This is a genomic window from Pseudomonas sp. EU05-FHT14B02 (assembly GCF_058791055.1).
The window spans coordinates 228,688-430,854 of the sequence record NZ_JBYTDD010000001.1 but is presented as its reverse complement, the minus strand read 5'-3'; the positions used below and the strand labels follow the sequence as shown (position 1 = coordinate 430,854).

173 protein-coding genes, 3 tRNA genes, 1 other RNA gene and 4 pseudogenes (1 of these 181 only partly in view) are annotated in these 202,167 nt (G+C 59.7%); 108 read left to right on the top strand and 73 right to left on the bottom strand.

Annotated features, from left to right (window positions below; translation table 11 throughout):
- The first annotated feature begins 190 nt into the window (after nt 1-190).
- Nucleotides 191-955 (top strand): sulfite exporter TauE/SafE family protein, encoded by a 765-nt coding sequence (locus AC3WTM_RS01920; RefSeq protein WP_102669004.1) that lies wholly within the window; start codon nt 191-193, stop codon nt 953-955.
- Here the strand turns inward: AC3WTM_RS01920 and AC3WTM_RS01915 are convergent.
- Entirely contained in the window at nt 945-1,259 is a 315-nt protein-coding gene (locus AC3WTM_RS01915) for a putative quinol monooxygenase (RefSeq protein WP_057716513.1), read from the bottom strand. The two genes, AC3WTM_RS01920 and AC3WTM_RS01915, sit on opposite strands and share 11 nt — an antisense overlap.
- 162 nt (nt 1,260-1,421) lie before the next feature.
- Between AC3WTM_RS01915 and mdaB the strand changes: the two genes are divergently transcribed.
- From mdaB to AC3WTM_RS01880, 7 genes are all read left to right on the top strand, one after another.
- Complete coding sequence (gene mdaB / locus AC3WTM_RS01910; RefSeq protein ID WP_102669005.1) at nt 1,422-2,012, top strand: NADPH:quinone oxidoreductase MdaB; 591 nt, start codon at nt 1,422-1,424, stop codon at nt 2,010-2,012.
- A gap of 66 nt (nt 2,013-2,078) precedes the next feature.
- Complete coding sequence (locus AC3WTM_RS01905; RefSeq protein WP_102669006.1) at nt 2,079-2,990, top strand: LysR family transcriptional regulator; 912 nt, start codon at nt 2,079-2,081, stop codon at nt 2,988-2,990.
- Between the two features lie 242 nt (nt 2,991-3,232).
- A complete protein-coding gene (locus tag AC3WTM_RS01900) occupies nt 3,233-4,678 on the top strand; it encodes a SulP family inorganic anion transporter (RefSeq protein WP_102669007.1) in 1,446 nt (481 codons plus the stop codon).
- A gap of 185 nt (nt 4,679-4,863) precedes the next feature.
- A complete protein-coding gene (locus tag AC3WTM_RS01895; RefSeq protein WP_102669008.1) occupies nt 4,864-6,213 on the top strand; it encodes a GntT/GntP/DsdX family permease in 1,350 nt (449 codons plus the stop codon).
- A 14-nt stretch (nt 6,214-6,227) separates the two neighbouring features.
- Nucleotides 6,228-7,088, top strand: a complete 861-nt coding sequence (locus AC3WTM_RS01890; RefSeq protein ID WP_102669009.1) for a MurR/RpiR family transcriptional regulator — start codon at nt 6,228-6,230, stop codon at nt 7,086-7,088.
- 1 nt (nt 7,089) lies between these two features.
- The gene (locus tag AC3WTM_RS01885; protein WP_102669010.1) at nt 7,090-8,547 is read left to right on the top strand and encodes a D-aminoacylase; all 1,458 of its coding nucleotides are present in this window, start codon (nt 7,090-7,092) and stop codon (nt 8,545-8,547) included.
- A gap of 215 nt (nt 8,548-8,762) precedes the next feature.
- Entirely contained in the window at nt 8,763-9,131 is a 369-nt protein-coding gene (locus AC3WTM_RS01880; protein WP_057716507.1) for a glyoxalase superfamily protein, read from the top strand.
- A 26-nt stretch (nt 9,132-9,157) separates the two neighbouring features.
- Here the strand turns inward: AC3WTM_RS01880 and gliR are convergent, their stop codons facing one another.
- Complete coding sequence (gliR, locus tag AC3WTM_RS01875) at nt 9,158-10,186, bottom strand: AraC family transcriptional regulator GliR (protein ID WP_090452994.1); 1,029 nt, start codon at nt 10,184-10,186, stop codon at nt 9,158-9,160.
- Nucleotides 10,187-10,396: 210 nt separating this feature from the next.
- Here gliR and AC3WTM_RS01870 point away from each other — a divergent pair, with 210 nt between their 5' ends.
- The 6 genes from AC3WTM_RS01870 to AC3WTM_RS01845 all read left to right on the top strand — a co-directional run bounded on the left by AC3WTM_RS01870 (nt 10,397) and on the right by AC3WTM_RS01845 (nt 20,136).
- Nucleotides 10,397-11,992 (top strand): FAD-binding oxidoreductase, encoded by a 1,596-nt coding sequence (locus AC3WTM_RS01870; protein ID WP_102669011.1) that lies wholly within the window; start codon nt 10,397-10,399, stop codon nt 11,990-11,992.
- A 5-nt stretch (nt 11,993-11,997) separates the two neighbouring features.
- Nucleotides 11,998-13,593, top strand: coding sequence for a glycerol-3-phosphate dehydrogenase/oxidase (locus AC3WTM_RS01865; RefSeq protein ID WP_102669012.1), 1,596 nt, complete (start codon nt 11,998-12,000; stop codon nt 13,591-13,593).
- A 20-nt stretch (nt 13,594-13,613) separates the two neighbouring features.
- On the top strand, nt 13,614-15,182 hold the full coding sequence (locus tag AC3WTM_RS01860; protein ID WP_102669177.1) for an FGGY-family carbohydrate kinase: 1,569 nt from the start codon (nt 13,614-13,616) through the stop codon (nt 15,180-15,182).
- Between the two features lie 140 nt (nt 15,183-15,322).
- Nucleotides 15,323-16,612: a phospholipase C/P1 nuclease family protein gene (locus AC3WTM_RS01855; protein ID WP_102669013.1), complete on the top strand. Its 1,290-nt coding sequence runs from the start codon at nt 15,323-15,325 to the stop codon at nt 16,610-16,612.
- Between the two features lie 60 nt (nt 16,613-16,672).
- Nucleotides 16,673-18,628 (top strand): DUF1302 domain-containing protein, encoded by a 1,956-nt coding sequence (locus tag AC3WTM_RS01850; RefSeq protein WP_173677883.1) that lies wholly within the window; start codon nt 16,673-16,675, stop codon nt 18,626-18,628.
- Between the two features lie 134 nt (nt 18,629-18,762).
- Nucleotides 18,763-20,136, top strand: coding sequence for a DUF1329 domain-containing protein (locus AC3WTM_RS01845; protein WP_102669015.1), 1,374 nt, complete (start codon nt 18,763-18,765; stop codon nt 20,134-20,136).
- A 161-nt stretch (nt 20,137-20,297) separates the two neighbouring features.
- On the opposite strand, the gene AC3WTM_RS01840 is transcribed toward AC3WTM_RS01845, so the two are convergent.
- Nucleotides 20,298-21,011 carry a methyl-accepting chemotaxis protein gene (locus AC3WTM_RS01840; protein ID WP_404940404.1) on the bottom strand — a complete coding sequence of 238 codons (714 nt, stop codon included), beginning with the start codon at nt 21,009-21,011 and terminating at the stop codon, nt 20,298-20,300.
- A 144-nt stretch (nt 21,012-21,155) separates the two neighbouring features.
- Nucleotides 21,156-22,082 (bottom strand): annotated as a pseudogene (locus tag AC3WTM_RS01835) (methyl-accepting chemotaxis protein); the annotation flags it as partial.
- Between the two features lie 394 nt (nt 22,083-22,476).
- On the opposite strand from AC3WTM_RS01835, the gene pmrG reads away from it, so the two are divergent.
- The 9 genes and pseudogenes from pmrG to AC3WTM_RS01790 all read left to right on the top strand — a co-directional run bounded on the left by pmrG (nt 22,477) and on the right by AC3WTM_RS01790 (nt 34,686).
- Nucleotides 22,477-23,148, top strand: coding sequence for a lipopolysaccharide core heptose(II)-phosphate phosphatase PmrG (gene pmrG, locus AC3WTM_RS01830; RefSeq protein WP_102669017.1), 672 nt, complete (start codon nt 22,477-22,479; stop codon nt 23,146-23,148).
- Between the two features lie 31 nt (nt 23,149-23,179).
- Complete coding sequence (locus AC3WTM_RS01825; protein ID WP_102669018.1) at nt 23,180-24,007, top strand: phosphatase PAP2 family protein; 828 nt, start codon at nt 23,180-23,182, stop codon at nt 24,005-24,007.
- A gap of 512 nt (nt 24,008-24,519) precedes the next feature.
- Nucleotides 24,520-24,783 (top strand): hypothetical protein, encoded by a 264-nt coding sequence (locus tag AC3WTM_RS01820; RefSeq protein ID WP_102669019.1) that lies wholly within the window; start codon nt 24,520-24,522, stop codon nt 24,781-24,783.
- Nucleotides 24,784-25,053: 270 nt separating this feature from the next.
- Nucleotides 25,054-25,188: pseudogene (locus AC3WTM_RS01815) on the top strand (IS5/IS1182 family transposase); the annotation flags it as partial.
- Between the two features lie 82 nt (nt 25,189-25,270).
- Entirely contained in the window at nt 25,271-27,190 is a 1,920-nt protein-coding gene (locus AC3WTM_RS01810; protein WP_102669020.1) for a type I restriction-modification system subunit M, read from the top strand.
- Nucleotides 27,187-28,461 (top strand): restriction endonuclease subunit S, encoded by a 1,275-nt coding sequence (locus tag AC3WTM_RS01805; protein WP_102669021.1) that lies wholly within the window; start codon nt 27,187-27,189, stop codon nt 28,459-28,461. The genes AC3WTM_RS01810 and AC3WTM_RS01805 overlap by 4 nt, the downstream gene beginning before the upstream one ends.
- A complete protein-coding gene (locus AC3WTM_RS01800; protein ID WP_102669022.1) occupies nt 28,458-29,405 on the top strand; it encodes a GIY-YIG nuclease family protein in 948 nt (315 codons plus the stop codon). Before AC3WTM_RS01805 ends, AC3WTM_RS01800 begins: the two co-directional genes overlap by 4 nt.
- 176 nt (nt 29,406-29,581) lie before the next feature.
- The gene (locus AC3WTM_RS01795; protein ID WP_102669023.1) at nt 29,582-32,764 is read left to right on the top strand and encodes a type I restriction endonuclease subunit R; all 3,183 of its coding nucleotides are present in this window, start codon (nt 29,582-29,584) and stop codon (nt 32,762-32,764) included.
- Nucleotides 32,765-32,850: 86 nt separating this feature from the next.
- A complete protein-coding gene (locus tag AC3WTM_RS01790; protein WP_102669024.1) occupies nt 32,851-34,686 on the top strand; it encodes a DUF262 domain-containing protein in 1,836 nt (611 codons plus the stop codon).
- A gap of 189 nt (nt 34,687-34,875) precedes the next feature.
- Here AC3WTM_RS01790 and AC3WTM_RS01785 read toward each other — a convergent pair whose 3' ends face one another.
- The 13 genes and pseudogenes from AC3WTM_RS01785 to AC3WTM_RS01725 all read right to left on the bottom strand — a co-directional run bounded on the left by AC3WTM_RS01785 (nt 34,876) and on the right by AC3WTM_RS01725 (nt 49,460).
- Nucleotides 34,876-36,060 carry a hypothetical protein gene (locus AC3WTM_RS01785; protein WP_102669025.1) on the bottom strand — a complete coding sequence of 395 codons (1,185 nt, stop codon included), beginning with the start codon at nt 36,058-36,060 and terminating at the stop codon, nt 34,876-34,878.
- Entirely contained in the window at nt 36,048-36,434 is a 387-nt protein-coding gene (locus tag AC3WTM_RS01780; protein ID WP_146023682.1) for a hypothetical protein, read from the bottom strand. Before AC3WTM_RS01780 ends, AC3WTM_RS01785 begins: the two co-directional genes overlap by 13 nt.
- Nucleotides 36,435-36,648: 214 nt before the next feature.
- Nucleotides 36,649-36,924, bottom strand: a complete 276-nt coding sequence (locus AC3WTM_RS01775; protein WP_102669027.1) for a hypothetical protein — start codon at nt 36,922-36,924, stop codon at nt 36,649-36,651.
- On the bottom strand, nt 36,921-37,901 hold the full coding sequence (locus tag AC3WTM_RS01770) for an integrase domain-containing protein (protein WP_102669178.1): 981 nt from the start codon (nt 37,899-37,901) through the stop codon (nt 36,921-36,923). Before AC3WTM_RS01770 ends, AC3WTM_RS01775 begins: the two co-directional genes overlap by 4 nt.
- A 944-nt stretch (nt 37,902-38,845) precedes the next feature.
- Nucleotides 38,846-40,101 (bottom strand): annotated as a pseudogene (locus tag AC3WTM_RS01765) (integrase domain-containing protein).
- 187 nt (nt 40,102-40,288) lie between these two features.
- Nucleotides 40,289-40,685: a transfer-messenger RNA gene (gene ssrA / locus AC3WTM_RS01760) on the bottom strand.
- Between the two features lie 94 nt (nt 40,686-40,779).
- On the bottom strand, nt 40,780-41,058 hold the full coding sequence (locus AC3WTM_RS01755) for a PA2433 domain-containing protein (protein ID WP_102669028.1): 279 nt from the start codon (nt 41,056-41,058) through the stop codon (nt 40,780-40,782).
- A 338-nt stretch (nt 41,059-41,396) separates the two neighbouring features.
- Nucleotides 41,397-41,669, bottom strand: coding sequence for a PA2433 domain-containing protein (locus tag AC3WTM_RS01750; protein WP_102669029.1), 273 nt, complete (start codon nt 41,667-41,669; stop codon nt 41,397-41,399).
- 192 nt (nt 41,670-41,861) lie between these two features.
- The gene (locus AC3WTM_RS01745) at nt 41,862-44,672 is read right to left on the bottom strand and encodes an FAD-binding and (Fe-S)-binding domain-containing protein (protein ID WP_102669030.1); all 2,811 of its coding nucleotides are present in this window, start codon (nt 44,670-44,672) and stop codon (nt 41,862-41,864) included.
- Entirely contained in the window at nt 44,669-45,340 is a 672-nt protein-coding gene (locus AC3WTM_RS01740) for a LutC/YkgG family protein (RefSeq protein WP_102669031.1), read from the bottom strand. The genes AC3WTM_RS01745 and AC3WTM_RS01740 overlap by 4 nt, the downstream gene beginning before the upstream one ends.
- The gene (locus tag AC3WTM_RS01735; protein ID WP_102669032.1) at nt 45,337-46,794 is read right to left on the bottom strand and encodes a LutB/LldF family L-lactate oxidation iron-sulfur protein; all 1,458 of its coding nucleotides are present in this window, start codon (nt 46,792-46,794) and stop codon (nt 45,337-45,339) included. The genes AC3WTM_RS01740 and AC3WTM_RS01735 overlap by 4 nt, the downstream gene beginning before the upstream one ends.
- Nucleotides 46,791-47,615, bottom strand: coding sequence for a (Fe-S)-binding protein (locus AC3WTM_RS01730; RefSeq protein ID WP_057716491.1), 825 nt, complete (start codon nt 47,613-47,615; stop codon nt 46,791-46,793). Before AC3WTM_RS01730 ends, AC3WTM_RS01735 begins: the two co-directional genes overlap by 4 nt.
- A gap of 150 nt (nt 47,616-47,765) precedes the next feature.
- A complete protein-coding gene (locus tag AC3WTM_RS01725) occupies nt 47,766-49,460 on the bottom strand; it encodes a lactate permease LctP family transporter (protein ID WP_102669033.1) in 1,695 nt (564 codons plus the stop codon).
- A gap of 261 nt (nt 49,461-49,721) precedes the next feature.
- Between AC3WTM_RS01725 and AC3WTM_RS01720 the strand changes: the two genes are divergently transcribed.
- Entirely contained in the window at nt 49,722-50,489 is a 768-nt protein-coding gene (locus AC3WTM_RS01720) for a GntR family transcriptional regulator (protein WP_102669034.1), read from the top strand.
- A 115-nt stretch (nt 50,490-50,604) separates the two neighbouring features.
- Here AC3WTM_RS01720 and smpB read toward each other — a convergent pair whose 3' ends face one another.
- Entirely contained in the window at nt 50,605-51,087 is a 483-nt protein-coding gene (gene smpB / locus AC3WTM_RS01715; RefSeq protein WP_008057382.1) for an SsrA-binding protein SmpB, read from the bottom strand.
- A gap of 118 nt (nt 51,088-51,205) precedes the next feature.
- Here smpB and AC3WTM_RS01710 point away from each other — a divergent pair, with 118 nt between their 5' ends.
- From AC3WTM_RS01710 to AC3WTM_RS01700, 3 genes are read left to right on the top strand one after another with little or no spacing between them, the layout of a single operon-like run.
- Nucleotides 51,206-52,609 (top strand): sodium-dependent transporter, encoded by a 1,404-nt coding sequence (locus AC3WTM_RS01710; protein WP_102669035.1) that lies wholly within the window; start codon nt 51,206-51,208, stop codon nt 52,607-52,609.
- A 7-nt stretch (nt 52,610-52,616) separates the two neighbouring features.
- The gene (locus AC3WTM_RS01705) at nt 52,617-53,051 is read left to right on the top strand and encodes a type II toxin-antitoxin system RatA family toxin (protein WP_057716487.1); all 435 of its coding nucleotides are present in this window, start codon (nt 52,617-52,619) and stop codon (nt 53,049-53,051) included.
- The gene (locus AC3WTM_RS01700) at nt 53,044-53,358 is read left to right on the top strand and encodes an RnfH family protein (protein WP_102669036.1); all 315 of its coding nucleotides are present in this window, start codon (nt 53,044-53,046) and stop codon (nt 53,356-53,358) included. Before AC3WTM_RS01705 ends, AC3WTM_RS01700 begins: the two co-directional genes overlap by 8 nt.
- Before the next feature lie 61 nt (nt 53,359-53,419).
- On the opposite strand, the gene AC3WTM_RS01695 is transcribed toward AC3WTM_RS01700, so the two are convergent.
- Nucleotides 53,420-53,947 (bottom strand): outer membrane protein assembly factor BamE, encoded by a 528-nt coding sequence (locus tag AC3WTM_RS01695; protein ID WP_102669037.1) that lies wholly within the window; start codon nt 53,945-53,947, stop codon nt 53,420-53,422.
- Between the two features lie 97 nt (nt 53,948-54,044).
- On the opposite strand from AC3WTM_RS01695, the gene fur reads away from it, so the two are divergent.
- Complete coding sequence (gene fur / locus AC3WTM_RS01690) at nt 54,045-54,449, top strand: ferric iron uptake transcriptional regulator (protein WP_003197684.1); 405 nt, start codon at nt 54,045-54,047, stop codon at nt 54,447-54,449.
- A gap of 76 nt (nt 54,450-54,525) precedes the next feature.
- Here the strand turns inward: fur and recN are convergent, their stop codons facing one another.
- Nucleotides 54,526-56,199 carry a DNA repair protein RecN gene (gene recN, locus AC3WTM_RS01685; RefSeq protein WP_102669038.1) on the bottom strand — a complete coding sequence of 558 codons (1,674 nt, stop codon included), beginning with the start codon at nt 56,197-56,199 and terminating at the stop codon, nt 54,526-54,528.
- A gap of 240 nt (nt 56,200-56,439) precedes the next feature.
- Between recN and grpE the strand changes: the two genes are divergently transcribed.
- The 8 genes from grpE to AC3WTM_RS01645 all read left to right on the top strand — a co-directional run bounded on the left by grpE (nt 56,440) and on the right by AC3WTM_RS01645 (nt 67,065).
- Nucleotides 56,440-57,006 (top strand): nucleotide exchange factor GrpE, encoded by a 567-nt coding sequence (grpE, locus tag AC3WTM_RS01680; RefSeq protein ID WP_015093431.1) that lies wholly within the window; start codon nt 56,440-56,442, stop codon nt 57,004-57,006.
- Between the two features lie 102 nt (nt 57,007-57,108).
- Complete coding sequence (gene dnaK, locus AC3WTM_RS01675; RefSeq protein ID WP_102669039.1) at nt 57,109-59,025, top strand: molecular chaperone DnaK; 1,917 nt, start codon at nt 57,109-57,111, stop codon at nt 59,023-59,025.
- 453 nt (nt 59,026-59,478) lie between these two features.
- Nucleotides 59,479-60,603 (top strand): molecular chaperone DnaJ, encoded by a 1,125-nt coding sequence (gene dnaJ / locus AC3WTM_RS01670; protein WP_102669040.1) that lies wholly within the window; start codon nt 59,479-59,481, stop codon nt 60,601-60,603.
- A 10-nt stretch (nt 60,604-60,613) separates the two neighbouring features.
- Complete coding sequence (dapB, locus tag AC3WTM_RS01665) at nt 60,614-61,417, top strand: 4-hydroxy-tetrahydrodipicolinate reductase (RefSeq protein WP_057716481.1); 804 nt, start codon at nt 60,614-60,616, stop codon at nt 61,415-61,417.
- A 259-nt stretch (nt 61,418-61,676) separates the two neighbouring features.
- Nucleotides 61,677-62,813 (top strand): glutamine-hydrolyzing carbamoyl-phosphate synthase small subunit, encoded by a 1,137-nt coding sequence (gene carA, locus AC3WTM_RS01660; protein WP_046038697.1) that lies wholly within the window; start codon nt 61,677-61,679, stop codon nt 62,811-62,813.
- 118 nt (nt 62,814-62,931) lie between these two features.
- On the top strand, nt 62,932-66,153 hold the full coding sequence (gene carB / locus AC3WTM_RS01655) for a carbamoyl-phosphate synthase large subunit (RefSeq protein ID WP_007988688.1): 3,222 nt from the start codon (nt 62,932-62,934) through the stop codon (nt 66,151-66,153).
- 2 nt (nt 66,154-66,155) lie between these two features.
- On the top strand, nt 66,156-66,632 hold the full coding sequence (gene greA / locus AC3WTM_RS01650) for a transcription elongation factor GreA (RefSeq protein ID WP_102669179.1): 477 nt from the start codon (nt 66,156-66,158) through the stop codon (nt 66,630-66,632).
- 28 nt (nt 66,633-66,660) lie between these two features.
- Entirely contained in the window at nt 66,661-67,065 is a 405-nt protein-coding gene (locus AC3WTM_RS01645) for an MFS transporter (protein WP_102669180.1), read from the top strand.
- A 9-nt stretch (nt 67,066-67,074) separates the two neighbouring features.
- On the opposite strand, the gene AC3WTM_RS01640 is transcribed toward AC3WTM_RS01645, so the two are convergent.
- Nucleotides 67,075-67,383: a YhbY family RNA-binding protein gene (locus AC3WTM_RS01640; protein WP_007942889.1), complete on the bottom strand. Its 309-nt coding sequence runs from the start codon at nt 67,381-67,383 to the stop codon at nt 67,075-67,077.
- A gap of 105 nt (nt 67,384-67,488) precedes the next feature.
- On the opposite strand from AC3WTM_RS01640, the gene rlmE reads away from it, so the two are divergent.
- The 17 genes from rlmE to AC3WTM_RS01555 all read left to right on the top strand — a co-directional run bounded on the left by rlmE (nt 67,489) and on the right by AC3WTM_RS01555 (nt 83,669).
- Nucleotides 67,489-68,121: a 23S rRNA (uridine(2552)-2'-O)-methyltransferase RlmE gene (gene rlmE / locus AC3WTM_RS01635; RefSeq protein ID WP_057716479.1), complete on the top strand. Its 633-nt coding sequence runs from the start codon at nt 67,489-67,491 to the stop codon at nt 68,119-68,121.
- Between the two features lie 199 nt (nt 68,122-68,320).
- Nucleotides 68,321-70,231 carry an ATP-dependent zinc metalloprotease FtsH gene (gene ftsH, locus AC3WTM_RS01630; protein ID WP_102669041.1) on the top strand — a complete coding sequence of 637 codons (1,911 nt, stop codon included), beginning with the start codon at nt 68,321-68,323 and terminating at the stop codon, nt 70,229-70,231.
- Between the two features lie 8 nt (nt 70,232-70,239).
- Complete coding sequence (gene folP / locus AC3WTM_RS01625) at nt 70,240-71,091, top strand: dihydropteroate synthase (protein ID WP_102669042.1); 852 nt, start codon at nt 70,240-70,242, stop codon at nt 71,089-71,091.
- Nucleotides 71,092-71,107: 16 nt separating this feature from the next.
- Nucleotides 71,108-72,445, top strand: coding sequence for a phosphoglucosamine mutase (gene glmM / locus AC3WTM_RS01620; RefSeq protein WP_102669043.1), 1,338 nt, complete (start codon nt 71,108-71,110; stop codon nt 72,443-72,445).
- Between the two features lie 66 nt (nt 72,446-72,511).
- Nucleotides 72,512-73,267: a triose-phosphate isomerase gene (tpiA, locus tag AC3WTM_RS01615; protein ID WP_102669044.1), complete on the top strand. Its 756-nt coding sequence runs from the start codon at nt 72,512-72,514 to the stop codon at nt 73,265-73,267.
- A gap of 4 nt (nt 73,268-73,271) precedes the next feature.
- Nucleotides 73,272-73,655: a preprotein translocase subunit SecG gene (secG, locus tag AC3WTM_RS01610; RefSeq protein ID WP_017336473.1), complete on the top strand. Its 384-nt coding sequence runs from the start codon at nt 73,272-73,274 to the stop codon at nt 73,653-73,655.
- Between the two features lie 22 nt (nt 73,656-73,677).
- A tRNA-Leu gene (locus tag AC3WTM_RS01605) sits at nt 73,678-73,763 on the top strand.
- 97 nt (nt 73,764-73,860) lie between these two features.
- Nucleotides 73,861-73,937: transfer RNA gene (locus AC3WTM_RS01600), tRNA-Met, on the top strand.
- A 138-nt stretch (nt 73,938-74,075) separates the two neighbouring features.
- Nucleotides 74,076-74,534 carry a ribosome maturation factor RimP gene (rimP, locus tag AC3WTM_RS01595; protein ID WP_007973115.1) on the top strand — a complete coding sequence of 153 codons (459 nt, stop codon included), beginning with the start codon at nt 74,076-74,078 and terminating at the stop codon, nt 74,532-74,534.
- A gap of 59 nt (nt 74,535-74,593) precedes the next feature.
- The gene (gene nusA / locus AC3WTM_RS01590; RefSeq protein ID WP_007988680.1) at nt 74,594-76,075 is read left to right on the top strand and encodes a transcription termination factor NusA; all 1,482 of its coding nucleotides are present in this window, start codon (nt 74,594-74,596) and stop codon (nt 76,073-76,075) included.
- 27 nt (nt 76,076-76,102) lie between these two features.
- The gene (gene infB / locus AC3WTM_RS01585; RefSeq protein ID WP_057716474.1) at nt 76,103-78,628 is read left to right on the top strand and encodes a translation initiation factor IF-2; all 2,526 of its coding nucleotides are present in this window, start codon (nt 76,103-76,105) and stop codon (nt 78,626-78,628) included.
- A 159-nt stretch (nt 78,629-78,787) separates the two neighbouring features.
- Nucleotides 78,788-79,189 (top strand): 30S ribosome-binding factor RbfA, encoded by a 402-nt coding sequence (rbfA, locus tag AC3WTM_RS01580; RefSeq protein WP_007973108.1) that lies wholly within the window; start codon nt 78,788-78,790, stop codon nt 79,187-79,189.
- A gap of 3 nt (nt 79,190-79,192) precedes the next feature.
- Entirely contained in the window at nt 79,193-80,110 is a 918-nt protein-coding gene (gene truB / locus AC3WTM_RS01575) for a tRNA pseudouridine(55) synthase TruB (RefSeq protein WP_102669045.1), read from the top strand.
- A 117-nt stretch (nt 80,111-80,227) separates the two neighbouring features.
- Nucleotides 80,228-80,497, top strand: coding sequence for a 30S ribosomal protein S15 (rpsO, locus tag AC3WTM_RS01570; RefSeq protein ID WP_015093441.1), 270 nt, complete (start codon nt 80,228-80,230; stop codon nt 80,495-80,497).
- A 206-nt stretch (nt 80,498-80,703) separates the two neighbouring features.
- On the top strand, nt 80,704-82,809 hold the full coding sequence (pnp, locus tag AC3WTM_RS01565) for a polyribonucleotide nucleotidyltransferase (RefSeq protein WP_007915263.1): 2,106 nt from the start codon (nt 80,704-80,706) through the stop codon (nt 82,807-82,809).
- A gap of 147 nt (nt 82,810-82,956) precedes the next feature.
- A tRNA-Thr gene (locus AC3WTM_RS01560) sits at nt 82,957-83,032 on the top strand.
- Nucleotides 83,033-83,363: 331 nt separating this feature from the next.
- Nucleotides 83,364-83,669, top strand: a complete 306-nt coding sequence (locus AC3WTM_RS01555) for a DUF6388 family protein (protein WP_102669046.1) — start codon at nt 83,364-83,366, stop codon at nt 83,667-83,669.
- A 131-nt stretch (nt 83,670-83,800) separates the two neighbouring features.
- Here AC3WTM_RS01555 and nadC read toward each other — a convergent pair whose 3' ends face one another.
- Entirely contained in the window at nt 83,801-84,649 is an 849-nt protein-coding gene (gene nadC, locus AC3WTM_RS01550) for a carboxylating nicotinate-nucleotide diphosphorylase (RefSeq protein ID WP_057716471.1), read from the bottom strand.
- A 243-nt stretch (nt 84,650-84,892) separates the two neighbouring features.
- Between nadC and ampD the strand changes: the two genes are divergently transcribed.
- The 4 genes and pseudogenes from ampD to AC3WTM_RS01530 all read left to right on the top strand — a co-directional run bounded on the left by ampD (nt 84,893) and on the right by AC3WTM_RS01530 (nt 88,525).
- On the top strand, nt 84,893-85,453 hold the full coding sequence (gene ampD, locus AC3WTM_RS01545) for a 1,6-anhydro-N-acetylmuramyl-L-alanine amidase AmpD (protein WP_102669047.1): 561 nt from the start codon (nt 84,893-84,895) through the stop codon (nt 85,451-85,453).
- Nucleotides 85,450-86,286: a regulatory signaling modulator protein AmpE gene (ampE, locus tag AC3WTM_RS01540; RefSeq protein WP_102669048.1), complete on the top strand. Its 837-nt coding sequence runs from the start codon at nt 85,450-85,452 to the stop codon at nt 86,284-86,286. Before ampD ends, ampE begins: the two co-directional genes overlap by 4 nt.
- Before the next feature lie 241 nt (nt 86,287-86,527).
- A pseudogene (locus tag AC3WTM_RS01535) lies at nt 86,528-87,619 on the top strand (methyl-accepting chemotaxis protein); the annotation flags it as partial.
- On the top strand, nt 87,596-88,525 hold the full coding sequence (locus AC3WTM_RS01530) for a methyl-accepting chemotaxis protein (RefSeq protein WP_404940403.1): 930 nt from the start codon (nt 87,596-87,598) through the stop codon (nt 88,523-88,525). The pseudogene AC3WTM_RS01535 and the gene AC3WTM_RS01530, both read left to right, overlap by 24 nt.
- A gap of 27 nt (nt 88,526-88,552) precedes the next feature.
- Here AC3WTM_RS01530 and AC3WTM_RS01525 read toward each other — a convergent pair whose 3' ends face one another.
- Complete coding sequence (locus tag AC3WTM_RS01525; RefSeq protein ID WP_102669050.1) at nt 88,553-89,329, bottom strand: TatD family hydrolase; 777 nt, start codon at nt 89,327-89,329, stop codon at nt 88,553-88,555.
- A 3-nt stretch (nt 89,330-89,332) separates the two neighbouring features.
- Nucleotides 89,333-90,328 (bottom strand): catabolite repressor/activator, encoded by a 996-nt coding sequence (gene cra / locus AC3WTM_RS01520; protein WP_102669051.1) that lies wholly within the window; start codon nt 90,326-90,328, stop codon nt 89,333-89,335.
- A 290-nt stretch (nt 90,329-90,618) separates the two neighbouring features.
- On the opposite strand from cra, the gene ptsP reads away from it, so the two are divergent.
- The 4 genes from ptsP (at nt 90,619) to AC3WTM_RS01500 (ending at nt 97,800) form a co-directional block, all read left to right on the top strand.
- Entirely contained in the window at nt 90,619-93,480 is a 2,862-nt protein-coding gene (gene ptsP, locus AC3WTM_RS01515) for a phosphoenolpyruvate--protein phosphotransferase (protein ID WP_102669052.1), read from the top strand.
- A complete protein-coding gene (gene pfkB / locus AC3WTM_RS01510) occupies nt 93,480-94,421 on the top strand; it encodes a 1-phosphofructokinase (protein WP_102669053.1) in 942 nt (313 codons plus the stop codon). Before ptsP ends, pfkB begins: the two co-directional genes overlap by 1 nt.
- An 11-nt stretch (nt 94,422-94,432) precedes the next feature.
- Nucleotides 94,433-96,172: a PTS fructose-like transporter subunit IIB gene (locus tag AC3WTM_RS01505; RefSeq protein WP_102669054.1), complete on the top strand. Its 1,740-nt coding sequence runs from the start codon at nt 94,433-94,435 to the stop codon at nt 96,170-96,172.
- Nucleotides 96,173-96,258: 86 nt separating this feature from the next.
- Nucleotides 96,259-97,800: an alkaline phosphatase D family protein gene (locus tag AC3WTM_RS01500; protein WP_102669055.1), complete on the top strand. Its 1,542-nt coding sequence runs from the start codon at nt 96,259-96,261 to the stop codon at nt 97,798-97,800.
- Nucleotides 97,801-97,866: 66 nt separating this feature from the next.
- Here AC3WTM_RS01500 and AC3WTM_RS01495 read toward each other — a convergent pair whose 3' ends face one another.
- Together AC3WTM_RS01495 and AC3WTM_RS01490 are read right to left on the bottom strand one after the other, a co-directional pair.
- Entirely contained in the window at nt 97,867-100,395 is a 2,529-nt protein-coding gene (locus AC3WTM_RS01495) for a PepSY domain-containing protein (protein ID WP_102669056.1), read from the bottom strand.
- Nucleotides 100,396-100,649: 254 nt separating this feature from the next.
- Nucleotides 100,650-102,974 carry a TonB-dependent receptor gene (locus AC3WTM_RS01490; RefSeq protein ID WP_102669057.1) on the bottom strand — a complete coding sequence of 775 codons (2,325 nt, stop codon included), beginning with the start codon at nt 102,972-102,974 and terminating at the stop codon, nt 100,650-100,652.
- A 207-nt stretch (nt 102,975-103,181) separates the two neighbouring features.
- On the opposite strand from AC3WTM_RS01490, the gene AC3WTM_RS01485 reads away from it, so the two are divergent.
- Both AC3WTM_RS01485 and AC3WTM_RS01480 read left to right on the top strand, forming a co-directional pair.
- Complete coding sequence (locus tag AC3WTM_RS01485; RefSeq protein WP_090453057.1) at nt 103,182-103,862, top strand: Fe2+-dependent dioxygenase; 681 nt, start codon at nt 103,182-103,184, stop codon at nt 103,860-103,862.
- Nucleotides 103,863-103,892: 30 nt separating this feature from the next.
- Nucleotides 103,893-104,621, top strand: a complete 729-nt coding sequence (locus tag AC3WTM_RS01480) for a tetratricopeptide repeat protein (protein ID WP_102669181.1) — start codon at nt 103,893-103,895, stop codon at nt 104,619-104,621.
- A 170-nt stretch (nt 104,622-104,791) separates the two neighbouring features.
- Here AC3WTM_RS01480 and AC3WTM_RS01475 read toward each other — a convergent pair whose 3' ends face one another.
- The 5 genes from AC3WTM_RS01475 to AC3WTM_RS01455 all read right to left on the bottom strand — a co-directional run bounded on the left by AC3WTM_RS01475 (nt 104,792) and on the right by AC3WTM_RS01455 (nt 110,066).
- Nucleotides 104,792-105,955, bottom strand: coding sequence for a type III PLP-dependent enzyme (locus AC3WTM_RS01475; RefSeq protein ID WP_056728269.1), 1,164 nt, complete (start codon nt 105,953-105,955; stop codon nt 104,792-104,794).
- 660 nt (nt 105,956-106,615) lie between these two features.
- Nucleotides 106,616-107,773 carry an osmoprotectant ABC transporter ATP-binding protein OsmV gene (locus AC3WTM_RS01470; protein ID WP_102669058.1) on the bottom strand — a complete coding sequence of 386 codons (1,158 nt, stop codon included), beginning with the start codon at nt 107,771-107,773 and terminating at the stop codon, nt 106,616-106,618.
- Entirely contained in the window at nt 107,770-108,423 is a 654-nt protein-coding gene (locus AC3WTM_RS01465) for an ABC transporter permease (RefSeq protein WP_057716456.1), read from the bottom strand. The genes AC3WTM_RS01470 and AC3WTM_RS01465 overlap by 4 nt, the downstream gene beginning before the upstream one ends.
- A gap of 12 nt (nt 108,424-108,435) precedes the next feature.
- Nucleotides 108,436-109,329, bottom strand: coding sequence for a glycine betaine ABC transporter substrate-binding protein (locus AC3WTM_RS01460; RefSeq protein WP_102669059.1), 894 nt, complete (start codon nt 109,327-109,329; stop codon nt 108,436-108,438).
- 20 nt (nt 109,330-109,349) lie between these two features.
- Complete coding sequence (locus AC3WTM_RS01455) at nt 109,350-110,066, bottom strand: ABC transporter permease (RefSeq protein WP_057716454.1); 717 nt, start codon at nt 110,064-110,066, stop codon at nt 109,350-109,352.
- A gap of 438 nt (nt 110,067-110,504) precedes the next feature.
- Here AC3WTM_RS01455 and AC3WTM_RS01450 point away from each other — a divergent pair, with 438 nt between their 5' ends.
- Together AC3WTM_RS01450 and AC3WTM_RS01445 are read left to right on the top strand one after the other, a co-directional pair.
- A complete protein-coding gene (locus AC3WTM_RS01450) occupies nt 110,505-112,088 on the top strand; it encodes a peptide chain release factor 3 (RefSeq protein WP_057716453.1) in 1,584 nt (527 codons plus the stop codon).
- Nucleotides 112,089-112,426: 338 nt separating this feature from the next.
- Nucleotides 112,427-112,681, top strand: coding sequence for a hypothetical protein (locus tag AC3WTM_RS01445; RefSeq protein ID WP_057716452.1), 255 nt, complete (start codon nt 112,427-112,429; stop codon nt 112,679-112,681).
- A 195-nt stretch (nt 112,682-112,876) separates the two neighbouring features.
- Here the strand turns inward: AC3WTM_RS01445 and AC3WTM_RS01440 are convergent, their stop codons facing one another.
- The 8 genes from AC3WTM_RS01440 to AC3WTM_RS01405 all read right to left on the bottom strand — a co-directional run bounded on the left by AC3WTM_RS01440 (nt 112,877) and on the right by AC3WTM_RS01405 (nt 122,911).
- The gene (locus AC3WTM_RS01440; RefSeq protein WP_057716451.1) at nt 112,877-113,857 is read right to left on the bottom strand and encodes a peptide ABC transporter ATP-binding protein; all 981 of its coding nucleotides are present in this window, start codon (nt 113,855-113,857) and stop codon (nt 112,877-112,879) included.
- A complete protein-coding gene (locus tag AC3WTM_RS01435) occupies nt 113,857-114,825 on the bottom strand; it encodes an ABC transporter ATP-binding protein (protein WP_102669062.1) in 969 nt (322 codons plus the stop codon). Before AC3WTM_RS01435 ends, AC3WTM_RS01440 begins: the two co-directional genes overlap by 1 nt.
- Before the next feature lie 10 nt (nt 114,826-114,835).
- Nucleotides 114,836-115,747, bottom strand: a complete 912-nt coding sequence (locus AC3WTM_RS01430) for an ABC transporter permease subunit (RefSeq protein WP_057716449.1) — start codon at nt 115,745-115,747, stop codon at nt 114,836-114,838.
- Between the two features lie 10 nt (nt 115,748-115,757).
- Complete coding sequence (locus AC3WTM_RS01425; RefSeq protein ID WP_095942372.1) at nt 115,758-116,768, bottom strand: ABC transporter permease subunit; 1,011 nt, start codon at nt 116,766-116,768, stop codon at nt 115,758-115,760.
- A gap of 72 nt (nt 116,769-116,840) precedes the next feature.
- Nucleotides 116,841-118,436, bottom strand: a complete 1,596-nt coding sequence (locus AC3WTM_RS01420; RefSeq protein WP_102669063.1) for an ABC transporter substrate-binding protein — start codon at nt 118,434-118,436, stop codon at nt 116,841-116,843.
- Between the two features lie 78 nt (nt 118,437-118,514).
- Entirely contained in the window at nt 118,515-119,948 is a 1,434-nt protein-coding gene (locus AC3WTM_RS01415) for an OprD family porin (protein ID WP_057716447.1), read from the bottom strand.
- Between the two features lie 174 nt (nt 119,949-120,122).
- The gene (locus tag AC3WTM_RS01410) at nt 120,123-121,748 is read right to left on the bottom strand and encodes an ABC transporter substrate-binding protein (RefSeq protein WP_492587586.1); all 1,626 of its coding nucleotides are present in this window, start codon (nt 121,746-121,748) and stop codon (nt 120,123-120,125) included.
- 446 nt (nt 121,749-122,194) lie between these two features.
- Nucleotides 122,195-122,911 (bottom strand): SIMPL domain-containing protein, encoded by a 717-nt coding sequence (locus tag AC3WTM_RS01405; protein ID WP_090453064.1) that lies wholly within the window; start codon nt 122,909-122,911, stop codon nt 122,195-122,197.
- Nucleotides 122,912-123,120: 209 nt separating this feature from the next.
- Here AC3WTM_RS01405 and AC3WTM_RS01400 point away from each other — a divergent pair, with 209 nt between their 5' ends.
- The 9 genes from AC3WTM_RS01400 to AC3WTM_RS01360 all read left to right on the top strand — a co-directional run bounded on the left by AC3WTM_RS01400 (nt 123,121) and on the right by AC3WTM_RS01360 (nt 134,726).
- A complete protein-coding gene (locus AC3WTM_RS01400; protein ID WP_057716443.1) occupies nt 123,121-124,383 on the top strand; it encodes an ATP-binding protein in 1,263 nt (420 codons plus the stop codon).
- A complete protein-coding gene (locus AC3WTM_RS01395; protein ID WP_007973041.1) occupies nt 124,376-124,936 on the top strand; it encodes a response regulator transcription factor in 561 nt (186 codons plus the stop codon). Before AC3WTM_RS01400 ends, AC3WTM_RS01395 begins: the two co-directional genes overlap by 8 nt.
- 97 nt (nt 124,937-125,033) lie before the next feature.
- A complete protein-coding gene (locus tag AC3WTM_RS01390) occupies nt 125,034-126,761 on the top strand; it encodes an ABC transporter ATP-binding protein/permease (protein ID WP_102669066.1) in 1,728 nt (575 codons plus the stop codon).
- 177 nt (nt 126,762-126,938) lie between these two features.
- A complete protein-coding gene (locus AC3WTM_RS01385) occupies nt 126,939-127,688 on the top strand; it encodes a FadR/GntR family transcriptional regulator (protein ID WP_178081865.1) in 750 nt (249 codons plus the stop codon).
- Nucleotides 127,689-128,093: 405 nt separating this feature from the next.
- A complete protein-coding gene (gene kdgD / locus AC3WTM_RS01380; RefSeq protein ID WP_007976489.1) occupies nt 128,094-129,005 on the top strand; it encodes a 5-dehydro-4-deoxyglucarate dehydratase in 912 nt (303 codons plus the stop codon).
- A gap of 61 nt (nt 129,006-129,066) precedes the next feature.
- A complete protein-coding gene (locus tag AC3WTM_RS01375) occupies nt 129,067-130,512 on the top strand; it encodes an aldehyde dehydrogenase family protein (protein ID WP_102669067.1) in 1,446 nt (481 codons plus the stop codon).
- 160 nt (nt 130,513-130,672) lie between these two features.
- Entirely contained in the window at nt 130,673-132,034 is a 1,362-nt protein-coding gene (locus tag AC3WTM_RS01370) for an MFS transporter (RefSeq protein ID WP_102669068.1), read from the top strand.
- 11 nt (nt 132,035-132,045) lie between these two features.
- Entirely contained in the window at nt 132,046-133,599 is a 1,554-nt protein-coding gene (gene garD, locus AC3WTM_RS01365; protein ID WP_102669069.1) for a galactarate dehydratase, read from the top strand.
- A gap of 185 nt (nt 133,600-133,784) precedes the next feature.
- The gene (locus tag AC3WTM_RS01360) at nt 133,785-134,726 is read left to right on the top strand and encodes an AEC family transporter (protein ID WP_102669070.1); all 942 of its coding nucleotides are present in this window, start codon (nt 133,785-133,787) and stop codon (nt 134,724-134,726) included.
- 84 nt (nt 134,727-134,810) lie between these two features.
- On the opposite strand, the gene AC3WTM_RS01355 is transcribed toward AC3WTM_RS01360, so the two are convergent.
- The 6 genes from AC3WTM_RS01355 to gatC form a co-directional block, all read right to left on the bottom strand.
- Entirely contained in the window at nt 134,811-135,191 is a 381-nt protein-coding gene (locus AC3WTM_RS01355; RefSeq protein WP_102669071.1) for a carboxymuconolactone decarboxylase family protein, read from the bottom strand.
- Complete coding sequence (locus AC3WTM_RS01350; RefSeq protein ID WP_102669072.1) at nt 135,188-136,249, bottom strand: calcium/sodium antiporter; 1,062 nt, start codon at nt 136,247-136,249, stop codon at nt 135,188-135,190. The genes AC3WTM_RS01355 and AC3WTM_RS01350 overlap by 4 nt, the downstream gene beginning before the upstream one ends.
- Nucleotides 136,250-136,299: 50 nt before the next feature.
- Nucleotides 136,300-136,674, bottom strand: coding sequence for a septal ring lytic transglycosylase RlpA family protein (locus AC3WTM_RS01345; RefSeq protein ID WP_102669073.1), 375 nt, complete (start codon nt 136,672-136,674; stop codon nt 136,300-136,302).
- Nucleotides 136,675-136,853: 179 nt separating this feature from the next.
- Nucleotides 136,854-138,299 carry an Asp-tRNA(Asn)/Glu-tRNA(Gln) amidotransferase subunit GatB gene (gene gatB, locus AC3WTM_RS01340; protein WP_102669074.1) on the bottom strand — a complete coding sequence of 482 codons (1,446 nt, stop codon included), beginning with the start codon at nt 138,297-138,299 and terminating at the stop codon, nt 136,854-136,856.
- Between the two features lie 10 nt (nt 138,300-138,309).
- Nucleotides 138,310-139,761, bottom strand: coding sequence for an Asp-tRNA(Asn)/Glu-tRNA(Gln) amidotransferase subunit GatA (gene gatA, locus AC3WTM_RS01335; protein WP_057398872.1), 1,452 nt, complete (start codon nt 139,759-139,761; stop codon nt 138,310-138,312).
- Between the two features lie 17 nt (nt 139,762-139,778).
- Nucleotides 139,779-140,066 carry an Asp-tRNA(Asn)/Glu-tRNA(Gln) amidotransferase subunit GatC gene (gene gatC / locus AC3WTM_RS01330; RefSeq protein WP_007976465.1) on the bottom strand — a complete coding sequence of 96 codons (288 nt, stop codon included), beginning with the start codon at nt 140,064-140,066 and terminating at the stop codon, nt 139,779-139,781.
- Nucleotides 140,067-140,277: 211 nt separating this feature from the next.
- On the opposite strand from gatC, the gene mreB reads away from it, so the two are divergent.
- From mreB to tldD, 8 genes are all read left to right on the top strand, one after another.
- Entirely contained in the window at nt 140,278-141,315 is a 1,038-nt protein-coding gene (mreB, locus tag AC3WTM_RS01325; RefSeq protein WP_002555108.1) for a rod shape-determining protein MreB, read from the top strand.
- A 191-nt stretch (nt 141,316-141,506) separates the two neighbouring features.
- Nucleotides 141,507-142,574 (top strand): rod shape-determining protein MreC, encoded by a 1,068-nt coding sequence (mreC, locus tag AC3WTM_RS01320; protein ID WP_371918573.1) that lies wholly within the window; start codon nt 141,507-141,509, stop codon nt 142,572-142,574.
- Nucleotides 142,574-143,065, top strand: coding sequence for a rod shape-determining protein MreD (gene mreD, locus AC3WTM_RS01315; protein WP_007970244.1), 492 nt, complete (start codon nt 142,574-142,576; stop codon nt 143,063-143,065). Before mreC ends, mreD begins: the two co-directional genes overlap by 1 nt.
- Before the next feature lie 32 nt (nt 143,066-143,097).
- The gene (locus tag AC3WTM_RS01310) at nt 143,098-143,706 is read left to right on the top strand and encodes a Maf family protein (RefSeq protein ID WP_102669076.1); all 609 of its coding nucleotides are present in this window, start codon (nt 143,098-143,100) and stop codon (nt 143,704-143,706) included.
- Nucleotides 143,707-143,751: 45 nt separating this feature from the next.
- Nucleotides 143,752-145,209: a ribonuclease G gene (gene rng, locus AC3WTM_RS01305; protein WP_102669077.1), complete on the top strand. Its 1,458-nt coding sequence runs from the start codon at nt 143,752-143,754 to the stop codon at nt 145,207-145,209.
- Between the two features lie 75 nt (nt 145,210-145,284).
- Nucleotides 145,285-149,088, top strand: a complete 3,804-nt coding sequence (locus tag AC3WTM_RS01300; RefSeq protein WP_102669078.1) for a YhdP family protein — start codon at nt 145,285-145,287, stop codon at nt 149,086-149,088.
- Nucleotides 149,089-149,157: 69 nt separating this feature from the next.
- The gene (locus AC3WTM_RS01295) at nt 149,158-150,012 is read left to right on the top strand and encodes a carbon-nitrogen hydrolase family protein (protein WP_102669079.1); all 855 of its coding nucleotides are present in this window, start codon (nt 149,158-149,160) and stop codon (nt 150,010-150,012) included.
- A gap of 12 nt (nt 150,013-150,024) precedes the next feature.
- A complete protein-coding gene (gene tldD, locus AC3WTM_RS01290; RefSeq protein WP_102669080.1) occupies nt 150,025-151,467 on the top strand; it encodes a metalloprotease TldD in 1,443 nt (480 codons plus the stop codon).
- A 48-nt stretch (nt 151,468-151,515) separates the two neighbouring features.
- On the opposite strand, the gene yjgA is transcribed toward tldD, so the two are convergent.
- Nucleotides 151,516-152,040 carry a ribosome biogenesis factor YjgA gene (yjgA, locus tag AC3WTM_RS01285; protein WP_056728351.1) on the bottom strand — a complete coding sequence of 175 codons (525 nt, stop codon included), beginning with the start codon at nt 152,038-152,040 and terminating at the stop codon, nt 151,516-151,518.
- Between the two features lie 108 nt (nt 152,041-152,148).
- On the opposite strand from yjgA, the gene pmbA reads away from it, so the two are divergent.
- Entirely contained in the window at nt 152,149-153,495 is a 1,347-nt protein-coding gene (pmbA, locus tag AC3WTM_RS01280) for a metalloprotease PmbA (protein WP_102669081.1), read from the top strand.
- 150 nt (nt 153,496-153,645) lie between these two features.
- Here pmbA and AC3WTM_RS01275 read toward each other — a convergent pair whose 3' ends face one another.
- The 10 genes from AC3WTM_RS01275 to AC3WTM_RS01230 all read right to left on the bottom strand — a co-directional run bounded on the left by AC3WTM_RS01275 (nt 153,646) and on the right by AC3WTM_RS01230 (nt 160,735).
- Entirely contained in the window at nt 153,646-153,921 is a 276-nt protein-coding gene (locus tag AC3WTM_RS01275; protein ID WP_008018720.1) for an HPr family phosphocarrier protein, read from the bottom strand.
- A 15-nt stretch (nt 153,922-153,936) separates the two neighbouring features.
- The gene (gene rapZ / locus AC3WTM_RS01270; protein WP_102669082.1) at nt 153,937-154,794 is read right to left on the bottom strand and encodes an RNase adapter RapZ; all 858 of its coding nucleotides are present in this window, start codon (nt 154,792-154,794) and stop codon (nt 153,937-153,939) included.
- 2 nt (nt 154,795-154,796) lie between these two features.
- On the bottom strand, nt 154,797-155,261 hold the full coding sequence (gene ptsN / locus AC3WTM_RS01265; RefSeq protein WP_102669083.1) for a PTS IIA-like nitrogen regulatory protein PtsN: 465 nt from the start codon (nt 155,259-155,261) through the stop codon (nt 154,797-154,799).
- A 12-nt stretch (nt 155,262-155,273) separates the two neighbouring features.
- A complete protein-coding gene (hpf, locus tag AC3WTM_RS01260) occupies nt 155,274-155,582 on the bottom strand; it encodes a ribosome hibernation-promoting factor, HPF/YfiA family (protein ID WP_007941242.1) in 309 nt (102 codons plus the stop codon).
- Nucleotides 155,583-155,656: 74 nt separating this feature from the next.
- On the bottom strand, nt 155,657-157,150 hold the full coding sequence (locus AC3WTM_RS01255; RefSeq protein ID WP_102669084.1) for an RNA polymerase factor sigma-54: 1,494 nt from the start codon (nt 157,148-157,150) through the stop codon (nt 155,657-155,659).
- Between the two features lie 246 nt (nt 157,151-157,396).
- Nucleotides 157,397-158,122, bottom strand: coding sequence for an LPS export ABC transporter ATP-binding protein (gene lptB / locus AC3WTM_RS01250; protein WP_008054366.1), 726 nt, complete (start codon nt 158,120-158,122; stop codon nt 157,397-157,399).
- Entirely contained in the window at nt 158,122-158,670 is a 549-nt protein-coding gene (gene lptA, locus AC3WTM_RS01245) for a lipopolysaccharide transport periplasmic protein LptA (protein ID WP_102669085.1), read from the bottom strand. The genes lptB and lptA overlap by 1 nt, the downstream gene beginning before the upstream one ends.
- Nucleotides 158,657-159,229 carry an LPS export ABC transporter periplasmic protein LptC gene (lptC, locus tag AC3WTM_RS01240; RefSeq protein WP_102669086.1) on the bottom strand — a complete coding sequence of 191 codons (573 nt, stop codon included), beginning with the start codon at nt 159,227-159,229 and terminating at the stop codon, nt 158,657-158,659. Before lptC ends, lptA begins: the two co-directional genes overlap by 14 nt.
- Nucleotides 159,230-159,236: 7 nt before the next feature.
- The gene (locus AC3WTM_RS01235; RefSeq protein WP_008018712.1) at nt 159,237-159,761 is read right to left on the bottom strand and encodes a KdsC family phosphatase; all 525 of its coding nucleotides are present in this window, start codon (nt 159,759-159,761) and stop codon (nt 159,237-159,239) included.
- Nucleotides 159,761-160,735 (bottom strand): KpsF/GutQ family sugar-phosphate isomerase, encoded by a 975-nt coding sequence (locus AC3WTM_RS01230; RefSeq protein ID WP_057716416.1) that lies wholly within the window; start codon nt 160,733-160,735, stop codon nt 159,761-159,763. The genes AC3WTM_RS01235 and AC3WTM_RS01230 overlap by 1 nt, the downstream gene beginning before the upstream one ends.
- A gap of 275 nt (nt 160,736-161,010) precedes the next feature.
- On the opposite strand from AC3WTM_RS01230, the gene AC3WTM_RS01225 reads away from it, so the two are divergent.
- From AC3WTM_RS01225 to hisC, 10 genes are all read left to right on the top strand, one after another.
- Entirely contained in the window at nt 161,011-161,820 is an 810-nt protein-coding gene (locus tag AC3WTM_RS01225) for an ATP-binding cassette domain-containing protein (protein WP_008018709.1), read from the top strand.
- Entirely contained in the window at nt 161,820-162,617 is a 798-nt protein-coding gene (gene mlaE, locus AC3WTM_RS01220) for a lipid asymmetry maintenance ABC transporter permease subunit MlaE (protein ID WP_102669087.1), read from the top strand. Before AC3WTM_RS01225 ends, mlaE begins: the two co-directional genes overlap by 1 nt.
- Nucleotides 162,617-163,084: an outer membrane lipid asymmetry maintenance protein MlaD gene (mlaD, locus tag AC3WTM_RS01215; protein WP_007970271.1), complete on the top strand. Its 468-nt coding sequence runs from the start codon at nt 162,617-162,619 to the stop codon at nt 163,082-163,084. The genes mlaE and mlaD overlap by 1 nt, the downstream gene beginning before the upstream one ends.
- Nucleotides 163,085-163,095: 11 nt before the next feature.
- The gene (locus AC3WTM_RS01210; RefSeq protein WP_102669088.1) at nt 163,096-163,749 is read left to right on the top strand and encodes an MlaC/ttg2D family ABC transporter substrate-binding protein; all 654 of its coding nucleotides are present in this window, start codon (nt 163,096-163,098) and stop codon (nt 163,747-163,749) included.
- Complete coding sequence (locus AC3WTM_RS01205; protein WP_102669089.1) at nt 163,746-164,051, top strand: STAS domain-containing protein; 306 nt, start codon at nt 163,746-163,748, stop codon at nt 164,049-164,051. Before AC3WTM_RS01210 ends, AC3WTM_RS01205 begins: the two co-directional genes overlap by 4 nt.
- Nucleotides 164,052-164,165: 114 nt before the next feature.
- Nucleotides 164,166-164,405 carry a BolA family protein gene (locus AC3WTM_RS01200; RefSeq protein ID WP_020796650.1) on the top strand — a complete coding sequence of 80 codons (240 nt, stop codon included), beginning with the start codon at nt 164,166-164,168 and terminating at the stop codon, nt 164,403-164,405.
- Between the two features lie 22 nt (nt 164,406-164,427).
- A complete protein-coding gene (gene murA, locus AC3WTM_RS01195; protein ID WP_056728381.1) occupies nt 164,428-165,693 on the top strand; it encodes a UDP-N-acetylglucosamine 1-carboxyvinyltransferase in 1,266 nt (421 codons plus the stop codon).
- Nucleotides 165,694-165,818: 125 nt separating this feature from the next.
- Nucleotides 165,819-166,454, top strand: a complete 636-nt coding sequence (hisG, locus tag AC3WTM_RS01190) for an ATP phosphoribosyltransferase (RefSeq protein ID WP_008018703.1) — start codon at nt 165,819-165,821, stop codon at nt 166,452-166,454.
- 126 nt (nt 166,455-166,580) lie between these two features.
- The gene (gene hisD / locus AC3WTM_RS01185) at nt 166,581-167,918 is read left to right on the top strand and encodes a histidinol dehydrogenase (RefSeq protein WP_102669090.1); all 1,338 of its coding nucleotides are present in this window, start codon (nt 166,581-166,583) and stop codon (nt 167,916-167,918) included.
- A gap of 2 nt (nt 167,919-167,920) precedes the next feature.
- Nucleotides 167,921-168,973: a histidinol-phosphate transaminase gene (gene hisC / locus AC3WTM_RS01180; protein ID WP_102669091.1), complete on the top strand. Its 1,053-nt coding sequence runs from the start codon at nt 167,921-167,923 to the stop codon at nt 168,971-168,973.
- A 116-nt stretch (nt 168,974-169,089) separates the two neighbouring features.
- On the opposite strand, the gene algW is transcribed toward hisC, so the two are convergent.
- Nucleotides 169,090-170,250 (bottom strand): Do family serine endopeptidase AlgW, encoded by a 1,161-nt coding sequence (algW, locus tag AC3WTM_RS01175; RefSeq protein WP_102669092.1) that lies wholly within the window; start codon nt 170,248-170,250, stop codon nt 169,090-169,092.
- Between the two features lie 103 nt (nt 170,251-170,353).
- Here algW and AC3WTM_RS01170 point away from each other — a divergent pair, with 103 nt between their 5' ends.
- From AC3WTM_RS01170 to cysN, 3 genes are all read left to right on the top strand, one after another.
- Nucleotides 170,354-171,112, top strand: a complete 759-nt coding sequence (locus tag AC3WTM_RS01170; RefSeq protein ID WP_102669093.1) for a Nif3-like dinuclear metal center hexameric protein — start codon at nt 170,354-170,356, stop codon at nt 171,110-171,112.
- A gap of 255 nt (nt 171,113-171,367) precedes the next feature.
- Nucleotides 171,368-172,285 carry a sulfate adenylyltransferase subunit CysD gene (cysD, locus tag AC3WTM_RS01165; RefSeq protein ID WP_008046199.1) on the top strand — a complete coding sequence of 306 codons (918 nt, stop codon included), beginning with the start codon at nt 171,368-171,370 and terminating at the stop codon, nt 172,283-172,285.
- 9 nt (nt 172,286-172,294) lie between these two features.
- The gene (gene cysN / locus AC3WTM_RS01160; protein WP_102669094.1) at nt 172,295-174,193 is read left to right on the top strand and encodes a sulfate adenylyltransferase subunit CysN; all 1,899 of its coding nucleotides are present in this window, start codon (nt 172,295-172,297) and stop codon (nt 174,191-174,193) included.
- A 183-nt stretch (nt 174,194-174,376) separates the two neighbouring features.
- Here the strand turns inward: cysN and yihG are convergent, their stop codons facing one another.
- Genes yihG through AC3WTM_RS01145 form a run of 3 tightly spaced genes read right to left on the bottom strand, consistent with a single transcriptional unit; the run spans nt 174,377 to nt 177,769 of the window.
- Nucleotides 174,377-175,282: a 1-acylglycerol-3-phosphate O-acyltransferase, YihG family gene (gene yihG / locus AC3WTM_RS01155; protein WP_102669095.1), complete on the bottom strand. Its 906-nt coding sequence runs from the start codon at nt 175,280-175,282 to the stop codon at nt 174,377-174,379.
- Nucleotides 175,283-177,382, bottom strand: a complete 2,100-nt coding sequence (gene pta / locus AC3WTM_RS01150; protein ID WP_102669096.1) for a phosphate acetyltransferase — start codon at nt 177,380-177,382, stop codon at nt 175,283-175,285.
- 60 nt (nt 177,383-177,442) lie between these two features.
- Nucleotides 177,443-177,769, bottom strand: coding sequence for a DUF3565 domain-containing protein (locus AC3WTM_RS01145; RefSeq protein WP_057716672.1), 327 nt, complete (start codon nt 177,767-177,769; stop codon nt 177,443-177,445).
- Here AC3WTM_RS01145 and AC3WTM_RS01140 point away from each other — a divergent pair.
- The 3 genes from AC3WTM_RS01140 (at nt 177,738) to AC3WTM_RS01130 (ending at nt 180,131) form a co-directional block, all read left to right on the top strand.
- Nucleotides 177,738-178,223, top strand: coding sequence for an FKBP-type peptidyl-prolyl cis-trans isomerase (locus AC3WTM_RS01140; protein WP_007942189.1), 486 nt, complete (start codon nt 177,738-177,740; stop codon nt 178,221-178,223). The genes AC3WTM_RS01145 and AC3WTM_RS01140 overlap by 32 nt on opposite strands.
- A 122-nt stretch (nt 178,224-178,345) precedes the next feature.
- Nucleotides 178,346-178,828: a glutathione peroxidase gene (locus AC3WTM_RS01135; protein WP_056728393.1), complete on the top strand. Its 483-nt coding sequence runs from the start codon at nt 178,346-178,348 to the stop codon at nt 178,826-178,828.
- Between the two features lie 199 nt (nt 178,829-179,027).
- A complete protein-coding gene (locus AC3WTM_RS01130) occupies nt 179,028-180,131 on the top strand; it encodes an NADH:flavin oxidoreductase (RefSeq protein ID WP_102669097.1) in 1,104 nt (367 codons plus the stop codon).
- A gap of 119 nt (nt 180,132-180,250) precedes the next feature.
- Here the strand turns inward: AC3WTM_RS01130 and AC3WTM_RS01125 are convergent, their stop codons facing one another.
- Both AC3WTM_RS01125 and cysZ read right to left on the bottom strand, forming a co-directional pair.
- Nucleotides 180,251-181,450, bottom strand: coding sequence for a glycosyltransferase family 4 protein (locus tag AC3WTM_RS01125; protein WP_102669098.1), 1,200 nt, complete (start codon nt 181,448-181,450; stop codon nt 180,251-180,253).
- 36 nt (nt 181,451-181,486) lie between these two features.
- Nucleotides 181,487-182,239, bottom strand: a complete 753-nt coding sequence (cysZ, locus tag AC3WTM_RS01120; RefSeq protein ID WP_102669099.1) for a sulfate transporter CysZ — start codon at nt 182,237-182,239, stop codon at nt 181,487-181,489.
- A gap of 314 nt (nt 182,240-182,553) precedes the next feature.
- Here cysZ and trxB point away from each other — a divergent pair, with 314 nt between their 5' ends.
- Nucleotides 182,554-183,510: a thioredoxin-disulfide reductase gene (gene trxB, locus AC3WTM_RS01115; protein WP_057716403.1), complete on the top strand. Its 957-nt coding sequence runs from the start codon at nt 182,554-182,556 to the stop codon at nt 183,508-183,510.
- A gap of 179 nt (nt 183,511-183,689) precedes the next feature.
- On the opposite strand, the gene AC3WTM_RS01110 is transcribed toward trxB, so the two are convergent.
- From AC3WTM_RS01110 to AC3WTM_RS01080, 7 genes are all read right to left on the bottom strand, one after another.
- On the bottom strand, nt 183,690-184,940 hold the full coding sequence (locus AC3WTM_RS01110) for a 2-aminoadipate transaminase (RefSeq protein ID WP_102669100.1): 1,251 nt from the start codon (nt 184,938-184,940) through the stop codon (nt 183,690-183,692).
- A gap of 248 nt (nt 184,941-185,188) precedes the next feature.
- Complete coding sequence (locus AC3WTM_RS01105) at nt 185,189-185,527, bottom strand: HopJ type III effector protein (protein ID WP_102669101.1); 339 nt, start codon at nt 185,525-185,527, stop codon at nt 185,189-185,191.
- Complete coding sequence (locus tag AC3WTM_RS01100; RefSeq protein WP_046040093.1) at nt 185,520-185,816, bottom strand: DUF1244 domain-containing protein; 297 nt, start codon at nt 185,814-185,816, stop codon at nt 185,520-185,522. Before AC3WTM_RS01100 ends, AC3WTM_RS01105 begins: the two co-directional genes overlap by 8 nt.
- A 97-nt stretch (nt 185,817-185,913) precedes the next feature.
- Entirely contained in the window at nt 185,914-186,285 is a 372-nt protein-coding gene (gene folX, locus AC3WTM_RS01095; protein WP_007970304.1) for a dihydroneopterin triphosphate 2'-epimerase, read from the bottom strand.
- Between the two features lie 2 nt (nt 186,286-186,287).
- Nucleotides 186,288-186,848: a GTP cyclohydrolase I FolE gene (gene folE / locus AC3WTM_RS01090; protein ID WP_102669102.1), complete on the bottom strand. Its 561-nt coding sequence runs from the start codon at nt 186,846-186,848 to the stop codon at nt 186,288-186,290.
- A gap of 19 nt (nt 186,849-186,867) precedes the next feature.
- Nucleotides 186,868-187,578 (bottom strand): dihydromonapterin reductase, encoded by a 711-nt coding sequence (gene folM / locus AC3WTM_RS01085; protein ID WP_102669103.1) that lies wholly within the window; start codon nt 187,576-187,578, stop codon nt 186,868-186,870.
- Between the two features lie 171 nt (nt 187,579-187,749).
- Entirely contained in the window at nt 187,750-188,319 is a 570-nt protein-coding gene (locus AC3WTM_RS01080) for a putative antibiotic biosynthesis monooxygenase (protein ID WP_102669104.1), read from the bottom strand.
- Between the two features lie 223 nt (nt 188,320-188,542).
- Here AC3WTM_RS01080 and AC3WTM_RS01075 point away from each other — a divergent pair, with 223 nt between their 5' ends.
- Nucleotides 188,543-189,499 carry a MerR family transcriptional regulator gene (locus AC3WTM_RS01075; protein ID WP_102669105.1) on the top strand — a complete coding sequence of 319 codons (957 nt, stop codon included), beginning with the start codon at nt 188,543-188,545 and terminating at the stop codon, nt 189,497-189,499.
- A 3-nt stretch (nt 189,500-189,502) separates the two neighbouring features.
- Here the strand turns inward: AC3WTM_RS01075 and AC3WTM_RS01070 are convergent, their stop codons facing one another.
- Nucleotides 189,503-190,108, bottom strand: coding sequence for a hypothetical protein (locus AC3WTM_RS01070; RefSeq protein WP_102669106.1), 606 nt, complete (start codon nt 190,106-190,108; stop codon nt 189,503-189,505).
- 54 nt (nt 190,109-190,162) lie between these two features.
- Nucleotides 190,163-190,639, bottom strand: coding sequence for a PAS domain-containing protein (locus AC3WTM_RS01065; protein WP_102669107.1), 477 nt, complete (start codon nt 190,637-190,639; stop codon nt 190,163-190,165).
- A 102-nt stretch (nt 190,640-190,741) separates the two neighbouring features.
- On the opposite strand from AC3WTM_RS01065, the gene AC3WTM_RS01060 reads away from it, so the two are divergent.
- The 4 genes from AC3WTM_RS01060 to AC3WTM_RS01045 all read left to right on the top strand — a co-directional run bounded on the left by AC3WTM_RS01060 (nt 190,742) and on the right by AC3WTM_RS01045 (nt 194,286).
- Entirely contained in the window at nt 190,742-191,197 is a 456-nt protein-coding gene (locus AC3WTM_RS01060; protein ID WP_102669108.1) for a flavodoxin, read from the top strand.
- Between the two features lie 191 nt (nt 191,198-191,388).
- Nucleotides 191,389-192,171, top strand: a complete 783-nt coding sequence (locus AC3WTM_RS01055) for a class II aldolase/adducin family protein (RefSeq protein ID WP_102669109.1) — start codon at nt 191,389-191,391, stop codon at nt 192,169-192,171.
- Complete coding sequence (locus AC3WTM_RS01050) at nt 192,171-193,073, top strand: alpha/beta fold hydrolase (RefSeq protein WP_057716393.1); 903 nt, start codon at nt 192,171-192,173, stop codon at nt 193,071-193,073. Before AC3WTM_RS01055 ends, AC3WTM_RS01050 begins: the two co-directional genes overlap by 1 nt.
- Before the next feature lie 301 nt (nt 193,074-193,374).
- Nucleotides 193,375-194,286, top strand: a complete 912-nt coding sequence (locus tag AC3WTM_RS01045) for an SDR family oxidoreductase (RefSeq protein WP_102669110.1) — start codon at nt 193,375-193,377, stop codon at nt 194,284-194,286.
- 74 nt (nt 194,287-194,360) lie between these two features.
- Here the strand turns inward: AC3WTM_RS01045 and AC3WTM_RS01040 are convergent, their stop codons facing one another.
- Complete coding sequence (locus AC3WTM_RS01040; RefSeq protein WP_102669111.1) at nt 194,361-195,131, bottom strand: N-acetylmuramoyl-L-alanine amidase; 771 nt, start codon at nt 195,129-195,131, stop codon at nt 194,361-194,363.
- 581 nt (nt 195,132-195,712) lie between these two features.
- Between AC3WTM_RS01040 and AC3WTM_RS01035 the strand changes: the two genes are divergently transcribed.
- From AC3WTM_RS01035 to AC3WTM_RS01025, 3 genes are all read left to right on the top strand, one after another.
- Complete coding sequence (locus AC3WTM_RS01035) at nt 195,713-197,506, top strand: DUF1302 domain-containing protein (RefSeq protein WP_102669112.1); 1,794 nt, start codon at nt 195,713-195,715, stop codon at nt 197,504-197,506.
- Between the two features lie 23 nt (nt 197,507-197,529).
- On the top strand, nt 197,530-198,900 hold the full coding sequence (locus AC3WTM_RS01030) for a DUF1329 domain-containing protein (RefSeq protein ID WP_102669113.1): 1,371 nt from the start codon (nt 197,530-197,532) through the stop codon (nt 198,898-198,900).
- 141 nt (nt 198,901-199,041) lie between these two features.
- A complete protein-coding gene (locus AC3WTM_RS01025) occupies nt 199,042-201,585 on the top strand; it encodes a LuxR C-terminal-related transcriptional regulator (RefSeq protein ID WP_102669114.1) in 2,544 nt (847 codons plus the stop codon).
- A 15-nt stretch (nt 201,586-201,600) separates the two neighbouring features.
- On the opposite strand, the gene AC3WTM_RS01020 is transcribed toward AC3WTM_RS01025, so the two are convergent.
- On the bottom strand, nt 201,601-202,167 hold the 3' portion of the coding sequence (locus tag AC3WTM_RS01020; protein WP_102669115.1) for an IclR family transcriptional regulator. The gene runs 231 nt beyond the window's last position; the window shows 567 of its 798 coding nt (coding positions 232-798); its start codon lies off the right edge, out of view; its stop codon occupies nt 201,601-201,603.

The following is a 202,167-nucleotide window of genomic DNA, read 5'->3' as shown; positions in this document are numbered from 1 at the left end:
CGGTCTGTACTGCGTCAACAGTCAGAATCGAGCCTTGTCCCTCCTCCTCCCTTCAAGTCCTACCATACAAGCGAGCTTGCTCGCGATGGCGTCAGATACCGCACCCGATTATTCAGCCTCTTGTCTGAAGAGAGGCAGCCTCAGTATATGGCAGATTTTCAATCAACCCCCGCGGGCTCACCATGGCCCCATGAATACACTCTCGGCGTTCTATCAGCATCTCGGCTTGGCCCTTTCGCTGCTGGTCATCGGCACCTTTGTACTGGCCGGCATGATCAAGGGGGTGATCGGCCTCGGCCTGCCGACCGTCGCCATGGGCCTGCTCGGTCTGGCTATGGCGCCGACGCAGGCTGCGGCGCTGCTGATCATTCCGGCGACCCTGACCAACATTTGGCAACTGGCATTCGGCGGGCATCTGTCGGGGCTGGCCAAGCGGTTGTGGCCGATGTTGCTGGCGATTTTCATCGGCACCGGGGCAGGCACGCTGTGGGTCGGCCTGAGCGGTGGCCATTGGGTGGTGCGGGGGTTGGGCGCGGCATTGTTGCTGTATGCGCTCAGCGGTTTGTTCCTGCCGACTGTGCGCGTGGGGCGGCGCAGCGAACGCTGGCTCGGTCCTCTGTGCGGCGTGCTGACCGGCATCATCACGTCGGCCACCGGCGTGTTCGTGATTCCGGCGGTGCCCTATCTGCAAGCGCTAGGCTTGAGCAAGGACCAGCTGGTGCAGGCGCTGGGCCTGTCGTTCACCGTCTCGACCCTGGCCCTGGCCGGTGGTTTGCTATGGCGCGGCGCGCTCGGCGGGGGCGAATTGAGCGCATCGCTGTTGGCGCTGATCCCGGCCATGCTCGGCATGTGGCTGGGGCAATCGCTGCGCCAGCGGATCAGCGCCCTGTGGTTCAAGCGCGTGTTCTTCGTTGGCCTGGGATTGCTCGGCGGCCATTTGCTGATCAGCGGCTAGCGGACGACGGACTGATCATGTCGATGGCGCGGATCTCGAAATCCCGTTCCAGGTATTCATCGCGCTGCTCGAGGAACTGCTTCATGTGCGGCAGGTTCGAGTGCACATCGAGGTGGGCCTGGGATTGCCAGATCTCGTAGAAGATGAACAGGGTCGGGTCCTGTTTGTCGCGCAGCATGTGGTATTCGATGCAACCGGGTTCGGCTCGACTCGCTTGCACGTAGCCGCTAAAAAACGCTTCAAAGGCGTCGGATTTTTCCGGACGGGTCTTGGCGTGCAGGATGAATCCCTGGATTTCACTCATCTACATCTCTCCTCAAGTCAGAACTGGCGCCAGTCTAAGGCAACAATCGCCTGTTGATTCGTGCTTGTAGGTCAAATGAATTTTGCCAAATCGACGCTTACTCCGCGTGAGGTCGATCGGTACTCTGCCGCCATCCGATTCCCGACCTTCCCGAGACCTCCCATGAAAAAAGTCCTGTTACTCAATGGCGGCAAAAAATTTGCACACTCCGACGGCCGCTACAACGCCACCCTGCATGAAGCCGCGTTGAGCGTGCTGGATCGCGGCGGTATGGATGTCAAAACCACTTTCATCGACGAGGGCTACGACGTCGCCGAAGAAGTGGCCAAGTTCCTCTGGGCCGACGTGATCATTTACCAGATGCCCGGCTGGTGGATGGGCGCGCCGTGGACAGTGAAAAAGTACATTGATGAAGTCTTCACCGAAGGCCATGGCAGCCTCTATGCCAGCGACGGTCGCACCCGTTCGGACGCGTCGCAGAAGTACGGCAGCGGCGGCCTGATTCACGGCAAGCAGTACATGTTGTCGCTGACCTGGAACGCCCCGCAGCAGGCCTTCGACGACCCGACCGATTTCTTCGAAGCCAAAGGCGTGGACGCGGTGTACTTCCCGTTCCACAAGGCCAACGAGTTCCTGGGCATGACCGGTTTGCCGACGTTCCTGTGTGTGGACGTGATGAAGCGCCCGAACATCGAAGGCGACGTGGCGCGCTATGAGCAGCATTTGGCAGAGGTGTTTGGCCTCAAGGCGTAGTGCTCGGCTACTATCCGATGCAACGGCCAGGAAGATCGCCGCGCCGACTCGCAAAAGAGGACACACGTGAAAGCCAGATCCGATGAGTTGCAGGTTTTCGTCTGCGTGATTGAATGCGGGTCGATTTCTGCGGCGGCCGAGCAAGTCGGGCAAACGCCTTCGGCGGTCAGTCGTACGCTGTCGCGGCTGGAGGCCAAGCTCGACACCACGTTGATCAACCGCACCACGCGGCGCATGGACCTGACCGAAGAGGGCAAGTACTTCTTCGAACACGCCAAGCGGATTCTCGATCAGATGGATGAGCTCGAAGAGCGCCTGTCCTCACGCCAGCAAACACCGTCCGGGCGGCTGCGGATCAACGCGGCATCACCGTTCATGCTGCACGCCATCGTGCCCTACATCGATGAATTCCGCAGGCTTTACCCCGACATCCAGCTCGAACTCAACAGCAACGATTTGATCATCGATCTGCTGGAGCAGAGTACCGACATCGCCATTCGCATTGGCACCCTGACCGACTCGACGCTGCATGCCCGCTCCCTGGGTTGCAGCCCGCTGCACATCGTCGCCAGCCCGGCTTACCTGGAAAAATACGGCACACCGCAAGCCGTGGCTGACCTGGCCCACCATACGCTGCTGGGGTTCACCCAGAACGAAGGCCTCAACCAATGGCCTCTGCGTTATGTGCATGGTGACCGCTGGCCGATCCAGGCGTCGATCAGTGCTTCCAGCGGCGAAACCATCCGCCATCTCGCACTGGACGGCCAGGGCATCGCCAGCCTGTCGCATTACATGACCATCGAAGACATTCGTGCCGGACGCTTGAAGGTGTTGCTGGCCGAGTTCAACAGCGGTTATCGCCAGCCGATCAACGCGGTGTACTACCGCAACTCGCAACTGGCCCTGCGCATTCAGTGCTTCCTGGACTTTATCCAGGGCAAGTTGGCCGATTATGCGAGCGCTGACTTCAAGGGTTGATTCGTGATTGCTGCGCAATGACGAGAGGGTGTGAGCTCGCTTTAGACCGCGTTATCGTTCTTCGCGGGCAAGCCACGCTCCCACAGGTACTGTGTTGTTCGCCCTTTTCGTGAATGACGCAAAACCTGTGGGAGCGAGCGTGCTCGCGATGGCGTTTGCGCAGGCACAACAACTGGTCGGTCTGACTGCATTTCCGTAACATCCGCACACTCTTTTTCGTCTCTCCCTGTGTGCGGTTCCCAATGAAAGCAAAACGTCTACGCGCCGATGTCCTGGCGGGGCTTACCACTTCCTTCGCCCTGTTGCCCGAGTGCATCGCTTTCGCGCTGGTGGCCCACCTCAATCCGTTGATGGGGCTCTATGGCGCGTTCATCATCTGCACCCTGACCGCGCTGTTCGGTGGGCGGCCGGGCATGGTGTCTGGCGCGGCCGGCTCGATGGCCGTGGTGATCGTCGCGCTGGTGGTGCAACACGGTGTGCAGTATCTGCTGGCCACGGTGTTGCTGGGCGGGTTGATCATGATCGCGTTCGGGCTGCTCAAGCTCGGCAAGCTGGTGCGTATGGTGCCGTACCCGGTGATGCTCGGTTTCGTCAACGGCCTGGCGATTGTCATTGCCCTGGCGCAACTGGAGCACTTCAAGAACGGTGAGGCCTGGTTGAGCGGTACGCCGCTGTACATGATGCTCGGGCTGGTCGCGGTGACCATGGCCGTTGTCTATATGATGCCGCGCCTGACCCGTACGGTGCCACCGGCGCTGGTGGCGATTCTCGGTGTGGGCCTGGCGGTGTATCTGCTTGGCCTGCCGACTCGCACCCTGGGCGACATGGCGCACATTGCCGGTGGCTTGCCGACGCTGGCGCTGCCGGACATTGCGTGGAACCTGGACACCCTGCGCATCATCGCGCCCTACGCGATCGTGATGGCGCTGGTCGGGTTGCTGGAAACCCTGTTGACCCTGAACCTCACCGACGAATTCACCGAAAGCCGTGGTTACCCGGATCGCGAGTGCGTGGCGCTGGGGGCGGCGAATCTGGTGTCCGGTGCGTTCGGCGGCATGGGCGGGTGCGCCATGATCGGCCAGACCGTGATCAACCTCAGCTCCGGCGGTCGCGGGCGTTTGTCCGGGGTGGTGGCGGGGGTGTCGATCCTGTTGTTCATCCTGTTTCTGTCGCCGCTGATCGAGCGCATTCCGTTGGCCGCGCTGGTGGGGGTGATGTTCGTGGTGTCGCAACAGACCTTCGCCTGGGCTTCGTTGCGGGTGCTGAACAAGGTGCCGTTGAACGACGTGCTGGTGATCATCGCGGTGACGGTGATTACCGTTTTCACCGATCTGGCAATGGCGGTGCTCTGCGGGATCATCATCGCGGCGCTCAATTTCGCCTGGCAGCAGGCCCGGCAGCTGTACGCCGACAGTCATCTGGAAACCGACGGCAGCAAGCTGTACCGGGTGCATGGCACGCTGTTCTTCGCCTCGACCACACCCTTCCTCAATCAGTTCGATCCGGCCAATGACCCGGCGCAAGTGACCCTGGATTGCCAGCACCTGAGCTTTGTCGATTACTCGGCCATCGCTGCACTGGGCACCTTGCGCGAGCGCTATGCCAAGGCCGGCAAGCATCTGCGGGTGCTGCATTTGTCCGAGCGTTGCAAGAAATTGCTCAAGCGTGCCCGGATGCAGCACGACTGAAATCAAACAGGCAGGCGCGATGAAAATCCGCCTGCCTGATTTTCATTATTTGCGACAACTCATACCTCTGCGCGACACGCCTTACCTCTGCACGAAAATTACTTTCACCTCGTTTGAAAATCACCTTCCGAAATGTTTTAAGAGTTTCACAAATATTTCGACGTGACCCTCTCGAGGAGTACCGCATGACCCTGTCCTTCGGCTATTGGCTGCTGGTGTATGCCGCCATCGCCATCATTGCACTGATCGTTCTGATCGCCCGTTACCGGCTCAACCCGTTCATTGTCATCACTCTGATTTCCATTGGCCTGGCGCTGGTGGCGGGCATGCCGCCGTCAGGTGTGGTGGGGGCGTATGAGGCCGGGGTCGGCAAGACCCTGGGCCACATCGCGCTGGTAGTGGCGCTGGGCACCATGCTCGGCAAGATGATGGCCGAGTCCGGTGGCGCCGAGCAGGTGGCGCGAACCTTGATCGACCGCTTTGGCGAGAGGAATGCGCATTGGGCGATGGTGACCATCGCGTTTCTGGTGGGGTTGCCGCTGTTCTTCGAAGTCGGTTTCGTCTTGCTGGTGCCGATTGCCTTTACCGTGGCGCGGCGCGTGGGTGTCTCGATCCTGATGGTCGGCTTGCCGATGGTCGCCGGGCTTTCGGTGGTGCATGCGCTGGTGCCGCCGCACCCGGCGGCGATGCTGGCGGTACAGGTGTATCAGGCATCGGTGGGGCAGACCTTGATGTACGCGATTCTGATCGGCATTCCGACGGCGATCATCGCAGGTCCCCTGTACGCCAAATTCATCGTGCCGCGCATTCAGTTGCCGGCGGAAAACCCGCTGGAACGCCAGTTCCTGGAGCGTGAACCGCGCGACAGCCTGCCGGGTTTCGGCATCACCATGGCGACCATCCTGTTGCCGGTGGTGCTGATGCTGATCGGTGGCTGGGCCAATCTGATTTCTACGCCGGGCAGTGGTTTCAATCAGTTCCTGCTGTTCATCGGCAACTCGGTGATCGCGCTGTTGCTGGCCACATTGCTGAGTTTCTGGACCCTCGGCCTGGCCCAGGGCTTCAACCGTGAGTCGATCCTCAAGTTCACCAACGAATGCCTGGCACCGACTGCGAGCATCACCTTGCTGGTAGGCGCCGGCGGTGGTTTGAACCGGATTCTGGTGGACGCCGGCGTCACCGACCAGATCGTCGGCCTGGCCCACGAATTTCATTTGTCGCCGCTGTTGATGGGCTGGCTGTTTGCCGCGCTGATGCGTATCGCCACCGGTTCTGCCACTGTGGCCATGACCACCGCTTCAGGCGTGGTCGCGCCAGTGGCCATTGGTCTGGGTTATCCCCATCCGGAGTTGCTGGTGCTGGCGACCGGCGCCGGGTCGGTTATCTTTTCCCACGTCAACGACGGTGGTTTCTGGTTGATCAAGGAATACTTCAACATGACCGTTACCCAGACCTTCAAGACCTGGACCGTGCTCGAGACGTTGATCTCGGTCGTCGCCTTCGGCCTGACCGTTGGCCTTTCTTACCTGATTTAGCCGGAGCCGCTTGCATGGACATCCTCTACCAGATCCGCGCCCGTCAGGACTCCTTTAGCGCCGGTGAAGGGCGTATTGCTCGCCTGATGCTCGACGACGTAGGATTTGCCGCCTCCGCCAGCCTCGATGAACTGGCGCTGCGGGCAGAGGTCAGCAGCGCCACGCTGTCGCGGTTCGCCCGTACGGTCGGCTGCAAGGACCTGCGTGACTTGCGCTTGCAACTGGCCCAGGCCAGCGGCGTCGGCAGCCGGTTTCTCGACCCGGCGGGCACGCCCGAGCAGTCGGCGTTCTACGGGCAGATCGTGGGCGACATCGAGTCGACCTTGCGCCAGCACCTGGCCGCGTTCGATGAGTCGCGTTTCGCCGATGCGGTGAAACTGCTGGGCAAGGCGCGCATGATCCACGCTTTCGGCATGGGTGGCTGCTCGACCCTGTGCAGCGATGAACTGCAAGTGCGCCTGGTGCGCCTCGGCTATCCGATTGCGGTGTGCCACGATGCGGTGATGATGCGCGTCACCGCCGCCAGCCTCAGCGCTGAACACGTGGTGATTGTCTGCTCGCTGACCGGGATCACCCCAGAGCTGATTGAAACGCTGGAGCTGGCGCGCAGCTATGGCGCAGGCATTCTGGCCATCACCCGGGCAGATTCGCCCCTGGCGCAACTGGCCGATATCGTCCTGCCCCTGCAAAGCGCCGAAACCTCGTTCATCTACAAACCCACGGCAGCGCGCTACGGCATGCTGCTGGCCATCGACGTGCTCGCCACCGAGCTGGCCCTGGCCAATCCTGAAGACAATCAAGAACGTCTGCGGCGGATCAAACTCGCCCTCGACGAATACCGCGGTGGCGACGATCACTTGCCGCTGGGAGACTGACATGCAGTACGACACGCTGATTCGCAACGCCCTGATCATCGACGGCAGCAACAGCCCTGGATACCCCGCCGACGTGGCCATTCTCAACGGGCGCATCGAGCGTATCGGCGACTTGCGCGATGCCCGTGCCAGCGAGGAAATCGACGCACAGGGCCATGTACTGGCGCCGGGTTTCATCGACGTGCACACCCATGACGACACCGTGGTGATTCGTCAGCCGCAGATGCTGCCCAAGCTCAGCCAGGGCGTGACCACGGTGATCGTCGGCAACTGCGGGATCAGTGCCTCGCCAGTGAGCTTGCGCGGTGATCCGCCGGATCCGATGAACCTGCTGGGCACGGCCGCTGCGTTCGTTTATCCGACCTTCCGCGACTACCGCGTGGCCATCGAAGCGGCGAACACCACGCTGAACGTTGCCGCGCTGGTCGGTCATACGGCGTTGCGCAGTAATCATCTGGACGACCTGTTTCGCACCGCCACTGCCGATGAAATCAGCGCCATGCGCGAGCAACTGCGCGAAAGCCTTGAGGCCGGCGCCCTGGGCCTGTCCACCGGCCTTGCCTATGCCAGCGCCTTCTCGGCATCGACCGATGAGGTGATGCAACTGACCGAAGAATTGACCGCGTTCGGGGCGGTCTATACCACCCATTTGCGCAGCGAATTCGAACCGGTGCTGGAGGCCATGGACGAGGCGTACCGGATCGGTCGCCATGCGCAAAGCCCAGTGATCATCTCTCACCTCAAATGTGCCGGCGCCGGTAACTGGGGGCGCAGTCCACAGCTGCTGGCGTCCCTCGAAGAGGCAGCGAAGACCCACCCGGTGGGGTGCGACTGTTATCCCTACGCCGCGAGCTCTTCGACCCTGGACCTCAAGCAGGTGACCGATGCCCACCGCATCACCATCACCTGGTCGACCCCGCATCCGCAGATGGGCGGTCGCGACCTGATGGACATCGCCGCCGAATGGAATCTGCCGTTGCTGGAGGCCGCTCGCCAGCTGCAACCGGCCGGTGCGGTGTACTACGGAATGGATGAGGCGGATGTCCGTCGGATCCTCGCGCATCCGCTGTCGATGGTCGGCTCCGACGGCTTGCCGGAAGATCCGTTTCCGCACCCACGCTTGTGGGGCGCATTCCCTCGGGTGCTCGGACATTTCAGCCGCGACGTGGGACTGTTCCCGCTGCACACCGCCGTGCACAAAATGACCGGGCTGTCGGCGGCGCGCTTCGGCTTGAAGGCGCGCGGTGAAATACGCGAAGGCCATTGGGCGGACCTGGTGTTGTTCGACCCGGCGACCATTCGTGATGTCGCCGACTTCAACGACCCACAGCGGGCGGCAGAGGGCATTGAAGGGGTATGGATCAACGGTGTGTTGAGTTACCGTGATGGCCAGGCCAACGGGCGCAGGGAAGGACGGTTTCTGGCCCGGGAAGGGGATTTGCGCACGGGTTTTCAGTGAGTTTCGAGGACTGCGTCACGGTGATGGCACTTTGAAACTAAAGAATGGCATTTCCGCGCCGAAGGACTGTTATCAAACCCGACAACCTAACGCTGTTCAATCATGTAGGAGCGAGCCTGCTCGCGATGGAGTCAAAGGCGCCGCGTTTAGCCAGTCAAAACGCGTTATCGTTAACGACCATCGCGAGCAGGCTCGCTCCTACAGGGAGCAACCCGATGAGCTTCGGCAAAACAACTCCGATCCTGCGTATTTTCGACGAAGCCAAGGCAGTGGAGTTCTACGTCGATTTCCTGGGGTTCAAGATCGACTGGCAACATCGATTCGAAGCGAATTACCCGCTGTACCTGCAAATCTCCCGTGGCGAATGTGTGCTGCACTTGTCCGAACACCATGGCGACAGCACACCGGGGTCTGCGCTGCGGATCGAGACGGATGAGCTGGAGAAGTTTCAGCAGCAACTGTTGGCCAGGCAATACAGGTTTTCCCATCCGCAGATTCAGGCCATGCCCTGGGGCAGCCAGGACATGACCATCGCCGACCCGTTCGGCAATCGGTTGGTGTTCACCAACGCGATCAGTCTCTGAGCCTTCAGCCCCTCAGGTTTAAGCCTTCAGCCTTCGTTCGGCACCCGGTGGGTTTGGCGAAACTCGCCGGGCGGCATCCCGCGCCGGCTTTTGAACGTGCGGTGAAACGAGCGGGGTTCAGTGAAACCCAGGTACTGGGCGATGTCCTGGATCGGCAGGGTGCTGTTGAGCAGGTAATGCTCGGCCAGCTCCTGGCGCAGGTCATCGAGGATCTGCTGGTACGACGTACCGGCCTGATGCAACTGGCGTTGCAGCGTGCGCACTGACACCGCGAGATGCTCGGCCACCTGCTCCTTGCGTGGCAGACCTTCCTTGAGCAATTTTCGCAGGATGCTTTTGACCCGCTGTTCCAGCGAAGCGTCCTCCAGTGTGGCCATCAACCCCTGGGCATGTTCTTCCAGGGTGCGCAGCAATTGCGCATCGGCCTGGCGCAATGGCAACTGCAAATACGGCAATGGGACAATCAGCGCCGAATAAGGCTGGTCGAACAGTACCGGACAGTCGAAGAACTGCTCGTACTGTGCCAGCGTCGTGTCGGCCGGACAGGCATGTTCCAGCCAGACGGCAGCCGGTGACATTTGCGTGTCGGCGATCCAGCGCGCGTATTGCAGCCAGGAACCGAGCACGTTTTCCACCAGGTGTCGGCGAATTCGCGGGCGTTGATGGCGGCATGTCCAGATCAGGTGCACCTCGCTGCCCTGCACCTCGGCGCGGCTGACGCCCATGTCTCCCACCAGCTTCTCGAACGGCATGATGCGGCTCATGGCGTCGCCCAGTGTCGCGCAGTTCATTGTGATGTAACCCAGCACGCTCCAGGAGTTGGGCAACACAAAACGCGCGGCGTTGAGACCGAACAATGCATCGCCCGAGTGTTCGCAGAAATAATCGAGCAGCCGTTCATGGGCTTCACCTGGCAACCGCAGGCTGTTGTCACTCAACTGCTGTGCCTGCAACCCGGCAGCCGCCAACGCAGGCTCGATGGCCATGCCCAGTTGTTCGGCATGACGCAGGTATTTGAGCAGCGGCGGAACTGAAGTGAAGCCCAGGGATTGCATGATCGTATTCCTTTGATCAAGGCCCGCGTGCGCGGATGAATGCCCTGAAAGGTAATTTGAAACCACGGCTAAAGTAAATGGCTGACGCCTGCGCGACGTTTGACTCAATTGGCTACTCGAACTGGCCGGATGCGACCGTGACACTTTTCGGCGGCTGACTAGTATGGGGGCCTGAAATATCACTGATCAGAACCGCAAAAGGACACACGCATGCGACGCTGGAACGGCTGGGGAGATGCAACCACGGTGGTCGAACTGCCGGCCCAGGGCGCGAGTTTTCTCGCCCAGCGGGTGGGAGACGGTCGAGCGCTGCCCGATGCGACGCTTGAGACAGCATTGGCCCGCGTGCCCCCGTCGCGGTTGCAGCAACACTTCTTGTACAGCGTGGATGCCCATGATCGTTTGCTGCATGCGCGAGGGCAGAGCCTGCCGGACTGGCTGGCGTTGCGTGAAGGCGCGTTGGGGAATTATCCCGACGCTGTGGCCTATCCCGTGAGCGCTGAACAGATTCGCCGGTTACTGTTGCTCGCCCATGAACAGGACCTGTGCCTGATTCCTTATGGCGGCGGCACCTCGGTGGCCGGTCACATCAACCCGCCGAGTTCCGCGCGGCCGGTGGTGACGGTTTCCCTTGCCCGCATGAATCGCATGCTGGACCTCGACGAACAGAGCCTGCTGGCCACCTTCGGCCCTGGCACCAGCGGACCGCAGGTGGAAAGTCAGTTGCGCGCCCGTGGTTACACCCTGGGGCATTTCCCGCAATCATGGGAGCTGTCGACCCTGGGTGGTTGGGTCGCCAGCCGCTCCAGTGGCCAGCAGTCGCTGCGCTATGGGCGGATCGAGCAACTGTTCGCCGGCGGAACCCTGGAAACCTTTGCCGGCCCATTGGAAATTCCCTCCTTTCCGGCCTCGGCGGCCGGGCCCGATCTGCGCGAGGTGGTGTTGGGCTGTGAGGGCCGCTTCGGGATCATTTCCGAGGTGAAGGTACGGGTCAGCGCTCTGCCCGCCGATGAGCGTTTCTATGGTGTGTTTCTGCCCGATTGGCCCAAGGCGCTGCAAGCCATCCGCCAGTTGGCTCAGGCGCGGGTGCCGCTGTCGATGCTGCGCTTGTCCAACGCGGTGGAAACCGAAACCCAGCTGGCGCTGGCCGGTCACCCGCAGCAGATCGCCTGGCTGGAAAAGTACCTGGCCCTACGCGGCGCCGGTGCGGGCAAATGCCTGCTGACGTTCGGTGTGACCGGCAATCGTCGACAAAATGCGCTGTCCCTGCGCCAGGCCCGGCAGCACCTCAAGGCGTTCGGCGGGGTGTTTACCGGCACTTTGCTCGGCAAGAAGTGGGCGCAGAACCGTTTTCGTTTTCCCTACCTGCGGGAAAACCTGTGGAACGCCGGTTACGTGGTGGACACCCTGGAAACCGCCACTGACTGGAGCAACGTCGATAACCTGCTCACGCTGATCGAAAACAGCCTGCGCGACGCCTTGGCTGCCGAAGGCGAGCGGGTGCATGTCTTCACCCACCTTTCCCATGTCTATGGCGAAGGATCGAGCATCTACACCACCTATGTGTTTCGCCCGGCGGCCGACTACCCCGCCACCCTGGCGCGCTGGCAGGCGCTCAAGCAGGCGGCCAGCCAGACCATCGTCGACAACCACGGCACCATCAGTCACCAGCATGGTGTGGGCAAGGATCACGCGCCGTACCTGCCGCGGGAGAAGGGCGCGTTGGCGATGGATACCCTGCAGGCACTGAGTCGGCACTTTGATCCGGCCGGGCGACTGAACCCTGGCACGCTGTTGCAGGAGTGACGGCCATGAGCCTGGACTGGAACGCGGCGTGGCGACAGCGGGTGCTGCCGACGCTGGCGGATGAAACCTGGGACCTGATCGTCATCGGTGGCGGCATCAGCGGCGCCGGTATCCTGCGCGAAGCCGCGCGCCGAGGGTGGCGGTGCCTGCTGTTGGAGCAGCGCGATTTCGCCTGGGGCACCTCCAGCCGCTCCTCGAAAATGGTCCATGGCGGCTTGCGCTACATCGCCAAAGGCCAGTGGCGCCTGACCCGCGACTCAGTTCGCGAACGCCAGCGCCTGCTCGACGAGGCGCCGGGGCTGGTGGAGCCGATGAGTTTCATGATGCCGCATTACCGAGGCGGTTTTCCCGGACCGCGGGTGCTGGGTGGTTTGCTGTCCATCTATGACGCATTGGCCGGGCGGCGCAGCCATCACTTCCATGACGCGCAACAACTTCGTTATCTGGCGCCCGGGGTGAAGGAAGATGACCTGCTGGGCGGCACCTGTTTTGTCGATGCGTTGACCGATGATGCCCGTCTGGTGATGCGCGTATTGGGCGAGGCCCGGGCCGACGGCGCTGTGGTACTCAACGGCGTGCGCGTACAGCAATTGCTGCGTGAAGAGGGGCGCGTTTGCGGGGTTCAGGTCGAAGACTGCGAAGGAGGCGGGTTACTGACATTGCGTTGTGGTGTGCTGGCCGTGGCCACTGGCGCGTGGGCCGAGCGCTTGCGCCTGCCCGATGCCCCTCACCAGTTGCGCCCGTTGCGTGGCAGTCATTTGCTGTTGCCGGGCTGGCGTCTGCCAGTGGCGCAAGCCTTCACCTTTCTGCACGAGCGCGACCGTCGACCGGTGTTCGTTTTCCCTTGGGAGGGTGCCACGGTGGTCGGCACCACGGACCTCGATCATCACGGCGATCTGGATCAGAGCGCGAGCATCAGCTTTGATGAGCTCGACTATCTGCTGGCGGCCTGCAGCCAACAGTTCCCCCAGGCCGAGGTGGTCGCCGCCGATGTGCTGTCGACCTGGTCGGGCGTGCGCCCGGTGGTGGGCAATGCGGCGGGTGAGCATCAAGACAAGCCCTCGAATGAAACCCGTGAGCATGTGTTGTGGCAGGAACCGGGTTGCGTGACCCTGGCCGGCGGCAAGCTGACCACCTTTCGCCCGCAGGCGATCGAAGTGCTCAAGGCCTGCGCGAGCATGCTCGACCGGCCCTTCAATGACGACGCCGCGCCGGTGTTCGCCGCCGTGCCGCCGCTGGCGATACCGGGGCTCAGCGCCAATCGGTGGCGGCGCTTGGCCGGGCGGCATGGCCGTGACCTGCCGAGGCTGGCGAAACTGATCGCGGAACTCGGCCATGACACCGTCGGCGGCACTGACACCTTGTGGGCGGAGCTGGCCGTTGCCTGCGATGGGGAAATGGTCCTGCACCTGGATGACCTGCTGCTGCGCCGAACCCGCCTGGGCCTGTTGCTGCCGCGCGGTGGCGAGGATTATTTCGCTGCCATTCGCCAACTCTGCCAACCGCGACTGGGTTGGGGTGATGAGCATTGGCAGCAGGAATTACAGCGTTATCGGGCGTTGTGGCAACGCCATCATGGTTTGCCGGATGCCGCGCATTGATGCCCATTGAAGAGAGCTCCATGGATAACCACCCGAACAAGCGTTACCTGTTGGCCATCGACAATGGCACCCAGAGCGTGCGCGCGCTGCTCTTCGACCTGCAGGGCAATCTGCTGGGCAAAGGCAAGGTCGAGTTGCAGGCCTATTATTCGACTCAACCCGGCTGGGCCGAACAGGACCCGGAGTATTACTGGGCAAAACTGGGTGAGGCCTGCCAGCAGTTGTGGCAGCAAACCGGCATCGATCGTTCACAGATCGCAGGTGTATCCCTGACCACCCAGCGCGGCACAGTGATCAATGTCGATGCCCAGGGCAAGGCACTGCGCCCGGCGATCCTGTGGCTCGATCAACGCCAGACCGAAGTCAAGGGTGGCATCAAGGGGCCGTGGGGCTGGCTGTTCAAACTGGTCGGCGCGCAAGCCACAGTGGACTACTTTCGCGCCCAGGCCGAGGCCAACTGGATCGCCCGCCACCAGCCTGAGGTCTGGGCGGCGACCGACAAGTTTTTGCTGCTCTCGGGGTTTCTCACCCATCGCCTGTGTGGGCGCTTTGTCGATTCGGTGGGCTGTTGCGTCGGTTACCTGCCGTTCGACTTCAAGCGCTTGCGCTGGGCCGCGCCCTCCGACTGGAAATGGCAGGCGTTGGCGGTGCGTCCCGAACAACTTCCGAGCCTGCGCAAGCCCGGTGAAACCCTCGGCTACATCAGCGCCGAGGCCAGCCGGCACACCGGCATTCCCGAGGGGCTGCCGCTGATCGCCGCGGGTGCCGACAAGGCTTGCGAAGTCGTGGGTTCCGGCGTCGTCGACCCAGGCACCGTGTGCCTTTCCTACGGCACCACGGCGACGATCACCAGCACCCGGTCGCGCTACCTGGAAATCGTTCCGTTGATTCCGCCTTACCCGTCCGCGGTGCCGGATCAATACAACTGCGAGGTGATGATTTATCGCGGCTACTGGATGGTCAGCTGGTTCAAGAACGAGTTCGGTCTGCGGGAAATGCAGCAGGCCAAAGCTCAGGGTGTGGAGCCCGAGCAACTCTTCGATGCGCTGGTCGACGCCGTGCCGCCGGGCTCCATGGGGTTGATGCTGCAACCCTACTGGTCGCCCGGTATCCGCGAGCCGGGTGTCGAAGCCAAGGGCGCGATGATCGGCTTCGGCGACGTGCATACACGCGCGCACATTTACCGGGCGATCCTCGAAGGTCTGGCGTATGCCTTGCGTCAGGGCATGGAGAAAATCGAGAAGCGTTCGAGGGTCTCCATCACGCGCTTGCGCGTCGCCGGAGGTGGCTCCCAGAGTGATGCCGCGATGCAACTCACGGCGAACATTTTCGGCCTGCCGGCCGAGCGTCCGCATGTCTACGAAGCGTCCGGCCTGGGCGCGGCCATTTGCTGCGCGGTGGGGCTGGGGCTGTACGCGGATTTCCCCACGGCGATGGCCGCCATGACCCGGGTCGGTGCGGTATTCATGCCGCAACCCGAGGCGCAGCAGATCTATGAGCGACTGTACAAGGAGGTCTATCTGCGCATGTATCGACAGCTCAAGCCGTTGTACCAGAGCATCCGCAAAATCACTGGTTACCCCGCCTGAAGGAACACCAAAGATCCCCCTGTGGGAGCGGGCTTGCATGTGGCGCTATCGGAGACCTTTTCTGGTGAGATTGGACAGTGTCAGGGGCAGGGTCGGTTGTTAGGCTCAACCCCCACAGCACATCCAATAAGAACCAAGCAATGAAGCTGACATTCCTCCTGTTGCTGCTTTGTGCAATGGCCCCCACAGCTTGGGGCTGGTCGAACCATACGGTGGGCAGCTACCTGGCGTTGCAGGATTTGCCGGCCTTGCGTGATGCACCGCAGGTTGAAGTCGAGCCGTTGGAACAGTTTCTTTCGCAGCAATACCAGGCCGTGAGTGCGCTGCTCGATGAGCAGGAGCGCTTCGCCCGCGAGCACTTCGCCCAATACCCGCCGCGCCCCGACAACCTGCGATTGCCAGTCGTGCCTGGGGGCAATCTGCGCCATGACTTCCTCACCGCACTGCGCATCAACCCCGGGATTCATCTGGCGATGGTCATCCAGCCGATGCCGGGCAAGGATCTGCCCGAGCGTGAACACCTCAAGGCCGAACAAGTCATGGTGCAACAGACGCTTTCACCGTGGAATCGCCAGCGCTTCATCGTTGTCGCTGATCACGAACAAGTCGCGCCCCTGGCCGTGTTGGCTAGCGCTGCCGATGAGCCGGATTACGGCCACGACATCAACCTGTTCAGTGACAACCCCGGTGAAGTCGGCGCGTTGTACGGCTTCGGCCCGCAGCCTTTCGGCGACGCCCGGTTTCAGTACAGCTCCCAGGCGCCGTTTCATATGGGCTTCTTCCATGAAAACCCGGTGGTGTACGCCGCTGCCGGGTTTCTTCAGCGCAGCTGGCCGGACTGGCGTGCCTACCAGTACATGGGCTTGGCGCGACTGGCGTTTGCCACTGGCCATCCTTATTGGGGTTACCGATTTCTCGGTTGGGGCCTGCATCACATTCAGGACCTGACCCAGCCTTATCACGCCAAGCCGCTACCGGGTGTCGAACTGGCGAGCCTGCTGGTGCTGGAAGGCAAGGCCCTGGCCGGCTTCGATGCGGACAAACATGCCGCCATCGAACGGGTCGCCACCCGACACATGGAAGTGGAGAAGTATCAGTCGACCTGGCTTCGTCGCTTGCAGCGCGCCGGCCAGGCACACCCGATGCTCGACGCTTATACCGACTCTGCACAGGACGCCCGTTATCCGCCGTACTCGATGGACTACCTGCGCGAAGTGGTGAGTGCCGAGTCCGTCGACGAATCCGCGGCGTTTGATGAAGCCATCGGCCAGTGGTTGGACACGGCACCGATCACCAGCCATTTCAGCAGCGGTAATCAACTGCAGCGCGAAGATTTCGACCATCCGGCACTTAACCGGCAGCTGTTCAAACTGCTGGGAAATTTCGGCGCCCACAGCCGGATTTACGCCCGTGCGGGACTGACGCCATAGCCATCGCAGCCACGTTTTCAGAACACAAAAACAATAAAACCAGGGAAAGAGGAAAGGATCATGAGCACTCGATTTCGCCTGTCTGGCGCGGCGCTTCCCGGCGTGGGCCTGGCAGGGCTGCTGCAACTGTGCGCGGTCGACGGCGTGCAGGCCAAGGAGTTCAGCGTGCTGGATAACCAGGTCACCGGTTCATTCGACAGTACCTTGTCTTATGGCCGATTGTGGCGGGTCCAGGGCCGGGACAAAAACAACGACGACGTCAACACCAACGACGGCAATCGCAACTTCGACACGGGGCTGGTTTCCGAGGTGTACAAGATCACCTCGGAGCTCGAGGCCAACTATCAGAACTACGGGATGTTCGTGCGCGGCACCGCGTTCTATGACACCCAACTGATGGACAAGCGCAACGATTACTACCGTAACAACAACCCGTCGCAACCCAGTCAGAGTTTCCCGCAGGACGACCACTTTACTGACCAGACCCGCGATATCGCCGGCAGCCGGGTAGAGATGCTCGATGCCTACCTCTATGGCAACTGGGATGTTGCGCAGATGCCAGTCACGGCCCGCGTCGGGCGCCAGGTGTTCAACTGGGGTGAGGGGATTTTCTACCGTGGCGGGGTCAACACCACCAACCCGGTGGACGCGGCCAAATACCGTTTGCCCGGGGCCGAAGTCAAGGAAGTGCTGGTGCCGGTGGAAGCGCTGAGCTTCAACATTGGCCTGACCGACAGCCTGACCATGGAAAGCTTTTACCAGACGAACTGGAAGGAAACCCGCATCGACCCGGTCGGCACGTTCTACTCGCAGACGGACCTGTTCGCCGACGGTGGCAACACCGCCTACAACAACTTTACCGGTACTGCCCTGGATACCCCGGTGCCTGGCTTCGGCAACGTAATCGATCTGTACAGCGCGCTGGGCAACAACCCGCTGCTCAGCCAGGCCCTGAGCACCACCGGCCTGTACGCCAACGGGGTCACCCCGGCCTTTGGCAACACCGTCAAAGTGGCCTCGGTCGGCAAGGATTACAACGCGCGCAACGACGGCCAGTTCGGTTTCGCTTTTCGCTACATCGTAGAAGAGCTCAACAGCACCGAGTTCGGGTTGTACATGGTCAACTACCACGCCAAGGAACCGACGATTTCCGCCGATCTGGGTGGGTACAAGGGCATCGACATGAACGCCCTGACCAACCTGTTGGCCGGTGTTGCCGGCAGCCAGGCGGGGCAACTGGCCAACGGCCTGGCGACCATGGATGTACTGGGCAATATTCAGGCGCATCGGCGCTACGCCGAAGACATCCGCATGTACGGTTTCAGTTTCAACACCACCCTGGGCCAGGCGTCGGTTTTCGGCGAAGTGGCCTATCGGCCGAACCTGCCCATCGGGGTCGCCGCCACCAACGACCTGATCGGCGACCTGGCCAACGGCGCCGCCGCAGCGGCAGGTGGCCAGACCATCAACATCGGCGGGCAGCAGGTCACGCTCGACAGCCAGATCAATAACGCCGAGCGGGTGGAAGCGTTCAACACATCCATGGGCACCATTTACAACTTTGGCCCGAGCCTGTCATTCGACTCGATGTTCGGCGTATTTGAACTGGCGTCCGAGCACCTGCGCGGCAGCAACCTGCAATACACCGCGTATGACGGTAGTACCCGTTACTACGCTGGCACCGGTAACTTTTCCTATGTGTCTGGCGGCGAACGCAGCGATCAGGTCAACCGCAACTCCTACAGCTACACCGCGATGCTCAACGGCACCTGGAACGACGTGTATGCCGGGGTCAACGTCTCGCCTTATGTCGTCTACAAGGATGACTTCAAGGGCAACAGCTACCAGGCGGGCAACATCATCGAGGGCCGCAAGGCCTACACCCTGGGGATCAAGGCCAACTACCAGAACAAGCTGGAGGCCGAGCTGCAATACACCGAGTTCTACGGCGGTGGGCAGGACAACGGCCTGCGTGACCGCGACAACGTCGGCTTCAACCTCAAGTACTTCCTTTGATTGCTACACGCAGACCCATTGTGGGAGCGGGCTTGCTCGCGAAAGCGGTGAATCAGGCGACATCTGTGCTGGATGTGCCGCCCTCTTCGCGAGCAAGCCTGCTCCCACAGGTTTTTGTACTTCGGAGAACGATCATGTTTCACACTTCACGACTGACCAAGACCACGCTGGCGCTGCTCCTGAGCCTGGCCGCCGGCAGCGCGCTGGCCGCGATCTCGCCCCAGCAGGCCGAGCAATTGAAGACCACGCTGACACCGCTGGGGGCCGAGCGTGCCGGCAATGCGGCCGGGACCATTCCGGCCTGGAACGGCGGCATCACCCAGGCACCGGCGGGCTACAAGCCGGGCCAGCATCACCTGGACCCGTATGCGGCGGACAAGCCCCTGTTCACCATCACCAAGGCCAACCTTGAACAGTACAAGGCCCACCTCAGCCCGGGTCAGATCGCACTGTTCAACAGCTACCCCGACACCTTCCAGATGCCGGTCTATCCCTCTCGCCGCTCGGGCGCGGCACCGCAGTGGCTGTATGACAACACCTTGAAAAACGCGACCTCGGCCAAGCTGCTCGATGGCGGCACCGGTTTTGCCGATGCCTATGGCGGTGTGCCGTTTCCGGTGCCCAAGGATGGCATCGAGGTGCTGTGGAACCACATCACCCGTTATCGCGGTATCTATGTGGTCCGTCGTGCCTCCGAAGCGCCGGTACAACGCAACGGCAGCTTCGCGCTTGTGACCTCGCAGCAGGAGGGGCTCTTCAACTATTACCGCTCGGGCGGGCAGTTTGCCGACCTGAAAAACATGCTGTTTTACTACCTGGCGTTCGTGAAGAGCCCGGCCCGTCTGGCGGGCGGTGCGGCATTGGTTCACGAGACCCTGGACCAGCTCAAGGACCCGCGTCAGGCCTGGGTCTACGACGCGGGCCAGCGTCGTGTGCGCCGGGCGCCGAACCTCGCGTATGACACCCCGATCGCCTCATCCGACGGCCTGCGCACAGCGGACGATACGGACCTGTTCAACGGCTCGCCAGACCGCTACGACTGGAAGCTCAAGGGCAAGCAAGAGGTCTACATCCCCTATAACAATTACAAAGTCGGCAGCCCTGAGGTGAAGTACGAGCAGTTGCTCACACCGGGCCACCTCAACCCGCAATTCACCCGTTATGAGCTGCATCGGGTCTGGGTGGTCGAAGGCACGCTCAAGCCCGGCGCGCGGCATATCTATTCCAAGCGCGTGCTGTTTCTGGACGAGGACAGTTGGGGCGCCGCATTGGTGGATCAATATGACGGGCGTGGGGAGTTGTGGCGGGTGTCGATGGCCTACCTGAAAAACTTCTACGACCTGCCCACCACCTGGAGTGCGCTGGACGTATTCCATGACTTGCAGGCGCGTCGTTACTACGTGCAGAACCTGGATAACGAAGAGCCGGGCACAGTGGACTTTGCCCAGCCGGTACCCGAAGACGCGTACTTCATGCCGTCGGCATTGCGCCAGCGCGGTACGCGGTAAGCCGCGCAGCACACCCTTTCAGATGCGGTCTGTGAGAACGCAATCGCGAGCAAGCTCGCTCCCACAGGGTGTTGGGTCGTTCACAGAGTCTGTGTTCGACTCTCTACCTGTGGGAGCGGGCTTGCCCGCGAATGGGCCTTTCAATCACCGACGGTGTACGGTCAGACGCGGAAGTGGCTCACCATCTGTTGCAATTGACCACCCAGCCGCGCCAGCTCAACGCTGGACTTGGCGGTCTCATCGCTGGCGGTGGCGGTCTGTTCAGACACATCGCGCACGTTGATGATGCTGCGGCTGATCTCTTCGGCCACGGCACTTTGCTGTTCGGCAGCGGCGGCGATCTGCTGGTTCATCGACTGGATGTTGGACACCGTGCGGGTGATGTTCTCCAGTGACTCGCCGGCCTTGCGGGTCAGGGCCACGCTGCTGTCGGTGAGGACACGGCTGTTGTTCATCACGGCGGACACTTGTTGCGTGCCGTTCTGCAGGCCGGCCACCAAGCCTTCGATTTCCTCGGTGGATTTCTGCGTGCGCTGGGCCAGGCCGCGGACCTCGTCGGCCACCACCGCAAAACCACGACCGGCTTCACCGGCACGGGCCGCTTCGATGGCGGCATTGAGTGCCAGCAGGTTGGTCTGTTCGGCGACGGCCTTGATCACGTCCATGACGCTGCCGATCTTGTCGCTTTCCTGTTGCAGCACGCTCATGGCTTCGGTGGAACGCGCCACTTCGCTGGCCAGGCGCTCGATCTGGGCGATGGCTTCGTTGACCACTTTGTCGCCTTCACGGGCTTCGCCGTCCGCCGCCGCAGCGGCTTGCGAGGCTTCTTCGGCGTTGCGCGCGACTTCCTGCACGGTGGCGGTCATCTCGTGCATGGCGGTAGCGACCTGATCGGTCTCGACTTTCTGGCTGTTGACCCCGGCACTGGTCTGCTCGGTCACGGCCGACAGCTCTTCGGCGGCGCTGGCGATCTGGGTCACGCCGTCGCGGATGCCGCTGATCAAGTCGCGCAGGGTTACGCCCATACGAGCGATGCCTTGTTGCAACACGCCGAGTTCGTCGCGACGGGTGACCAGCACATTGTGGGACAGGTCTCCGCTGGCGATGCGATCGACCACCGCCAGGGTGTCGCGCAATGGGCGAGTGATCTGGCGAGTGATGATCACGGCGGCAATGACGCCCACCAGCAGTGCCAGCAACGTGCTGACCAGTTGCAGGGTACGGGCCTGGGCACTTTCGGCATCACGGCGGTCGAGCTGGATCTGGTACAGCTGATCGCTCTGGGACACGATGGCGGCGCCCTGTTCGGTCATTTCCTTGCGCGCCTGCACCGCGTCATTGCTGGCGGCCTTGTAGGTCTGCAAGGCGCTGCGGTAGTTGCCCAGCGCGGTTTCCAGCTGACGCAAGGCGTCTTGTTGGGAATCGGCGAAATGCACGTTCAGCGGTTTCAGGCTGGCGATGGCGGCGTCCAGTTGACCGACAGCTTTTTGCTCGGTCTCGGCATTGGTACTGGCGGTGTAGCCGCGCACTTCGTAGCGGGCCAGCAGGAACGATTCCTTGGCCGCGGTGATGGCCTGGAACTGTTCGAAGCGCTGGTCGCTCAACGGCATTTGCTGCACGCGGGTATTGATGTCATTGATCAGCGTGTTGGCGGTTTCGGCGTTGGCACTCATGGCGTCGCGGGCGCTGTTGCCGGCGCGATAGGCGCTGCGCATCTTGCCCAGGGACGTTCTGTAGGCGTCGATGACGGCGCCTTGCTCGCGCAGCAGCTTGAGGTTTTCCGGGCTCTTGAACTTCGCCAGCAGGGCTTGCTGCTGGGCCGAGAAGGCGTCGAGGGTGGTCTGCACATTCTGCGCGGCGGTTTCGTCGCCGTTGGTCAGCATGTATTGCAGGCGAACCACGCGCAGCTTGGTCAGGCCGGCATTGAGCTGGGTGATGTCGCTCATCCAGTTGCTGCGGTCGATCAACCCGCCCAGGCTGGTCCAGCCGGTCAGGGCCAGGACGCAGGTCAGTGCCAGGACCAGGCCAAACCCCAGGCCCAGTTTCAGGTTCACGCTGATGTTGCCGAACCAGCTATTCATCTCATTCCTCCAGGAACTTGGTACTTCTTTATCGTCGGTTGGCTGGAAGATTGTTTTTTTTGGAAGCCGCCAAGCGGTGTAAGCAGGATGTATCGGCAGCAATCCCGGGAGCTGAAAGGTTTTTTCCGCACGGTTCTGTAACAAGACTTTTACAGCGCCTTTAAGCTTTTTTTCACATGGGTTTCACCAGTCACCGACGCGCGTTTCCTTAACCTGCCCGTATCTGATGAGGTAGTGCGTGCCGGCGAGGCGGCTTGATGTGGAATTAAGACTGAGTCTTTTCGGGATAAAACGCTCGATCGATCTGAACCGCTTCGCCCGTTATCGCAACGCTGCGGTGGTGTTGGTTTCGGCGTTGCTGGTGATCCCGTTGGTGCTGTTCTTGCTGCGACCTGCCGCCGTTGCGGACCTGGCTCACGGCAATGTGACCGGTGCACAGGCGTTGATGACCGGGTGGGGCAAAGGCGACCTGATCGTCCTGGTGCGCCACGTCGAGCGCTGCGATCACTCCACGGCGCCTTGCCTGGTTGGCAACGATGGCATTACCGAGCGCTCGCGCAGTGTCGCCGTGGGTGTCGGTACGCATTTCCAGAACCTGGGCCTGGACAAGGCCGATATCTACAACAGCCCGATCCTGCGTACGGCGCAGACCGCCGGTTTCATGTTCAACAAGGTCGGCACGGGCGAAGACTGGCTGATCGGTTGCAGGGGCACCATGCTGCGCGACGCATTGGCGCACAAGGTGGCCGGACGTAACCTGATTCTGGTGACCCACAGCGAATGCATGGACCAACTGGAAAAAGACCTCCATGTGCCGACCTCGACCCTGGGTTACGGGGCTTCTTTGTTTATCTCCGCCGAAACGCCGCAGACTCCGCGCATGCTTGGCTTTATCGAAGCATCGGATTGGCCGACGGTGACAACCCATTGAATTTCACTATCCCTTCGAATCAGGACTGAGCATGCTGACCGCTTCCCGCTTTTACTGGGTGAATTTTGGTATTCCGCTGGCCTGCGCGGTCGCGGTGTTCCTGATGTTCGACATGACCAGTATCGACATTGCCTTCAACAATTACTTTTTTGATCCGGTGACGCAGACGTACCCGTTGGACCAGGTCCATCTGTTCGAAAAAATCACCCACAAATGGGCGCGGATCATTCCGAACTGGACCGGAGAATTGGCGATTATCGGTGCCTTGCTGTCGTTTCTCTGGCCGCGTCTGAAGGCTGAAAAGCACTCGAAAATCATCGCCTTCCTGGAAAAAATCAAAGTCGCACCGGTGCTGCGCTTTGCCAATCGCCATCGACGCGACTTTCTCTACGTGGTGTTCGCGTTCTCCATCAGCACCGGGGTGATTCACTACCTCAAGGGCCACACCAGCGTGTATTGCCCGATCGAGACGACCCTGTACGGCGGCAAAATGGAGCACATCGAGTGGTATGAGAATTTCGACCTGTTGAACGTCGCTGGTGAGGGGCGTTGCTGGCCGGGCGGACATGCGTCGGGCGGTTTCACCATGCTGGCGTTGTACTTCGTGGCTCGCCGTTATCGCTGGCGCTATTCGAAAGCGATCATGTACGGCTCGCTGACCCTCGGTTTCATCTATGGCACCACACGGGTATTGCAAGGGTGGCACTACATGTCCCACACCTTCTGGGCCGGGATCTTCGTATGGCTGGCGTGTTTGCTGACGGCGCTGGCGTTCTACGGGCGAGCGAGGCTGGAACAGCCCGTGCTCTCCAAAGCGCAACTACCGGTGGCGGCGACTCAGATCCAGGCAGCGAATTGAATTGGTGTTGAACCGCAAAACCCGCATCTCGAAAGGGGGGCGGGTTTTGTTGCTAGAGGAAACCTTCAGTGAGTCTCGAATTGCGAATTCGCAGACAAAAAAAAAGCCCGCGGGAGGGCGGGCAAACCGTAGTTTCTTGAATGAGCGAGTGCAATGTACAGGCAGTAACGCAACCGTGGGGTGAAGAAAAATTCATCTGTATCAAAGCCTCGTACCAGAGCTTGCGGCATAGCTACGGCAAATGATCCGCGGCAAAGTCTGCTTCCGACCGGTTTGTCTGTCAGGCATCGACTCGACGCCACTACCTGGAAACAAGGAGGTTCGGGCCGGTGCCCATATTGCAACCATGCACATAGCGGCATTGCGCGACTGTCCATGTGACCCTATCGTCAGATTTTACCTGCCACAAAGTGCTTTTGTGAGTTGTGGGCGTACGATGTAACTCACGTTTTCGCTGAATGCCTGGGGGGAGCGAACGAAGCGACCGAGCGATGTTTAATTGGAGAAAAATCATGATTCGCAAGCACTATTTGAAAACCCTGGCGACGCTGCTCATCGCCGCTGGCGTGCAGTGGGTGACGCTACCCGTCTACGCGACCGAGCAGGGTGAGCAGCGGCGTGAAGCTCGCGATACCAGGCAGGAAGGGCGATCCACTGCCCGGCAAACCAAGGATGAATGCAGAAAGGGCAATGACAAGAGCAACGTGGAATGTCGCCAGGACAAGCGCAGCACCAAGCAGGATACCCGTCGCACAGCTCGGGATATCAAGTACTGATCGTTGGTGTGGGGCCTGTTTCAGCCTGTTGCAGGGCTTGTGATGCGCCCAGAAACAACAAAGCCCGCACGGGGCGGGCTTCGATGGTGTCTCAATTGGTGGGCCGGGGTGAGCTGAATTGATTACCCAGTAAATTGATTTAAAAGGGTATTTTCTGTTTGAAGATGTACTTGGAATACCGTTTGGAATAACGCAAGGATTGCGTTGATGACGCGGAGAGGACGGTAGGTGCCGAGTTGCCCTCCGTTAACTCTCAATAGTAGCCACCCGGTGAGTCGGGTGAGCTTTTCAGATTTGGAGTACGTCTGTAAGCGTAAGCAAACGTGCCGTGAGCGTTTCCTGGCCGAGATGAATGAAATCAGCACCTTAGCCGTATGTCGATACTGGCTCGAAGCTATCCAACCGGTTAAGGTGTGGCATTGATCACATATACCTCACAGGGATGCGGCGAGCACGCCCTCCCTGCTTCTGTGTAAGGAACGTGCGCGTGAACCAGCAGACCCTGGCCCCCTTCATCTGGAATATCGCAGATCTGCTTCTGGGAGCCTTCAAGCCCTCCGAGTACGGCCGCATCATCCTTCCGTTCACCGTGCTGCGTCGTCTGGAATGTGTATTGGAACCCACCCGCGGCAAGGTACGCAGCCAGTATGAGGCGATGAAGGCCAGTGGCGTGGACATGGACCTGATCTTGCCGACGACGGCCGGCGCAACCTTCTACAACGTCTCGCAGTTTTCCCTGGACAGCGTGGGCTCCACCAGTACCCGCGCCAACCTGGAAGACTACATCGCCAAGTTCTCCGCCAACGCCCGCCAGGTGTTCGAGCATTTCGCCTTTGACCGGTGGTTGGAGAAGCTGGAGAAAGCCAACCTGCTCTACCTGGTTACGCAGAAGTTTGCAGCAGTCGATTTGCACCCGGACAAGATCAGCAACCACGAAATGGGGCTTATCTTCGAGCACCTGATCCGCAAGTTTGCCGAGTCATCCAACGATGATGCCGGGCAGTACTTTACCCCGCGCGATGTGGTGCGCCTGGCCACCACCCTGGTATTTGCGCCGGATCATCAGGCACTCAACGGCGATGGTGTGGTGCGCACCGTGTACGACTGCGCCGCCGGTACGGGCGGCTTTCTGTCTTCGGCCATCGAGCAGGTTTACGAGTGGAACCCCAATGCCCGGCTGGTGCCTTACGCTCAGGAGCTGAACCCGGAAACCTACGCCATCTCCGTGGCGGACAAGCTGATCCAGGGCTATGACACCCGTAACATCAAACTCGGCAACACCCTGTCCGACGATCACCTGCCACATGAGCAGTTCGACTACTGCCTGGCCAACCCGCCGTTCGGCGTGAAGTGGGAGAACGTCCAGAAGCAGGTGCAGGCCGAGCACAGCCAGCAAGGCTTCGCCGGCCGCTTCGGCGCCGGCCTGCCGCGCGTGGGCGATGGTTCGCTGCTGTTCCTCATGCACCTGCTGTCCAAGCGCAAACCGCTTGAGCTGGGCGGCAGCCGTATCGGCATCGTGCTGTCTGGCTCGCCACTGTTCAACGGCGGCGCCGGCTCCGGAGAGTCGGAGATCCGCCGCTGGATTCTGGAGAACGACTGGCTGGAGGCGATCATCGCCCTGCCCACCGACCTGTTCTACAACACCGGCATTGGCACCTATATCTGGGTGCTGTCCAACCACAAGGACGCGCTACGCAAGGGCAAGGTGCAGCTGGTCGACGCCAGTGCCATGCACGCGCCGATGCGCAAGAGCCTGGGCAGCAAGCGCAAGTACCTGTCTGACGAGCAGATCGCCGAGATCGCCAAGCTGCACGAGGCCTTCGAGGAAGGCCCGAGCTCGAAGATTTTCGCCACCACCGACTTCGGCTACCGCCGCATCACCGTCGAGCTCCCTTTGCGCCTGCGCTTCTCGGTCACCCCGGACAAGCTCGCTGCTTATCGCGACACCAAGGGCGCCGATCATATGGAGGCCTTTGCCTGCGTGCAGGGCGAGTTCGACAACCTGCCGGCCTTCCTCAAGGCTGCCGGCATCAGGAAAATCGGCAAGGGCGCGCTAAAAGCCGCGCTGGCCTGCTTTGGCGAGCGCGACGCCAATGCCCAGCAGGTAGTGGACGACAAGGGCAATGTGCAGGCCGACAGCGACCTGCGCGAGTTCGAGAACGTGCCGCTGAGCCAGGGCATCGACGACTACTTCGCCCGCGAAGTGATGCCCCATGTGCCGGATGCTTGGATCGACACCGGCAAGACGGATGCTAAGGACGGCCAGGTCGGCATCGTCGGCTACGAGATCAACTTCAACCGTTACTTCTACGTCTACCAGCCACCGCGCCCGCTGGCCGAGATCGATGCCGACCTCAAGGCCGTGGAGGCCGAGATCGCCGCGTTGTTGGGCGAGGTGACGGCATGAGCCATTACAAGCCTTATCCGGCCTACAAGGACTCCGGGGTGGAGTGGTTGGGGATGGTGCCGGAGCATTGGGATGTCAGAAAGCTCAAATGGCTGGCATCGTTACAGAGCGGCGACTTCATTACGAGCGAGACAATCGAAGAAGAGGGTGAATACCCTGTTTATGGTGGGAACGGCCTTCGCGGATACTGCGCTGCTTTTACTCATGAAGGAGCCTACGCCCTCGTGGGACGACAGGGCGCGTTATGCGGGAACATCAACTATGCCGACGGCAAGTTCTGGGCTTCGGAGCATGCGGTAGTCGTTTCACCTTATGTACCCACTGCCGTTCGCTGGCTAGGCGAACTGTTGCGAGCAATGAATCTAGGTCAGTACTCAGTATCGTCTGCTCAGCCTGGGTTGGCAGTAGAGCGTATTATCGATTTGTTTCTGCCTGTGCCGCCGGAAAGCGAGCGCCAGATCATCGCAGTGTATATGGGGCGCGAAACTGCTCGCATCGACGCGCTGATTGAAAAGAAAACCCGCTTTATCGAACTGCTGCGCGAAAAGCGCCAAGCGCTGATTACACATGCCGTCACCAAGGGCCTCGACCCCAACGTTAGGATGAAAGACTCCGGTGTTGAGTGGCTGGGAGAGGTGCCTGAGCATTGGAAAATGCTCCCCCTCAAACGGCTGATAAGCAGTATTGGCCAAGGGTGGAGTCCCGAGTGCGAAGCTCGTATTCCAGAAGAGGGTGAATGGGGGGTTGTGAAGGTCGGTTGTGTGAATGGCGGCGTATTCCGCCCCGAAGAAAGCAAAGCGCTACCTACCCAGATGGAGTCACGGCCAGAGCTCAGCCTGAGGGCAGGCGATGTTTTGATCTCACGCGCTAACACTCGGGAGCTAGTCGGCAGTTGTGCTGTCGTTCCTCATGACTACCCGTACCTTATGCTGTGCGACAAGCTCTACCGGGTTGGATGCGGTGAACGTGTAACGCCGGACTTTCTTGCCGCGTTAGTCACTGTGTATGGGCGCAGAGCTGTGGAGATTGAGGCAACTGGAGCTAGCTCATCCATGGTCAATATTGCCCAGTCTGTCATTCTGGACTTGCTTGTCGCAGTTCCCGACGCGGATGAACAGGTTGAAATCATCAGCCGGGTCTCGGCAGCTACGACGCGGATAGAACATCTGCGTGAAAAAACCGAGCGTAGCATCAAACTGCTGAAAGAGCGCCGCTCTGCCCTAATCACCGCGGCTGTCACAGGCCAGATCGACCTGAGGGAGGCCGTATGAGCCAGGGCCGCAGCCTGCGTCTATTTCTGGTGGATGGCACGCCCAATGGCCTGCTCACCGCCGAGATCATGAACTGGACCGGCCATGTGTTGACAGGCCCACGCTCCAAATTGGCCGAGCTGGTGCAGCGTCCCGAATGCGCACGCACCGGCGTGTACTTTCTTGTCGGCCCCGACCCGGACGACAGCCTGCGTACCCGGGTGTATATCGGCGAGTCTGATGATGTGGCCCAGCGTCTGAAGCAACATAACCGTCCGCAAGAGCAGGGTGGCAAGGATTTCTGGGAGCGTGTGTACCTTATTACCAGCAAGGACCAGAACCTGACCAAGGCTCATGCCAAGTATCTGGAGAGCCAGCTTATCCAGATCGCCAGTCAAGCCGGTCGCTGTGTAGTAGGCAATGTCACAGCGCATAGCTACACCAACCTGCCTGAGTCAGACCGCGCTGACATGGCATTTTTCCTCGAGCAGATTCGCATCGTGCTACCTGTGCTGGGCTTCGACTTCCTGCGCGAGCTGATCAAACCCTCCAAGCTCGTTATGGCACCAGTCGAGCAACCGGTTAGCCAGTCGCCGTGTTTTATATTACAGCTTCCAAAGAGCAAGGAGCGCGCGCTGGCGCAAGAGGTCGATGGTGAGTTCTTCGTCCTGAAGGGGGCACGGGCTCGCGCTCAGTGGGTAGGAACTGCGGATCACAACTACCGGAATCTGTACCAGCAGTTGGTGAGTGATGGTGTGATTGTCAGTGACGGAAGTGAGTACCTGGTGTTCAAGGACGAGTATGCCTTCAGTAGCCCGAGTGCCGCAGCAGCGGTTGTGTGTGGGCGTGCAGCCAGTGGTCGAACCGCTTGGCTGGTCGAGGGTAGCGGCGAAACTTATGCCGCCTGGCAGGACAGCCAACTGAACGGTATTGGTGTGAAGCCAGAAACCGAGTCGCTCGATTAATAAGATCAAGCAGCCGCAGCGGTTGATCTTGGTGGTGCCACCAACTTACGTACTTGACTGGCGGCATCTACAACGACGGTGAGTGGATGTGCCCTAGCTGTATCAGTAAATACGCCCGATAGACATTATTTGATGGGCCGTTCCCAAGGATGGCCGCGACGTTGAAGGACGAAACGATGAGTCATATCCACCACGAGTGTGAATTGGAACGCCATATCGTCGAGCAGCTTGAAACTGCCGGCTGGCTGGTGGGTAGGTCTGCAGACTATGACCAAGGGCGGGCGCTAGTCCCTGACGATGTGCTGGGTTGGCTGGAGGACAGTCATCCGCAGGCTATGGCTAAGATCCTAGCAATGAATGGTGTAGGCACGCGCGATTTGGTGCTGGACCGACTGGTCAGGCAACTGGAGAACAAGGTCGAAGGCGGCACCGTAAATGTGCTGCGTTACGGCTTTGCCGTGGCCGGCGGCGGAACCTTAGCCATGAGCCAGGCGCTGCCCGAAGATGAGCGCAACGACACGGTGACTGCCCGCTATGCGGCGAACCGTCTGCGTGTAGTGCCGCAGCTGCGTTACTCGTTGGACAAAGCCGACGAGATCGATCTGGCCTTCTTTATCAACGGCATTCCGGTTGCCACGGTGGAGTTGAAGACCGACTTCACCCAGTCAGTCCAGGCCGCCATGCAGCAGTACTCCATAGACCGTCGCCCTGAGCGCAAGAGCGGTGGCCTGGAGCCGCTGCTCACCTTCAAGCGTGGCGCGGTGGTGCATTTCGCCATGAGCGATAGCGACATACGCATGACCACCAAGCTGGCCGGCGAATCGACCTTCTTCCTGCCATTCAACCGGGGCAACGATGGCGCCGCCGGCAACCCACCGGGTGACAACGGTAGCTACCCCGTGAGCTACTTTTGGGAGCGGGTGCTGCAAAAGGACAACTGGCTGCACATCTTCCACCGCTTCGTGCTGCAGGAGCGTAAGGAAGCCCAGGACGTCAACGGCAAAACCTACTTCAAAGAGGGCCTGATCTTCCCGCGCTTCCATCAGTGGGAAGGGGTGACCAGGATGATCGACGCGGTGCGGGTAGAAGGGGCAGGGCAACCGTATCTGATCCAGCACAGCGCCGGCTCGGGCAAGACCAATACCATCGCCTGGACCGCGCATTCGCTGATTCGTGTGCGCCGTCCGGACGGTGAGCCGTACTTCCACAGTGTGATCGTGGTGACGGACCGCCAGGTGCTTGACCAGCAGTTGCAGGATGCCATCCAGCAGATCGAGCACCAGGCCGGCGTGGTGTGCGCTATCGATCGCCAGCAGTCGAATCTGCCCAAGAGCCAGCAGTTGGCCAAGGCTATGCTTGATGGTGTGCCGATAATCGTCTGTACCCTACAGACGTTTCCCTATGCGCAGAAGGCCATCCTCGGCGAGCAGAGTCTGCGCGATCGCCGTTTCGCCATCATTATCGACGAGGCGCACAGCTCCACCGGGGGCAGCACGGCGGATGATCTGCGTTATGTACTGACAGGGCAGAGCGAGGTGGAGTGGGAAAAACTCTCCAAAGCGGAGCGGTTGTCCGTGTGGCAGAGCTCGCGCTCGCGCCCAGGTAATGCTAGCTACTTCGCCTTCACCGCCACGCCTAAACATTCGACGCTGAGCCTGTTCGGCCGTCCGCGTAATCCGGCGCAGCCGGTTAGCACCGATAACCCGCCCGCACCGTTCCATCCCTACACCATGCAGCAGGCCATCGACGAAGGCTTCATCCTTGATGTGCTGAAGAACTACACCAGCTACGAGGTGGCGTTCAAAATCGGCAGCGAGATGGTCGATGACAAGCGGGTGGACGAGAAGAGCGCCGGGCGCAAACTGGCCAAGTGGCTGTCGCTCAACCCGGTGAACGTGGGACAGAAGGTCGAGCTGATCGTCGAGCACTTCCGCAAGAACGTCGCGCACCTGCTCGGTGGCCAGGCCAAGGCCATGGTGGTGACCAGCTCGCGTGCTGCAGCTGTGAAGTACCACCTGGCACTGGAGGACTACTGCAAGCGCAAGGGCTACGACAACGTGCTGGCGATGGTGGCCTTCTCAGGTGAGGTGCCTAATACGGATGTGGAAGAGCCCAGCTTACCCAAGGATCACCAGTTCAGTGAAACCAACCTGAACCCCGGCCTGCATGGCCGCGATATGCGCAAGGTGTTCGACACTCGGGACTACCGGGTGATGATCGTCGCCAACAAGTACCAGACCGGCTTCGACCAGCCCAAGCTGGTGGCCATGTACCTGGACAAAAAAATATCCGGTGTGGAAGCAGTGCAGACCCTCTCACGCCTGAACCGTACCTTCCCCGGGAAGGACAAGACGTTCGTCATCGACTTCGCTAACAAGGCCGACGAGATACTGGCGTCGTTCAAGACCTTCTATCGTGATGCCCAGGTAGCGGACATCCAGGATCCGAACATCGTCTACGATATCAAGCAGCGCTTGGATGGCATGTTCATCTATGAGCAGGCTGAGGTGGAGGCTTTTGGTGATGCGATCGTCGATCCAAAGGTAACGCACCAGAAGCTGTTCTCGCTTACACAGTCAGCCACCGACCGCTTCAACGGAAAGTTGAAGACGCTCAACGATGCTATCGACCAGTGGGAAAAAGCCTGGGAGAAGGCCCATGACGAGGGCAGCGACAAGGACATGGAGTACGCCGATGTACAGCGTTCGGAGTATTGCAAGGCACGCGACGAGCTGATGATCTTCAGCGAGAGCCTGACCAAGTTCGTGCGCAGCTACGAGTATATCGCCCAGTTGATCGACTTCGGCGACCCGAGCCTGGAGGCCTTCGCCAGCTATGCGCGCCTGCTGCGTAAGCGGCTTAAGGGCATCACCGCCGAGCAGGTGGACCTGGGTGACCTCAAACTCAGCCACTACAAGATCAAGAAGGGCAGCAACCTCAGTGGCGTCGCCGTGCTGGGTGAAACACCTGGCCTTTATGGTATGACCGATAACGGCCTGCGCGACGCCCGAGACCGCGAGAAAAAATACCTCGCCGAGCTGATTGAGAAGCTCAACAACTCCTTCGGCAAGGACATTACCGACACTGACCAGGTGGCCTTCGCGGTGCACGTTTCCGAGAAGCTGCGCGCTGACAGCGTGGTGATGGCCCAAGTGCAGAACAACACGATGGAACAGACCATGAAGGCGGACCTGCCTTCAAAAGCCATCTCTGCCATCGCTGCCGCCATGAGCAGCCACACTAGTATGGCGACCAAGCTACTCAGCGACGAGTCAACGCGTGAGGTGTTCCTGACGGTGGTGTACGAGCTGCTGAAGAAAGATTCGGGAGCAGATTTGCTTGGGGCTACACGGGAATGAGCGATGCTGATTTTTCCAATTGCCAAGTGTTGAATCGCCACCTCGGCTGAAGCCCTATCACGACAAAGAACGAGACAGGAACAAACATGGCTCGCATCGAAAACCACAAATACAGCATCGAAGAGGCCTTTAGAGAGTGCTTCTACATCGTTCCGGACTATCAGCGCGAGTACGTCTGGACGGACAAGGAAGTGCATCAACTGCTAGAGGACATCGGTGAGCAGATCGATGCAGGGACCACTCGGGAATACTTCATCGGTACCGTTCTGGTGTCACCGACTGATCAGAAGAACCATTATGAGGTCATCGACGGCCAGCAGCGGCTGACGACGTTCTTCTTGCTGCTGTGTGCGCTCAAGCATCTGTTCCAGGGGGAGCCGCACCGGCAAATGATCTCTGGGTTGATCTCGACCAGTTATGTGGACAGCGATGGCGAGGTTCGCACCAACCTGAAATTGGAGCCGCGTTATGAGAACGCAGGCGAAGTCATGGCCACGCTGGTGGAGTTGGATGCCGACCCACAGGCTGTGCGCGCGGGCATCCAGGCTGCGGGTATTGCAAGCTTCGGCTCGCTTGAGAATCTGATCAATGCCTATAGCACGCTGTACCGCTATCTGAAGGATAACTACGACGATGCCGCCAAGCTGAAGAAATATTGGGGCTATCTGGCCAACAATGTGGTGTTTATTCAGATCTCCACGGACGTCAGCAGCGCCCTAAAGATTTTCGAGACCATCAACGAGCGAGGCGTGGGGCTGAACCCGATGGACTTGCTCAAGAACCTGTTGTTCACACAGGTCAAGCAAGCACAGTTCACCCAGCTCAAGGACGAGTGGAAAAAGATCACCAAACCGTTGGAGAAGGGCAAGGAGAAGCCGCTGCGTTTCCTGCGCTATTTCCTGATGGCTAACTACGTCATCAAGAACGAGCGCGGCGACGCGGTGGTGCGGGAAGATGAGATCTACGACTGGTTTGTGGCTAAGGACAACGCAGCCTTGTGTGATTACGCGAATAAGCCCTTCGAGTTTGTCCGTAAGGTTATCCGCAATGTCGAGCACTACCTAGCCTTTGCCAACGGGCAGGGAAATGACAGCAAGCCCAGCCTGGCCATGGACAGTCTCAAGCGGCTAACCGGCGGTGCGTTCAGCTTGCATTACGTTTTGCTGCTGGCGGCGGCAAGCTTTCCCAAGTCGTTGTTTGACCATTTTGTTGCGCAACTGGAGAGCTTCCTTTTTTACTACATCTTCACTAAGACTCCTACCAAGGATCTGGAGCGCAGCTTCTCTCATTGGGCCGACGAACTGCGCGCGATTGCGGGTACAGCTGATGCGGCAAAGCAGAAGGCTCAGCTCAATGTCTTCATCGCCGAGCGTTTCGAGACCAATATGGTAGGTAAATCCCAGGAATTGGCGGATGCTCTCAAACGCTTCAACTTTTACTCGATGCAGCAGTACCGGACTCGTTACTTGCTGGCGCGGCTGACGCAGCACGTCGAGATGGCCTTCAGTGGACTGAAGGTGCCGGGCAGCCTAGCGCCCTTCACTAATTTGGAAATCGAGCACATCCTGCCCAGCAGGCCAAAGGATGATCTGCGCGCTAAGTGGGCCACCGAGAGTCCGGGGATGGCCTACGACGACTACAAGAACCGGTTGGGCAACCTGACCCTGCTTGAGAAGCCGATCAATATCGTCGCGGGCAATGATTTCTACACGGACAAGCAGGTCGAATACAGCAAGAGCGGCAATTACCTAACCCGTAGCCTGGTTACGTTGACCGACGTCGGGCATAACACCTCCATCTCGCGTATCAATGCCAAGTTGGAGGCTTTCTCCGAGTGGAATTCTGCGGCCATCGAAAAACGGCATGCAATGCTGATCTCTCTGGCGCAGGACGTTTGGAAGACGACGCCGATTGACTTTTAGATCTTTCGGCCCCTTACGAGAGCAACCGGCGACAGAGTTGCCTGCTTTCGTACCGTTAAGAGCGACCGCCGAGCACCCAGCTGACGATGCCGTAACCATCGAGCTGCCTCTTGGTGAGCACGTCATGACCTTGAAATGGCCAGTCTCTGATCCTGAAGGCTGCGCCCGTTGCCCGCGGCTTAAAGGGGATTACTCAGTGGCTTTGGCGAAGCCGAACATTTTCTTGCCCTGATCTACAAAGTAGTCATGGGTAAACGAGATGATTTCGAGGGCGTCTTCGTAGACGATGTGCAGTTGATTGCTGTAATGCTCGGATCGAGGAAACACTCGCCAATGAATGGGTGTGCCATTGAAGACTTCCGAAAACCCATCGCTACGAAGCACCATGATCCTGTCTTCCATTTCAAGTACGGTGCCGAATGGCGCTGTGCCTGTGGCAATGATCTCGGATTCAGGATTGAAGCCGACGTGGCCGACCTGCTCGAATTTTTCGACCGGATCCTCAGCCTTGCCTACAGATTCATAATTGGCCACAGTAATACGGCCAGCGGAGAAACGGTACATTTTCTCGCGGCTGCCCCACACGATGTCGTTCGCACTTCCAGGGTTGCTACCGAAAATCTCTGACGGGTCGATGATCTTGTTGAAAACCCGCTTTTTCTTTTTCGATTCCGAATCCTTGTATTCTCGAAAGCTGGCGAGGAACGCGAGTTGCGAACTCCAACCCATGATGCTCTGGAACGCCCAGTCACAGGCATTGCAAGGGCGGGTTGCGACCTGGCGCGGAGAGCCTATCCGCTTACGCTCATCAGGATTGCGTGCGAGTAAAAAGTCAAATAAACCGTCCTTGCCTGTTGCCGTGGCGATGGCGCTGAATCGATCAGAGGCTTTTACCTGAAACACTGAGGCATCATGATGCTTGTCCAGTCGGCTTTTGACCTTGCTCAGACTCGCGCTTCGAGGAAATGAGAACAGCCCATCTTCACCGCCAGCGTAAATTTCGTTGTGGTAGATCTCGGTGTCGGTAGGCAAAAAGTCGAACGGGCTGTCGTGGTGTTGCCAATGCCCCGATAGGTCACTCGTTTCAGTTTCCAATTGAAGGTCGGCAAGCTGGTTCAATTGCCCCTTGATGGGCGACTCGATCTGAGGGTCCCGCAGGATCTTCCTGACCTTTGGGTTGTAAAACAGATCGCTGTCAGAAAATGCAACGCGCAGAGCAGTCTGTACATGCGGATGTTTGGTCGCGACTCGGTCAACGAATCCCGACCAGTCGACGCGCTGAATAGACCCGTCGTCGCCAAAAATAATCAGCTCACCCGAATAGATTTGCGAATCCCAGTAGCTACCAGGAATCCGAAGCTTCACAGAGCGCATTTTTTGCCTCGCAGGATCCTGGCGAACTGGGGTTTGGAAATGATGCCGTTGGTTTGCCAACCTTTGAGTACCACTTCAGGCGGCTTGTCATACGGAGCGACCCAATGAGCTATAGGGTAGCCATGCCAGTTTTGCAGGGTATCGCCAACGAACTTGGCAAAGTGCACCGGACAGCTGTGCGGAGGAGGGGCCATACCGACCGGTCGAAGGTTAGATTGCCCCGGATAGAATCCCCAATAGCAATCCTTGCCAAACCAGGCAGCGCCGGTTGCCATCGTAAAACACTCGATCTCTTCAGGAATTGTGATCGTCCATTGCGACTTCTGGGCAGAGAACGAGCTGTTACGATGCTGAGGATTTGGGGTGTAGTTCACTCTTTCTCCTGAAAAATGGCGCTCCGGGAAATGGCAAAATGCCTTCGTGGCAGTGAGACGTCAAGGACTATCTGCAGGCTGGCAGATCGCTGAAAATGCTGTTGTTCGGGCTGGCAGATTGTGCTTTGAAACGACTTGCCATGCGGTGTGGCTAGGCGGGATGACCGAGGCGTCCGATTTTTCAACAGAATCGGTCGATAGCAGCCGGTCTCACTCAGAGATTGAAAACCCATTTTTTTTGTAAACGACGAGCGAGCAGCCGCACGGTCAGTAAATAGTAATACCGCGTCGCCTCACTACTCCGCCCTAGACGATGTTCGAGAAACCAAGCCACATGCTTTCTCTGCCATGCCCAAGGCGTCTCTCGCTGCCAGCGTTCAGTGATTTCGGCTTGGATAATCTTCGCCTGACGCAAATGGCGCTGCCGTGTCGCGCGCGACCCAGTAAGCACACCAGCCAAGAACAGGTCCATATCGAACGGCTTGCTCATGCACGCCCCCCAATGTAGGCAGCGACCACGTCGATCCGACCGTGCCCCAATTCATAGCTGATTTGCCTCCGGGCCTCACGGTCAAGGCTCCTATTTAACTGGCAACAGTGGCCGCCGTTGATAGGCGCTCGGTGTTGGGTGATTTGCTCATAACGCTCACATGCATACGCCGCTCGTAGCTCATGGAAGCCCTTGAGGTAGTGTGTATGCAGGATGTCCCGCGCAGGGCGGACGATTTTCTGCAAAACATTCAGGTAGCTTTCGTGTGGCGCAATCAGGTTGCGGCTACCTGCAGGTGACGCCTGCCATGCGAATCCAAGTGCGCTACGAATATGGTCGTCCACTGCTATCCAACGTGGCGCCGAGGCGCCGGCGCGGCCGCCCTTGGTGCCATCCTGAATGTTAATCCTGCCTAGGTCGTTAGCCTCACGGCATAGCCGTGGTAGGTCAGCCAAGATGGCCTCACGCAAGCGCATGCCGGTGGCTCGCGCCAACAGAACAATCGCGGCGGCCCGTAGCTTATGTTGGCTGCAAAGCGCATTGACGATCTGCTTAACCTGTTCGCGGTCTTGGCCCTGCGGCACCGAAGGACGAACCCCGCTGCGCTGCATACCCAATGCCTTGCTCGGGCTTGGCAGTTTCACATGCTGATCACCGCGAAGCGCCGCCATGGTCCGGTTAACGCTGGATAGCCGGTTTTGTGCGGTACTGACGGCGAGGTCACCGCGCCCAACCATATCGCGCATATACGCCGCATAGTCGGCCAACACCTTCCGATCAATCTGCCGCGCATCATTGATACCGGGACCCTGTTCGGAGCGGCACCACTTCACGAATGCCTGCCACCGATCACTGTGCGCCTTGACCGTGCCGTAGTGACCGCCGCCGAACATGTCTTTCAGTGCCTGCGGCCCTGCGTAACTCAATTGTCTTCCGTAACCGAAGTTACGACCATCGCGCCTACCCACTAATGCCATGTCGGTCACCTCACTTTTCGTTCTCCCGTCCTCCCCCCACGTCATCCCGCCAAGAATGCTGAGTGTTATCAGGGATCAAGGCCCCTGCGACCTGTGGGATGTCCTCTAACGCGGGACTGGCGGCTCCTTACGACCAAGAGCAAGGGCATCTCATGATCTGGCCTCCTGAACACCGTTACCGGTGGGCGGGTGGAGGCAGCATTGGCTGACGAGACCAGTGCCTGAAGATCCTGAGCCAGGTGCAAGCAGCAGTGCGATGACCGGGGCATGCCTGACTGTCAGTCAGGTGCAGTCCATTCCTTGGTCTGCGGCACCATCATCTACATGGCTGTTGCTGGTGACATCAGCGTTTGTCACGCCGATTGTCACGAGGGGGATTGCCGCAAAGCCATATGCGATCAGGGCTGCAGCAGTGTTTGAAGTGCCCGTCTCTTTCCAGAGAAAGAGACGGGCACAGGTTGGCGCAAGATTCGGCCAAGCGGATAGGTTGCTGCAGGGCAGCGAGGTACGGTGTGTCTGGCGCACGAGGGCCGTATGTGTAAGAGCATCCATCACCGGGGAGGTGACCGGGCGAGCTGCCGGATGCGAATCGCCCTTGGGGAGAACCACCGCGGGAGCGGCGTGACCTTTAAGGTTCGGGTCACCTGGGGTGCTGTCATCGACAGCGCTTGCACGGCCAGTTCTACGCCTGTGGATAAACCCGGTCAAGGGCCGAAATTCAGCGCTCTTGGGGGCGTGAAAAGCGGTTATCCATCGGTGGAATTCCGTGGTAAATCCCGGACAACGTCGTGGCTTTTAGCTCTTCAAAGTGAGGTCCATCCAAACAGGGCGGCTTTGCAGCCCTGTTTGGATGGACCCGCGCTGACAAGCGGATAAACGAGGCTGCTTGCCTTGAATCTTAAGCGATCAGTTGCTGTCGCCGCCGTTATTGCGCCTGTACAGCGCTAGCGGATCGGCACCACGTTCTTGTCTTTGACTTGGCCGTATGCAGAGGCGAGCAGGCTGCCGGTGGCGGCTTTCTGGATGTAGTCACTCCACCAGGCCATCATCGGGCGCCGTCGCTCAATGTAGTCGGCTCGGTTGTAGGCGCTGCGCACCTCATCCTTGTCGACGTGCGCCAGTGCGACCTCAATGAGTTCCGGGTCCCACCCATGTTCATTCAAGATGGTGCTGGCCATTGAACGCATGCCGTGGCTGACCAACCGATCTTGGAAGCCCATACGTTTCAACGCCATGTTGGCGGTCTGGCTATTGGCGTGGGTGCGTGGATTTCTATCGGCCGGGAAGACGTACTCGCGATGACCGCTGTGAGTCTTCAGTGACTCCAGCAGGGCGACGGCGTGATCACTCAACGGGATGCTGTGTGGGCGGCGCTTCTCATTCGTTCCGGAGGGATGGTCCAGACACGCCTTTCAAAGTCGATGTCTGCCCAGCGAGTAGTTGCCGCCTCGGCGGGGCGAGTCATCGTGTGCAGCTGCCATTCGATCAGGCAACGGGTCGTGCGTTTGATGCTGGCATTGGCGATTTCCAGCATGAGCTCGGGGAGTTCTTCGGGCGGAAGCGCAGCCATGTTCTCTTTCTTGGGCTTCTTGAATACCGCCCTGATGCCGCTGAGTGGGTTGGCGAAGATCAGGCCTGAGTTGACGCCGTAGGTCATGATCTCGTTTAGCCGCTGGCTAAGACGCTTGACCGTCTCCAGGCTGCCTTTCGCTTCGATAGGACGAAGTAATCCAATCACCATCGGCGCGGTGATTTTCGCGAGTGGTGTCGTTCTCAAGTCGGGGAACACATGCAGTGTGAGCGACCGCCAAATGTCCTCGGCGTAGGCTGGGGTGACCGAGTCTTTCTTGAGCTCGAACCAGGCGGTGGCCACGTTCTCGAAGGTATGTTCCGTTTCTGCCCGTTTAGCTTCATTCAACGTATTGCGCTGCACCTTCGGATCAATGCCCTGCGCGAGTAGCTCACGTGCATCGACTGCCATCTTTCGTGCATTCGCCAATGACAGTTCGGGGTAGGTCCCGAATCCGATGTTGATGCGCTTCTTGGTCACCGGTTCGCGGTAGTTGAAATTCCATAGCAACGAGCCGTTGCTGCGTACGCGGAGCTGCAAACCGTCACCGTCCGTGAGGACGTAATCCTTGGACGCGGGTTTGACTCCCTTGAGCTGTCGATCGGAGAGGCGGAGGTTTTGAGCAGGCATGAGATTGTCCTCAGGCACTGATTCGGTATTCCAAAGATTAGCATCGGGTGAGCTGGAATACCGTCTGGAATACCCGAACGGCTGGAACTCAAAAACTCTCAAAAGACCGCAAAATCGCTGGAGGCCGCGTATTTACTGGATCGCAGGCACAAAAAAAGACGTCCGTGGACGTCTTTGATTGATCATTTGGTGGAGCCGGGGGGATTTGAACCCCCGTCCGCCAGTACTCCGCTGTCGGTACTACATGCGTAGCCGTGTCTATTAAGTTAACCCTCAGCGACCCGACGGGCAGGGTGCTTTGGGCGAGTTGTGTAAGTTTTAGCCGCTTCGTCCACAACGTACTGCACGGCGATTCTGTTCTATATGACAATCACTTTGGGTTTACAGACATCCCCTGGTGATTGCTGGACCCGAAGGTACCAGAAGCTCAGGGCTAAGGCTGCTTACGCAGCGAGAGCGAATTCCTGGCCGTAGTTATCGTCATTGGCAACTATAAGTAGTTGCAACAGTGGATTTACGAGTTCTGTTACCAACTCGGCATGCACCTAAAGTTTCGCAACCGGCGTCGAATCCTAAACGGCCCCGAGCCTGATGCTCTGTGAATCAAGTGAGCAGCAGGCATATACAGTGTACGTCATCACGCCCCGGAAGGCCAACCCGAAGGTTGGCCACTACAGATCATGGGGTTGGCTGGGTGCTCTGTCTGTCAGCGAGCGCCATTGCCTGGGTGGCCTCGGTGACGCATTTTTTGTCGTCTCCGGAGGCTTGTGAGGCTTCGGCGCTGGACATCAGTCTTTTGATCTCCATCGTGGTGTTTGCGGAGTTCGCCGGCAGCGCATTCACTTTGCCTTTGAGCTCTTGCAGCTTGCTCGTACAGAGGTTGTTGTCCGCAGCAAATACAGGAGAGGCCAGCAAGGCAGCAGCAATGAACAGGCCGGCGAGTGTGGTGCGTTTCATGGGTATCTCCTTGAGCTGATGGTCTCGGTGCTGTCGTATGAGCGGACGGTCGAGCCCAGCCTGAAAAATCAGCCACGATCTGATATGGCCTACCTCAAAGACTACGATTCAACGCAAGAATTCGGTTTTCTCAGAAAATGTGTCGAGCTTTTGCAGCGATGTGGGCGGTTACACGTATCCGCACCCCAGATGCAACAAAACCCGCAACTGGCGGGTTTTGGTTTGCTTCGTATCGGGCGTGACCGGGCTTTGAGCTCCCTGCTGCCAGTACTCCGTTGTTGATGTACGCGAACGCGGCCCGGAAGGCCAACCAGAGGGTTGGCCGTGAACGAACCGAGTTACTTCCCGCCTTTTTTCGAGTCTGTGACGGCCTTGATAATGTCGTTGGTCTCGGCAATGCAATCATCAATGCCTTCCTTGGTGCCTTTTGCCTGGTTCGCTTTGGCTTGCTCGACGGAAGCCTTTACCTGGTCAGTCATTTCCGGAGGAATCTGTGCCTTGCCGTTTTCGATGGTTTTCAGGTTGACCGCGCAAAGGTCTTCAGCGGCAAATGAAGTGGAAGCCAGCATGGAAGCAGTAATGAACAGACCTAACAGCACAGAACGTTTCATGTGTTTCTCCTTGAACTGATGGCCAGGCATTGCTGGCCATCAGGACGGGCTGCCGAGTATTGGGAAAGTCCCGCATTGGCGGGACTTGATCAGTGGACTGCGGCGATATGTCAGGGTTCTGTTTTTCTGTGTTGATGCCCACAAGAAACGACTAGACAGGCGCCTGAATGCGCCTTTCTTGAGGCTTCGTCATCAGGTCACCCTGGCCTGGGTAACGCGGTCCACCAGATAGACTAGTCCGTGATAGTCGATTCCGCCGTGTTGTGTCAGGCCAATCTCGCAGGTACGACTGGTGGAAATCCCCTCGCTGCACTGCTGCACCGCATCCTTGAGCGTGCGCAGCGAATGGGCGTTCAGCTCCGGCGTGGTGAAGCCCTTGTCGCCGGCGAAGCCGCAGCAGTGAATACCTTCGGGAATGACCACGTTTTTGCTGCACTTGCGCGCAAGGTCGATCAACGCCTGGCTTTCCCCGAGGTGTTGGGTGCTGCAGGTTACGTGCACGGCGATCGGCGCCTCCTGAGGCGTGAAGTCCAGGCGATCCATCAGGTGTGTGCGGATGAAGCGCACCGGGTCGTACAGGTCCAGGCGGACTTCCCCGAGGTCTTGAACCAGGCGCAAGGTGCAGGGGCTGGTGTCGCAGTAGATCGGGTCGAGTCCGCCACGGCTGGCGTGGAGCAGGGCGCCGATCAGTTCCTGTCGTTTGTGCTCGGCTTGCTCGGCGTAGCCTTTGGAGGCGAATGGCTGACCACAGCACAGGTTGTCGAGGTTGTCCGGGAACACCACCTGGTAGCCGGCCTTTTCCAGCAGGCCTCGGGTCTTGTCGTGCAGCGACATTTGCTCCGTATCGCCCGCTGCCGGGCCCATGGCGCGGGATACGCAGGCCGCCAGATAGACCACGCGCGGGCGCGCGTCCGTCACCGTCGGGCTGAAGCGAATCGGCCGTTCAGGCTGAGGCATGGCGTTGGTCCATTGCGGGACCTGACCCTTGGATAGGCGCGTCAACGTCGCCGACAACTTCGCCAATCTCGGTGCCCCCAGGAACATCCGCGCACCATTGGCCACGTGCAGGGTGAAGCGTGCACCTTGCAGTGCCGTGGCGAAATGTCCTTCAAGCCAGTTAGCGGTTTTCGTATGCGTCGCCTTCCGGCTGCGCAGCTTTTTCACCAGCTCGCCGGTATTGATGCCTACAGGGCAACGTTGTGCGCACAGGCCGGTGGCGGCGCAGGTATCGATGCCTTGATAGTCGAAGGCGGCTTCGAGTTCAGACGTATCGATGCCCGCGCGTTTCTTCGCCTGAATGTCGCGCCAGATCACGATGCGCTGACGCGGGCTCAGGGTCAGGCCTTTTGACGGGCAGACCGGTTCGCAGAAGCCGCACTCGATGCACTTGTCCACAATCTCGTCAGCGGCGGGCAAGGGCTTGAGGTGCTTGAGGTGGATCTGTGGATCTTCGCTGAGCACCACGTCCGGGTTGAGAATGCCATTGGGGTCGAGCAGTCGTTTGAGCTGCCACATCAACTGGTAGGCATCGCTGCCCCATTCCAGTTCAACGAATGGCGCCATGTTGCGTCCGGTGCCGTGTTCAGCCTTCAGCGAACCGCCGAACTCCACCGCCACCAGTTGCGCCACGTCGTCCATGAACGCCTGATAGCGTGCGATTTCTTCCGGGCTGTTGAAGCCTTGGGTGAAGACGAAGTGCAGATTGCCTTCCAGGGCGTGTCCGAAAAGGATCGCTTCGTCGTAGTGATGTTTGTCGAACAGCTCGATCAGGCGGTTGACGCCAATGGCCAGTTGTTCGACCGGGAAGGTGACGTCTTCGATGATCACCGTGGTGCCGGTCTTGCGCACGGCGCCAACGGCGGGGAAGGTGTCCTTGCGGATGGCCCAGAGACGGGCGTTTTCCTGTGGGTCTTCTGTGAAGTCGACCTGCTTTTCCACCGGGAACGCCTTCAGCGACGCCATGATCTGCGCCAGTTGCTCGTGCAGCAAAGTGGACGACGCGGCGCGGGATTCGATCAATAGTGCACAGGCATTGTTCGACAGGTGCTGTACGAAAGCGGGCATGCCGGGTTTGTTCTGTACCGAGCGCAGGCTGCGCCGGTCCAGCAGTTCCACGGCCGACACCGGTTGGATTTTCAACACGGTGACCGCATTGCAGCAGGTCTCGACATCCGGGAACACAATCAGGGCCGAGGCTTTATTCGGATGGTCGATCACCGTGTCGTAGGTCACGGCACTGATGAACCCGAGCGTGCCCTCGGAGCCCACCAGCAAGTGGCTCAAGATATCCACAGGCTCGTCGAAATCCACCAGGGCATTGAGCGACAGGCCGGTGGTATTTTTCAGGCGGTATTTGTGGCGAATTTTCGCAGCCAGCTCGGCGTTTGCCCGGGTCTCGCGGCCCAGGATCGCCAAACGCTCCAGCAGCTCGGCGTGGCTTTGGCGAAACGCCGTGATACTGGCGGCATCCTCGGTGTCGAGACGACTGCCATCGGCCAGCACCAGACGAATCCCGGCCAGGGTGTGATAGGTGTTTTGCGCGGTGCCGCAGCACATGCCGCTGGCATTGTTGGCGACGATCCCGCCGATCTTACAGGCATTGATCGAGGCCGGGTCCGGACCGATCTTGCGTCCGAACGGTGCCAGCCAGGCGTTGGCCTGGGCGCCGATCACCCCCGGCTGCAGGCGGATTTGCGTGCCTTGGCCGCGGATCTCGCGACCGTTCCAGTTATCCCCCAGCACGATCAGCACCGAGTCGCTGATGGCTTGTCCGGACAGACTGGTACCAGCGGCGCGGAAAGTCACCGGCACCTGATCCCGTTGCGCCAGTTTCAGCAGTGCCACCACTTCGTCTTCGGACTCGACGCGGATCACCAGTTGCGGAATCAAACGATAGAAGCTGGCGTCGGTGCCGAAGGCCAGGGTCGACAGCGGGTCGTCGAAACGTCGCTCCTGGGGAATCAGTTGCTGTGCATCACGCAGGAAAGCGGCCGGTAGACTCATTGGTCCTCCAGGATCAGTACCACCAGGTCTTTCGGACCGTGTGCGCCGTACGCCAGCACTTGCTCGATGTCGGCGGTCTTCGACGGGCCGGACACCAGCAACGCGTTGGTCGGCATGCCCTGGGCCCATTCGAATTCCTGTTGCACCTGATAGAAGTTGTCGCGGATTTCACTGGCCTTGAGTAGGGCGAAATGCACCGGTGGCGCCAGGCTCATCAGGCGCGGTTCTTCCCGGGTCGGCCAGAGAATAAGGCTGCCCGTGGCAGCGATGGCGCCGAGGGTTCCAGTGATGCTCGCCGGGGTGTCGTTGAACAGCTCGGCTTTCCATTCTTCAACCGGGCGGTCGTAGGCTTTCAGCATTGGCAGGCCGGGATTATTCGCCCAGTGCTGCGTGATCCGTTGACCGTGGGGCGTTGTCGGTGCGATCAGCAGGCTTGGCAACTGGCGGTCCTGCAGCAACTGCGCGAGTAGCGTCGGCCACTCTTGGCCGGACGTCAGATGAATTTCCGTGTGCACCGCTTCCATCAATTTGCGCAGTTGCGCAATGCGTTGCTCAGGTGCGTAGGTGTAAGGCTGGGTCACCAGGTCGACATCGAAGTTGTCGGCCACTGGCGTGGTGCCTGTCAGGCTTTTACGCAGTTTGGCGAGAATATTTTGCTTGGCGCTCATCGGCGGTCTCCCTGTTTGGCCAAATGTTCGCGGGCCATGTCATGCAGCGAGCGGGCAGCGGGTTTCGGTGCGCTGTGGTTTTGCGTCCACGGGCCGACATTGTTAGGCGTGAGGGCGCGCAAGCGGGTAGCGAAGAAACCGAACAGGCGATACAGCGTCGGCGAGCTGTTGAGCTTCGCCCAGGCGTTCCAGATGAATCGCTCCTTGCGCGAATATTTGCTGCCCTGGCCACGCATCACTTGATGGGGGCTGTCCGGGGCCTTGACGTTTTCTTCCCGCAGGCGCCGCAGCAAAGCAGGGATCGGGATTTTCACCGGGCAGACTTCACCGCAGGCGCCGCACAGCGACGAGGCGCTCGGGTGATCCGGGACTTTCGCCAGGCCGACCATGTGCGGGGTGATGATTTTTCCGATAGGCCCGGGGTAAACCTCCCCATAGGCATGACCGCCGATTCGGGTGTACACCGGGCAATGATTCATACAGGCGCCGCAGCGAATGCAGTTCAGGGTCTGGCGCAATTCGCTGTCGGCAAAGGCCTGGCTGCGGCCGTTATCGAGCAGTACGAGGTGCACTTCCTGTGGGCCGTCGAGTTCATGTTCCTTGCGTGGACCGGAGATCATGTTGACGTAGGTGGTGATCGGAATGCCCAAGGCTGAACGGGTCAGCAGCGACAGCAACGGCACCACATCACGCAGGTTTTCCACGACTTTTTCGATGCCGGTGACGGCGATGTGCACGGGTGGCACCGTGGTGGTCATGCGACCGTTGCCTTCGTTTTCCACCAGCAGCAGGGTGCCGGTTTCGGCCACGGCGAAGTTGACACCGGAGACGCCGATGTCCGCTTCGAAGAATTTCTGCCGCAGGACTCTGCGACCGATCTGAATGAGTTGGTCTACGTCCTTGGTGTATTCCACGCCAAGTTTGTCGTGGAACAAGGACGCGACCTGACCGGCGTTCTTGTGGATTGCCGGCATGATTATGTGTGAAGGCTTCTCGTGGTCGAGCTGGACGATGTACTCGCCCATGTCCGATTCCAGGCATTCAATGCCCTGTTCAGCGAGGACATGGTTCATCTCCATCTCTTCGCTGACCATCGATTTGCCCTTGATCACTTGCCGCCCCTCGTGAGCGCGGATGATCGAGAGGACGATGCCATTGGCCTCGTCCACCGTTTCCGCCCAGTGCACTGTCACACCGTTGCGGGTCAGGTTCTGTTCCAGTTGCTCGAGCAGGTCGGGCAACTTGGAGAGCGCGCGGGCACGGATTGCATTGCCCAGCGCGCGCAAGTGTTCTCTTTCATGGGCATCGCTGAAAGCGGTTGCCCGTTTGGTCATCAGTGAATCCATCGCCTTGCGAAAGTTGCTTCGCAATTGCGGGTCACCCAGTGCGTTGTGGGCGCGGGTGCGGAAATCTTCTTCTACGGCAACCGTAGGAATAATCGTCGAGGTGCTCATTTCACACCTCCGGTTCGCTGCCAGAGGAAGCTGGCCAGATGCTGACCGCGCAACGCTTCCTGCTGTTTTTCCAGCGAGCCGTTGATGTTCATCAAACAGCCGCAGTCGGCACTCAACACCTTATGCGCGCCGGATTCTTTCAGCGCCCGGGTCTTGTCAGCCACCATCGCGCCGGAAATGTCTGGCATTCGGACGCTGAATGTCCCACCAAAGCCACAGCACTCACTTTCGTGATCGTGATTGACCCGCTCCACATTGCTCAGTTGCGCCAACAACTCGCGGCCGTGCAGGTGGGTGTTCATTTCGCGGCGTGCCGAGCACGAGGTGTGCAGCGCCACTTTTACCGGCTCGCCGCCATCCTTGAGCTGCACCTTGCAGACAAACAACAGGAACTCGGCCAGCTCGTAGGTTCTGGCCGCCAGGGCCTGGACCTGTTTCAATGTGTCCGGCTCGTCCTTGAACAAGTCGGCGTAATGTTCGCGCAGCATGCCCGCGCAAGAGCCTGACGGCACCACCACCGGATAGTCGCCGGCAAACAGCGCCAGTTGCGAGCGCGCCACGGTCCGAGCCTGTTCGGTGTAACCCGAGGTGTACGCCGGTTGGCCGCAGCAGCTTTGCCCTTGCGGGTATTCGACACGAATGCCTTCGCGCTCCAGCAGGTGAATCGCATCCATCCCGGCTTCCGGGTAGAACAAATCGACCACGCAGGTCCCGAACAGGTAGACCCGTGACGGTTTCTCGCTGGGGTACTGCCGAGGCTCGGGCAGTGGCGGGGCGACACGGGTCGCATTCGGCACGGCGTTGTAAAAAAGCTCGCTCATCAGGCGGTCTCCGGGTGGTCCCGGTTATTCGTCTGTTGAGGCTGCTGAATATAGAACGGGTAGCTTTCAGCAGCCTTACAGACCGGGGTGTGAATAGCGGACGCCGGGGGCGTGGCCCGGCGTCGGTTTTTATCGTGTTGCTTGTAGCCCTTAGTGCACCAGCATGCCGGTAAACCAGTAGGCCTGGGCCAACGTGATCAAGCCGACAATCGTTGCAAAGAATAGGCTGTGCTTGAGGGTGAAGCGGAACAGATCCGATTCTTTGCCCACCAGGCCGGTCGCGGCACAAGCCACGGCGATCGATTGTGGCGAGATCATCTTGCCGGTCACACCGCCGCTAGTGTTCGCCGCCACCAGCAAGGTGTCGTTGACGCCGATCTGGTGCGCAGTGGTCGCTTGCAGCGAACTGAACAGGGCGTTGGACGAGGTATCGGAGCCGGTGAGGAACACGCCCAGCCAGCCGAGGAACGGCGAGAAGAACGGGAACGCTGCACCGGTGCCTGCCAACACCAGGGCCATGGTCGAAGACATGCCCGAGTAGTTGGTGACGAAGGCAAACGCCAGCACCATGCCGATGGACAGGATCGGCCAGCGCAGTTCGTACAAGGTCTCTTTAAAAGTGGTCAGACCAGTTTTGATATTGATCTTTAGCACCAGCATCGAGATCAGCGCCGAGAAGAAAATCGCCGTGCCGGTGGCGGAAATCGGGTCCAGTTTGAACACTGCCGGAAGGGCGGTTGGCGAGACTACGATCGGTGCGACCTTGATCACCATCTGGTCCAGGTGCGGGATGGCGAAGTTGAATACGAAGCTGTACATCGAACCGCCGGCGGCGAACATCGCCTTGAACGGCTTCAGGGTCCAGATGGTGACCAGTACGGTCAGGATCAGGAACGGCGACCATGCCTTGAAGATTTCCCCAAGGCTGTAGGGCGAAGCCACGGTGGTGCGCTTCTGGCCGAAACCACCGACGCTGGCGCCCACCACTGAGGCAGAAACAGCGCCGACGATGTGTTGGCCGGCGGCGCGTTTTGGTTGCCAGACTTTCAGGAACAGGGTCAGGGAAATCAGGCTGGCCAGAGCCGAGGTGATGTCCGGCAGTTCCGGGCCGATGAAGTTCGAGGTGAAGTACTGGGTGACGGCAAAGCTCAAGCCGGCCACCAGCGCTGCCGGCCACGTTTCCCGCACGCCGCGCAGGCCGTCCATCATGAATACCAGCCAGAACGGCACGAACAGCGACAGCAGTGGCAGTTGGCGGCCGGTCATGGCGCCGATCTTGAACGCGTCGATACCGGTCACTTGCCCGGCAACGATGATCGGAATGCCCAGGGCGCCGAAGGCCACCGGCGCGGTGTTGGCGATCAGGCACAGGCCGGCCGCGTACAGCGGGTTGAAGCCAAGTCCTACCAGCAGCGCAGCGGTAATCGCCACGGGTGCGCCAAAACCGGCTGCACCTTCGAGGAAGGCGCCGAAGCAGAAACCGATCAGCAGAACCTGCAGGCGCTGGTCATCGGTGATCGATAGAACCGAACTGCGGATGACTTCAAACTGCCCGCTCTTGACCGTCAGTTTGTAGAGGAACACCGCTGCCACGATGATCCAGGCGATCGGCCACAGGCCATAGGCGAAGCCATACCCGGCGGCAGCGAACGCCATATCGACCGGCATCTGGAAGGCGAAGATCGCCACCAGGATCGACAAGGCCAGGGTGATGCTGCCGGCCACATGTCCTTTGAGGCGGAACACGGCCAAAGCCAGGAAGAAAAATACGATGGGGATGACGGCGGCGAGTGCGGACAAGCCGAGGCTGCCAAGCGGGGTATAGAGCTGTTGCCAGGTTTGCATATGGGGTGGCCCCTAATTGTTGTTGGTCAGGCACTGATCAGCGTTCTTGGATAATTGGTAAGACCAATTTACAATCGCTGTTGGCTAGGGTAAAAGCCTTGTAGGCGGTGTGTCAATTTGCCGCCCTAAAACTTTTGTCGAATGCAAAGCCCGCAGGTTGTCTGCCTGGTAAGACCAAATGCGTTGTGGCAGGTGCTGACGCGGCGCTGATAGGCCAGAATAGAGCCCCGGCGAGCCGTCGGATCGTGGAGTAATCGAGTTATGGGGTTTGATCAGATTCGTCAGCGCCGTTTGTCTGACGATATTGTCGAGCAGCTTGAGGGCATGATCCTCGAGGGCACGCTGAAAGCGGGTGAGCGCTTGCCGGCCGAACGTGCGTTGGCCGAACAATTTGGCGTATCACGCCCATCGTTGCGCGAAGCCATTCAGAAGCTGACCGCCAAGGGGCTGCTGGTCAGTCGCCAGGGCGGCGGCAACTATGTGGTGGAGTCGCTGGGTAGCACCTTCAGTGATCCCTTGTTGCAGCTGCTGGAAAGCAACCCCGAGGCACAGCGCGATCTGCTGGAGTTTCGGCATACACTGGAAGCGTCTTGTGCCTACTACGCGGCGTTGCGTGCCACTGATGTGGATCGCGAGCGACTGACCGCGGCATTCAACGAATTACAGGACTGCTATTCGCGTCACGAAGAGGTGAGTCGTGCCGAAGAGGGTGCGGCGGACGCAAGCTTTCACCTGGCGATCGCCGAGGCCAGCCACAATGCTGTGCTGCTTCACACCATTCGCGGGCTGTTCGACCTGCTCAAGCGCAACGTGGTGACCAATATCGGTGGCATGTACAAGCAGCGCACTGAAACCCGCGACATGCTGATCACGCAGCATCGAGAGTTGTATCAGGCGATTATCGAGGGGCGGGCGGAGCAGGCGCGGGAAGTTTCCAGCCGACACATTCTGTATGTGCAGGAGGTACTGGAGGAGGTGCGTCAGGAAGTGCAGCGCGTGGCCCGGGCGGAACGGCGCAAGGGAATGTAGCCAGTCGGCTCCATATCATTCGTGAGGTTGCTTTCGCGGGCAAGCTCGCTCCAACAGGTACACCGAAACCCTGTGGAAGCGGGCTTGCCCGCGAAGGGGCCTCAAGGCGAAAGAGTCAGTCTTCCTTGCCCTTGTTGCGTACCGCACGCTGCAACTCGCGACCGGCGTCGCGTTCGCGCTCGGTATCGCGCTTGTCGTATTCCTTCTTGCCCTTGCCCAGAGCGATCTCGCACTTGACCATGTGCTTGCTCCAGTACCAGGACAGGCATACGCAGGCGTAACCCTTTTGCTGCACGGCCGCGGCCAGCTTTTCCAGCTCGCGCCGGTTGAGCAGCAATTTACGGGTGCGCACCGGATCGGCAATGACGTGGGTACTGGCGGTCGTCAGGGGCGTAATGTGGCTGCCGAGCAGCCAGGCTTCGCCATCCTTGAGCAGTACGTAGCTGTCAACCAGCTGCAGCTTGCTTGCCCGCAGACTTTTTACTTCCCAGCCGGCCAGGACCAGACCAGCCTCGAAACGATGTTCGATGAAGTAATCGTGTCGCGCCTTTTTATTTTGCGCGATGGTCCCTGTTGGGTGTTTCTTCTGTTTAGCCATAGGGGCGGCATTATAGGGAGTTGCACGCGAGTCGGCTACGGTGTTGCTACGTGCTTGAGCAGGTTGATTGAATCCCGGACAATGCGGCCTCTTTTTTGAACGCTTGGGCGTGATAACGATGTCGACAGACAAGGTTTCTGTCCACGGCAGTTGGGCTAGCCGCTGGGTCTTCATACTCGCCGCGACCGGTTCGGCCGTGGGGCTGGGTAGTATCTGGAAATTCCCGTACATGGTCGGCGTCTATGGCGGCGGCGCCTTCGTGCTGATGTTCCTGGCCTGTATCGCATTGATCGGCGTGCCGGTCATGCTGGCGGAAACCCTGATCGGCCGGCGTGCCCGACAGAGTCCGGCCAATGCCTTGAAGATACTGGCGGTCGAGGCGGGGCACTCGGCCAAATGGTCCTGGGGCGCGTTTGCCGGGATGATCACGGCATTGCTGATCCTGTCGTTCTACAGTGTGGTTGGCGGCTGGTCGCTGGACTACATCCTCGACATGGGGCGTGGCGATTTTCAGGGTGCGACGCCTGATCAGGTGGGGGCTTACTTCGGCAATGTGATCGCCGATCCCTGGCGCCTGACACTTTGGCACACGATTTTCATGCTGTTGTCAGCGGTGGTGATCGCCAAGGGCGTGGTTGCCGGGCTTGAGCGCAGTTTGCGCATCATGATGCCGTTGTTGTTCGTGATGATCCTCGTGCTGCTGGGCTACAGCATGACCACCGGTCATTTTATGGAAGGCGTGCATTTCATGTTCGACTTCCACCCGGAAAAGGTCATGGACGGCTTGTTGCCCGCGATGGGGCATGCGTTCTTTTCCCTGAGCGTGGGCGTTGGCTCGATCATGATCTACGGTGCGTACATGCCGAAGAACTCATCGATTTCAGGGACGGTTGTCGGCGTGGCGCTGCTCGACACCTTCGTTTCCCTGGTGGCCGGCCTGGCGTTGTTTCCGATTGTTTTCGCGGCGGGCCTGAATCCGAGCGAAGGGCCGGGGCTGATGTTCGTCAGTCTGCCGTTTGCCTTCGGTAACGTAGCGTTCGGGCAATTGATGGGTGTTGTGTTCTTCTTGCTGGTGGCAGTCGCTGCCTGGAGTTCGGCGATTTCCCTGCTTGAACCGATGGTGGCCTACCTGGTCGAGCGCACTAAAGTGAGTCGTGCCTGGGTCACCTTTTGGCTGGCGTTCAGCTGCTGGTTTGTTGGCCTGGGTACGGTGTTCTCCTTCAATATCTGGAAGGAGGCCAAGTTCTTCGTGAACGAAGGCGGGATGTTCCACCTCTACCAATGGGGAGCGGCCGGTGGCCTCGACTTCTTCGGCGTGATCGATTTCTTCACCTCGCGACTCATGCTGCCGCTTGGCGGTTTGTGTTTCGTGGTGTTTGCGGGCTGGATCATGGGGCGTGAGGCGGTGCGCGACGAGTTGTCGATCCGTAACCCTGCGCTGTTTGGCCTGTCCTTGTTCTTGATGCGCTATGTGGCGCCCATCGGCATTCTCGTAGTGTTTGCCGCCCAGCTGTGGAAGTGACGCTGACATGACGACACACATTTCACGTTCGGCCTTGCTGCCGTACCCGGCGCAAGCGCTGTATGACCTGGTCAACGACGTGGCGCGCTATCCGGAGTTTCTGCCGTGGTGCTCGTCCGCCGAAGTCCTGGAGAGCTCACCTGAGCATATGCGGGCGAGTGTCGGCGTGGCGAAGGGTGGCCTCAGTCAGCATTTCGTGACGCGCAACACGTTGATTCCGGGGCAGTCGATCGAAATGAACCTCGAAGAGGGCCCTTTCACCCAATTGCATGGCATCTGGGTATTCAAGGCGCTGACCGACAAAGCCTGCAAGATCAGCCTTGATCTGTCCTTCGATTACGCCGGGCCGCTGGTTCGCGCCACCTTGGGGCCGCTGTTCAATCAGGCGGCCAACACTTTGGTGGATGCGTTCTGTCAGCGCGCCAAGCAGATACATGGTTGAGGTCATGATTGAAGTCGAGGTGGTCTACGCAGCCGTAGACCGTCAGGTGCTGCTGACAGTGGCCGTACCTGTCGGAACGACCGTGCGGGCGGCCTTGCTCAGGTCGGCCGTGGCTGAAGAATTTCCGGAGCTGGATCTGGCCCACTGCCCTGTGGGGATCTTCGGCAAGGTGGTCGCTGACCCGGAGAGTCGGGTAGTCCAGGCCGGGGATCGCATCGAGATTTACCGCCCGTTGCTGGCCGATCCGAAAGAGGTGCGCCGACTGCGCGCGGCGAAAGCTGCCGAGGCCAAAGCGCGGAATCAGTGAGTGGCTTGAACACCAGACAATAAAAAGCCCGGGCATGCCGGGCTTTTTATTGCGTCGCAAATTATTGCGGCGAGGTGTCCAGTGGTTCCGGCGTCGGGACCGGAACGGTTTCTACGCCATCGACGTCCTTCTGGATCTGATCCAGCAACGAACCTGGCTTGACCGGTTTTTCCGGTTTTGGCTGCTCGACGTTTTCTGCCGGGGCAGCCACTGTCGTGCCGCTGTCCTTGCCGAGAATGGCTTCGTCACGGCTCACGCCTGGCATGAAATCGCCGGAGAGGCTGACAAGCTGATCATTTGGGTTGAAGATAACGCTAATGCGTTCCTGTTGGCGTTCACCGCCACCCGGTTGCAGGCTGTACAGGTAATCCCAGCGATCGGCATGGAACGTGTCAGTCAGCAGAGGGTTGCCCATGATAAACCGTACTTGCTTACGGGTCATTCCCGGGCGTAACTGGTCTATCATGTCCTGCGTGACGACATTGCCCTGCTGGATGTCGATTTTGTAAACCCCGGGGAATGAACAACCGGCGAGTGCGAGCAGTCCCACAAAGGTGAAACTGGTTAGCAAGAGCTTGGTGTTTTGCATCGGTGGGCGACTTCCACTATCTTGGCTGGGACAACGTAAACGCCGATCATACCCGCATTAAGAGAAGCTGCGAAGCAGCATCGCGAGAAAGCTGACCATGGTTGAAAATAGCGAACTACGCAAAGCCGGCCTCAAAGTGACCCTGCCACGGGTCAAAATTCTGCAAATGCTCGATTCCGCCGAGCAGCGCCACATGAGTGCCGAGGATGTCTACAAGGCCCTTATGGAGGCTGGTGAGGACGTCGGTCTGGCCACGGTTTACCGTGTTCTGACCCAGTTCGAGGCAGCTGGCCTTGTGGTGCGGCACAACTTCGACGGAGGCCATGCGGTCTTCGAACTGGACGACGGAAAGCATCACGACCATATGGTCAACGTCGAGACCAGCGAAGTGATCGAATTCTTCGACGAAGAAATCGAGCGGCTTCAGAAAGCAATCGTCGACAAGTATGGCTTCGAGATGGTTGATCACAATCTGGTGCTGTACGTGCGCAAGAAAAAGTAAGCATGTCGCGCGAACATTCAGTTCGCGAAACGAACGAAGGCGACCCCAGGGTCGCCTTCGTGCTTTCTGCCTTTATTCAAGCTTTTGCGGTCACCACCATTTTTTTGGCATGCGCCAGGGATTCCTTGGTGAGGTCGATGCCGCCCAGCATCCGTGCGACTTCTTCGACGCGGTCGTTTTTGCTCAATCTGGAAACGGCCGTGCGGGTGGCATCTTCGCCGCGAACTTTATGCACAAATAGATGTTGATGGCCTTGCGCTGCCACTTGCGGCAAGTGGGTCACGGTCAGTACCTGCCCGCGCTCGCCGAGGCGACGCAACAGTTGGCCGACGATTTCTGCAGTCGGACCACCGATACCAACGTCCACTTCGTCGAATACTAGAGTGGGAACGCGAGATGTCTGTGCGGTGATCACCTGGATCGCCAGGCTGATCCGTGACAGCTCGCCTCCGGATGCAACTTTTGCCAAGGCTTTCAAAGGTTGGCCAGGGTTGGCGCTGACCAGTAGTTCAACCTGTTCAAGTCCGTTAGGTAGTAGCTCGTCGCTACTGTTTGGGCGTAACTCGATGGTGAAGCGCCCACCAGGCATGCCCAGGCGCTGGATCTCCTGTTCCACGGCGCTGGCCAGGCTGCTCGAGGCTTGATGACGCAGATCGCTCAGTTCGCGAGCCTTTTCCTGATAATGGCGAGCGTATGAAGACAGCTCATCGCTCAGCCGCTCGATGGATTCGTCATTGGCGTTGAGGGTTTCGATTTCATCCAGCAGTTTCTGCTGCATCTCAGCGACTTCGGTCGGCTGGATGCGGTGTTTGCGCGCCAGGGTGTAGATCGCGTCGAGGCGTTCTTCGAGGTATTGAAGGCGCGACGGATCGGCGTCGAAGTTGTCGAGGAAGCGGTTCAGTTCACCCACGGCCTCTTCAACCTGGATCTGTGCACTGGTCAACAAGCTGCTGGCTTCGCCCAGCGCGCCGATCGAGTTGTTCACGCTCGACAGGCGGTTGAGACTGGCGGTCAGGGCATTCAGTACATTCCCGGAATCACTTTCACTGCATTGCTCGACGACTTGCCGGCAGATCCCGAGCAAGGTCTCTGCGTTGGTCAGGTTCTTGTGCTCCTGCTCAAGCTGCTCCAGCTCGTTGTCGCCAAGACCAAGGTTTTCCAGTTCTTCGAGTTGATAGCTGAGCAACTGATGGCGGGCGCGTTGCTCATCGCCGGAGTTGGAGAGTCGCTCCAGTTCCTGGCGGGTCTGGCGCCAACGCTGGGCGGCGAGCTGAACCTGGCGGGCAAGGTCGGTCGCGCCGGCATATTCATCGAGCAGGCGGCGGTGAGTATCGGTCTTGAGCAGGGATTGGTGTTCGTGCTGGCTGTGAATGTCGATCAGCAGCTCGCCCAGCGCCTTGAGGTCGCCAAGCGGGCAGGGCGTGCCGTTGATGTAGCCGCGTGAGCGTCCTTCGGATGTGATGACCCGGCGCAGGATGCACGGGCCGTCGTTTTCTAGGTCGCGTTCGGCCAGCCAGGCGCTGGCTTCCGGAATGTCGACCAGATCGAAGGTGGCCAGGATATCGGCCTTGTCGGCACCGGGGCGGACCACGCCACTATCGGCACGATCACCCAGGGTAAGGCCCAGCGCGTCGAGCATGATCGACTTGCCCGCGCCGGTTTCTCCGGTGATCACGCTCATCCCGCGATCGAGTTCGAGATCGAGATGTTCAACGATGGCGTAGTTGTGTACGGACAGGTGCACCAGCATATGGGCCGCTCCCAGGTGTTAGGTCTGGTTATTTATACAGTGTTTTGTTTCGGGCTGACAATGCCCTTCGTTAGCTCGATTCGCTCGGATCGACAAAAGCCTTATCGCGACCGGGAATGACAAAGCAGTTGTTTTTTGTAGGGTTAATCGTCGGCCCCCCTTGAAGCCGGATTTTGCGGCCCCATATAGCTGGGCAGAAGCGCGAGTTGAGCTCGCGGACGAAATTGAAAGGAGAAATCTATGGCTGACGAACAGACAGTGGATACGCAAAACCCAGACGCTAACCAGGCGCCCGAGGCTTCGGGTGATGACCTGGCGGCTCGTGTACAAGTGCTCGAAGAGCAACTGGCAGGCGCTCAGGATCAGGCTTTGCGTGTAGCCGCCGATCTGCAGAACGTCCGCCGTCGCGCCGAGCAGGATGTAGAGAAGGCTCACAAGTTCGCGCTGGAAAAATTCGCCGGCGATCTGCTGCCGATCGTCGACAGTCTGGAGCGTGGCCTGGAACTGTCCAGCCCGGACGACGAAAGCATCCGTCCGATGCGCGAAGGCATCGAGCTGACCCTGAAAATGTTCCACGACACTCTCAAGCGTTATCAGCTTGAAGCGATCGATCCGCATGGCGAACCGTTTAACGCCGTTCAGCATCAGGCAATGGCCATGCAGGAAAGCGCCGATGTCGAGCCGAACAGCGTTCTGAAGGTGTTCCAGAAGGGCTATCAGCTCAATGGTCGCCTGTTGCGCCCGGCGATGGTTGTGGTCAGCAAGGCGCCTGCGCCGGTTTCGCCTTCGATTGACGAGCAGGCTTGAAATCCGCCGCAAGGCCCCCATTTATAAGTCAAGCGTTTAAGTGCTACCGCAGTTAGCCACCACTGCTGCGGCAACCAAATCCAAAGTTTCGGGAGAGTGAACATGGGCAAAATTATCGGTATCGACCTGGGGACTACCAACTCCTGCGTCTCCGTGCTGGAAAACGGCAAGGCAAAAGTTATTGAAAACGCTGAAGGCGCGCGTACCACGCCGTCGATCATCGCTTACGCCAACGATGGCGAAATCCTGGTTGGCCAGTCGGCCAAGCGTCAGGCCGTGACCAATCCGCACAACACCCTGTACGCGGTGAAGCGTCTGATCGGTCGTCGTTTCGACGAAGAAGTCGTGCAGAAAGACATTCAGATGGTCCCTTACAAGATCGTCAAGGCTGACAACAGCGACGCCTGGGTTGAAGTGAACGGCCAGAAAATGGCACCGCCACAAATCTCGGCTGAAATCCTGAAGAAGATGAAGAAGACCGCCGAAGATTATCTCGGCGAGACCGTGACTGAAGCGGTGATCACCGTTCCGGCCTACTTCAACGACAGCCAGCGTCAGGCGACCAAAGACGCCGGCCGCATCGCTGGCCTGGATGTAAAACGAATCATCAACGAACCAACCGCAGCTGCTCTGGCTTACGGCATGGACAAGGCCAAGGGCGATCACACCGTGATCGTTTACGACCTGGGCGGCGGTACTTTCGACGTTTCCGTGATCGAGATCGCTGAAGTCGATGGCGAGCACCAGTTCGAAGTACTGGCTACCAACGGTGACACGTTCCTGGGCGGTGAAGACTTTGACATTCGTCTGATCGACTACCTCGTCGACGAATTCAAGAAAGAAAGCGGCATGAACCTCAAGGGCGACCCGCTGGCCATGCAGCGCCTGAAAGAAGCTGCTGAAAAAGCCAAGATCGAACTGTCCTCGAGCCAGTCGACCGACGTGAACCTGCCGTACATCACTGCAGACGCCACCGGTCCTAAGCACCTGAACGTGAAGATCTCCCGTGCCAAGCTCGAAGCGCTGGTGGAAGACCTGGTTCAGCGCACCATCGAACCTTGCCGCATCGCAATGAAAGATGCCGGTATTGATGTTGGCGCGATCAACGACGTGATCCTGGTGGGCGGTCAGACCCGTATGCCACTGGTTCAGAAGCTGGTAACCGAGTTCTTCGGTAAAGAAGCTCGTAAAGACGTCAACCCGGACGAAGCGGTTGCCATGGGTGCTGCCATCCAGGGTGCGGTACTGGCCGGTGACGTGAAAGACGTTCTGCTGCTCGACGTCAGCCCGCTGACCCTGGGTATCGAAACCATGGGTGGCGTGATGACTGCGCTGATCGAGAAAAACACCACGATTCCTACCAAGAAATCGCAAGTGTTCTCGACTGCCGACGACAACCAGGGCGCCGTGACCATTCATGTTCTGCAAGGCGAGCGTAAGCAAGCCGCACAGAACAAGTCCCTGGGCAAGTTCGACCTGGCCGACATTCCACCAGCTCCACGTGGTGTGCCGCAGATCGAAGTGACCTTCGACATCGACGCCAACGGCATCCTGCACGTAGGTGCGAAGGACAAGGCTACCGGCAAGACTCAATCGATCGTGATCAAGGCCAACTCCGGTCTGTCCGACGAAGAAATCGAGCGCATGGTGCGTGATGCCGAGGCTAACGCCGAGGAAGATCGCAAGTTTGAAGAGCTGGCCGCTGCCCGTAACCAGGGTGATGCACTGGTTCACTCGACTCGTAAAATGGTCTCCGACGCCGGCGATAAAGTGACCGCTGAAGAGAAGGCTGCAATCGAAGCTGCCGTAGTTGCCCTGGAAGCCGCCGTTAAAGGCGACGACAAGGCTGCTATCGACGCCAAGGTTGAAGAGCTGTCGAAAGTCTCCGCTCCAGTGGCGCAGAAGATGTACGCCGAACAGGCTCAGCCTGCTGAAGGCGCGGCACCGCACGACGACAAGGCGGAAAAGGCTGACGACGTTGTCGACGCCGAGTTCGAAGAAGTCAAAGACCACAAGTAAGTTGTTGGTCGGCCGGTTGACTGCCTTTAGGCGGTGACTGGTAGGATGTCGCCGCGCGGGAGCTTGCTCCCGCGTTGGCGTATCTGGAATACGCGAATTTTTACAGCATGCGACAACGGCGGATTGAGTGGCTTGTTCGTTAGAGCAAGTTCGGATGACTGAGCGCCATAACCAAGGCGCAGCGACGACTCATAGCGCGCTATGGGGAGGAGCGGCAACGCAGGGTATGGTGCTCAGGCGCCGGAGTTGCCTAGCGAACAAGCCATTCAGTCCGCCCCAGCGTGTTGGTGGTATGGCCGGAAATGCTCCTGCTTTTCGTGCCGCAAGTACCGCAAGAATCAAAGACCAGGATCGTTGAATTGACGTGAGTTGGGTCCGGGCCTGTATTGGGGCTCAACGAGTTCGGCAAACTCAGGAGGGTTTTGTCGGACGTCCTCAAGAGTGCAAAGACTTATGGCAAAGCGTGACTATTACGAAGTGTTGGGTGTTGAGCGTGGCTCAAGCGAAGCGGACCTGAAGAAGGCTTACCGTCGCCTGGCGATGAAGCACCACCCGGACCGTAATCCCGATGACAAGGCGTCGGAAGAGATGTTCAAGGAGGCCAACGAGGCCTACGAAGTGCTGTCCGATTCCAGCAAGCGCGCGGCGTACGACCAGTACGGCCATGCCGGTGTCGATCCGAGCATGGGTGGCGGCGGTGCCGGTTTCGGCGGTCAGAACTTCTCCGACATCTTTGGTGATGTCTTCAGTGACTTCTTTGGTGGCGGTCGCGGCGGTTCCCGTGGCGGTGCTCAGCGCGGCAGTGATTTGCGCTACACCCTGGAGCTGGATCTTGAAGAGGCGGTGCGCGGTACGACCGTGAATATCCGCGTTCCGACGCTGGTCAACTGCAAGCCTTGCGACGGCTCCGGCGCCAAGAAAGGTTCTGCGCCGGTGGCCTGCCCGACTTGCGGCGGTATCGGCCAGGTGCGCATGCAGCAAGGTTTCTTCTCGGTGCAGCAGACCTGCCCGCGCTGCCATGGCCAAGGCAAGATCATTTCCGACCCGTGCGATTCCTGCCACGGCGAAGGTCGTGTCGAAGAGTACAAGACCCTGTCGGTGAAAGTGCCGGCCGGTGTCGATACCGGTGATCGCATTCGTCTGTCCGGCGAAGGCGAGGCGGGCGCCCAGGGTGGCCCGACTGGCGACCTGTACGTGGTGATCAACGTGCGTGAGCACTCGATTTTCCAGCGTGATGGCAAGCATCTGTTCTGCGAAGTGCCGATCAGCTTCGTCGATGCGGCGCTGGGTGGCGAGCTGGAGATTCCGACCCTTGATGGTCGGGTCAAGCTGAAGATCCCTGAGGGGACCCAGACCGGCAAGCAGTTCCGTGTGCGCGGCAAGGGTGTCGCGCCAGTGCGTGGTGGTGGTGCTGGCGACTTGATGTGTCGCGTGGCGGTCGAGACTCCGGTCAACCTGAGCCGTCGCCAGCGTGAAATGCTCGAGGAATTCCGTAGTTCGCTGGCGGATGACAACAGCCATTCGCCAAAAACCACCGGTTGGTTCGAAGGCGTGAAGCGCTTCTTCGGCGATTTGTAAGGAGACAGGAATGCGACGTATTGCAGTGATGGGCGCCGCCGGGCGCATGGGCAAGACCCTGATTGAGGCCGTGCAGCAAACCCCCGGCGCCGGTCTGACGGCGGCGGTGGATCGTCCCGACAGCACGTTGGTCGGCGCGGATGCCGGTGAGTTGGCTGCGCTGGGTCGTATCGGCGTGCCTCTGTCCGGTGATCTGGATCGGGTGGTCGACGAGTTCGACGTGCTGATCGACTTCACGCACCCGACGGTGACCCTGAAGAACCTGGCGTTCTGCCGTAAACACGGCAAGGCCATGATCATCGGTACCACCGGTTTCAGCGTTGAAGAAAAGCAGTTGCTGGCTGAAGCGGGCAAGGATATTCCGATTGTCTTCGCGGCCAACTTCAGTGTCGGGGTCAACCTGTGCCTGAAGTTGCTCGACACGGCTGCTCGCGTATTGGGCGACGATGTCGATATCGAAATCACCGAGGCTCACCATCGGCATAAAGTCGATGCGCCGTCCGGCACTGCCGTGCGCATGGGAGAGGTGATTGCCGATGCGTTGGGTCGCGACCTGAAAAAGGTGGCGGTGTATGGTCGTGAGGGGCAGACCGGCGCTCGTGATCGCGAGACCATTGGTTTCGCCACTGTGCGCGCTGGCGACATCGTCGGTGATCACACCGTGCTGTTCGCCGCCGACGGCGAGCGTGTCGAGATCACCCACAAGGCATCCAGTCGCATGACGTTCGCCAAGGGTGCGGTGCGTGCTGCATTGTGGCTGGATGGGCGCGAGCCTGGCCTTTACGACATGCAAGACGTGCTCGATCTGCGTTAAGATGCACCCGAAATCGGGCTCGCGCACAGCGTTTGAGCCCGGTTTTGTTCCGCCAAGCGACGTCCTGTCGCATTCTCCAGCCTTTAAGGCTCATTGGCGGTAGACCAAAAAGGCCTTTTTCTGTAAGCTACAGCTTTAGTGTGTCCACTAAAAGCGCGCAGAATAATTCAGTGAAGAAGCGGGGTGACGTGTCCATACGTCACTCCGCTTTTTTACAACCTGCGATCGCCCTTTCAGGCTTTATTTACGGGAGGTCTTCTTGACTAAGCCAGCCATACTCGCCCTTGCTGATGGCAGCATTTTTCGCGGCGAAGCCATTGGAGCCGACGGTCAAACCGTTGGTGAGGTGGTGTTCAACACCGCAATGACCGGCTATCAGGAAATCCTTACCGATCCTTCCTACGCCCAACAGATTGTTACCCTGACTTACCCGCACATCGGCAACACCGGCACCACGCCGGAAGACGCTGAGTCCAACCGCGTCTGGTCTGCCGGCCTGGTCATCCGTGACCTGCCACTGGTGGCGAGCAACTGGCGTAACACGATGTCCCTGTCCGACTACCTGAAGGCCAACAATGTTGTGGCCATCGCCGGTATCGACACCCGCCGCCTGACGCGCATCCTGCGTGAAAAAGGCGCGCAGAACGGCTGCATCATGGCCGGTGACAACATTTCCGAAGCCGCCGCCATTGCCGCCGCCCAGGGTTTCCCAGGCCTCAAGGGCATGGACCTGGCGAAAGTCGTCAGCACCAAGGAAAGCTACGAGTGGCGCTCGACTGTCTGGGATCTGAAAACCGACAGCCACGCGACCATCGAAGCTTCCGAGCTGCCGTACCACGTGGTTGCCTACGACTACGGCGTCAAGGTGAACATCCTGCGCATGCTGGTCGAGCGCGGTTGCCGCGTGACCGTCGTGCCTGCGCAAACACCTGCTGCCGATGTGTTGGCGCTGAAGCCGGACGGCGTATTCCTGTCCAACGGCCCTGGTGATCCGGAGCCTTGCGACTACGCGATCCAGGCGATCAAGGACGTGCTGGAAACCGAAATTCCGGTCTTCGGTATCTGCCTCGGTCACCAACTGCTGGCCCTGGCCTCCGGCGCCAAGACCTTGAAAATGGGTCATGGCCACCACGGTGCCAACCACCCCGTCCAGGATCTGGACAGCGGTGTGGTGATGATCACCAGCCAGAACCACGGTTTTGCCGTAGACGAAGCGACCCTGCCGGCCAACGTTCGCGCGATCCACAAATCGCTGTTCGACGGTACCCTGCAAGGTATCGAGCGTACCGACAAGAGCGCCTTCAGCTTCCAGGGTCACCCGGAAGCCAGCCCTGGCCCGAACGACGTAGCGCCATTGTTCGATCGCTTCATCACCGAGATGGCCAAGCGACGCTGATCGCTCGCCTTGATGTAGCAAGGCTTGAGGGTGGTCCCGATACCGGTGGCCCCCTCAAGGCTTCAGAGATTGAACAAGACGGCTTGCCGACTGACCTGCGGATTTGAGTGACAAACCCATGCCAAAACGTACAGACATTAAAAGCATCCTGATTCTCGGCGCTGGCCCGATCGTTATCGGCCAGGCCTGCGAATTCGACTACTCCGGCGCCCAGGCCTGCAAGGCCCTGCGCGAAGAGGGTTACCGCGTCATCCTGGTGAACTCCAACCCGGCCACCATCATGACTGACCCGGCCATGGCTGACGCCACCTACATCGAGCCGATCAAGTGGCAGACTGTTGCCAAGATCATCGAAAAAGAGCGTCCGGACGCGCTGCTGCCGACCATGGGCGGCCAGACTGCTCTGAACTGCGCCCTGGACCTGGAGCGCGAAGGCGTTCTGGAGAAGTTCGGCGTAGAGATGATCGGTGCCAACGCCGACACCATCGACAAGGCTGAAGACCGTTCGCGTTTCGACAAGGCGATGAAGTCCATCGGCCTGGCGTGCCCGCGTTCCGGCATCGCCCACAGCATGGAAGAGGCCAATGCGGTCCTCGAGAAGCTTGGCTTCCCGTGCATCATCCGTCCGTCCTTCACCATGGGCGGCACCGGTGGCGGTATCGCTTACAACCGTGAAGAGTTCGAAGAAATCTGCGCCCGTGGTCTGGATCTGTCGCCGACCAAGGAACTGCTGATCGACGAATCGCTGATCGGTTGGAAAGAGTACGAGATGGAGGTTGTCCGCGATAAGAAGGACAATTGCATCATCGTCTGCTCCATCGAAAACTTCGACCCGATGGGCGTGCACACCGGCGACTCGATCACCGTGGCACCTGCACAGACCCTGACTGACAAGGAATACCAGATCCTGCGTAACGCCTCCCTGGCGGTACTGCGCGAGATCGGCGTGGAAACCGGTGGTTCCAACGTTCAGTTCGGTATCTGTCCGAACACCGGCCGCATGGTCGTGATCGAGATGAACCCGCGTGTGTCCCGTTCCTCGGCACTGGCCTCGAAAGCCACCGGCTTCCCGATCGCCAAGGTCGCGGCCAAGCTGGCTGTGGGCTATACCCTCGACGAGCTGTCGAACGACATCACCGGCGGCAAGACCCCGGCGTCCTTCGAGCCGTCCATCGACTACGTCGTCACCAAGCTGCCACGCTTTGCCTTCGAGAAGTTCTCCAAGGCTGACGCGCGCCTGACCACTCAGATGAAGTCGGTCGGTGAAGTCATGGCCATCGGCCGGACCTTCCAGGAGTCCCTGCAGAAAGCCCTGCGCGGCCTGGAAGTCGGTGTTTGCGGTCTGGACGAGAAGGTTGATCTGGCCAACCCGGAAAGCATGAGCGTGCTCAAGCGCGAGCTGACCGTGCCGGGCGCCGAGCGTATCTGGTACGTGGCCGACGCCATGCGCGCCGGCATGAGTGTTGAAGACATCTTCGGCATGACCATGATCGATCCTTGGTTCCTGGTGCAGATGGAAGACCTGATCAAGGACGAAGAGAAGGTCAAGACCCTGGGTCTGACCAGCATCGACCGCGACCTGATGTTCCGCCTCAAGCGCAAAGGCTTCTCCGATATGCGCCTGGCCAAACTGCTGGGCGTGACCGAGAAGAGCCTGCGTGCTCATCGTCACAAGCTGGAAATCTTCCCGGTCTACAAGCGCGTCGACACCTGCGCCGCTGAGTTCGCCACCGATACTGCTTACCTCTACTCGACGTACGAAGAAGAGTGCGAAGCGGCGCCATCGGGTCGCGACAAGATCATGATCCTGGGTGGCGGTCCGAACCGTATCGGCCAGGGCATCGAGTTCGACTACTGCTGCGTACACGCGGCACTGGCCCTGCGCGATGACGGGTACGAGACCATCATGGTCAACTGCAACCCGGAAACCGTATCCACCGACTACGACACCTCCGATCGCCTGTACTTCGAACCAGTGACCCTGGAAGACGTGCTGGAAATCGTCCGCGTCGAGAAGCCGAAAGGCGTGATCGTCCAGTACGGCGGCCAGACCCCGCTGAAACTGGCTCGTGCCCTGGAAGCTGCTGGCGTGCCGATCATCGGCACCAGCCCGGATGCAATCGACCGCGCCGAAGACCGTGAGCGCTTCCAGCAGATGGTCCAGCGCCTGAACCTGCGTCAGCCGCCAAACGCCACCGTGCGCAGCGAAGACGAAGCGATTCGAGCCGCCGCCAAGATCGGTTATCCGCTGGTGGTGCGTCCGTCCTATGTACTGGGCGGTCGTGCGATGGAAATCGTCTACGAAGAAGAAGAACTCAAGCGCTACCTGCGCGAAGCGGTTCAAGTGTCCAATGACAGCCCGGTGCTGCTGGACCACTTCCTCAATTGCGCCATCGAAATGGACGTTGATGCGGTCTGCGATGGCAAGGACGTGGTAATCGGCGCGATCATGCAGCACATCGAGCAGGCTGGCGTTCACTCCGGTGACTCTGCGTGCTCGCTGCCGCCGTACTCGCTGCCGGCGCACATCCAGGACGAAATGCGCGAACAGGTCAAGAAAATGGCCCTGGAGCTGGGTGTGGTCGGCCTGATGAACGTACAGTTGGCGCTGCAAGGCGAAGACATCTACGTCATTGAAGTCAACCCGCGCGCCTCCCGTACCGTACCGTTCGTGTCCAAGTGCATCGGTGTTTCCCTGGCGATGATCGCGGCACGCGTGATGGCCGGCAAAACTCTGAAAGAGCTGGGTTTCACCAAGGAAATCATCCCGAACTTCTACAGCGTGAAAGAGGCGGTGTTCCCGTTCGCCAAATTCCCTGGCGTTGACCCGATCCTCGGCCCGGAGATGAAGTCCACTGGTGAAGTGATGGGCGTGGGCGACACCTTCGGTGAAGCGTTCGCCAAGGCCCAGATGGGTGCCAGCGAAGTGTTGCCGACCGGCGGTACTGCGTTCATCAGCGTACGTGACGACGACAAGCCGCTGGTTGCGGGCGTGGCCCGTGATCTGATCAACTTGGGCTTCGAAGTGGTTGCCACTGCCGGTACTGCCAAGCTGATCGAGGCTGCAGGCCTGAAAGTGCGCCGTGTGAACAAGGTGACCGAAGGTCGTCCGCACGTGGTCGACATGATCAAGAATGACGAAGTCACGCTGATCATCAACACCACTGAAGGTCGTCAGTCGATCGCAGATTCGTACTCCATTCGTCGTAATGCCCTGCAGCACAAGATTTACTGCACCACTACCATTGCTGCTGGCGAAGCTATCTGTGAAGCGCTGAAGTTCGGTCCCGAGAAGACCGTGCGCCGCTTGCAGGATCTACACGCAGGATTGAAGGCATGAGCATAACGAAGTACCCAATGACCGTTCAGGGCGCTCGCGCCCTGGAAGAAGAGCACATTCACCTGACCAAGGTCGTTCGTCCGAAGCTTAGCCAGGACATCGGTACGGCCCGCGAGTTGGGTGACTTGAAGGAAAACGCCGAATACCACGCTGCCCGTGAGCAGCAAGGTATGGTCGAGGCGCGGATCCGTGATATCGAGGGTCGCATGCAGAACGCGGTGATCATCGATGTAACGACCATTCCTCACACCGGCAAGGTGATTTTCGGCACAACCGTCGAAATCGCCAACGTCGAAACCGATGAAAGCGTGACTTACCAGATCGTTGGTGAGGATGAGGCTGACATCAAGCTCGGCAAGATCTCTGTCGGCTCGCCGATTGCCCGCGCCTTGATTGCCAAGGAAGAGGGTGATGTGGTTGCAGTCAAGACGCCTGGCGGCGTTATCGAGTACGAGATTGTCGAAGTTCGCCACGTCTGAAGGCCGGCGCCCGTTTCGTGCGGGCGTCATGCTTTGGCAGCTGACCCAGATGTTGTGGGTCGGCGGCTTGTGGTTGTTGCACGTCGGTCTTTTGCCGGTGCTGGGACGAATTGGCCTGGCACCGCTGCTGATCGATGAAATCGCAGGCATGCTCAATACACTGGTAGTGGGATTCGCTACGGCATGTGTGATATTGCAGGTTTTGGTGCTGGTTGAGGCCGAGGGCCTTGTCAGTCTATGGCGGGATATTCGCGGGCAACTACTGTTGATGGCGCTGTATGCGTGCGCGATGTACTTCGCGGTGCGTTTCGGCTGGCCGGATGCCGTGCGTTGGCAGGCGTTCAGCTATCTTGTTCTGGGTTTTACCGGGCTGGTGCTGGTGTTGCAGCCGATGCCGGGATGGAGTGGCAGGGTGCGCGAAGCACACCCTTGACCCTTGTCATCACTTGAAGCGATGGACGTTCGACAGCTGCTTGTTGACGCTGAAGTTCTTGCGGTAGATCAGTGCCATCTTGCCGATGACCTGGACCAGATCCGCTTTGCCGACCTTGCAGAGCTCTGCAATGGACGCCAGGCGCGATTCGCGATCGAGGATGTTGAGCTTGATCTTGATCAGCTCGTGATCCGCCAAAGCGCGTTCGAGTTCGGCTAACACACCTTCAGTCAAACCATTGTCTGCCACAATCAGAACCGGTTTCAGATGGTGGCCAATGGATTTGTACTGTTTCTTCTGCTCTTGAGTGAGCGGCATAATCTGACCCCTGCGTCTGATCTTGTAAAAAGCGGCGGCCAGTTTACCCGAGCGAGTCCGGGACCGCCCAGTTAATCACGACCCGTTTTATTTTCGAGGTGGCCCGTGGCCCGTTCCAAGACAAGCCTTAACTGGCTGAAAGAACATTTCAACGACCCATTCGTCAAAATGGCACAAAAAGACGGGTATCGTTCCCGCGCCAGCTACAAACTGCTGGAGATCCAGGAAAAGGACCGTCTGATCCGCCCGGGCATGAGCGTAATCGACCTTGGGGCGGCCCCTGGTGGCTGGTCTCAGGTGACCAGTCGTCTGATTGGTGGGCAGGGGACATTGATCGCTTCTGACATTCTGGAAATGGACAGCATCCCGGACGTGACCTTCATTCAGGGCGACTTTACCGAGGATGCCGTGCTGGCCCAGATCCTCGATGCCGTCGGAAATAAGGAAGTAGACCTTGTGATTTCCGATATGGCCCCCAATATGAGTGGACTACCGGCCGTGGACATGCCGCGAGCGATGTTCCTGTGCGAGCTGGCACTGGATCTCTCGACTAGGGTGCTCAAGCCCGGTGGTGATTTTTTGATCAAGATCTTCCAGGGCGAAGGTTTCGACGAGTTCCACAAGAGCGTTCGCCAGCAGTTCGAAAAGGTGCAGATGCGCAAGCCGACTTCGTCGCGCGACCGTTCTCGCGAGCAGTACCTGCTGGGCCGTGGTTTCCGCGGACGCAGTGAGAGTTGAGTGAATTTTCGATCAAGGCGATAGGATTTTTGTATTACGCCTTGTCAGAATTAGCGAATATTGTGTAGGAAGTGTTTCACAAAGGGTTACAGACGGCGCCTGCCAAGTTGTAGGTAATGTAGTAAGTTAGGCCGGTGAATATCATGCGAAGCGCGCGCCAGTAGCGGAGCTTGCTTCAGAGGGTAGTTAATTGAACGATATGGCAAAGAATCTGATCCTGTGGTTGATCATCGCGGCTGTCCTGGTGACGGTGATGAACAACTTCTCCAGCCCTAACGAGCCGCAGACCCTCAACTATTCCGACTTCATCCAGCAGGTCAAGGATGGCAAGGTCGAGCGCGTAGCGGTTGATGGCTACGTGATTACCGGCAAGCGCAACGATGGCGACAGCTTCAAGACCATTCGCCCGGCGATCCAGGACAACGGCCTGATCGGCGACCTGGTGGATAACCACGTCGTGGTCGAAGGCAAGCAGCCTGAACAGCAAAGCATCTGGACCCAGCTTCTGGTTGCCAGCTTCCCGATTCTCGTGATCATCGCCGTGTTCATGTTCTTCATGCGGCAGATGCAGGGCGGTGCCGGTGGCAAGGGCGGGCCGATGAGCTTCGGCAAAAGCAAGGCGCGCCTGCTCTCCGAAGATCAGGTGAAGACAACCCTGGCTGACGTTGCCGGTTGCGACGAAGCCAAGGAAGAAGTCGGTGAACTGGTCGAGTTCCTGCGCGATCCGGGCAAATTCCAGCGCCTCGGTGGCCGCATTCCTCGCGGTGTGCTGATGGTGGGTCCTCCGGGTACCGGTAAGACCTTGATCGCCAAGGCTATTGCCGGCGAAGCCAAAGTACCGTTCTTCACTATTTCCGGCTCCGACTTCGTCGAAATGTTCGTCGGCGTGGGTGCCAGCCGTGTTCGCGACATGTTCGAGCAGGCCAAGAAACACGCTCCATGCATCATCTTCATCGACGAAATCGATGCGGTCGGTCGCCATCGTGGTGCTGGCATGGGTGGTGGTCACGACGAGCGCGAGCAGACGCTCAACCAATTGTTGGTTGAGATGGACGGCTTTGAGATGAATGACGGCATCATCGTGATTGCCGCGACCAACCGTCCCGATGTTCTGGACCCTGCGCTGCTGCGTCCGGGCCGTTTCGACCGTCAGGTTGTAGTTGGTCTACCGGACATCCGTGGTCGCGAACAGATTCTCAAGGTTCACATGCGCAAAGTGCCGATGGGTGACGACGTTGCCCCGGCCGTGATCGCTCGTGGTACTCCAGGCTTCTCCGGTGCTGACCTGGCGAACCTGGTGAACGAGGCATCATTGTTCGCTGCCCGTGCCGGCAAGCGCATCGTCGAGATGAAAGAATTCGAACTGGCGAAAGACAAGATCATGATGGGCGCCGAGCGCAAATCCATGGTCATGTCCGAGAAAGAAAAGCAGAACACGGCTTATCACGAAGCGGGTCACGCCATTGTAGGTCGCGTCGTGCCTGAGCATGATCCGGTGTACAAGGTGTCGATCATCCCGCGCGGTCGCGCGCTGGGTGTGACCATGTTCCTGCCGGAAGAAGATCGTTACAGCCTGTCCAAGCGTGCGTTGATCAGTCAGATCTGCTCGCTGTACGGCGGTCGTATCGCTGAAGAAATGACCCTGGGCTTCGATGGCGTGACCACCGGAGCCTCCAACGACATCATGCGCGCCAGCCAGATTGCGCGGAACATGGTGACCAAGTGGGGTCTTTCGGAAAAACTCGGCCCGTTGATGTACGCCGAAGAAGAGGGTGAAGTTTTCCTTGGTCGCGGCGGTGGCGGTCAGAGTGCAAGTTTCTCTGGTGAGACAGCCAAGCTGATCGATTCCGAAGTGCGCAGCATCATCGATCAGTGCTATGGCACGGCGAAGCAGATTCTCACGGACAACCGTGACAAGCTCGATGCGATGGCCGATGCCTTGATGAAGTATGAAACGATTGATGCCGAGCAGATCGACGACATCATGGCGGGTCGTACGCCTCGCGAGCCGCGCGACTGGTCGGGTGGTACGGGTACTTCCGGCACCCCTCCGGTGGTGCAGGATGGGCGTCCGGAAACACCGATCGGCGGTCCTGCTGCTGACGTATAAGGTTCTAAATGACTTCTGTTCAGTCCTCGACCCGGTTGCCTTGCGGCAATCGGGTTCTTGATTTGGCCCAGACGCATGTCATGGGTATTCTCAATGTCACCCCTGATTCTTTCTCCGATGGTGGCCAATACAGCCAGCTCGACGCTGCCTTGCGCCACGCCGAAGCCATGGTGGCGGCCGGCGCGACGCTGATCGACGTCGGTGGAGAGTCCACTCGCCCTGGTGCCAGGGTTGTGTCGCCACTCGAAGAACTGGAGCGCGTAGCCCCCATCGTCGAGCGCATCAACCGCGAGCTGGATGTGATCATCTCGGTCGACACCTCAACGCCTGCCGTCATGCGAGAAGTCGCACGCCTGGGTGCGGGCCTGATCAACGATGTGCGTTCGTTGCGACGCGATGGTGCCCTGGATGCTGCTGCTGTCACCGGGTTGCCGGTTTGTCTGATGCACATGCTGGGCGAACCGGGCGATATGCAGGACAATCCGCAGTATCAGGATGTCACCCGGGAGGTCGGCGAGTTTCTCGCCGAGCGCATGCATCAGTGTTCATTGGCGGGTATTCCCGCTGAGCGGATCATTCTTGATCCTGGCTTTGGCTTCGCCAAAACCTTGCAGCACAATCTGAGTTTGTTCAAGCATATGGAAGCCCTGCATGTCTTGGGGCGGCCCCTGTTGGTCGGGGTTTCGCGTAAGAGCATGATTGGTCAGGCATTGAATCGTCCGGTGGGAGACCGGCTGTATGGTGGTTTGGCGCTCGCGGCGCTGGCTTTGGCGAAAGGTGCGCGTATATTGCGCGTCCATGATGTAGCCGAAACAGTGGATGTGGTGCGGATGATCACAGCAGTGGAATCAGCCGAATAAGAATGAAGGAGCACTTATGAGCAAAAAATATTTTGGCACCGATGGTATTCGTGGGCGCGTCGGTGAGTACCCGATTACTCCTGATTTCATGCTCAAGCTCGGCTGGGCTGCAGGCATGGCTTTTCGCAAGATGGGCGCCTGCAAGGTATTGGTAGGCAAGGACACCCGAATCTCCGGCTACATGTTTGAGTCGGCGCTTGAAGCGGGGCTGACGTCGGCAGGTGCCGATGTGATGCTGCTGGGGCCGATGCCGACTCCGGCAATCGCCTACCTGACGCGCACTTTCCATGCCGAGGCAGGCATCGTCATCAGTGCGTCACATAATCCGCATGATGACAATGGCATCAAGTTCTTCTCCGGCAAGGGCACCAAGCTGCCGGATGAAGTCGAACTGATGATCGAAGAGTTGCTCGATACGCCAATGACTGTGGTGGAGTCGAGCAAGATCGGCAAGGTGTCTCGAATCAACGACGCGTCAGGGCGCTATATCGAATTCTGCAAGAGCAGCGTGCCGACCGGTACCAGCTTCACCGGCCTGAAAATCGTGATCGATTGCGCTCACGGTGCGACTTACAAAGTGGCGCCGAGCGTGTTCCGCGAGTTGGGTGCTGAAGTCGTCGTATTGTCGGCGCAGCCGAATGGATTGAACATCAACGACAATTGCGGTTCGACCCATATGGGGTCGCTGCAGGCTGCCGTCGTGGCCGAGAAGGCTGATCTGGGCATTGCCTTCGATGGTGACGGTGATCGTGTTCAGATGGTTGATCACACGGGAGCGGTGGTGGACGGCGACGAATTGCTGTTCATCATTGCCCGTGACCTGCATGAACGCGACAAGCTGCAGGGCGGCGTGGTCGGAACCCTGATGAGTAACCTGGGGCTGGAGTTGGCCTTGGCGGATCTGGGCATTCCATTGGTGCGCGCCAACGTCGGTGACCGCTATGTCATTGCCGAGCTGCTGGAGCGCAACTGGATCGTGGGTGGTGAAAACTCCGGGCACATCGTGTGCTTCAGCCACACCACCACGGGCGATGCAATTATTGCGGCGCTCCAGGTGTTGATGGCGCTGGGCAGGCGTGACGAAGGTCTGGCGCAATCGCGGCAGGCGCTGCGCAAGTGTCCTCAGGTGCTGATCAATGTGCGTTTCGGCGGCGGCGCAAGCCCTCTCGATCATCCGTCGGTCAAGGAAGCCAGCGAGCGTGTGACCAAGGCCATGGCAGGTCGCGGGCGTGTGCTGTTGCGCAAGTCTGGGACCGAGCCGCTGGTGCGTGTGATGGTCGAGGGCGAAGACGAAGCACAGGTTCGTGGCTATGCCGAAGAGCTGGCAAAACTGGTTACTGAAGTTTCTGCCTGAATTCGGCTTGCCAGCCATGATTGTGTTGGGTAACATCTGCGCCCACTTTGACCGACGAGGTACAGCATGCGTCGCCCTATGGTAGCTGGTAACTGGAAGATGCACGGTACCCGCGCCAGCGTCGCTGAGCTGATCAACGGCCTACGTGACTTGGCCTTGCCGAGCAGTGTTGATGTCGCGGTATTCCCGCCTTTGTTGCATATCAGCCAAGTGGTTGATGGTCTGGAAGGTAAGTCGATTTCGGTCGGCGCGCAGAATTCTGCGGTGGAATCCGGACAAGGTGCGTTGACTGGTGAAGTTGCACCGAGTCAGTTGGTGGATGCAGGTTGTTCCCTGGTGCTTGTCGGGCACTCCGAGCGCCGCCAGATCATGGGCGAGCAGGACGGAATGCTGATCCGCAAGTTCGCAGCGGCACAGGCATGTGGCTTGATTCCGGTGTTGTGCATAGGGGAAACCCTTGAGCAGCGCGAAGCCGGAAAGACTCTTGAGGTTGTCTCGCGTCAGCTGGGCAGTATCATTGAGGAGCTGGGTGTCGGTGCCTTTGCCAAGGCAGTGATCGCTTACGAGCCGGTCTGGGCCATTGGTACCGGGCTAACTGCGACGCCGCAGCAGGCGCAGGATGTGCATGCAGCCATCCGTGCCCAGTTGGCGGTAGAGAATTCTGAGGTCGCGCAAGGTGTGCGGCTTCTATACGGCGGCAGCGTGAAGGCGGCCAATGCGGTCGAACTGTTCGGCATGCCGGATATCGATGGGGGCCTCATTGGTGGGGCTTCCCTGAATGCAGATGAGTTCGGTGCGATCTGTCGCGCCGCGGGAAACTGAAAAAATGCTGGAAACAGTCGTAGTCGTTTTTCATCTGCTGGGTGCATTGGGCGTAGTAGCTCTGGTTTTGCTGCAGCAGGGTAAAGGTGCGGATGCTGGTGCGTCTTTCGGAGCAGGTGCTTCAAATACTGTGTTCGGAAGCCAAGGTTCCTCTACCTTTCTTAGTAAGTTTACTGCTATACTTGCCGCAGGTTTTTTCATAACCAGCTTGGGGTTAGGTTACTTTGCTAAAGAGAAGGCTCACCAGCTGACTCAAGTAGGTCTCCCAAATCCAGCGGTACTGGAAGTTCCAAAGCAACAACCGGCTTCTGATGATGTCCCGGTGCTTCAAGAGCAAAAGTCGGCTACTCCAGCGACTGACGTGCCTCCAGCTCAAGAGCAGAAGTAAGAAGGGTTTCAAACGTAGTATTGCCGAGGTGGTGGAATTGGTAGACACGCAACCTTGAGGTGGTTGTGCCCATAGGGTGTAGGGGTTCGAGTCCCCTTCTCGGTACCAATTAGTCAGGAGAGCCCGCTGTTGCGGGCTTTCTTGCAGGTGGAAGGTTACATTGACCCTGTAGGGGATCGGTCGTATACTTCCGCCCCAGCTTTGTCGCGGGGTGGAGCAGTCTGGTAGCTCGTCGGGCTCATAACCCGAAGGTCGTCGGTTCAAATCCGGCCCCCGCAACCAGTTTAAGGAGCCCCTTTTAAGGGGCTTTTTGTTAGCTGGACACTTTCAACGCCGCTGTTCGACGGCGTTTCAAGGATGGGCGTTTCGCCCATTTTTTTATTTTGCATAGCATGCACATACATGCACTAGGGGGTTCAGGTGTCGAGCAAGCTAGAAGAGTTGCAGGCCTTGCTGGCCCCGGTGGTCGTGGCCCTAGGCTATGAATGCTGGGGTATCGAGTTTTCGGCTCAGGGTCGTCACTCGATGTTGCGCGTTTATATCGATAAAGAAGGCGGCGTTCTGGTGGACGATTGCGCCATCGTCAGCCGTCAGATCAGCGGTGTGCTGGATGTTGAAGATCCAATCTCCGTTGAGTACACCCTTGAAGTTTCCTCGCCTGGCATGGAACGCCCTCTGTTCACTCTTGAGCAGTTTGCAAAATTTGCCGGTGAACAAGTGAAGATCAAGCTGCGCTCGCCTTTTGAAGGTCGACGCAACTTTCAGGGCCTTCTGCGCGGCGTAGAAGAGCAGGATGTCGTGGTGCAGGTAGAAGACCATGAGTTCCTGTTGCCGATCGATATGATCGACAAGGCCAACATTATTCCCAGTTTTGACTGAGGCGTGCCAGATACTGCGGATCCCGCGGATCCAATGGCTTGCGAAAGGCGAGGCGTACGATGAGCAAAGAAGTACTGCTGGTTGTTGAGTCGGTATCCAATGAAAAGGGCGTACCGGCAAACGTGATTTTTGAAGCGCTGGAGCTGGCCTTGGCCACTGCTACCAAAAAGCGTTTTGAAGACGAAGTTGATCTACGTGTGGAAATCAACCGCCACACGGGTGCATACGAGACATTCCGTCGCTGGACGGTCGTCGAAGAAGCAGACCTGGACGATCCGGCCATCGAAACCTGGCCGAGCAAGGTTGCTGAAACGCATCCTGGCGCCAAGGTCGGTGACGTCGTAGAAGAGAAGATCGAGTCCATCGAGTTCGGCCGCATCGCCGCACAGACTGCCAAGCAAGTGATTGTGCAGAAAGTTCGCGAAGCCGAGCGCGCTCAGGTTGTTGACGCTTACCGCGAGCGCCTGGGTGAAATCATCTCCGGCACCGTGAAAAAAGTTACCCGCGACAACGTGATCGTTGATCTGGGCAACAACGCTGAAGCGTTGCTGGCCCGTGAAGACATCATTTCTCGCGAAACTTTCCGGGTTGGCGTGCGTCTGCGTGCGCTGCTCAAGGAAATCCGCACCGAGAACCGCGGCCCGCAGTTGATCCTGTCGCGTACCGCGCCGGAAATGCTGATCGAGTTGTTCCGCATCGAAGTGCCGGAAATTGCCGAAGGCCTGATCGAAGTGATGGCTGCGTCCCGTGATCCGGGTTCGCGCGCCAAGATCGCCGTTCGCTCCAAGGACAAACGCATCGACCCGCAGGGCGCTTGCATCGGTATGCGCGGTTCGCGCGTCCAGGCAGTGTCGGGTGAGTTGGGCGGTGAGCGTGTTGACATCGTCCTGTGGGACGACAACCCAGCTCAGTTCGTGATCAACGCCATGTCCCCGGCAGAGGTTGCGGCAATTATCGTTGACGAAGATGCCCACGCAATGGACATCGCCGTTGGCGCAGACAATCTGGCTCAGGCCATCGGTCGCGGTGGTCAGAACGTGCGTCTGGCCAGCCAGTTGACTGGCTGGACCCTGAACGTGATGACCGAATCGGACATCCAGGCTAAACAGCAAGCAGAAACCGGCGACATCCTGCGCAACTTCATCGACGAGCTGGAAGTCGACGAAGAACTGGCTCAGGTGCTGGTTGATGAAGGCTTCACCAGCCTGGAAGAGATTGCCTACGTACCGTTGGAAGAAATGCTCAACATCGACGGCTTTGACGAGGAAATCGTCAACGAGCTTCGCGCTCGTGCCAAGGATCGCTTGTTGACCAAAGCCATCGCTACTGAGGAAAAGCTGGCAGACGCCCATCCGGCCGAAGACCTGCTCTCGCTTGAGGGTATGGACAAGGATTTGGCGATGGAACTGGCGGTGCGCGGCGTAATTACCCGCGAAGACCTGGCCGAGCAGTCTATTGACGACCTGCTCGACATCGACGGCATTGACGATGATCGTGCCGGCAAGTTGATCATGGCCGCCCGAGCCCACTGGTTCGAGTAATTAGGCGCGGCCTGAGGAGAGAAGTGCATGACGCAAGTCACGGTGAAACAACTGGCCGATGAGGTCAAAACACCGGTAGAGCGCCTGTTGCAGCAGATGCGTGAGGCAGGTCTGCCGCACACCGCCGCCGAAGAAAGTGTGACTGACAGTGAGAAGCAATCGTTGCTGACTCACTTGAAAAGCAGCCACAAGGCGAAAGTGGAAGAACCACGCAAGATTACGCTGCAGCGTAAAACCACCAGCACCCTGCGTGTTGCTGGCAGCAAGAGCATCAGCGTTGAAGTACGCAAGAAGAAAGTCTTCGTACAGCGCAGCCCGGAAGAAATCGAAGCCGAGCGCAAGCGTGAACTGGATGAACGTCGCGCAGTAGAAAATGCTGCTCGTCAGAAGGCTGAAGAAGAAGCCAAGCGTCGCGCCGAAGAAGAAGCGCGTCGCCAGCCTGCTGCTGCGCCGACCGCTCAAGCCGAACCTGTTGCAGCACCTGCTGCGGTGGCCGAGCCAGTTCGCGAAAGCGCACCGGTTGTGGCGGCTGCTCCAGCTCCTGCGGCCGATACCCGCAAGCGCGACGAACAGCGCCGTCCGGACAAGCCACGTGCCGACGACAACAATCGTCGCGGTAGCGGCGATGGCGAGCGCAAAAACGCTCCGCATCGTGCTTCGGTCAAGGAAAAGGCTCCGGCTCCACGTGTTGCCCCACGTACTACCGACGAAGAAAGCGATGGCTTCCGTCGTGGTGGTCGCGGCAAGGCCAAGCTGAAGAAGCGCAACGCCCACGGTTTCCAGAGCCCAACCGGCCCTGTCGTGCGTGAAGTGAAGATCGGCGAAACCATCACTGTTGGCGATCTCGCCCAACAGATGTCGGTGAAGGCTGCTGAAATCATCAAGTTCATGTTCAAACTGGGTACTCCAGCCACCATCAACCAGGTACTGGATCAGGAAACTGCCCAGTTGGTTGCCGAGGAGCTGGGCCACAAAGTGACCCTGGTCAGCGACACCGCCCTGGAAGATTCCTTGGCCGAGTCCCTGAAGTTTGAAGGCGAGGCCGTTTCCCGTGCACCAGTCGTGACCGTAATGGGCCACGTTGACCACGGTAAGACTTCCCTGCTCGACTACATCCGTCGTGCCAAGGTTGCTGCTGGCGAAGCCGGTGGTATCACCCAGCACATCGGCGCATACCACGTTGAAACCGACCGTGGCATGGTGACGTTCCTCGACACCCCTGGTCACGCCGCGTTTACCGCAATGCGTGCCCGTGGTGCCAAGGCGACCGACATCGTGATCCTGGTGGTTGCAGCGGACGACGGCGTGATGCCGCAGACCATTGAAGCTGTCCAGCACGCGGTAGCGGCTGGTGTGCCACTGGTTGTTGCAGTGAACAAGATCGACAAGCCAGGTGCTGACCTCGATCGCATCCGTAGCGAACTGTCGGTTCACGGCGTGACGTCGGAAGAGTGGGGTGGTGACACTCCGTTCGTACCAGTCTCGGCGAAGATGGGTACTGGCGTCGACGAACTGCTCGAAGCCGTATTGCTGCAAGCCGAAGTCCTGGAACTGACTGCAACTCCGTCGGCTCCTGGTCGTGGCGTCGTGGTTGAATCGCGTCTGGACAAGGGCCGTGGCCCGGTGGCTACCGTTCTGGTTCAAGACGGTACCCTGCGCCAAGGCGACATGGTCCTGGTCGGTTCGAACTATGGCCGTGTACGTGCCATGCTCGACGAGAACGGCAAGCCAATCAAGGAAGCAGGTCCGGCTATCCCTGTCGAGATTCTCGGCCTGGACGGTACCCCGGACGCTGGCGACGAGATGAGCGTGGTTGCCGACGAGAAGAAAGCACGTGAAGTGGCTTTGTTCCGTCAAGGCAAGTTCCGCGAAGTCAAACTGGCTCGTGCTCACGCCGGCAAGCTGGAAAACATCTTCGAAAACATGGGCCAGGAAGAGAAGAAGACGCTCAACATCGTCCTCAAATCCGACGTCCGTGGTTCGCTGGAAGCGTTGAACGGTGCCTTGAACGGCCTGGGTAACGACGAAGTGCAAGTGCGCGTGGTCGGTGGCGGCGTCGGTGGTATCACCGAATCCGATGCCAACCTGGCACTGGCCTCCAACGCTGTACTGTTCGGCTTCAACGTGCGTGCCGATGCCGGCGCGCGCAAGATCGTCGAGCAGGAAGGTCTGGATATGCGTTACTACAACGTGATCTACGACATCATCGAAGACGTCAAGAAAGCCCTGACCGGTATGCTCGGCAGCGATGTTCGCGAGAACATCCTGGGTATTGCCGAAGTGCGTGACGTGTTCCGTTCGCCGAAGTTTGGCGCGATCGCCGGTTGCATGGTTATCGAAGGTGTTGTTCACCGTAACCGTCCAATCCGTGTACTGCGTGAAGACATCGTTATCTTCGAAGGCGAGCTGGAATCCCTGCGCCGCTTCAAGGATGACGCTTCCGAAGTACGTGCCGGCATGGAATGCGGTATCGGCGTGAAGAGCTACAACGACGTTAAAGTCGGTGACAAGATCGAAGTCTTCGAGAAGGTGCAGGTTGCTCGCAGCCTCTAACTCGCGCACTTCAGGAGCCGTGACGGGGCGTCGCATGAAAATGCGCAATTCGTCACCAGGACTCTAAACGCAACGCCCGGTCTGGCTTTTGTCAGGCCGGGCGTTTGCCGCTTTCAGACCTCACGGGTTTCACCGTGGGGCAGTAACAGGTAACAAGACATGGCAAAAGAATATAGCCGTACCCAACGCATCGGCGATCAGATGCAGCGTGAGCTGGCACAACTGATCCGTCGTGAAGTCAAAGACCCGCGCGTCGGCCTGGTCACCATTACCGCAGTGGAAGTCAGCCGTGACGTCGGTCACGCCAAGATCTTCATCACCGTGATGGGGCAGGACAGCGCCGAAGAAATTGCACAAAGCATCAAGGTGCTCAACTCCGCCGCCGGTTTCCTGCGCATGCAGTTGGCTCGCGAGATGAAGCTGCGCAGCGTTCCACAGCTGCACTTCCACTACGATGAAAGCGTCGTGCGTGGTGCGCATTTGTCGGCATTGATCGAGCGCGCAGTGGCTGAAGACAATCAGCATCCGGTTGCGGCAGAAGCCGAAGACACCAAGGAGTAATCGGTGGCTCAGGTCAAACGTATCCGTCGTAACATCAGCGGTATTATCCTTCTCGACAAACCGCTGGGGTTTACCTCCAACGCGGCCTTGCAGAAGGTTCGCTGGTTGCTGAACGCCGAAAAGGCAGGTCATACCGGCAGTCTCGATCCCTTGGCCACCGGTGTGTTGCCGCTGTGCTTCGGCGAGGCGACCAAGTTCTCGCAATACCTGCTCGATTCCGACAAGGGTTATGAAACCCTGGCGCAACTGGGCAAGACCACCACCACGGCGGATGCCGAAGGTGAAGTTTTGCAGGAGCGCCCGGTGACCGTTGGTCGCCCCGATATCGAGGCTGTACTGCCGAAATTTCGTGGGCAAATCAGTCAGATACCGCCGATGTACTCGGCGCTCAAGCGTGACGGCCAGCCGCTGTACAAGCTGGCTCGTGCAGGTGAAGTAGTGGAGCGCGAACCGCGTTCTGTTACTATTACGCGCTTGGAATTGCTGGCCTTCGAAGGAGATACTGCGCGGCTGGCGGTGGATTGCAGCAAAGGCACCTATATCCGTACCCTGGTGGAGGATATCGGTGAGCAGCTCGGTTGTGGCGCTTACGTTGCAGAACTGCGACGTACCCAGGCCGGGCCATTCACCCTGGCGCAGACGGTTACCCTCGAAGAGCTGGAAGCGGTACATGCCGAAGGCGGCAACGAAGCGGTCGATCGTTTCCTGATGCCATCGGACAGCGGCCTGCTGGATTGGCCACTGTTGCAGTTCTCGGAAGCGAGTGCGTTCTACTGGCTCAACGGCCAGCCGGTACGTGCCCCGGATGCTCCGAAGTTCGGCATGGTGCGGGTACAGGATCACAATGGTCGCTTCATCGGTATCGGTGAAGTGAGCGAAGACGGGCGCATCGCGCCGCGTCGACTGATTCGGTCAGAATGACCGGACGAGGGTGGCTGTCAACAGGCACGGTCACTACTCATTTTTAGATACAGGGATTTGTCCCTGGCCTGTTGAAACTGTTTTTCTGAAACAGTTTCCTGATAAAAGGATTGCCTCATGGCTCTCGACGTTCAAGAAAAAGCTCAAATCGTAGCTGACTACCAGCAAGCTGTTGGTGACACCGGTTCGCCAGAAGTGCAAGTTGCACTGCTGACCGCAAACATCAACAAACTGCAAGGTCACTTCAAGGCCAACGGTAAAGACCACCACTCCCGTCGTGGTCTGATCCGCATGGTTAACCAGCGTCGTAAGCTGCTGGACTACCTGAAAGGCAAGGATCTGGGTCGCTATCAGACTCTGATCGGTCGCCTGGGTCTGCGTCGCTAATAAGCGATTGCGCTAGAGGTTGGTTGTCTGTCATGCACCAGCGGGTTTCCCGCCGGTGCATGGCAGGCTCCCAGCCTCAAGTTTTATCTGGATACCTGCTTTGCCTGAGTAACACCTGGACAAACCAGTCGGGCCGATTCCCGGCATTGCCCAAGAATTTCGCAAGAAACCAGTTCCCCCAAGAGCCACAAAGAAGGTAGGACACCGTGAACCCGGTAATCAAAAAATTCCAGTTCGGTCAGTCGACCGTTACCCTCGAGACTGGCCGTATCGCCCGTCAGGCCTCCGGCGCAGTATTGGTCACCGTTGACGACGACGTCAGCGTATTGGTGACCGTAGTCGGTGCAAAACAAGCCGATCCAGGCAAGGGCTTCTTCCCTCTGTCTGTTCACTACCAGGAAAAGACTTACGCTGCCGGTAAGATCCCTGGCGGTTTCTTCAAGCGCGAAGGCCGTCCTTCCGAGAAAGAAACCCTGACTTCCCGACTGATCGACCGTCCGATCCGTCCGCTGTTCCCGGAAGGCTTCATGAACGAAGTGCAGGTTGTCTGCACCGTCGTTTCCACCAGCAAGAAGACCGATCCGGACATCGCTGCGATGATCGGTACCTCGGCTGCGCTGGCGATCTCCGGCATTCCTTTCGATGGCCCGATCGGTGCTGCCCGTGTTGCGTTCCACGAAAGCACCGGCTACCTGCTGAACCCGACTTACGAGCAACAGGCTGCTTCGAGCCTGGATATGGTCGTTGCCGGTACTTCGGACGCTGTGCTGATGGTTGAATCGGAAGCCAAAGAGCTGACCGAAGACCAGATGCTGGGCGCGGTACTGTTTGCTCACGACGAGTTCCAGGTTGTGATCAACGCCGTTAAAGAACTGGCCGCTGAAGCTGCCAAGCCAACCTGGACCTGGGCGCCTGCGCCAGAAGCCACCGAGCTGCTGGGCGCTATCCGTGCCGAGTTCGGCGAAGCGATCTCCCAGGCCTACACCATCACCGTCAAGGCCGACCGTTACGCTCGCCTGGGCGAGTTGAAGGACCAGGTCGTTGCCAAGCTGTCCGGTGAAGAAGGCCAGCCATCTTCCAGCGAAGTCAAAGCGGCTTTCGGCGAAATCGAATACCGCACCGTTCGCGAAAACATCGTTAACGGCAAGCCACGTATCGACGGTCGCGACACCAAGACTGTCCGTCCGTTGAACATCGAAGTCGGCGTACTGCCTAAAACCCACGGTTCGGCTCTGTTCACCCGTGGCGAAACCCAGGCTCTGGTAGTCGCGACTCTGGGCACCGCCCGCGACGCACAACTGCTGGACACCCTGGAAGGCGAGAAGAAAGACCCGTTCATGCTGCACTACAACTTCCCTCCGTTCTCGGTAGGCGAGTGTGGTCGCATGGGTGGCGCTGGTCGTCGCGAAATCGGTCACGGCCGTCTGGCCCGTCGTTCGGTTTCGGCCATGCTGCCTGCCGCTGACGTGTTCCCGTACACCATCCGTGTTGTATCGGAAATCACCGAATCCAACGGTTCGAGCTCGATGGCTTCCGTTTGCGGCGCTTCCCTGGCCCTGATGGACGCTGGTGTGCCGATGAAGGCGCCGGTTGCCGGTATCGCCATGGGTCTGGTTAAAGAAGGCGAGAAATTCGCCGTCCTGACCGACATCCTGGGTGACGAAGACCACCTGGGCGACATGGACTTCAAGGTAGCCGGTACCGCCAAAGGCGTCACCGCGCTGCAGATGGACATCAAGATCAAGGGCATCACCGAAGAGATCATGGAAATCGCTCTGGGCCAAGCCCTGGAAGCGCGCCTGAACATCCTCGGTCAGATGAACCAGATCATTGGCCAGTCGCGTACCGAACTGTCGGCCAACGCTCCGACCATGATCGCGATGAAGATCGACACCGACAAAATCCGTGATGTCATCGGTAAAGGCGGCGCGACCATTCGTGCGATCTGCGAAGAAACCAAGGCTTCGATCGACATCGAAGACGACGGTTCGATCAAGATCTTCGGCGAAACCAAGGAAGCGGCTGAAGCAGCACGTCAGCGCGTTCTGGGCATCACCGCTGAAGCCGAGATCGGCAAGATCTACGTCGGCAAGGTTGAGCGCATCGTCGACTTCGGCGCATTCGTCAACATCCTGCCGGGCAAGGACGGTCTGGTTCACATCTCCATGCTGAGCGATGCTCGCGTTGAGAAAGTGACCGACATCCTGAAAGAAGGCCAGGAAGTGGAAGTGCTGGTACTGGACGTGGACAACCGCGGCCGTATCAAACTGTCCATCAAAGACGTGGCGGCAGCCAAAGCTTCGGGCGTTTAATCACGCCTCACGCCTCACGCCTGATCGCTTCAACGTTATAGAAAATGCCCCGCCGTGAAAACGGTGGGGCATTTTTTTTGTCTGTAGATCACAGAGTTGAGTGACGACGTTGCCGTTGCCGAAACTCGGTGCTAGGTTTAGCCCATCGCCCGTGTAGCTCAGCCGGTAGAGCAGCGCACTCGTAACGCGAAGGTCGCAGGTTCGATTCCTGTCTCGGGCACCATATCCCCCTCGCTTATTTCACCTTTCTGCTCAGGTTCTCGACGTTGCGCTTGAGGTTCTCGAGTCCGCGGTCCTGATCGCTGTTTGAATTTATGTTCCCGCCACCATCAAAACATCGTGCGCACAACTTTTTGTTGGGAGATGTAAAGAGACGTGTAAATCCTCAGCCAAACGTCCTATATTCGGAGTCTGCCTGAGCAACGCCCAGCAGTTTTCAGATGATCCAGAATGGTTCTGAAGGCCAGATAAACCGGGCTTGATCCGGTTTTTTGTGTCAGAGAGATCCTTGAAGATCCAGATCCATCTTCCATTCCCAGATCAGCGAGAACGCCATGACTGTTAAAGAGATGACCCAGGAAGCCCGACACGAAGAAGCGCTGAAGAAGTATGTGCTGGATGCCCCCGAGTTGATGGACGAGATCAAGGACTTGTCCGCCGATGATCAGAAAGACCAGATCCAGTGGGCGTTCGAGGATGAAGCCGAAGCCCAGGGCTTGCAACCGTGGGAACTGACGCTCAAGTACACATCAACCCCGGAAGAATACGAGAGCGAACGGCTGAAACTGCACAAGGAAGCTGCCGAGGTATTGGGCGTCGAGTGGGAAGAGTACTGCGAGATGAACAATCTGGTGGTCTGACACTCATGTAGGAACGAGCTTGCTGGCGATGGTCGTTAACGATAACGCGTGTTTACTGGTTAAACATGGCGCTCTCAGGTACATCGCGAGCAAGCTCGTTCCTACAGTTTTGGCAACTCACATATGTGTGATCAGAGACTCAGGCGCATCGACAGATCGACCGCCTTCACATCCTTGGTCATCGCACCGATCGAAATGTAATCCACCCCGGTCTGTGCAATTGGCAGCAACGTACTTTCGTTGATCCCGCCGCTGGCCTCCAGCTTGGCCTTGCCGGCATTCAGGCGCACAGCTTCACGCATGTCGTCCAGGCTCAGTTCGTCGAGCATGATGATGTCGGCACCGGCCGCCAGCGCTTCCTTGAGTTCATCCAGGCTTTCCACTTCAATCTCGACCGGTTTGCCCGGAGCGATCTTGTGCGCGGCGGCAATGGCCTGCGCGATGCCGCCGCTGGCGGCGATGTGGTTTTCCTTGATCAGGAAGGCGTCATACAGGCCGATGCGGTGGTTATGGCAACCGCCGCAGGTCACGGCGTACTTTTGCGCCAGGCGCAGCCCCGGCAGTGTTTTGCGGGTGTCGAGCAGCTTGACCTGAGTCTCGGCCACGAAGTCTGCCAGGTATTGCGCGCGGGTCGCCACGCCGGAGAGCAGTTGCAGGAAGTTCAGGGCGCTGCGTTCGCCAGTCAGCAGTGAGCGCGCAGGGCCTTCGAGGTGGAACAGCACCTGGTTGGGCGTCACCCGTTCACCGTCGGCAACCTGCCAGTGCACCGCCACCCGCGGGTCCAGTTGCCGAAACACGTTATCGACCCAGGCGGTGCCGCTGATGACGGCCGCGTCGCGGGTAATGATGGTGGCTTTGGCCAGGCGTTCGGCCGGGATCAACTGCGCGGTGATATCGCCGCTGCCGATGTCTTCATGCAACGCACGGCGCACGTTGGCTTCGATTTCGGCGGTCAGATCGGCGAGACGTAGATTCGGCATAACGGACTCCACAAACAAAGTGGCTCGATTATAGGGCCATGGCACCGACCAACCCAAGGCATCAGAGCGTTACGTTTGCGCTGGCACCTGTATTTGGTCGAATCGCTGACGTTACCGGGGTTGGTCGTCGATTCTGAACATACGCCTGTTTGAGATCGACAACCTCAAACGCGGCAAGTGATCGCGTCTTGGGGGATTATCGCGGCATACTGTGCCAATACAGTCGACGTTGAAGGAATCGGTATGCAGTTGGACCCCGCGAGTGGTTGGATTCAGGGTGTGCGTGTCTGCCCCTCTCCCAACTTCAATGCGCGCCCCACAGGCGAAATTTCCCTGCTGGTGATCCACAACATCAGCCTGCCGCCGGCGCAGTTCGCCACCGGCAAGGTGCAGGAGTTTTTCCAGAATCGTCTGGATGTCACCGAACACCCCTATTTTGAAGGGATCGTGGACTTGCGGGTGTCGGCGCACTTTCTGATCGAACGTGACGGTACCGTTACCCAGTTTGTTTCGTGCCTTGAACGTGCGTGGCATGCGGGCGTCTCGAGCTTCGAGGGGCGGGACACCTGTAACGATTTTTCCGTGGGCATCGAGCTCGAAGGCACGGATGATCTGCCGTTCACCGACGCGCAATACCGCGCGTTGACAGCCCTGACGCGCCAGTTGCAACAGGCGTTCACGGCAATCACCACAGAGCGCATCTGCGGGCACAGCGACATTGCACCGGGGCGCAAAACCGATCCAGGGCCGGCGTTCGACTGGGCACGCTATCGTGCCGCCCTGGCACAAGAGGAAGGACGATGAGTTTTCTGGTGTTGCTGTTGGCGGTGTGGATCGAGAAGTTCTCGGCCCTGCGCCATCGGGTTCAGCGTGACAATGGCTGGACACACGAGCTGAACAAGCTTGAGGCCAGCCCGCGATTTTCAAACCGACCATGGCTGGTGCTGTCAATACTGGTCTTGTTGCCGGTGGCGTTGCTGGGGTTGCTGCTGGTCGTCATCGAGCCGGTGGCCTACGGTTTGCTGGCGTTGCCGATCCATTTACTGGTAGTCATCTACAGCCTGGGGCGCGGTGATCTACTGGGCGATCTCGGGCCGTTCCGCGACGCCTGGCGTCGGGAGGACCTGCAAGCGGCGGCCCATGTCGCCCAGCGCGATCTGGATATCTGCGCAGACAATGGCGAGCAGTTGCTGGAGCAGGTCGAAGGGCATTTGCTGTGGGAAGCCTACCAGAGCTTCTTCGCGGTGATTTTCTGGTACTTCCTGTTGGGTCCGGTTGCGGCGCTGAGTTATCGGTTGCTGGCGCTGGCCGAAGAGCACGGGAAAAACCCTGCAGTGGTCGAGCGCGCCGGGCAACTGCGTCACGCCTTCGACTGGTTGCCGGTGCGTCTGCTGGCCGCGAGCTTGGCGTTGGTCGGCAATTTTGTCGCGGTCAGTCGGGTGATGCTGCATGAGCTGCTGAACTGGAACATCAGCGCCGCGCAATTGATCGTGAAAGTCGGGCTGGTAGCCGGTGAGATTCCGGCACCGGTGACCGGCGCGGAAGGTATCAACAATCTGGACCGCATCTGGGCGCTGCTGCTGCGTGCGGCGGTGCTTTGGTATGCCGGGTTTGCGTTGTGGACGGTCCTGCGTTAGCCCAGCTGTCTGAGCCATTGTGGCGAAGGGGCAAGCCCCCTCGCCACATTGAGTTCGCTTCGTGTCGCTCGCGGACTTCTGTCGTTAACCTTTAGTTACAAAACCTCCTGCCGATTTAAGTTATACAGAGATAGCGCCGAATAGTGGCTATCTGCTTTCTGTCTGCGCCTGCCAATAAAAAAAATAAGAAACTGAAGGGAGACATCCAGTGAAGAGCTTGCTCTATCCCGCTGTCGCACTGATGAACCGCCTGAGCTTCGGTATGAAGTTCAGCCTGATCAGCGTACTGTTCCTGGTGCCGATGCTGGTGACCAACTTCTATCTGGTGCGTGACTCCTACCGCGAGTTCCAGGGCACGCGCATCGAACTGCAAAGTCTCGACCTGTTGGGCAGCAGCCTGACGTTGCGGCGCGATCTGGAAACCCTGAACAACCTTGTGCAGATCAATGTCAGCCTCGGCCAATCCGGCAAGGCCGGCAATGTTGAATCGAAAATCAGCGCCCTTGAGCAGAATATTCTGACTCGCCTGCAAGGGCTGACGGCGATGACCAGCGACCCGGAGCAGGTTGCGGTGTTTGATGGCAAACGCGATGAAATGATCGCCGCGTTCAAGGCCCAGCAAACGGAAAACTCCCTGCAAAGCAAAAGTGCCTTGATCGGCAAGCTGGTGGGTAGCGCGCAGATTTTCAGCCAGCTCATCACCAACCAGTCCGGCCTCAGTCGCGACAACCAGAGCGACATGCGCCAATTGAGCGAGCTCGTCACCCTCGTCACGCCAAGGGTCACCCAGATCCTAGGCGAAGGTCGGGCAATGGGGTCTTATTCGTTGGGGCAGGGATTCATCAACTCGGCTTCGAGTACCCGTTTCGATGAATTGCTGGCGCAGATTGAAAAGCTCCAGGCCGAGTATGGCCTGAAGTTGCAGGATGCCCTGGGTTCCAGCAACGCTGCGCGTGAGACCCTGGCTACTCAGGCCGATAGCAGCCGGGCATCCTTGAAGAAAGCCAGCGAGCTGTTCGAAGAACAAGTGGTCATGGCTGATACCCTCGACGCGCCGTGGCAGGGCTTTTACGATCAGGTCAGCGCCCTGATGGACCAGACCTACCAACTCAACGAAGCGGTCCTGAAGTATCTCGGCCCGCAATTGCAGCAGCGACTTGAGCAGAATCGCACGCACATGGTCTTGCAGGCCGTGGCGCTGTCAGTCGTCTTTGTGTTGATCTTTTATCTCTACGGCGCTTTCTATGCCTCGACCCGCACCACGCTCAAGCGCCTGGGCGCGGTGATGGACAAGGTGGCGGCCGGCGACATGACCGTGACCTTCAGCGCCCACAGCCGCGATGAGCTGGGGGAGCTGGGCGAAGTGTTCAACGGCACGGTGAAAAAGATCCATGACCTGATCGAGCGGGTGGGGCAGACCGTCAGCGAAGTCGAGCGTCAGGCCGGCCAGGTGGAAAGCGTTTCCGCGCAAAGCAACCAGGCCGTCGCCGGGCAGCGCACGCAGATCGAACAAGTGGCAACGGCGATGAACCAGATGTCGGCCACTTCTCAGGAAGTGGCGCGCAGTGCCGCCGCGGCGGTGAACAGCGCCCACAGCGTCAACGATGAGACCATCAGTGGTCGTGGCCTGGTGGAGTCGCAGCAAGGCAGCATTGCCGCGCTGGCCAGCGAGATCGATCAATCGGTACTGGTGATCAACCAACTGGCCAGCGACAGCCAGTCCATCAGCCGTGTGCTCGAAGTGATCAAGAGCATCGCCGAGCAGACCAATCTGCTAGCGCTCAATGCCGCCATCGAGGCGGCACGGGCCGGTGAGCAGGGCCGTGGTTTCGCCGTGGTAGCCGACGAAGTCCGGACCCTGGCCAAACGAACCCAGCAATCGACCGAAGAAATCGAGCAGATGATCGCCAGGCTACATGGCGGTGTCGGCGCGGCGGTAAAAGCCATGGGCACCAGCCATGAAATGGCCAATGGCACGGTCGGGCAGTCGGAAAAGGTCCAGCGGGCGCTGGAAAACATCTTGGGAGCGGTCGGCATGATCGTTGACCAGAACCAGCAGATTGCCGCCGCAGTGGAGCAACAAACCGCCGTGGCCCACGACATCGACCAGAACATCGTCGAGATCAATCGCGCTGGCGAGCGCACCGCTGAGGGGGCGCATCAGACCGAAGATGCCAGCCGGGCGTTGTCGGCCCAGGTCGTGGAGTTGAAACAGTTGATCAGCGCATTCCGGGTGTAGCAGTCGCCTGATATCACAGGATCTGATTCACCAGTTGAACAACTCGCAGGCATTAGCCGTACTGGCGGCAGCCAATTGCTCGGGGCTGATCGCCATGATGTCGGCCAGTGCCGCGCAGATCGCGGGCAGATGCGTGGGGCTGTTGCGTTGGCCGGGGAACATGGCGGGTGCCATGTCCGGGGCGTCGGTTTCCAGCACCACAGAATCCAGCGGTAGCTCGGCGAGTACTCGGTGCATGCGCAGCGCTTGAGGCCAGGTCGCGGCGCCCCCCAGGCCGAGTTTGAAACCCAGCTTGATGTATTCCCGGGCTTCTTCCTGGCTGCCGGCAAAGGCGTGGATGATGCCGGCCCGTTTCAGGCGAAACCGTTTGAGCGTGGCAATCACCGCCGCATGGCTACGCCGCACATGGATCAGTGCTGGAAGATTGAAGTCCGCCGCCAGTTGCAGCTGTGCGTCGAACAATGCCTGCTGGCGCTCACGGTCGAGGGTTTCGATGAAGTAGTCCAGGCCGATCTCGCCCACTGCGCACAATTGCCGATGGCCAGCCAGGTGGGTCAGCCAATCGCCGAGTTCGCTCAAGTCTTCAGGGCGATGATCGTCCAGATACACCGGATGTAAACCGAACGCCGCATGCAGGTCGGGATCGTTTTGCACCAGCTCCCAGACCCGCTGCCAATTGGCCTGATAAACCCCCAGCACCACGATCCGCCGCACCCCGAGGGCGTGGCTTTCGGCCAGCAGTGCCTGACGGTCGGCGTCGAAGTCCGGAAAATCCAGATGAGTGTGGGTGTCGATCAGCTCCACGGTTCAGTCCTGGCGAATACGCTGCTTGAACGTGCGCGAAATGGCTTGCACACCGGGCCGGTAGTCCGACTGCTCGATGGCGGCCAGGGCCAGCGCGAGGGCCTTGTCGGCGATCAACTGGTGCTGCTGGGCCATGGCGTTGACTGGCAGCGGCAGGAAGTCCAGCAACTGAGTGTCGCCGAACGTGCCGAGGCGCAGCGGGCGGTTTTTCAGCGGGAAGTCGTGTAGCGCATCGAATACGCCTTGAAGCAGCACGTAGGATGTGGTCACCAGGGCATCGGGCAAATGACCCAGACGCTGCAGCAATTCTTCCATCAATTGTTTGCCGCACTCGCGGCTGAAGGATTCGCCTTCTTCAATCAACACGTCACCGTTGAACCCGGCGAGCGCCTCTTTGAAGCCGGCGCAACGTTCCTGGCTGATGCTCAGCTCCGGGCGGGCGCCGATCAGCGCGATCTGTTTGGGCAATGGATCGAGCAGGCTGCGGGTCAGTTGCAGGCTGGCCTCGCGGTCGTCACTGATCACCGAGCAGAAATGCTCGGGTTCCATGACCCGGTCGATGGCGATGATCGGAATGCCCTTGGCCTGCAATTGGCGATAGCTGTCGTCGCCGGGCGGCAGGCAGCTGGCAACGATCAGTGCGTCGCAGCGCCGGGCGCGGAACAACTGCAGCAATTGCCGTTCGCTGTCCGGCGCATCGTCGGAACTGGCGATCAGCAACTGATAACCACGGGCCCGCGCACCTTGTTCCAGCAATTTGGCGATTCGCGCGTAACTGGGGTTTTCCAGATCCGGCAGAATGAACCCCAATGTGCGGGTGTGTCGGCTGCGCAATCCGGCGGCCTGTGGGTTAGGCGTGAAGCCATGTTGTTCGACGACCGCGCGCACGCGTTCGACGGTAGCGCTGCTGATGCGCTGTTGTTCGGCCTTGCCATTGATGACATAGCTGGCGGTGGTGACGGACACACCGGCCAACTGGGCGATATCACTGAGTTTCAACCCGCTGTTTCCTTGTTTTTTCGAGATTGCCTCGACATTTTCGTCAATCCTAACCGATTAAGGCAGGCGACCATTGTCGCAACGCATCCGACAAGTTGGACTTCAAGGATGGGCCAATTTCGAGTAACGTGCCAATCGATATAGATTAAACGTTTCAGCAGGTGTATTTTCTACGTTTTAGGCGCCTTTGGCCGGTTCTGCCGTGAAACCGCCAAAAGCGATGACCAAGCGCCTAAGCTGACTCATTCAAAACAATACCTGGTGCCCCAAGGCGCCAAAAAGGAGAAAGCATGCTCGAGCTCACTGTAGAGCAGATTTCCATGGGCCAATCGGCTGTGGATAAGTCCGCAGCGTTGCAATTGCTGGCCGGGCATCTGGTCGCCGACGGCCTGGTTGCCGAGGGTTATCTCGCCGGCTTGCAGGCGCGGGAGGCTCAGGGCTCGACCTTTCTCGGTCAAGGTATTGCCATCCCCCACGGTACGCCCGAAACCCGCGACCTGGTGTTCACCACCGGTGTACGCCTGATGCAGTTCCCCGATGGCGTGGACTGGGGCGATGGTCATATCGTTTACCTGGCGATCGGCATCGCCGCCAAATCCGATGAACATCTGCGCCTGTTGCAATTGCTCACCCGCGCCCTCGGCGAGACTGACCTGGGCCAGGCCCTGCGTCGCGCCGGTTCCGCCGAAGCCTTGCTGAAGTTGCTGCAAGGCGCGCCGCAGGAGCTGGCGCTGGATGCACAGATGATCGGCCTCGGTGTGGCGGCCGAAGATTTCGAAGAGCTGGTCTGGCGTGGTGCACGTTTGCTGCGGCAGGCCGACTGCGTGAGCAACGGTTTCTCCGCCGTGCTGCAGCAGGTTGAAGCGCTGCCCTTGGGCGATGGCCTGTGGTGGCTGCACAGCGAGCAGACGGTGAAGCGTCCGGGCCTGGCCTTCGTCACCCCGGACAGACCGCTGCGTTATCTCGGCCAGCCACTCACTGGGCTGTTCTGCCTGGCCAGCCTTGGTGAGGCCCATCAAACCCTGCTTGAACGCCTGTGCGCGTTGTTGATCGAAGGGCGTGGCCATGAGTTGGGGCGCGCCACCAGCAGCCGCAAGGTCCTCGAAGTGCTCGGTGGTGAAGTGCCCGCCGACTGGCCCAGCGCGCGAATTGCATTGGCCAACGCTCATGGTTTGCATGCGCGCCCGGCGAAAATCCTCGCGCAACTGGCAAAGAGTTTTGAAGGTGACATCCGCGTACGCATCGTCGATGGCCATGACAGTGCGGTGTCGGTAAAGAGCTTGAGCAAGTTGCTCAGCCTCGGCGCCCGTCGGGGACAGGTCCTGGAAATCATCGCCGAACCGGGCATCGCGGCTGATGCGCTGCCGGCCTTGTTGGCCGCCATCGAAGAAGGCCTCGGGGAGGAAGTCGAACCGCTGCCGCCGGTAAGCCTGGCGCGTGAAGTCGTTGCCGATTTGACCGAAGTGGTCCTCGCTCCGTTATCTGGCAGCGTGGTTCAGGCGATTGCAGCCGCTCCGGGGATCGCCATCGGCCCGGCCCATATTCACGTGCTGCAAACCATCGACTATCCGTTGCGCGGTGAGTCCGCCGCCATCGAGCGTGAACGTCTGCAGCATGCCCTGGCGCAGGTACGCCGTGACATCCAGGGCTTGATCGAGCGCAGCAAAAGCAAAGCCATTCGCGAAATCTTCATCACCCACCAAGAGATGCTCGACGACCCGGAACTGACCGATGAGGTCGATACGCGCCTCAAACAGGGCGAAAGTGCCGAGGCGGCGTGGATGGCCGTGATTGAATCGGCGGCTCGGCAACAGGAAGCGTTGCAGGATGCCTTGCTCGCCGAGCGTGCGGCCGACTTGCGCGACATCGGGCGTCGGGTGTTGATGCAGCTCAGCGGCATCGAAACCCCGAGCGAACCGGATCAACCGTACATTCTGGTGATGGACGAGGTCGGCCCCTCCGACGTCGCACGTCTCGACCCGGCTCGCGTGGCGGGGATTCTCACCGCTCGGGGTGGTGCTACGGCGCACAGTGCGATTGTTGCCCGGGCGCTGGGTATTCCGGCCTTGGTCGGCGCCGGTCCCGGCGTGTTGCTGCTGGCACCGGGTACGGCTTTGCTGCTCGATGGCCAGCGTGGTCGTCTGCATGTGGACGCTGACGCGTCGACCTTGCAGCGCGCCACGGCCGAACGCGATACCCGCGAGCAACGCTTGAAGGCGGCTGCTGAACTGCGTCATCAACCGGCATTGACCATCGATGGCCACGCCGTCGAAGTGTTCGCCAACATTGGTGAAAGTGCCGGCGTTACCAGTGCGGTGGAGCAGGGCGCTGAAGGCATTGGCCTGTTGCGCACCGAACTGATTTTCATGGCCCATCCGCAAGCGCCCGACGAGGCGACCCAGGAAGTCGAGTACCGTCGCGTTCTCGACGGTTTGGCCGGGCGGCCGCTGGTGGTGCGCACCCTCGATGTCGGTGGCGACAAACCTCTGCCGTACTGGCCGATTGCGAAGGAAGAGAACCCGTTTCTCGGCGTGCGCGGCATTCGCCTGACCTTGCAGCGTCCGCAGATCATGGAAGCGCAATTGCGCGCCTTGCTGCGGGCTGCCGACAACCGGCCGCTGAGGATTATGTTTCCGATGGTGGGCAGCGTCGACGAATGGCGCCAAGCCCGTGACATGACCGAACGCCTGCGCCAGGAAATCCCGGTCGCCGACCTGCAACTGGGGATCATGATCGAAGTGCCGTCGGCGGCATTGCTGGCGCCGGTCTTGGCCAAGGAAGTCGATTTCTTCAGCGTCGGCACCAACGACCTGACCCAATACACCTTGGCCATCGATCGTGGCCATCCGACGCTGTCGGCCCAGGCCGATGGCTTGCATCCGGCGGTGCTGCAACTGATCGACATCACCGTGCGTGCGGCCCATGCTCACGGCAAATGGGTCGGTGTGTGCGGTGAGCTGGCGGCCGACCCACTGGCGGTGCCGGTACTCGTCGGCCTCGGCGTGGACGAACTCAGCGTCGGGGCGCGCAGCATTGCCGAGGTCAAGGCGCGAATTCGCGAACTGGGCTTCACTCAGACTCAAACCCTTGCCCAACAGGCCCTTGCCGTGGGCAGCGCCAATGAAGTGCGCGCACTAGTGGAGGCCCTGTAATGGCCCGGATTCTCACCCTGACCCTCAACCCGGCGCTGGACCTGACCGTCCAATTGCCGCGCCTTGAAGCCGGCCAGGTCAACCGCAGCGATGTGATGCACACCCACGCTGCCGGCAAAGGCGTCAACGTGGCGCAAGTGCTGGCGGACCTCGGGCATCAGTTGACCGTCAGTGGCTTTCTCGGCGAGGACAATCTGCAAGCGTTTGAAACGTTGTTCGCCAGGCGCGGTTTTGTCGATGCCTTCATCCGCGTACCGGGCGAGACCCGCAGCAACATCAAGCTGGCGGAAAGCGACGGTCGCATCACCGACATCAATGGGCCGGGGCCGCAGGTCAGCGAGGCGGCGCAACAGGCCCTGCTGGATCGACTGGAGCAGATCGCGCCGGGGCACGATGCGGTGGTGGTTGCCGGCAGTTTGCCATTGGGCGTCAGCGCGCAGTGGTTGCAGGCGTTGATTGTGCGCTTGAAGAACCTGGGCCTGAACGTCGCCCTCGACACCAGCGGGGAGGCGTTGCGTGCAGCGCTGAAAGCGGGACCGTGGCTGATCAAACCCAACACTGAAGAGCTGGCCGAGGTGCTGGGCTGCGAGGTCGTGTCGCTCAGTGCCCAGGCCTTGGCGGCGGAGCGTTTGCATGCCCAGGGCATTGAGCATGTGGTGATTTCCCATGGCGTCGATGGCGTGAACTGGTTCAGCGTCGGCTCGGCGCTGCATGCCACGCCACCCAGGGTCAACGTCGCCAGCACGGTGGGCGCGGGTGATTCGTTGCTGGCGGGGATGCTCCACGGTTTGCTCAGTGCCGATACGCCGGAGCAGACCTTGCGAACCGCCACGGCGATTGCCGCGATGGCAGTGACCCAGATCGGTTTCGGCATTGGCGATGCAGCGCAACTGGCGCAGCTCGAACAGGGTGTACGCGTGCGTCCCCTGACAGAACAATAAGAGGGTTTGTCATGAAGTTAGCCATCATTACGGCCTGCCCGAACGGCATGGTCACCAGTGTGCTGTGCGCCCGGTTGCTTGATGCCGCGGCCCAGCGTCAGGGCTGGAGCACCAGTGTCGAAATCACCGATGCCGCACATCCTGAGAAACAACTGTCGGCGGCCACCCTCGACGCGGCCGAGTGGGTGCTGCTGGTGACCAGCGCACCCGTGGATATGTCGCGGTTTGTCGGCAAGCGGCTGTTCCAGAGCACCCCGGCCCAGGCCCTGCAAGACGTGGAAGCTGTGCTGCGGCGTGGTGCGCAGGACGCTCAGGTTTACGCCGCCGAAGAGGTCGTCGTCGAACCTGTTGCGGTTGTCCAGAACGCGCCGCGACTGGTGGCGGTTACCGCGTGCCCGACGGGTGTCGCTCACACGTTCATGGCCGCCGAAGCCTTGCAGCAAGCGGCCAAGCGCCTGGGCTATGAGCTACAGGTGGAAACCCAGGGCTCGGTCGGCGCACGCAATCCATTGAGCGCGCAAGCGATTGCCGAGGCCGATGTGGTGCTGCTGGCGGCCGATATCGAAGTCGCCACCGAGCGTTTCGCCGGCAAGAAAATCTATCGCTGTGGCACCGGTATTGCCCTCAAGCAAGCGGAAGCGACCTTGAAAAAGGCCTTGGCCGAAGGCCAGCAGGAAAGCGCTGGGAGCGCTGCCAAAACAACGGCCAAACAGGAAAAGACGGGTGTCTACAAACACCTGCTGACTGGCGTGTCGTTCATGTTGCCGATGGTGGTGGCCGGCGGCCTGATGATCGCCTTGTCGTTCGTGTTCGGCATCACCGCCTTCAAGGAGGAGGGCACGCTGGCGGCGGCGCTGATGCAGATCGGTGGCGATAGCGCATTCAAGCTGATGGTGCCGCTGCTGGCAGGCTATATCGCCTACTCCATCGCCGACCGTCCGGGCCTCGCGCCAGGGATGATCGGCGGACTGCTGGCGAGCACCCTGGGCGCCGGTTTCATCGGCGGGATCATTGCCGGTTTCCTCGCTGGCTATGCGGCCAAGGCGATCAACCGGTATGCGCGTTTGCCGCAAAGTCTCGAGGCGCTGAAACCGATCCTGATCATCCCGCTGCTGGCGAGCCTGTTCACCGGTCTGGTGATGATCTACGTGGTCGGCAAACCGGTCGCCGGGATGCTTGCCGGGCTCACGAATTTTCTCGACAGCATGGGCACCACCAACGCGATTCTGCTCGGTGTGTTGCTGGGCGGCATGATGTGCGTCGACCTCGGCGGGCCGATCAACAAGGCGGCCTATGCGTTTTCGGTGGGGTTGCTGGCGTCGCAGAGCTACGCGCCGATGGCGGCGACCATGGCGGCCGGCATGGTGCCGCCGATTGGCCTGGGCATCGCCACGTTCATTGCCCGACGCAAGTTCGCCCAGACCGAGCGCGAGGCCGGTAAAGCAGCGCTGGTGCTGGGGCTGTGCTTTATCTCTGAAGGGGCGATTCCTTTTGCGGCGAAAGATCCGCTACGGGTGATTCCGGCGAGCATCGCCGGCGGTGCGCTGACGGGGGCGTTGTCGATGTATTTCGGCTGCAAATTGATGGCGCCCCATGGTGGGTTGTTCGTCCTGGCGATCCCGAATGCGATCAACCATGCGCTGCTCTACCTGTTGGCGATTGTGGCGGGGAGTCTGTTGACGGCGGTGGCGTATGCGCTGGTGAAACGGCCGGAGGTGGTGGAGTTGGCGGTAGAACCCGCCACCGCCTGACACCTGCCCCTGTGGTGTTGGGAAGATTTGTGTCATGCCAGGGTCATAGGGTCATGCTTTAGTTTTCCTTTTTCAGGGAGAACACCATGAGCGATTTCAACCTCGGGCGCCGTCGTGTCATGCAAGCGGTCGGCGCCGGATTGCTGTTGCCAGGGCTGGCGCCGGCGGTGATCGCTTCGGTCAAGGACCGGCCGAAGGTCGCCGACGGCGTGCAGTCCGGCGACCTGCTGGGTGACCGGGCGATTATTTGGAGCCGCTGCGACCGCCCCGCGCGGATGGTGGTGGAGTGGGACACCCGCAGCCTGTTTCCCAACCCACGGCGATTCGTCTCGCCCCTGGCCGATGCGCGCACTGATTTCACTGCCCGGGTCGAACTCATCGGGCTGCCCGCCGGTCAGGCAATTTTCTATCGCGTGCAGTTTGAAGACGCCCAGAGCGGTGTCGCCAGCGAGCCCTGGTTCGGTCACTTGCGCAGCGTGCCGCAAGCCCGCCGTGACATCCGTTTCGTCTGGAGCGGCGACACCGTCGGCCAGGGCTTCGGCATCAACCCGGACATTGGCGGCATGCGCATCTACGAAGCAATGCGCCTGCGTTTGCCAGACTTTTTTATCCACAGCGGCGACACCATTTACGCCGACGGCCCGATCCCGGCTCAGCTCACCACGGAAGGCGGCCGGGTGTGGCGCAACATCACCACCGAGGCCAAGAGCAAAGTCGCCGAGACCCTCGATGAGTATCGCGGCAACTATCGCTACAACCTGATGGACGAAAACATCCGTCGTTTCAATGCCGAGGTCCCGCAGATCTGGCAGTGGGACGACCACGAAGTGGTGAACAACTGGTCGCCGGGCAAGCAGCTGGATGCGCGTTACCAGGACAAAGATATCCACAGCCTGGTGGGCCGCGCACGCCAGGCCTGGCTTGAATATGCGCCGATGCGTTTGCAGAGCGCCGATGGCGGCGGGAGGATCTATCGCAAGCTTGGTTACGGGCCGCTGCTCGATGTTTTTGTACTGGACATGCGCAGTTATCGCGGGCCCAACGATGACAATCAGGGCGCTGAAAAACCTTTCCTCGGGCGTGAGCAACTGGACTGGCTCAAGCGCGAAATGCAGGCCTCGAACGCGCAATGGAAAGTGATCGCCGCCGACATGCCCATTGGCCTCGGCGTGCCCGACGGCGAGGTCAGCCCTGGTGTCGCGCGCTGGGAGGCCGTGGCCAACGGTGACCCCGGCCCGGCACAGGGGCGTGAGCTGGAGATCGCAGAATTGCTCGGCTTTCTGCGGGCGCAAGAGGTGCGAAATTTCCTGTTCCTGACCGCAGATGTGCATTACTGCGCGGCCCATCATTACCATCCGGATCGGGCGGCGTTTCAGGATTTCGAACCGTTCTGGGAGTTCGTCGCCGGACCGCTGAATGCCGGTAGCTTTGGGCCGAACTCGCTGGATAAAACCTTTGGTCCTGAAGTGGTATTCGAGAAGGCGCCGCCCACGCAGAACGTCTCGCCGTTTGCCGGGTTTCAGTTTTTTGGCGAGGTGAACATCGATGGGCAGAGTGGGGAGTTGAGCGTGGTGTTGCGGGATCTGGATGGGGTGTCTGTATTTGAGAAAAAGCTGCAGCCGGTTTGAGATGGAGATGGATACATGAACCCTTGTGGGAGCGAGCAAGCTCGCTCCCACAGGGAACTCAGTGAATCAGTACACGTCGCGGCGGTAGCGGCCCTGTTCGATCAGGCGCTCCACTTCGGCGCTACCCAACACTTCGTTGAGCACCTGATCCACGCCCGAAGCCATGCCTTGAAGGCTGCCGCAGATGTAGATCACCGCATCGTCCGCCAGCCACTTCTTGAGCTCGGCCGCCGATTCACGCAGTCGATCCTGTACGTAAATCTTTTCGGCCTGGTCGCGGGAAAACGCCAGGTCGAGGCGCGCCAGATCACCATTGATCAGCCACTCCTCCAGCTCCTTTCGGCACAGGTAATCGTGCTCGCGATGGCGCTCGCCAAACAGCAGCCACTGGCGTTGCTGGCCATCGGCAATCCGGGCCTTGAGCAGGCTACGCAACCCGGCCAGGCCCGTGCCGTTGCCCAGCAGGATCATCGGCACCGGTTGGGCCGGCAGATGGAAACCACTGTTGCGCCGCACGCGCAGGCTGATGGAACTGCCTACCGGCACGTGTTCGGTCAGCCAGCCGGAACCGACACCGAGGTTGCCGTCGGCATGCACTTCCTGACGCACGATCAATTCCAGCACGCCATCGGCCGGGATCGACGCAATGGAATACTCGCGCATGGCCAGCGGCACGAGGGCCTCTGCCAACGCTTGGGCGTGCAGGCCGACCAGGTGGGCGCGGTTCTCCGGCAACTGGCGGCTGGCCAGGGCCTGTTCGAGGGTTTCTTCCAGGCCGTTGAGTTGCACCTTGGTTTCACCGTGAATCCCCATGCCATCGAGGAAGTGCTCGATGGCCCACGGGCAGTTGCGCGGCATCACTTCCACTAGGTCGCCCGCCAGCCAGCTGCTGGTGGAAGGAGGCTTGAGGCCCAGCAAGTACACCGGCGAGCCACTGCTGTCCGGATTGAGCAGTTCACGATGCAGCAGGGTCCAGTTGTCGTAGCTGGGCGCTTGCCAGGTATCCACGGGGGCCTGGCCGGTCAACAGACCCAGTTGCTGTTGCCAGTGGCGCAAGGCGTAAGGGTCACCGCTGTCGACCTCCACCGGGGCGAACAGGGTCTTTGCGCCCTGTTCGCCCAACCAGGCGTGCAGGCGTTTGGCGAAACCGCAGAAGTGTTGATACTGCCGGTCGCCCAACCCCAGGACGGCGTAATTCAGGCGCCCCAGGCTCGGTGTCTGGCCCAGTACCTTGCGCTCGAAACTGCGGGCACTGTCCGGTGCCTCGCCGTCGCCGAAGGTGCTGACCACGAACAAGGCATTGTTCGATTCATGCAAGTCCTGCTCGCTGACGTCCGCCAATGGCTGCACTTTGACCGGCAAGCCTGCGGCCTGCAATTGCCCGGCGGTTTGCCATGCCAGCTGTTCGGCAAAACCACTTTGGCTGGCGAAGCCGATCAGCCACGCCGGCGCGTCGCTGGCGGTTTGCACGAGATCTTTGCGTGCATCCTTGATCTGGCGCTTTTTGCGCCGACGATCCAGGTACAGCATCCAGCCGGTGATGAAGAACAGCGGCATGGTCAGCGAGGCGATGGTCAGGATAATGCGCCCGACGATGCCGAAGTAACTACCGACGTGCAGCGCATAGATGCTGGTCAGCAGTTGCGCCTTGAGGCTCTTGTCGCTGTAGCGATCAACCCGTTTGACCACGCCGGTGGCCGGGTCAAGGGTGATCTGGTTCAGGGCGCGGTCGTGAGGCGAAGTTTTCAGCAGGAAGTAAACGGTCGCTGGTTGGCCGGCCACGGGCGGCATGCGCACGTTATAGGAGCTGAGTTGCGGACCGGCCGCACTGTAGATGCTGCTCCACATCGCCGAGTAATCGGCCGTCGGTGCCGGACCGCTTGGCGCAGGGCCGCGTCCGCCGCGCACACGTTCGCTCTGTGGTGAGTCGGAGAGCAATCGGGTCAGGCCTTTGTTGTACCACTCGTAGGACCAGAACAACCCGGTCAGCGCCGCCAGAAGGTAAAACACCAGGCACCAGGTGCCGGCCACCGAGTGCAGGTCCCAGTTGAAGCTGCGGCCCTTTTTCTTCCAGTCCAGGGTCAGCCAGGTCCGCCAGCTTTTCCACTGGCGAGGCCAGCGCAGGTATAGGCCAGACAGGCAGAAGAACACCAGGATCAGCGTGCACGCGCCGGTGATCTGCCGCCCCGTGTCGCCCATGGCGAGGAAACGGTGCAGTTGCAGCATCAGACCGAAAAAGCCCTGGCCGCTGGCGTCGCCGAGGAACTCGGCGGTATACGGGTCGAAGTAGCGCATCTCGCCACGGCGTTCACCTGGCGGCGGGGTGAACCACACTTTGGCGGCGTTGCCGCTGTCGGTTTCCACCGTGAGCATCGAGACTTTTTTGCCCGATGCGGCTTCGATTCGCTCCACCAGTTCGACGGGCGGCAGCACACCGGCGACCTGTTTCTCGACCTGCAACACAGAAGGATTGAGTGCGCTCAGGATTTCATCCTGAAACGATACCATCGCCCCGGTGATGCCCATCAGGGCCAGGACCAGCCCGGCGCTGATGCCGAAAAACCAGTGCAACTGGAACAGGGTTTTCTTCAACACGTCGCTCGCCTTGTTCGTTCAAGTTGATTCATCACGGCGCGCATTATGCCGTGGGGTTGTCGAGAAGCATTCTTTTTACGCGCAAAGGCCCCGTTCATGTGGATGAACGGGGCCGGGTCTGATTTCAGCATTCACCCTCTCCTGTGGGTGCGAGCTTGCTCGCGATAGCGGTGTGTCGGCCAACATAAATGTTGAATGTGGCGACGTCATCGCGAGCAAGCTCGCTCCCACAGGGATTGCAGTGTGAGTGGCAATCAGAAGTGGAAGTTGGTGCTCAGCAAAGCGGTACGACCGGCCGCCTGGTTGGCGAAGTGAGTCGAGAACGCCTTGTCGTAGTAGGTTTCGTCAGTCAGGTTCTGTACGTTCAGTTGCAGGTCGACGTTCTTGGTCAGCTTGTAGGCCGCCATTGCGTCGTAACGAACGTAGGAATCGACCATGGTGGTGTTGGCGGCACTGCCGAACACGTCATCGACATAGAACGCACCGCCACCGATGGTCAGCCTTGGCGTGACCTGATAGGTCGTCCACAGGCTGGCGCTGTTTTTCGGCGTGTTAGGCAGTTCGTTGCCATCGTTGGCTTTGTTTGCCGGCAGGTCGCCGCCATCGACTTGCTCGCTGTCCATGTAGGCGTAACCGGCGAAGACCTGCCATTTGTCGGTGAGCTTGCCGGTGGCCGACAGTTCGATACCTTGAACGCGGGTTTTGCCGACGTTTTCAAACGTAGTGGTGTTGGTTTGCACACGAGCGTTTTCTTTCTCGGTGCGGAAGATGTCGGCAGTCAGGGACAAACGATCGTTCAGCAGATCCCACTTGGTACCGATTTCGTAGTTCTTGGTGGTTTCCGGTTCCATATCGCTTTTCAGCAGATTGCCGTTGCGATCCGGCGTGCCGCCCAGCGGGTTGCCTTCCGAACCTTCGCCCAGGGTGTTGCCCGGTGGAGTGGCAGATGTTGCGTAGGATGCATAGATGCTGCCGTTTTCGGCTGGTTTGTACACCACACCGAACTGACCGGTAACGAACTCGCTGGTGTCATCACCCTTGGACGTGGTCACGCTGGAGCCGTTGAAGGTTTTGTAGTCGGTGTCGAAATGGTCGTAGCGCAGGCCCATGTTCACCAGCCACTGCTCGGACAACGTCAGGGTGTCGAATACATACAGTGCGTAGGTGTTGGCCTTGGTTTCGGTGCCCGCGTAGTTGCGGGAGATGGCACCGCTCCACGGATCATTTGGCGTCGGGTTGGACAGCGAGGTGCAGTTGTAACCGCTTGGCGCGCCGATCAGTGCCGGCGAGCAGTTGTTGGTTACCGCTGCCGTTCCCGGGGTGGTGTCCGTGTTGACGTTGTACGAGGATTTTTCACTTTCCTCGTGGGTGTATTCGACACCGGTGGAGAAGCTGTTCTTGAACCCGGCGATGTAGATATCACCAAACAGGTCGGTCTGGTTGGTGGTGGTCTCGGTGTTGCTCACGCGGGTGTTTGCCCGGCGCCAGACGCTGCCGTTGTTGACGTTGCCTTTACTGTCGTCCGGCTGGGTCAGGATGTAATCCTGCATGCTGGTGCCGTGACGCAGGGTGTTCTTGATGGTCAGCGAGTCACTCAGGTCGTGCTCGATGGCGAAAGTTGCGGTGTCGGTGCGGGTCTTGCGGAAGTCGCGGTCGGTCAGACCATAGAAATTTCTGCTGTCGCCACCGTCATTCGGCTTGTCCGGGTTGGCCTTGGTACGGGCAGCCGAGCCTGCGGCCGGGATGGAGTAAGGGATGCCCGAATCCGGCGTGTCGTTGCTTTCGAGGTGGTAGTAGTCGAGGTTGACGCGGGTATCTGTACCCAGGCCGAAAGCCAGGGACGGTGCGACACCCCAGCGGTCGTAGTCGACGCTGTCACGTCCGGCGACGTTGCTCTCATGGCTCATCAGGTTCAGACGGCCAGCGGCAGTGTCGGTGAACTGATAGTTGCCGTCCATGGTGTAGCGCTGGGTCTGGTCGGAGCCCCAGGTGAAACCACCATCGAACGAATTGCCCAGGTGAGCTTTCTTGCTGACCAGGTTGATGCTGCCGCCTGCAGCGCCACGACCGCCGATGGCAGAGTTCGGGCCTTTGCTGACTTCGATCGACTCCACGGCGAAGATCTCGCGGCTCTGGGAACCGGTATCGCGAACGCCGTCCAGGTAGGTATCGCCCTGGGCGTCAAAGCCGCGAATGAACGGACGGTCGCCCTGTGGGTTGCCGCCTTCACCGGCACCGAAGGTGATGCCTGGAATGGTGCGCAGGGCGTCCTGCATGTTCATGGCGCCTGTGTCTTTCAACACTTGTTGCGGAATGACGGTGATCGAGCGCGGTGTGTCCACCAGCGGTGCGGTGTACTTGGGCGAGGAGGCTTTCTCTACGTTATAGGTCGTTTCGTCCTGGGCTTCGCCGGTGATGGCGGTGGCGCCCAGCGAAATCACATTGCCCGGTGCTTTTTCGTCGGCTTTTTCCGCCGCGAAAACCATGTGGCCCGCAGAGCCGGCAGTAAGCGCCATGCCGATGGCCGATGCGAGCAGACGTGGTGAACTGACCGGTACTTGTGGTTGTTGACGCGACATTTGAGTTCCCCTCCCCAAGGATTTGAGGCCGCGGAATATAGGGTAAACACGTATTTGTATCAATTGCGAAATATTACTATTCGCACTGAATTTACATTCTTTACAATTTACCCTTACGGTTTCTGCTGACTCATTCGTCAGATGTGTTTTACACAGGCAATAAGAATCAATACCATTGGCATCCCTTTGGTTTCAGGTGCCTTTGTCATGCTGCTGCACATTCCCGGCCTGTTTGAAAAAGACGAGGTGCAGCGCATTCGCGAGGCTCTGGAGCAAGCCGATTGGGCCGATGGCAAGATCACCGCCGGCTACCAGTCGGCGAAGGCCAAACACAATTTGCAGTTGCCGGAAGGTCACCCGCTGGCCAAGGAGATCGGCGCGGCGATGCTGGAGCGGCTGTGGAAAAATCCGCTGTTCATGTCAGCAGCGTTACCGCACAAAGTCTTCCCTCCGTTAGTGAACTGTTACACCGCCGGTGGCAGTTTCGACTTCCATATCGACAACGCGGTGCGTCAGCCAAAAGGCAGCATCGAGCGGGTGCGTACGGATTTGTCCGCCACTCTGTTCTTCAGCGAGCCGGAGGATTACGACGGCGGCGAGCTGGAGATCCAGGACACCTTCGGCACCCAACGGGTGAAGCTGCCTGCCGGCGACATGGTGCTGTATCCCGGCACCAGTCTGCACAAGGTCAATGCGGTGACACGCGGAGCGCGACTCGCCTCGTTTTTCTGGACGCAAAGCCTGGTGCGTGAAGACAGCCAGCGCGCCCTGCTGTTCGAGATGGACGGGGCAATCCAGCAACTGACCCGCGATGTGCCCGATCATCCATCGCTGATCCGCCTGACCGGGACGTATCACAACCTGCTGCGTCGCTGGGTCGAGGTGTAAGTGGCGGATTTTCGTTTACGCCGCGAGGAAATGCTCGACGTTGAGCGCCTGCGCGCGATGCTCGACGAAAGTCCGGCCCGTGCGGCCCAGGCGATTCTGATCGCGGCCCGCGAAGACGTCCTCGATGCGCAGGCGTTGCTCGGGCAGATTTTGCTGGACGGGCAGGGCATTGCTCAGGATCGTCCGCTGGCACTGCGTTGGTTCGACATTGCCGCGCGACGTGGGCATGTGATGGCACGCAACATGCTCGGCCGTTGCCATGAGCATGGTTGGGGCTGTGCTGCCGATGCGTCGCTGGCGGCCAGGCATTACCGACTTGCCGCCACTGCAGGGCTGGACTGGGCGATGTACAACTACGCCAATCTGCTGGCGACCGGTCGCGGGGTGGCTGAGGATCAGCTTCAAGCACTGAGTCTTTATCGCCGTGCGGCTGAGTTGGGTCATGCAAAATCGATGAATCTGTTGGGGCGGTATCTGGAAGAAGGGCGGGTTTGTCCTGGGAATCCGGCAGCGGCGCGTGACTGGTATCGACGTTCGGCCGAGGGCGGGGATTTTCGCGGGCAGTTCAGCTTTGCTGCGGTCTTGACCGACGAAGGAAATATCGAGGAAGCGTTGGTCTGGCTGCGCAAGGCGTTGGCCGGTGGCAACCTGAATTTTCTGCGAGTGGCCTGTAAGGCATTGTCAGCCGCCAATGATCCACAGATTCAGGCGATGGCTGTGGATTACAAACAACGTACCGAACAGCTCGAAACCCTGTAGGAGCAGCCGGTCGACACTCGATTGCTCGCGATGGTGGACAACGATAACGCGTGCTGTCTGAGTACACGCGGTGCTCTGAAATCCATCGCGAGCAAGCTCGCTCCTACATGGAACTGCATAAATGAAAAAGCCCATGACAGGTCATGGGCTTTTTGTTTTCTACGCAGTATTTACACGTAGAACGACTTCAGCGGCGGGAAGCCATTGAACTCGACGGCGCTGTAACTGGTGGTGTACGCACCGGTCGACAGCCAGTACAGGCGATCACCGATGGCCAGGTTCAGCGGCAGGCCGTACTTGTAGTTTTCGTACATGATGTCGGCGCTGTCGCAGGTTGGACCGGCGATGACCACTTCTTCCATTTCGCCTTTCTTCTCGGTCCAGATCGGGAACTTGATGGCTTCGTCCATGGTTTCGATCAGGCCGGAGAACTTGCCCACATCCGTGTACACCCAACGCTCTACCGCGGTACGGGATTTACGTGCAACCAGTACCACTTCGCTGACCAGGATGCCGGCGTTGGCGATCAGCGAGCGGCCTGGCTCCAGGATGATTTCCGGCAAGTCATCACCGAAGTCTTCCTTCAGGAAGCGGATGATTTCCTCGGCGTAGGTTTCCAGGCTGTTGGTGCGGGTGATGTAGTTGGCCGGGAAGCCGCCACCCATGTTGATCAGCTTCAGGTGGATACCGTCTTCTTCCTTCAGACGCTCGAAGATCACTTTGACCTTGGCGATCGCCGCGTCCCAGACGCTGATGTCGCGCTGCTGCGAGCCGACATGGAACGAGATGCCGTAAGGCACCAGGCCCAGGTCGCGGGCGAGGATCAGCAGGTCCATGGCCATGTCGGTCTGGCAGCCGAATTTGCGCGACAACGGCCAGTCGGCGGTGGTCGAGCCTTCGGTCAGGATACGCACGTAGACTTTCGAGCCCGGTGCGGCCTTGGCGATGTTGCGCAGGTCGGCTTCGGAGTCGGTGGCGAACAGGCGCACGCCCTTCTCGTAGAAGTAGCGGATGTCCTTGGATTTCTTGATAGTGTTGCCGTAGCTGATCTGGTCGGCGCTGACGCCGCGACCAAGCACTTTGTCCAGCTCGTAGATCGAGGCGATGTCGAAGCTCGAGCCTTTCTCTTTGAGAAGGTCGATGATCTCGACGGCCGGGTTGGCCTTGACCGCGTAGTAGACCTTGGCGAATTCGAAACCGGCGCGCAGGTCGTCATAGGCCTGGCTGATCATCGCGGTGTCGATCACCACGAACGGGGTTTCCTGTTTGTCGGCGAACGCCTTCATTTTCTGAAAGGTTTCACGCGCGAAATAGTCTTCGACCTGGATCGACATACCTGGGAGCTCCTAAAGGCAAACGTTGTTAATCAATGGGTGCAAATGAACGTCCTCCGTATCCCCACTTTGGTTCGCCTACTTCCCAAGGCATGTCGCCGAAAGCAAAAAGGCCATGGGAGGTGCAGCTTTCCCTTGGCCTTGCTGTCTCGTCGTCAGTACTTGAGCCGGATGGATCGTTTCCAGCATGGACGTTCGGCGCGAACTTTAGGGCGTGAGGGGCTTGAGATCAACAAAAAATGTCGCGTTTTTGCACTCTTCTGACGCGCGTTGCAGGCATCACTCTTTGTAACCGACACAGATGACAGTCGGATGTTCCCGAGGATTTATGGAGTGTTAAAAATACCTGCACGTTCGACGCTTTTGTGTGCAAAGTCGCTAGTAACTACGATAGCGTCAACATCGGCGACGTTGGCTGCTAAAAGGTGGGTTGAGAGGGGATTTGACTATTCAGGAGCGTGTTTCCGAATAGCCTTTACAGACGCTACTGTTGATATTTTTTTCCGGCCTGCGAATCACTGGAAAATCGCATAGAACCTGTGGGAGCGAGCTTGCTCGCGATGACATTTTCACAGCCAGCATCGTAGTTGCCTGAAATGACGCCATCGCGAGCAAGCTCGCTCCCACAGGTTTTGTGCTTTTACCTGGTTATGTGAGCTGTCAGGCGACCACCGCCTCAGCTGGCGAGACGATATGGGTCTTCATCCCCCGCGAACGTCCGGAACTCAGGTACGCCGCAATCGACTCCTGCGTGACCTCGCCAAGGAACACCCGCTCGGCATCCATCACCGGCAACCACGCCCGATTGAACTCGTACATGCGCGACAGCAGGATGCGCAAATGTTCGTCGTACGCCGCCGTGGCGTTGAACTCCCGCTGGTACTGCGCGCAGGTGCCGGTCTGACGGTGCAAGTCGCGACGTCGTACATAACCCAGGGCTTTATTCTCGGCACAAGTGACCACCACATAGCGTCGGTCATGCTCGTCCATCAACTCCAGAGCTTCGGCCACCGGAGTATGCGGGCTGACGGAAGGCGCGTTGTCCGCCGCATCTTCGGCTTTCACCAGCAGCAGGCGTTTCAGTGTGCTGTCCTGGCCGACGAAGTTGCTGACAAACTCATCCGCCGGATGCGCGAGCAACGTGTCCGGGTGATCGATTTGCAGCAGCTTGCCGGCGCGGAAAATCGCGATCTTGTCGCCGAGCTTGATCGCCTCGTCGATGTCGTGGCTAACCATGATCACCGTCTTGTTCAGTGCCCGCTGCATTTCGAAGAACTCGTTCTGGATCATCTCGCGGTTGATCGGGTCGACCGCACCGAAGGGCTCGTCCATCAGCAACAGCGGCGCATCGGCGGCCAGTGCGCGAATCACGCCGATCCGCTGTTGCTGGCCACCGGACAACTCTCGTGGATAACGATGCAGATATTGCTTGGGTTCAAGCTTGATCATGCTCATCAACTCGCGGGCGCGGTCGTGGCATTTCTGCTTGTCCCAGCCGAGCAGTTTCGGCACCACGACGATGTTCTCCTCGATGGTCATGTTCGGGAACAAACCGATTTGCTGGATGACATAGCCGATGTTGCGGCGCAGCGTCACTTCGTCGAGGCCCGTGGTGTCTTCACCGTTGATCAGGATCTTGCCCGAGGTCGGTTTGATCAGGCGGTTGATCATTTTCAGCGTGGTGCTTTTGCCGCAACCCGATGGCCCGAGGAACACGCAGATTTCGCCTTCATTGACGGTCAGGCTCACCGAGTCCACGGCTTTCACATCTTTGCCGTTGCTTTGGAAGGTCTTGCTGAGGTTTTGAAGTTCGATCATTTGAGCAGTCCTTTTGGAGTCAGCGAACGTTGCAGCACTTGCAGGATCAGGTCGGCGATGATCGCCAGCACACTGACCAGTACAGCGCCGACAATCAGCATCGACATGTCGCTGCGGCTGATGGCAGCGAGGATGAGTACGCCCAGGCCACCGGCGCCGATGGTCGCGGCGATGGTCATGACGCCGATGTTCATGACCACGGCAGTGCGCACACCAGCGAGGATCACCGGCACGGCGATGGGTAATTCGACCATGCGCAGGCGCTGGCCGAAGGTCATGCCGATGCCGCGCGCGGCTTCACGGATGCCCGGTTCGACGTTGGTCAGGGCCAGGTAGGTGTTACGCATGATCGGCAGCAGCGAATACAGAAACACCGCGGTGATGGCCGGCATCGGGCCCAGGCCCTGGCCGAACTTGGAGTAGAACGGCAGCAGCAGGCCAAACAGGGCAATCGACGGCACGGTCAGGAGCACCGTGGCGCTGGCTTGCAAAGGCCCGGCGAGGCTCGGGAAGCGTGTCATCAGGATGCCCAGCGGCACGCCGACCACAATCGCCAGGGTCACGGCGATGCCGACCAGGGTGATGTGTTGCCCGGTCAGCTGTATCACCTGCTGCCAGTCGAGGTGGGAAAAGGCGTTGAGAAATTCCATGGCTTTTCCTCCTTATTTGATTGGATGCTGGCGCAGGAAATCTGCGGCAACGGACGAAGGGCTTTGGTGATCGACATCGACCCGCGCATTGAGCTCGCGCATGGTGTCGTCGTCGAACAGCTCAGCCAGAGGCTTGAGTTGTTCGGCCAGTTGCGGATACGCATCGAGGTAGGCCTGACGCACCACCGGTGCGGCGGTGTAGTCGGGGAAGTAATGCTTGTCGTCTTCCAGGAGCTTGAGTTTGAAGGCGTTCAAGCGACCGTCGGTGGTGTAGACCAGACCGGCAAACACCTGACCGTTACGCAGCGCGGTGTAGACCAGTCCGGCGTCCATCTGGCGGATGTTCTTGCGGGTCAGGTTCATGTCGTAGAGCTTGACCATGCCATCAAGACCGTCCGAGCGGTTGGCGAACTCGGTATCCAGCGCCACCAGATTGTTGGTCTCGGCTTCCTTGCGCAGCACCGAGTTCAGCTCGCTGATGGTGTTGATCTGCGGGTATTGGTCAGCAACGTTTTTCGGCAGTGCCAGGGCATAGGTGTTGCTGAATTTCGACGGTGTCAGCCAGACCAGGCCTTTTTTCGCGTCGAGTTCTTTTACTCGTGCGTAGGACTGTTCGCTGTCGAGTTTTTCAGTGACATGGTTGTAGGCCACCAGCGAAACGCCGGTGTATTCCCAGAGCATGTCCAGTTGGCCACTTTCATGGGCGCTGCGGGCCAGATTGCTGCCCAGGCCGCCGGTCACCTGCACCTCGTAACCTTTGGTGCGCAGGTACTGCGAGGTGATTTCCGCCAGCAGGGTCTGTTCGGTGAATACCCGGGCGCCGATGCGGATCAACGGTTTTTCCGTGGCTTGGGCAAATCCTGCGAACAGCAGGACGCAGCCTAGTAAAAAGCTTGAAGTTTTCATGACGATTCCTTTGCCGAGGCTTAAGACGGGCGCAAGCCGCGTTCGAGCCAGAGGCGGCTGGCGAGTGTCACCAGGCCGTCGAGCAATAAGGCCAGCAGGGCGGTGCAGGCGGCGCCGAGTAGCAATTGCGGCTGATTGTTCAGGGCGATGCCGGGGAAGATCAGGCTGCCGAGACTGTTGGCGCCGATCAGGAACGCCAGCGGCGCCGTCCCGACATTGATCGCCAATGCCACACGCACACCACCGATGATGATCGGCACCGCGTTGGGCAATTCGACTTTCCAAAGCACCTGGCGCGGGGTCATGCCAATGCCGACGGCGGCTTCCTTGAGCGAACCCTGAACGTTTTTCAGGCCTTCGTAGGTGTTGCGCACGATGGGCAGCAAAGAGGCGAGGAACAGGGCGAAGATCGCAGGACCGCTGCCGATGCCGAGGATGCCCAAGGCGATGGCCAGGACGGCCAGGGGCGGAATGGTGTTGCCAATGTTGAAGAACTGCATGAAGCGTTCGGCACGGCCGATCATGGACGGGCGGCTGAGGAGGATGCCGGCAGGAATGCCCACGACAAGGGCGGCCAGCATGGAAGCGAGGACGAGAACCAGATGAGCTTGCAGGTAAAACAACAAATCGTCGCGGTAGTGTTCGATCGTGTTGATGCCGATCCATTGGATCAGCAGGGCCAGAAGGGCGAATACCAGCGCGCCTCCTATCAGCCCTTTGCCATAGTGGATAGCCACAGGCGGACTCCTTTTTTCAGTCGACGAACACTTTCTCGTGTGGCAACGCCATTCCTGGCTGCCGAAAAAATGATCGCGATAAGCAGCTCATGCCGAGCGCGTTTCACTGTAGGAGCGAGCTTGCTCGCGAAAAACTTCAAGACAATGCGTACCTTCAGGTACCTAGCATTATCGTTGACTTCCATCGCGAGCAGGCTCGCTCCTACAGGGGGAAACGCACGGCAATCGAGCCATGAGCACAGCCTCGTCAGGCCGAATTGCAGGTGTTTCAGGCCCCCGACGAGTGGTCGTTACGGGGGAGTGGACGTCTCCGTGCTTTAAAAGGTTCCCATCTGCGCAAGCATTTGGCCACCCCAAATGTGCTCAACGGTTCGGTTCTTGGATCAACTTGGGCTATAATCTGCGCCCTTTTTTGAATCACCTGCCAGGCGATTTCCCATGACCAAACAGGCCGCCGAAGTCGCGAAACGCCGCACTTTCGCCATTATTTCCCACCCCGATGCCGGTAAGACCACCATCACCGAGAAGCTCCTGCTGATGGGCAAGGCGATTGCGGTAGCCGGTACGGTGAAATCTCGTAAATCCGATCGCCATGCCACCTCCGACTGGATGGAAATGGAAAAGCAGCGGGGTATCTCCATTACCACGTCGGTCATGCAGTTCCCGTATCGCGAACACATGATCAACCTGCTCGACACTCCGGGCCACGAAGACTTCTCCGAAGATACCTATCGCACCCTGACGGCGGTGGACTCGGCGTTGATGGTTCTCGACGGCGGTAAAGGTGTAGAGCCTCGGACCATCGCCCTGATGGACGTCTGCCGTCTGCGTGACACGCCGATCGTCAGCTTCATCAACAAACTCGACCGTGACATCCGCGACCCGATCGAACTGCTCGACGAAATCGAAGCCGTCCTCAAGATCAAGGCTGCGCCGATCACCTGGCCGATTGGTTGCTACCGTGACTTCAAAGGCGTGTATCACCTCGCCGATGACTACATCATCGTGTACACCGCCGGTCACGGCCACGAACGCACCGAAACCAGGATCATCGAGAAGCTCGACTCCGATGAAGCCCGCGCCCACCTGGGTGACGAGTACGAGCGTTTCATCGAGCAGCTGGAACTGGTGCAGGGCGCCTGCCACGAGTTCAACCAGCAGGAGTTCCTCGACGGTCAACTGACTCCGGTGTTCTTCGGTACGGCACTGGGCAACTTCGGTGTCGACCACGTCCTCGACGCTGTCGTTGATTGGGCGCCGCGCCCACTGGCACGCGTGGCCAACGAGCGCACCGTGGAGCCGGTGGAAGAGAAGTTCTCGGGTTTCATCTTCAAGATCCAGGCGAACATGGACCCGAAACACCGCGACCGCATCGCCTTCATGCGTATCTGCTCGGGCAAGTACGAAAAAGGCATGAAGATGCGTCATGTGCGCACCGGCAAGGACGTGCGGATCGGCGACGCGCTGACCTTCTTCTCCTCCGAGCGTGAGCAACTGGAAGAGGCGTTTGCCGGCGACATCATCGGCCTGCATAACCACGGCACCATCCAGATCGGCGACACCTTCAGCGAAGGCGAAGTTCTGGGTTTCACCGGCATTCCACACTTCGCCCCGGAACTGTTCCGTCGCGTACGTCTGAAAGATCCGCTGAAATCCAAGCAACTGCGCCAGGGCCTGCAACAACTGGCCGAAGAAGGCGCGACCCAGGTGTTCTTCCCGGAACGCAGCAACGACATCATCCTCGGCGCCGTCGGTGTGCTGCAGTTCGATGTGGTCGCCAGCCGCCTGAAAGAGGAATACAAGGTCGAGTGCTCCTACGAGCCGATCACTGTTTACTCTGCGCGCTGGATCGAATGCAGCGACAAGAAGAAGCTTGAGGAATTCTCCAACAAGGCTGTGGAAAACCTGGCGCTGGACGGCGGTGGTCACCTGACCTACCTCGCTCCGACCCGGGTCAACCTGGCACTGATGGAAGAGCGCTGGCCGGACGTGAAATTCCGCGCGACCCGTGAGCATCACTAAGCGCTGAGTTGCTAAATCCCAAAGCCCCGTTGCGAAAGCTGCGGGGTTTTTTATTGCCTGGCGCAATTCCCTGTAGGAGCGAGCCTGCTCGCGATGACTCCAGCCGCGCTGCGTTTATCCAGACAGAGCGCGTCATCGTTAGCATCCATCGCGAGAAGGCTCGTTCCTGCAGGGGGCTTCGGCGTTAGTGGCGTTGTGAATAACCCCTATTCCAAACCAGTCTCCAAACCCGCTGCATTTTCCCCCGCCAGATAGCGTCCAATCTGGAGAACCCGGCTGATCGGAACTAGATTTGACTCAGCACCAGACAGGCACTCAACGAAAGGAAGGAATCGGCTATGAACAGGTTGTTTCGCGTTTTACTGCTGTTGAAGGTGATGGTGATGCTCTCGCTCGGAGCTTCGACGGCGTGGGCCGAGTGTATCGATCACGGGGAGCAGGCTTCGAGCGGGCAGGCGGGTTATGCGGGGTTGATGATCGCCAAGTCTGAATCGGAACCGGGAGATCAGGGGCAGGGCGGTGCGGACAACGACGATGACTCGACCACCGACGAACCGGACTCCGATGAGGAAGAGGGCGACAGCCAGACGTAGTCGCTCAATTGCAGGCAAAAGAAAACCCCTTCTACCTGAGTGATGCGCATTCGAGGCGGAAGGGGTTTGGTTAACGCGTAATTACTTGAGCTACTCAATCCCTGTGGGAGCGGGCTTGCTCGCGAAAGCGATCTGTCAGTCGACATTGAGGTTGACTGGAATGACGCCTTCGCGAGCAAGCCCGCTCCCACATTTTTATGCCGCGCCGTCGAGGAATTGCTCGGCGTAGTGGCAAGCCACCTGGCGGCCGGCGATCAGGCGCAGGGCCGGCTCTTCAGTGCTGCAACGCTCGGTGGCGTACGGGCAGCGCTTGTGGAAGGCGCAGCCGGACGGCGGGTTCAGCGGGTTGGGCAGTTCGCCGACGATCTTGATTTTCGGCTTGTCCGGATCCGGGTGGATGGCCGGCGTCGCCGACAACAGCGCCTGGGTGTAAGGGTGCAGAGGTCGGGAGTAAATGTCCTCTTTCGTGCCCATTTCCACCGGGCGACCGAGGTACATCACCATCACATGGTCGGCAACGTGACGTACCACCGCCAGGTTGTGGGAGATGAACACATAGGCGGTGTTGAACTCTTGCTGCAAATCCATGAACAGGTTGAGCACCTGTGCCTGAATCGACACGTCCAGTGCCGAGGTCGGTTCGTCCGCCACCAACACTTTCGGTTGCAGCATCATCGCGCGGGCCAGGGCGATCCGCTGGCGCTGACCACCGGAGAACATGTGCGGATAACGCTGGTAGTGCTCGGGACGCAAACCCACCTGCTTCATCATCGCCTGGACTTTCTCGCGACGTTCCGCGGCGCTCAGGTTGGTGTTGATCAATAATGGCTCTGCAAGCTGATCACCGACTTTCTGCCGAGGGTTCAACGAGGCGTACGGGCTCTGGAACACCATCTGCACGTCTTTGCGCAGTTGCTTGCGCTGGGCCTTGTCGGCACCGGCGACTTCCTGCCCGGCAATTTTCAAGGAGCCGGAGGACGGCTCTTCGATCAGGGTCAGGGCACGGGCCAGGGTGGATTTGCCGCAACCCGACTCGCCTACGACAGCGAGGGTCTTGCCGGCTTCCAGTTCGAACGACACGCCGTTGAGGGCGCGCACGGTGGCGTGACCCTTGAACAGGCCTCGGGACACCTCGTAGTGACGGGTCAGGTCGCGGGCGGTAAGAACGACGGCCATTACGCCACCTCCTGGTTCAGCGGGTAGAAGCAGCGAGCGAGGCTGTTGCTTTTCTGGTCAAGGGTCGGACGTTGTTGACGGCAGTTGTCTTTCACGTACGGGCAGCGTGGCGACAGCAGGCAACCTTGCGGGCGGTCGTAGCGACCGGGAACGATGCCCGGCAGGGTCGACAGGCGCGAGGCACCCAGGCTGTGTTCCGGAATTGCCTTGAGCAACGCTTCGCTATACGGGTGTGCCGGAATGTCGAACAGTTGCGGCACCTGGCCGACTTCGACTGCCTGGCCGGCGTACATCACGCACACGCGCTGGGCGGTTTCGGCCACGACGGCGAGGTCGTGGGTGATCAGCACCAGGCCCATGTTCTGCTCTTTCTGCAACGCCAGCAGCAGGTCCATGATTTGCGCCTGGATGGTTACGTCCAGCGCCGTGGTCGGTTCGTCGGCGATCAGCAGTTTCGGTTCGCCGGCAATCGCCATGGCAATCGCGACACGCTGGCTCATGCCACCGGACAGTTGATGCGGGTAGGCGTCCATACGGCTGGCGGCACCCGGGATTTCAACTTTTTCCAGCAGTTCGATGGCGCGCTTGCGCGCAGCCTTGCCGGACATTTTCAGGTGCAGGCGCAACACTTCTTCAATCTGGAAACCGACGGTGTAGCTCGGGTTCAGGGCAGTCATCGGGTCCTGGAAGACCATGGACAGGTCTTTACCCACGATCTGGCGACGCTGGCGATTGTTGAGCTTGAGCATGTTCTTGCCGTCGAAATTCAGGGCGTCAGCGGTGACGATCCCCGGATGCTCGATCAGGCCCATCAGCGCCATCATGGTCACGGACTTGCCGGAACCGGACTCGCCAACGATGGCCAGCACTTCGCCCTTGTCCACTTGCAGGTCGAGACCATCGACGACTGGCGTGGCGTTTTTGTCGCCGAAGCGAACGTTGAGATTCTTGATTTCTAGCAGTGACATGGGAATCTCCTCAGGCGGCGTTCTTGAGTTTCGGGTCCAGCGCATCGCGCAGGCCGTCGCCCATCAGGTTGATTGCCAGCACGCTGAGCAAAATGGTCAGACCAGGCAGGCTCACGACCCACCAGGCGCGTTCGATGTAGTCGCGGGCCGAAGCCAGCATGGTGCCCCACTCAGGGGTTGGCGGTTGTACGCCAAGGCCGAGGAAGCCCAGTGCGGCGGCATCGAGGATCGCCGAGGAGAAGCTCAGGGTGGCCTGAACGATCAGCGGCGCCATGCAATTAGGCAGCACGGTGACGAACATCAGGCGCGGCAGACCGGCACCGGCCAGGCGCGCGGCGGTCACGTAGTCGCGGTTCAGTTCGCCCATCACCGCAGCGCGGGTCAGACGGACGTAGGACGGCAGGGACACCACGGCGATGGCGATCACGGTATTGATCAGGCCAGGGCCGAGGATGGCGACGATCGCCACGGCCAGCAGCAGGGACGGCAGGGCCAGCATGATGTCCATCAGACGCATGATGCTCGGGCCAAGTATGCGCGGGAAGAACCCGGCGAACAGACCCAGCAGGATCCCCGGGATCAGCGACATCACCACCGACGACAAACCGATCAGCAAGGACAGGCGCGAGCCCTGGATCAGGCGCGACAGCAGGTCGCGCCCCAGTTCGTCGGTGCCGAGCAGGAACTGCATCTGTCCACCTTCCAGCCAGGCCGGCGGGGTCAGCAGGAAGTCACGGTATTGCTCGCTCGGGTCGTGAGGGGCGACCCACGGGGCGAAGATGGCGCAGAAAATTACCAGCAGCATGAACATCAGGCCGGCGACGGCGCCTTTGTTCTTGGAAAACGCTTGCCAGAATTCTTTGTACGGAGACGGGTACAGCAGGCTTTGATCGACTGCTACCGATGGAATTGGAGTGGTCATGGTCATGATCTCAGCGCTGATGACGGATGCGTGGGTTGGCAAAGCCGTAGAGGATGTCCACTACGAAGTTGACCACAATCACCAGGCAGGCGATTAACAGGATGCCGTTTTGCACGACGGGATAATCCCGGGCGCCAATGGCTTCGATCAGCCATTTGCCGATGCCGGGCCACGAGAAGATGGTTTCGGTCAGGACCGCACCGGCCAGCAGAGTGCCGACTTGCAGGCCTACCACGGTGAGTACCGGGATCAGCGCGTTACGCAGGCCGTGTACGAACACCACGCGTGCCGGCGACAGGCCTTTGGCCTTGGCGGTGCGGATGTAGTCTTCACGCAGTACTTCGAGCATCGACGAACGGGTCATCCGTGCGATCACTGCCAGCGGAATGGTGCCGAGCACAATGGCCGGCAGGATCAGGTGGTGCAGGGCGTCGAAGAAGGCGTCCGGCTCGTCGGCCAGCAGCGTATCGATCAGCATGAAGCCGGTGCGTGGTTCGATGTCATATAGCAGGTCGATCCGCCCGGATACCGGAGTCCAGCCCAGACTTACCGAGAAGAACATGATCAGGATCAGGCCCCACCAGAAGATCGGCATCGAGTATCCCGCCAGGGAGATACCCATCACTCCATGGTCGAACAGGGATCCTCGCTTGAGCGCCGCGATCACCCCGGCCAGAAGGCCCAGGATGCCTGCGAACAACAGGGCGGCCATGGACAGTTCCAGGGTCGCGGGGAACAGGGAGGTGAATTCGCTCCACACGCTTTCACGGGTACGCAGGGATTCCCCGAGATCGCCGTGGGCCAGCTTGCCGATGTAATCCAGGTACTGGGCATACAGGGGTTTGTTCAGACCTAGGCGTTCCATTGCCTGAGCGTGCATTTCGGGATCGACCCTACGTTCTCCCATCATGACTTCTACGGGGTCGCCCGGGATCATGCGAATCAACGCGAAAGTCAGCAAGGTGATGCCGAAGAACGTGGGGATCAGTAACCCCAGTCGGCGGGCAATAAAACTAAACATCGTGTGTTGTACCTCATCAGCCGGTTAGGCGTGCCCGGCATGCCTGGGTCAGGAATGCCGGGAGTTTTCTTATTACTTCACCTGGGTGGTGGCGAAGTTATTCGTGGTGAGGGGGCTAATGTGATAGCCCTCTACGTTGTTGCGCGTTGCGGTGAACATTCTAGTGTGTGCGAGGCTGATCCATGGTTGATCCTGGTTGAAAATCACCTGAGCCTGTTCGTAAAGCGCTGCACGCTCAGCCGGGTCGACTTTTGCGCGGGCCTGGTCGATGAGTGCCTGGAACCTGTCATTGCACCAGCGTGCATAGTTTTCGCCGTTCTGCGCAGCTTCACAACTGAGCATAGGCGTCAGGAAGTTATCCGGGTCGCCGTTATCGCCCGCCCATCCGGCGGAAACCATGTCGTGCTCGCCGTTTTTCGCGCGCTTGAGCATCTCGCCCCATTCCATCACGCGGATGTCGATCTTGATCCCGACCTTGGCCAGGTCGGCCTGCATCATCTGCGCACCGAGCATCGGGTTCGGGTTGGTCGCGCCGCCTCCGTTGCGGGTGAACAGGGTGAAGGTGGTGCCTTCCGGTACGCCGGCTTCCTTGAGCAGGGCGCGTGCCTTGTCCAGGTCTCGGGCAGGATTCTTCAGCGTGTGGTTGTAGCCCAGCAGGGTATCCGGGAACGGGTTGACCGCCACGGTGGCATTGCCCTTGCCGAACAGCGCGTTGACCGCGGCTTCCTTGTCGAAAGCGATGTCGATGGCTTTGCGCACGCGCACATCGCTCAAGTACTTGTGGGTGGTATTGATGGCGATGTAGGCGACGGTCATCGCATTCATTTCATCGACCTTCAGGTTCGAGTCTTTCTTGATGCTCGGGATGTCATCCGGTTTTGGATACAGCGCGACCTGGCACTCGTTGGCCTTGAGCTTCTGCAGGCGCACGTTGTTGTCGGTGGCGATGGCCAGGATCAGCGCATCAGCCGGTGGCTTGCCACGGAAATAATCCGGGTTGGCCTTGAAACGAACCTGGGCGTCCTTGTTGTAGCGCTGGAAGACGAACGGGCCGGTGCCGACTGGCTTGTTGTTCAGGTCGCCGGTCTTGTTGGTCTTGAGCAGCTGGTCGGCGTACTCGGCGGAGTAGATCGACGAGAAGGCCATGGCGATGTCGGCCAGGAACGGCGCTTCACGGCGGGTCAGGGTGAACTTGACCGTGTTGTCGTCGACTTTCTCGACGCTCTTGAGCAGTTCCTTGAAGCCCATGCTTTCAAAGTACGGGAAGCCCACGCTCGACAGTTTGTGCCACGGATGATTCGGGTCCAGCTGGCGCTGGAAGCTCCAGACCACGTCGTCGGCATTCATGTCGCGGGTCGGCTTGAAGTATTCGGTGGTGTGGAACTTGACGCCTTTACGCAGATGGAACGTGTAGCTCAGGCCGTCTTCGCTGATGTCCCAGGACTCGGCCAGTGCCGGAATCACGTCGGTGGTGCCGGGCTTGAAGTCCGCCAGGCGATTGAAGATGGTTTCGGCCACCGCATCGGCTGTGACTGCAGTCGTGTACTGGACCATGTCGAAGCCTTCGGGGCTGTTTTCGGTGCAGACCACCAGCGGCTTGGCCGATACACCCACCGCGACACTCAGCAAGGCAGCCGCGATGGCCGCACGTAGGGGAAGCATTTTCATCAAGAACCCTCTGCAATCAGTTGAAGGACAAAAGCCGAACGGCCGATTCGTCACTGAATCAGCCGTTCGGCACGGGCATTACAGGATGTTGAACGGAACCGTGGTCACTAGGCGGAACTCGTTGATGCTGCCGTCAGCCTGGTTTTCGCTGGCACGGTGAGCGGTGTAGGTGCCGCGAATCGTGGTGGCCTTGAGCGGGCCGCTCTGCACGGCGTAGGTCGCGCCGATGCCGTATTCATAATGGTGTTCGCCATCCTGGGACTGGATGCCGTCGTAACCCTTGCCTGCCACGCCGCCGTTGCCGGTGTAGTGAGTACCGTCGATACCCCAGCCGCGAGCCTGGTAGATGTTGAACTTCAGGCCTGGTACGCCGTATTCGGCCATGTTCAGACCGTAGGCAACCTGGAACGATTTTTCGTTCGGGCCGTTGAAGTCCGACAACAGGGAGTTGGCCAGGTAGATGCCGTTGGTTTCGTGCAGGTAGTCGAAGTACTCGTTACCGTTCACTTCCTGGTACGAGAAGGTCAGGGTGTGGGCCTGGTGGGTCAGGCCGAACGACAGCGAGTAGGTGTCGTTGTCGATGTCGCCGATCAGGGCTTTACCGGTTTCCTTGGTTTTGTAGTAGTTCAGGCCGGTGGTCAGGCTCAGTACCTGGCTGTCGCCCAATACGTGAGAGGCGCCGAAGTAGTACTGGTTCCAGATATCTTCAGCCTGGGTCGCCCAGAGACTGGTGGTCAGGCTGGCGAACGGGTTGTAGGTGATGCCGCCGGTGTAGACGTGGTCGGTTTCGACGATGCCGTTTGCGTATTCGGTGCGGAATTTGCGTTGGCTTTCTTCGGTGCGCGGTGAGTTGCGGTCGAAGGTGGCCAGGTCGAAGGCCAGGTTGTTCAGCTCTTCGCTGTGAAGGGCCACGCCCTGGAAGCTCGAAGGCAGTGCACGGTTACCGATCACGTCGACCATCGGGCTGCTGAAGTTCATGCGGCCGGCGGTCAGGGTGCTGTTGGAGACACGAGCCTTGACGTTGGCCAGGCCCAGTTTGCTCCACTGGCCTTGAGCGTCGCCGCCCTCTTTGGTCAGGGTACGGTTGTTGCCCGCGCCTGGACGAGTGCCCGGTGCGCCGCCGTTGTTGGACGCCAGGTCTTTGCGGTCCTGGTCCAGTGCGATGGCGTTGTACGCCGCCACCTCAGTGCTGAAGCCTACGGTGCCTTCGGTGAAGCCGGAGTTGTACTTGAGGATGGTGCCCTGGACCCAGTTGATCCGGCGATCGGTCGGGGTCGAAACGCCGTCTTTCTTGTAGGCGAACTTGGCGCCGCGTTGCAGTTGTTCGTTGGCGTACCAGTTGCGCGTGGTGCCTGTGATCGACTGGCCTTCGATAAAACCGGTGGCTTCGCTTTGAGCGCTTTTCTCGTTCACGGTAACCGGGGTGAAAGCCTGGCTTTGGGTTTCTGCGTAAGCCGTGGCGGTTACGCTGCTGATGGCCATGGCCAATAACGCGGTGCTGCTCAGTTTCATGGGTAAAGCTCCTTACTTTCTTTTTTTTATGCCGGTCTTTTTTTGTGATCCGGCTATTGGTTTAGAACTCATTCAGGGCATCGCAAACGTTTGCTGTCAGCCAAATTGGCAAAAGACGGCAAAGCGTCTGCGTGAGGGCGGAACATCCGCCCCCCGGCATTTCTGGCTAATCGGTTATTTTTCTATGCTGACACCCGAGAAAACATTGCGACCGAACGGGCTCACCTTGAACCCTTCGATTTTGGCGCTCAGCGGCTGGTTGACCGTCGAGTGGGCGACTGGCGTCATCGGCACTTGCTGCTTGAGCAATTGCTGCGCCTGTTTGTAGAGCAGGGTGCGCTGGTCGCGGTCGGTGACGACCTTGGCCTGCTTGATCAGCTTGTCGTAAGTCGGGTCACACCACATCGAGTAGTTGTTGCCGCCAATGGCGTCACAGCTGTAGAGCGTGCCCAGCCAGTTGTCCGGGTCACCGTTGTCACCGCTCCAGCCAATCAGCATCGCGCCGTTCTCGCCGCCCTTGGAGCGCTTGATGTACTCGCCCCACTCGTAGCTCTGGATCTTGACCTTGAGGCCGATCTTGGCCCAGTCGGACTGCAGCATTTCTGCCATCAGCTTGGCGTTCGGGTTGTACGGACGCTGAACCGGCATCGCCCACAGGACGATTTCGGTACCTTCCTTGACGCCGGCTTCCTTGAGCAGCTCCTTGGCTTTCTCTGGATCGTATTTGGCGTCCTTGATGGTGGTGTCATAGGACCACTGGGTCGGCGGCATGGCGTTGACCGCCAGTTGGCCGGCGCCCTGGTAAACGGAGTCAATGATCTGCTGCTTGTTGACGGCCATGTCCATGGCCTGGCGCACTTTTAACTGCGACATCGGGTTTGGCTTGTCGTCGCCCTTGATCTTGTCCATCACGTTGTAGGCGATGTAGCCCAGGTTGAACCCGGCCTGCTCAGGCATCTTCAAGGACTTGTCTTCCTTGAGCGCCTTCAGGTCGGCCGGACGAGGGAACAGGGTGACCTGGCACTCGTTCTTCTTCAGCTTCTGGATGCGTACCGACGGGTCGGTGGTGATGGCGAAGATCAGGTTGTCGATCTTGACGTCGTCAGGCTTCCAGTAGTCCTTGTTCCCTGTGTAGCGGATGTTGGAGTCTTTCTGGTAGCTCTTGAACACGAACGGGCCGGTGCCGACCGGCTTCTGGTTGATGTCGGCTGCCTTGCCTTCCTTGAGCAGCTGGGCAGCGTACTCGGCGGACTGGATCGAGGCGAAGCTCATGGCCATGTTCTGGATGAACGCGGCATCAACGTCCTTGAGGGTGAACTTGACCGTGTGGTCGTCGACTTTATCGATCTTGGTGATGTTGGTATCCATCCCCATGTCGGTGAAGTACGGGAATTCGGTCGGGTACACTTTGCGGAACGGATCATCCTTGTTAATCATGCGATTAAAGGTGAACAGCACGTCGTCGGCGTTGAACTCACGAGTCGGTTTGAAATACGGGGTAGTGTGGAACTTGACGCCTTCACGCAGGTGGAAGGTGTAGGTCAGGCCGTCATCGGAAACGTCCCACTTGGTCGCCAGCCCAGGAACCACGGCGGTGCCGCCACGTTCGAACTGGGTGAGGCGGTTGAACATGGTTTCTGCAGAGGCGTCGAAGTCGGTTCCGGTGGTGTATTGACCTGGATCGAAACCGGCCGGGCTCCCTTCGGAGCAGAACACCAGGTTAGTCGCTGCTTGGGCGAACGGTGCGCTGGCTAACAAGCTTGCGCCAACTAAGAACGGAATGACCGCGTGTTTAAGCATGGTGGCCTCATGATTTGTTGTCATTTTTGGAATTAGAGGACGACCTCGTGAGTCGTGCCTGCGGATACTTATGCAGGGGCCATACCCAATGCAAGATCCAGAGTGACTACAAGCCTTAAACAGTGGCACGAACGTACCTTAATGTCGCATTTGTATAATTCCTGACGCATTTGACCGTTTGCGCGGCGTTTTTACGGTGCAAATGACGCACTTTTACAGTGCGCTCCTGACTCGGGTTGCTCCCGCGTGGGGCGGGGTGTTACTTATTCATACCCCGGATTGTGGGGTGGGTATGGCGTGAATAAGAGTGGTTATTGTTGTACCGATAGTAGCCAATCGACGGCTTTTCTCGGGGGGACCTATCCAGTTATAGCTCATGCCTGAAAACTGCCAAAAAAAACGGCGATCATTTTCATGATCGCCGTTTTTGTTTACGGGCTACCGATTCAAGGCATCAGCACTTCAATCGAGCCATCGGCGGTCATGCTGACCTGGCTGGTGCCGGCCTCGACATCCGGCGTCACCGGTGCGCTGTCCATGGCGGCGGCTTTCATCATCATCGGCGCGCGCATGTAAGGCTGTGGATAACCGTTGCTGTTGAGGTTCAGGTTGACGATTTTGTAGCTCTTGCCGCCAAGGGCGTCGGTGGCCAGTTGGGCGCGGGCCTTGAAGGCGGTCACGGCGTCCTTGAGCAAGGCGTCTTCGCTGGCCTTGCGGGTCGGGGTGGCGATAGCGAAGTCCATGCCGCCCATTTTCAGGTCGGTGAGCAGTTCGCCGGTCAGCTTCGACAGCGCAGCGAAGTCCGGGCTTTCCAGGCGCAATTCGGCGCGCTCGCGCCAGCCGGTGATTTTCTGGCCCTTGGTGTCATAGATCGGGTAGCTGTTGCGGCTGCCCTGGCGCAGAGTGATGTCCTTGACTTGCTTGGCCTTGGCCAGCGCCTTGTTCATGGTGGTGCTGACATCGGCGGCGAGTTTGGCCGGGTCGGTGTTCTGTTCTTCGGTGTAGAGGGTCACGATCATCAGGTCGCGGGCCACTTCCTGACTGACTTCGGCGCGCAGGGAAATCTGGTTGTAATGAAGCTCGTCGGCGGCCAGGGCCGGGAGGCTGGCGACGGTGCCAACGCTCAGGGCGAGGAGGGCGGCGCTGCGGCGGAATGTGTGCATGAAGGCTCCTTGAAAGGTGCGCAGGGGTATGGTCCGGACCTGCGTGAAACCATCAGACTCTAGCTTTTAAGTTCCGGTTCGCACAGTTACAACTTCTATACAGATGGAACTCAGGTGGCCCTGTGGCCGTTTGCCGCACTTTTGCCTGTCAGCCCCCTCGCTTGGTTATACTCCCTGCGATCCGCCTGGAGCGCTCATCAGGAGAGCTCATGCTCGCCCCCGTTCAAATCACTTCCGCCACTCGCCAGAACCTCTGGCGGCTGACGTTCATCCGCACGCTGGTGCTGGCCGCCCAGGCCGGTTCCGTTGGCCTGGCCTACTGGCTAGAATTGCTGCCACTGCCCTGGTTTCAATTGGCGGCGACGCTCGCATGTTCAATGCTGCTGTGTGTGTTCACGGCCATTCGCCTGCGTACCTCGTGGCCGGTGACCGAGCTTGAATACGCCGTGCAACTGGCCTGCGATCTGTTTATCCACAGCGCATTGCTGTATTTCTCCGGTGGCTCGACCAACCCCTTCGTCTCCTATTACCTGGTGCCGCTGACGATTGCCGCTGTGACGTTGCCGTGGCGTTACTCGGTGATCCTGTCGGGTATCGCGCTGACGATGTACACGCTGTTGCTGGCGCAGTTCTATCCGCTGCAAACCTTCCCGATCGCCCGGGAAAACCTGCAGGTGTACGGAATGTGGCTGAGCTTCGCCCTCGCTGCAGCGGTGATCACGTTCTTCGCCGCGCGCATGGCCGAAGAGCTGCGTCGTCAGGAAGAGTTGCGCGCCATTCGCCGCGAAGAAGGCCTGCGCGATCAGCAACTGCTGGCCGTCGCCACCCAGGCCGCCGGTGCAGCCCATGAACTGGGCACGCCGTTGGCGACCATGAGTGTGCTACTCAAGGAAATGCGTCAGGATCATCATGATCCGATGTTGCAGGACGACCTGAGCGTGCTGCAGGATCAGGTCAAGCTGTGTAAAGAGACCTTGCAGCATCTGGTTCGCGCCGCCGAGGCCAATCGCCGGTTGGCGGTGGAGATGCAGGACGTCACCGATTGGCTTGATGAAGCCCTCAATCGCTGGCACCTGATGCGTCCGGAAGCCAGTTATCGCTTCCAGCGCCTCGGCCAGGGCCCGGTTCCCCGGATGGCGCCGCCGCCGGACCTGACCCAGGCTTTGCTGAATCTTTTGAACAACGCTGCCGATGCCTGCCCCGAAGGGCTGCAAGTGACGCTGGATTGGGATTGGGAAAACCTCACCATCAGCATTCGTGACCATGGCGCCGGTGTGCCGCTGGCCATCGCCGAGCAAATCGGCAAGCCGTTTTTTACCACCAAGGGCAAAGGTTTCGGCCTGGGCCTGTTTTTGAGCAAGGCCAGCGTGACACGCGCCGGCGGCTCAGTGAAACTCTACAGTCATGAGGAAGGTGGCACGCTCACCGAGCTGCGCCTGCCCCGTGTCGCCCGAGGAGACGAACATGAGTGAAGAGATCCAAGTCGAAGGCGAAGAACTGCCGCATTTGTTGCTGGTCGATGACGACGCCACATTCACCCGTGTCATGGCCCGTGCCATGGCGCGCCGCGGTTTTCGCGTCAGCACTGCCGGTTCCGCCGAGGAAGGCCTGGAGCTGGCCAAGGCCGATTTGCCGGATTACGCCGCCCTGGACCTGAAGATGGACGGCGATTCCGGCCTGGTGCTGCTGCCCAAGTTGCTGGAAATGGACCCGGAAATGCGCGTCGTGATCCTCACCGGTTACTCGAGCATTGCCACTGCCGTCGAGGCGATCAAGCGCGGTGCCTGCAATTACCTGTGCAAGCCGGCGGACGCCGACGACGTGCTGGCGGCGCTGCTGTCCGAGCACGCCGATCTCGACAGCCTGGTGCCGGAAAACCCGATGTCCGTGGACCGCCTGCAGTGGGAGCACATCCAGCGCGTGCTGACCGAACACGAAGGCAATATCTCCGCCACCGCTCGTGCACTGGGCATGCACCGCCGCACCTTGCAGCGCAAACTGCAGAAGCGTCCCGTTCGCCGCTGAACCTGCGCTGAACGAATGCGGGCCGTATCTCGCGAAAAACCGGACCGATCATCTATGATCGGTTCGTGTGTGTACTTTTTTCTATCGAGCCTTATCCATGAATCAGAACGCTGAGTATTCCGCGGTCAATGACGCTGTGCGCGGGCAGTTTTTTCGCAAAGTGTGGGCGATGATCACGCCTTACTGGCGCAGTGAAGAGAAGGTCAAAGCCTGGACTCTGCTGATCGCCGTGATTGCGCTGTCGCTGATCAGCGTAGGGATCTCGGTGTGGTTCAACACCTGGTACAAGGATTTCTACAACGCGCTGCAACAAAAGGACGAGGAGGCATTCTGGCGGCTGATCCTGTATTTCTGCGGGATTGCTGCGGTGGCGATCGTCGGCGCGGTGTATCGGCTGTACCTGACGCAGATGCTGACGATCCGCTGGCGGGCATGGCTCACCGAAAAGCATTTCACCCGCTGGCTGGGTGACAAAAACTACTACCAGCTGGAGCAGGGCGGTTACACCGATAACCCGGACCAGCGGATTTCCGAAGACCTCAACAGCTTCACCTCCCAGACCCTTGAGCTGGGTGTCGGGCTGCTGCGCAATATTGTCAGCCTGGTGTCGTTCTCGATCATCCTGTGGGGCGTGTCGGGCAGTATTGAAGTCTTCGGCATCACCATTCCCAGCTACATGTTCTGGTGCGTGCTGGTTTACGCGGTGGTCGGTAGCTGGTTGACGCATTTGATCGGTCGTCGCCTGATCGGCCTGAACAACCAGCAACAACGCTTCGAAGCTGACCTGCGTTTCTCCATGGTGCGAATTCGCGAGAATGCCGAAAGCATCGCGTTGTACAACGGAGAGCCGAACGAAAACCGCCGGTTGAGCAGCCGCTTCGGGATGGTCTGGCATAACTTCTGGGACATCATGAAGGTGTCCAAGCGCCTGACGTTCTTCACCGCTGGTTACAGCCAGGCCGCGATCATCTTCCCCTTCATGGTTGCCGCCCCGCGTTACCTTTCCGGCAAGATCGAACTGGGCGAGCTGATGCAAATCAGCTCGGCGTTCGGCAATGTGCAGGAGAGCTTCAGCTGGTTTATCAGTGCCTACCAGAGCCTCGCTTCCTGGCGCGCCACCTGCGATCGTCTGTTGAGCTTCCAGCAGGCCATGCGTGACAACGAAGAACGTGCGCCGGCCATCGACGTCCAGAATTCGGGATCGGTGCTGAAGGTGCACAACCTCGACCTCGACCTGGCTGAAGGTCGTCACCTGCTGACCAACGCCGACATGACCGTGAGGGAGGGCGAGCGTGTGATGCTCAGCGGTCGTTCCGGCAGCGGCAAGTCGACCCTGCTGAGGGCGATGGGACATCTGTGGCCGACCGGCCACGGCAGTATTCGCCTGCCATCGGCGCGCTACCTGTTCCTGCCGCAAAAACCGTATTTGCCGATTGGCACCCTGCGTGATGCCCTCAGTTATCCGCAGCCCGGCGATACCTATCCGAAGGAACGCTACGTGCACGTGCTGGAAACCTGTCGTCTGCCGCACCTGATTACCCGTCTCGACGAAGCCAACCACTGGCAACGCATGTTGTCGCCGGGTGAGCAGCAGCGCCTGGCTTTTGCCCGTGCGCTGCTTTATGCACCGCAATGGCTGTATATGGACGAAGCGACTTCGGCGATGGATGAAGAAGACGAGGCCACGCTGTATCAGGCGCTGATCGATGAGTTGCCGGGGTTGAGCATTGTCAGCGTCGGTCATCGCAGCAGTCTGAAGCGCTTCCACCCTCGGCACATCCGTATCGAGAATGGCCATCTGGTGGACCAGGCTGTGACTGCATAACACCACAATCCCTTGTAGGAGCGAGCTTGCTCGCGATGATGGTTAACGATAACGCGTGCTTCCTGAAGACCCGCGGTGCTTGCCAGTCCATCGCGAGCAGGGGTGGTAGTGATCGTACAACCGCGTTGCGCTATGATGCGCTTTCAGCCGCCGATTTTTTCGAGACAGATGTTCACCATGGAAAACCCGAACGACGTACCACGCCTCCCACGCAAGCGCCGCAGCCTCGCTCAGGAACTGGTGACGGTGCTGTCGGAGCAGATCCGCGACGGCCATCTCAAGCGTGGCGACAAGTTGCCCACCGAGTCGGCCATCATGGATGCCCATGGTGTCAGCCGCACGGTGGTGCGTGAGGCGATTTCCCGGTTACAGGCGGCAGGGCAAGTGGAAACCCGCCACGGTATCGGCACCTTCGTGCTCGACACGCCGAGCCCGAGCGGTTTCCGTATCGACCCGGCGACTGTGGTAACCCTGCGAGATGTGCTGGCGATCCTGGAACTGCGTATCAGTCTGGAAGTGGAGTCTGCCGGGCTGGCGGCGCAACGTCGCAGTCCGGAACAACTGGCCAACATGCGCGCCGCCCTCGATGCGTTGAATGAAAGTGCCGCTCACGCCAGTGACGCCGTGGCTTCGGACTTCGCCTTCCACCTCGAAATCGCGCTGTCCACCGGCAACCGTTATTTCACCGACATCATGACCCACCTGGGCACCAGCATCATTCCTCGCACGCGGCTGAACTCCGCACGCCTGGCCCATGACGACCAGCAGCACTATATGAGCCGCCTGAGCCGTGAGCACGAAGAAATCTACGACGCCATTGCCCGTCAGGATTCCGATGCGGCGCGGGCCGCCATGCGTTTGCACCTGACCAACAGCCGTGAGCGGTTGCGTCATGCCCATGAAGAGGCTGAGGCGCAGCGCGGATAAGAAATCTGACTCCGGTAATCCCTCGCCTGATCTGCCGCCATCGCGAGCAAGCTCGCTCCCACAGTGTCTTGTGTCGATCGTAGAATCGAGATCACACACAGCCCCCTGTGGGAGCGAGCTTGCTCGCGATTGGGCCGTAAGCTACACCAGAAAAGCCTCGTTCCTACTGATTTCTCTTCTGACAACGTATCTCTGATACGCCTACGGTCGCGACTTTTTTCCTCCGCGCTCTTAGGTCGGAGAGCCTCTGATTTGCTGGTTTCCTGATCCGTTTGTCCAACAATTTTCACCCCCAGCGATGAAATGCAGTTGACGGCTGTATTTTAAGTTGTACGATGACCTACAACATCAGCTCGGGCTGAACGGTTTTTCTCACACAACGTCGCAATCCAGGGTGTTCGAACAATGAATCCACAAGAACTGAAGTCCATCCTCTCTTCCGGTCTGCTGTCTTTCCCGGTTACCGATTTCAATGCTCAGGGCGACTTCAATCGCGCGGGTTACATCAAGCGTCTGGAATGGCTGGCCCCATACGGCGCCTCGGCTCTGTTCGCCGCGGGCGGCACCGGTGAGTTCTTCTCTCTGGCGGCCAGCGAATATTCGGAAATCATCAAGACTGCGGTCGACACATGCGCCACCAGCGTGCCAATCCTGGCCGGTGTGGGCGGTTCGACCCGCCAGGCTATTGAATACGCACAGGAAGCTGAGCGTCTGGGCGCCAAAGGTCTGCTGCTGTTGCCGCACTACCTGACCGAAGCCAGCCAGGACGGCGTTGCCGCCCACGTTGAGGCCGTGTGCAAATCGGTCAACATCGGCGTGGTGGTCTACAACCGTAACGTCTGCCGCCTGACCGCGCCGCTGCTGGAACGTCTGGCCGAGCGCTGCCCGAACCTGATCGGCTACAAGGATGGCCTGGGTGATATCGAGTTGATGGTGTCGATCCGTCGTCGCCTCGGTGATCGCTTCAGCTACCTGGGTGGCTTGCCGACCGCCGAAGTCTATGCCGCGGCCTACAAGGCACTGGGCGTGCCGGTCTACTCCTCGGCGGTGTTCAACTTCATTCCGAAAACCGCGATGGACTTCTATCACGCGATCGCTCGCGAAGATCACGCCACCGTCGGCAAGATCATTGATGACTTCTTCCTGCCGTACCTGGACATCCGTAACCGCAAAGCCGGTTATGCCGTAAGCATCGTCAAGGCCGGGGCAAAAATTGCCGGCTACGACGCAGGTCCTGTGCGTGCACCGCTGACTGATCTGACCGGCGAAGAGTACGAAATGCTCGCCGCGCTGATCGACAAGCAGGGTGCGCAGTAACACATCCGTTTAAGTAAGGCCGCTGAGCAATCAGCGGCCTTTTGCGTGAGGAGATCTCAAAGTGGCAGATGCAAAGCGTTTTGATAACTACATCAACGGCGAATGGGTTGCCGGTGGCGATTATTCGACCAACATCAACCCGTCCGAACTGAGCGACGCCATCGGCGACTACGCCAAGGCTGATCTGGCTCAGGTCCACGCCGCCATCGACGCCGCCCGTGCCGCGTTCCCGGCCTGGTCCACTTCCGGCATTCAGGCGCGTCACGATTCCCTGGACAAAGTCGGTACTGAAATCCTCGCCCGTCGCGAAGAGCTCGGCACCTTGCTGGCCCGGGAAGAGGGCAAGACCCTGCCTGAAGCCTTCGGCGAAGTGACCCGCGCCGGCAATATCTTCAAGTTCTTCGCAGGCGAGTGCCTGCGCCTGTCCGGCGACTACCTGCCGTCGGTGCGTCCGGGCGTCAACGTTGAAGTCACTCGCGAAGCTTTGGGCGTGGTCGGTCTGATCACCCCGTGGAACTTCCCGATCGCCATCCCGGCATGGAAAATCGCCCCGGCCCTGGCCTACGGTAACTGCGTCGTGCTGAAACCCGCAGACCTGGTTCCAGGTTGCGCCTGGGCCCTGGCGGAAATCATCTCCCGCGCAGGCTTCCCGGCCGGTGTGTTCAACCTGGTGATGGGCAGCGGTCGCGTGGTGGGCGATGCACTGGTCCACAGCCCGAAAGTCGACGGCATCAGCTTCACAGGTTCCGTGGGTGTCGGTCGTCAGATCGCTGTCAGCTGTGTATCGCGCCAGGCCAAAGTCCAGTTGGAAATGGGCGGCAAGAATCCGCAGATCATTCTCGACGACGCCGACCTCAAGCAAGCGGTCGAGTTGTCAGTGCAGAGCGCGTTCTACTCCACCGGCCAGCGTTGCACCGCTTCCAGCCGCTTTATCGTCACCGCCGGGATTCACGACCAGTTCGTCGAAGCCATGGCCGAGCGCATGAAGTCGATCAAGGTCGGCCATGCATTGAAGGCGGGTACCGATATCGGTCCGGTGGTCTCGCAAGCGCAACTCGAGCAGGACATGAAGTACATCGACATCGGCCAGTCCGAAGGTGCGCGTCTGGTCAGCGGCGGTGGTCTGGTGACGTGCGACACCGAGGGCTACTTCCTCGCGCCAACCCTGTTTGCCGACAGCGAAGCTTCGATGCGCATCAGCCAGGAAGAGATCTTCGGCCCGGTGGCCAACATCGTCCGCGTCGCCGATTACGAAGCCGCGCTGGCCATGGCCAACGACACCGAGTTCGGGTTGTCGGCGGGCATTGCCACCACCTCGCTGAAGTACGCCAACCACTTCAAACGCCACTCCCAGGCCGGGATGGTGATGGTCAACCTGCCGACCGCCGGTGTGGATTACCACGTTCCGTTCGGTGGGCGTAAAGGTTCATCCTATGGATCACGTGAGCAAGGTCGCTATGCGCAAGAGTTCTACACGGTCGTGAAGACCAGCTACATCGGTTCGTAAACGCAATACCCCTGTAGGAGCGAGCCCTGCTCGCGATGGTCTTGAGGTCGCGGCGGTAAACCTGATGCCTCGCGTCATCGTTGACCACCATCTGAGCAAGCTCGCTCCTACAGAACACCGTTATTACCCGCATAAAAATAATCAGTGGGAGTACATCTACATGCAACCGACCCAGAAGCCGACTCACGTCCGCTATTTGATCCTGCTCATGCTGTTTCTGGTGACCACAATCAACTACGCCGACCGGGCTACCATCGCAATCGCTGGCTCCAGCCTGCAAAAAGACCTCGGCATCGACGCCGTGACCCTCGGCTACATCTTCTCCGCATTCGGTTGGGCCTATGTGGCCGGGCAAATCCCCGGCGGCTGGCTACTGGACCGTTTTGGCTCGAAAAAAATCTACGCATTGAGCATCTTCACCTGGTCGCTGTTCACCGTACTGCAAGGCTTCGTCGGTGAGTTCGGCATGTCCACGGCGGTGGTTGCGCTGTTCATGCTGCGCTTCCTGGTGGGCCTGGCTGAAGCGCCGTCTTTCCCTGGTAACGCCCGAATCGTTGCGGCGTGGTTCCCGACTGCTGAACGCGGTACGGCCTCGGCGATCTTCAACTCGGCGCAATACTTCGCCACCGTGCTGTTCGCTCCGCTGATGGGCTGGATCGTCTACTCCTTCGGCTGGGAGCACGTGTTCATCGTCATGGGTATCCTGGGCATCATCTTCTCGCTGGTCTGGCTGAAAGTGATCTACAGCCCGCGCGAACACCCACGGATCAACGATGCTGAGTTCAAGCACATCTCCGAAAACGGCGGCATGGTCGACATGGACCAGAAGGGCAAGAAGTCCGACGGTCCGAAGTGGGATTACATCCGCCAGTTACTGACCAACCGCATGATGCTCGGCGTGTACCTGGGCCAGTACTGCATCAACGGCATCACTTACTTCTTCCTGACCTGGTTCCCGGTATACCTGGTGCAGGAGCGCGGCATGACCATCCTCAAGGCCGGTTTCATCGCGTCCTTGCCGGCAATCTGCGGCTTCATCGGTGGTGTGCTCGGCGGGGTGATTTCCGATTACCTGTTGCGCAAGGGCCATTCCCTGACCTTCGCCCGCAAGGCACCGATTATCGCTGGCCTGCTGGTTTCCAGCAGCATCGTGGCGTGCAACTACGTGGACGTAGAATGGATGGTCGTCGGCTTCATGGCCCTGGCGTTCTTCGGCAAAGGCGTCGGTGCACTGGGCTGGGCCGTGGTGTCCGACACGTCGCCGAAGCAGATCGCCGGTCTGAGCGGCGGCCTGTTCAACACCTTCGGTAACATTGCTTCGATCACCACTCCAATCGTGATCGGTTACATCATCAGCTCCACCGGTTCATTCAAGTGGGCGTTGGTGTTCGTCGGTTGCAACGCACTGGTTGCGGTGTTCAGCTACCTGGTGATCGTGGGCCCGATCAAGCGCGTGGTGCTCAAAGAGCCACCAGCGAACGGTACTGAAGCCCCAGGCAAATTGTCTCAAGCGCATTCCTGAGGAGCGGCGTCATGCAGTTGATTGAACATTCCGACTCGCCGCGCTACATCCGCCTGCACGAGCGGGACAACGTAGTGATCGTGGTCAATGATCAGGGCGTACCGGCCGGCACCGAGTTTGCGGACGGTCTGGTTACCGTGGATTTCGTGCCGCAGAGCCACAAGGTCACCCTGGAAGACATTCCCGAAGGTGGCCAGGTGATTCGTTATGGCCAGGTCATTGGCTATGCCTTGCAGCCGATTCCCCGAGGCAGTTGGGTCAAGGAAGATCAACTGCGCATGCCGACCGCGCCACCGCTCGACAGCCTGCCGCTGTCCACCGACGTGCCGGCCGCGCAAGCACCGCTGGAAGGCTTAACCTTCGAGGGTTATCGCAATGCCGACGGCACCGTCGGCACGCGCAACATTCTTGGCATCACTACCACCGTGCAGTGCGTGACCGGAGTGCTGGATCATGCGGTCAAGCGCATCAAGGACGAGCTGCTGCCCAAGTACCCGCACGTCGATGACGTGGTGGCGCTCACCCACAGCTACGGCTGTGGCGTGGCCATCACCGCCACCGACGCGTACATCCCGATCCGCACCGTGCGCAACCTGGCACGCAACCCGAACCTGGGTGGCGAAGCCTTGGTGATCAGCCTGGGCTGCGAGAAATTGCAGGCCGGGCAAGTGATGCACGAGAACGACAGCTCGGTGGATTTGAGCGAGCCATGGCTGTACCGCTTGCAGGATTCCAGTCACGGATTCACCGAGATGATCGAGCAGATCATGGAACTGGCCGAGACGCGCTTGAAGAAGCTCGATCAACGTCGCCGGGAAACCGTGCCGGCATCCGAGTTGATCCTGGGCATGCAATGCGGTGGCAGTGATGCGTTCTCCGGCATCACCGCCAACCCGGCGCTCGGATATGCCTCGGACCTGCTGCTGCGGGCCGGTGCGACGGTGATGTTCTCCGAAGTCACCGAAGTGCGCGATGCGATTTATCTGCTGACCTCCCGCGCGGAAAACCAGGACGTCGCCCAGGAACTGGTGCGGGAAATGGACTGGTACGACCGCTACCTGGCCAAGGGCGAGGCGGATCGCAGTGCCAACACCACGCCGGGCAACAAGAAGGGCGGGTTGTCGAACATTGTCGAGAAATCCCTGGGATCGATCGTCAAGTCCGGCAGCAGCGCGATCAACGGCGTGCTTGGCCCAGGCGAGCGTTTCAAGCGCAAAGGCCTGATTTTCTGCGCGACCCCGGCCAGCGACTTTGTCTGCGGGACCTTGCAGTTGGCGGCGGGGATGAACCTGCACGTGTTCACCACCGGTCGTGGCACGCCTTACGGGCTGGCCATGGCGCCGGTGGTGAAGGTCTCTACCCGGACCGAACTGGCGCAACGCTGGCCGGACCTGATTGACATCGACGCAGGGCGCATTGCTACTGGCCGCGCGTCCATCGAAGATCTTGGCTGGGAGTTGTTCCATTACTATCTGGACGTGGCGAGCGGCAAGAAGCAGACGTGGGCCGAGCACCACAAGCTGCATAACGACATCACCCTGTTCAATCCGGCGCCGATCACTTAAGACCGAGTCGCCTGCTTCGCTAGCAAGCCCGCTCCTCACTGGATTGTCGCCGCGCACAAATTTTGCGTTCGACACTGATCAAATGTGGGAGCAGGCTTGCTCGCGAAGGCGATCCAGCAGGCGCCGAAGTCTTCAGTGGCTTATCATTAGCCCCCTAACGACGCCCACCCCAAGGTCCTCCCGGCATGCTGGCAATTTTCCTCGAAACCCTGAACATCACCGCGCCGGTGTTCGTCATGCTGTTTCTGGGGGCTCTGCTAAAGCGTATCGACTGGATCAACGACAATTTCATCCACACCACATCAGCATTGGTGTTCAACGTCACCATGCCGGCGTTGCTGTTTTTTGGCATCCTGCATGCCGACCTGCACGCGGCGTTGCAGCCGGCGCTGTTGATCTATTTTTCCCTTGCGACCCTGGTGTGTTTTGCCATCGCCTGGGTTTGGGCGATCTGGAAGTGCCCGCGGGAAGATCGGGGGATCTACACCCAAGGTGCCTTTCGCGGTAACAACGGGGTCATTGGCCTGGCGCTGGCGGCAAGCATGTACGGCGACTACGGGATTTCCCTCGGAGCGATCCTGGCGGCGCTGGTGATCCTGTTCTACAACACCCTTTCGACCATCGTGCTGGCGGTGTACAGCCCGGTGATCAAGTCCGATCCGTGGAGCATCTGCAAAAGCGTGTTCAGCAATCCGCTGATCATCAGCGTGATTGCAGCTGCACCATTCGCCTATTTCAAGATCGGCTTGCCTGGCTGGCTGGAAACCTCCGGCCAGTACCTGGCGCAAACCACGTTGCCGCTGGCGCTGATCTGCATCGGCGGCACGCTGTCGCTGGCGGCGCTACGCAAAAGCGGTTCGATGGCGTTAAGTTCGAGCCTGGTGAAAATGCTCGGTCTGCCGATCCTGGCGACACTCGGTGCGTGGCTCTGGGGCTTCCGTGGTGCGGAGCTGGGGATTCTGTTTTTGTACTTCGGCAGCCCGACAGCGGCGGCCAGTTTCGTCATGGCCCGGGCGGCGGATGGCAATCATGAACTGGCGGCGGCGATTATCGTGATCACCACATTGATGGCGGCGGTGACCACCAATGTCGGGATCTTTTTGTTGCAGTGGGGTGGGTGGATTTAGCTTCCGGATTGTCGCTGTGCTTTAGGGCCTCATCGCGAGCTTGCTCGCGATGGCGCCAGATCAGGCAGCCTGAATTTCAATGACTCACTCTGGCTTCTGGTAATTGTCGATCACTTCCTGCGCCGCCCGAAACGCATCGATCGCCGCCGGCACACCGGCATACACCGCGCAATGCAGCAGCGCTTCGCGAATTTCATCCACAGTGCAGCCGTTGTTCAGCGCACCGCGTACGTGACCTTTCAGCTCCTGCGGGCACTTGAGTGCGGTCAGGGCGGCAAGGGTGATCAGGCTGCGGGTTTTCAGCGGCAGGCCTTCGCGATTCCACACGCCGCCCCAGGCGTGTTCATTGACGAAGTCCTGCAGCGGCTGGGTGAACTCGGTGGCGTTGCCCAGTGCGCGGTCGACGAAGGCGTCGCCCATCACTTGGCGGCGGACTTCAACGCCGGGTTTTTTGTTCTCGGTCATGGGGCTTCCTTCTTATGGTGTTGGCGACGCCAGGCGCGTAGTGACGTGAACAGCAAAAACGCTACCAGCGCTGGCAGGACGAATAACAGCATCAAGTGTTCCAGCTTGCCGGCCAGTGGCATGCCGGTGGTGAACGACACCACGTGCAGCCCATACGCCAGGTACAAACCCAGAAACAGCAGACCTTCGGCGCGGGTCACCCGATAGCCGGAGTAGAACACCGGCAGGCACAGCGCCGCGATGCCGAGCATCACCGGCAGGTCGAAGTCCAGGGCGTTGGGCGACACCGACAGCGGTGACGGTGCCACGAGCGCCGTAAAGCCGAGCACGCCCAGGAGGTTGAACAGGTTGCTGCCGATCACGTTGCCCACGGCAATATCGCGTTCGCCGCGTATAGCCGCGATCAACGAAGTGGCGAGCTCAGGCAGTGAGGTGCTGACGGCGACGATGGTCAGGCCGATGATCCGCTCCGACAGCCCAAGGTCGGTAGCGACCGCAACGGCTGCCCCCAGCAGCAAGTGTCCGGCGTACACCAGCATCGCCAGTCCGGCGACTATCATCAGCAGGCTGCTCATCCATGACGCCTGGCCGTTGTGATCATGGCTCGATACCGGGCGTGCCGAGTGTCGCGACTGACGCAGTAACAAGCCCAGGTAAATCGCCAGAGCCGTCAGCAACATCACACCGTCGGCCCGGGTCAGTTCTTCATTCCAGGCGAGTACGAACACCAACAGGCTGGCGCCGATCATCAGCGGAATATCCAGGCGCACCAACTGTCGGGAAACCCGCAGCGGAATGATCAGCGCAGACAACCCCAGGGTGACGAGGATGTTGAAAATGCTGCTGCCGATCACACTGCCGACGGCGATATCGGCATTGTGCGCCAGGGTTGCTTGCAGGCTGACCGCCATCTGCGGTGCGCTGCTGCCGAGGGCGACGATGGTCAGTCCGATGATCAGCGGTCGTATGTGCAGCCGTGCGGCGATGCGTACGGCGGCGCGCACCATCAATTCGGCGCCGACAATCAGCAGGAGCAATCCGCTGAGCAATTCGATCACGCTGATCAGGGGTAAATCGGCTAATCCGAAAATGGTCGGGGCTCCATCGGTCAGTCGTCGAGAGCTTGCACGCGAACCCGCGCGGTGCCGCTACGCAGCATGCCCAGGCGCTCGGCGGCTTCCTTGGACAGGTCGATCAGGCGGCCCCGGGTGTGCGGCCCGCGATCATTGATGCGCACCACGCAGGATTTGTCGTTATTCAGATTGGTGACCTTCACCCGTGTACCGAAGGGTAGCTGGCGATGGGCGGCGGTCATGGAATTCATGTTGAAACGCTCGCCGTTGGCGGTGCGTTTGCCTTGGTGTTTGGCGCCGTAGTACGAAGCCACGCCGGTTTTGTCGTAGCCATGCGGATCGACGGTGTCGGTGCTGGCGCAACCGGCCAGGATCGAAAGGAGGGCGCAAAGTCCAACTAGACGCTTCATTTGAAAGCTTCCGAAAACAAATGTGGGGGCGACGGTGCGGCGGTCCGACTTGGTCGCGATTGGCATTCTGACAATCAACTTTGTATTGAGTGCCGGACCGCTATCGCGAGCAAGTCGAATCGTCGCACCGTCGCTCCCACAGGGAATGGAGCCAGATTTTAGAGCTGGCTCCATTCTCATCAGCCTTCGAGCTTGCTTTTGAGCAGTTCGTTGACCTGTTGCGGGTTGGCCTTGCCTTTGGAGGCTTTCATGGCTTGACCGACGAAGAAGCCGAACATCTTGCCGCGCTTGGCTTCGTCTGCCGCGCGGTATTGCTCAACCTGCTCGGCGTTGGCCGCGAGCATCTCGTCCAGCACCGCCGAGATGGCGCCGGTGTCGGTCACTTGCTTGAGGCCGCGCTTGTCGATGATCTCGTCTGCGCTGCCTTCGCCGTTGGCCATCGCTTCAAACACCACTTTGGCGATCTTGCCGGAGATAGTGTTGTCCTTGATGCGCAGCAGCATGCCGCCCAGAAGCTCGGCGGAAACCGGCGACTCTTCGATGTCCAGGCCTTGCTTGTTGAGCAGGCTGCCCAACTCGACCATCACCCAGTTCGCCGCCAGTTTGGCGTCGCCGCCGATGCTCGCGACTTTCTCGAAGTAATCGGCTTGCTCGCGGCTGGTGGCCAGTACGCTGGCGTCGTAGACCGACAGACCGAACTGCTCCTGGAAGCGCTCGCGCTTTTGCGGTGGCAATTCCGGCAGGGTGGCGCGCACTTCGTCGAGGAACGAGTTTTCGATGACCACCGGCAACAGGTCCGGATCGGGGAAGTAACGGTAGTCGTTGGCTTCCTCTTTGCTGCGCATTGGACGGGTCTCGTCCTTGTTCGGATCGTACAGGCGGGTCTGCTGGATCACCTTGCCGCCGTCTTCGATCAATTCGATCTGACGCTGGATTTCGCTGTTGATCGCCTTCTCGATGAAGCGGAACGAGTTGACGTTCTTGATCTCGCAGCGGGTGCCGAACTCGGCCTGGCCTTTCGGGCGGATCGATACGTTGCAGTCGCAGCGCAGCGAACCTTCGGCCATGTTGCCGTCGCAAATCCCTAGGTAACGCACCAGTGCGTGGATCGCCTTGACATAAGCCACGGCTTCCTTGGCACTGCGCATGTCCGGCTCGGAGACGATTTCCAGCAGCGGTGTGCCGGCACGGTTCAGGTCGATGCCGGTGGCGCCGCTGAATTCTTCGTGCAGGCTCTTGCCGGCGTCTTCTTCCAGGTGCGCGCGGGTGATGCCGACACGTTTGACCGTGCCGTCCTCGAGGGCGATGTCCAGGTGGCCCTTGCCGACGATCGGCAGCTCCATCTGGCTGATCTGGTAGCCCTTGGGCAAATCCGGGTAGAAGTAGTTTTTACGGGCGAACACGTTGTGCTGGCCGATCTCGGCGTCAATTGCCAGACCGAACATGACCGCCATGCGTACCGCTTCCTGGTTCAATACCGGCAATACGCCCGGCATCCCCAGGTCTACCAGGCTGGCCTGGGTGTTCGGCTCGGAACCGAAGGTGGTGGAACTACCGGAAAAGATTTTCGACCGGGTGGTGAGCTGGGTATGAATCTCCAGCCCGATCACGACTTCCCATTGCATGTGTGTCTCCTCAGAAGCCGGTTGGGGTGCGGGTGTGCCAGTCAGTGTTCAACTGATACTGGTGGGCAACGTTCAACAGGCGACCTTCCTGGAAATACGGAGCGAGCAATTGCACGCCGACCGGCAGGCCGTCGACAAAACCGGCCGGCATCGAGAGGCCGGGCAGGCCTGCGAGGTTGGCGGTGATGGTGTAGACGTCTTCCAGGTACGCAGCGACCGGGTCGCTGTTCTTGGCGCCAAGCTTCCAGGCCGGGTTCGGCGTGGTTGGGCCGAGGATGATGTCGACCTCATTGAAGGCCGCCATGAAGTCGTTCTTGATCAAGCGACGAATCTTCTGCGCCTTCAGGTAGTAGGCGTCGTAGTAACCGGCGGACAGGGCGTAGGCACCGACCATGATCCGGCGCTGCACTTCTGTCCCGAAACCTTCGCCGCGGGAGCGCTTGTACAGGTCTTCCAGGTTTTTCGGGTCTGCGCAACGGTAGCCGAAACGTACGCCATCAAAGCGCGACAGGTTGGAAGAGGCTTCCGCCGGGGCGATCACGTAGTACGCAGGAATCGCGTGCTGCATGTTCGGCAGGCTGATTTCCTTGACCACGGCGCCGAGCTTTTTCAGCTCTTCGACGCTGGCCATGACCAGGTCGGCAATGCGCGGGTCGAGACCGGCGCTGAAGTACTCTTTCGGCACGCCGATACGCAGGCCTTGCAGCGAGCCGTTGAGGCTGGCGCTGTAGTCCGGCACGGGTTCGTCGATGCTGGTGGAGTCATTCGGATCAAAGCCAGCCATACCTTGCAACAAAATTGCGCAGTCTTCAGCAGTGCGCGCCAACGGGCCGCCCTGATCGAGGCTGGACGCGTAGGCAATCATGCCCCAGCGCGAAACACGACCGTAGGTCGGTTTCAGGCCGGTGAGGTTGGTCAGGGCCGCAGGCTGGCGGATAGAACCGCCAGTGTCGGTGCCGGTGGCTGCCGGCAACAGACGAGCGGCAACCGCCGCGGCGGAGCCGCCGGACGAACCACCCGGAACGTGCTCCAGGTTCCACGGGTTTTTCACCGCGCCGTAGTAGCTCGACTCGTTGGCCGAACCCATGGCGAATTCGTCCATGTTGGTCTTGCCCAGGGTCACGGCGCCGGCAGCGGCCAGCTTGGCGACGACGGTGGCGTCGTACGGGGCCTTGAAGTTGTCGAGCATCTTCGAGCCGCAGCTGGTGCGAATGCCCTGGGTGCAGAACAGGTCCTTGTGGGCGATCGGCGCGCCGAGCAGGGCGCCGCTCTCACCATTGGCCCGACGGGCGTCAGCGGCTTTCGCCTGCGTCAGCGCCAGGTCTTCGGTGAGGCTGATGAAACTGTTGAGCTGCGGATCGAGCTGGGCGATGCGCGCCAGCAAGACCTTGGTCAGCTCTTCGGAGGAAAACTTTTTATCGGCGAGTCCGCGGGCGATCTCGGCCAGAGTCAATTGATGCATTGCAGGCTCTTTCCCTATTAGTCGATGACTTTCGGAACCAGGTACAGGCCGTTTTCGACCGCTGGTGCGATGGACTGGTAGGCCTCGCGGTTATTGGTCTCGGTCACGACGTCTGCGCGCAGGCGCTGGCTGGCTTCCAGTGGGTGGGCCAGCGGTTCGATACCATCGGTATTGACCGCCTGCATTTCGTCGACAAGCCCGAGAATGCTGTTAAGGGCCGAAGTGATGTGTGGAAGATCGGCATCATTGAGGCCAAGGCAGGCCAGATGAGCGATTTTTTCCACGTCGGAGCGTTCAAGCGCCATTGGGATTCTCCAGTGGAAAACAAAACGGACGGCGTCCGTGTGTTAGATTGTCGGAACACTACCGCACTTCTACGGTCATAAGGCCGCGATTGTGGGGCTTGGTGCACAGAAAAGCGGCCAATTTAACATATTGGCGCCTTGCCCAAAATCCCTGTCGTTGTTAGAGTTTGCCGCACTTTTTTACCCACGCGTTGCCTAGGGTCCCTTTCCCATGTTCAAGAAACTGCGTGGCATGTTTTCCAGCGATCTTTCCATTGACCTGGGCACTGCCAACACCCTTATTTACGTGCGCGAGCGCGGTATCGTCCTGAATGAGCCCTCCGTTGTGGCCATTCGGACACACGGTAACCAGAAAAGTGTCGTTGCTGTCGGCACCGAAGCCAAGCGCATGCTGGGTCGTACGCCGGGCAACATTGCTGCCATTCGTCCGATGAAAGACGGCGTGATCGCCGACTTCAGCGTGTGCGAAAAAATGCTGCAGTACTTCATCAACAAGGTTCACGAAAACAGCTTCCTGCAGCCTAGCCCACGCGTGTTGATCTGCGTTCCATGCAAATCCACCCAGGTTGAGCGTCGTGCCATCCGTGAATCGGCCCTTGGCGCCGGTGCCCGTGAAGTGTTCCTGATCGAAGAGCCAATGGCTGCTGCGATCGGTGCCGGCCTGCCGGTTGAAGAAGCTCGCGGTTCGATGGTCGTGGATATCGGTGGCGGTACCACTGAAATCGCGCTGATCTCCCTGAACGGTGTGGTTTACGCCGAATCCGTACGCGTGGGCGGCGACCGCTTCGACGAAGCGATCATCACCTACGTGCGTCGCAACTACGGCAGCCTGATCGGTGAGTCCACCGCCGAGCGCATCAAGCAGGAAATCGGCACCGCGTATCCTGGCGGCGAAGTTCGCGAAGTCGACGTTCGTGGCCGTAACCTGGCCGAAGGCGTTCCACGCGCATTCACCCTGAACTCCAATGAAGTGCTGGAAGCTCTGCAAGAGTCCCTGGCAACCATCGTTCAGGCCGTGAAAAGCGCCCTGGAGCAATCGCCTCCGGAGCTGGCTTCCGATATCGCCGAACGTGGCCTGGTACTGACCGGTGGCGGCGCCTTGCTGCGTGACCTGGACAAATTGCTGGCCCAGGAAACCGGTTTGCCGGTGATCGTTGCCGAAGACCCGCTGACCTGTGTTGCTCGCGGCGGTGGCCGTGCATTGGAAATGATGGATAAACACACCATGGACCTGCTTTCCAGCGAATAAGTCGCCGGATTGCCTCTATGCTGTTGAGCGCGCAGGCGGCACTTTGCAGTGCTGCCTGTTCGCGTTTATCTTCTGTCAGTCTGCATCCAGGCCGGATTGCTGCCGTATGAATAAACAGAACATTTGCCTGGGAGGAGCGGCTTATTAAACCGCTTTTCACCAAGGGCCCTTCACTTGGCGTGCGCCTGTTGGTGCTGGTCGTGCTATCGGTCGCGCTGATGGTGGTCGATGCCCGTTTCAGTCTGCTCAAGCCTGCACGCAGCCAGATGTCGCTGGTGCTGATGGACGCCTACTGGATCACCGACTTGCCAGGGCGGCTGTGGGAAGGCGTTGCCAGTCAGTTTGGCAGCCGGACCGAACTCGTCGCCGAAAACGAAAAGCTCAAGACCGAGAACCTGCTGTTGCAGGGGCGCATGCAGAAGCTTGCTGCCCTGACCGAGCAGAACGTTCGGCTGCGCGAGTTGCTCAACTCTTCGGCCCTGGTCAACGAGAAGGTCGAAGTGGCCGAGTTGATCGGCATGGACCCCAACCCCTTCACCCATCGCATCATCATCAATAAAGGTGAGCGCGATGGCGTGGTTCTCGGTCAGCCGGTACTCGATGCCCGTGGCCTGATGGGGCAGGTGGTCGAGTTGATGCCCTACACCTCCCGCGTCTTGCTGCTGACCGATACCACCCACAGCATTCCGGTGCAGGTGAACCGTAACGGTTTGCGGGCGATTGCCAGCGGCACCGGCAACCCGGAACGTCTCGAGTTGCGGCATGTGGCCGATACCGCCGACATCAAGGAGGGCGACCTGCTGGTCAGCTCCGGCCTCGGTCAGCGTTTCCCGGCGGGTTATCCGGTGGCGACGGTCAAGGAAGTGATTCACGATTCCGGCCAACCGTTTGCCATTGTCCGCGCCGTTCCGACCGCCGCCTTGAACCGTAGCCGTTACCTGTTGCTGGTGTTCAGCGACAACCGGACTGCCGAAGAGCGCGTCAACGCTGCCGCCCAGGCCCAGGAAAGTCTGGATGCGCAGGGCGGTGGGCCGATCATTCCGTCGACGGTTCCGAAACCGGTCAGCCCCGGGGTCCCCGCTGCACCGGCCGCCGCACCGGCGATTCCTGCGACGGCGGCGCCTGCAGCCACCGCGCCAGCCAAGCCTGCGGCCTCGCATCCTGCGGCGGCTAAACCGCCGGCGGCGCAACCCGCTGCCGCGAAGCCTGCCGCCAAACCGCCAGTGTCCGCGCCGGCCACTCCAGTGGGGAGAGAATAATGGGCGGTGTGAAAGCATCCCGAAACGGCTGGATAGTCTGGCTGACGTTCGCCGTCGGTCTGCTGTTGAGCGTTTCGCCTCTGCCGCAATTCATGGAAATCCTGCGCCCGCTATGGCTGGCCTTGTTGCTGGCATTCTGGGCGTTGAACCTGCCGCAGACCGTCGGGATGGTGACGGCGTTTTGCCTGGGGCTGGCTGAAGATGTGCTCTACGGTACCTTGCTGGGTCAGAATGCCTTGATCCTGACGCTCATCACCTATCTGGTGCTGGCGCTGCAGCAACGCCTGCGGATGTTCCCGATGTGGCAGCAGAGCCTGGTGATCCTGGTGATCTTCGGACTCGCCCAGCTAGTACAGCTATGGCTCAGTGCATTGACCGGCAATCGTCAGCCGACGTTGGCGCTGGTGCTGCCGGCACTGGTCAGTGCGCTGCTCTGGCCCTGGATCAGTTTCGGTTTGCGCGGACTGCGTCGACGCTACAAAATCAATTAATTCGTTCAGGCATTGGACAGGGAGAGGTCTTGATGAAACGGTTGTACCTCGCCTCTGGTTCGCCGCGTCGACGTGAATTGCTCACGCAGATCGGCGTTGCGTTCCGCGCCGTCAATGCGGACATCGATGAAACCCCTTTAGCTCAAGAATCCCCATCGGCCTACGTCGAGCGCCTGGCACGCGGCAAGGCCGAGGCCGGGCGCGTCGTCGTCGTGTCTGATGAACCATTTTGTGTGCTCGGTGCCGATACCGCCGTGGTGCTCGATGGGAAAATTCTCGGCAAACCGGTTGATCAAGCGGATGCGTGCGCCATGCTGACGATGCTGTCAGGGTGTGAACATGAAGTCCTGACCGCGATTGCCGTGCTCGATGGCGCACGTTGCGAATCCCGGGTTGTCACCAGCCGGGTGCGTTTTCGAGATATCAGTCGTGAGGAAGCCGCAGCCTACTGGGCCAGCGGCGAACCACGGGACAAGGCGGGCGGTTATGGCATTCAAGGACTGGGTGCGGTGTTTGTCGCCGGGCTCGATGGAAGTTATTCAGCGGTGGTTGGACTACCGCTTTGCGAAACCGCGGAACTGCTCGGCCATTTCGGCATACCCTGTTGGCAACCCCGGAACGCACACCAAGCAACGTTCTGAACAGATGCGGCCATTATCGTGAACATGCCTGAACGAGACCCTGCCATGAGTGAAGAGATTCTGATCAACATCACGCCGATGGAGTCGCGCGTGGCGGTGGTCGAAAACGGTGTCCTGCAAGAGGTCCACGTCGAGCGTACGCAAAAGCGCGGGATCGTCGGCAACATCTATAAGGGCAAAGTTGTGCGGGTATTGCCTGGAATGCAGGCGGCATTCGTCGATATCGGCCTGGACCGGGCCGCGTTCATTCATGCGTCGGAAATTTCCCTGCGCGAAGGCCCGGCGGTCGAGAGCATCAGTGCACTGGTGCACGAGGGCCAGAGCCTGGTGGTGCAGGTGACCAAGGATCCGATCGGTTCCAAAGGCGCTCGCCTGACCACTCAGTTGTCGATCCCTTCGCGTTACCTGGTGTACATGCCGCGCACGGCCCATGTCGGCATTTCCCTGAAGATCGAAGACGAAGCCGAGCGCGAACGCCTCAAACAGGTGGTCACTGATTGCGTGGCCAAGGAAGGCATCAAGGAAGCTGGCGGTTTCATCCTGCGCACGGCGGCCGAAGGTGCCGGCGCGGATGAAATCCTCATGGACATCCGTTATCTGCGCCGTCTCTGGGATCAGATCAACGTCCAGATCAAAACCATCAGTGCGCCTAGCGTAATCTACGAAGACCTTGGTCTGGCGCTACGCACCCTGCGTGACCTGGTGAGCCCGAAAATCGAGAAGATCCGCATCGACTCCCGGGAAACCTTTCAGAAAACCACGCAGTTCGTCGCCGAACTGATGCCCGAGATTGCTGACCGCCTCGAGCATTATCCGGGTGAGCGACCGATTTTCGACCTGTATGGCGTCGAAGACGAAATCCAGAAGGCACTCGAACGCAAGGTCCCGCTCAAGTCCGGCGGTTATCTGGTGGTCGATCCGGCGGAAGCCATGAGCACCATCGACGTCAATACCGGGGCGTTCGTCGGCCATCGCAATCTCGAAGAGACCATCTTCAAGACCAACCTCGAAGCCGCGACGGCCATCGCCCGTCAATTGCGCCTGCGTAACCTGGGCGGAATCATCATCATCGACTTCATCGACATGGAAGATGAAGAGCACCAGCGCCAGGTGTTGCGCACGCTCGAAAAGCAACTGGAACGCGATCACGCCAAGACCAACATCATCGGTATCACAGAGCTGGGCCTGGTGCAGATGACCCGCAAGCGCACCCGCGAAAGCCTTGAACAGGTGTTGTGCGAGCCGTGCAATGCCTGTCAGGGACGGGGCAAGCTCAAGACCCCGGAAACCGTTTGCTACGAAATCTTCCGTGAAATCCTGCGCGAGGCTCGCGCCTATCAGGCGGAAGGCTATCGTGTATTGGCAAACCAGAAAGTGGTGGATCGCCTGCTCGACGAAGAGTCGGGCAACGTTGCCGAGCTGGAAGGGTTTATCGGGCGCACCATCCGCTTTCAGGTCGAAACCATGTATTCCCAGGAACAATACGACGTGGTGCTGCTCTGAAGCGTTTTGTTTTGATTGTTCGAGAATGGCTGGCCTCAGCTTTTTGCAAAACTTTTGCCATGGGAGCCACCTGACATGGATCGTCTGACACGCATATTGGCCGCACTGACCCGCTGGGGTCTGGGCCTGTGCGCGTTGGTTTTGGTGTTGATGGCGCTCTACGTCAGCCTTGGCCGGGAGCTGACGCCGTTAGTCGCCGAGTACCGTGCCGACATCGAAACCAAAGCCAGCGATGCCTTGGGCATACCGTTGCAGATCGGCGAGCTCGAAGGCAACTGGAGTGGATTCGCCCCTATATTGATGGCCCGCGACGTGACGGTCGGCGACGGTGCCAATGCCTTGCACCTGGATCAGGTGCGCGCGGTGCCGGACCTTTGGGCCAGCCTGTTGGCTCGTCAGGTACGCATCGCTCATCTGGAGTTCAGCGGCCTCAAGATCAACCTCAGGCAAGGAGAGGGCGGTCAGTGGGCTCTGGAAGGTTTGCCGATGCGCCAGGACCAGCCCGCCGATCCGGAGCAACTGCTCAATCAGATGCAGATGATCCAGCAACTGTCGGTGCTCGACAGCCAGGTGACCCTGCAGCCGTTTGGCGAATCGCCGCTGACCCTGACTTATGTCGGCCTGAATCTGAATACCGGGGCGTCACGGCAGCGGCTCGACGCACGGCTGACCCTGCCGGACGGGCAACCGGTGGCCATGAGCCTGCGTACCCGTATTCGAGCCAGCCAATGGAAGGATGGAGAAGCCGAGGTCTACCTGAGCCTGCCGCAAAGCGACTGGTCGAAGTGGTTGCCTGAACGTCTGACCCAACAGTGGAATTTTTCCGAGATCAAGGCCGGCGGCGAGCTGTGGGCGACTTGGGGCAAAGGCACCTTGCAAAGCGCTGCGGTGCGCTTGAACGCGCCACAACTCAAGGGCGCCTACGCCGAGCGCAAGCCGATCCAGATCAATAACCTGGCGCTCAATGGTTACTTCCAGCGTACTGCCAAAGGTGTGTCAGTGACTCTGGACTCCCTTGCGATGAACTTCGGCTCGACTCGCTGGGAAACGCATCTGCAGCTCACGCAAAGCGCCGCCACTGATAAAACCGAAGAACTCTGGCACCTGCAAGCCGACCGGGTTGATCTCACGCCGCTGACCCCGCTGTTCAACGCCCTGGCGCCGTTACCAGAGGGTTTTGCCACGGTCGTCGAGCGACTCAAGGTCACGGGTAGCCTGCGTAACGTGCTGGTCGACTTCCGCCCCAATGCCACTGACGACAGCAAGTTCGGGTTTGCCGCCAACCTCGACCAGGTGGGCTTCGACGCCTATCACGGTGCGCCGGCGGCGCGAAATGTCAGCGGCAGCATCAGCGGTGACCTGGGGCACGGCGAACTGCGCATGGACAGCAAGGATTTCATGCTGCACCTGGACCCGATTTTCGCCAAGCCATGGCAGTACATTCAGGCCAATGCGCGGCTGACCTGGAAACTTGATAAAGAAGGTTTCACCCTGATCGCGCCGTATCTGAAAGTGCTGGGCGAGGAAGGCAAAATCGCCGGCGACTTCCTGATTCGCCTGTATTTCGATCACACCCGGGAAGACTACATGGACCTGCGGGTCGGCCTGGTGGACGGTGACGGTCGCTACACCGCCAAGTACTTGCCGACGGTCCTCAGCCCGGCACTGGACGAATGGCTGCGCACGGCGATTCTCAAGGGCGCGGTGGATCAAGGCTTCTTCCAGTATCAAGGGTCGCTCAGCCGCGGTGCCGCGGACGTCGATCGCAGCATCAGCCTGTACTTCAAGGTTCACGATGCCGAGCTGGCGTTCCAGCCGGGCTGGCCCCATGTCAGCAAGGTCAGCGGCGATGTGTTTGTCGAAGACAGCGGCGTGCGGATTCTGGCCAGCACGGGCCAATTGCTCGGCACCCAGGTCAACGATATCTACGTCGACATTCCCCATGTGCCGGCCGGACAGAGCGTTCATTTGTTCCTCGATGGCGGATTTGCCGGCGGTTTGGGCGATGGCTTGAAAATCCTTCAGGAGGCACCGATCGGCACCGCAGCAACCTTTGCCGGCTGGGAAGGCGAGGGTGACCTGCAAGGCAAATTGAAGCTCGATATTCCCCTGGCAAAAGGCGAGGAGCCGAAGATCCTCGTCGATTTCAAGACCGCCAAGGCGCGCTTGAAGCTGGCTGAACCTGCGCTGGAACTGACCCAACTCAAAGGTGATTTCCGTTTTGACAGCGGCAAAGGCCTGACAGGGCAGAACATCAGTGCCCGGGCGTTCGACAAACCGGTCACCGCACAGATATTTGCCGATGGCAGCCCTGGTAAGCACAGTACCCGGGTGGCTGCGTCAGGGCAGGTCGAGGTCAAGAAACTGACTGACTGGCTGAAGGTCACCCAGCCTCTACCGGTGAGTGGTGTGATCCCGTATCAACTGCAACTGACCCTGGACGGCGCCGACAGCCAGTTGGTGGTCAATTCCAGCCTCAAGGGCGTGGCCGTCGATTTGCCTGCACCGTTCGGCATAACCTCCGAGGCCGGGCGCGACACCACGTTCCGCATGACCTTGCAGGGCGACGAGCGGCGTTATTGGGTCAGTTACGGGGACTTGGCGAGTTTCACGTTCGCGGCCCCGGCCAGTAGTTTCGCCGACGGTCGCGGGGAGTTGTTCCTCGGTGGCGGCGAGTCCGTCTTGCCTGGCACCAAAGGCTTGCGGGTACGGGGCGTGCTGTCGGAGCTGGACGTTGGCCCGTGGAAGGATCTGGTGGACAGATACGCCGGACAAGACCCCGGCGGCAGCGCCAGGCAACTGCTCAGCGGCGCGAATTTCAAGGTGGGCAAACTCAGCGGTATCGGCACCACCCTCGATCAGGCCTCGATCCAGCTGGCGCGCAAGCCTTCTGCCTGGGCGCTACAACTGGACAGCCAGCAGATCAATGGCAGCGCCAGCCTTCCCGATGCGAAAGCCACGCCGATAACGATCAATCTGCGAACTGTGCGCCTGCCCGCACCGGACCCGACCGTGCTGGCCGATGAAAATTCGCCGGATCCGCTGGCGTCGGTGGACCCGACAAAAATCCCAGCGATGGACATCACCATCAATCAGCTATTCCAGGGGCAGGATCTGGTGGGGGGCTGGTCGCTGAAAATTCGTCCGACGCCCAAGGGCATGGAGTTCAACTCCCTGGACCTGGGCCTCAAGGGCATGCTGTTGGTGGGCAGCGGTGGTTGGGAAGGCGTGCCTGGCGCCAGCAACAGCTGGTACAAGGGTCGTATCAGCGGCAAGAACCTCGCCGATGTGCTCAAGGGCTGGGGGTTTGCGCCGAGCGTCACCAGTAAGGACTTCTATATGGATGTCGATGGCCGCTGGCCCGGCTCACCTGCCTGGGTGGCGACCAAGAGTTTCTCCGGCACGCTTGATGCGACCCTCAATCAGGGGCAGTTCGTCGAGGTTGAGGGCAGTGCCCAGGCGCTGCGGGTATTTGGCTTGCTCAACTTCAACTCCATCGGCCGGCGCCTGCGCCTGGACTTCTCCGATCTGTTTGGCAAAGGCCTGAGTTATGACCAGGTCAAGGGGCTGCTGGTCGGGACCAATGGTGTGTATGTCACCCGTAAGCCGATCCAGCTGACGGGCCCGTCGAGCACCATTGAACTCGACGGCACCCTGAACATGGTGGCCGATCAGATCGATGCGAAACTGATGGTGACCTTGCCGGTGACCAATAACCTGCCGATTGCCGCATTGATCGTCGGTGCACCCGCGGTCGGCGGGGCGCTGTTCCTGATCGACAAGCTGATCGGAGACCGGGTCGCCCGTTTCGCCAGTGTGAAGTACACCGTCAAAGGGCCTTGGAAAGAACCGAAAATTACCTTCGACAAGGCTTTTTGAGATCCTTTTGAAAAGGCGCTCGGCAAGCCTATGGAGTAGCATGGCCGCATACGATTCCGGGAGTGCGCCATGTCTGTAGCGGTGATTCAAATGGTCAGCCAGAGCGATGTGCTGGCCAATCTGGCCCAGGCCCGTCGGCTGCTCGAGCAAGCGGCCGCCGGTGGTGCGAAGCTCGCGGTATTGCCGGAAAACTTCGCCGCCATGGGCCGGCGCGACATTGCCGACATCGGGCGCGCCGAAGCACTGGGCGAAGGTCCGATCCTGCCCTGGTTGAAACAGACCGCACGCGACCTCAATTTATGGATTGTGGCCGGCACGTTGCCGTTGCCGCCGGTGGATCATCCGGCGGCCAAAGTACATGCCTGTTCGTTGCTGGTCGATGACCAGGGTGAAACGGTGGCGCGCTACGACAAGCTGCACCTGTTCGATGTCGACGTGGCCGACAATCGCGGCCGTTATCGTGAATCCGATGACTATGCTTATGGCAGTAGGATCGTGGTGGCGGACACACCGGTTGGGCGGGTTGGCCTGACGGTCTGTTACGACTTGCGCTTCCCGGAGCTGTACAGCGAATTACGCGCGGCCGGCGCGGAACTGATTACCGCCCCTTCGGCCTTCACGGCGGTGACCGGCGCGGCGCATTGGGATGTGCTGATTCGCGCACGGGCCATCGAGACACAATGTTATGTGCTCGCGGCTGCCCAGGGGGGGGCGCATCCGGGGCCGCGGGAAACTTTCGGTCATGCTGCCATCATCGACCCGTGGGGACGTGTGCTGGCACATCAGGATCAAGGCGAGGCCGTGCTGCTGGCCGAACGCGACAGCAGCGAACAGGCGTCCATCCGGGCGCGGATGCCGGTGTCCAGTCACCGGCGCTTTTTCTCGCAGGGCGCCCAGCGACCTGCATCAGAACGACGAATTTAAGGCGTAAAGCATATGAGCGAGTTGTTGTCCTCAGTCAGTGAACACCTGCTGGCGCCCGGTGGCGTCACGATCGAGAGCCTGCAAGGCGTGCTAGGCGACCTGGCCGGGCCGGGCATCGATGCGGCCGACCTGTATTTCCAGGGGCAGATCTCCGAGTCTTGGGCGCTGGAAGACGGCATCGTCAAGGAAGGCAGCTTCAACCTTGACCAAGGTGTGGGCGTGCGCGCGCAATCGGGTGAAAAAACCGGTTTTGCCTACAGCAATGCCATCACCCTGGAAGCCCTTGGCGCGGCGGCGCGGGCCGCCCGTTCGATTTCCCGCGCGGGCCAGAATGGCACCGTGCAGGCATTCACCAGCCAGGATGTCGCGCAGTTGTATGCGCCGGACAATCCTCTGGAAGTGCTGACCCGTGCCGAGAAAGTCGATTTGCTCAAGCGAGTCGATGCCGCGACCCGCGCCCTCGACCCACGCATCCAGCAAGTCACCGTGAGCATGGCCGGTGTCTGGGAGCGGATTCTGGTGGCTTCCACCGACGGCGGTCTGGCGGCGGATGTACGGCCGCTGGTGCGCTTCAACGTCAGCGTGATCGTCGAGCAGAACGGTCGCCGCGAACGAGGTGGTCATGGCGGTGGTGGTCGGACCGATTACCGTTATTTCCTCGGCGAAGACCGCGCCATGGGCTATGCCCGTGAAGCGTTGCGCCAGGCGCTGGTCAACCTCGAAGCCATTCCGGCACCGGCCGGTACCTTGCCGGTGGTACTCGGTTCCGGCTGGTCGGGCGTGTTGCTGCACGAAGCGGTCGGTCACGGTCTGGAAGGCGACTTCAACCGCAAGGGCAGTTCAGCCTACAGCGGTCGCATGGGCGAGATGGTTGCGTCGAAGCTGTGCACCATTGTCGATGATGGCACCCTGGCCGGTCGTCGTGGCTCGTTGAGTGTCGACGACGAAGGCACGCCGACCGAGTGCACCACGCTGATCGAAAACGGCGTACTCAAAGGCTACATGCAGGACAAGCTCAATGCCCGCCTGATGGGCGTGGCGCGCACCGGTAACGGTCGTCGCGAATCCTACGCGCACCTGCCGATGCCGCGCATGACCAACACCTACATGCTCGCCGGCGAAAGCGACCCGGCGGAAATCATCGCTTCGGTGAAGCGCGGCATTTACTGCGCCAACCTGGGTGGCGGTCAGGTGGACATCACCAGCGGCAAGTTCGTGTTCTCCACCAGCGAGGCGTACCTGATCGAGGACGGCAAGATTACCGCTCCGGTCAAGGGCGCGACCCTGATCGGCAACGGGCCGGAAGCCATGAGCAAGGTGTCGATGGTCGGTAATGATCTGTCGCTGGACAGCGGCGTGGGTACGTGTGGCAAGGATGGGCAGTCGGTGCCGGTGGGTGTCGGCCAGCCAACGCTGAAGATTGATGCGATCACCGTGGGTGGCACGGGGTCGTAAGAAGTGAGGCTGCGGGTGAGCTGCGAAGCAGCTCACCCGCTTCGAGAATTAACGCAGACCGCGTTGAGTCTCGTCCAGCTCACGGATGTACTTGAAGATTTTACGGCTGGAAGCAGGAGGTTTGTTTTGCGCAACCTCATGCTGGGCCTGACGGATCAGGGAACGCAATTGCTGGCGGTCCGCGTCCGGGTAGTCGACGACGAATTTTTCCAGTACGGCATCGTCGCCGGCAATCAGACGATCGCGCCAGCGTTCCAGGTTATGGAAGCGTTCGTTGTATTGACGGGTGGAGGCATCGAGTTGATCGAGCAGAACCAGAATGGCGGCAGTGTCCTGATCGCGCATCAGTTTGCCGATGAACTGAAGGTGCCGTTTTCGCGCGATGTTCGCGGTGTGCTTGGGCGCATCGGCCAGAGCCCGACGCATTCCGTCGGTCAAGGGCAGTTTTGCCAGCAAGTCAGGCTTGAGTGTTGTAAGGCGCTCGCCAAGGTCAACCAGAGCATGCAGCTCGCGTTTGACCTGGGATTTGCTTTTTTCTCCCGTATCGAGGGAGTCGTCGTAAGAATCAACCATGGTGGCCGTCCGCAAAGAAACGCCGCCATGATAACCAGTCGGGGGCCGCTTGTCCGGCCCGGTCGCTCGATGACCGTCACCGAAAGCAGAATTTGAGTGGAGAACAGCATGAGTGCAGTTGAAAGCGTCGGCCCACAAGCGTTGCCGGCACTGCAGGAACAAGTCGAGCAGATCATCGCTGAAGCCAAGCGCCAGGGGGCCAGCGCCTGTGAGGTGGCGGTGTCGCTTGAGCAGGGTTTGTCGACTACGGTGCGCCAGCGTGAAGTCGAAACGGTCGAATTCAACCGCGATCAGGGATTTGGCATCACCTTGTATGTCGGCCAGCGCAAAGGCTCGGCCAGCACTTCGGCCAGCGGTCCGGAAGCGATTCGCGAAACGGTTGCCGCTGCACTGGCTATCGCCAAACACACGTCAGAAGACGAAGCCTCGGGCCTCGCGGATGCCGCGCTGATGGCGCGGGATATTCAGGATTTCGACCTGTTCCACCAATGGGACATCACTCCGGAACAAGCCATCGAACAGGCCCTGGCCTGCGAAGCTGCGGCGTTTGCCGCCGACAACCGGATCAAGAACGCCGACGGCACCACCCTCAGTACCCATCAGGGCTGCCGTGTCTACGGCAACAGTCACGGGTTTATCGGCGGTTACGCATCGACTCGCCACAGCCTGAGCTGCGTGATGATCGCCGAGGCCGATGGCCAGATGCAGCGCGATTACTGGTACGACGTGAACCGCCAGGGCAATCTGCTCACCGACCCGGTGAGCATCGGTCAACGTGCTGCGCAACGGGCGGCGAGCCGTCTAGGCGCGCGTCCGGTACCGACTTGCGAGGTGCCGGTGCTATTTTCCGCAGAGTTGGCCGGGGGGCTGTTCGGCAGTTTCCTGTCGGCGATTTCCGGCGGCAGTCTGTATCGCAAGTCGTCCTTCCTCGAGGGCACCCTTGGGCAGAAGCTGTTTCCGGAGTGGCTGACCATCGACGAACGTCCGCATCTGATGCGTGCCATGGGCAGCGCAGCGTTCGACGGTGATGGTTTGGCAACCTACGCCAAACCGTTTGTCGAAAAGGGCGAATTGGTGTCTTACATCCTTGGCACCTACTCCGGTCGCAAGCTCGGCATGCCAAGTACGGCCAACGCTGGCGGCGTGCACAACCTGTTCGTCACCCACGGCGATGAAGACCAGGCGGCCTTGTTGCGGCGCATGGGGCGCGGGCTGTTGGTCACCGAGTTGATGGGCCAGGGGCTGAACATGGTCACCGGCGATTACTCCCGGGGCGCGGCGGGTTACTGGGTCGAGAACGGCGAAATCCAGTTCGCGGTCCAGGAAGTGACTATCGCCGGCAACATGCGTGACATGTTCAAACAGATTGTCGCGGTCGGTAATGATCTCGAACTTCGCAGCAACATCCGCACCGGTTCGGTGCTGATCGAGCGGATGACCGTAGCGGGCAGTTAATCCTTCCCGTGATACAAAAAAGGCGCGCCACCCAATGAGTGGCGCGCCTTTTTTATGGTTCTTCACGCAATCCCGGGAAACACAGAAACAAGAGCGCTGTTTTGCTTGATGAAGGTGATGGATGCGACGCTCGCCACAAAGCTGCGGCGTTTACTCGCCTTCGTCGAAGTAATTGTTGATCAAGGCCACCAGTGCATCCATCGCTTCCTGTTCCTGCTCGCCTTCCGTGCTCAGATGGATTTTTGTGCCCTTGCCCGCGGCGAGCATCATCATGGCCATGATGCTTTTTCCATCGACGGTGGATTCTGGCGTGCGTCCCACACGGATCGTGCAATCCTTGAATTGCCCGGCGACACCAACGAATTTTGCGGATGCCCGGGCATGCAAACCCAGTTTATTGATGATTTCGATTTCCAGAGCAGGCATCGCGATGTGAATCCTTTAGCTGAGGTCGCGGTGGCGGACCTGGACGTTCTTCAGGGATTGTTGCAGCGTTTGCCCCAGACGCTCGGTCAGGTAGACGGAACGGTGATGTCCGCCCGTGCAGCCAATGGCAATGGTGACGTAGGCGCGGTTGCTGGCGGCAAAGCGTGGCAGCCACTTTAGCAGGTATGTGGAAATGTCCTGGAACATCTCTTCGACATCCGGCTGAGCCGCCAGGTATTCCGCAACCGGTTGATCGAGCCCGGACTGCTCGCGCAACTCCGGTTTCCAGTAAGGGTTGGGCAGGCAGCGCACATCGAACACCAGGTCGGCGTCCACCGGCATTCCGCGCTTGAAGCCGAAGGATTCCACCAGGAACGCAGTCCCCGGCTCCGGCTGATTCAACAGACGCAGTTTGATGGCATCGCGCAGTTGATAAAGGTTCAGGCTGGTGGTGTTGATCTTGAGATCGGCAAGGTCGGCAATAGGCCCGAGCAGGACGCTCTCAACGTTGATGGCTTCGGCCAGCGAGCGGTTGGCATTGGTCAGGGGGTGACGTCGGCGGGTTTCCGAGAAACGCTTGAGCAGGGTTTCTTCGTCTGCGTCCAGGTACAGCACATCGCACTGGATGTGGCGGGCACGGACTTCCTCGAGCAGGTCGGGGAAGCGTGACAGGTGGCTGGGCAGGTTGCGCGCGTCAATGGAAACAGCGACCAGCGGCTGCAGCATCTCGGTATGAACCAGGGCGCGTTCGGCCAGCTCCGGCAGCAGACCGGCTGGCAGGTTGTCGATGCAGTAGTAGCCGCTGTCCTCAAGGACGTCGAGGGCGGTACTTTTACCTGAGCCGGAACGGCCACTGACGATGATCAAACGCATGATTACTGACCGTTTTGCTCGTCCAGGACAACCTGATACAAGGCTTCGTTGCTTGCAGCACTACGCAGCTTTTCGCGAACTTCCTTGCGGTCGAGCATGCTGGCGATCTGTCGCAGCAGCTCAAGGTGCGCATCGGTGGCGGCTTCCGGGACCAGCAGCACGAAGAGCAGGTCAACCGGCGCGCCGTCGATGGCGTCGAAATCGATAGGGGCGTCCAGGTGCATCAATGCACTGATGGGCGAAATACAGCCCTTGAGACGGCAATGTGGAATAGCGATGCCATTGCCAAACCCGGTGGAGCCGAGTTTTTCACGGGCGATCAGCGCCTCGAAGACATCTTGCATCTCCAGGGCCGGCACTTCGCGGGCGATAAGATTGGCAATTTGTTCGAGGGCTTTCTTTTTACTGCCTCCCGGCACGTTCACCAGGGAACGGCCGGGGGTCAGGATACTTTCAAGTCGGATCATGGGTTGGGGGTGTTAACGACCGGTTGCGCCCTGGAGGAGGCTCTGGGTCTTTTCCTTATGCTTTTTGAGTTGTTTATCCAGCTTGTCGGTGAGTGCGTCGATCGCGGCATACATATCGGTATGTTCCGCGTTGGCGACCACTTCATTCCCGGGAATATGCAGCGTGGCTTCGATTTTCTGCTTCAGTTTTTCGACGGTCATCGTGACCTGCACATTAGTGATCTTGTCGAAATGTCGCTCCAATCGTTCGAGTTTTTCGCCGATGTAGGTGCGAAGAGGTTCGGTCACTTCCAGTTGGTGTCCACTGATGTTGACTTGCATACAGCTTCTCCTTCGTTGCCAGTGCATAAAGCGGTAGATCAGATGATCTACCACTGGAACGCTGTGGCGTGGCCCTACATCAACCGCTTGCGTTCGCTCGAAGGCGCGATCCCGAGGGATTCGCGGTACTTGGCGACGGTGCGGCGAGCCACCTGAATGCCTTGTGCCTCCAGTAAACCAGCGATCTTGCTGTCACTCAACGGCTTTTTCTGATTTTCCGCTGCAACCAGTTTTTTGATGATCGCCCGGATCGCCGTGGACGAGCATTCGCCGCCTTCGGAGGTGCTTACGTGACTGGAAAAAAAGTACTTCAGTTCATAAATGCCCCGGGGGGTGTGCATGAACTTCTGGGTGGTCACCCGTGAAATCGTCGACTCGTGCATGCCGACCGCTTCGGCGATGTCATGCAGGACCAGCGGCTTCATGGCTTCGTCGCCGTACTCCAGAAAGCCGCGCTGATGCTCGACGATCTGGGTGGCAACCTTCATCAGGGTTTCATTGCGGCTTTGCAGGCTCTTGATGAACCAGCGGGCCTCCTGCAACTGATTGCGCATGAAGGTATTGTCGGCGCTGGTGTCGGCGCGGCGCACGAAACCGGCGTACTGGGCATTGACCCGCAGCCGTGGCACCGACTCCTGATTGAGCTCCACGAGCCAGCGCTCGTTGTCCTTGCGTACGATGACGTCAGGGACGACGTACTCGGCTTCGGTGGACTCGATCTGCGAGCCCGGGCGCGGGTTGAGGGTCTGGACCAACTCGATGACCTGGCGCAGCTCATCTTCCTTGAGCTTCATGCGACGCATCAACTGGCTGTAGTCGCGGCTGCCAAGCAGGTCGATGTAATCGGTAACCAGGCGCTTGGCCTCGGCCAGCCAAGGGGTTTTGGCAGGCAGCTGGCGCAATTGCAGCAGCAGGCATTCGCCCAGGTTGCGGGCGCCGATGCCGGCGGGCTCGAATTGCTGGATGCGGTGCAGGACGGCTTCGATTTCGTCCAGTTCGATGTCCAGTTCCGGGTCGAACGCTTCGAGGATTTCCTCGAGGGTTTCGTCCAGGTAGCCCTGATTGTTGATGCAATCGATCAGGGTCACGGCGATCAGGCGATCGGTGTCGGACATCGGGGCCAGATTCAGTTGCCACAGCAAGTGGCTCTGCAGGCTTTCGCCGGCCGAGGTGCGGGTGGTGAAGTCCCACTCGTCATCATCATTGCTGGGCAGGCTGCTGGCGCTGGTCTGGTAAACGTCTTCCCACGCGGTATCGACGGGGAGTTCGTTGGGGATACGCTCGTTCCAGTCTCCCTCATCGAGGTTATCTACCGTCGGGGCGCTTTCCTGGTAGGAGGGCTCCTGGATGTCGCTGTTGGGCTTTTGTTCGGCGTTGTCGGCCAGGGGGTCGGAATTGTCGAAGTCGTCGCCTTCTTCCTGGCGTTCGAGCATCGGATTGGACTCCAGGGCCTCCTGGATTTCCTGTTGCAGGTCCAGGGTCGACAATTGGAGCAGGCGGATGGCCTGTTGCAGCTGCGGTGTCATCGTCAGCTGCTGGCCCATTCTCAAGACTAGCGATGGTTTCATGGCAGGGGCTTAACACCTTATTCGCCGGCGCACATGCGCCATCCACTACAGGGCGCCGGGGCGCCAAACTTAAGCAAATTATATGCCTGAAACTAAAGGGTTTGCCTAGAGCGCTGTAACAATAAAAAACTATAAAGCTGTATTGCTGCGCTGCCCTTGTCGAGGGCTGATGACGCTTGTCGGCACGGAGGCGCTGGTGAGTGGCTGGTCAGGTGCCCGGGCAACGGCCTGGGCACGGCTCAGCGCTTACAGGCGGAACTCATGGCCCAGATACACTTCCTTGACCAGGTCGTTGGCCAGGATGGTCTCAGCGTCGCCTTCGGCAATCAGTTGGCCGTCATTGACGATATAGGCGGTTTCACAGATATCCAGGGTTTCACGAACGTTGTGGTCCGTGATCAGCACGCCAATGCCCTTGGCCTTGAGGTGGTGAATGATCTGCTTGATGTCGCCGACCGAAATCGGGTCCACGCCGGCGAAGGGCTCGTCGAGGAGGATGAATTTCGGATTGGTGGCCAGGGCGCGGGCTATTTCCACGCGACGGCGCTCACCACCGGACAGGCTCATGCCCAGGTTGTCGCGGATGTGGCTGATGTGGAATTCCTGCAGCAGGCTTTCCAGTTCCTTGCGACGACCGGCCTTGTCGAGTTCCTTGCGGGTCTCGAGGATGGCCATGATGTTGTCGGCCACCGACAGTTTGCGGAAGATCGATGCTTCTTGCGGCAAGTAGCCGATACCAGCCTTTGCGCGGCCGTGCATCGGTTGGTGGCTGACGTCCAAGTCATCGATCAGGACGCGGCCCTGGTCGGCTTGTACCAGGCCGACAATCATGTAGAAACAGGTGGTCTTGCCGGCGCCGTTCGGACCAAGCAGGCCGACGATCTGGCCGCTGTCGATGGACAGGCTGACATCACGCACGACCTGGCGGCTCTTGTAGCTCTTGGCCAGATGCTGAGCTTTCAGAGTTGCCATTACTGGGCCTTTTTCTCGTCGGTTTTCTTCTTCGGCTGGATCACCATGTCGATGCGCGGACGCGCTTCGGTGATCTTGCTGCCTGTGGCGCGACCGGCGCTGGCGAGTTTCTTGTCCGTGTCGTAGACAATTTTCTCGCCTTGGGTGACGTTGTTGTCCTTGTCGACAACTTTGGCCTTGTCGATCAGGACGACGCGATTTTGCGAAGCGTGATACTGGATCGTCACGCCCCAACCCTGGACAGGCTTGGTATCGCCAGCCGTTTGCAATTGCTCGAAGTACGCCAGGTTGCCCACCGAGGTCACGACGTCAATGTCGCCAGCCGGGGTGCGGGTGATGGTAACGGTGTTGCCTGTCACCTTCATCGAGCCTTGGGTGATGATCACGTCACCCTTATAGGTAGCAATACCTTGCTTGTCGTCCAGTTGGGCATCGTCGGCCTGAATACGGATAGGCTGCTGTTGGTCTTCCGGCAGAGCCCAGGCGCTCACGCTTCCCAGTGCTGCGCCCAGACTGAGCAAAATCGGGAGGGTTTTAACGAGCCTCATACTGTCCTCTTACGTTCGATAGCAGGTGTATCCTGCTTTCTTTCAAATACGCTTTCATTCCCTTGCCAGTCGATACACCGCCAGCGCCGTCGATTCTAACGTCTTGCTCGGTCTGCGCATATTGCTGCTGCGGGAACACGGTCATGCGTGTGCTGGTGATCAGGGTTCTACGGTTTTTTTCGTCGAAGCGCGTGATGCGCACGTCATCGATCAGTTCGACCTGTGTGCCATCAGGGTTGACCTCGCCGCGCAGGCTCTGGACATGCCACGGGAATTCAGTGCCGCGGAACACATTCAGGTCGGGGTTGGTCAGTAATGTCACCTCGGTCGATTTCACGTGCTCGACCTTGTCGGACACCAGATCATATTGCAGCTTGCCGTCGGGCAGGTACTGCACGCTGTGGGCGTTGATGGCGTAATAGTCGATCGCGCTTTCATCGACCGGCGTTACCGGCTTGTCGAGGAAACGTTCCGGGCTGATGTTCCAGTATCCAACCGCAGCGAATATCGCCGCGATGCAACTGAACATCAGGGTGTTGCGAAATTTTTTGCTCAGCATAGTGGGCTCACAGGTACGCCGCATTGGCCGCGTCGAGGCGGTCCTGGGCGCGCAGGATCAATTCGCAGAATTCGCGAGCGGCACCTTCGCCGCCACGGGCGAGGGTGATGCCGTGGGCGTGTTCACGCACGAAGCTGGCGGCATTGGCCACCGCCATGCCCAGGCCGACGCGGCGAATCACCGGCAGGTCCGGCAGGTCGTCGCCGAGGTAGGCCACCTGTTCATAGCTCAGGTTGAGTTGGGCCAGCAGTTCGTCGAGTACCACCAGTTTATCCTCGCGACCCTGATAGAGGTGCGGGATACCGAGGTTTTTGGCTCGTCGCTCGACCACCGGGGTCTTGCGGCCACTGATGATGGCGGTCTGCACGCCGGCGGCCATCAGCATCTTGATGCCCTGGCCGTCGAGGGTGTTGAATGTCTTGAACTCGCTGCCGTCTTCGAGGAAATACAGGCGCCCATCGGTCAGCACGCCATCGACATCGAACACCGCCAGCTTGATCTGTTTGCCGCGTTGCAGCAGGTCCGCACTCATTACATTACTCCTGCACGCAGCAAGTCGTGCATGTTCAAGGCGCCGACCGGGCGGTCTTCACTGTCGACTACAACCAGCGCGTTGATTTTATGGTCTTCCATGATTTTCAGCGCTTCGGCGGCGAGCATCTCGGCGCGGGCAGTCTTGCCGTGTGCTGTCATGACCTGATCGATGGTAGCGCTATGGATGTCGATGCTACGGTCCAGCGTGCGACGCAAGTCACCGTCAGTAAAGATTCCGGCCAGCTTTCCGTCGGCTTCCAGGATCACGGTCATGCCCAGGCCTTTGCGGGTCATTTCCATTAGCGCATCCTTCAGCAAGGTGCCGCGTTGTACTTGCGGTAACTCTTGCCCGGCGTGCATGACATTTTCCACTTTCAGCAGCAGGCGTCGGCCCAGGGCGCCGCCTGGATGGGAAAAGGCGAAGTCTTCGGCGGTAAAGCCACGGGCTTCCAGCAGCGCGACTGCCAAGGCGTCGCCCATGACCAGGGCGGCGGTGGTCGACGAGGTGGGGGCCAGGTTCAACGGACAGGCTTCGTGCTCGACGTGAACATTCAGGTTGACCTCGGCGGCCTTGGCTAGCGGCGAGTCAGGCTTGCCGGTCACGCTGATCAACTGAATGCCCAGGCGCTTGATCAGTGGCAGCAGGGTCACGATTTCATTGGTGGAGCCGGAATTCGAGAGCGCCAGAATGATGTCGTCGCGGGTAATCATGCCCATGTCGCCGTGGCTGGCTTCAGCCGGGTGCACAAAAAACGCCGTGGTGCCGGTGCTGGCCAAGGTCGCGGCAATCTTGTTGCCGATGTGTCCCGATTTGCCCATGCCGACCACAACCACGCGGCCTTTGCTGGCCAGAATCATCTCGCAAGCGCGTACGAAATCTGCGTCGATATGGGGTAGCAGGCCTTGCACGGCTTCTACCTCGAGGCGGATGGTGCGTTGTGCAGATTGAATCAGGTCGCTGGATTGGCTCATGTCAGAAATCGTATAGCCTGATGAAAAGGCGGCGATTATAACGGTTATGATCGAATCCCTCACGCTAGTTCGTCGCGCATTGCCATCCTTGTTGCCGGAAACCTTCTAAACGGGGCCTTCAACCTGTCATGCAGTTGAACATGACCTGGCTTTGGCCTTGGGCGCGCAGCCGTTGCAGTGATATAGTTCGCCGCCAGTTCGGCCTGCCCGGGAGGTATGTGCTTTTGTCAGAAAGCCAGGCGTCCGAGTGAGAGGCTGCATCGCAAGGAGTTTAGATGAGTGCCGATAACGCCTACGCGGTCGAGTTGAAGGGACTGTCCTTCAAGCGCGGTGCGCGCAGCATTTTCAATAATGTCGATATCCGTATCCCGCGCGGCAAGGTCACCGGCATCATGGGGCCTTCCGGGTGTGGCAAGACCACGCTCTTGCGTCTGATGGGCGCCCAGTTGCGGCCCACCAAGGGCGAAGTCTGGGTCAACGGTCAGAACCTGCCAAAACTGTCGCGCAGCGACCTGTTCGATGCGCGCAAGCATATGGGCGTGCTTTTTCAGAGCGGCGCACTGTTTACCGACCTCGATGTCTTCGAGAACGTCGCTTTTCCGTTGCGTGTTCATACCCAACTGCCGGATGAAATGATCCGCGACATTGTTCTGCTCAAATTGCAGGCAGTGGGCTTGCGCGGTGCCATCGACTTGATGCCCGACGAGCTTTCCGGCGGCATGAAACGCCGTGTTGCGCTGGCCCGGGCGATTGCGCTCGACCCGCAGATCCTCATGTACGACGAGCCCTTTGTCGGTCAGGACCCCATCGCAATGGGTGTTCTGGTGCGCCTCATCCGGTTGCTCAATGATGCGCTGGGCATCACCAGCATCGTGGTATCCCACGACCTGGCCGAGACCGCGAGCATTGCCGACTACATTTATGTGGTGGGCGATGGTCAGGTGTTGGGGCAGGGGACGCCTGACGAGTTGATGAATTCGGATGAACCGCGCATTCGTCAGTTCATGACCGGCGAACCCGATGGCCCGGTTCCGTACCACTTTCCAGCGACGGATTACCGCGCAGATCTTCTGGGGAAGCGCTGATGCGCAGAATTTCATTGATGGAGCGCGTTCGCCGCTTCGGCCAGGCCGGCATCGATGTACTGGCGGTGTTCGGGCGTTCGAGCCTGTTCCTGTTCCATGCCTTGCTCGGGCGGGGCGGTATTGGTGGCGGCTTCGGGCTGCTGGTCAAGCAGTTGCATTCGGTGGGCGTGATGTCCCTGGTGATCATCGTGGTCTCCGGGGTGTTCATCGGCATGGTGCTCGCGCTGCAGGGCTTCAACATTCTTTCCAGCTATGGTTCAGAGCAGGCTGTCGGGCAGATGGTGGCGCTGACACTGCTGCGTGAACTGGGGCCGGTGGTGACCGCCTTGCTGTTCGCCGGGCGCGCAGGTTCGGCGTTGACTGCCGAAATCGGCAACATGAAGTCCACCGAGCAGTTGTCCAGCCTGGAAATGATCGGGGTCGACCCGCTCAAGTACATCATCGCGCCACGCTTGTGGGCCGGTTTCATTTCCCTGCCGGTGCTGGCGATGATTTTCAGCGTGGTGGGTATCTGGGGCGGCTCGTGGGTAGCGGTCGACTGGCTGGGAGTCTATGAGGGCTCCTACTGGTCGAACATGCAGAACAGCGTGACGTTCGTCGACGATGTGCTCAACGGGATCATCAAAAGTATCGTATTTGCCTTTGTCGTGACCTGGATCGCCGTATTCCAAGGCTATGACTGCGAACCCACTTCCGAGGGGATCAGTCGTGCCACTACCAAGACCGTTGTATATGCCTCGTTGGCAGTACTCGGCCTGGATTTTATTCTGACTGCCTTGATGTTTGGAGATTTCTGATGCAAAACCGCACCCTGGAAATCGGTGTCGGCCTTTTCTTGCTGGCTGGCATCCTGGCTTTGCTCTTGTTGGCGTTGCGGGTCAGTGGCCTGTCCCCGACTCCGAGCACCGACACGTATAAACTTTACGCTTACTTCGACAATATCGCCGGTTTGACGGTCAGAGCAAAGGTGACCATGGCCGGTGTGACTATCGGCAAGGTCACGGCCATCGATCTGGATCGCGACAGTTTCACCGGTCGGGTGACCATGCAGCTGGAAAAACGCATCGATAATCTGCCGGCGGACTCCACTGCATCTATCCTGACTGCTGGCCTGTTGGGCGAGAAGTACATCGGTATCAGCGTGGGCGGGGAAGACACCCTGCTCAAGGATGGTGGAACCATCCATGACACGCAGTCATCGCTGGTGCTCGAAGACCTGATCGGTAAATTCCTGCTCAATACCGTTAGCAAAGAAGCTAAATGAGGAACTGTTAAATGATCTCTACCTTGCGACGTGGCCTGTTGGTATTGCTTGCGGTGTTTCCGTTAGTGTCCCACGCCGTAGCGGCGCCTTCGGCGCACGATCTGGTGCAGGACACAACCGACCGTATGCTCGCGGACCTGGCGGCAAACAAAGAGAAGTACAAGCAGGATCCGCAAGATTTTTATGCGGCGCTGAACACCATCGTCGGGCCGGTCGTGGATGCCGAGGGTATTTCCAAGAGCATCATGACGGTCAAGTACTCGCGTAAAGCTACGCCTGCACAGATGAAGACCTTCGAAGAAAACTTCAAGAAGGGGCTGTTCCAGTTCTATGGCAATGCCTTGCTGGAGTACAACAACCAGGGCATCACCGTTGAACCGGCCAAAGACGAGTCGGGCGACCGTACCAGTGTAGGCATGACTGTCAAAGGCAGCAGCGGCGCGATCTATCCAGTGTCTTACACGCTGGAAAAGATCAATGGTGAGTGGAAGCTGCGTAACGTCATCATCAATGGCATCAATATCGGCAAGCTGTTCCGCGATCAGTTCGCCGATGCGATGCAGCGCAATGGCAACGACCTGGACAAGACCATCAATGGTTGGGCCGGGGAAGTCGCCAAGGCCAAGGAAGCCACCGACAAGAAACCAGAGCAGTCAGCCCAATGAGTGAGTCGGCAGTCCAGATGGGCGAAGCGGGCGAGCTGCGACTCAGTGGCGTGCTGGATTACCGCACCGGTCCTGGCCTTCGCGAGCAGGGCAAGGCGCTGATCAAGGCCAGCAACGCTGCAGCGCTGGTGGTCGATTGCTCGGCGGTAACCAAGTCCAGCAGTGTCGGTTTGTCGTTGCTGCTGTGCTTTATCCGTGATGCGCAGGAGGCCGGCAAGGCCCTGAGCATCCGTGGGATGCCGGAAGACATGCGTGAAATCGCTCAGGTCAGCGAGCTGACCGAGCTGTTGGCGCGTCCCTAACCCGCATCTATGAAGAAGCCCCCCGTCTGAGTCCTGCTTGGCGGGGTTCGCAGGCGCGGGGCTTTTTTGTATGATGTCCGACCCGCGCGCACAGGGCGCCGATTGAGGTTGAGCATGCAGGCCAACGAAGTTAAGAGCTTTCTTGAAGGAAAGCTGCCCGGAACGAAAGTAGAAGTCGAGGGCGAAGGCTGCAATTTCCAGCTGAACGTGATTAGCGATGAACTGGCGGCGTTGAGCCCGGTCAAGCGTCAGCAGCAGGTCTATGCCCATTTGAACCCATGGATCACCGATGGCAGCATCCATGCGGTCACTATGAAATTTTTCAGCAGCGCGGCCTGGGCCGAGCGCACCTGAGCCCAAGGGCGTCGAGATTCTTATGGATAAATTGATTATTACTGGCGGTGCTCGTCTTGACGGCGAGATCCGCATCTCCGGGGCAAAGAACTCTGCCCTGCCGATCCTGGCGGCTACCCTGCTGTGCGATGGCCCGGTGACTGTGGCCAACCTGCCGCACCTGCACGACATCACCACCATGATCGAGCTGTTCGGGCGCATGGGTATCGAACCTGTGATCGACGAGAAACTGGCCGTCGAAATCGACCCGCGCACCATCAAGACCCTGGTCGCACCTTACGAACTGGTTAAAACCATGCGTGCGTCGATTCTGGTGCTCGGTCCGATGGTTGCTCGTTTCGGTGAAGCCGAAGTCGCCTTGCCTGGCGGTTGCGCCATCGGTTCGCGTCCGGTTGACCTGCACATCCGTGGCCTGGAAGCCATGGGCGCCGTCATCGACGTCGAAGGCGGCTACATCAAGGCCAAGGCGCCTGAAGGCGGCCTGCGCGGTGCGCACTTCTTCTTCGATACCGTCAGTGTGACCGGTACCGAAAACATCATGATGGCCGCAGCCTTGGCCAAGGGCCGTAGCGTCCTGCAAAACGCCGCTCGCGAGCCTGAAGTGGTCGACCTGGCGAACTTCCTGAACGCCATGGGCGCCAAGGTTTCCGGCGCTGGTACCGATACCATCACCATCGATGGCGTCGAACGTCTGCACACCACCACTTATAAAGTAATGCCTGACCGCATCGAAACCGGCACCTATCTGGTGGCGGCGGCGGTGACCGGTGGTCGTGTGAAGGTCAAGGATACGGATCCGACCATCCTCGAAGCCGTTCTGGAAAAACTCCGTGAGTCCGGTGCCGAAATCACCTGTGGCGAAGACTGGATCGAGCTGAACATGCACGGTAAGCGTCCGAAAGCCGTCAACGTGCGGACCGCTCCGTACCCGGCGTTCCCGACCGACATGCAGGCGCAGTTCATCTCCCTCAACGCCATTGCCGAAGGCACCGGCGCTGTGATCGAGACGATCTTTGAAAACCGCTTCATGCACGTCTACGAGCTGCACCGCATGGGCGCCAAGATCCAGGTCGAAGGCAACACCGCCATCGTCACCGGCACCGAAAAGCTCAAGGGCGCGCCAGTGATGGCGACCGACCTGCGTGCTTCGGCCAGCCTGGTGATCTCGGCCCTGATCGCCGAAGGCGACACGCTGATCGACCGCATCTACCACATAGACCGTGGCTATGAGTGCATCGAAGAAAAACTGCAGATGCTGGGCGCCAAGATCCGTCGCGTTCCGGGCTAGTCCCTGCTGTATGGGCATAAGGACATGCCCGTTGATTTGTTGAAGTCGAGCCGTTTTCGGCTCGATGTGTGTCCGGCGCCATTTGCGACCGGGCATGAGTACCTTGATAAGGACTGACGTTTCCCATGTTGACCATCGCACTGTCCAAGGGCCGCATCCTTGACGACACCCTGCCGCTTCTGGCTGAAGCGGGCATCGTGCCGACCGAGAATCCGGACAAGAGTCGCAAGCTGATCATTCCCACGACCCAGGAAGATGTACGCCTGCTGATCGTGCGTGCCACCGATGTGCCGACTTACGTCGAGCATGGTGCCGCCGACCTCGGTGTCGCCGGTAAAGATGTGCTGATGGAATACGGCGGCCAGGGCCTGTACGAGCCGCTGGACCTGCAAATTGCCCAGTGCAAGCTGATGACCGCCGGCAAGGTCGGCGCGGTAGAGCCCAAGGGCCGCCTGCGTATCGCCACCAAGTTCGTCAACGTTGCCAAGCGCTACTACGCCGAACAGGGCCGTCAGGTCGACATCATCAAGCTCTACGGTTCGATGGAGCTGGCGCCGTTGATCGGCCTGGCGGACAAGATCATCGACGTGGTCGACACTGGTAATACGTTGCGGGCCAACGGTCTGGAGCCACAGGATTTCATTGCTGCCATCAGCTCCCGGCTGATCGTCAACAAAGCTTCGATGAAGATGCAGCACGCCCGTATCCAGGCGTTGATCGACACCCTGCGCAAGGCAGTGGAGTCTCGACACCGCGGCTGATTCACCTGCGCGACGTTAAGTCGCGCCCGTCTATCCGCCTCATAGCCAGAATTCTCAGGTGCCCAAGCGGAAACGACTGCTAAGTTAGGGCGCCTGAGTTTTTGCCATTCCTATGAGGCTCTCGCTATGACCGCACTGACTGCAATTCGCCGACTCAACGCTGCTGACCCGGATTTCGCGCATCATCTGGATCATCTGCTGAGCTGGGAAAGTGTGTCTGACGACTCGGTCAATCAGCGGGTGCTGGACATCATCAAGGCTGTGCGTGAACGAGGCGACGCGGCACTGGTGGACTTTACCCGCCAGTTCGACGGCCTGGACGTGAAGTCCATGGCCGACCTGATCCTGCCGCGCGAGCGTCTGGAATTGGCACTGACGCGCATTACCGTGGCTCAGCGCGAAGCGCTGGAAGTCGCTGCCGCCCGTGTGCGCAGCTACCACGAAAAACAGAAGCAGGACTCCTGGAGCTACACCGAGGCCGACGGCACCGTGCTGGGCCAGAAAGTCACGCCGCTGGACCGTGCCGGCCTGTACGTACCGGGTGGCAAGGCGTCGTACCCGTCGTCGGTGTTGATGAACGCGATTCCGGCCAAGGTCGCAGGTGTCACCGAAGTGGTCATGGTCGTGCCGACCCCGCGCGGTGAAATCAATGAACTGGTGCTGGCCGCTGCCTGCATCGCCGGTGTCGATCGTGTGTTCACCATCGGTGGCGCTCAAGCCGTTGCCGCATTGGCTTACGGCACCGAAAGCGTGCCGAAGGTCGATAAAGTGGTCGGCCCGGGCAACATCTATGTCGCCACGGCCAAGCGCCACGTGTTTGGCCAGGTCGGAATCGACATGATCGCCGGTCCCTCCGAGATCCTCGTGGTGTGCGACGGCCAGACCGATCCGGACTGGATCGCCATGGACCTGTTCTCCCAGGCCGAGCACGACGAAGACGCCCAGGCGATTCTGGTCAGCCCCGACGCCGAATTCCTCGACAAGGTCGCCGCCAGCATCGCCAAGCTGATGCCGACCATGGAGCGCGCCGCGATCATCGAAACCTCGATCAATGGCCGTGGTGCACTGATCAAGGTGCGCGACATGGAGCAAGCCATCGAAGTGGCCAACCGCATCGCGCCGGAGCACCTCGAATTGTCCGTTGCCGATCCACAAGCCTGGCTGCCGCAGATCCGCCACGCCGGCGCGATCTTCATGGGCCGCCACACCTCTGAAGCCTTGGGCGACTACTGCGCAGGTCCCAACCACGTGTTGCCGACCTCCGGCACCGCGCGTTTCTCCTCGCCGCTGGGTGTGTATGACTTCCAGAAACGCTCGTCGATCATCTTCTGTTCCGAGCAGGGCGCTTCCGAGTTGGGCAAAACCGCTTCCGTGCTGGCCCGTGGCGAATCGCTGACCGCCCACGCGCGTAGCGCCGAGTACCGCATCGTCGACGAAGACTTTCCACAAGGGCAGGGGAACTGAACATGAGTAAATTCTGGAGCCCGTTCGTCAAGAATCTGGTGCCTTACGTCCCGGGCGAGCAGCCGAAGCTGGCAAAACTGGTGAAGCTCAACACCAATGAAAATCCGTACGGTCCATCGCCAAAAGCCTTGGCCGCGATGCAAACCGAACTGAACGACAACCTGCGTCTGTACCCGGACCCGAACAGCGATCTGCTGAAGAACGCGGTCGCCAGGTACTACGGTGTGCAAAGCAATCAAGTGTTCCTCGGCAACGGTTCCGATGAAGTGCTTGCGCACATCTTCCACGGTTTGCTACAGCACGATCAGCCGCTGTTGTTCCCGGACATCAGCTACAGCTTCTACCCGGTCTACTGCGGTTTGTACGGCATCAAGTTCGACGCGGTGCCGCTGGACGAGCAGTTCCAGATCAACCCGGCGGACTATGCCAGGCCCAACGGCGGGATCATCTTCCCCAACCCGAACGCGCCGACTGGCTGCCTGTTGGCGCTGGAAGCGGTGGAGCAGATTCTCAAGGCAAGTCCGGATTCGGTGGTGGTGGTCGACGAGGCCTACATCGACTTCGGTGGCGAGACGGCAATCACCCTGGTGGACCGTTATCCGAACCTGCTGGTGACCCAGACCCTGTCCAAGTCCCGTTCCCTGGCGGGCCTGCGGGTTGGATTGGCGGTCGGCCATCCGGACCTGATCGAGGCGCTGGAGCGGATCAAGAACAGTTTCAACTCCTATCCGCTGGATCGCATGGCGAATGTCGGCGCTGCCGCCGCGTTCGAGGATCGCGAGTATTTCGACAAGACCTGCCGGTTGGTGATCGAGAGTCGCGAGAAGGTCGTTGCGCAGCTGGAGGGAAAGGGCTTTGAAGTGCTGCCATCGGCGGCGAACTTCATTTTTGCCCGTCACCCCCGACACGATGCGGCGGGGCTTGCGGCGAAGCTGCGCGAGCAAGGCGTGATCGTCCGGCACTTCAAGCAGGAGCGGATTGCCCAGTTCCTGCGGATCTCCATCGGTACGCCAGAGCAGAATCAGGCGCTGATCGACGGCCTGGGCGACTTGTAAACTACCGCTGACCCCTGTAGGAGCGAGCTTGCTCGCGATGGTGTCTCAGATACATTGATGTTGACTGACACACCTTCGCGACCAAGCCCGCTCCCACAAGGGTTTGTATTAGCCGCTTACTCTTCTTCTTTTTCCTTGATCGGAGCCGGCGGCGGACGCAGGCCGACTTCAGCTGTCAGCTTGAGCTCCTTGCCGTTGCGCATCACCTCGATTGCGACCTTGTCGGTCGGCTTGATCCGCGCTACCTGATTCATCGAGCGACGGCCATCACCGGCCGGTTCGCCATCGATGGCAAGAATCACATCACCCAGTTGCAGACCGGCCTTCTGTGCCGGGCCATCGCGGAAAATTCCCGCCACGACAATGCCTGGGCGACCGGACAAGCCGAACGACTCGGCCAGTTCCTGGGTCAGCGGCTGCACCTCGATACCCAGCCAGCCACGAATCACCTGGCCGTGCTCGATGATCGACTTCATCACTTCCATCGCCAGCTTCACGGGGATTGCGAACCCAATGCCCTGGGAGCCCCCGGACTTGGAAAAGATCGCCGTGTTGATACCGGTCAGGTTGCCGATGGCATCCACCAGCGCACCGCCTGAGTTGCCCGGGTTGATCGCCGCATCGGTCTGGATGAAGTCTTCGTAGTTGTTCAGGCCCAATTGATTGCGCCCGGTGGCGCTGATGATGCCCATGGTTACGGTCTGGCCGACGCCGAACGGGTTGCCGATGGCCAGCGCGACATCGCCGATGCGGATGTTGTCGGAACGCCCCACGGTGATCGCCGGCAAGTTTTTCAAGTCGATTTTCAGAACCGCGAGGTCAGTCTCCGGGTCGCTGCCGATCACTCGCGCCAGGGTTTCCCGGCCGTCCTTGAGCGCCACCACGATCTGGTCGGCACCGCTGGTCACGTGGTTGTTGGTCAGGATGTAGCCTTCCGGGCTCATGATCACGCCGGAACCGAGGCTCGACTCCATGCGTTTCTGCTTGGGCGAGTTATCGCCGAAGAAGCGACGAAACTGCGGATCTTCGAACAGCGGATGGTTGGGTTTGTTGATGACTTTGGTGGTGTACAGGTTCACCACCGATGGCGCGGCGGTGGATACCGCTTCGGCATAAGACACCGGACCCTGCTGCATGCTGGTGGTTTGCGGCGCTTGTTGCAGATTGACGTCGAGGCTCGGGAGCCCGACCCACTGCGGGTAACGCTGGATTATCAAAAGAGCGACAAGCACGCCGGCCAACAGCGGCCAGCCGGAAAAACGCAGCGCCTTGAGCATTAAGCAGTTCCTGAGAGAGTTGCAGGCGGTCTGAGACCGCTCATAATGACGCGCATTATACGAGGCCGCGCGCGCCTCTGAACGGGATATTTAGGAGTCTTTTATGGCCGTCGCCCTGAGCACCCTGGTCGAAGAAGCCGACCGCTACCTCAACAGCGCCAAAATCGCCGATTATTGCCCCAACGGCCTGCAGGTCGAGGGGCGGCCACAAGTGATGCGCATTGTCAGTGGCGTCACCGCCAGCCAGGCCCTGCTCGATGCGGCCGTGGAGGCCAACGCAGACCTGGTGCTGGTGCATCATGGCTACTTCTGGAAGGGTGAAAACCCGTGCATCACCGGCATGAAGCAGCGTCGCTTGAAGACCCTGCTCAAGCACGATATCAGCCTGTTGTCCTATCACCTGCCGCTGGACCTGCACCCGGACGTCGGTAATAACGCGCAGCTCGCGCGACAGCTCGACATCACCGTCGAAGGACCGCTGGATCCGGACAACCTGAAGATTGTCGGCCTGGTCGGCTCGCTGAACGAGCCAATGATGCCCCGGGATTTCGCCCGCCGCGTCCAGGAAGTGATGGGGCGTGAGCCACTGTTGATCGAAGGCAGCGCCATGATCCGCCGCGTCGGCTGGTGCACCGGTGGTGGCCAGGGTTACATCGATCAAGCCATTCTGGCGGGTGTCGATCTGTACCTCAGCGGTGAGGCTTCCGAGCAAACCTTCCACAGCGCCCGGGAAAACGACATCAGCTTCATCGCCGCCGGTCACCATGCGACCGAGCGCTACGGCGTTCAGGCGCTGGGGGATTATCTGGCCCGTCGGTTTGCGCTGGAGCACATCTTCATCGATTGCCCGAATCCGATCTGACGAAACGCTATCCCTGTAGGAGCGAGCCTTGCTCGCGATGTACCCGAGAACAACGCGGGGTGTCAGACTCCCAGCGTTATCGTTGACGACCATCGCGAGCAAGCTCGCTCCTACAGGGGGTGAGCCCAAACAGGCAGGCATATTCATATGCTCTTTCGATCTAGTTGGCGTCCTGATTAGAAGGGGGCGCTGTGCTAGGATCCCCGCTCGAACACGGCCCGGTGGCCGTTCATAAGAAAGTTTTCGTGAGTAGCCATGGTCGACAAACTGACGCATCTGAAACAGCTGGAGGCGGAAAGCATCCACATCATCCGCGAGGTGGCCGCCGAGTTCGATAACCCGGTGATGCTGTACTCCATCGGTAAAGACTCCGCCGTGATGCTGCATCTGGCACGCAAGGCGTTCTTCCCGGGCAAGCTGCCGTTTCCGGTGATGCACGTCGACACTCGCTGGAAATTCAAAGAGATGTACAGCTTCCGCGACAAGATGGTCGCCGAGCTGGGCCTCGACCTGATCACTCACGTCAACCCGGACGGCGTGGCGCAGGACATCAACCCTTTCACCCACGGCAGCGCCAAGCACACCGACATCATGAAGACCGAGGGCCTCAAGCAGGCACTCGACAAGTATGGTTTCGACGCAGCATTCGGCGGCGCCCGTCGCGATGAAGAGAAATCCCGCGCCAAAGAGCGCGTCTACTCGTTCCGCGACAGCAAGCACCGCTGGGATCCGAAAAACCAGCGCCCCGAGTTGTGGAACGTCTACAACGGCAAAGTCAACAAGGGCGAGTCGATCCGCGTCTTCCCGTTGTCGAACTGGACCGAGCTGGACATCTGGCAGTACATCTACCTTGAAGGCATCCCGATCGTTCCGCTGTACTTCGCCGCCGAGCGTGAAGTCATCGAGAAGAACGGCACGCTGATCATGATCGACGACGAGCGCATCCTCGAACACCTGAGCGACGAAGACAAAGCGCGCATCGTCAAAAAGAAAGTGCGTTTCCGTACCCTTGGTTGCTACCCGTTGACGGGCGCGGTGGAGTCCGAGGCCGAAAGCCTCACGGACATCATTCAGGAAATGCTCCTGACGCGAACTTCCGAGCGCCAGGGCCGTGTCATCGACCACGATGGCGCCGGCTCGATGGAAGACAAAAAACGTCAGGGTTATTTCTAAGGGGTTGTCATGTCGCACGCATCTGATTTGATCAGCGAGGACATCCTCGCCTACCTGGGCCAGCACGAACGTAAAGAGCTGCTGCGCTTTCTGACCTGCGGTAACGTCGACGACGGCAAGAGCACCCTGATCGGGCGCCTGCTGCACGACTCCAAGATGATCTACGAAGATCACCTGGAAGCCATTACCCGCGATTCGAAAAAAGTCGGCACCACCGGCGAAGACATCGACCTGGCGCTGCTGGTCGACGGCCTGCAGGCCGAGCGTGAACAAGGCATCACCATCGATGTCGCGTACCGCTACTTCTCCACCGCCAAGCGCAAATTCATCATCGCCGACACCCCAGGCCACGAGCAGTACACCCGCAACATGGCCACCGGTGCCTCCACCTGTGACCTGGCGATCATCCTGGTCGACGCCCGTTACGGCGTGCAGACCCAGACCCGTCGCCACAGCTTCATCGCCTCGTTGCTGGGCATCAAGCACATCGTTGTGGCCATCAACAAGATGGACCTCAAGGACTTCGACCAGGGCGTGTTCGAGTCGATCAAGGCTGACTACCTGCAGTTCGCCGAAGGCTTGAAGATGAAGCCCACCACGATGCACTTCGTGCCGATGTCTGCGCTGAAAGGCGACAACGTGGTGAACAAATCCGAGCGCTCGCCGTGGTACACCGGCCAGTCGCTGATGGAGATCCTCGAGACCGTGGAAGTGGCGGGCGATCGCAACTTCACCGACCTGCGTTTCCCGGTGCAGTACGTCAACCGTCCGAACCTGAACTTCCGTGGCTTCGCCGGTACGCTGGCCAGCGGCATCGTCAAGAAGGGCGACGAAGTCGTGGTCCTGCCGTCGGGCAAGAGCAGCCGCGTGAAGTCCATCGTCACCTTCGAAGGTGAGCTGGAACATGCAGGTCCTGGTCAGGCGGTAACCCTGACCATGGAAGACGAGATCGACATCTCCCGTGGCGACCTGTTGGTGCATGCCGACAACGTGCCGCCAGTCACCGACAGCTTCGAAGCGATGCTGGTGTGGATGGCTGAAGAGCCGATGCTGCCGGGCAAGAAATACGACATCAAGCGTGCCACCAGTTACGTGCCGGGCTCCATCGCCAGCATCGTCAATAAGGTCGACGTGAATACCCTGGAAGAAGGTCCGGCCAGCGCGTTGCAGCTGAACGAAATCGGCAAGGTCAAGATCGCGCTCGATGCGCCGATTGCCCTCGACGGTTACGACAGCAACCGCACCACCGGCGCCTTCATCATCATCGACCGCTTGACCAACGGCACCGTTGGCGCGGGCATGATCGTCGCCCAGCCTTTGGCCCATGGCACCAGCACGCACCACGGCAAACTGGCCCACGTTGCCACCGAAGAACGCGCACAGCGCTTCGGCCAGCAACCGGCCACCGTGTTGTTCAGCGGCTTGTCGGGCGCGGGCAAAAGCACACTGGCGTATGCGGTTGAACGCAAGTTGTTCGACATGGGCCGTGCGGTGTTCGTGCTCGATGGCCAGAACCTGCGTCACGACCTCAATAAAGGTCTGCCGCAGGATCGCGCCGGGCGTACCGAGAACTGGCGTCGTGCCGCGCACGTGGCGCGTCAGTTCAACGAGGCTGGTCTGCTGACCCTCGCTGCGTTCGTTGCCCCGAGTGCCGAAGGACGTGAACAGGCCCGGGAACTGATCGGCAAGGAGCGTCTGCTGACGGTCTACGTCCAGGCTTCGCCGACGGTCTGCGCCGAGCGTGATCCGCAAGGTTTGTACGCGGCGGCCGGGGATAACATCCCGGGCGAGTCCTTCCCGTACGACGTGCCGCTGGATGCCGACCTGGTGATCGACACCCAGTCCGTATCGCTGGAGGAAGGCGTCAAGCAAGTGCTGGGTCTGCTGCGTGAGCGTGGCGCGATCTAAGCCTTAGCCGGAAATGAAAAACCCGCCGATGAGTGATCATCGACGGGTTTTTTTATGTCTGGTAATCAGTCAAAACAAACACTAAACCTGTGGGAGCGAGCTTGCTCGCGATAGCGGCGGATCAGTCGACATCAATGTTGAATGTCAGTCCGAAATCGCGAGCAAGCTCGCTCCCACAGGGGATTAGTGTTTGCCTGGGAATTCGTGGTGCATCTGGTCCAGCAACGCATCCTTGTCCTGCCACAACTGATTGATCCAGCCCTGAAACTGCAGGCGGTATTCACCGTCCTGGTCGTAGTTCTTGCCGATGAACTGCGGCGGGATCTTCAGCTCTTCAAAGTGCACCACCACGTCCGCAACGTTCCCGCACAGCAAATCCCAGAAACCCGGGCGCCCGGCGGGGTAGTGGATGGTCACGTTGACCAGGGATTCAAGCTGCTCGCCCATCGCATCCAGCACAAAGGCAATGCCGCCGGCCTTGGCCTTGAGCAGGTACTTGAAGGGTGACTGCTGTTGCTTGTGCTTGCCCTCGGTGAAGCGCGTGCCTTCGACGAAGTTGAAAATGCCCACCGGGTTGTCGCGGAATTTCGCACAGGTCTTGCGGGTGGTTTCCAGGTCCTTGCCTTTCTTCTCCGGGTGCTTTTCCAGATAGGCCTTGGAGTAACGCTTCATGAACGGAAAGCCCAGCGCCCACCAGGCCAGACCGATCACCGGAACCCAGATCAGCTCCTGCTTGAGAAAGAACTTCAGCGGCTGAATGCGCCGGTTTAGCACGTATTGCAGCACCAGGATGTCGACCCAGCTCTGGTGGTTGCTGGTGATCAGGTACGAATGCTGATAGTCGAGGCCGTGCAGGCCGCTGATGTGCCAGCGTGTGCGGCGTACCAGGTTCATCCAGCCTTTGTTGACGCTGATCCAGGCTTCGTGGGTATGGCTCATCAGCCAGCCCGCGAGGCGCTGGGTGAGGGCGAACGGCAATACCTTGACGAGTGCCACGCAGAACAGGAACGAGCAGAGCAGAATCGTGTTCAGTGCCAACAGCAGCGAGGCGATCACGCCCCGCAGCGCAGCAGGTAGGAAGTCCAGCATTTACACATCCATAGGTCGGTTGGCGGCTTGAATCGCGGTCAGGGCGATGGTGTAGACGATGTCATCGACCTGCGCGCCGCGGGGCAAATCGTTCACCGGTTTGCGCAAGCCTTGCAGCATCGGCCCGAGGCTGACGCAGTCGGCGCTGCGCTGTACGGCCTTGTGCGTGGTATTGCCGGTGTTGAGGTCGGGGAACACGAACACCGTGGCACGCCCGGCCACCTGACTGTTCGGCGCCAATTGTCGGGCCACGTTTTCATTGGCGGCGGCGTCGTACTGCAAGGGGCCATCGATCAGCAGCGAGTGCTGTTGTTCGTGGGCGAGCAGGGTCGCCTCGCGGACCTTCTCTACTTCTTCGCCGCTGGCCGACTCGCCGCTGGAGTAGCTGATCATCGCGACCCGTGGCGTGATGCCGAACGCGGCGGCCGAATCAGCGCTTTGCAGGGCGATCTCGGCCAGTTCACTGGCGCTCGGGTGCGGGTTCATCACGCAGTCGCCATAGACCAGCACCTCTTCCGGAAACAGCATGAAGAACACCGACGACACCAGGGTGCAGCCTGGCGCCGTCTTGATCAGCTGCAGGGCCGGGCGGATGGTGTTGGCGGTGGTGTTGATCACGCCTGAGACGAGGCCGTCGACTTCATCCAGGGCCAGCATCATGGTACCGATCACCACGGTGTCTTCCAGTTGCTGCTCGGCCATCGGCGCATTGAGGCTTTTGCTTTTGCGCAGCGCGACCATCGGCTCGACATAGCGCTCGCGGATCAAGTCCGGATCAATGATCTCCAGGCCCGGTGGCAACTCGATGCCCTGGGCGCGGGCGACGGCCTGCACGTCCTCTGGCTTGGCCAGCAGCACACAGCGAGCGATGCCGCGGGCCTGGCAGATCGCGGCGGCCTGCACGGTGAACGGCTCGCTGCCTTCGGGCAACACGATGCGCTTGTTGGCTGCCTGGGCGCGCTGGATCAGTTGATAGCGGAACACCGCTGGCGACAGACGCATCTCCCGCGGTGTGCCGCAGCGCTGATGCAACCAGTTGGCATCGAGGTGGCCGGCGATGAAATCGGTGATGATTTCCGCGCGCTCGCGGTCATCGATGGGGATTTCCTTGTTCAGGCCATTGAGCAGATTGGCGGTGTCGTAGGAGCCGGTACTCACCGACAGCACCGGCAAACCAGCCTGCAGGGCACCACGGCACAGGTCCATGATGCGTGGGTCGGGCAGGGTGTCGCTGGTCAGCAGCAGGCCGGCGAGCGGCACGCCGTTCAAGGCCGCGAGGCTGACAGCGAGGATGATGTCGTCGCGGTCGCCGGGGGTCACCACCAGCACGCCGGGCTTGAGCAACTCCACGGTGTTACGCATGGTGCGGGCGCAGATGATGATCTTGGTCATGCGCCGGGTTTCGTAATCACCAGCGTTGAGCACTTGCGCGCCCATCAGGTCGGCGACGTCGCGGGTGCGCGGGGCGTTCAGTTCCGGCTGGAACGGAATGCAGCCGAGCAAGCGGAAATCACCACTGCGCAGCAACGGCGAATGCTCTTTCAGGCGCGTGGCGAAGGCCTCCATGCTTTCTTCGGTCTTGACCTTGTTGAGGATCACACCGAGGACTTTCGGGTCTTTCGGGCCGCCGAACAACTGCGCCTGCAACTCGACGCGACCGGAGAGCTCGGTCAGCACTTCGTTTTCCGGTGCCGAGACCAGGATCACCTCGGCGTCGAGGCTCTTGGCCAGGTGCAGGTTGACCCGCGCGGCATAACTGGCGCTGCGGGTCGGCACCATGCCTTCGACGATCAGCACATCCTTGCCGATGGCGGCCTGCTGATAAAGGGTGATGATTTCTTCGAGCAACTCATCGAGCTGGCCGTCGCCGAGCATGCGCTCGACATGGGCCAGGCCCAGGGGTTGGGGCGGTTTCAAGCCGTGGGTGCGCGCCACCAGTTCGGTGGAACGTTCCGGGCCCGTGTCGCCCGGATGCGGCTGGGCAATCGGTTTGAAAAAACCGACCTTGAGCCCGGCCCGCTCAAGGGTGCGCACCAGCCCGAGGCTGATGGAGGTCAGACCCACACCAAAATCGGTGGGCGCGATAAAAAAAGTTTGCATGCGGATTCTCTGAAGGAGCATGGCAAAGGTGATCATCTATATCTGACGATCTACCGAAATTCAGTCGCCAAGGTTATCGCTAACCGAGCCCTGTGCGCACCAACCGCAAGCAAAGGGTTGGCCTATTTTTTCAAGGCGTTGCACAGGGTCCATGACCCAGGCGCGGGATTGCCAGGGTGGCTGGTGCCGCAGGTGCTGGGTGTGGCCGCAGGAAAGCTCGGCCACCCAGTGTCCGTCCTCGTCCTGATGGAAGCCTGTGATCGTCGAATCCCGTCTGTCCGGGTTGTGTTCGCTTTCGGACGATTGCTTCGCTAAACTTGGCCTTTCAATTTTCCTATGCAAAAGGTCTCGCCCCATGCTGATCGCCGCCAATAAGGCTGTCTCCATCGACTATACCCTGACCAACGACGCTGGTGAGGTCATCGACAGCTCCGCCGGCGGCGCGCCGCTGGTCTACCTGCAAGGCGCAGGCAACATCATCCCTGGCCTGGAAAAGGCTCTGGAAGGCAAGGCTGTCGGCGACGAGCTGACCGTAGCCGTTGAACCGGAAGACGCTTACGGCGAATACGCCGCCGAACTGGTCAGCACCCTGAGCCGCAGCATGTTCGAAGGCGTCGACGAGCTGGAAGTGGGCATGCAGTTCCACGCTTCCGCTCCGGACGGCCAGATGCAGATCGTGACCATCCGTGATCTGGACGGCGACGACGTCACCGTTGACGGCAACCACCCGTTGGCCGGTCAGCGCCTGAATTTCCAGGTCAAGATCGTTGCCATCCGTGACGCCAGCCAGGAAGAAATCGCTCATGGTCACGTCCATGGCGAAGGTGGCCATCACCACTGATTTCTGCGCTAAGCTCAGATAACTGGAGAGGCGCCTTGTGGGCGCCTTTTTAGTCTGCGGCCGTCCCTGATGACACCGCCAAGTGGCTGTTTCGAGAAGAACACGGGAATCTGGAGTACGCCATGAGTGCTTTTCACGACCTTAAATTGACAGCCCTGGATGGACAGGAGCTACCTCTGGCGCCTTTCAAAGGCCAAGTCGTACTGGTGGTCAACGTCGCCTCCAAATGCGGCCTGACCCCGCAGTACGCGGCGCTGGAAAACCTCTATCAGCAATTCAAGGCCAAGGGCTTCAGTGTCCTGGGCTTGCCGTGCAACCAGTTTGCCGGGCAGGAACCGGGGACCGAGCAGGAAATCAAGGATTTCTGCAGCCTCAACTATGGCGTGACCTTTCCGTTGTCCAGCAAGCTGGAAGTCAACGGGCATGAACGTCATCAGTTGTATCGCCTGCTGGCGGGAGAGGGCGCGGAATTTCCCGGCGACATCACCTGGAACTTCGAGAAGTTCCTGCTGGGCAAGGACGGGCGTGTGCTGGCTCGGTTCTCGCCACGCACGGCGCCGGATGATCCGACCATTGTTCACGCGATCGAAAAAGCCCTGAGCTGACATCCCCCCTCTCCCTCTGTAGGAGCGAGCTTGCTCGCGATGGTTGTAGGAACACCGCGGGGCATCAGACCGCCAGCGTTATCGTTGACCACCATCGCGAGCAAGCTCGCTGCTACATCACCCAAATCAATAGTGCTGTTCAGTACGCGCGAACCTCCATATTATCATCGTCATAAAGTCATTCCCTGTGGAGCGTCCCATGCCCGTCAAAGCCCTGTTCAAACCGTTCCACCTCGGCACCCTCGAACTGCCGACCCGCGTCGTCATGGCGCCGATGACCCGTTCCTTTTCTCCAGGCGGCGTGCCTAATTCCAAAGTGATCGAATACTACCGTCGCCGCGCCGCAGCCGGCGTCGGCCTGATCATCACCGAAGGCACCACCGTCGGTCACAAGGCTTCCAACGGCTACCCGAACGTTCCGCATTTCTATGGCGAAGCAGCCCTGGCCGGTTGGAAGAAAGTCGTCGATGCCGTTCACGCCGAAGGCGGCAAGATTGTTCCGCAGTTGTGGCATGTGGGCAGCGTGCGCCGTATCGGCACCGAGCCGGACGCCAGCGTGCCGGGTTATGGCCCGTCGGAAAAACTGAAGGAGGGTCAGGTCGTGGTTCACGGCATGACCAAACAGGATATCCAGGACGTGATCTCCGCGTTCGCCCAGGCCGCCAGGGATGCCCAGAGCATCGGTATGGACGGCGTGGAAATCCACGGTGCCCACGGTTACCTGGTGGACCAGTTCTTCTGGGAAGGCAGTAACCAGCGTACCGACGAATATGGCGGCAGCCTGGCCAACCGTTCGCGCTTCGCCATTGAATTGATTCAGGCCGTGCGTGCCGCGGTCGGTGAAGGTTTCCCGATCATCTTCCGTTTCTCCCAGTGGAAGCAGCAGGACTACACCGCACGTCTGGTGCAAACCCCTGAAGCCTTGGGCGAGTTCCTCAAGCCGTTGGCCGACGCGGGCGTGGACATTTTCCACTGTTCGACCCGTCGCTTCTGGGAGCCGGAGTTCGACGGTTCCGAGCTGAACCTGGCTGGCTGGACCCGCCAACTCACCAGCAAACCGACCATCACCGTGGGTAGCGTCGGCCTGGACGGCGAGTTCCTGCAGTTCATGGTCAATACCGACAAAGTCGCGCAGCCCGCCAGCCTGGAAAAACTGCTGGAGCGGCTGAACAACGATGAATTCGACCTGGTGGCGGTCGGTCGTGCGTTGCTGGTGGACCCGGACTGGGCGCAGAAAGTGCGCGACGGCCGCGAGGAAGACATTCTGCCTTTCAGCCGTGAGGCGTTGATGACGCTGGTTTAAGCGGCGACCGGGAAGGCCTTATCGCGAGCAAGCTCGCTCCCACAGGGGATTTGTGTACGACACAGAACCAATGCAGGAGCGGGCTTGCTCGCGAAGACTGACTCAAGAACACTGCAAAATCAGGGAACAGTCGGCGCATTCGGCACCACCATCTCCCCGGTACAGGCCCCGCGCAACTGTCCCTCGAACTGCTCGATAATCGTCGCCCAGCCCTGGCGACTGGCATGCTGGCGCGCATTGAGCCTGACATTGCGCAACGCTTCCCTTTCCTCCAGCAACCATGCCGCGGCATCGCAGAATGCTTCTTCATCCCCCGGCATCGCCAGTACGCCGTTGTAGCCATGACGAATATGCTGGGCCGCCGCCGCCTGGTCGTAGGCGACCACGCCGAGCCCGGAGGCAAGTGCTTCAAGCACCACATTGCCAAAGGTTTCGGTCAGGCTCGGAAACAGAAACACGTCGCCCGACGCGTAATGACACGCCAGGGCTTCACCCCGTTGGGTGCCGCAGAAAACCGCCTCGGGCATTTCGTTTTCCAGTTCCTGGCGCTGCGGGCCATCGCCGACCACGATCAGTTTCAGCGTGCGCTGGGGATAACTCGCCTTGAGGGTATTGAAGGTGCGCTTGAGCAGGCCAAGGTTTTTTTCCGGGGCCAGGCGTCCGACATGAATGACGGCGATGTCTGCCTCGGCCAGCCCCCATTGCTCGCGCAGGGCATTCAAGCGTTTGGCCGGGTGAAACAATTCGCTGTCGACCCCTCGGGACAGCAGCGCCAGGCGCTCGAAATGCCGCCGCTCAAGTTCCATGCGTTGGCTGACGCTGGGCACCAGGGTCATGGTCGAGCGGTTGTGGAACCAGCGCAGGTAGTGAGTCAGCAGGCGCGTGAGCAAACCAAGCCCGTACTGGTTGGAGTACTGCTGGAAATTGGTGTGGAAACCGCTGACCACGGAAATTCCCAGTCGCCGTGCCGCACGCAACGCAGAGAGACCCAGCGGGCCCTCGGTGGCGATGTAGAGCACATCCGGGCGGTGACGCGTCCAGCGCCGCAGCAGCTTGTGCATCGACGACTGACCCCATTGCAGGCCGGGATAGCCCGGCAGTGGCCAGCCGCGGCACAGCAGCAATTCATCGTCGCTGCCCAGTTGCTGGTCGCAGCCCTGACGCGGCCGCACCAGTTCCACTTGATGCCCGCGCGCGCGCAAACCGTCGCACAAGCGACCAAGGGTATTGGCCACGCCGTTGATTTCCGGTGGGAAGGTTTCGGTGATCAGGGTGATATGCAGAGCTGTCGTCATGACCCCAGTGTCGGCTGGGGCCATGTCGTCAGTGTGACGTCGGGATGATGGATTTGTGACTCAGCGCTGGGTTACCAGGTTTTCTGCCCCGCGTTCACGCACCCAGAACAGCGTCGCCCCGGCCACGGCCGCCGGCATCATCAGGATGTTCACCACCGGGATCAGCAGCACCAGGTACACGCTGCCGCCGAAGCTCATGCTCTGCCAGCGCTTCTCGCGCAGCCAGGCGAGCATCTCGTTCCAGCCCAGCTTGTGGTTGTCCGCCGGGTAGTCGATGTACTGGATCGCCATCATCCACACCCCGAACAACAGCCACAGCGGCGCGGCGATGATGTTCACAACCGGGATGAACGAGAGGATGAACAACCCGATCGCTCGGGGCAGAAAATAGCCGAGCTTGCGCATTTCCCGGGCCAGGGTACGCGGAATCATGGCGATCAACTCGCCCCAACTGAAGGCCGGGAAGTCGTCGGTGCCGCGCACCACCACTTCGACTTTCTCCGCGAGGAAGCCGTTGAACGGCGCGGCAATGACGTTGGCGAGCATGGTGAAGGAGAAGAACACCATCAACACCACCAGCACCACGAACAATGGCCAGAGGATGTAGCTGAGAAAACTCAGCCAGTCGGGCAGCGATGGCATCAAGGTGTCGACCCACAGGCTGAATTGATGGCTGGCCAGGTAGATCAATCCGACGAACAGCACCAGGTTGATTGCCAACGGCAGCAGCACAAACAAACGCAGGCTGGGGCTCAACACCAGCTTGAGGCCTTCGCGCAGGTATTGCGGGCCGGACAGTACAGGGGCGGGCATAAAGTGCTCCGAGCAGAGGGAAAACGCGCCGACCTTACCGGCTTTGCTTCGCAGACGAAAGCGCGGTGGCGGTATCGACATTCACTGTAACAAAGACGTCGATATCGTCGGTCAGATGCCATAGAGACCACCTATGAGCTGGATTGTTAAACCGTATTTCCTTAATCTTCGCCCCCTCGATACGCTGCACCCAATCTTTTTACAGGACGGTCGGGTCAAGCCTTCCCCAAGTGCTTTCAACCGTTCTTTTTTATTCCAGCCGGCAATCCGGCGTTCCGTGCCAGGTATTCCGGGCCGGTCAACAGGAGCAGGTCATGTCTGAAGTCCGTCATTCGCGAGTGATTATTCTCGGTTCCGGCCCTGCCGGTTACAGCGCTGCGGTCTATGCCGCCCGTGCCAACCTCAAGCCACTGCTGATCACCGGCATGCAGGCCGGCGGTCAACTGACCACCACCACCGAAGTCGACAACTGGCCGGGCGACGTCCACGGCCTGACCGGCCCGGCGCTGATGGAGCGGATGCGTGAGCACGCCGAGCGCTTTGAAACCGAGATCGTTTTCGATCACATCAATGCCGTCGACTTCGCCGCCAAGCCATACACCCTGACCGGCGACAGCGCGACTTACACCTGTGACGCCCTGATCATCGCCACCGGCGCCAGCGCTCGTTACCTGGGCCTGCCATCGGAAGAAACCTTCATGGGCAAAGGCGTTTCGGCCTGTGCGACCTGCGACGGTTTCTTCTATCGCAACAAGCCGGTGGCCGTGGTCGGCGGCGGCAACACCGCTGTTGAGGAAGCCCTGTACCTGGCCAACATCGCCAGCAAAGTCACCCTGATCCACCGTCGTGAAACTTTCCGCGCCGAGAAGATCCTGATCGACAAGCTGAACGCCCGTGTCGCCGAAGGCAAGATCGAGCTGAAGCTGAACGCGACCCTGGACGAAGTGCTGGGCGACAACATGGGCGTGACCGGTGCCCGCCTGAAGAACAACGACGGCAGCTTCGACGAAGTGAAAGTCGACGGCGTGTTCATCGCCATCGGCCATACCCCGAACACTTCGCTGTTCGAAGGCCAGTTGACCCTCAAAGACGGCTACCTGGTTGTGCAGGGCGGCCGTGACGGCAACGCCACTGCCACCAGCCTCGAAGGTATCTTCGCCGCTGGTGACGTGGCTGACCACGTGTACCGTCAGGCCATCACCTCGGCTGGCGCAGGTTGCATGGCGGCACTGGATGCCGAGCGTTACCTGGATAATCTGCAGAACGCTTGATTCTGTAGAAACGAAAAACCGGCTTCGGCCGGTTTTTTTGTGCCTTCGGAAAATACAAATTTCCCTGTAGGAGCGAGCGCGCTCGCGATGGTCGTCAACGATAACGCTGGGAGCCTGACACCCCGCAGGGCTCTCAGGTTCTTCGCGAGCATGCTCGCTCCTACAGTGGGCGCTGTGGATCAGGCCAGTTTCTTCAGGCACGCCTCAAGGATACCCAGCCCTTCCTCCAGCACCGTCGCCTCAGTGGTCAACGGCGCCAACAACCGAATGATGTGCCGCGACTTGCCGCTTGGCATCAGCAGCAAACCGGCGTCGCGCGCCAATGCCAGCAGTTGGGTCAATTGCGCCGGTGCCGGTGTGCCATCAGCATTGATCAGCTCGATGCCACGCATGGCGCCGACACCGGTCAGGCGGCCCAGGTACGGCGTCAGTCCGCTTGAGCGCCAGGCTTCGTAGCGGCCGACAATCGCTTCCTCTTGTTGTGTGCCCCAGGCGTGCAGGTTGGCATCGGTCATTTCGTCCAGAGTCGCCAATGCCGCCGCGCAGGCGATGGGGTTGCCGGAATAGGTGCCTCCGAGGCCGCCCTTGGGCAGGTTATCCAGCAGCGATCTGCGCCCGACCACCGCTCCTAGCGGCACGCCGCCGGCGATGCTTTTGCCGAGCAGGATCAAGTCAGGCTCGATACCCAGTCGCGAAAATGCAAAGCGTTGGCCTGTACGGCCGAAACCGGACTGGATTTCATCGGCGATCAGCACAATGCCCTTATCGTCGCAGAGTTTGCGCAGCGCCTGGGCGAACTCGGCTTCCATGGCCAGAAAACCTGCTTCGCCCTGCACCGGCTCGACGATAAAACACGCCACGTCGTCAACATCGATTTCGACGCTGAACAGGCGCTCCATGGCTTTGAGGGCCTCGGCACAGGTGACGCCGTTGTCCTGGCTGGGGAAGGGCAGGTGAAACACCGGCCCCGGCAACACGCCGACTTTTTGTTTGTACGGCGCGACTTTGCCATTGAGGTTGAGGGTGGCCAGTGTGCGGCCGTGGAAAGCGCCGTCGAAGGCGATGACCGCGCTGCGGCCGGTGGCGCCACGGACGATCTTCAGGGCGTTTTCCGCCGCTTCCGCGCCGCTGTTGGTGAGCATGCCGCTGACCGGGTAACCCACAGGCATGAATGCGCTGAGGCAATCCATCAGTTCGAGGTAAGGCTCATGGGGCGCAGCGTTGAACGCGTAGTGGGTCAGACGGGTGGCTTGTTCGCGAATGGCTTCGACGATGCGCGGATGGCAATGGCCGAGGTTCAACACACCGATGCCGCCGACAAAGTCGATGTAGCGTTTGCCATCGGTGTCCCAGACCTCGGCATTCTTGCCGTGGCTGAGCGTGACAGGGTGAACGATGTTGATCGACTGGCTGATGGTTTCGCTGCGCATGAATGACCGGCTCGGAAGAAGAAGGACTTCTTTTTATCTAAGCCGTGAGCGGTGGTACGGGGCAAACGAAATAAAGTTGCCGGGTCAATCTTAAAAGTCGGGTTGTGCTTGTGATCAATTGCGCGCCATGAACGCAAAACCTGTAGGAGCGAGCTTGCTCGCGATGGTGGTGAACGATGACGCTGGGAGCCTGACACCCCGTGGCGTTCTTCAGTCCATCGCGAGCGGGCTCGCTCCTACAAATCAAATCAGCGGCGTGTCAGCGGCTGTTGAGCGAACTTCACCCCGGCCAGACCATGGGCGATCAGCGCGCGGATGTTGCCGTGGTCGCTGCCTTCCGGCGTTGCCAGCACCGAGCGGTAATGCTCGCCGAACGCCAGCAGGGCTTCTTCATCGCTCAAGCCTTCGAGCAGCGCCAGGCCCAGGGTCTTGCACGAGCCTTCGTTCTGCCCGGCCGCGTTTTCCACACCGCCGTTGTTGAAGGCCTGAGGCTGGTAGTCGTAACCGGCGGCAATGAACGCCAGGGTGTCGGCGAAGGCGTGTTCGCCGGTCTTGAGGCTGGCGCGCAGGGTGTTCAAATCACTCATTGGGTTTTCCTTTGGCGAACGCCGCTTGCTGGTCGGCGCTGGCTTCTTGCTGATATTGGGCTTTCCATTCGGCGTACGGCATGCCGTAAACCACTTCGCGGGCTTCGTCGAGGCTGACCTCGATCTGGCGGTCGTCGGCCGCGGCCTTGTACCACTTGGACAGGCAGTTGCGGCAAAAGCCCGAGAGGTTCATCAGGTCGATGTTCTGCACATCCTTGCGGCTGTCCAGGTGGGCCACCAGCCGACGAAAGGCGGCGGCTTCGAGTTCCAGGCGTTGTTGATCGGTCATGGCGGTCTCTGCGAGACAGCTTCAAGCGGCACGCTTGAAGCTGCAAGTTGGATGGCGGTGGCTTGAAGTCTACCGCTTGCGGCTTGAAGCTTGAAGCTCAGCGGCTTGCCGCGAGTGTTATCGACACCGACTCGGCGAATCGCAGCGCGTGGGGCTTGTCGACCTCGACCTCGGCGTACAGCACCGATGCGTTGGCCATCACCAGGTCGAGAATTTCCTGGGTCAGGCGTTCGAGCAGCGCAAAGCGGTTGCCTTCCACATGGGCGATGATTGCCTTGGTAATGGTCCGGTAGTTCAACGCGTGATCGATGTCGTTGTCCCGTACCGCTTCCTGGGCTGCGTACAGAATGGTGAGGTTGATCAGCACATCCTGCTTGTTGAGGATTTCATCCTCGTTGATGCCGATGAAGGTACGCAGGCACAGGTCTTTGACCCGGATGCGTGCCATGCCTGGCTGAAGTTGTGGCATTGCTACTTGCTCCGTCCAATCAATTGCAGGAACTCCTGGCGGGTATTGCTCGACTCGCGGAAGGCACCGAGCATCACTGAGGTGTTCATGGTCGAATTCTGTTTCTCGACACCGCGCATCATCATGCACATGTGCTGCGCCTCGATGACCACTGCGACGCCTGCCGCGCCGGTCACTTGCTGCACCGCGTCGGCGATTTGCCGGGTGAGGTTTTCCTGGATTTGCAGGCGCCGGGCGAACATGTCCACCAACCGCGCGATCTTCGACAGGCCCAGCACCTTGCCGGTTGGAATATAAGCCACATGCGCCTTGCCGATGAAGGGCAGTATGTGGTGTTCACACAGCGAGTACAGCTCGATGTTGTCGACGATTACCATTTCATCGTTGTCGGAGGCGAACAGCGCGCCATTGACGATCTCTTCGATACTTTGCTCATAGCCATGGCAAAGGTACTGCATGGCTTTGGCTGCACGTTTCGGCGTATCGAGCAATCCCTCGCGGTCGGGGTTTTCACCGAGACCGATGAGGATCTCACGATAATTCTGGGGCAGGGATAACGTCATGGAAAATCCTCGCGGGACACTACTTGATGTGCCTTCCGCCATTGACGGTCAGGGTGGTGCCGGTGACATAAGGGTTGTCGAGCAGGTAGCGCAGGCTCTGGTAGATCACTTCGCAACCGGGTTCGATGCCCAGCGCGGACTTGGCCAGCGCCTTGGCGCGATAGGCCGCGTCGTCTTCAGGGTTGAACAGTAGCAGGGCCGGCGCGATCCCGTTGACCTTGATGGCCGGCGCGTACTTGGCGGCAAAGGACAGGGTCAGGCTGTCGAGTCCGGCTTTGCTGGCGCAATAGCCGATGTGCCTGCTGCTGCCCTTGCGGGTTACGTCATCGCTGATGTGTACGATGTCGGCGGGGCTCGAGCGTTGCAGCAGGTCGGCGCAATGCAGGTTGATCAGGTAGGGCGCCAGCATGTGCACGCTGAACATGCGGGTGAATGCCGCGGCGTCGGTGTCCGGTGTTTCAGCCAGCCATTCGGAGGCATTGTGGACGATTGCCCGCAGGCTGTCGGTATGGTTTTTCAGCTCGTTGATGAAAGCGAAGATCCCGGCCTGGCTGGCGAAGTCCGCGAACACCGCGGTGGCCCCCAGGTCGCGCAGGGCTTGTACGCCGGGGCGCTCGCTGCGGTAGCTGAAAATCACCCGATGGCCATCTTCCAGCAATCGCCGGGCGCAGTGCAGGCCGACACGCTGGCCGGCGCCGGTAATGAGGACAGGGGCTGCGGAAGAAGTCATGAACGGCTCGCATCGCGGTGAGAACAAAACTATACCAGCGACGGGAGCGCTCTACCTATTGCGAGGGAACTACTGTGGGAGCGAGCTTGCTCGCGATTGCGGACTGTCAGACGACACATATGTTGACTGACACGCCCTCATCGCGAGCAAGCTCGCTCACCACAGGAGGGATCAATGATTTTGTGTGGAGGGTTCGGCACGCAATGGGCGTGTCGGCGTGCTGTTCAGCCAGCCGGCCAGCAAACGGGTCGACAATGGGATGAACAGGTAAACCATCAGCGGCGTCAGGCACAGGGTGCTGATGAATACCCGCGGCAGCAGGCTCATGTCACTCAACAGCGGCCCCAGCGCAAAGTTGAATAGCAGCGAGACCGGAAAGAACGCCAGCCAGATCGCCACGGCCTGTTTCCAGCGCGGCGGGCGTTGACCGACGGCACCGAACCAGCCCTCGATGCCACTGACCCGGTGTTCTGTCGGGTGGGCGAACAGGTCGCCGCCACGTCCGAGCCAGGCGCTGCGCGAAGCGGAATGTTCCCAGGCGTGCAGGGTCTGCTCGTTGGCGAAGCGGAAAATGATCTGGAATTCGTCATCGCCGGGCGGCGGAGCAAGCACACCGGAGCCGAGATAACCGGGAAAATCGGTGGCCAGTAGTTCGCCTTCGCGCAGCCAGGCGATCAGGTCCTGGTAGCGTCCATTGGCAACGCGGCGCGCAACCATCAGCGTGACGGGAGGGGTAGACATTGTGTATCTCCGTAAGGCATTTGCGTCGCTCCGGATAGGAACTTCGCCAGACACAGCGCCGGGGTGGTGGGCTGCGACTCGAAACAAGCAAGGATTATTCCTGATTCCGCCCGTGGCGTCTGTGACGTTTATCCGTTCATTCGCGGTATCGATTTTTTACGGAAACTTTACGGGGAAGGGGCGTTAGAATACGCCCTGGATGATGCATGGATGTTTCAACAGGATGCCCATATTTACAGACGCCTCAGGCTCCACGCAGGCCATCGCTCTCGAACAGGAAGAGCTCTTTCCCATTCGCGAGGTGGCGCGACTGACAGGTGTCAACCCGGTCACGCTTCGAGCCTGGGAGCGACGATATGGCCTGATTGTTCCAACACGCACCGACAGTGGGCATCGACTGTATTCGATGTCCGATATTGAGCGTGTCCATAGCATTCTCGGCTGGATCGAGCGCGGGGTTGCCGTCAGCAGGGTCGGCAAGATCCTGGCCAGGACCGAGCCACTCCAGGCGTTGTCGCATATCATCCCCAAGAGCCTCGTGGAAGCCGATTACGCGCAGTGGCGGCAGCAGATTCATGTTGCGGTCAACGGGTTTGACGAGCTTCGGCTGGAGGAGCTCTACGGGCAAATCTTTTCCAGCTACTCCTTGCCGGTGGTGTTCCAGGGCATTCTGATGCCCGTCTGGAAGCTGTTGTTGCAACGCCAGGACCAGTTCGGCGGCACCAGCGAGTGGTTGTTCCTGGATGGCTTTTTGCGTTCCCGGGTGTTGCAGCGTCTGTTGTTGATGCGCGAAAAACAGCTGCGTCGCGTGGTCATCTGTGCCCTGGATGGCAATTGCCGGGAGCTGGAACTATTGGTCGCCGCCCTGTTCCTGAGTTCCGGGCCATTGGCCGTTCGCGTACTGAACATGGGCCAGCCATTCGAGGAACTGGCGCTGATGTGTGAAAGGATCAAGCCCCTGGCTCTGGTGCTGTTTTCCAATCATGTGCCGGCTCCCGAATTGCCGAGGCGTCTGAATCGCCTGGCCATGAGTCTGGAGTGCCGATTGTTGTTGGCCGGCGATGCTTCTGACCTGGCACAGGAAAGCCTCGCCGGGTCATCGATCGGTTGCCTGGGCAATGAAGGGGAGGTCATGAGCCAGCGTTTGAAGCAGTTCCTGGCGGGTACTCTGGATACTTGACGTTCAGAGATGCAGCGCGGGATGAGTCAAACGATGCTGTTGCAGGATGAACTGGCGCAGACGCTCCGCTTCATCGGTATCGCTCAGGCTCAGTTGATAGGCGTAGAAGCCCTGTTCGTTTTCTTTCTCGAAAGTACCGCGCAAGGCAATCCGCTCGTAGCCTGAGGGGCTGAACCACAAGGCGAAATGCTTCGGTGGTTTGGTCTTGTTGCGAGCTTCCAGCAAAACCCCTTTGCACGACACTTCGTGTACCCACAGGGTGCCGGGTTGACCCTTGGCGTTTTCCAGCGCTACCGGTTCGTCCAGTACCAGGCGCCAAGGCCGGGCCGTCGGCCCGTCTTCATAGATGCTGGGCACGCCGAGGCGCAAATGCAGCGCATGGAACTCGTCTTCCACCAAGTGCAGGGGGAAGGTCATTTGCTGGTTTTCGAAGCTGGCTTGAATGGTGACCTGCTCATGGGCCGCCAGGCGGGTGAGCAGGTCACGGATTTGCGACCCACCGTTGACGAGCAGGCTCGACGTCGCGTCCCGAACATTGAGTTGCGGGTTGTGTTGCATGGTCTGGATGAAATCCAGCTCATCCTGGGTCAGGAGCGCGTCGCGTTGCATGGCCAGCTCGAAAGATGTAATTACAAAGTCATTGGTGATTGTAATTACTGACCATTAATTCTGAGTTTCGTTTGCGCCGTTCGTCGCCTTGAGCGCAGCTAGCTCGGCCTGGAGTTCAGCCAACTGCCTCTCCAGCTGTGCCACGCGCTGTTGCGCCTTGACCTGCACGGTGACGTCTTTCTGCACGCCGACAAAATAGGTTTGCCCGTCCGCTGGATTTTTCACCGTTGAAAGGGACAGCTCGTTCCAGAACGGTGTGCCGTCCTTGCGGTAGTTGCGCAGTATTTCCCGGCAGGATCCTTCACGGTTCAATGCATCGCGAATCAGCGGCAGCGCTTGCTGATCGCGGTCCCCCGACTGCAGGAAGCGACAATCCTGATAGAGGATTTCTTCGCTGGAGTACCCCGTCAGGCGTTCGAACGCGGGGTTGACGTAAATGAGGATCTTGTCCTGGTCGCCTTCCTTTTCGGCAATCACGATACCGTCATTGGAGGCGTTGATCACCATCTGCAGCAGTTGTGCATTAATCATCGGAGTATCCTTTCCTGATTGATTGTCAATTGCATTCTAAAAGAATAATCACGACCGTGGTGTTAATATCCGGGTCTTTTACTCGGATTCAGGATCAGATTGATGAAAGTCGCCATCATTTCCGGCTCGGTGTACGGCACGGCCGAAGAAGTTGCCCGCCACGCCGCCAGCCTGTTGAACGCCGCCGGTTTCGAAACCTGGCACAACCCGCGTGCGACCCTCGCCGACATCCAGGCGTTTGGCCCAGAAGCCTTTCTGGCGGTGACCTCGACCACCGGCATGGGTGAACTGCCGGACAACCTGCAGCCGCTGTACTCGACCATTCGTGACCAATTGCCAGCAGCCTGGCGCGGTTTGCCGGGCGCGGTGATCGGATTGGGCGATGCGAGTTATGGCGATACTTTTTGTGGCGGCGGCGAGCAGATGCGCGAATTGTTCGCTGAACTTGGCATTCGCGAAGTGCTGCCGATGCTGCGCCTGGATGCCAGTGAAACGGTGACTCCAGAGACGGACGCCGAGCCTTGGCTGGCGGACCTGATCAGCGCACTGCGCGACTGAGCGTTACCCCGGTCCCATGCCTGTCAGACCCTTGCTGACACCGGTCATTTGACATGAATTCAGGACAGCAGGGCAGCTGACTCGCTGGGCCATCAAGCTGGCTGCCAATGCAACTACACGAACCTCAAGGGCTGACTAGACTCGGTGAACATAGGAAACACTCCATAATAAAAACACCGAGGCTTCTTGCCGTGACTGTCGCTCCCGTCCAATCGCCACCCAATGTCAAAGACCAGGTCAGCGCTGCCGAGTGGCAGACCCGCGTCGACCTGGCAGCCTGTTATCGCCTGGTCGCCCAACATGGCTGGGATGACCTGATCTTCACGCATATCTCCGCCAAGGTGCCCGGCACCGAAGATTTCCTGATCAACCCATTCGGGTTGATGTTTCACGAAATTACCGCGTCGAGCCTGGTCAAGGTGGATCAGGCCGGCAACAAGTTGATGGACAGTCCTTACGAGATCAATCCGGCGGGTTACACCATCCACAGTGCCGTGCATGAAGCCCGTCACGATGTCGTCTGCGTGCTCCACACCCACACGGCTTCGGGGGTGGCGGTGTCGGCGCAGAAGCAGGGTGTTTTGCCGATCAGCCAACAGTCGTTGTTCGTGCTTTCCAGTCTGGCCTACCACGCCTATGAAGGCGTGGCGCTCAACCTTGAGGAGAAAGAGCGGCTACAGGCCGACCTCGGTGAAAAAAATTTCCTGATGTTGCATAACCACGGTCTGCTGACCTGCGGCAGCACCATCGCCGATACGTTCCTGATGATGTTCACCTTTCAGCGTGCCTGCGACATTCAGGTCATGGCGCAAAATGGTGCCGCTGAACTGATCGCCATCGAACCGCAGATCCTGGCCGGCGCCAAGGCCATGATCGCGGGTGTCACCCGAAGTGCTCAAGGAATGGGCGGAGCGCTGGCCTGGCCGGCACTGCTGCGTAAGCTCGATAAACTGGACCCGGGTTATAAACTCTGATGGAGCTCGCCGAAATCCCCTTGTGTGTCTGGCGCAAACGCAGCCAGACGTTCGTATTCCGTGGCCAGAGCATCCGCTACTGGGCAGCAGGCCAGGGTGAGCCGTTGTTGCTCATTCACGGGTTTCCATCCGCCAGTTGGGACTGGCATTACCTGTGGCAGCCATTGGCCCAGCGCTTTCGCGTGATCGCTTGCGACATGCTGGGCTTCGGCGATTCGGCCAAACCGGCGAATCACGAATACAGCCTGCTGGAGCAAGCGGATCTGCAACAGGCACTGCTTGAACACCTGAATGTCGAGCAGCCAGTGCACCTGCTCGCCCACGATTACGGCGACAGCGTGGCTCAGGAACTGCTGGCCCGGCATTACGAATCGCGGGTGGAGCTGGCCAGTTGCGTGTTTCTCAATGGCGGGTTGTTTCCGGAAACCCACCGCCCGGTACTGATGCAAAAACTCTTGCTCAGCCCTTTGGGCTGGATGATCGGCCGCGCCTTCAGCCGTGATGGCCTGGTTAGAAGCTTTCGGCAGATTTTCGGTCCGCAAACCCGTCCCAGTGAAAGCCAGATGGATGATTTCTGGAGCCTGGTCGAAAGCCATCAGGGGCCACGGATCATGCACAAATTGATCGGCTACATCCCGGAGCGACGCGTCTGGCGCGACCGCTGGGTGAGCGCGATGCAACGCGGTGAAGTGCCGCTGCGAGTGATCGATGGCGGGGTCGATCCGGTCTCCGGCGTGCACATGGTCGAGCGTTACCGGGAGTTGATCCCGGAGGCGGACACGGTAGTGTTGCCCGACATTGGCCACTACCCGCAGATCGAGGCGCCCTGCGAGGTGCTCAAGCACTACCTGGCGTTTCGCGATCAATTGCTCTTGCCGCCACGCAAGGTGGCGTGCTCCTGAACTTTAAGGTGAACTGTTGTGGCGAGGGGGCTTGCCCCCGTTGGGCTGCGCAGCGGCCCCAAACCATACAGCGCAGTGATTCAGGTATAACGCGTTTAGCCGGTTTACGACTGCTTCGCAGCCGAACGGGGCGATGCGGCGATCCGACAAGCCCCCTCGCCACAGGGTTCATGCCTGTTTCTCTATCAATCATCCCCCAGCCTTATCGCGCACCATTCAGCCTCACCCGTGTTCATTGTGACCCGCTGCGCCGTGCCTGAAACTCGGACTCACTGTCCCTTGGCCTGCTGGAGTCCCCCCCATGAATGAGTCTGTGCGCTTCGAAGATAAAGTCGTGATCATTACCGGAGCCGGTGGCGGCCTGGGACGGACGCATGCACTGTTGTTCGCCAAACAGGGTGCCAGGGTGCTGGTCAACGATCTTGGCGGCTCCGCCCAGGGCGAAGGCGCCAATGCCTCGGCCGCCGACCGCGTGGTCGCGGAGATTCGCGAGGCCGGCGGCGTAGCCGAAGCCAACCACGACTCGGTCACTGACGGTGACAAACTGGTCCAGCACGCCCTGGACGTCTTCGGTCGCGTCGACGTGGTAGTCAACAATGCCGGGATCCTGCGGGACAAGACCTTCCACAAAATGGATGACGCCGACTGGGACCTGGTTTACCGCGTCCACGTCGAAGGTGCCTACAAAGTCACCCGCGCCGCCTGGCCGCACATGCGCGAGCAGAATTACGGCCGGGTGATTTTCACCGCGTCGACCTCGGGCATCTATGGCAACTTCGGCCAGTCCAACTACGGCATGGCCAAGCTCGGTCTCTATGGCCTGACCCGCACCCTGGCCATCGAAGGCCGCAAGAACAACATCCTGGTCAACGCCATCGCCCCCACCGGCGGTACGCGCATGACCGAAGGCCTGATCCCGCCGCAAGTCTTCGAACAACTCAAGCCCGAACTGGTCAGCCCGCTGGTGGTGTACCTGGCCAGCGAGAACTGTCAGGAAACCTCCGGTCTGTTCGAAGTCGGCGGCGGCTGGATGGGCAAGGTCCGCTGGGAGCGCAGCCTCGGCATCGGGTTCGATCCTCGGGCAGGTTTCTCCCCGGAAGACGTGGCGGCGCACTGGCAGCAGATTTGCGACTTCGAGGGTGCGGCGCATCCGAAGGACAACATCGAAGCGCTGAAGGAAATGATGGGGAATTTGCAGAAATATACGCTTTGATACCACCGGCAAGGTCACATTGACTGACCTTGCCGGTTGTTGCATTTGTCGGCTGCAAAGCCGTTTGCCAATGGTCAGCCGGGAAAGTATTTGACGACCAGCGCCTTCAGGTTGGCGGCTGTTTGCGCGTCCATTTTTCCATCGAAGTTTTCCGGGCGAAAATGCATCTGGAATGCCCGCACCAATTGTTGAAAACCGCCTTCCGTAGACGCTCCAGAAACATCGTACCCATAGGATTTGAACAGCCCCAGCAATTCGCTTCGGGCTGGAACCCCCGATGTGTTGTATTGGCGCAGATACTCGTCCCGAGTGGTTTCATCGAACCAGGCGCCGACGCCTTTCAAGTACAGTTCCCGCCAGGGAAACATTGGCCCCGGGTCACTTTTGCGGCCGATCGAAACATCGGAGTGGCCCAAAACCTGCGTCGGCGTGATATCCGGGTAGCGCATGAGGATATTCAGCGCCAGCTGTTCAATCGCAGCAATCTGCTCGGGGTGATACGGCGGAAAGGTGAATTCGCCCTTGTTGTCGGTCGCCAGGTTGACGATTTCAATGCCGATGGACGTATCGTTCAGATTGCTGCGGCTACCCCACTGACTGACACCTGCGTGCCACGCGCGATAGGTTTCATCCACCAGGCTGAAAACTTCCTGCCCGGTATGGCCGGCCTTCAGGTAACTGGGGTCCGTGATATCTGGAACCAGATAATGCGCGCTGACATTGGGGCCAGTCAGGGCACTGACAGAACTTGAAAAGTCAGCGGCCGTGTAGTGAAGAATCAGAAAGCGTATTCGACTGTTGAAACTTCTGGTTGAGCGATACCGGTTGTAGTTGATGGGTTTCATGGTTGCACTCGCAATAAGTAGGTTTGAAGTCGGACGAAGATAAAAAGTCGTTCGCCGACTTGCTGTTCAACTTAAAGACTCGAGTGCTTTTGGTGTTTACCTATGCTTGTAGGTACTTTCTGAAAGAAATGTAGGCATGCGAAGTTTTACCTGGATGCTCCGGGGGGCACTGACTGGCAGCTGTTAATTATCAAAAACCATCGCCCATAAAAAAGGCCGCTGCAAACGCAGCGGCCAAAGTAAGACGTTGGATCAGGAGCTACAAATCAACGTCAGTGAACACAGGGTGACGAACCGAATCATCGATTCATCTGAAATCTTTCAGTCACGGCGCAGGCCGGTACAGGGTGCCTGCGGTGGTTTACTGTGACAGTGAGGTAAGAGTAAGCCCTCGGCGCTGTAGGAAAAATACCAATTCCCGACATGCACTGTTGCAGCCCCGGCAACAGTCGGGATTCGGGTGCTCGTCGTCTGTGCCAGTCATCCTTTAGAGGTACACCACGAATACCTCCTTGGTGCGCTTATCGACCCCGGTGCCCGGCAGTAGGGTGTGGCCTTCTGTCACTCACCGGGGAAGACGCATGACAAAAACAACAATGCGCGCCATCTTCACACCGCAGGCGCTGGCGGTTGCGGTCGCATTAGGCTGTTGCGCCCAGGCGCAGGCCCTTTCATTCAACATCGGGGAGATCGAGGGGACGTTCGACTCCTCGTTGTCGGTCGGCGCGAGCTGGGGCATGCGTGATGCGGATAAATCCCTGGTGGGCATCGTCAACGGCGGCTCCGGCCAGTCTTCGACCGGTGACGACGGGCGATTGAATTTCAAGAAGGGTGAAACCTTCTCGAAGATCTTCAAGGGTATTCACGACCTCGAACTGAAGTACGGCGACACCGGTGCGTTTGTGCGTGGCAAGTACTGGTACGACTTTGAACTCAAGGATGAAAGCCGCCCCTTCAAGGACATCAGCGATCACAATCGCAAAGAGGGCGCCAAGTCTTCAGGCGGACAAATCCTCGACGCTTTCGTCTATCACAACTACTCCCTCGCCGATTTGCCGGGCACGGTCCGCGCTGGCAAGCAGGTGGTCAGTTGGGGGGAGAGCACGTTCATCGGCAACTCGATCAACAGCATCAATCCGGTCGATGTGTCCGCGTTCCGTCGTCCTGGCGCCGAGATCAAGGAAGGCCTGATCCCGGTCAACATGTTGTTCGCCTCCCAGGGGCTGACGGAAAAGCTGACCGTGGAAGGCTTCTATCAACTGGAGTGGGATCAGACGGTCGTCGATAACTGCGGCACTTTCTTTGGTGTCGACGTGGTGGCGGACGGCTGCAACAAGGGCTACACCGTTGCCAACCCGGCCATTGCACCCTTGCAGCCGATTGCGGCTGCCTTTGGCCAGGGCTTCGAGGTCAGCAAGGAGGGGGTGATCGTTCCCCGTGGCGGTGACCGCGATGCCCGGGATTCCGGGCAGTGGGGTACGGCGCTGCGCTGGCTGGGGGACGACACCGAGTACGGCCTGTACTTCATGAACTACCACAGCCGTTCACCGAATGTCGGGACCACCACCGCCGGCCCCGGTACGCTGGCAAGCATTCCGGGAATCGTTGCCACCGCCAACCGCATCGCGCCCGGCACCGGTTCAGGCCTGGCCCAAAGTGTGATGCTCGGTCGCGGCCAGTATTACCTCGAATACCCGGAGGACATCCGCCTCTACGGCGCCAGCTTCGCCACCACGTTATCCACCGGCACCGCGTGGAGCGGGGAAATCAGCTACCGTCCCAACGCCCCGGTGCAGGTCAACACCAATGACCTGACCCTGGCCTTGCTCAACCCTATCGCGGGCGGAGCAGCATCGCCCATTGCCACGTCACCGGGGGCCGACAACAAAGGCTACCGCCGCAAGGAGGTGACGCAGATCCAGAGCACCCTGACGCACTTCATCGATCAGGTCGCGGGTGCAGATCGCCTGACCCTGGTAGGCGAGGCGGCGGTGGTTCGGGTCGGTGGTCTGGAAGCACGCACCAAACTGCGCTACGGCCGCGACTCGGTGTATGGCCAGTATGGATTCGGTGGCGATACCGACGGCTTCGTGACTTCGACTTCATGGGGTTATCGCGCCCGGGCCATCCTCGACTACAACAACCTCATGGCCGGGATCAACTTCAGGCCCAACCTCTCGTGGTCCCACGACGTCGCAGGCTTTGGTCCCAACGGTCTGTTCAACGAAGGCGCCAAGGCCATCAGCCTCGGTGTCGATGCGGACTATCGCAACACCTATACCGCCAGCCTCAGTTACACCGACTTTTTCGGCGGCGACTACAACGTCCTCACCGACCGTGACTTCGTGGCGTTGAGCTTTGGTGTGAACTTCTGATCTGGCTGAAAAGGATGAATTCAATGCGCAAGATGATTCTGCAATTGGGCACCGTTCTGGCCCTGAGTCTGCTGGCCGCCAACGTGATGGCGGCGGTGTCGCCGCAAGAAGCCGGCCTTCTCGGCACCAGCCTTACACCGCTCGGTGCCGAGAAGGCCGGCAATGCCGATGGCTCGATTCCGGCCTGGACCGGCGGCATCCCGAAAAACGCTGGCGCGGTGGACAGCAAAGGTTTCCTGGCCGACCCGTTCGCCAACGAAAAGCCGTTGTTCGTGATCACTGCGGCGACTGTCGACAAGTACAAGGACAAACTCTCCGACGGCCAGATCGCAATGTTCAAGCGCTACCCAGAGACCTACAAGATTCCGGTCTACCCGAGCCATCGCACCGTGGCGTTACCGGCAGAAATCTATGAGTCGGCCAAGCGCAGTGCGCTGAACGTAACACCGATCAACGAGGGTAACGGTCTAGCCAACTTCACTGGCAATCGCTACTACGCATTCCCGATTCCGAAGAATGGCGTGGAAGTGATCTGGAACCATGTCACTCGTTACCACGGCGGCAATCTGCGCCGCACCATCACCCAGGCGACACCGCAGTCCAATGGTGACTTCACGGTGATCCGCTTCAAGGACGAAGTCGCCGTTCCGTCGTTGCTCAGCGATCTGAAACCGGGCAGCGACGATAACGTCCTCAACTACTTCAAGCAGGAAGTGACCGCGCCGGCGCGGCTGGCGGGCAATGTGTTGCTGGTCCACGAGACCCTCGACCAGGTCAAGGAACCGCGCAAGGCCTGGATCTACAACGCTGGCCAGCGCCGGGTACGGCGTGCGCCGCAGGTCGCTTATGACGGTGTCGGCACCTCATCCGACGGCCTGCGCACTACCGATAACTTCGACATGTTTTCCGGCGCGCCGGATCGCTACGATTGGAAACTGATCGGCAAGAAGGAGATGTACATTCCCTACAACAGTTACAAGCTCGACTCGCCCAACCTCAAGTACACCGATGTGATCAAGGCCGGGCACATCAATCAGGACCTGACTCGCTACGAGTTGCACCGTGTCTGGGAAGTCGTTGCCACGGTCAAGCCGAGCGAGCGTCACGTGTACGCCAAGCGCCACATGTACATCGACGAAGACAGCTGGCAAGTGGCGCTGGCCGACCACTACGACGGACGTGGCCAACTCTGGCGCGTCGCTGAAGGGCATGCCCAGTACTACTACGATCACCAGGTGCCGGCCTACACCGTCGAAGCGCTCTATGACCTGATCGCCGGTCGCTATATCGCCCTGGGAATGAAGAACGAAGAGAAGCGCAGCTTCGAATTCAACATCGATGCAAAAGCGGGGGACTACACGCCAGCAGCCTTGCGGAGCACGGGAGTCAGGTAGGTTTCCTACAGGGTCTTACACAAAAGGGTGACTTTGCGGTCACCTTTTTTATAGCGGTCGATCAGCGTGTTGAATACTTCTTCAACAAGCGCTCGGGAGGGGGCTAGGGTGGCGCCAGAATTATAAAAAAGGCGCACCACAATGACTGCAATGACGCACTGTCTGGACCGCCCTGGCTTCATGCCCCGACTGTCGTCCCATCATCTGTCCCGCGAGCGACTGATCGAGCCCTTGCTGGTTTCGACCGCGCGGGTGAAGTTGCTTTGCGCACCGGCCGGTAGTGGCAAGAGCGCGCTGCTCACCGAATGCCTGCTGCGGGCGCCGGAGCACGCTCGGATCTGTTGGCTGCCGCTGGCGGGGGCGTCGTTGAGTGCAGCCGATTTACTATTGCGCCTGACGCAAGCGCTGGGTCTGCCCTCGACGGATGAGCCCGGGCTGCTGGCACATCTGGCCCGATTACAGGCACCGACCTGGCTGTTTATCGATGATTACTGTCGAGCACCCAATCCGGAACTCGACCGGATGCTCGATCGCCTGTTGGCCGTCGACAGCCCGGCGCTGACCTGGTGGCTGAGCTCCCGTCGACGACCACCCTGCAACTGGCCGCGGCTGCTGCTCGATGATGAGTTGTACGAGTGCGAAGGCCGGACGCTGGCGTTTACCGAGGCCGAGGTCGGGCAGTTGCTCGGTCATGTCGAGCCGAGCCTGGCGGCACAAACCGCCAAAAGGGTGGCTCAGCGCAGTGGTGGCTGGTGCGCTGGCGTGCGGATCGCATTGCTCAATGGTTGTCCGTGGTCGGGTGAGCAGGGGCGTTTGGCGACATTGCTCGATTACCTGCAACACGAGTTGTTCAACACCTTGCCGTCGGAGTTGGTTGAGGTCTGGAAGGTGTTGGTTCATCTGCCACGCTTCAACGCCAGCTTGTGCGAGCATCTTTTCGGCACGGGTGAGGGCGCGCAGTGGCTGCACGCGTTGCAGGACATGGGCTGCTTCATTGAACCTTGGGAAGACTCCGTCGAGTGGTTGCGGGTCTTCGAACCTCTGGCCCGGGAAATGCGTGTAGAACCGACCCCGGCCGGGCGATCCTGGCATCGCCGCGCGTGCCAATGGTTCAGCGCCGAAGAAGACTGGCAGGGCGCATTCGAGCAGGCATTGCTGGCGCAGGAGCACGAGGTCGCGGTCAGCCTGTTGCAACACTTCAGTTTTGAGCATCTGTTCAGGCGTCAGAACGTCAGCTGGTTACTCAAACTGCACGAGCAGCTGGGTGAACAGTTGACCCTGGGCACGCCGCAACGGGTGGGATTGATCACCGCGGCGTTGCTGTTTGCCGGGCGTTTCGAGCAGGCGGCTGCCTGCATTGGGCAACTGTCCCGATTTGCCCCGCAACCGACGGCATCCTTGCAATGCCAACTGCTGGCGCGTTGGCAGGCGCAACAGGGTTGGTTGCTGCATTTGCAGGGACGCCTGCCGGCGGCACGGGCGCATTTTATCGAGGCGCTGGACGCGCTGTCGGCCGAGGCGTGGCCCGCACGGTTGTTGTGTCTGTCCGGGCTGACCCAGCAAGCGCTGCACAACGCCGACCTCGATGCCGCCCAGGCCTTCAATCGTGATGCCCTTTGTCTGGCGCGGGCGCAAGGCTCGTTGCTGTTTGAAGGCTTGCTCGAACTCGATCATGCGCAGTTGCTGGAGCAGCGTGGTGCACCGCGGCGAGCAGGGCAGTTGCTGGCCGACATCCATGAAATGCTCGGACGGCAGGCTGATCGACCGACGCCGCTGCTGGGACGAATCGCCCTGCGGCGTGGGCGCTTGGCCTTGTGCCAGGGCCAGGATGAATTGGCCGGTGAATGTTTCCAGGCGGGCCTTGATGACTGCCTCCACAGTCAGGACAAGCATGTCCTGTACGGGTTTCTCGGGCAGGCGCAACTGGCGGCCAACCAACGTGATTACGCCCATGCATTTGATCGTCTGCGCGAGGCCGAACGGTTGATGCAGCAACGGCAGATCCCCGACACGGTTTATCGCGGCGTGCTGCTGCAAATCAGCAGTCATTTCTGGCTGCAACAAGGGCGCCCGGAGTTGGCCCGGGAAGCACTGACCCGGGTCTTGCGTCATTATCGTGGGGCCAACGCGCGCCAGGCACCACCGGCCACGCTGCAACTGATTGCGCGTATCGAATACCAGTTGGTGTTGGCCGAGACTCAACTGCAACTGGTGCAACGTCCACTGGATCGACTCAAGGCGTTACTCGAACACGCGCAACAACACACCATGCTGGCGCTGGAAACGGAGCTGCAATTGGCAATCTGCGAAGTGGCGGACCTGACGGGTGAGCCGGACACGGCTCACGCAGCACTGGAGGCCGGGCTGGCGTTGGTCAAGCGTTGTCAGGGACAACAGGCATTGCGTGATTTGAACTTGCGACAACCGAACCTGATCTGTCGTTTGCAAGGAGAGGAGACGGTGACCGCGCTGGCCCTGGATGCCAGCCTGCTAAGTTGTCGGGAGCTGGAAGTGCTCGGCCTGATTGCCCAAGGTAATTCCAATCAGCAAATTGCCGAGCAGCTGTTCATTTCGCTGCATACGGTGAAAACCCATGCCCGGCGCATTCACAGCAAGTTGGGTGTGGAACGGCGTACACAGGCAGTTGCCATGGCGAAGAAGTTGGGGTTGATGATGCAGGGCTGATCATCGCCGCTGCGTTCAGGCTGTCGATGAGTCGGGCTCAAAGCCCATGCGCCAGCTCACGGCGCGGGTGGCGGCTAACAAACGCTGCGCCGCCGGACCGTTTTCATCGGCATGAAACAGCGAGGTCGGCCCGACCACGGTCAGTACTGCCGTGATCCTGCCCATGGCGTTGAACACCGGTGCCGACAAGGCATCCACTCCGGGCATCAAGAGTCCATGCACATGATGCAGGCCCCGATGGCGGATCTGTTCGCACATCGTTGCGTAGGCCTGATCATCCGCCAAGGCGTGGGCGGTAACATTTTGCAGTTCCTGCTCACGCAGATCCACGGTTTCACGCGCAGGCAGGTAGGCGCCAAACACCAGTCCCGTCGAAGAGCTGAGCAATGGCAACACCGAGCCCAGTTGTGTCACCACCGTCACTGCACGCACCGCCGGTTCGATATGCACCACGGTCGCGCCCTGATTGCCCCACACCGCCAGGAAACAGGTTTCGTTCAAGTCATCGCGCAGTTCAGCCAGGGGCAGGGCGGCGACTTTCAGCACGTCCATACTGTTGAGTGCCGCCAACCCTACGCGCAG

What these genes read in the sequence shown, in the direction of transcription:
- AC3WTM_RS01445 (WP_057716452.1), top strand. Translation starts at nt 112,427, where the DNA reads ATGAACAGGTTGTTTCGCGTTTTACTGCTGTTGAAGGTGATGGTGATG.
- AC3WTM_RS01490 (WP_102669057.1), bottom strand. Translation starts at nt 102,974, where the DNA reads ATGTCGCGTCAACAACCACAAGTACCGGTCAGTTCACCACGTCTGCTC.
- AC3WTM_RS01145 (WP_057716672.1), bottom strand. Translation starts at nt 177,769, where the DNA reads ATGGAGACAGCCTTATTGGCGGCGATCAGCATGGGGCGAGACCTTTTG.
- AC3WTM_RS01370 (WP_102669068.1), top strand. Translation starts at nt 130,673, where the DNA reads ATGCAACCGACCCAGAAGCCGACTCACGTCCGCTATTTGATCCTGCTC.
- AC3WTM_RS01465 (WP_057716456.1), bottom strand. Translation starts at nt 108,423, where the DNA reads ATGGAATTTCTCAACGCCTTTTCCCACCTCGACTGGCAGCAGGTGATA.
- rng (WP_102669077.1), top strand. Translation starts at nt 143,752, where the DNA reads ATGAGTGAAGAGATTCTGATCAACATCACGCCGATGGAGTCGCGCGTG.
- AC3WTM_RS01435 (WP_102669062.1), bottom strand. Translation starts at nt 114,825, where the DNA reads ATGTCACTGCTAGAAATCAAGAATCTCAACGTTCGCTTCGGCGACAAA.
- AC3WTM_RS01075 (WP_102669105.1), top strand. Translation starts at nt 188,543, where the DNA reads ATGCCCATATTTACAGACGCCTCAGGCTCCACGCAGGCCATCGCTCTC.
- AC3WTM_RS01555 (WP_102669046.1), top strand. Translation starts at nt 83,364, where the DNA reads ATGACTGTTAAAGAGATGACCCAGGAAGCCCGACACGAAGAAGCGCTG.
- gatC (WP_007976465.1), bottom strand. Translation starts at nt 140,066, where the DNA reads ATGGCGCTTGAACGCTCCGACGTGGAAAAAATCGCTCATCTGGCCTGC.
- AC3WTM_RS01030 (WP_102669113.1), top strand. Translation starts at nt 197,530, where the DNA reads ATGCGCAAGATGATTCTGCAATTGGGCACCGTTCTGGCCCTGAGTCTG.
- AC3WTM_RS01900 (WP_102669007.1), top strand. Translation starts at nt 3,233, where the DNA reads ATGAAAGCAAAACGTCTACGCGCCGATGTCCTGGCGGGGCTTACCACT.
- AC3WTM_RS01130 (WP_102669097.1), top strand. Translation starts at nt 179,028, where the DNA reads ATGCCCGTCAAAGCCCTGTTCAAACCGTTCCACCTCGGCACCCTCGAA.
- trxB (WP_057716403.1), top strand. Translation starts at nt 182,554, where the DNA reads ATGTCTGAAGTCCGTCATTCGCGAGTGATTATTCTCGGTTCCGGCCCT.
- AC3WTM_RS01855 (WP_102669013.1), top strand. Translation starts at nt 15,323, where the DNA reads ATGAAGCTGACATTCCTCCTGTTGCTGCTTTGTGCAATGGCCCCCACA.
- AC3WTM_RS01410 (WP_492587586.1), bottom strand. Translation starts at nt 121,748, where the DNA reads ATGCTTAAACACGCGGTCATTCCGTTCTTAGTTGGCGCAAGCTTGTTA.
- AC3WTM_RS01740 (WP_102669031.1), bottom strand. Translation starts at nt 45,340, where the DNA reads ATGAGCGCCAAGCAAAATATTCTCGCCAAACTGCGTAAAAGCCTGACA.
- ptsP (WP_102669052.1), top strand. Translation starts at nt 90,619, where the DNA reads ATGCTCGAGCTCACTGTAGAGCAGATTTCCATGGGCCAATCGGCTGTG.
- AC3WTM_RS01485 (WP_090453057.1), top strand. Translation starts at nt 103,182, where the DNA reads ATGCTGCTGCACATTCCCGGCCTGTTTGAAAAAGACGAGGTGCAGCGC.
- secG (WP_017336473.1), top strand. Translation starts at nt 73,272, where the DNA reads ATGCTGGAAACAGTCGTAGTCGTTTTTCATCTGCTGGGTGCATTGGGC.
- AC3WTM_RS01790 (WP_102669024.1), top strand. Translation starts at nt 32,851, where the DNA reads ATGGCTCGCATCGAAAACCACAAATACAGCATCGAAGAGGCCTTTAGA.
- AC3WTM_RS01820 (WP_102669019.1), top strand. Translation starts at nt 24,520, where the DNA reads ATGATTCGCAAGCACTATTTGAAAACCCTGGCGACGCTGCTCATCGCC.
- AC3WTM_RS01225 (WP_008018709.1), top strand. Translation starts at nt 161,011, where the DNA reads ATGAGTGCCGATAACGCCTACGCGGTCGAGTTGAAGGGACTGTCCTTC.
- AC3WTM_RS01755 (WP_102669028.1), bottom strand. Translation starts at nt 41,058, where the DNA reads ATGAAACGCACCACACTCGCCGGCCTGTTCATTGCTGCTGCCTTGCTG.
- AC3WTM_RS01705 (WP_057716487.1), top strand. Translation starts at nt 52,617, where the DNA reads ATGACGACACACATTTCACGTTCGGCCTTGCTGCCGTACCCGGCGCAA.
- smpB (WP_008057382.1), bottom strand. Translation starts at nt 51,087, where the DNA reads ATGGCTAAACAGAAGAAACACCCAACAGGGACCATCGCGCAAAATAAA.
- pfkB (WP_102669053.1), top strand. Translation starts at nt 93,480, where the DNA reads ATGGCCCGGATTCTCACCCTGACCCTCAACCCGGCGCTGGACCTGACC.
- AC3WTM_RS01420 (WP_102669063.1), bottom strand. Translation starts at nt 118,436, where the DNA reads ATGAAAATGCTTCCCCTACGTGCGGCCATCGCGGCTGCCTTGCTGAGT.
- AC3WTM_RS01430 (WP_057716449.1), bottom strand. Translation starts at nt 115,747, where the DNA reads ATGACCACTCCAATTCCATCGGTAGCAGTCGATCAAAGCCTGCTGTAC.
- AC3WTM_RS01100 (WP_046040093.1), bottom strand. Translation starts at nt 185,816, where the DNA reads ATGACCGATCAACAACGCCTGGAACTCGAAGCCGCCGCCTTTCGTCGG.
- AC3WTM_RS01230 (WP_057716416.1), bottom strand. Translation starts at nt 160,735, where the DNA reads ATGAGCCAATCCAGCGACCTGATTCAATCTGCACAACGCACCATCCGC.
- AC3WTM_RS01345 (WP_102669073.1), bottom strand. Translation starts at nt 136,674, where the DNA reads ATGAAGCGTCTAGTTGGACTTTGCGCCCTCCTTTCGATCCTGGCCGGT.
- AC3WTM_RS01210 (WP_102669088.1), top strand. Translation starts at nt 163,096, where the DNA reads ATGATCTCTACCTTGCGACGTGGCCTGTTGGTATTGCTTGCGGTGTTT.
- hisC (WP_102669091.1), top strand. Translation starts at nt 167,921, where the DNA reads ATGAGTAAATTCTGGAGCCCGTTCGTCAAGAATCTGGTGCCTTACGTC.
- AC3WTM_RS01850 (WP_173677883.1), top strand. Translation starts at nt 16,673, where the DNA reads ATGAGCACTCGATTTCGCCTGTCTGGCGCGGCGCTTCCCGGCGTGGGC.
- AC3WTM_RS01710 (WP_102669035.1), top strand. Translation starts at nt 51,206, where the DNA reads ATGTCGACAGACAAGGTTTCTGTCCACGGCAGTTGGGCTAGCCGCTGG.
- AC3WTM_RS01735 (WP_102669032.1), bottom strand. Translation starts at nt 46,794, where the DNA reads ATGAGCACCTCGACGATTATTCCTACGGTTGCCGTAGAAGAAGATTTC.
- AC3WTM_RS01355 (WP_102669071.1), bottom strand. Translation starts at nt 135,191, where the DNA reads ATGACCGAGAACAAAAAACCCGGCGTTGAAGTCCGCCGCCAAGTGATG.
- AC3WTM_RS01035 (WP_102669112.1), top strand. Translation starts at nt 195,713, where the DNA reads ATGACAAAAACAACAATGCGCGCCATCTTCACACCGCAGGCGCTGGCG.
- hisD (WP_102669090.1), top strand. Translation starts at nt 166,581, where the DNA reads ATGACCGCACTGACTGCAATTCGCCGACTCAACGCTGCTGACCCGGAT.
- dnaK (WP_102669039.1), top strand. Translation starts at nt 57,109, where the DNA reads ATGGGCAAAATTATCGGTATCGACCTGGGGACTACCAACTCCTGCGTC.
- AC3WTM_RS01310 (WP_102669076.1), top strand. Translation starts at nt 143,098, where the DNA reads ATGAAACGGTTGTACCTCGCCTCTGGTTCGCCGCGTCGACGTGAATTG.
- glmM (WP_102669043.1), top strand. Translation starts at nt 71,108, where the DNA reads ATGAGCAAAAAATATTTTGGCACCGATGGTATTCGTGGGCGCGTCGGT.
- mreB (WP_002555108.1), top strand. Translation starts at nt 140,278, where the DNA reads ATGTTCAAGAAACTGCGTGGCATGTTTTCCAGCGATCTTTCCATTGAC.
- AC3WTM_RS01065 (WP_102669107.1), bottom strand. Translation starts at nt 190,639, where the DNA reads ATGATTAATGCACAACTGCTGCAGATGGTGATCAACGCCTCCAATGAC.
- mlaE (WP_102669087.1), top strand. Translation starts at nt 161,820, where the DNA reads ATGCGCAGAATTTCATTGATGGAGCGCGTTCGCCGCTTCGGCCAGGCC.
- rpsO (WP_015093441.1), top strand. Translation starts at nt 80,228, where the DNA reads ATGGCTCTCGACGTTCAAGAAAAAGCTCAAATCGTAGCTGACTACCAG.
- dapB (WP_057716481.1), top strand. Translation starts at nt 60,614, where the DNA reads ATGCGACGTATTGCAGTGATGGGCGCCGCCGGGCGCATGGGCAAGACC.
- garD (WP_102669069.1), top strand. Translation starts at nt 132,046, where the DNA reads ATGCAGTTGATTGAACATTCCGACTCGCCGCGCTACATCCGCCTGCAC.
- AC3WTM_RS01920 (WP_102669004.1), top strand. Translation starts at nt 191, where the DNA reads ATGAATACACTCTCGGCGTTCTATCAGCATCTCGGCTTGGCCCTTTCG.
- AC3WTM_RS01795 (WP_102669023.1), top strand. Translation starts at nt 29,582, where the DNA reads ATGAGTCATATCCACCACGAGTGTGAATTGGAACGCCATATCGTCGAG.
- AC3WTM_RS01050 (WP_057716393.1), top strand. Translation starts at nt 192,171, where the DNA reads ATGGAGCTCGCCGAAATCCCCTTGTGTGTCTGGCGCAAACGCAGCCAG.
- AC3WTM_RS01405 (WP_090453064.1), bottom strand. Translation starts at nt 122,911, where the DNA reads ATGCACACATTCCGCCGCAGCGCCGCCCTCCTCGCCCTGAGCGTTGGC.
- pta (WP_102669096.1), bottom strand. Translation starts at nt 177,382, where the DNA reads ATGCAAACTTTTTTTATCGCGCCCACCGATTTTGGTGTGGGTCTGACC.
- AC3WTM_RS01640 (WP_007942889.1), bottom strand. Translation starts at nt 67,383, where the DNA reads ATGCCGCTCACTCAAGAGCAGAAGAAACAGTACAAATCCATTGGCCAC.
- AC3WTM_RS01200 (WP_020796650.1), top strand. Translation starts at nt 164,166, where the DNA reads ATGCAGGCCAACGAAGTTAAGAGCTTTCTTGAAGGAAAGCTGCCCGGA.
- AC3WTM_RS01750 (WP_102669029.1), bottom strand. Translation starts at nt 41,669, where the DNA reads ATGAAACGTTCTGTGCTGTTAGGTCTGTTCATTACTGCTTCCATGCTG.
- AC3WTM_RS01730 (WP_057716491.1), bottom strand. Translation starts at nt 47,615, where the DNA reads ATGAGCGAGCTTTTTTACAACGCCGTGCCGAATGCGACCCGTGTCGCC.
- tldD (WP_102669080.1), top strand. Translation starts at nt 150,025, where the DNA reads ATGAGCGAGTTGTTGTCCTCAGTCAGTGAACACCTGCTGGCGCCCGGT.
- cysZ (WP_102669099.1), bottom strand. Translation starts at nt 182,239, where the DNA reads ATGCCCGCCCCTGTACTGTCCGGCCCGCAATACCTGCGCGAAGGCCTC.
- AC3WTM_RS01720 (WP_102669034.1), top strand. Translation starts at nt 49,722, where the DNA reads ATGGGGTTTGATCAGATTCGTCAGCGCCGTTTGTCTGACGATATTGTC.
- AC3WTM_RS01045 (WP_102669110.1), top strand. Translation starts at nt 193,375, where the DNA reads ATGAATGAGTCTGTGCGCTTCGAAGATAAAGTCGTGATCATTACCGGA.
- lptB (WP_008054366.1), bottom strand. Translation starts at nt 158,122, where the DNA reads ATGGCAACTCTGAAAGCTCAGCATCTGGCCAAGAGCTACAAGAGCCGC.
- AC3WTM_RS01385 (WP_178081865.1), top strand. Translation starts at nt 126,939, where the DNA reads ATGGAAAACCCGAACGACGTACCACGCCTCCCACGCAAGCGCCGCAGC.
- AC3WTM_RS01460 (WP_102669059.1), bottom strand. Translation starts at nt 109,329, where the DNA reads ATGAAAACTTCAAGCTTTTTACTAGGCTGCGTCCTGCTGTTCGCAGGA.
- AC3WTM_RS01470 (WP_102669058.1), bottom strand. Translation starts at nt 107,773, where the DNA reads ATGATCGAACTTCAAAACCTCAGCAAGACCTTCCAAAGCAACGGCAAA.
- cysN (WP_102669094.1), top strand. Translation starts at nt 172,295, where the DNA reads ATGTCGCACGCATCTGATTTGATCAGCGAGGACATCCTCGCCTACCTG.
- ampE (WP_102669048.1), top strand. Translation starts at nt 85,450, where the DNA reads ATGAGTTTTCTGGTGTTGCTGTTGGCGGTGTGGATCGAGAAGTTCTCG.
- AC3WTM_RS01060 (WP_102669108.1), top strand. Translation starts at nt 190,742, where the DNA reads ATGAAAGTCGCCATCATTTCCGGCTCGGTGTACGGCACGGCCGAAGAA.
- AC3WTM_RS01475 (WP_056728269.1), bottom strand. Translation starts at nt 105,955, where the DNA reads ATGTCGATCCAGGTCGAAGACTATTTCGCGCGTGAAACCTTTCAGAAA.
- AC3WTM_RS01500 (WP_102669055.1), top strand. Translation starts at nt 96,259, where the DNA reads ATGAGCGATTTCAACCTCGGGCGCCGTCGTGTCATGCAAGCGGTCGGC.
- AC3WTM_RS01110 (WP_102669100.1), bottom strand. Translation starts at nt 184,940, where the DNA reads ATGCGCAGCGAAACCATCAGCCAGTCGATCAACATCGTTCACCCTGTC.
- AC3WTM_RS01295 (WP_102669079.1), top strand. Translation starts at nt 149,158, where the DNA reads ATGTCTGTAGCGGTGATTCAAATGGTCAGCCAGAGCGATGTGCTGGCC.
- infB (WP_057716474.1), top strand. Translation starts at nt 76,103, where the DNA reads ATGACGCAAGTCACGGTGAAACAACTGGCCGATGAGGTCAAAACACCG.
- yjgA (WP_056728351.1), bottom strand. Translation starts at nt 152,040, where the DNA reads ATGGTTGATTCTTACGACGACTCCCTCGATACGGGAGAAAAAAGCAAA.
- AC3WTM_RS01040 (WP_102669111.1), bottom strand. Translation starts at nt 195,131, where the DNA reads ATGAAACCCATCAACTACAACCGGTATCGCTCAACCAGAAGTTTCAAC.
- AC3WTM_RS01775 (WP_102669027.1), bottom strand. Translation starts at nt 36,924, where the DNA reads ATGAGCAAGCCGTTCGATATGGACCTGTTCTTGGCTGGTGTGCTTACT.
- hpf (WP_007941242.1), bottom strand. Translation starts at nt 155,582, where the DNA reads ATGCAAGTCAACATCAGTGGACACCAACTGGAAGTGACCGAACCTCTT.
- AC3WTM_RS01255 (WP_102669084.1), bottom strand. Translation starts at nt 157,150, where the DNA reads ATGAAACCATCGCTAGTCTTGAGAATGGGCCAGCAGCTGACGATGACA.
- AC3WTM_RS01530 (WP_404940403.1), top strand. Translation starts at nt 87,596, where the DNA reads ATGACCGTGACCTTCAGCGCCCACAGCCGCGATGAGCTGGGGGAGCTG.
- AC3WTM_RS01300 (WP_102669078.1), top strand. Translation starts at nt 145,285, where the DNA reads ATGGATCGTCTGACACGCATATTGGCCGCACTGACCCGCTGGGGTCTG.
- kdgD (WP_007976489.1), top strand. Translation starts at nt 128,094, where the DNA reads ATGAATCCACAAGAACTGAAGTCCATCCTCTCTTCCGGTCTGCTGTCT.
- AC3WTM_RS01450 (WP_057716453.1), top strand. Translation starts at nt 110,505, where the DNA reads ATGACCAAACAGGCCGCCGAAGTCGCGAAACGCCGCACTTTCGCCATT.
- lptA (WP_102669085.1), bottom strand. Translation starts at nt 158,670, where the DNA reads ATGAGGCTCGTTAAAACCCTCCCGATTTTGCTCAGTCTGGGCGCAGCA.
- AC3WTM_RS01860 (WP_102669177.1), top strand. Translation starts at nt 13,614, where the DNA reads ATGGATAACCACCCGAACAAGCGTTACCTGTTGGCCATCGACAATGGC.
- AC3WTM_RS01205 (WP_102669089.1), top strand. Translation starts at nt 163,746, where the DNA reads ATGAGTGAGTCGGCAGTCCAGATGGGCGAAGCGGGCGAGCTGCGACTC.
- AC3WTM_RS01805 (WP_102669021.1), top strand. Translation starts at nt 27,187, where the DNA reads ATGAGCCATTACAAGCCTTATCCGGCCTACAAGGACTCCGGGGTGGAG.
- AC3WTM_RS01080 (WP_102669104.1), bottom strand. Translation starts at nt 188,319, where the DNA reads ATGTCTACCCCTCCCGTCACGCTGATGGTTGCGCGCCGCGTTGCCAAT.
- AC3WTM_RS01840 (WP_404940404.1), bottom strand. Translation starts at nt 21,011, where the DNA reads ATGCACGAGATGACCGCCACCGTGCAGGAAGTCGCGCGCAACGCCGAA.
- AC3WTM_RS01125 (WP_102669098.1), bottom strand. Translation starts at nt 181,450, where the DNA reads ATGGCCCCAGCCGACACTGGGGTCATGACGACAGCTCTGCATATCACC.
- pmbA (WP_102669081.1), top strand. Translation starts at nt 152,149, where the DNA reads ATGAGTGCAGTTGAAAGCGTCGGCCCACAAGCGTTGCCGGCACTGCAG.
- AC3WTM_RS01770 (WP_102669178.1), bottom strand. Translation starts at nt 37,901, where the DNA reads ATGGCATTAGTGGGTAGGCGCGATGGTCGTAACTTCGGTTACGGAAGA.
- AC3WTM_RS01895 (WP_102669008.1), top strand. Translation starts at nt 4,864, where the DNA reads ATGACCCTGTCCTTCGGCTATTGGCTGCTGGTGTATGCCGCCATCGCC.
- AC3WTM_RS01870 (WP_102669011.1), top strand. Translation starts at nt 10,397, where the DNA reads ATGCGACGCTGGAACGGCTGGGGAGATGCAACCACGGTGGTCGAACTG.
- AC3WTM_RS01825 (WP_102669018.1), top strand. Translation starts at nt 23,180, where the DNA reads ATGCTGACCGCTTCCCGCTTTTACTGGGTGAATTTTGGTATTCCGCTG.
- folM (WP_102669103.1), bottom strand. Translation starts at nt 187,578, where the DNA reads ATGACTTCTTCCGCAGCCCCTGTCCTCATTACCGGCGCCGGCCAGCGT.
- carB (WP_007988688.1), top strand. Translation starts at nt 62,932, where the DNA reads ATGCCAAAACGTACAGACATTAAAAGCATCCTGATTCTCGGCGCTGGC.
- dnaJ (WP_102669040.1), top strand. Translation starts at nt 59,479, where the DNA reads ATGGCAAAGCGTGACTATTACGAAGTGTTGGGTGTTGAGCGTGGCTCA.
- AC3WTM_RS01070 (WP_102669106.1), bottom strand. Translation starts at nt 190,108, where the DNA reads ATGCAACGCGACGCGCTCCTGACCCAGGATGAGCTGGATTTCATCCAG.
- mreD (WP_007970244.1), top strand. Translation starts at nt 142,574, where the DNA reads ATGGGCGGTGTGAAAGCATCCCGAAACGGCTGGATAGTCTGGCTGACG.
- AC3WTM_RS01480 (WP_102669181.1), top strand. Translation starts at nt 103,893, where the DNA reads ATGCTCGACGTTGAGCGCCTGCGCGCGATGCTCGACGAAAGTCCGGCC.
- cysD (WP_008046199.1), top strand. Translation starts at nt 171,368, where the DNA reads ATGGTCGACAAACTGACGCATCTGAAACAGCTGGAGGCGGAAAGCATC.
- ptsN (WP_102669083.1), bottom strand. Translation starts at nt 155,261, where the DNA reads ATGATCCGACTTGAAAGTATCCTGACCCCCGGCCGTTCCCTGGTGAAC.
- AC3WTM_RS01915 (WP_057716513.1), bottom strand. Translation starts at nt 1,259, where the DNA reads ATGAGTGAAATCCAGGGATTCATCCTGCACGCCAAGACCCGTCCGGAA.
- AC3WTM_RS01360 (WP_102669070.1), top strand. Translation starts at nt 133,785, where the DNA reads ATGCTGGCAATTTTCCTCGAAACCCTGAACATCACCGCGCCGGTGTTC.
- AC3WTM_RS01135 (WP_056728393.1), top strand. Translation starts at nt 178,346, where the DNA reads ATGAGTGCTTTTCACGACCTTAAATTGACAGCCCTGGATGGACAGGAG.
- grpE (WP_015093431.1), top strand. Translation starts at nt 56,440, where the DNA reads ATGGCTGACGAACAGACAGTGGATACGCAAAACCCAGACGCTAACCAG.
- AC3WTM_RS01890 (WP_102669009.1), top strand. Translation starts at nt 6,228, where the DNA reads ATGGACATCCTCTACCAGATCCGCGCCCGTCAGGACTCCTTTAGCGCC.
- AC3WTM_RS01725 (WP_102669033.1), bottom strand. Translation starts at nt 49,460, where the DNA reads ATGCAAACCTGGCAACAGCTCTATACCCCGCTTGGCAGCCTCGGCTTG.
- recN (WP_102669038.1), bottom strand. Translation starts at nt 56,199, where the DNA reads ATGCTGGTGCACCTGTCCGTACACAACTACGCCATCGTTGAACATCTC.
- AC3WTM_RS01395 (WP_007973041.1), top strand. Translation starts at nt 124,376, where the DNA reads ATGAGTGAAGAGATCCAAGTCGAAGGCGAAGAACTGCCGCATTTGTTG.
- ampD (WP_102669047.1), top strand. Translation starts at nt 84,893, where the DNA reads ATGCAGTTGGACCCCGCGAGTGGTTGGATTCAGGGTGTGCGTGTCTGC.
- AC3WTM_RS01645 (WP_102669180.1), top strand. Translation starts at nt 66,661, where the DNA reads ATGCTTTGGCAGCTGACCCAGATGTTGTGGGTCGGCGGCTTGTGGTTG.
- gatB (WP_102669074.1), bottom strand. Translation starts at nt 138,299, where the DNA reads ATGCAATGGGAAGTCGTGATCGGGCTGGAGATTCATACCCAGCTCACC.
- ftsH (WP_102669041.1), top strand. Translation starts at nt 68,321, where the DNA reads ATGGCAAAGAATCTGATCCTGTGGTTGATCATCGCGGCTGTCCTGGTG.
- AC3WTM_RS01785 (WP_102669025.1), bottom strand. Translation starts at nt 36,060, where the DNA reads ATGCGCTCTGTGAAGCTTCGGATTCCTGGTAGCTACTGGGATTCGCAA.
- AC3WTM_RS01275 (WP_008018720.1), bottom strand. Translation starts at nt 153,921, where the DNA reads ATGCCTGCTCTGGAAATCGAAATCATCAATAAACTGGGTTTGCATGCC.
- yihG (WP_102669095.1), bottom strand. Translation starts at nt 175,282, where the DNA reads ATGCTGGACTTCCTACCTGCTGCGCTGCGGGGCGTGATCGCCTCGCTG.
- AC3WTM_RS01140 (WP_007942189.1), top strand. Translation starts at nt 177,738, where the DNA reads ATGCTGATCGCCGCCAATAAGGCTGTCTCCATCGACTATACCCTGACC.
- folP (WP_102669042.1), top strand. Translation starts at nt 70,240, where the DNA reads ATGACTTCTGTTCAGTCCTCGACCCGGTTGCCTTGCGGCAATCGGGTT.
- gliR (WP_090452994.1), bottom strand. Translation starts at nt 10,186, where the DNA reads ATGCAATCCCTGGGCTTCACTTCAGTTCCGCCGCTGCTCAAATACCTG.
- folE (WP_102669102.1), bottom strand. Translation starts at nt 186,848, where the DNA reads ATGACGTTATCCCTGCCCCAGAATTATCGTGAGATCCTCATCGGTCTC.
- tpiA (WP_102669044.1), top strand. Translation starts at nt 72,512, where the DNA reads ATGCGTCGCCCTATGGTAGCTGGTAACTGGAAGATGCACGGTACCCGC.
- AC3WTM_RS01880 (WP_057716507.1), top strand. Translation starts at nt 8,763, where the DNA reads ATGAGCTTCGGCAAAACAACTCCGATCCTGCGTATTTTCGACGAAGCC.
- mlaD (WP_007970271.1), top strand. Translation starts at nt 162,617, where the DNA reads ATGCAAAACCGCACCCTGGAAATCGGTGTCGGCCTTTTCTTGCTGGCT.
- AC3WTM_RS01440 (WP_057716451.1), bottom strand. Translation starts at nt 113,857, where the DNA reads ATGGCCGTCGTTCTTACCGCCCGCGACCTGACCCGTCACTACGAGGTG.
- nadC (WP_057716471.1), bottom strand. Translation starts at nt 84,649, where the DNA reads ATGCCGAATCTACGTCTCGCCGATCTGACCGCCGAAATCGAAGCCAAC.
- AC3WTM_RS01745 (WP_102669030.1), bottom strand. Translation starts at nt 44,672, where the DNA reads ATGAGTCTACCGGCCGCTTTCCTGCGTGATGCACAGCAACTGATTCCC.
- AC3WTM_RS01025 (WP_102669114.1), top strand. Translation starts at nt 199,042, where the DNA reads ATGACTGCAATGACGCACTGTCTGGACCGCCCTGGCTTCATGCCCCGA.
- hisG (WP_008018703.1), top strand. Translation starts at nt 165,819, where the DNA reads ATGTTGACCATCGCACTGTCCAAGGGCCGCATCCTTGACGACACCCTG.
- AC3WTM_RS01400 (WP_057716443.1), top strand. Translation starts at nt 123,121, where the DNA reads ATGCTCGCCCCCGTTCAAATCACTTCCGCCACTCGCCAGAACCTCTGG.
- AC3WTM_RS01845 (WP_102669015.1), top strand. Translation starts at nt 18,763, where the DNA reads ATGTTTCACACTTCACGACTGACCAAGACCACGCTGGCGCTGCTCCTG.
- AC3WTM_RS01425 (WP_095942372.1), bottom strand. Translation starts at nt 116,768, where the DNA reads ATGTTTAGTTTTATTGCCCGCCGACTGGGGTTACTGATCCCCACGTTC.
- AC3WTM_RS01390 (WP_102669066.1), top strand. Translation starts at nt 125,034, where the DNA reads ATGAATCAGAACGCTGAGTATTCCGCGGTCAATGACGCTGTGCGCGGG.
- AC3WTM_RS01885 (WP_102669010.1), top strand. Translation starts at nt 7,090, where the DNA reads ATGCAGTACGACACGCTGATTCGCAACGCCCTGATCATCGACGGCAGC.
- rapZ (WP_102669082.1), bottom strand. Translation starts at nt 154,794, where the DNA reads ATGCGTTTGATCATCGTCAGTGGCCGTTCCGGCTCAGGTAAAAGTACC.
- murA (WP_056728381.1), top strand. Translation starts at nt 164,428, where the DNA reads ATGGATAAATTGATTATTACTGGCGGTGCTCGTCTTGACGGCGAGATC.
- rbfA (WP_007973108.1), top strand. Translation starts at nt 78,788, where the DNA reads ATGGCAAAAGAATATAGCCGTACCCAACGCATCGGCGATCAGATGCAG.
- lptC (WP_102669086.1), bottom strand. Translation starts at nt 159,229, where the DNA reads ATGCTGAGCAAAAAATTTCGCAACACCCTGATGTTCAGTTGCATCGCG.
- AC3WTM_RS01695 (WP_102669037.1), bottom strand. Translation starts at nt 53,947, where the DNA reads ATGCAAAACACCAAGCTCTTGCTAACCAGTTTCACCTTTGTGGGACTG.
- AC3WTM_RS01800 (WP_102669022.1), top strand. Translation starts at nt 28,458, where the DNA reads ATGAGCCAGGGCCGCAGCCTGCGTCTATTTCTGGTGGATGGCACGCCC.
- algW (WP_102669092.1), bottom strand. Translation starts at nt 170,250, where the DNA reads ATGCTCAAGGCGCTGCGTTTTTCCGGCTGGCCGCTGTTGGCCGGCGTG.
- mdaB (WP_102669005.1), top strand. Translation starts at nt 1,422, where the DNA reads ATGAAAAAAGTCCTGTTACTCAATGGCGGCAAAAAATTTGCACACTCC.
- folX (WP_007970304.1), bottom strand. Translation starts at nt 186,285, where the DNA reads ATGCCACAACTTCAGCCAGGCATGGCACGCATCCGGGTCAAAGACCTG.
- AC3WTM_RS01235 (WP_008018712.1), bottom strand. Translation starts at nt 159,761, where the DNA reads ATGAGTGCGGACCTGCTGCAACGCGGCAAACAGATCAAGCTGGCGGTG.
- AC3WTM_RS01505 (WP_102669054.1), top strand. Translation starts at nt 94,433, where the DNA reads ATGAAGTTAGCCATCATTACGGCCTGCCCGAACGGCATGGTCACCAGT.
- AC3WTM_RS01865 (WP_102669012.1), top strand. Translation starts at nt 11,998, where the DNA reads ATGAGCCTGGACTGGAACGCGGCGTGGCGACAGCGGGTGCTGCCGACG.
- AC3WTM_RS01105 (WP_102669101.1), bottom strand. Translation starts at nt 185,527, where the DNA reads ATGAGTGATTTGAACACCCTGCGCGCCAGCCTCAAGACCGGCGAACAC.
- gatA (WP_057398872.1), bottom strand. Translation starts at nt 139,761, where the DNA reads ATGCATCAATTGACTCTGGCCGAGATCGCCCGCGGACTCGCCGATAAA.
- AC3WTM_RS01700 (WP_102669036.1), top strand. Translation starts at nt 53,044, where the DNA reads ATGGTTGAGGTCATGATTGAAGTCGAGGTGGTCTACGCAGCCGTAGAC.
- AC3WTM_RS01415 (WP_057716447.1), bottom strand. Translation starts at nt 119,948, where the DNA reads ATGAAACTGAGCAGCACCGCGTTATTGGCCATGGCCATCAGCAGCGTA.
- fur (WP_003197684.1), top strand. Translation starts at nt 54,045, where the DNA reads ATGGTTGAAAATAGCGAACTACGCAAAGCCGGCCTCAAAGTGACCCTG.
- nusA (WP_007988680.1), top strand. Translation starts at nt 74,594, where the DNA reads ATGAGCAAAGAAGTACTGCTGGTTGTTGAGTCGGTATCCAATGAAAAG.
- AC3WTM_RS01170 (WP_102669093.1), top strand. Translation starts at nt 170,354, where the DNA reads ATGGCCGTCGCCCTGAGCACCCTGGTCGAAGAAGCCGACCGCTACCTC.